200 protein-coding genes, 1 other RNA gene and 2 pseudogenes (2 of these 203 running past the window's edge) are annotated in these 228,188 nt (G+C 72.2%); 102 read left to right on the forward strand and 101 right to left on the reverse strand.

The window, feature by feature from the left end:
* From ABZ459_RS02690 to ABZ459_RS02700, 3 genes are all read right to left on the reverse strand, one after another.
* Positions 1-756 carry the 5' portion of a SigB/SigF/SigG family RNA polymerase sigma factor gene (locus ABZ459_RS02690; RefSeq protein WP_357964898.1) on the reverse strand. Its footprint begins 15 nt before the window's first position, so only the first 756 of its 771 coding nucleotides appear in the window; the start codon lies at positions 754-756; the stop codon falls past the left edge of the window.
* Between the two features lie 174 nt (positions 757-930).
* Positions 931-1,821, reverse strand: a complete 891-nt coding sequence (locus ABZ459_RS02695; protein WP_357964900.1) for a maleylpyruvate isomerase family mycothiol-dependent enzyme — start codon at positions 1,819-1,821, stop codon at positions 931-933.
* Entirely contained in the window at positions 1,821-2,378 is a 558-nt protein-coding gene (locus ABZ459_RS02700) for a sigma-70 family RNA polymerase sigma factor (protein ID WP_357964903.1), read from the reverse strand. The genes ABZ459_RS02695 and ABZ459_RS02700 overlap by 1 nt, the downstream gene beginning before the upstream one ends.
* 145 nt (positions 2,379-2,523) lie before the next feature.
* Here ABZ459_RS02700 and ABZ459_RS02705 point away from each other — a divergent pair, with 145 nt between their 5' ends.
* Both ABZ459_RS02705 and glgX read left to right on the forward strand, forming a co-directional pair.
* Positions 2,524-2,949: an OsmC family protein gene (locus ABZ459_RS02705; RefSeq protein ID WP_357964905.1), complete on the forward strand. Its 426-nt coding sequence runs from the start codon at positions 2,524-2,526 to the stop codon at positions 2,947-2,949.
* 33 nt (positions 2,950-2,982) lie between these two features.
* Positions 2,983-5,112, forward strand: coding sequence for a glycogen debranching protein GlgX (gene glgX / locus ABZ459_RS02710; RefSeq protein WP_352363788.1), 2,130 nt, complete (start codon positions 2,983-2,985; stop codon positions 5,110-5,112).
* A 10-nt stretch (positions 5,113-5,122) separates the two neighbouring features.
* On the opposite strand, the gene ABZ459_RS02715 is transcribed toward glgX, so the two are convergent.
* Complete coding sequence (locus ABZ459_RS02715; protein ID WP_357964908.1) at positions 5,123-5,524, reverse strand: hypothetical protein; 402 nt, start codon at positions 5,522-5,524, stop codon at positions 5,123-5,125.
* A gap of 132 nt (positions 5,525-5,656) precedes the next feature.
* Here ABZ459_RS02715 and ABZ459_RS02720 point away from each other — a divergent pair, with 132 nt between their 5' ends.
* The 3 genes from ABZ459_RS02720 to ABZ459_RS02730 are packed head-to-tail and all read left to right on the forward strand — an operon-like array spanning position 5,657 to position 7,878.
* Positions 5,657-6,379 (forward strand): pyrimidine reductase family protein, encoded by a 723-nt coding sequence (locus tag ABZ459_RS02720; RefSeq protein ID WP_357964911.1) that lies wholly within the window; start codon positions 5,657-5,659, stop codon positions 6,377-6,379.
* Positions 6,376-7,512, forward strand: coding sequence for an ATP-dependent DNA ligase (locus ABZ459_RS02725; protein WP_357964913.1), 1,137 nt, complete (start codon positions 6,376-6,378; stop codon positions 7,510-7,512). The genes ABZ459_RS02720 and ABZ459_RS02725 overlap by 4 nt, the downstream gene beginning before the upstream one ends.
* Before the next feature lie 27 nt (positions 7,513-7,539).
* Positions 7,540-7,878 (forward strand): hypothetical protein, encoded by a 339-nt coding sequence (locus ABZ459_RS02730; protein WP_357964915.1) that lies wholly within the window; start codon positions 7,540-7,542, stop codon positions 7,876-7,878.
* A gap of 26 nt (positions 7,879-7,904) precedes the next feature.
* Here the strand turns inward: ABZ459_RS02730 and pgeF are convergent, their stop codons facing one another.
* Positions 7,905-8,612 (reverse strand): peptidoglycan editing factor PgeF, encoded by a 708-nt coding sequence (gene pgeF, locus ABZ459_RS02735; RefSeq protein WP_357964918.1) that lies wholly within the window; start codon positions 8,610-8,612, stop codon positions 7,905-7,907.
* Positions 8,613-8,621: 9 nt separating this feature from the next.
* Positions 8,622-9,278 carry a GNAT family N-acetyltransferase gene (locus ABZ459_RS02740; protein WP_357964921.1) on the reverse strand — a complete coding sequence of 219 codons (657 nt, stop codon included), beginning with the start codon at positions 9,276-9,278 and terminating at the stop codon, positions 8,622-8,624.
* Positions 9,279-9,347: 69 nt separating this feature from the next.
* On the opposite strand from ABZ459_RS02740, the gene ABZ459_RS02745 reads away from it, so the two are divergent.
* Entirely contained in the window at positions 9,348-10,781 is a 1,434-nt protein-coding gene (locus ABZ459_RS02745) for an aldehyde dehydrogenase family protein (protein ID WP_357964924.1), read from the forward strand.
* Between the two features lie 17 nt (positions 10,782-10,798).
* Complete coding sequence (locus ABZ459_RS02750; protein WP_357964927.1) at positions 10,799-11,686, forward strand: tetratricopeptide repeat protein; 888 nt, start codon at positions 10,799-10,801, stop codon at positions 11,684-11,686.
* 68 nt (positions 11,687-11,754) lie between these two features.
* On the opposite strand, the gene ABZ459_RS02755 is transcribed toward ABZ459_RS02750, so the two are convergent.
* Positions 11,755-12,156: an RNHCP domain-containing protein gene (locus ABZ459_RS02755; RefSeq protein ID WP_357964930.1), complete on the reverse strand. Its 402-nt coding sequence runs from the start codon at positions 12,154-12,156 to the stop codon at positions 11,755-11,757.
* A 1-nt stretch (position 12,157) separates the two neighbouring features.
* Positions 12,158-12,526: an RNHCP domain-containing protein gene (locus ABZ459_RS02760; RefSeq protein ID WP_352325680.1), complete on the reverse strand. Its 369-nt coding sequence runs from the start codon at positions 12,524-12,526 to the stop codon at positions 12,158-12,160.
* Positions 12,527-12,848: 322 nt separating this feature from the next.
* Between ABZ459_RS02760 and ABZ459_RS02765 the strand changes: the two genes are divergently transcribed.
* Entirely contained in the window at positions 12,849-14,888 is a 2,040-nt protein-coding gene (locus tag ABZ459_RS02765) for an acyl-CoA dehydrogenase (protein ID WP_357964933.1), read from the forward strand.
* Here ABZ459_RS02765 and ABZ459_RS02770 read toward each other — a convergent pair.
* Positions 14,848-15,384: a YceI family protein gene (locus ABZ459_RS02770; RefSeq protein WP_357964936.1), complete on the reverse strand. Its 537-nt coding sequence runs from the start codon at positions 15,382-15,384 to the stop codon at positions 14,848-14,850. The genes ABZ459_RS02765 and ABZ459_RS02770 overlap by 41 nt on opposite strands.
* 148 nt (positions 15,385-15,532) lie before the next feature.
* Here ABZ459_RS02770 and ABZ459_RS02775 point away from each other — a divergent pair, with 148 nt between their 5' ends.
* The 4 genes from ABZ459_RS02775 to ABZ459_RS02790 all read left to right on the forward strand — a co-directional run bounded on the left by ABZ459_RS02775 (position 15,533) and on the right by ABZ459_RS02790 (position 18,459).
* Positions 15,533-16,708 (forward strand): histidine kinase, encoded by a 1,176-nt coding sequence (locus tag ABZ459_RS02775; RefSeq protein WP_357964937.1) that lies wholly within the window; start codon positions 15,533-15,535, stop codon positions 16,706-16,708.
* Positions 16,705-17,352 carry a response regulator transcription factor gene (locus tag ABZ459_RS02780; RefSeq protein WP_357964940.1) on the forward strand — a complete coding sequence of 216 codons (648 nt, stop codon included), beginning with the start codon at positions 16,705-16,707 and terminating at the stop codon, positions 17,350-17,352. The genes ABZ459_RS02775 and ABZ459_RS02780 overlap by 4 nt, the downstream gene beginning before the upstream one ends.
* Before the next feature lie 82 nt (positions 17,353-17,434).
* A complete protein-coding gene (locus ABZ459_RS02785; RefSeq protein WP_357964943.1) occupies positions 17,435-17,641 on the forward strand; it encodes a hypothetical protein in 207 nt (68 codons plus the stop codon).
* Between the two features lie 5 nt (positions 17,642-17,646).
* Complete coding sequence (locus tag ABZ459_RS02790; protein ID WP_357964946.1) at positions 17,647-18,459, forward strand: MBL fold metallo-hydrolase; 813 nt, start codon at positions 17,647-17,649, stop codon at positions 18,457-18,459.
* A 254-nt stretch (positions 18,460-18,713) separates the two neighbouring features.
* Here ABZ459_RS02790 and ABZ459_RS02795 read toward each other — a convergent pair whose 3' ends face one another.
* On the reverse strand, positions 18,714-19,286 hold the full coding sequence (locus ABZ459_RS02795; RefSeq protein WP_357964949.1) for a hypothetical protein: 573 nt from the start codon (positions 19,284-19,286) through the stop codon (positions 18,714-18,716).
* A 298-nt stretch (positions 19,287-19,584) separates the two neighbouring features.
* Between ABZ459_RS02795 and ABZ459_RS02800 the strand changes: the two genes are divergently transcribed.
* Complete coding sequence (locus ABZ459_RS02800) at positions 19,585-19,884, forward strand: hypothetical protein (protein ID WP_357964952.1); 300 nt, start codon at positions 19,585-19,587, stop codon at positions 19,882-19,884.
* Positions 19,885-19,991: 107 nt separating this feature from the next.
* Here ABZ459_RS02800 and ligD read toward each other — a convergent pair whose 3' ends face one another.
* Positions 19,992-21,002: a non-homologous end-joining DNA ligase gene (gene ligD / locus ABZ459_RS02805; protein WP_357964955.1), complete on the reverse strand. Its 1,011-nt coding sequence runs from the start codon at positions 21,000-21,002 to the stop codon at positions 19,992-19,994.
* A 334-nt stretch (positions 21,003-21,336) separates the two neighbouring features.
* Between ligD and msrB the strand changes: the two genes are divergently transcribed.
* A complete protein-coding gene (gene msrB, locus ABZ459_RS02810; protein WP_357964958.1) occupies positions 21,337-21,738 on the forward strand; it encodes a peptide-methionine (R)-S-oxide reductase MsrB in 402 nt (133 codons plus the stop codon).
* A gap of 189 nt (positions 21,739-21,927) precedes the next feature.
* Here msrB and ABZ459_RS02815 read toward each other — a convergent pair whose 3' ends face one another.
* From ABZ459_RS02815 to hemG, 3 genes are all read right to left on the reverse strand, one after another.
* Positions 21,928-22,926: a hypothetical protein gene (locus ABZ459_RS02815; RefSeq protein ID WP_357964960.1), complete on the reverse strand. Its 999-nt coding sequence runs from the start codon at positions 22,924-22,926 to the stop codon at positions 21,928-21,930.
* A 152-nt stretch (positions 22,927-23,078) separates the two neighbouring features.
* Entirely contained in the window at positions 23,079-23,780 is a 702-nt protein-coding gene (hemQ, locus tag ABZ459_RS02820; RefSeq protein WP_357964963.1) for a hydrogen peroxide-dependent heme synthase, read from the reverse strand.
* A 5-nt stretch (positions 23,781-23,785) separates the two neighbouring features.
* Positions 23,786-25,189 (reverse strand): protoporphyrinogen oxidase, encoded by a 1,404-nt coding sequence (gene hemG, locus ABZ459_RS02825; protein ID WP_357964966.1) that lies wholly within the window; start codon positions 25,187-25,189, stop codon positions 23,786-23,788.
* 107 nt (positions 25,190-25,296) lie between these two features.
* Here hemG and ABZ459_RS02830 point away from each other — a divergent pair, with 107 nt between their 5' ends.
* Complete coding sequence (locus ABZ459_RS02830; protein ID WP_357964969.1) at positions 25,297-26,244, forward strand: DUF4349 domain-containing protein; 948 nt, start codon at positions 25,297-25,299, stop codon at positions 26,242-26,244.
* Between the two features lie 3 nt (positions 26,245-26,247).
* Here the strand turns inward: ABZ459_RS02830 and hemE are convergent, their stop codons facing one another.
* Complete coding sequence (hemE, locus tag ABZ459_RS02835) at positions 26,248-27,198, reverse strand: uroporphyrinogen decarboxylase (protein WP_357965861.1); 951 nt, start codon at positions 27,196-27,198, stop codon at positions 26,248-26,250.
* Between the two features lie 670 nt (positions 27,199-27,868).
* Here hemE and ABZ459_RS02840 point away from each other — a divergent pair.
* The 5 genes from ABZ459_RS02840 (at position 27,869) to ABZ459_RS02860 (ending at position 33,040) form a co-directional block, all read left to right on the forward strand.
* Complete coding sequence (locus ABZ459_RS02840; RefSeq protein ID WP_352365603.1) at positions 27,869-28,465, forward strand: DUF3000 domain-containing protein; 597 nt, start codon at positions 27,869-27,871, stop codon at positions 28,463-28,465.
* A 45-nt stretch (positions 28,466-28,510) separates the two neighbouring features.
* Positions 28,511-29,737: a ribonuclease D gene (locus ABZ459_RS02845; protein ID WP_357964972.1), complete on the forward strand. Its 1,227-nt coding sequence runs from the start codon at positions 28,511-28,513 to the stop codon at positions 29,735-29,737.
* A 131-nt stretch (positions 29,738-29,868) separates the two neighbouring features.
* The gene (locus ABZ459_RS02850) at positions 29,869-31,014 is read left to right on the forward strand and encodes a Gfo/Idh/MocA family oxidoreductase (RefSeq protein WP_357964974.1); all 1,146 of its coding nucleotides are present in this window, start codon (positions 29,869-29,871) and stop codon (positions 31,012-31,014) included.
* The gene (locus tag ABZ459_RS02855; protein ID WP_357964977.1) at positions 31,011-32,183 is read left to right on the forward strand and encodes a dihydrodipicolinate synthase family protein; all 1,173 of its coding nucleotides are present in this window, start codon (positions 31,011-31,013) and stop codon (positions 32,181-32,183) included. Before ABZ459_RS02850 ends, ABZ459_RS02855 begins: the two co-directional genes overlap by 4 nt.
* Positions 32,180-33,040 (forward strand): sugar phosphate isomerase/epimerase, encoded by an 861-nt coding sequence (locus ABZ459_RS02860; RefSeq protein WP_352365595.1) that lies wholly within the window; start codon positions 32,180-32,182, stop codon positions 33,038-33,040. Before ABZ459_RS02855 ends, ABZ459_RS02860 begins: the two co-directional genes overlap by 4 nt.
* On the opposite strand, the gene ABZ459_RS02865 is transcribed toward ABZ459_RS02860, so the two are convergent.
* From ABZ459_RS02865 to ABZ459_RS02900, 8 genes are all read right to left on the reverse strand, one after another.
* On the reverse strand, positions 33,037-34,080 hold the full coding sequence (locus ABZ459_RS02865) for a glycoside hydrolase family 88 protein (protein ID WP_357964981.1): 1,044 nt from the start codon (positions 34,078-34,080) through the stop codon (positions 33,037-33,039). The two genes, ABZ459_RS02860 and ABZ459_RS02865, sit on opposite strands and share 4 nt — an antisense overlap.
* A gap of 57 nt (positions 34,081-34,137) precedes the next feature.
* Positions 34,138-34,740: a class I SAM-dependent methyltransferase gene (locus ABZ459_RS02870; RefSeq protein ID WP_357964984.1), complete on the reverse strand. Its 603-nt coding sequence runs from the start codon at positions 34,738-34,740 to the stop codon at positions 34,138-34,140.
* Positions 34,741-34,757: 17 nt separating this feature from the next.
* Positions 34,758-37,328 carry a PEP/pyruvate-binding domain-containing protein gene (locus ABZ459_RS02875; protein ID WP_357964987.1) on the reverse strand — a complete coding sequence of 857 codons (2,571 nt, stop codon included), beginning with the start codon at positions 37,326-37,328 and terminating at the stop codon, positions 34,758-34,760.
* Between the two features lie 34 nt (positions 37,329-37,362).
* Entirely contained in the window at positions 37,363-38,280 is a 918-nt protein-coding gene (locus tag ABZ459_RS02880; protein ID WP_357964989.1) for an alkaline phosphatase family protein, read from the reverse strand.
* Between the two features lie 8 nt (positions 38,281-38,288).
* Positions 38,289-39,062: a TIM barrel protein gene (locus tag ABZ459_RS02885; protein WP_357964992.1), complete on the reverse strand. Its 774-nt coding sequence runs from the start codon at positions 39,060-39,062 to the stop codon at positions 38,289-38,291.
* A gap of 31 nt (positions 39,063-39,093) precedes the next feature.
* On the reverse strand, positions 39,094-40,095 hold the full coding sequence (locus ABZ459_RS02890) for a LacI family DNA-binding transcriptional regulator (protein WP_357964995.1): 1,002 nt from the start codon (positions 40,093-40,095) through the stop codon (positions 39,094-39,096).
* A gap of 124 nt (positions 40,096-40,219) precedes the next feature.
* Complete coding sequence (locus ABZ459_RS02895) at positions 40,220-41,329, reverse strand: hypothetical protein (RefSeq protein ID WP_357964998.1); 1,110 nt, start codon at positions 41,327-41,329, stop codon at positions 40,220-40,222.
* Between the two features lie 91 nt (positions 41,330-41,420).
* Positions 41,421-42,848 carry an FAD-dependent monooxygenase gene (locus ABZ459_RS02900; RefSeq protein ID WP_357965001.1) on the reverse strand — a complete coding sequence of 476 codons (1,428 nt, stop codon included), beginning with the start codon at positions 42,846-42,848 and terminating at the stop codon, positions 41,421-41,423.
* A 93-nt stretch (positions 42,849-42,941) separates the two neighbouring features.
* Here ABZ459_RS02900 and ABZ459_RS02905 point away from each other — a divergent pair, with 93 nt between their 5' ends.
* Positions 42,942-43,235: a helix-turn-helix domain-containing protein gene (locus ABZ459_RS02905; protein WP_357965003.1), complete on the forward strand. Its 294-nt coding sequence runs from the start codon at positions 42,942-42,944 to the stop codon at positions 43,233-43,235.
* Positions 43,236-43,251: 16 nt separating this feature from the next.
* On the opposite strand, the gene ABZ459_RS02910 is transcribed toward ABZ459_RS02905, so the two are convergent.
* Complete coding sequence (locus ABZ459_RS02910; protein WP_357965005.1) at positions 43,252-44,622, reverse strand: LCP family protein; 1,371 nt, start codon at positions 44,620-44,622, stop codon at positions 43,252-43,254.
* 368 nt (positions 44,623-44,990) lie between these two features.
* On the opposite strand from ABZ459_RS02910, the gene ABZ459_RS02915 reads away from it, so the two are divergent.
* From ABZ459_RS02915 to ABZ459_RS02930, 4 genes are all read left to right on the forward strand, one after another.
* The gene (locus tag ABZ459_RS02915; protein ID WP_357965008.1) at positions 44,991-45,719 is read left to right on the forward strand and encodes a hypothetical protein; all 729 of its coding nucleotides are present in this window, start codon (positions 44,991-44,993) and stop codon (positions 45,717-45,719) included.
* 40 nt (positions 45,720-45,759) lie between these two features.
* Positions 45,760-46,944 (forward strand): thiolase family protein, encoded by a 1,185-nt coding sequence (locus ABZ459_RS02920; protein WP_357965010.1) that lies wholly within the window; start codon positions 45,760-45,762, stop codon positions 46,942-46,944.
* A complete protein-coding gene (locus tag ABZ459_RS02925) occupies positions 46,941-49,028 on the forward strand; it encodes a 3-hydroxyacyl-CoA dehydrogenase NAD-binding domain-containing protein (RefSeq protein ID WP_357965013.1) in 2,088 nt (695 codons plus the stop codon). Before ABZ459_RS02920 ends, ABZ459_RS02925 begins: the two co-directional genes overlap by 4 nt.
* A gap of 88 nt (positions 49,029-49,116) precedes the next feature.
* Positions 49,117-49,509, forward strand: coding sequence for an SSI family serine proteinase inhibitor (locus ABZ459_RS02930; RefSeq protein WP_357965016.1), 393 nt, complete (start codon positions 49,117-49,119; stop codon positions 49,507-49,509).
* A gap of 42 nt (positions 49,510-49,551) precedes the next feature.
* Here ABZ459_RS02930 and ABZ459_RS02935 read toward each other — a convergent pair whose 3' ends face one another.
* Entirely contained in the window at positions 49,552-51,015 is a 1,464-nt protein-coding gene (locus ABZ459_RS02935; protein WP_357965019.1) for an amino acid permease, read from the reverse strand.
* Positions 51,016-51,105: 90 nt separating this feature from the next.
* Here ABZ459_RS02935 and ABZ459_RS02940 point away from each other — a divergent pair, with 90 nt between their 5' ends.
* Entirely contained in the window at positions 51,106-51,744 is a 639-nt protein-coding gene (locus ABZ459_RS02940) for a DedA family protein (RefSeq protein ID WP_357965022.1), read from the forward strand.
* On the opposite strand, the gene dxs is transcribed toward ABZ459_RS02940, so the two are convergent.
* Positions 51,689-53,572, reverse strand: coding sequence for a 1-deoxy-D-xylulose-5-phosphate synthase (gene dxs / locus ABZ459_RS02945; RefSeq protein WP_357965864.1), 1,884 nt, complete (start codon positions 53,570-53,572; stop codon positions 51,689-51,691). The two genes, ABZ459_RS02940 and dxs, sit on opposite strands and share 56 nt — an antisense overlap.
* 149 nt (positions 53,573-53,721) lie before the next feature.
* Between dxs and ABZ459_RS02950 the strand changes: the two genes are divergently transcribed.
* Genes ABZ459_RS02950 through ABZ459_RS02960 form a run of 3 tightly spaced genes read left to right on the forward strand, consistent with a single transcriptional unit; the run spans position 53,722 to position 56,258 of the window.
* Positions 53,722-54,609 carry a neutral zinc metallopeptidase gene (locus ABZ459_RS02950; RefSeq protein ID WP_357965024.1) on the forward strand — a complete coding sequence of 296 codons (888 nt, stop codon included), beginning with the start codon at positions 53,722-53,724 and terminating at the stop codon, positions 54,607-54,609.
* A 53-nt stretch (positions 54,610-54,662) separates the two neighbouring features.
* Entirely contained in the window at positions 54,663-55,472 is an 810-nt protein-coding gene (locus ABZ459_RS02955; protein ID WP_357965027.1) for a neutral zinc metallopeptidase, read from the forward strand.
* 36 nt (positions 55,473-55,508) lie between these two features.
* Positions 55,509-56,258, forward strand: coding sequence for a neutral zinc metallopeptidase (locus tag ABZ459_RS02960; RefSeq protein WP_357965030.1), 750 nt, complete (start codon positions 55,509-55,511; stop codon positions 56,256-56,258).
* Here the strand turns inward: ABZ459_RS02960 and ABZ459_RS02965 are convergent.
* From ABZ459_RS02965 to ABZ459_RS02980, 4 genes are read right to left on the reverse strand one after another with little or no spacing between them, the layout of a single operon-like run.
* Positions 56,255-57,460, reverse strand: a complete 1,206-nt coding sequence (locus ABZ459_RS02965; RefSeq protein WP_352325906.1) for an ROK family transcriptional regulator — start codon at positions 57,458-57,460, stop codon at positions 56,255-56,257. The genes ABZ459_RS02960 and ABZ459_RS02965 overlap by 4 nt on opposite strands.
* Before the next feature lie 35 nt (positions 57,461-57,495).
* Complete coding sequence (locus ABZ459_RS02970) at positions 57,496-58,758, reverse strand: ABC transporter permease (protein ID WP_357965033.1); 1,263 nt, start codon at positions 58,756-58,758, stop codon at positions 57,496-57,498.
* Positions 58,755-59,519 (reverse strand): ATP-binding cassette domain-containing protein, encoded by a 765-nt coding sequence (locus tag ABZ459_RS02975; protein WP_357965035.1) that lies wholly within the window; start codon positions 59,517-59,519, stop codon positions 58,755-58,757. Before ABZ459_RS02975 ends, ABZ459_RS02970 begins: the two co-directional genes overlap by 4 nt.
* Before the next feature lie 60 nt (positions 59,520-59,579).
* On the reverse strand, positions 59,580-60,698 hold the full coding sequence (locus tag ABZ459_RS02980; protein WP_357965037.1) for a substrate-binding domain-containing protein: 1,119 nt from the start codon (positions 60,696-60,698) through the stop codon (positions 59,580-59,582).
* Between the two features lie 242 nt (positions 60,699-60,940).
* Between ABZ459_RS02980 and ABZ459_RS02985 the strand changes: the two genes are divergently transcribed.
* A complete protein-coding gene (locus ABZ459_RS02985) occupies positions 60,941-61,255 on the forward strand; it encodes a hypothetical protein (RefSeq protein ID WP_357965040.1) in 315 nt (104 codons plus the stop codon).
* A 42-nt stretch (positions 61,256-61,297) separates the two neighbouring features.
* Here the strand turns inward: ABZ459_RS02985 and ABZ459_RS02990 are convergent, their stop codons facing one another.
* Positions 61,298-62,341, reverse strand: a complete 1,044-nt coding sequence (locus ABZ459_RS02990) for a hypothetical protein (RefSeq protein ID WP_357965043.1) — start codon at positions 62,339-62,341, stop codon at positions 61,298-61,300.
* Between the two features lie 50 nt (positions 62,342-62,391).
* Between ABZ459_RS02990 and ABZ459_RS02995 the strand changes: the two genes are divergently transcribed.
* Positions 62,392-62,931 carry a DinB family protein gene (locus ABZ459_RS02995; RefSeq protein WP_357965046.1) on the forward strand — a complete coding sequence of 180 codons (540 nt, stop codon included), beginning with the start codon at positions 62,392-62,394 and terminating at the stop codon, positions 62,929-62,931.
* Positions 62,932-62,940: 9 nt separating this feature from the next.
* Here the strand turns inward: ABZ459_RS02995 and ABZ459_RS03000 are convergent, their stop codons facing one another.
* On the reverse strand, positions 62,941-63,630 hold the full coding sequence (locus tag ABZ459_RS03000) for a sulfite exporter TauE/SafE family protein (protein WP_357965048.1): 690 nt from the start codon (positions 63,628-63,630) through the stop codon (positions 62,941-62,943).
* Positions 63,631-64,029: 399 nt separating this feature from the next.
* On the opposite strand from ABZ459_RS03000, the gene ABZ459_RS03005 reads away from it, so the two are divergent.
* Positions 64,030-64,746 (forward strand): neutral zinc metallopeptidase, encoded by a 717-nt coding sequence (locus tag ABZ459_RS03005; protein WP_357965051.1) that lies wholly within the window; start codon positions 64,030-64,032, stop codon positions 64,744-64,746.
* Here ABZ459_RS03005 and ABZ459_RS03010 read toward each other — a convergent pair.
* Complete coding sequence (locus ABZ459_RS03010; protein WP_357965054.1) at positions 64,683-65,363, reverse strand: TetR/AcrR family transcriptional regulator C-terminal domain-containing protein; 681 nt, start codon at positions 65,361-65,363, stop codon at positions 64,683-64,685. The two genes, ABZ459_RS03005 and ABZ459_RS03010, sit on opposite strands and share 64 nt — an antisense overlap.
* A gap of 70 nt (positions 65,364-65,433) precedes the next feature.
* On the opposite strand from ABZ459_RS03010, the gene ABZ459_RS03015 reads away from it, so the two are divergent.
* Together ABZ459_RS03015 and ABZ459_RS03020 are read left to right on the forward strand one after the other, a co-directional pair.
* Entirely contained in the window at positions 65,434-66,348 is a 915-nt protein-coding gene (locus ABZ459_RS03015; protein ID WP_357965057.1) for an ATP-binding cassette domain-containing protein, read from the forward strand.
* A gap of 38 nt (positions 66,349-66,386) precedes the next feature.
* Complete coding sequence (locus tag ABZ459_RS03020; RefSeq protein ID WP_357965060.1) at positions 66,387-67,181, forward strand: ABC transporter permease; 795 nt, start codon at positions 66,387-66,389, stop codon at positions 67,179-67,181.
* A 153-nt stretch (positions 67,182-67,334) separates the two neighbouring features.
* Here ABZ459_RS03020 and acnA read toward each other — a convergent pair whose 3' ends face one another.
* Together acnA and ABZ459_RS03030 are read right to left on the reverse strand one after the other, a co-directional pair.
* On the reverse strand, positions 67,335-70,064 hold the full coding sequence (gene acnA, locus ABZ459_RS03025) for an aconitate hydratase AcnA (RefSeq protein WP_357965063.1): 2,730 nt from the start codon (positions 70,062-70,064) through the stop codon (positions 67,335-67,337).
* A gap of 145 nt (positions 70,065-70,209) precedes the next feature.
* On the reverse strand, positions 70,210-70,938 hold the full coding sequence (locus ABZ459_RS03030; RefSeq protein ID WP_357965065.1) for a metal-dependent hydrolase: 729 nt from the start codon (positions 70,936-70,938) through the stop codon (positions 70,210-70,212).
* Between the two features lie 311 nt (positions 70,939-71,249).
* On the opposite strand from ABZ459_RS03030, the gene ABZ459_RS03035 reads away from it, so the two are divergent.
* The 4 genes from ABZ459_RS03035 (at position 71,250) to ABZ459_RS03050 (ending at position 74,331) form a co-directional block, all read left to right on the forward strand.
* Entirely contained in the window at positions 71,250-71,984 is a 735-nt protein-coding gene (locus ABZ459_RS03035) for a PadR family transcriptional regulator (protein WP_357965068.1), read from the forward strand.
* 55 nt (positions 71,985-72,039) lie between these two features.
* On the forward strand, positions 72,040-72,522 hold the full coding sequence (locus ABZ459_RS03040; protein WP_357965071.1) for a DUF1707 domain-containing protein: 483 nt from the start codon (positions 72,040-72,042) through the stop codon (positions 72,520-72,522).
* Positions 72,523-72,615: 93 nt separating this feature from the next.
* A complete protein-coding gene (locus tag ABZ459_RS03045) occupies positions 72,616-73,296 on the forward strand; it encodes a DUF6879 family protein (RefSeq protein ID WP_357965074.1) in 681 nt (226 codons plus the stop codon).
* A 165-nt stretch (positions 73,297-73,461) separates the two neighbouring features.
* Positions 73,462-74,331: a CAP domain-containing protein gene (locus ABZ459_RS03050; RefSeq protein ID WP_357965077.1), complete on the forward strand. Its 870-nt coding sequence runs from the start codon at positions 73,462-73,464 to the stop codon at positions 74,329-74,331.
* 36 nt (positions 74,332-74,367) lie between these two features.
* On the opposite strand, the gene ABZ459_RS03055 is transcribed toward ABZ459_RS03050, so the two are convergent.
* The 8 genes from ABZ459_RS03055 to ABZ459_RS03090 form a co-directional block, all read right to left on the reverse strand.
* Positions 74,368-76,614 (reverse strand): hypothetical protein, encoded by a 2,247-nt coding sequence (locus tag ABZ459_RS03055; protein WP_357965080.1) that lies wholly within the window; start codon positions 76,612-76,614, stop codon positions 74,368-74,370.
* A 15-nt stretch (positions 76,615-76,629) separates the two neighbouring features.
* Positions 76,630-86,424 carry a calcium-binding protein gene (locus tag ABZ459_RS03060; RefSeq protein ID WP_357965082.1) on the reverse strand — a complete coding sequence of 3,265 codons (9,795 nt, stop codon included), beginning with the start codon at positions 86,422-86,424 and terminating at the stop codon, positions 76,630-76,632.
* 125 nt (positions 86,425-86,549) lie between these two features.
* Positions 86,550-87,080, reverse strand: coding sequence for a G/U mismatch-specific DNA glycosylase (gene mug, locus ABZ459_RS03065; RefSeq protein ID WP_357965085.1), 531 nt, complete (start codon positions 87,078-87,080; stop codon positions 86,550-86,552).
* Between the two features lie 31 nt (positions 87,081-87,111).
* The gene (locus ABZ459_RS03070) at positions 87,112-88,512 is read right to left on the reverse strand and encodes a sugar porter family MFS transporter (protein ID WP_357965087.1); all 1,401 of its coding nucleotides are present in this window, start codon (positions 88,510-88,512) and stop codon (positions 87,112-87,114) included.
* Positions 88,513-88,597: 85 nt separating this feature from the next.
* The gene (locus tag ABZ459_RS03075) at positions 88,598-88,723 is read right to left on the reverse strand and encodes a hypothetical protein (RefSeq protein WP_352326762.1); all 126 of its coding nucleotides are present in this window, start codon (positions 88,721-88,723) and stop codon (positions 88,598-88,600) included.
* Positions 88,724-88,766: 43 nt separating this feature from the next.
* Positions 88,767-91,226: a polynucleotide kinase-phosphatase gene (locus ABZ459_RS03080; protein ID WP_357965090.1), complete on the reverse strand. Its 2,460-nt coding sequence runs from the start codon at positions 91,224-91,226 to the stop codon at positions 88,767-88,769.
* Positions 91,210-92,742 (reverse strand): 3' terminal RNA ribose 2'-O-methyltransferase Hen1, encoded by a 1,533-nt coding sequence (locus tag ABZ459_RS03085; protein ID WP_357965093.1) that lies wholly within the window; start codon positions 92,740-92,742, stop codon positions 91,210-91,212. Before ABZ459_RS03085 ends, ABZ459_RS03080 begins: the two co-directional genes overlap by 17 nt.
* A gap of 42 nt (positions 92,743-92,784) precedes the next feature.
* Positions 92,785-93,699 carry an LLM class F420-dependent oxidoreductase gene (locus ABZ459_RS03090; RefSeq protein WP_357965096.1) on the reverse strand — a complete coding sequence of 305 codons (915 nt, stop codon included), beginning with the start codon at positions 93,697-93,699 and terminating at the stop codon, positions 92,785-92,787.
* A 119-nt stretch (positions 93,700-93,818) separates the two neighbouring features.
* On the opposite strand from ABZ459_RS03090, the gene ABZ459_RS03095 reads away from it, so the two are divergent.
* Genes ABZ459_RS03095 through ABZ459_RS03110 form a run of 4 tightly spaced genes read left to right on the forward strand, consistent with a single transcriptional unit; the run spans position 93,819 to position 97,667 of the window.
* Positions 93,819-94,817, forward strand: coding sequence for a hypothetical protein (locus tag ABZ459_RS03095; protein WP_357965098.1), 999 nt, complete (start codon positions 93,819-93,821; stop codon positions 94,815-94,817).
* Between the two features lie 38 nt (positions 94,818-94,855).
* Complete coding sequence (locus ABZ459_RS03100) at positions 94,856-95,974, forward strand: histidine kinase (protein WP_357965101.1); 1,119 nt, start codon at positions 94,856-94,858, stop codon at positions 95,972-95,974.
* On the forward strand, positions 95,971-97,071 hold the full coding sequence (locus tag ABZ459_RS03105; RefSeq protein ID WP_357965103.1) for a histidine kinase: 1,101 nt from the start codon (positions 95,971-95,973) through the stop codon (positions 97,069-97,071). The genes ABZ459_RS03100 and ABZ459_RS03105 overlap by 4 nt, the downstream gene beginning before the upstream one ends.
* Complete coding sequence (locus tag ABZ459_RS03110) at positions 97,068-97,667, forward strand: response regulator transcription factor (protein WP_125646369.1); 600 nt, start codon at positions 97,068-97,070, stop codon at positions 97,665-97,667. The genes ABZ459_RS03105 and ABZ459_RS03110 overlap by 4 nt, the downstream gene beginning before the upstream one ends.
* Positions 97,668-97,684: 17 nt before the next feature.
* Here the strand turns inward: ABZ459_RS03110 and ABZ459_RS03115 are convergent, their stop codons facing one another.
* The 3 genes from ABZ459_RS03115 to ABZ459_RS03125 form a co-directional block, all read right to left on the reverse strand.
* Positions 97,685-98,827 carry a DUF418 domain-containing protein gene (locus ABZ459_RS03115; RefSeq protein WP_357965106.1) on the reverse strand — a complete coding sequence of 381 codons (1,143 nt, stop codon included), beginning with the start codon at positions 98,825-98,827 and terminating at the stop codon, positions 97,685-97,687.
* 69 nt (positions 98,828-98,896) lie between these two features.
* Entirely contained in the window at positions 98,897-99,304 is a 408-nt protein-coding gene (locus ABZ459_RS03120) for an STAS domain-containing protein (RefSeq protein WP_357965109.1), read from the reverse strand.
* A gap of 65 nt (positions 99,305-99,369) precedes the next feature.
* Positions 99,370-100,620, reverse strand: a complete 1,251-nt coding sequence (locus ABZ459_RS03125) for a class I SAM-dependent RNA methyltransferase (RefSeq protein ID WP_357965112.1) — start codon at positions 100,618-100,620, stop codon at positions 99,370-99,372.
* Between the two features lie 97 nt (positions 100,621-100,717).
* On the opposite strand from ABZ459_RS03125, the gene ABZ459_RS03130 reads away from it, so the two are divergent.
* Positions 100,718-102,358 (forward strand): alpha/beta-hydrolase family protein, encoded by a 1,641-nt coding sequence (locus ABZ459_RS03130; protein WP_357965115.1) that lies wholly within the window; start codon positions 100,718-100,720, stop codon positions 102,356-102,358.
* Here the strand turns inward: ABZ459_RS03130 and ABZ459_RS03135 are convergent.
* A complete protein-coding gene (locus tag ABZ459_RS03135; RefSeq protein ID WP_357965118.1) occupies positions 102,345-104,390 on the reverse strand; it encodes an APC family permease in 2,046 nt (681 codons plus the stop codon). The genes ABZ459_RS03130 and ABZ459_RS03135 overlap by 14 nt on opposite strands.
* A 101-nt stretch (positions 104,391-104,491) precedes the next feature.
* On the opposite strand from ABZ459_RS03135, the gene ABZ459_RS03140 reads away from it, so the two are divergent.
* From ABZ459_RS03140 to ABZ459_RS03150, 3 genes are read left to right on the forward strand one after another with little or no spacing between them, the layout of a single operon-like run.
* Positions 104,492-105,157: a TrkA family potassium uptake protein gene (locus tag ABZ459_RS03140; RefSeq protein WP_357965120.1), complete on the forward strand. Its 666-nt coding sequence runs from the start codon at positions 104,492-104,494 to the stop codon at positions 105,155-105,157.
* Positions 105,157-105,816 (forward strand): TrkA family potassium uptake protein, encoded by a 660-nt coding sequence (locus tag ABZ459_RS03145; RefSeq protein WP_357965123.1) that lies wholly within the window; start codon positions 105,157-105,159, stop codon positions 105,814-105,816. The genes ABZ459_RS03140 and ABZ459_RS03145 overlap by 1 nt, the downstream gene beginning before the upstream one ends.
* A gap of 8 nt (positions 105,817-105,824) precedes the next feature.
* A complete protein-coding gene (locus ABZ459_RS03150; RefSeq protein ID WP_357965126.1) occupies positions 105,825-106,232 on the forward strand; it encodes a TIGR03668 family PPOX class F420-dependent oxidoreductase in 408 nt (135 codons plus the stop codon).
* Here ABZ459_RS03150 and ABZ459_RS03155 read toward each other — a convergent pair.
* The 9 genes from ABZ459_RS03155 to valS form a co-directional block, all read right to left on the reverse strand.
* Positions 106,198-106,680, reverse strand: coding sequence for an NUDIX domain-containing protein (locus ABZ459_RS03155; protein WP_357965129.1), 483 nt, complete (start codon positions 106,678-106,680; stop codon positions 106,198-106,200). The genes ABZ459_RS03150 and ABZ459_RS03155 overlap by 35 nt on opposite strands.
* A gap of 254 nt (positions 106,681-106,934) precedes the next feature.
* The gene (locus ABZ459_RS03160; protein ID WP_357965134.1) at positions 106,935-107,495 is read right to left on the reverse strand and encodes a Uma2 family endonuclease; all 561 of its coding nucleotides are present in this window, start codon (positions 107,493-107,495) and stop codon (positions 106,935-106,937) included.
* A gap of 3 nt (positions 107,496-107,498) precedes the next feature.
* Positions 107,499-108,170: a DUF3159 domain-containing protein gene (locus ABZ459_RS03165; protein WP_357965137.1), complete on the reverse strand. Its 672-nt coding sequence runs from the start codon at positions 108,168-108,170 to the stop codon at positions 107,499-107,501.
* 4 nt (positions 108,171-108,174) lie between these two features.
* Complete coding sequence (locus ABZ459_RS03170) at positions 108,175-108,561, reverse strand: OB-fold nucleic acid binding domain-containing protein (RefSeq protein ID WP_352324045.1); 387 nt, start codon at positions 108,559-108,561, stop codon at positions 108,175-108,177.
* A gap of 102 nt (positions 108,562-108,663) precedes the next feature.
* Positions 108,664-109,302, reverse strand: a complete 639-nt coding sequence (locus ABZ459_RS03175; RefSeq protein ID WP_357965139.1) for a DUF3710 domain-containing protein — start codon at positions 109,300-109,302, stop codon at positions 108,664-108,666.
* Positions 109,303-109,361: 59 nt separating this feature from the next.
* Positions 109,362-109,802 (reverse strand): dUTP diphosphatase, encoded by a 441-nt coding sequence (gene dut, locus ABZ459_RS03180; RefSeq protein ID WP_352324043.1) that lies wholly within the window; start codon positions 109,800-109,802, stop codon positions 109,362-109,364.
* The gene (locus ABZ459_RS03185) at positions 109,799-110,353 is read right to left on the reverse strand and encodes a PaaI family thioesterase (protein WP_357965142.1); all 555 of its coding nucleotides are present in this window, start codon (positions 110,351-110,353) and stop codon (positions 109,799-109,801) included. Before ABZ459_RS03185 ends, dut begins: the two co-directional genes overlap by 4 nt.
* A 93-nt stretch (positions 110,354-110,446) precedes the next feature.
* Positions 110,447-111,640 (reverse strand): AI-2E family transporter, encoded by a 1,194-nt coding sequence (locus tag ABZ459_RS03190; RefSeq protein WP_357965144.1) that lies wholly within the window; start codon positions 111,638-111,640, stop codon positions 110,447-110,449.
* A 110-nt stretch (positions 111,641-111,750) separates the two neighbouring features.
* Positions 111,751-114,228, reverse strand: a complete 2,478-nt coding sequence (gene valS / locus ABZ459_RS03195) for a valine--tRNA ligase (RefSeq protein ID WP_357965147.1) — start codon at positions 114,226-114,228, stop codon at positions 111,751-111,753.
* A 107-nt stretch (positions 114,229-114,335) separates the two neighbouring features.
* On the opposite strand from valS, the gene ABZ459_RS03200 reads away from it, so the two are divergent.
* On the forward strand, positions 114,336-114,620 hold the full coding sequence (locus ABZ459_RS03200; protein WP_352324039.1) for a DUF4235 domain-containing protein: 285 nt from the start codon (positions 114,336-114,338) through the stop codon (positions 114,618-114,620).
* On the opposite strand, the gene ABZ459_RS03205 is transcribed toward ABZ459_RS03200, so the two are convergent.
* The 3 genes from ABZ459_RS03205 to ABZ459_RS03215 are packed head-to-tail and all read right to left on the reverse strand — an operon-like array spanning position 114,553 to position 118,490.
* A complete protein-coding gene (locus ABZ459_RS03205; RefSeq protein ID WP_357965150.1) occupies positions 114,553-115,986 on the reverse strand; it encodes a trehalose-6-phosphate synthase in 1,434 nt (477 codons plus the stop codon). The genes ABZ459_RS03200 and ABZ459_RS03205 overlap by 68 nt on opposite strands.
* Positions 115,987-115,995: 9 nt before the next feature.
* Positions 115,996-117,546, reverse strand: a complete 1,551-nt coding sequence (locus ABZ459_RS03210) for an FAD-dependent monooxygenase (protein ID WP_357965153.1) — start codon at positions 117,544-117,546, stop codon at positions 115,996-115,998.
* Positions 117,543-118,490, reverse strand: a complete 948-nt coding sequence (locus ABZ459_RS03215; protein ID WP_357965156.1) for an MBL fold metallo-hydrolase — start codon at positions 118,488-118,490, stop codon at positions 117,543-117,545. Before ABZ459_RS03215 ends, ABZ459_RS03210 begins: the two co-directional genes overlap by 4 nt.
* A gap of 174 nt (positions 118,491-118,664) precedes the next feature.
* Here ABZ459_RS03215 and paaI point away from each other — a divergent pair, with 174 nt between their 5' ends.
* Both paaI and paaK read left to right on the forward strand, forming a co-directional pair.
* Positions 118,665-119,033: a hydroxyphenylacetyl-CoA thioesterase PaaI gene (gene paaI / locus ABZ459_RS03220; protein ID WP_357965867.1), complete on the forward strand. Its 369-nt coding sequence runs from the start codon at positions 118,665-118,667 to the stop codon at positions 119,031-119,033.
* Complete coding sequence (paaK, locus tag ABZ459_RS03225) at positions 119,030-120,328, forward strand: phenylacetate--CoA ligase PaaK (RefSeq protein ID WP_357965158.1); 1,299 nt, start codon at positions 119,030-119,032, stop codon at positions 120,326-120,328. The genes paaI and paaK overlap by 4 nt, the downstream gene beginning before the upstream one ends.
* A gap of 33 nt (positions 120,329-120,361) precedes the next feature.
* Here the strand turns inward: paaK and ABZ459_RS03230 are convergent, their stop codons facing one another.
* The 4 genes from ABZ459_RS03230 to ABZ459_RS03245 form a co-directional block, all read right to left on the reverse strand.
* Complete coding sequence (locus ABZ459_RS03230) at positions 120,362-121,171, reverse strand: hypothetical protein (RefSeq protein ID WP_357965161.1); 810 nt, start codon at positions 121,169-121,171, stop codon at positions 120,362-120,364.
* A 93-nt stretch (positions 121,172-121,264) separates the two neighbouring features.
* On the reverse strand, positions 121,265-121,564 hold the full coding sequence (locus ABZ459_RS03235; protein ID WP_352324238.1) for a DUF4193 domain-containing protein: 300 nt from the start codon (positions 121,562-121,564) through the stop codon (positions 121,265-121,267).
* A gap of 340 nt (positions 121,565-121,904) precedes the next feature.
* On the reverse strand, positions 121,905-122,981 hold the full coding sequence (locus tag ABZ459_RS03240; protein ID WP_357965163.1) for a HAMP domain-containing sensor histidine kinase: 1,077 nt from the start codon (positions 122,979-122,981) through the stop codon (positions 121,905-121,907).
* A gap of 230 nt (positions 122,982-123,211) precedes the next feature.
* Positions 123,212-123,865, reverse strand: a complete 654-nt coding sequence (locus ABZ459_RS03245; protein WP_349451511.1) for a response regulator transcription factor — start codon at positions 123,863-123,865, stop codon at positions 123,212-123,214.
* A gap of 224 nt (positions 123,866-124,089) precedes the next feature.
* Between ABZ459_RS03245 and ABZ459_RS03250 the strand changes: the two genes are divergently transcribed.
* Positions 124,090-124,254 (forward strand): hypothetical protein, encoded by a 165-nt coding sequence (locus ABZ459_RS03250; RefSeq protein ID WP_352359142.1) that lies wholly within the window; start codon positions 124,090-124,092, stop codon positions 124,252-124,254.
* A 63-nt stretch (positions 124,255-124,317) separates the two neighbouring features.
* On the opposite strand, the gene ABZ459_RS03255 is transcribed toward ABZ459_RS03250, so the two are convergent.
* Positions 124,318-125,106 (reverse strand): inositol monophosphatase family protein, encoded by a 789-nt coding sequence (locus tag ABZ459_RS03255; RefSeq protein ID WP_357965168.1) that lies wholly within the window; start codon positions 125,104-125,106, stop codon positions 124,318-124,320.
* Positions 125,106-127,082, reverse strand: a complete 1,977-nt coding sequence (locus ABZ459_RS03260; protein ID WP_357965171.1) for a prolyl oligopeptidase family serine peptidase — start codon at positions 127,080-127,082, stop codon at positions 125,106-125,108. The genes ABZ459_RS03255 and ABZ459_RS03260 overlap by 1 nt, the downstream gene beginning before the upstream one ends.
* A gap of 107 nt (positions 127,083-127,189) precedes the next feature.
* Here ABZ459_RS03260 and ABZ459_RS03265 point away from each other — a divergent pair, with 107 nt between their 5' ends.
* Positions 127,190-128,149 carry a ferrochelatase gene (locus ABZ459_RS03265; protein WP_357965174.1) on the forward strand — a complete coding sequence of 320 codons (960 nt, stop codon included), beginning with the start codon at positions 127,190-127,192 and terminating at the stop codon, positions 128,147-128,149.
* On the opposite strand, the gene ABZ459_RS03270 is transcribed toward ABZ459_RS03265, so the two are convergent.
* Positions 128,140-129,327, reverse strand: coding sequence for a lytic transglycosylase domain-containing protein (locus ABZ459_RS03270; RefSeq protein WP_357965177.1), 1,188 nt, complete (start codon positions 129,325-129,327; stop codon positions 128,140-128,142). The two genes, ABZ459_RS03265 and ABZ459_RS03270, sit on opposite strands and share 10 nt — an antisense overlap.
* A gap of 143 nt (positions 129,328-129,470) precedes the next feature.
* On the opposite strand from ABZ459_RS03270, the gene ABZ459_RS03275 reads away from it, so the two are divergent.
* From ABZ459_RS03275 to ABZ459_RS03285, 3 genes are read left to right on the forward strand one after another with little or no spacing between them, the layout of a single operon-like run.
* Positions 129,471-130,622 carry an MFS transporter gene (locus ABZ459_RS03275; protein ID WP_357965180.1) on the forward strand — a complete coding sequence of 384 codons (1,152 nt, stop codon included), beginning with the start codon at positions 129,471-129,473 and terminating at the stop codon, positions 130,620-130,622.
* Between the two features lie 55 nt (positions 130,623-130,677).
* Positions 130,678-131,400 (forward strand): polysaccharide deacetylase family protein, encoded by a 723-nt coding sequence (locus ABZ459_RS03280; RefSeq protein ID WP_357965182.1) that lies wholly within the window; start codon positions 130,678-130,680, stop codon positions 131,398-131,400.
* 44 nt (positions 131,401-131,444) lie between these two features.
* Positions 131,445-132,722 carry a D-arabinono-1,4-lactone oxidase gene (locus ABZ459_RS03285; RefSeq protein ID WP_357965184.1) on the forward strand — a complete coding sequence of 426 codons (1,278 nt, stop codon included), beginning with the start codon at positions 131,445-131,447 and terminating at the stop codon, positions 132,720-132,722.
* Here ABZ459_RS03285 and ABZ459_RS03290 read toward each other — a convergent pair.
* Entirely contained in the window at positions 132,719-133,585 is an 867-nt protein-coding gene (locus ABZ459_RS03290) for a hypothetical protein (RefSeq protein WP_357965187.1), read from the reverse strand. The genes ABZ459_RS03285 and ABZ459_RS03290 overlap by 4 nt on opposite strands.
* Before the next feature lie 113 nt (positions 133,586-133,698).
* Here ABZ459_RS03290 and ABZ459_RS03295 point away from each other — a divergent pair, with 113 nt between their 5' ends.
* On the forward strand, positions 133,699-134,658 hold the full coding sequence (locus tag ABZ459_RS03295) for a S8 family serine peptidase (protein WP_357965190.1): 960 nt from the start codon (positions 133,699-133,701) through the stop codon (positions 134,656-134,658).
* Positions 134,659-134,819: 161 nt separating this feature from the next.
* A pseudogene (sepH, locus tag ABZ459_RS03300) lies at positions 134,820-135,449 on the forward strand (septation protein SepH); the annotation flags it as partial.
* A 2,409-nt stretch (positions 135,450-137,858) separates the two neighbouring features.
* Here the strand turns inward: sepH and ABZ459_RS03305 are convergent.
* Both ABZ459_RS03305 and ABZ459_RS03310 read right to left on the reverse strand, forming a co-directional pair.
* On the reverse strand, positions 137,859-139,310 hold the full coding sequence (locus ABZ459_RS03305; RefSeq protein ID WP_357965192.1) for a PH domain-containing protein: 1,452 nt from the start codon (positions 139,308-139,310) through the stop codon (positions 137,859-137,861).
* A gap of 77 nt (positions 139,311-139,387) precedes the next feature.
* Positions 139,388-139,909 carry a PH domain-containing protein gene (locus ABZ459_RS03310; RefSeq protein WP_357965194.1) on the reverse strand — a complete coding sequence of 174 codons (522 nt, stop codon included), beginning with the start codon at positions 139,907-139,909 and terminating at the stop codon, positions 139,388-139,390.
* 1,087 nt (positions 139,910-140,996) lie between these two features.
* Between ABZ459_RS03310 and ABZ459_RS03315 the strand changes: the two genes are divergently transcribed.
* The 4 genes from ABZ459_RS03315 (at position 140,997) to ABZ459_RS03330 (ending at position 146,525) form a co-directional block, all read left to right on the forward strand.
* On the forward strand, positions 140,997-141,566 hold the full coding sequence (locus tag ABZ459_RS03315; protein WP_357965197.1) for a YbhB/YbcL family Raf kinase inhibitor-like protein: 570 nt from the start codon (positions 140,997-140,999) through the stop codon (positions 141,564-141,566).
* Between the two features lie 199 nt (positions 141,567-141,765).
* Positions 141,766-143,199, forward strand: a complete 1,434-nt coding sequence (locus ABZ459_RS03320; RefSeq protein WP_357965200.1) for a hypothetical protein — start codon at positions 141,766-141,768, stop codon at positions 143,197-143,199.
* A gap of 80 nt (positions 143,200-143,279) precedes the next feature.
* Positions 143,280-145,475: a SulP family inorganic anion transporter gene (locus ABZ459_RS03325; protein ID WP_357965203.1), complete on the forward strand. Its 2,196-nt coding sequence runs from the start codon at positions 143,280-143,282 to the stop codon at positions 145,473-145,475.
* A 33-nt stretch (positions 145,476-145,508) separates the two neighbouring features.
* Positions 145,509-146,525 (forward strand): NAD-dependent epimerase/dehydratase family protein, encoded by a 1,017-nt coding sequence (locus tag ABZ459_RS03330; protein ID WP_357965206.1) that lies wholly within the window; start codon positions 145,509-145,511, stop codon positions 146,523-146,525.
* A 574-nt stretch (positions 146,526-147,099) separates the two neighbouring features.
* Here the strand turns inward: ABZ459_RS03330 and rnpB are convergent.
* The 4 genes from rnpB to ABZ459_RS03350 all read right to left on the reverse strand — a co-directional run bounded on the left by rnpB (position 147,100) and on the right by ABZ459_RS03350 (position 150,606).
* An RNA gene (gene rnpB, locus ABZ459_RS03335) (RNase P RNA component class A) lies at positions 147,100-147,490 on the reverse strand.
* Between the two features lie 328 nt (positions 147,491-147,818).
* Positions 147,819-149,066: a bifunctional RNase H/acid phosphatase gene (locus ABZ459_RS03340; RefSeq protein ID WP_357965209.1), complete on the reverse strand. Its 1,248-nt coding sequence runs from the start codon at positions 149,064-149,066 to the stop codon at positions 147,819-147,821.
* Entirely contained in the window at positions 149,063-149,803 is a 741-nt protein-coding gene (locus ABZ459_RS03345) for a C4-type zinc ribbon domain-containing protein (RefSeq protein WP_357965212.1), read from the reverse strand. The genes ABZ459_RS03340 and ABZ459_RS03345 overlap by 4 nt, the downstream gene beginning before the upstream one ends.
* A gap of 2 nt (positions 149,804-149,805) precedes the next feature.
* Positions 149,806-150,606 (reverse strand): Nif3-like dinuclear metal center hexameric protein, encoded by an 801-nt coding sequence (locus ABZ459_RS03350; protein ID WP_357965215.1) that lies wholly within the window; start codon positions 150,604-150,606, stop codon positions 149,806-149,808.
* A 117-nt stretch (positions 150,607-150,723) separates the two neighbouring features.
* Here ABZ459_RS03350 and ABZ459_RS03355 point away from each other — a divergent pair, with 117 nt between their 5' ends.
* The 7 genes and pseudogenes from ABZ459_RS03355 (at position 150,724) to ABZ459_RS03385 (ending at position 158,509) form a co-directional block, all read left to right on the forward strand.
* A complete protein-coding gene (locus ABZ459_RS03355) occupies positions 150,724-152,190 on the forward strand; it encodes an NAD(P)/FAD-dependent oxidoreductase (protein ID WP_357965218.1) in 1,467 nt (488 codons plus the stop codon).
* A gap of 71 nt (positions 152,191-152,261) precedes the next feature.
* Complete coding sequence (locus ABZ459_RS03360) at positions 152,262-153,290, forward strand: dipeptidase (protein WP_357965220.1); 1,029 nt, start codon at positions 152,262-152,264, stop codon at positions 153,288-153,290.
* Entirely contained in the window at positions 153,287-154,348 is a 1,062-nt protein-coding gene (locus ABZ459_RS03365; RefSeq protein ID WP_357965223.1) for a M20 family metallopeptidase, read from the forward strand. Before ABZ459_RS03360 ends, ABZ459_RS03365 begins: the two co-directional genes overlap by 4 nt.
* 195 nt (positions 154,349-154,543) lie before the next feature.
* A complete protein-coding gene (locus tag ABZ459_RS03370) occupies positions 154,544-154,957 on the forward strand; it encodes an SSI family serine proteinase inhibitor (RefSeq protein ID WP_357965225.1) in 414 nt (137 codons plus the stop codon).
* 76 nt (positions 154,958-155,033) lie between these two features.
* Positions 155,034-155,822 (forward strand): GNAT family N-acetyltransferase, encoded by a 789-nt coding sequence (locus ABZ459_RS03375; protein ID WP_357965227.1) that lies wholly within the window; start codon positions 155,034-155,036, stop codon positions 155,820-155,822.
* Between the two features lie 61 nt (positions 155,823-155,883).
* Positions 155,884-157,320, forward strand: a pseudogene (locus ABZ459_RS03380) (Nramp family divalent metal transporter).
* A 67-nt stretch (positions 157,321-157,387) separates the two neighbouring features.
* Positions 157,388-158,509 (forward strand): C45 family peptidase, encoded by a 1,122-nt coding sequence (locus ABZ459_RS03385; RefSeq protein WP_357965230.1) that lies wholly within the window; start codon positions 157,388-157,390, stop codon positions 158,507-158,509.
* Here the strand turns inward: ABZ459_RS03385 and ABZ459_RS03390 are convergent.
* The 3 genes from ABZ459_RS03390 to ABZ459_RS03400 are packed head-to-tail and all read right to left on the reverse strand — an operon-like array spanning position 158,470 to position 162,173.
* Positions 158,470-159,978 carry an AMP-binding protein gene (locus tag ABZ459_RS03390; protein ID WP_357965232.1) on the reverse strand — a complete coding sequence of 503 codons (1,509 nt, stop codon included), beginning with the start codon at positions 159,976-159,978 and terminating at the stop codon, positions 158,470-158,472. The genes ABZ459_RS03385 and ABZ459_RS03390 overlap by 40 nt on opposite strands.
* Positions 159,979-161,010 carry an acyl-CoA dehydrogenase family protein gene (locus tag ABZ459_RS03395; RefSeq protein ID WP_357965234.1) on the reverse strand — a complete coding sequence of 344 codons (1,032 nt, stop codon included), beginning with the start codon at positions 161,008-161,010 and terminating at the stop codon, positions 159,979-159,981. It lies immediately after the preceding gene.
* On the reverse strand, positions 161,007-162,173 hold the full coding sequence (locus tag ABZ459_RS03400) for an acyl-CoA dehydrogenase family protein (RefSeq protein ID WP_357965237.1): 1,167 nt from the start codon (positions 162,171-162,173) through the stop codon (positions 161,007-161,009). Before ABZ459_RS03400 ends, ABZ459_RS03395 begins: the two co-directional genes overlap by 4 nt.
* Before the next feature lie 164 nt (positions 162,174-162,337).
* Here ABZ459_RS03400 and ABZ459_RS03405 point away from each other — a divergent pair, with 164 nt between their 5' ends.
* The 4 genes from ABZ459_RS03405 to ABZ459_RS03420 all read left to right on the forward strand — a co-directional run bounded on the left by ABZ459_RS03405 (position 162,338) and on the right by ABZ459_RS03420 (position 166,139).
* Entirely contained in the window at positions 162,338-163,687 is a 1,350-nt protein-coding gene (locus tag ABZ459_RS03405; protein WP_357965240.1) for a HAMP domain-containing sensor histidine kinase, read from the forward strand.
* Positions 163,688-163,698: 11 nt separating this feature from the next.
* Positions 163,699-164,298 (forward strand): TetR family transcriptional regulator C-terminal domain-containing protein, encoded by a 600-nt coding sequence (locus tag ABZ459_RS03410; RefSeq protein ID WP_357965242.1) that lies wholly within the window; start codon positions 163,699-163,701, stop codon positions 164,296-164,298.
* 69 nt (positions 164,299-164,367) lie between these two features.
* Complete coding sequence (locus tag ABZ459_RS03415) at positions 164,368-165,345, forward strand: diiron oxygenase (RefSeq protein WP_357965244.1); 978 nt, start codon at positions 164,368-164,370, stop codon at positions 165,343-165,345.
* The gene (locus tag ABZ459_RS03420; protein WP_357965247.1) at positions 165,342-166,139 is read left to right on the forward strand and encodes an SDR family oxidoreductase; all 798 of its coding nucleotides are present in this window, start codon (positions 165,342-165,344) and stop codon (positions 166,137-166,139) included. The genes ABZ459_RS03415 and ABZ459_RS03420 overlap by 4 nt, the downstream gene beginning before the upstream one ends.
* Before the next feature lie 15 nt (positions 166,140-166,154).
* Here ABZ459_RS03420 and ABZ459_RS03425 read toward each other — a convergent pair whose 3' ends face one another.
* Complete coding sequence (locus ABZ459_RS03425) at positions 166,155-166,916, reverse strand: class I SAM-dependent methyltransferase (protein WP_357965250.1); 762 nt, start codon at positions 166,914-166,916, stop codon at positions 166,155-166,157.
* A 51-nt stretch (positions 166,917-166,967) separates the two neighbouring features.
* Here ABZ459_RS03425 and ABZ459_RS03430 point away from each other — a divergent pair, with 51 nt between their 5' ends.
* Positions 166,968-167,543, forward strand: coding sequence for a copper resistance CopC family protein (locus ABZ459_RS03430; protein WP_357965252.1), 576 nt, complete (start codon positions 166,968-166,970; stop codon positions 167,541-167,543).
* Positions 167,540-168,589, forward strand: coding sequence for a CopD family protein (locus ABZ459_RS03435; RefSeq protein WP_357965255.1), 1,050 nt, complete (start codon positions 167,540-167,542; stop codon positions 168,587-168,589). Before ABZ459_RS03430 ends, ABZ459_RS03435 begins: the two co-directional genes overlap by 4 nt.
* On the opposite strand, the gene ABZ459_RS03440 is transcribed toward ABZ459_RS03435, so the two are convergent.
* Together ABZ459_RS03440 and ABZ459_RS03445 are read right to left on the reverse strand one after the other, a co-directional pair.
* The gene (locus ABZ459_RS03440; RefSeq protein WP_357965257.1) at positions 168,547-169,731 is read right to left on the reverse strand and encodes a hypothetical protein; all 1,185 of its coding nucleotides are present in this window, start codon (positions 169,729-169,731) and stop codon (positions 168,547-168,549) included. The two genes, ABZ459_RS03435 and ABZ459_RS03440, sit on opposite strands and share 43 nt — an antisense overlap.
* A 67-nt stretch (positions 169,732-169,798) precedes the next feature.
* Positions 169,799-171,109 (reverse strand): cytochrome P450, encoded by a 1,311-nt coding sequence (locus ABZ459_RS03445; protein ID WP_357965259.1) that lies wholly within the window; start codon positions 171,107-171,109, stop codon positions 169,799-169,801.
* Between the two features lie 25 nt (positions 171,110-171,134).
* On the opposite strand from ABZ459_RS03445, the gene ABZ459_RS03450 reads away from it, so the two are divergent.
* Genes ABZ459_RS03450 through ABZ459_RS03460 form a run of 3 tightly spaced genes read left to right on the forward strand, consistent with a single transcriptional unit; the run spans position 171,135 to position 175,063 of the window.
* On the forward strand, positions 171,135-171,542 hold the full coding sequence (locus ABZ459_RS03450) for a PaaI family thioesterase (RefSeq protein ID WP_357965262.1): 408 nt from the start codon (positions 171,135-171,137) through the stop codon (positions 171,540-171,542).
* 60 nt (positions 171,543-171,602) lie between these two features.
* The gene (locus tag ABZ459_RS03455) at positions 171,603-174,218 is read left to right on the forward strand and encodes a CocE/NonD family hydrolase (RefSeq protein ID WP_357965264.1); all 2,616 of its coding nucleotides are present in this window, start codon (positions 171,603-171,605) and stop codon (positions 174,216-174,218) included.
* Complete coding sequence (locus tag ABZ459_RS03460; RefSeq protein WP_352359061.1) at positions 174,215-175,063, forward strand: ABC transporter permease subunit; 849 nt, start codon at positions 174,215-174,217, stop codon at positions 175,061-175,063. The genes ABZ459_RS03455 and ABZ459_RS03460 overlap by 4 nt, the downstream gene beginning before the upstream one ends.
* Here ABZ459_RS03460 and ABZ459_RS03465 read toward each other — a convergent pair.
* The gene (locus ABZ459_RS03465; protein WP_357965267.1) at positions 175,056-175,532 is read right to left on the reverse strand and encodes a VOC family protein; all 477 of its coding nucleotides are present in this window, start codon (positions 175,530-175,532) and stop codon (positions 175,056-175,058) included. The two genes, ABZ459_RS03460 and ABZ459_RS03465, sit on opposite strands and share 8 nt — an antisense overlap.
* A gap of 366 nt (positions 175,533-175,898) precedes the next feature.
* Between ABZ459_RS03465 and ABZ459_RS03470 the strand changes: the two genes are divergently transcribed.
* The 3 genes from ABZ459_RS03470 (at position 175,899) to ABZ459_RS03480 (ending at position 178,061) form a co-directional block, all read left to right on the forward strand.
* Positions 175,899-176,066 carry a hypothetical protein gene (locus tag ABZ459_RS03470; protein ID WP_357965270.1) on the forward strand — a complete coding sequence of 56 codons (168 nt, stop codon included), beginning with the start codon at positions 175,899-175,901 and terminating at the stop codon, positions 176,064-176,066.
* 322 nt (positions 176,067-176,388) lie between these two features.
* The gene (locus tag ABZ459_RS03475) at positions 176,389-177,372 is read left to right on the forward strand and encodes a hypothetical protein (protein ID WP_357965273.1); all 984 of its coding nucleotides are present in this window, start codon (positions 176,389-176,391) and stop codon (positions 177,370-177,372) included.
* A 260-nt stretch (positions 177,373-177,632) separates the two neighbouring features.
* On the forward strand, positions 177,633-178,061 hold the full coding sequence (locus ABZ459_RS03480; protein ID WP_357965275.1) for an RICIN domain-containing protein: 429 nt from the start codon (positions 177,633-177,635) through the stop codon (positions 178,059-178,061).
* A 912-nt stretch (positions 178,062-178,973) separates the two neighbouring features.
* On the opposite strand, the gene ABZ459_RS03485 is transcribed toward ABZ459_RS03480, so the two are convergent.
* The 3 genes from ABZ459_RS03485 to ABZ459_RS03495 form a co-directional block, all read right to left on the reverse strand.
* Positions 178,974-179,135 (reverse strand): hypothetical protein, encoded by a 162-nt coding sequence (locus tag ABZ459_RS03485; protein WP_357965277.1) that lies wholly within the window; start codon positions 179,133-179,135, stop codon positions 178,974-178,976.
* A 566-nt stretch (positions 179,136-179,701) separates the two neighbouring features.
* Positions 179,702-180,109, reverse strand: a complete 408-nt coding sequence (locus ABZ459_RS03490) for a hypothetical protein (protein ID WP_357965279.1) — start codon at positions 180,107-180,109, stop codon at positions 179,702-179,704.
* A 36-nt stretch (positions 180,110-180,145) separates the two neighbouring features.
* Complete coding sequence (locus ABZ459_RS03495) at positions 180,146-180,391, reverse strand: hypothetical protein (protein WP_357965281.1); 246 nt, start codon at positions 180,389-180,391, stop codon at positions 180,146-180,148.
* 675 nt (positions 180,392-181,066) lie between these two features.
* On the opposite strand from ABZ459_RS03495, the gene ABZ459_RS03500 reads away from it, so the two are divergent.
* A complete protein-coding gene (locus tag ABZ459_RS03500; RefSeq protein ID WP_357965283.1) occupies positions 181,067-181,468 on the forward strand; it encodes a hypothetical protein in 402 nt (133 codons plus the stop codon).
* Between the two features lie 304 nt (positions 181,469-181,772).
* Here ABZ459_RS03500 and ABZ459_RS03505 read toward each other — a convergent pair whose 3' ends face one another.
* The 5 genes from ABZ459_RS03505 to ABZ459_RS03525 all read right to left on the reverse strand — a co-directional run bounded on the left by ABZ459_RS03505 (position 181,773) and on the right by ABZ459_RS03525 (position 184,968).
* A complete protein-coding gene (locus ABZ459_RS03505) occupies positions 181,773-182,906 on the reverse strand; it encodes a methyltransferase domain-containing protein (protein ID WP_357965285.1) in 1,134 nt (377 codons plus the stop codon).
* Positions 182,899-183,039, reverse strand: coding sequence for a hypothetical protein (locus ABZ459_RS03510; protein WP_357965287.1), 141 nt, complete (start codon positions 183,037-183,039; stop codon positions 182,899-182,901). The genes ABZ459_RS03505 and ABZ459_RS03510 overlap by 8 nt, the downstream gene beginning before the upstream one ends.
* A 130-nt stretch (positions 183,040-183,169) precedes the next feature.
* Positions 183,170-183,658 carry a hypothetical protein gene (locus tag ABZ459_RS03515; protein WP_357965289.1) on the reverse strand — a complete coding sequence of 163 codons (489 nt, stop codon included), beginning with the start codon at positions 183,656-183,658 and terminating at the stop codon, positions 183,170-183,172.
* Between the two features lie 285 nt (positions 183,659-183,943).
* Positions 183,944-184,102, reverse strand: coding sequence for a hypothetical protein (locus tag ABZ459_RS03520; RefSeq protein ID WP_357965292.1), 159 nt, complete (start codon positions 184,100-184,102; stop codon positions 183,944-183,946).
* An 83-nt stretch (positions 184,103-184,185) separates the two neighbouring features.
* Positions 184,186-184,968, reverse strand: a complete 783-nt coding sequence (locus ABZ459_RS03525; protein WP_357965294.1) for a helix-turn-helix transcriptional regulator — start codon at positions 184,966-184,968, stop codon at positions 184,186-184,188.
* Positions 184,969-185,056: 88 nt separating this feature from the next.
* On the opposite strand from ABZ459_RS03525, the gene ABZ459_RS03530 reads away from it, so the two are divergent.
* A complete protein-coding gene (locus tag ABZ459_RS03530; RefSeq protein WP_357965296.1) occupies positions 185,057-185,437 on the forward strand; it encodes a nuclear transport factor 2 family protein in 381 nt (126 codons plus the stop codon).
* 328 nt (positions 185,438-185,765) lie between these two features.
* On the opposite strand, the gene ABZ459_RS03535 is transcribed toward ABZ459_RS03530, so the two are convergent.
* Positions 185,766-185,903, reverse strand: a complete 138-nt coding sequence (locus ABZ459_RS03535) for a hypothetical protein (protein ID WP_357965297.1) — start codon at positions 185,901-185,903, stop codon at positions 185,766-185,768.
* A 462-nt stretch (positions 185,904-186,365) separates the two neighbouring features.
* Between ABZ459_RS03535 and ABZ459_RS03540 the strand changes: the two genes are divergently transcribed.
* Positions 186,366-188,414: an ATPase gene (locus ABZ459_RS03540; protein WP_357965299.1), complete on the forward strand. Its 2,049-nt coding sequence runs from the start codon at positions 186,366-186,368 to the stop codon at positions 188,412-188,414.
* A 10-nt stretch (positions 188,415-188,424) separates the two neighbouring features.
* Here ABZ459_RS03540 and ABZ459_RS03545 read toward each other — a convergent pair whose 3' ends face one another.
* Positions 188,425-189,345 (reverse strand): hypothetical protein, encoded by a 921-nt coding sequence (locus ABZ459_RS03545; protein WP_357965301.1) that lies wholly within the window; start codon positions 189,343-189,345, stop codon positions 188,425-188,427.
* A gap of 618 nt (positions 189,346-189,963) precedes the next feature.
* Between ABZ459_RS03545 and ABZ459_RS03550 the strand changes: the two genes are divergently transcribed.
* Together ABZ459_RS03550 and ABZ459_RS03555 are read left to right on the forward strand one after the other, a co-directional pair.
* A complete protein-coding gene (locus ABZ459_RS03550) occupies positions 189,964-190,863 on the forward strand; it encodes a PAC2 family protein (RefSeq protein ID WP_357965304.1) in 900 nt (299 codons plus the stop codon).
* Positions 190,864-190,898: 35 nt separating this feature from the next.
* Positions 190,899-191,939: a Gfo/Idh/MocA family oxidoreductase gene (locus ABZ459_RS03555; RefSeq protein ID WP_357965305.1), complete on the forward strand. Its 1,041-nt coding sequence runs from the start codon at positions 190,899-190,901 to the stop codon at positions 191,937-191,939.
* Positions 191,940-191,984: 45 nt separating this feature from the next.
* Here the strand turns inward: ABZ459_RS03555 and ABZ459_RS03560 are convergent, their stop codons facing one another.
* The gene (locus ABZ459_RS03560; protein WP_357965307.1) at positions 191,985-192,767 is read right to left on the reverse strand and encodes a tyrosine-protein phosphatase; all 783 of its coding nucleotides are present in this window, start codon (positions 192,765-192,767) and stop codon (positions 191,985-191,987) included.
* 73 nt (positions 192,768-192,840) lie between these two features.
* Here ABZ459_RS03560 and ABZ459_RS03565 point away from each other — a divergent pair, with 73 nt between their 5' ends.
* Positions 192,841-193,815 (forward strand): hypothetical protein, encoded by a 975-nt coding sequence (locus tag ABZ459_RS03565; protein WP_357965310.1) that lies wholly within the window; start codon positions 192,841-192,843, stop codon positions 193,813-193,815.
* A 10-nt stretch (positions 193,816-193,825) separates the two neighbouring features.
* Here the strand turns inward: ABZ459_RS03565 and ABZ459_RS03570 are convergent, their stop codons facing one another.
* Together ABZ459_RS03570 and ABZ459_RS03575 are read right to left on the reverse strand one after the other, a co-directional pair.
* On the reverse strand, positions 193,826-196,309 hold the full coding sequence (locus ABZ459_RS03570; protein WP_357965312.1) for a tetratricopeptide repeat protein: 2,484 nt from the start codon (positions 196,307-196,309) through the stop codon (positions 193,826-193,828).
* A 111-nt stretch (positions 196,310-196,420) separates the two neighbouring features.
* Positions 196,421-198,532 carry a M6 family metalloprotease domain-containing protein gene (locus ABZ459_RS03575; RefSeq protein ID WP_357965315.1) on the reverse strand — a complete coding sequence of 704 codons (2,112 nt, stop codon included), beginning with the start codon at positions 198,530-198,532 and terminating at the stop codon, positions 196,421-196,423.
* Positions 198,533-198,642: 110 nt separating this feature from the next.
* On the opposite strand from ABZ459_RS03575, the gene ABZ459_RS03580 reads away from it, so the two are divergent.
* Entirely contained in the window at positions 198,643-199,797 is a 1,155-nt protein-coding gene (locus tag ABZ459_RS03580; RefSeq protein WP_357965317.1) for a helix-turn-helix domain-containing protein, read from the forward strand.
* A gap of 183 nt (positions 199,798-199,980) precedes the next feature.
* Positions 199,981-200,988, forward strand: coding sequence for an amidohydrolase family protein (locus ABZ459_RS03585; protein ID WP_357965320.1), 1,008 nt, complete (start codon positions 199,981-199,983; stop codon positions 200,986-200,988).
* A 72-nt stretch (positions 200,989-201,060) separates the two neighbouring features.
* Here the strand turns inward: ABZ459_RS03585 and ABZ459_RS03590 are convergent, their stop codons facing one another.
* Complete coding sequence (locus tag ABZ459_RS03590) at positions 201,061-201,480, reverse strand: MarR family transcriptional regulator (RefSeq protein ID WP_357965323.1); 420 nt, start codon at positions 201,478-201,480, stop codon at positions 201,061-201,063.
* 69 nt (positions 201,481-201,549) lie between these two features.
* On the opposite strand from ABZ459_RS03590, the gene ABZ459_RS03595 reads away from it, so the two are divergent.
* The 4 genes from ABZ459_RS03595 to ABZ459_RS03610 all read left to right on the forward strand — a co-directional run bounded on the left by ABZ459_RS03595 (position 201,550) and on the right by ABZ459_RS03610 (position 206,628).
* Positions 201,550-203,283 (forward strand): ABC transporter ATP-binding protein, encoded by a 1,734-nt coding sequence (locus ABZ459_RS03595; protein WP_357965325.1) that lies wholly within the window; start codon positions 201,550-201,552, stop codon positions 203,281-203,283.
* Positions 203,284-203,402: 119 nt separating this feature from the next.
* Positions 203,403-204,671, forward strand: a complete 1,269-nt coding sequence (locus tag ABZ459_RS03600) for an MFS transporter (RefSeq protein WP_357965326.1) — start codon at positions 203,403-203,405, stop codon at positions 204,669-204,671.
* Between the two features lie 9 nt (positions 204,672-204,680).
* Complete coding sequence (locus ABZ459_RS03605) at positions 204,681-206,219, forward strand: gamma-glutamyltransferase (RefSeq protein WP_357965328.1); 1,539 nt, start codon at positions 204,681-204,683, stop codon at positions 206,217-206,219.
* Between the two features lie 82 nt (positions 206,220-206,301).
* Positions 206,302-206,628, forward strand: coding sequence for a DUF5709 domain-containing protein (locus tag ABZ459_RS03610; protein ID WP_357965330.1), 327 nt, complete (start codon positions 206,302-206,304; stop codon positions 206,626-206,628).
* A 21-nt stretch (positions 206,629-206,649) separates the two neighbouring features.
* On the opposite strand, the gene ABZ459_RS03615 is transcribed toward ABZ459_RS03610, so the two are convergent.
* From ABZ459_RS03615 to ppgK, 3 genes are all read right to left on the reverse strand, one after another.
* On the reverse strand, positions 206,650-207,315 hold the full coding sequence (locus tag ABZ459_RS03615) for an HAD family hydrolase (protein WP_357965333.1): 666 nt from the start codon (positions 207,313-207,315) through the stop codon (positions 206,650-206,652).
* 31 nt (positions 207,316-207,346) lie between these two features.
* Positions 207,347-211,219, reverse strand: a complete 3,873-nt coding sequence (gene hrpA / locus ABZ459_RS03620) for an ATP-dependent RNA helicase HrpA (protein WP_357965336.1) — start codon at positions 211,217-211,219, stop codon at positions 207,347-207,349.
* Positions 211,220-211,340: 121 nt separating this feature from the next.
* Complete coding sequence (gene ppgK, locus ABZ459_RS03625) at positions 211,341-212,072, reverse strand: polyphosphate--glucose phosphotransferase (RefSeq protein WP_357965339.1); 732 nt, start codon at positions 212,070-212,072, stop codon at positions 211,341-211,343.
* A gap of 119 nt (positions 212,073-212,191) precedes the next feature.
* On the opposite strand from ppgK, the gene ABZ459_RS03630 reads away from it, so the two are divergent.
* Both ABZ459_RS03630 and ABZ459_RS03635 read left to right on the forward strand, forming a co-directional pair.
* A complete protein-coding gene (locus ABZ459_RS03630; protein ID WP_357965342.1) occupies positions 212,192-213,319 on the forward strand; it encodes a TIGR03118 family protein in 1,128 nt (375 codons plus the stop codon).
* 240 nt (positions 213,320-213,559) lie between these two features.
* A complete protein-coding gene (locus ABZ459_RS03635; protein ID WP_357965343.1) occupies positions 213,560-213,919 on the forward strand; it encodes a hypothetical protein in 360 nt (119 codons plus the stop codon).
* 55 nt (positions 213,920-213,974) lie between these two features.
* On the opposite strand, the gene ABZ459_RS03640 is transcribed toward ABZ459_RS03635, so the two are convergent.
* Positions 213,975-214,568 carry an HAD-IA family hydrolase gene (locus ABZ459_RS03640; protein WP_357965345.1) on the reverse strand — a complete coding sequence of 198 codons (594 nt, stop codon included), beginning with the start codon at positions 214,566-214,568 and terminating at the stop codon, positions 213,975-213,977.
* A 117-nt stretch (positions 214,569-214,685) separates the two neighbouring features.
* Here ABZ459_RS03640 and ABZ459_RS03645 point away from each other — a divergent pair, with 117 nt between their 5' ends.
* Genes ABZ459_RS03645 through ABZ459_RS03660 form a run of 4 tightly spaced genes read left to right on the forward strand, consistent with a single transcriptional unit; the run spans position 214,686 to position 219,142 of the window.
* Positions 214,686-215,504 (forward strand): DUF4253 domain-containing protein, encoded by an 819-nt coding sequence (locus tag ABZ459_RS03645; RefSeq protein ID WP_357965347.1) that lies wholly within the window; start codon positions 214,686-214,688, stop codon positions 215,502-215,504.
* A 53-nt stretch (positions 215,505-215,557) separates the two neighbouring features.
* On the forward strand, positions 215,558-217,075 hold the full coding sequence (locus tag ABZ459_RS03650; protein WP_357965350.1) for a hypothetical protein: 1,518 nt from the start codon (positions 215,558-215,560) through the stop codon (positions 217,073-217,075).
* Positions 217,072-217,491, forward strand: coding sequence for a hypothetical protein (locus ABZ459_RS03655; protein ID WP_357965351.1), 420 nt, complete (start codon positions 217,072-217,074; stop codon positions 217,489-217,491). Before ABZ459_RS03650 ends, ABZ459_RS03655 begins: the two co-directional genes overlap by 4 nt.
* Positions 217,492-217,516: 25 nt before the next feature.
* A complete protein-coding gene (locus tag ABZ459_RS03660; protein ID WP_357965354.1) occupies positions 217,517-219,142 on the forward strand; it encodes an MFS transporter in 1,626 nt (541 codons plus the stop codon).
* Positions 219,143-219,161: 19 nt separating this feature from the next.
* On the opposite strand, the gene ABZ459_RS03665 is transcribed toward ABZ459_RS03660, so the two are convergent.
* Positions 219,162-219,995 carry an SAM-dependent methyltransferase gene (locus tag ABZ459_RS03665; protein WP_357965357.1) on the reverse strand — a complete coding sequence of 278 codons (834 nt, stop codon included), beginning with the start codon at positions 219,993-219,995 and terminating at the stop codon, positions 219,162-219,164.
* A gap of 165 nt (positions 219,996-220,160) precedes the next feature.
* Positions 220,161-221,417, reverse strand: coding sequence for a Scr1 family TA system antitoxin-like transcriptional regulator (locus ABZ459_RS03670; protein WP_357965360.1), 1,257 nt, complete (start codon positions 221,415-221,417; stop codon positions 220,161-220,163).
* 222 nt (positions 221,418-221,639) lie between these two features.
* Here ABZ459_RS03670 and ABZ459_RS03675 point away from each other — a divergent pair, with 222 nt between their 5' ends.
* From ABZ459_RS03675 to ABZ459_RS03695, 5 genes are all read left to right on the forward strand, one after another.
* Positions 221,640-222,377, forward strand: a complete 738-nt coding sequence (locus tag ABZ459_RS03675) for a hypothetical protein (protein WP_357965362.1) — start codon at positions 221,640-221,642, stop codon at positions 222,375-222,377.
* Between the two features lie 477 nt (positions 222,378-222,854).
* On the forward strand, positions 222,855-223,055 hold the full coding sequence (locus tag ABZ459_RS03680; protein ID WP_357965365.1) for a hypothetical protein: 201 nt from the start codon (positions 222,855-222,857) through the stop codon (positions 223,053-223,055).
* A 37-nt stretch (positions 223,056-223,092) separates the two neighbouring features.
* Positions 223,093-223,833, forward strand: a complete 741-nt coding sequence (locus ABZ459_RS03685) for a hypothetical protein (protein ID WP_357965368.1) — start codon at positions 223,093-223,095, stop codon at positions 223,831-223,833.
* The gene (locus ABZ459_RS03690; protein ID WP_357965369.1) at positions 223,830-225,014 is read left to right on the forward strand and encodes an FAD-dependent oxidoreductase; all 1,185 of its coding nucleotides are present in this window, start codon (positions 223,830-223,832) and stop codon (positions 225,012-225,014) included. The genes ABZ459_RS03685 and ABZ459_RS03690 overlap by 4 nt, the downstream gene beginning before the upstream one ends.
* Before the next feature lie 27 nt (positions 225,015-225,041).
* A complete protein-coding gene (locus ABZ459_RS03695; protein ID WP_357965372.1) occupies positions 225,042-226,916 on the forward strand; it encodes a hypothetical protein in 1,875 nt (624 codons plus the stop codon).
* A 31-nt stretch (positions 226,917-226,947) separates the two neighbouring features.
* Here the strand turns inward: ABZ459_RS03695 and ABZ459_RS03700 are convergent, their stop codons facing one another.
* Positions 226,948-228,188: the 3' portion of a Xaa-Pro dipeptidyl-peptidase gene (locus tag ABZ459_RS03700; RefSeq protein WP_357965374.1), read on the reverse strand. It continues 682 nt past the right edge of the window; only the last 1,241 of its 1,923 coding nucleotides appear in the window; the start codon falls outside the window, past its right edge; the stop codon is at positions 226,948-226,950.

Below are 228,188 nucleotides of genomic sequence, written 5' to 3' on the forward strand. Positions count from 1 at the left end.
GGTGCGGAGCTGGTTCAGCACGGCGCGCAGGATGCGGGAGACGTGCATCTGCGAGATGCCGAACTCGGCGGCGATCTCCGACTGGGTCATGTTGCCGTAGAAGCGCATCAGCAGGATGTTGCGCTCCCGCGAGGGCAGGGCGTCGATGAGCGGCTTGACGGAGTACTTGCCGAGCAGCGTGTCCAGCGACTCGTCCTGCGAGGGCAGGAAGTCGCCGAGGTCGGCGCCGTCGTTGTCGCCGCCGACGGGGGCGTCCAGCGACAGGGCGCTGTAGGCGGTCGAGGCGTCCAGGGTGAGCAGGACGTCCTCCTCGGTGATGTTCATGTGCGCGGCGAGCTCGGAGACGGTGGGCGAGTGGCCGAGCGTCTGGGTGAGGTCGGCCGTGGCCTTGTTGAGCTCCAGCCGGCGCTCCTGGTAGACGCGCGGCACCTTGACGGCCCAGGTGCGGTCGCGGAAGTGCCGCTTGACCTCGCCGACCATCGTGATCATGGCGTAGCCGCGGAACTCGTGGCCCAGCTCGGGGTCGAAGCCGTTGATCGCCTTCATCAGGCCGACGTAGGCGGCCTGGCGCAGGTCCTCCATCGGCTCGCGCTGGTGGCGGTAGCGACGGGTGACCTCGGTGACGAGGGAGTCGTACATGGTGACGACGCGCTCACGGATGCGGGCCTTGTTCTCGTCCGAGACTTCCGGCCTGTTCATCTCAGCCAGAAGCTGTTCGGCGGTCATTTCGTCGAGTGCGATATCCAGGACGGCCATCTGAGTAGCTCCATATGCCCGAAGGCGGCCCTGTCCATGGAAAAAGCCCAGGCAGAGGCACGCCACGTTTGAACGTGAGTTGAAGCCCTCTGCTGGACTTCGAATCAAAGGATTCCCTATGGATCCCGATTTATCACCCTATATTAGGTCACGAATCGATCACAGCTTACCCGCTCACGGTCCCGACAGGGCGGGAGCCGTGGTCAGGACGTCGCGGGCCAGCGCGAGGTCGCCCGTCAGCTCGGCGGGAAAGGCGTCCGGCTCGCCCCTGCCGCCCAGCAGGAAGCAGAACGCGACCACGTCCGCCGTCAGGTGGGCGTCCGGCGTGCCCGGGGCGGTGTCGGTGACGCCGAGCGGGATGCGCCAGTCGCCGCCGCCCGCGCCGGTGAGGGTGAGCCGGAGGGTGCGGCCGGAGCCGTCCAGGCCGGACAGGAGCATCGTCCAGGGCAGCAGGCGGGCGCACAGGTCGGCCGTGGGGCGGATGTGCTCGGGCACCGGGTCGGGCAGGCGCACCCCGGCCGTCGTGGCGGCGTCGGCGGCGTGCACCCACGTCTCCAGGCTCCTGGCCAGGACGTGGTCGCGCACGACCGTCTCCATGCCGTCCACCGTGGCCGGCGTGGCCGGGTCGAGCCCGCCCAGGTGGCGGCAGAGGGCGTCGGCCTGGGCCCGCCAGTCGCGTCTGGTCTGCTCGGGGCTGCGGGCCCGCTCGTACGCCTGCACGTCCGCCGTGCGGCCGGTCGCGTCCCGGGCGGCCATCGGCGGGCCGAGGACGGGCGCGCCGACGGAGGCGGCCAGCAGGCCGTCCTTGGCGGCCAGGTGGGCCACGAGCTCCTGGAGCGTCCAGCCCTCGACGATGACGCGCGCCCAGTCGTCGTCCACGGCCGAGGCCAGCAGCGCGTCCATGGCGGCGACGCGGCCGGCGTACGGCAGCGCCCAGTCGGCGGTCGGCGCCGCGGGGCGGCGGCGGGCCCTGGCCCCGGCCAGGAGCTGCGGGCGCAGGGAACGGACCGGCACCACCGGGTCCTCCATCAACGCGTCCAGAAACAGGCGCTCGACAGGATCCATCACACTTCTTCCTCCGCCAGCGCGTCGGCCAGGCGCCGCAGCGCCAGCCGGATGCGCGACTTGGCCGTGCCCTCGGGCACGCCCAGTTCCTCGCTCACCTGCCGGTACGTCCGGCCGCCGAAGTAGGCCAGCTCCACCGGCCGGCGCAGCCCCTCGGGCAACGACGTCACCGCCTGCCGCACGCGCTCGGCCTCCTCGGCGGCGAGCACGGCCTCCTCCAGCCGCGCGGGCTCGCGCTCGAACAGCCTCGGCCCGAGCGCGGAGACCCGGCGGCGCTCCTCGGCGCGTACGTGGTCGACCGCGCGGCGGTGGGCGATCGTGGCCAGCCAGGCGCGCAGCGTGCCGCGCCCTGGGTCGTAGGCCAGCGGGCGCTCCCAGAACACCAGGAAGACCTCCTGCGTGATGTCCTCGGCGATCACGCGGTCCCTGGTGACCCGTAAGGAGAGCCCGAAGATCAGCGCGGACAGCCGATCGTAGACCTCCCCCAGCGCCGACTCGTCGCCGCCGACCACCCGCTGGTGCAGCAGGCGGTCGTCGTACGGTGCCTCCACTGGCACCACACTCCCGTGGTCCGGACCAAGGCGGGCGGGTGCGCCGCGACCCGAGCATGTCATCATTCGCCGGAAATGTTGAGGCGGCCGCCACCGGCTTCCCGGCCCCGCGATAGTGTCGAACGGACGACGACCGGAGGGATCACCCGTCATGGCCACCACCCGCACCGCCACCACGCACTGGAAGGGCGCCCTGCTCAACGGCTCGGGCACCGTCTCACTGGACAGCTCGGGCGTGGGCGCCTTCGAGGTCTCCTGGCCCTCCAGGGCCGAGACCGCGGACGGCCGCACCTCCCCCGAGGAGCTCATCGCCGCCGCCCACTCCTCCTGCTTCGCCATGGCCCTGTCCCACGGCCTGGCCGGCGCGGGCACACCGCCGGAGTCGCTGCGCACGAGCGCGGACGTGACGTTCCAGCCGGGCGAGGGCATCACGGGCATCGTGCTCACCGTGCAGGGGCACGTTCCGGGCATCTCGGCCGAGCAGTTCCAGGAGGCCGCCGCGACCGCGAAGGCGAACTGCCCGGTCAGCAAGGCGTTGGCGGGCACCACGATCACCCTGAAAGCCGAACTCCTCTAACAGGAACGCTTTCGCGTGCGACAATTGGGTCACATGCGCGAGGTCTGGCCGGGCGAACCCTATCCACTCGGCGGCACCTGGGACGGCGTCGGCACCAGCTTTGCCGTGTTCTCCGAGGTCGCCGAGCGGGTCGAGCTGTGCCTTTTTCACGATGACGACAGCGAGGAGCGGGTGCCGCTCCCGGAGGTCGACGGCTTCGTCTGGCACGGCTACCTGCCGGGGATCCAGCCGGGCCAGCGGTACGGCTACCGCGTCCACGGGCCGTACGAGCCGTCGCAGGGGCGTCGCTGCGACCCCTCCAAGCTGCTGCTCGACCCCTACGCCAAGGCCATCGACGGCGAGCTGACCTGGAACGAGGCGCTGTTCCCCTACTACTTCACCGATCCGTCGGTGCGCAACAGGGAGGACAGCGCCCCGTACATGCCGAAGAACGTGGTGATCAACCCGTTCTTCGAGTGGGGCAACGACCGGCCGCCGCGCATCCCGTACCACGAGACGGTGATCTACGAGGCGCACGTGCGGGGGCTGACCATGCGCCACCCGGGCGTGCCGCAGGACCTGCGCGGCACGTACGCCGGGGTCGGGCACCCGGCGATCATCGAGCACCTGCTGTCCATCGGGGTGACGGCGGTCGAGCTCATGCCGGTGCACCACTACGTGCCCGAGCACTTCCTGGTGGCCCGCGGTCTGACCAACTACTGGGGCTACAACACGATGGCCTACCTGGCCCCCCACGGCCGCTACTCCGGCTCGGGCACCCGCGGCCAGCAGGTGCTGGAGTTCAAGGCCATGGTGCGGGCGCTGCACGAGGCGGGCATCGAGGTCATCCTCGACGTGGTCTACAACCACACCGCCGAGGGCGACCACATGGGCCCCACGCTGGGCTTCCGGGGCATCGACAACGTCAACTACTACCGTCTGCACGACGGCGACCGGCGTTACTACCTCGACTACACCGGGTGCGGCAACTCGCTCAACGTGCGCTCGCCGCACGCGCTGCAGCTCATCATGGACTCGCTGCGCTACTGGGTGCTGGAGATGCACGTCGACGGCTTCCGCTTCGACCTGGCCTCGGCCCTGGCCAGGGAGCTGCACGACGTCGACCGGCTGAGCGCGTTCTTCGACCTCATCCAGCAGGACCCGGTTATCTCGCAGGTGAAGCTGATCGCCGAGCCCTGGGACGTGGGGCCGGGCGGCTACCAGGTCGGCAACTTCCCGCCGCTCTGGACGGAGTGGAACGGCAAATACCGCGACATCGTGCGCGACTTCTGGCGGGGCACCAACTCCGCCCTCCCCGAGTTCGCCTCCCGCCTGACCGGCTCGGCCGACCTGTACGAGTCCTCCGGCCGCCGCCCGGTGGCCTCGATCAACTTCGTCACCTGCCACGACGGCTTCACCCTGACCGACCTGGTCTCCTACGACCACAAGCACAACGAGGCCAACGCCGAGGAGAACCGCGACGGCACCAACGACAACCGCTCCTGGAACTGCGGCGCCGAGGGCCCGGTGGAGGACCCGCACATCGTCGCCCTCCGCCGCCGCCAGCGCCGCAACTTCCTGACCACGCTGTTCCTGTCGCAGGGGGTGCCGATGCTCTCCCACGGCGACGAGATCGGCCGCACCCAGCGGGGCAACAACAACGCCTACTGCCAGGACAACGAGCTGGCCTGGATCGACTGGTCGATGCTGCACGCCGAGTCCGATCTGCTGGAGTTCGTCAAGACGTTGTCGAAGCTGCGCCGCGAGCACCCGGTCTTCCAGCGCCGCCGCTTCTTCCACGGCCGCCACCCCGACAACGGCAAGCGCGACCTGGTCTGGCTGACCCCGGGCGGCAAGGAGATGACGGCCGGCGACTGGCACACCGGCTACGCCAAGTCGCTGATGGTCTACCTCAACGGCGAGGCCATCACCGAGCCCGGCCCGCGTGGCGAGCGGATCGTGGACGACTCCTTCCTCCTGCTCATCAACGCCCACCACGAGAACCTGTCGTTCACGCTGCCGGGGCCGGAGTTCGGGGCCGAGTGGCTGCCGGTGCTCGACACCTGTCACGACGTGGTGGAGGAGGCGTTCGGCGACGAGCGGTGGCGGGCGGGCGACCTGGTGGCGGTGACCGGCCGGTCGTTCCAGGTCCTGCGGCTGCCCAGGGAGCCGCAGACGCCCTAGCCGCCGTCCGTCAGAACACGCGGGCGATGCCGGCCGTGACGAGGAGCAGGGCGAACGTGGTCACCCCGGCCACGCCGTGCAGGACCACCGCGAGCACCGGGAAGCCGGTGGCCCGGCGCTGGTGACGGCCGCCGCCGAGCCAGCGGGTGAACATCGTGAAGCCCAGCAGCGCGGCCACGGTGAGCCCGCAGAGGGCGATCCAGGCCAGCGGTGCGCTGCCGGTCAGCAGGTAGGCCACCCAGCAGGCCAGCGACGCGGCCGCGAGCGCCGGATGCGACAGCAGCAGCGTCACCGGGAAGCGGGTGACCTTCGCCTCCTGCCCGCGCAGGCCGCCGGCCGAGAGCCAGCGGTAGAGCAGGTAGACCCCGATCAGTGCGGCGATCGTCCATGTGACGGCGGTGAGCAGGCCCATGTCCCCTCCCGGCGAGTCCCTGCCGCCACCGTATGCAGACTCCGGGCCTTTCGTCCTTCAGTTACTCAAAAGTGCCGTCAGCCGCAAAACCCCTGGGGACGGTTTGTCGGTGGGGTGTGCCAAGGTAGAGGAGTGCGGCGCATCTATCCCGACTTTCAAGACAATCCGGACATCCCGCAGGCGTACGCCTACCCCGAGGGGCGGCCCTGGCTGCGGCTCAACATGGTGTCCAGCGCCGACGGCGCGGCGTGGCTGCAGGGGCGCTCGGGCGGGCTGTCGAGCAGGGGCGACAAGCGCATCTTCGCCGTCCTGCGCGGGTTGTCCGACGTGATCGTCGCGGGAGCGGCGACCGTCCGCACCGAGGGCTACGGCCCGGTCAAGCCGCGTGCCTCCTGGTCGGCCATCCGGGCCGGGCGTCCCGACGTGCCGCCGATCGCGGTGATCACCCGCAGCCTCGACCTCGACCTCGACGGCGAGCTGTTCACCGACGCGACCAACCCGACGATCGTGATCACCTGCGAGTCCGCGCCCGCGGAGCGCCGCAAGCTGGCCGGCCGGCGGTCCGACCTGATCATCGCCGGCGACGACGGCGTCGACATGCGGCTGGCCGTGCGCGAGCTGCACGAGCGCGGCCTGACCCGCGTCCTGTGCGAGGGCGGCCCGCGCATCAACGCGCAGCTGTCGGCCGACGACCTCATCGACGAGTTGTGCCTGTCGGTGAGTCCCATGCTGGTCGCGGGCGGCGCGGCCCGCATACTGAACGGCGTGGCCGCGCAGGTCCCGCTTGACCTCCGCCAGGTCCTGGAAGAGGAGGGGGTCCTCTTCTGCAGATACACGAGGGAGCAGAGCCCATGACCGAGCAGCCCGTCGAAGAGCCGGAGCCGGTGCCCAACCTCCCGGTCCGGCCGCCCGTGCCGCCGATGCTGGCCAAGCCGGTCAAGGCCATGCCCAAGCAGGACGGCACCCTGTTCTACGAGCCCAAGTGGGACGGCTTCCGCTGCATCGTGTTCAGGGACGGCGACGAGGTCTACCTCGGCAGCCGCAACGAGCGTCCGTTCACCCGCTACTTCCCCGAGCTGGTCGAGGCGGTCAAGGCCGAGCTGCCCGGCAAGGTGGTGATCGACGGCGAGATCGTGCTGCCCCGGGGGGCGCAGCTCGACTTCGACGCCCTCCAGCAGCGCATCCATCCGGCCGCCTCGCGGGTCAAGCTGCTGTCGGAGCAGACGCCGGCCCAGTTCATCGCCTTCGACCTGCTGGCGGTGGGCGACGAGTCGCTGATGGAGGAGCCGTTCTCCGAGCGGCGGCGGCGGCTGGAGGAGCTGTTCCCGCACAAGGGCGGGTCCGTCCGGCTGACGCCGGTCACCACCGCCGACGAGCAGGCCCGCGAGTGGTTCGACACCTTCGAGGGGGCGGGGCTCGACGGCATCATCGTCAAGCCGGGCGACCAGCCGTACGTGCCCGACAAGCGCACGATGTTCAAGGTCAAGCACGAGCGCACGGCCGACGTGGTGATCTGCGGCTACCGCGAGCACAAGACCGGGCCCATCGTCGGCTCGCTGCTGCTCGGCCTCTACGGCGACGACGGCCGGCTGCATCACGTGGGCGTGGCGGCCTCCTTCCCCATGGCGCGCAGGGCCGAGCTGGTGGAGGAGCTCAAGCCGTACCTGGCGGAGCTGAGCGAGCACCCGTGGGGCCACTGGGCCGAGCAGGCCACGGCCAACGCCGGGCAGCCGGCGGCGGGGCCCGCGACCGGCGGGCAGCGGGTGCCGGGCGCGGTGTCGCGGTGGAACGCCAAGAAAGACCTGTCGTTCATCCCGCTCCGGCCCGAGCTGGTGATCGAGGTGGCCTACGACCAGATGGAGGGCGACCGGTTCCGGCACACGGCGCACTTCCGGCGGTGGCGGCCCGACCGCACGCCCGAGTCGTGCACGTACGAGCAGCTGGAACGGCCGGTCAGCTACGATCTCGACGACATCCTCGCCCGTTAGGGGGCAAAGCGGTCTAGTCTCTCCGTTATGACCACCGGTGATGAGCTCAAGGCGGCCGTGTCCGCGCGGCGCGACCTCGGCCCCGACTTCGAGGACGCGCTGGTGGAGTCGTTCCTCGACAAGGTGGGCCAGGAGGTCGACCGGCGGGTCGACGAGCGCCTGGCCGGCACGGCCCCGCGCGCCAAGGCGCCCGCCAGGGGGTCGGACGGGCAGCGGCTGGCGCTGGCGATCGTCTCGCTCTCCCTGGGCACGCTGTCCACGGTCGCGCTCGCCTTCGCGGGAGGCGGGCGGGCGATGGCGCTGATCCCGATCTGGGTCGGGATCATCATCGTGAACGTCGTCTTCAACGGCTCCCGCGAGAAGTAGCTTCTCCGGGAGGGCGGGCTCGCGGGTCAGGTCAGCCAGATGAGGCCGGCGAATCGGCCGCCGGGCTGTTCGCGGCGGTGGGAGTAGAGCTCGGCGGACTCGATGGTGCAGCGCGCGTCGTGCCGCACGTCGGTGACGCCCGCCGCCCTGAGCTGGGACTCGATCCCGGCCCGCAGGTCGAGCGCCGGGGTTCCCCACGACGTCGTCGACCACGTCGGCGGCACCTTCGAGGCCACCTGTCCGCGCAGCTCCGCGGGCACCTCGTAGCAGCGGCCGCAGGCGCCGGGGCCGATCAGCGCGACCATCCGGCCGGGCCGGGCGCCCTTGGCGGCCATGGCCTCGACCAGGGCTGTGGCCACGCCCGCCTCCGTGCCGGGACGCCCGGAGTGGGCGGCGCCGACCATGCGCGCCTCGGGGTCGGCCACCAGCACGGCCGGGCAGTCGGCGCCCAGCGAGGCCAGCGCCAGGCGCGGCTCGGTGGTGAACACGCCGTCGAGCGGCGGCGGGTCGTCGCCGAACGGCTCGCTCACGTACGCGACGTCGGCGCTGTGGACCTGGCGCATGTAGACGACGGCGCGCACGCCCAGCTCGGCCGCCAGGCCCGCGCGGTTGGCCCGTACGGCCGCCGGGTCGTCGCCGACCATGCCGCCCAGGTTGCGTGAGCCGTACGGCGGGGCGCTCACCCCTCCGTGGCGGTCGGTGACGACGGCGTGCACTCCGGGGGCCAGCAGCATGCCTCGATCCTAGCCGGGTTGCGGCGAGAAGCCGGGGCGAGGCGAGGAGCCGGGCTGGGGAGAGGAACCGGGCTGCGGGGAGGAGCCGGGCTGGGGCGAGGAGCCGGGGCCGCCCGGGGACGAGCCGTGCAGGACGACGCCGGGCCGGCGGCCGAGCTCCAGGTACATGTTCACCTCGTCGAAGCGCCATTCGCCCACTTCGACCACGTTCGGCAGCCGCCCCCACTCGCGGAACCCGAGGCTCTGGTACAGCGCGATCGCGCCGTGGTTGTTGCCGCGCGCCCGCAGCGTGAGCGTCTCGATGCCGGCGGCGCGGGCGTCGTCCGCGAGGCCGGACACGACCACCCGGCCGAGCCCGAGCCCGCGCGCCTGCGGGTGGGCCATGACCTTGCCCACCTCGGCGGAGTGCCGGAAGACCGCCTCCTGGCCGCGCCGCCACAGGCCCATGGCCTGGACCGTGCCGTCGACCGTGGCCAGGGCGAGCCGTCCCTCGCCCGTCCTGGCCATCGCGAGCGTGGCCTCCACCCAGGGGTCGGTCTCGTCCCTGGTGGGCGGCGCGAGGTAGCCGACCGCACCGCCCAGCTCGACGACGGCGTGCAGCACGCGGTGGACGGCGGCGAGCAGGGGCTCGTCGGCGGTTTCCGGCCAGGTCAGATCGATTTTCACGGAAGACCATTATGCCCCGATCCATCCGGGACTGGCCTGCTCGCGACAAGCAAGCATATGCTTGGTCGCGTGCCTGACTACCGCAATCTCATCGGCGGCGAGCTGGTCCCCGCGGACCGGACGATGGACACCGTCAACCCCGCCACGGGCGAGGCGTGGGCCCGGATCCCGGCCAGTGGCGCGCGCGAGGCCGAGGCCGCCGTGGCGGCGGCGCGGGCGGCCTTCCCCGCCTGGTCGGCCATGCCGGCGCTGGGCCGGGCGCACTTCCTGCGCAAGGTGTCGGAGCTGTTCGCCCGGCACGCCGAGGAACTGGCCCGGCTGGAGACCCGCGACAACGGCCGTATCCTGCGCGACACGCTCAAGAAGGACCTGCCGGGCATGGCGTACCTGTGGCAGCTCGCCGCCGGGCAGTGCCTGGAGGCGGTCACGGGCGACACCGTCCTGCTCGGGCCGGACACGCTCGGGCTGACGCGGCGCGAGCCGTACGGGGTGGCGGTCTGCATCATCCCCTGGAACTCCCCCGTCTCGACGTTCTCCGCCAAGGCCGCCTACGCCCTGGCCGCCGGGAACACGGTGATCGTCAAGCCCGCCGAGCAGGCCAGCGCGTCGGTGCTGCGGCTGGGCGAGCTGCTGGCCGAGGTGTTCCCGCCGGGCGTGCTGAACATCGTCAGCGGGCTCGGCGAGGAGGTCGGCGACGCGCTCGTCCGGCACCGGGACGTCGGCAAGGTCAGCCTCACCGGCTCCACGGCCACCGGCCAGGCCATCACCCGGGCCTCGGCGGACGCGCTGAAGCCGCTGACGTTCGAGCTGGGCGGCAAGTCGCCCAACATCGTCTTCCCCGACGCCGACCTGGACGCCGCCGCGCAGGGCGTCACCGTGAACTCCGTCTACACCGGCAACGCCGGGCAGGTGTGCGTGGCCGGCTCGCGCATCCTCGTCCACCGCTCGATCTGGGACGACCTGCTCGGGCGGATCAGGCACATCTGCGCCGGACTGGTCCTGGACGACCCCCTCGACCTGGCCACGACCATGGGCCCGATCGTGTCGGCCGGGCAGTTCGAGCGGGTGCGCTCGTACCTGGAGACGGCCGAGAAGGAGGGGGCCGAGCTGGTCTTCGGCGGCCGGTCGGGGGCCGAGGTGGTGCCCGGTCTGCCGGGCGGCTACTGGGTGGAGCCCACGCTCTACACGACCGAGGACAACGGCCTGCGCATCTGCCAGGAGGAGATCTTCGGGCCGGTGGCGGTGGCCATCCCGTTCGACAGCGACGAGCAGGCGCTGGAGATCGCCAACGACTCGCCGTACGGGCTGGCGGCCGGGGTGTGGACGCGGGACCTCGGGCGGGCGCACCGGTTCGTGCGGGATCTGCAGAGCGGCACCGTGTGGGTGAACACCTACCGCCAGATGCCTCCTGGCCTGCCGTTCGGCGGCGTGAAGGACAGCGGGTACGGCCACGATTCCGTCATGGAGTACACCCGGGAAAAGGCGGCCATCATCCAGTTTTAGTTCGGTAGATTCCCTCCATGAGCGAGGGGATCAACGACCAGTCCGAGCTGACCGAGCTGACCGAGGCAGCCGCCCAGTCGCGCGCGTCCGTGCTGCGCAGCCGAGCCGAATCGTACATCGCGCTGTCGCGGCACGAGGCCGCCATCGCCGATCTGACCGAGTCGATAACGCTGGTCCCGGACAACGCCCGTGCCTGGCGGCTGCGCGGCGAGAGCCATCGGGTCATCGAGCGGTACGAGGCCGCCCTGGCGGACTTCGACGAGTCGTTGAGACTGGAACCCGACAGCGCGTACGCGCTGGGCTCGCGCGGGCAGGCGTACGCGGCGCTCGGCCGGCTGGAGGAGGCGATGGAGGACTTCGACCACGCGCTCACCCTCGCCCCCGAGTCCCTGTGGATCCTGGAGGCCAAGGCCGACGCCCTGGTGGACATGGACCGGCTGGACGAGGCCCTGGACGAGCACGCCAAGATCATCGCGTTGAACGAGGAGCTGGCGTACTCGTGGGTGGCGCGCGGCGACCTGTACCAGCGCATGCACCTCTACAGCGAGGCCATCGCCGACTACAGCAGGGCCCTGGAGGCCGATCCCGGCCACGTGCGGGCGCTCAGCCGGCGCGGCGAGGCGCTGCGCATGATCGACCGCTACCAGGAGGCGCTGGCCGACCTGAACCGCGCGGTCGAGCTCGACCCCGACAACGACCGCGCGTTCGGCAGCCGGGGCGCGGTGCTGAGCGAGATGGGCGACAACGAGGCCGCGCTGCGCGACCTGGACAGGGCCATCGAGCTGGACCCCGAGTACATCTGGGCCTACCGGGTGCGCGGCGAGATCTTCCAGGAGATGGAGCGGCACGAGGAGGCGGTGAGCGACTTCACGCTGGCCCTGCGCCTGGAGTTCGGCGACGACTAGGCCGTCACGAGGGGCGGGCCGCCCCGGAGGGCGGCCCGCCGTCGTCAAGGCACTCGGAGCGCCTTCTGTCAGAGCGCCAGCAGGGCGCTCACCGGCAGGCGGCTGTCGGACAGCGGCCGTACGGCGATGCGCAGCAGGGCCAGCGCGTTGTCGTCGCCGGCGATGCGGTTGGCGCTGAGCCCGCCGCACGCCTGGCAGTGGTGGATGATCAGCCACTCCCCGTCCGGCCTGACGGTGACGCTCAGCGCCGCCATCGGGCCCCGGCAGCCCGCCCGCCGGTCCCCCGGGATCCGGTGGTCGACGTGCAGGCTGGTCAGGCAGTGCGGGCAGTGGTTGCGGTGCGCCGTGCCCGGCGCGTCCATCGGTACGTCCAGCCGGCAGCCGACGCAGCGGAACGCGTCGCCGCGCTCGCCACGTTGCACGGCCTTCGGCTGTTGCGGCCTGGCCCGGCCAGGGTTCCTCCTGGGCATGTCACAGGTCGCCGAACGCTTCGAGCGGGAACGGCGGCTGCGCGAGCGGGCGTACGGCCATGCGCATGAGGATGAGCTGGTTGTCGTCCCCGCAGATCGGGTTGGACGTCAGCTCGCCGCAGCGTGAGCAGCGATGGATGATCATCCAGTCGCCGGTGCGGAGGACCGCGATCGAGATCGGGTTCATCCGCGACCGGCACTCCGAAGGGCCGCCCTCCACCCGGTCGAGCACGTGCAACGAGTGCAGGCAGCTCGGGCAGTGGTTACGGCGGACGCCGCCGGGCGCGTACGCGGCGACGGTCAGGCCGCAGCGGACGCAGGCGAAGGTGTCGGTGCTGATGATGGAACGAGGTTTGCCGTTGGCAGACAACCTGGGTTCTCCTTGCCGGATTTGTCATGAAAAAAAGGCAGCAAGGGAGCGCCGAGCGGGCCTCACAGGCACGCGGGTGCCACAGGCGGTCCGGCCCACTGAGGCCAGGACTTCAGATACTCGTCCTCAGGCTCTGGAACTCAGGGGAGGCGGGCACGCCCGTGGCACGGAGAGGCGCGCTGGGCGCCGTGCCGGTCATCAACCCACCTCCTGAAATCGCACCGAACGGGACAGTCGCCAGGCTAATCACCCCCGCCGGTCGCGCGCCAACGGTTTTTCCTGGACCCTGGAGATCGACCGAATATCGTTCTAGTGTTCGTCCATGGGGATCGGGCTGACCGAGGAACACCGGGCGCTGGCGGCCTCCGTACAGGGGCTGGCGGGGCGCACCGTCGAGCACCGGGCGCTGGCCGGGCAGGGGCTGCTGGGCCTGCACCTGCCGGAGGAGTTCGGCGGGCAGGGATACGGGCTGGTCGAGCTGTGCGTGGCGCTGGAGGTGCTGGGCGAGCTGCGGGTGGCGGGGCCGTACCTGCCGGTCGTGCTGGCCTCGGCGGCGCTCGCCCGGTCCGGGAGTCCCGCGGCCGGCCTGCTGCGGGGGCTGGCCGACGGGTCGCTGACGGCGGCCGTCGCGCTCGGGCCGCTCGCCCTCGGGGCGGCCGGGGCCGACCTGTTCCTCGTGCCGCACGGTGACGGGTGGGCGCTGCTCGACCGGGCCGGCGTGCGCGCCGAGCCCGCCGAGGGCGTCGACCTGGACCGGGACCTGTGCGCGGTCACGACGGTCACGGGTCTCGACGTCCCGCCGGAGCGCCTGCTGGGGCCGGTGCCGGTGCGGGAGCTGGCCGCGGTGCTGCTCGGCGCCGACGCGTGCGGCACCGCCGCCTGGGCGGTCGGCACGGCCGCCGCCCACGCCAAGGTACGCGAGCAGTTCGGCCGCCCGATCGGCCAGTTCCAGGGCGTCAAGCACCGGGTGGCGGCTGCCCTGGTGGCCTTGGAGCAGGCCCGCGCCGCCGTCTGGGACGCCGCCCGCGCCCTCGACGCCCCGCACACGGGAGAGCCCGGCGGGCTCGGTGACGATGTGCGGCTGGCCGTCGGGGTGGCGGCCGTGCTGGGGCCGGACGCGGCGGTGCGCTGCGCGGCCGACGCCATCCAGGTGCTCGGCGGCATCGGCTACACCTTCGAGCACGACGCCCACCGCCACTACCGCCGCGCCCTGTCCGGCCGCATGCTCGCCGGCGACCCGGGGCCGTGGGCCGAGCAGGTCGCCGACCTGGCCCTGGCGGGGGCCCGCCGCACGATGGAACCCGACCTGCCCGAGGAGTCCGTCCGGCTCAGGGAGACGATCAGGGCGCAGGCCGAGTCGTTGCGGCGCGAGGAGCCGCTCGCCCGGCTGGGCCGGTTCGCACGGGACGGCTGGATCATGCCCTACCTGCCCAGACCGTGGGGCCGCGCGGCCACGCCGCTGGAACAGGTGATCATCCATCAGGAGTTCCGCGACCTCAAGCGCCCCAACCTGGGGATCGCCGCCTGGGCGGTCCCGTCCATCGTCACGTACGGCACCCCCGAGCAGCAGGAACGTTTCCTGCCCAGGACGTTCACCGGCGAGCTCGTGTGGTGCCAGCTGTTCAGCGAGCCGGGCGCCGGGTCCGACCTGGCCGCCCTGTCCACCAGGGCCATCCGGGTGGCGGGCGGCTGGTCGCTGACCGGCCAGAAGATCTGGACGTCCCTCGCCCAGTACGCCCACTGGGGCATCTGCCTGGCCCGCACCTCCCCCGGCAGGCCCAAGCACGAGGGGATCACGTACTTCCTGGTGGACATGTCCGCCCCCGGCGTCACGGTCAGGCCACTCAAGGAGATCAACGGGGACGAGATCTTCAACGAGGTCTTCCTCGACGGCGTCTTCGTCCCGGACGACCTGGTGGTGGGCGAGGTGGACGGCGGCTGGCGGGTGGCCCGCGACACGCTCTCCCACGAGCGGGTCGCGCTCGGCGACTCCTGGGGACCGGGCTCCCGGCACACCGACATGATCCGCCTGGTCGGCGCCCTGCCGCCGCTGCGGCAGTCGCAGCGCGAGCAGGCGGGCCGCCTGTGGGCCGAGGGCCAGGCGATCTCGGCGCTCGGGCTGCGCGTGACGCTGTCCAGGCTGGCCGGGGCCGACCCGGGCCCCGCCGCCAGCGTGCGCAAGCTGCTCGGCATGCGGCACGCGCAGGCGGTCTCGGAGTTCTGCTGGTCGCTGGCGCCGTCCGACCGCCACTGGAACCGCATGATCCTGGCCACCCGGGCCTTCACCATCGGCGGCGGCACCACGGAGGTGCAGCTCAACATCATCGCCGAGCGCGCGCTGGGCCTTCCCCGCGATCCGTGACGCCGGCCCGCACGCACCTGACCTCGGCCGACATCGCCAGGTGACGGGCGGCGATCCCGGGCATGGCGGTCACCCCGAAGGCGGTCCGGTCCACGCGGGCGGCGACCACGACGGTGAAGCCGTTCGCGGTCACGTCGCAGCGCTCGACGGTGAGGGTGAGCGGGCGTTCGACGCCGGTGACGGTGAGCGTGCCGGTGAGCGTCCCGTCGCCGGCGGGGGCGCCGGTGAAGGTGATGACGGGGTGGCGGGCGGCGTCGAGGAAGCGGGGCGAGCGCACGGTCTCGTCGCGCCGGTGGTTGCCGGTGTGGAAGCCGGCGGCGTCGATCTCCACGCGCACGCGGGAGTCGGCGAGCGGTTCGGCGACGTCCACGGTGCCGCCCCTGACGTCGAAGGTGCCGCGGGCGCGGGCGAGGCCGTACAGGTGCCGGGTGGTGAAGCGGATCGCGGAGTTCTCGGTGTCGATCTCGTAGCGGCCCAGCGGAGGGAGGTTCGTCATGGGTCCATTGCACGGCGGCGGGGTGGCCGTGCGGCAGGGCGGGCCGTCGGTCACCGGGGCGACGATCGGCGGGAGCACATGCGACTTTCGTATGGTTTCCCACTTACCCGATATTTACGGCATGCGGGGATGTCGTAGCGTTTGCGGCATGGGTGCAGGGGCGTGTCGCCGTTCCCTCGTGCTGGACGTGGTCATCGCGGGCGGTTTCGCGCTGCTGGACACCGGCTCGACGCTGCTGGGTCTGTCGTGGTGGCCCGAGCGTCCCGGTCCGCTGGCCTGGGCGCTGCTGGCGGTCCAGGCGGCCGCCTGCCTGTCGCTGGTGGCCCGCCGCCGGGCGCCGCTGACGGTCCTGGTCGTGCTGGGGACGTACACGCTCGTGGTGACGTTGCTGATCTCGCCGGGCGGGATGCTGGTCCCGGCCGGGCAGGGGAACGTGTGGGCGCCGTTCGCGACCATCGCGGCGGCGTACGGGCCGCTCTACGACCGCAGGGACCGGCGGGTCGCCGTCGCCGTGCTGGCCGCGTACACGATGGTGATCGCACGGGTGTGGGAACCGGCGGCCGGCGTGCTCGTCGACGGGGTGCTGCGCACGGCCGTCGGCCCGCTGCTCGCGCTCTACCTCGACGGACGGCGGCGGGTGCTCAGGATGCTGGTCGAACGCGCCGAGCGGGCCGAACGCGAGCGGCACCTGCTGGCCGAGCAGGCCCGCGCCGAGGAGCGCGCCCGGCTGGCCGGCGAGATGCACGACGTCGTCACCCACCGGGTGAGCCTCATGGTGCTGCAGGCCGGCGCGCTGCGGGTCACCGCGGCCGACGAACACACCCGGCAGACCGCCGAGGAGCTGCGGGCCGCGGGCTGCCAGGTGCTCGACGAGCTGCGGGACCTGATCGGCGTCCTGCGCACCGCGCCGGAGCCGGACGTGCCGCCGTCGGCGGCCGACTTCGCCGCGCTGGTCGCCGAGTCCGCCTCCGTGGGCACGCCGGCCGAGCTGGTCGAGGAGGGGGACCGGGCGCTGGCCTCGCCGGTGGTGGGGCGCACGGCGTACCGGATCGTGCGCGAGGCGCTGACCAACGTGCGCAAGCACGCGCCGGGCGCGCGGGTGCAGGTGCGGATCGAGTACGGCCAGGCGCGGGTACGGCTCACGGTGCGCAACACGCCGCCGACCGGCCTGCCCGGCGGCCCCCTGGCCGGCACCGGCTCCGGCCTCGGCATCGCCGACCTGCGGCGGCGGGTCGAGGTCGTGCACGGCACGCTGCGCGCCGGGCCGTCCCCCGACGGCGGGTTCACCGTCGAGGCCACTCTCCCCGCGTACGTGGCGACATGATCAGAGTCGTGGTCGTGGACGACGAGCCGATGGTCTGCCGTTTCCTGCGCACCATCCTCGGCTCGGCGCCCGACATCGAGGTCGTGGACGAGGCCCACGACGGCGCCGCCGGCGTCGAGGCGGTCGTGCGCAGCCGTCCGGACGTCGTGCTCATGGACCTGCGCATGCCCCGCGTGGACGGGCTCACCGCGATCGAACGCCTGGTCGAGCTGCCCCGGCCGCCGGTCGTCGTGGTGCTGACGACGTTCGACGCCGACGAGTACGTGCTGCGCGCCCTGCGCGCGGGGGCCGCCGGCTTCCTGGTCAAGTCCACGCCGCCGGAGGACCTGATCGGGCTCGTCCGGGTGGCCGCCGAGGGGCACACCGTGCTGTCGCCGGTCGCCGCCCGCAGGCTGGTGGCGGCCTCGGCCGCGGCGGACCCGGCCCGCGCCCGCGCCCGCGAGCTGCTGGAGTCGCTGACCGGACGCGAGCGCGAGGTGCTGGCCTGCCTCGGCGAGGGGTTGTCGAACGCGCGCATCGCCGCCCGCCTCCACCTGGCCGAACCCACCGTCAAGGGGTACGTGTCACGCCTGCTGGACAAGCTGGGCTGCCTCAACCGCACCCAGGCGGGCCTCATCGCCCACGACGCGGGCCTGACCCGGTAGGCGCCGCGGGCGGCGGGTTTGGCGGCGGGTTTGGCGGCGGAGCAGGGAGGTAGGTGATAAGCCGCAAAGGGGGACAAAAGCCATGAGCAATCCGCAACAGCCCGAACTTCGCCGGTCGGGTAAGTCCGGCGCGAACTCGAAATCCACCGACGCCGTGCCGGAGTCGAAGAGCGGCGGCAGGCGGGCCGGCCGGCCGCACGGCAGCGACAAGGGGCACAAGGGCGGCGGCAAGGGCGGCGGCAAGGGCGGCGGCGTGCCTCCGGGCCAGCACCCGCCGTATCCGGGGTGAGCCGGATGAAGGGCAGCCTGCAGTTCATCGGCAACGCGACCACGTTGATCCGCTACAACGGCTTCACGCTGTTGACGGATCCCAACTTCCTGCACCGCGGCCAGCGGGCGTACCTGGGCTACGGCCTGAGCTCGCGACGGCTGAAGGACCCGGCCATCGACGTGTCGGACCTGCCGCCCATCGACGCGGTGGTGCTGTCGCACCTGCACGGGGACCACTGGGACCGGGTGACGGAGAAGGGCCTGGACAAGGGCACCCAGATCATCACCACCCGGCAGGCGGCGCGCACGCTGCGCCGCCGCGGCTTCGGCCGCAGCACGGGCCTGGAGGTGTGGGAGCAGCACGAGCTGAACGGGCCACAGGGCAGCGTGACCGTCACCGCCCTGCCCGCCAGGCACGCGCCCGGCCCCGCCGAGACGCTGCTGCCGCCGGTGATCGGGACGATGCTGGAGTTCCGCGGCCCCGAGGGCCTGGTGGAGCTGCGCCTGCACATCAGCGGCGACACCCTGCTCGACCGCCGCCTGGAGGCGATCCCGCGTCGTTTCCCCGAGGTCGACCTCGCGCTCGTGCACCTGGGCGGCACCCGCCTGCTCGGCACCCTGCTCGTCACCATGGACGGCGAGCAGGGCGCGACCTGGGTCGATCTCATCAACCCGCACACCGTGGTGCCGGTGCACTACGACGACTACGGCGTCTTCAGCTCACCGCTGGACGACTTCCGGCACCACATCGAGCAGGTGGGCCTGGCCGACCGCGTGGTCTACCTGGAACGCGGCGAGACCCGCGAACTGGCGCCGCACCACCTCGTGCGCCGCTGAGCTCCCGCTCCGCACCCGTCCGGGCTCGTTCCGGACGGGTGTTCCGGGCGCTCCGCCCGGGATGAGGTTCTTTCTACTCGGACGAGGAATCCTCTACCGGGAGTGGATAGTTACATATCCGACTTCTTCCCCGGCGGAAGGTACGGGAGTTACCTTCGTTTGCGGCCGCACCTCCTGTGCCGCCGCACGGCCGGGCCGTCGGGTCCCGTCCCAGGCGCCGGGTCCGGCCGTGCGGCCCACAGCCGTCGGCCCGTTCAGGAGAGGGTGGTCAGCTTCTCCGACGTCCGGTGGAACGCCTTGCCGTTCCACTTGTAGGTCTGGCGGACGAGCAGGTCGGGGCAGCATCGCGGAGCCTTGTCGCTGACCACCTTGCCGCTCAGGCGCACCTCGCCGCGCTGGACGGCGACGGTCTGGGTCTTGAAGTACCGGTTCTTGCCCAGCGTGCCGATCAGACGCGGGGCCGAACGCCGGGACGCGCCGTCGTAGACGAAGGCCAGCACCGGGTTGCCCGCCGTGGGGCTCGGGCAGGACGAGGTGACGACGGTGTCGGGGCGTCCGTCGCGCGTGAGGTCGCCGACGGCGGCGACGCGGGCGCGGACGACGTACCAGCTGTCCTTCGGCCCCGGCTTGGGGCAGTGCAGCGCCCGCTCGACGACGGGCGCCCAGTTGACGCCCCGCAACGGATCGGTCGCCGCCGGGCCGGTCGCGGCGAAGGCGGCGCCCGTGGCGAGGATCGGCGCCAGGGAGGTCGACAGGGCGACGGTCGACGCCCAGACACGGAGTCGGCGGGCCATCGGGCTGCTCTTGTGCGTGGCGCTTGAGTTCATGACCGTTTCGATGCCGGAAACGCCTGACAAGTTCGGCCCGAGCCGCGTGACTTGTCACGTCATGCCATCCGGAGTGTTTCGTCACGCGGAAGGGGCGCAGGGCTTTGTGGGGACTCGACCACATTTTCGGAAGCGCCGTCCCAGCGTTACGCGCGACACGCCCAGACCTGCGGCTCTCATCCTGTGCCGGCTCACGATCGCCATCGCCGTTACCGATCTGAGATGTTCACTTCTGTCTCCACCTCGCCCCCTGCCCAGGCAGCCGCCTGGCCGAGGCCGGAACGGAAGGACACCTCACATGCGCCCAGCCACCCGAGCTGCCCTCGCCACCCTCGCCGTCACGTGCTGCACCTTCAGCGCGTTGCCCGCCTGGGCGGCGCCGGCCGGGAACGCGCCGTCGTGCGTGACCGTCTGGCAGAACACCGGGACCCTCACCAAGACCGGCTACGCCCGCAACGACTGCGGCTACCGGCTCCGACTGAAGATCATCTGGGCGCGCGGGACGGACGGCGCGTGCCAGACCGTGGACTCCGGCGAGACCATCTACTCGCGCGTGCCGCGCGGCGTGCGCACCTTCGACGGAGCCGACACCTGCTGACCGACTCCCGCGAAAAGGCCGGCCCCACAACGGTGGCCGGCCTTTCGGGCATCGGAGGTCGCCTCACTGAGGGCCGCGCCGAGACTCCCGCTTGATTCTGTGCGGGGTTACTTCTCCTCCGGCGCGTTCCTGGCCTTGCTGGGCTGGACGCGCTTGGGCTCGCCCGGCATCTTCGGGTAGTTGGGCGGGTAGGGCATGTCGCCGCGGTCGTCGGCGGCGTACATCTCCAGCAGGGGCTCGATCGAGTACGCCCGGTCGTCGATCGCCGCGTGCACGTCGCCCAGCTTGGCGAAGCGGGCCGGGACGGTGCGGATGTCGAAGTCGCGAGGGTCGGCGTCGGTCAGCTCGTCCCAGGTCAGCGGAGTCGAGACGGGGGCATACGGGCGGGCCCGGACGGAGTAGGCGCTGGCGACGGTGCGGTCTCTGGCGTTCTGGTTGAAGTCGATGAAGACACGGTCGCCGCGCTCCTCCTTCCACCACGCGGTGGTCACCAGCTCGGGGTCGCGGGCCTCGACCGCCCTGGCCAGGGCGATGCCGGCGTGGCGCACCTGGACGAAGTCCCAGCGGGGCTCGATGCGCACCGCGATGTGCACGCCGCGGTTGCCCGAGGTCTTGACGAACCCCGCCATGCCCAGCTCGTCGAGCACCTCGCGGGTGCGCTCGGCGGCCCGGCGCGCGGCGTCGAACTCCAGGCCGGGCTGCGGGTCGAGGTCGATGCGCAGCTCGTCGGGGTGCTCGACGTCGGCGGCCCGCACCTGCCAGGGGTGGAAGTCGATCGTGCCCAGGTTGGCGCAGTAGGCGATCGCGGCGACCTCGGTGACCCGCAGCGAGTCGGCGGTGCGGCCGCTGGGGAAGGTGACCGTGACCGACTGCAGCCACTCGGGGTGCTTGGGCGGCATGCGCTTCTGGTAGATGGCCTCGGTCTGGACGCCGTCGGGATGGCGCTTGATGTTGGTCGGCCGGTCTCTGAGCGCGCGCAGGGCCCCCTCGCCGACGCTCACGTAGTATTCGACCAGCTCCCGCTTTGTCGCCCCGATCTCCGGGAAGTAGACCTTGTCGGGATTGGTGACCTTGACGGTCCGCTCCCCCACCTTGAGCTCTATGAACGGCGATGCCATGCCATCGAACCTACTCCCCCGCGCCGACAGAACGGCCGAAGGAAGAGGTGGGCCCGTCCCGGAGCCGCGTCGGTGGCGGGACCGGGGCTCGACGGGACGGACCTAAGATCATCCTTCGCCGTTCCGGGCGCTGGCGCGCCACCCGGCCGGCCATCTCGGGTCGCCAGCGGCGCCAGCACGGGCGTGGGCTGTGCCGCTACGGCGAGCCGCGGACGATCTCACCCCTTGGCAGGAGGCGATGACACCCCCTTACCGACAAAGACGCGAATTCCGCCGAGAAAGGATGCTTCACCCTGCGGAGATCTCTTTTTGCCGGATCTCGTAGTCTGGACGCATGGACAAGGTGGTCAAGAGCGAGGCCGAATGGCGGGCCAGGCTCTCTCCTGAGGAGTTCCACGTGCTCAGGGAGGCCGGGACCGAGCGCCCGTTCACGGGGGAGTACGTCGACACCAAGACCGAGGGCGTGTACTCGTGCCGCGCCTGCGGCGCCGAGTTGTTCCGGTCCGACACGAAGTTCGAGTCGCACTGCGGATGGCCGAGCTTCTTCGAGCCGTCGGAATCGGAGGCGGTGAGGCTGATCGAGGACGACAGTCACGGCATGGTGCGCACGGAGGTGCGCTGCGCACGCTGTGACTCCCACCTCGGTCACGTCTTCCACGGCGAGGGCTATCCGACGCCGACCGACGATCGTTACTGCATCAACTCGGTCTCGCTGAGGCTCGAACCCAAGGGGTGATCGATTAGCGACAGAGCGTACCGATCGCCCACAAGGGGTAGGGGCCTGCTTGTGGGCCGTGTCCATCTTCGCCACCGCTGGGTGACGATTGAGACGATCGGGCGTGTCGTGACTCAGCGGTGTGAGGTGTGCTCGAAGACGAGGGTCCGGGTGCGCTAGCCCGCCCCGGAGGCTCAGTCCCGGCGCGCGTCAGTTCGGCCGGGGGTACGTGACACGGCAGTTGTGATCGGAAGGGCCCAGGATGTTGGCGAGGACGGGGTTCCCGTTCTCGCCGAACTCCGCCTGCACGAAGACGATCGGACGCTTCACGCCGTTCGCCCTGAGGTACTCCAGGCCGCGTTTGCACAGCGTGATGGCCGTGGCGGAATTGTCGGCACTGTCCGGTAAGTTCGTGTAAATGCGCAGATATCCGCCTACGGTGCGGATGTCCTTGAGGTGTTTCATCGCCTTGTCGCCCCGCCCCCAACGGGCGCGGAAGTACTCGGCGGCCTCCCGGTCGGTGTGCCGCGACGGCCCGTCGGCCTTGTAACCGGCCGAGTCGCCGCCCTTGGCATCGCCCGGGTCGCCGGTCTCGGGCAGGCTGACCTGGGCGTCGCCGGTCTCGGTCGTCCCCGTGACGGTGTCCGGCCTGCCCTGGACGGCGTCCGGCTTCGCGGCGGGGTCGGCGGTGCCGGTCCTGGCGGGCGCGCCTGAGCCGGCGGGGTCGGCGGCGGCCGACGTGCTCGGCCGCGCCTGGCCCTTGGGCAGCTCGCGCGCCTCCGCGGCGCCCTTGCCGTTGACCGGCGCCCGGCCCGGGTTCGCCGGGACCCCGCCCTCGGCCGCCGGGTCCTGCCGGGCCGTGGCGCCCTCCGCGCCGGCCTGGGCTCCGGAGGCGGTGACCGTCCCGCCGAGTGCGCCGTTCAGGCCGAGCAGCAGCGCCACTCCCCCGGCCAGCGCCACCGCGCCGGCCGCCAGGCCCCGTGTTCCGGTACGCCCGCGCCGCCGCCCATGCCGTCCGCGTCCCGTACGCGCCTCCACCGGACCGCCTGTACGCGCCTCCGCCCGGCCGCCGGTCTCCCGTGCGCCGCCCGTACGGGTCTCGGGCCGGTCGCCGGTCCGCTGGTCGGCCGATGTCGTGTCCCGTAACGCCGCATGGCGGCCTGGCGCGCGCCGGCGCCCCGGGCTCTGCCCTTCCGCGGACTGTTCCACCCGGCCCCTCCTCGCCCCTGCATGGACCGTGCCACCGACGCCATGCCACCAAAAGGGAATTCACCCTCGATTGTGACAAAGGGGGTAGATCACTGCAGGGAGATCGTCAAGTTGGCCTGGATGTTCCGCTCCGCACCAGGCCACCATGACCGCTAGGGCAGAGCCGCGACGAGCTCCTGCACCGGCTTGCGGGCGCCCGTGTAGAACGGGATCTCCACGCGCGTGTGGCGGCGGGCCTCCGCGCCGCGCAGCGTGCGCATCAGGTCGACGATGCGGTGGAGCTCGTCGGCCTCGAACGCCAGCATCCACTCGTAGTCGTTGAGCGAGAAGCAGGCCACGGTGTTGGCCCGCACGTCGGGGTAGTCGCGGGCCATCCGGCCGTGCTCGGCCAGCATCGCCCGCCGCTCGGAGTCCTCCAGCAGGTACCACTCGTAGGAGCGCACGAACGGGTAGACGCTGACGTACGCCCGCGGCTCCTCCTCGGCCAGGAAGGCCGGGATGTGGGACTTGTTGAACTCGGCCGGCCGGTGGAGCGCCATGGCCGACCAGACCGGCCTGCTGTGCCGGCCGAGGCCGGTGCGGCGGAACCGGGAGTAGACGTCCTGGAGGTCCTCGGGCGTGGGAGCGTGCCACCAGAACATGTAGTCGGCGTCGGCACGGAAGCCGGCGACGTCGTAGACCCCCCTGGTCACGATGTCTTTCCCGGCCGCCTGTGCGAGCAGTTCCTCGACCTCGTCGGCCATGTTCTCCCGGTTGCCCGGGACCTGCTCGGTCACCTGGAAGACCGACCACATGGTGTAACGGATCACCTGGTTGAGATCGCGGGCCTTCAGCCGCGGCGCGCCCTCTGTCATGTCCTTCATTCTCCTTCTCGCGACAGGTGGTCCAGAATCCGGGCCGCGGCCGTACGGGCGGTCGCGATGCAGGCGGGGACGCCGATGCCGTCGTAGGCCGCGCCGCACACGGCGAGCCCGGCGGCGCCCGAGACCGCGGCGCGCACCCTGGCCACCCGGTCGAGGTGGCCCACGTTGTACTGCGGCAGCCCGCCGCCCCAGCGGGTGACCCGGCTGTCGACCGGCAGGCCGCGCACGCCCACCACGTCGGCCAGCTCGGCCGTGGCCAGCGACACCAGCTCGGCGTCGTCGCGCTGGAGCAGGTGCTCCTCGCCGATCCTGCCGACCGAGCAGCGCACGAGCAGCAGGTCTTGAGCCAGGTGGGGCCACTTGACCGAGCTGAACGTCACCGCCTTGACCGGCCGGCCCTCCACCGGCGGCACCAGGTAGCCGCTGCCGGTCGGCGGCTGCGGGAGCGCGTCGACGGGGTAGGCGAGCGTGACGACGGCCATGCTCGCGTACTCGATCCTGGCCAGCTCGGCGGCGGCCTTGGGCACCTCGGCCCTGAGCAGGCGGGCGGCGGCGGGAGCGGGCGTGGCCAGGATCACCGCGTCGGCCTCGATCACCTCGGGGCGCGGCACCGGCCCGGCGACCAGCCGCCAGCCGTGCTCGGTGCGGTGGAGCTCGCGCACGGTCACGCCGGTCCGGACGTCGGCCCCGGACGCCTTGGCCACCGCCTCGGGCAGGCTGCCCACGCCCTGGCGCAGCGTCGTGAAGATCGGCCCGCCGTTCTTGGGCGCCTCCTCGACGATGTGCCGGGCGGCGCTCAGCAACGAGCGCTCGGCCCTGGCGACGGCCGCGACCTGCGGCATCGTCGCCTCCAGCGACAGCATGTCGGAACGGCCGGCGTAGACCCCGCCGAGCAGCGGCTCGACCAGTCGCTCGACGATCTCACCGCCCATCCTGGCCCGGATGTAGGAGGCCACGGACACGTCGGTGCGCACCAGCGTGGGCGGCAGGACCTGGTCGAGCGGCACCCTCAGCAGGCCGCCGGGCGAGATGATGCCGGACCTGGCCAGCTCCGCCAGGTCGGCCGGCACGCCCATGACGTGCCCCTTCGGCATCTGCCGCAGCGCGCCCCTGGAGTAGACGGCCGACCGCACGGTGCCGGGGAAGACCAGCTCGTCCTCCAGCCCGACGGCCTTGGCCAGCTCGACGCCCTCCGGCCGGCGGGCCAGCATGGCCTCGGCCCCGGCGTCGACGCTCACCCCCGCGACCTCGGAGGCGTGCAGCTTGCCGCCGAGGCGGGGGCTGCCCTCCAACACGGTCACCTTGACCTGCTCGCTCGTACCCTGACGGAGGAACCACGCGGCCGCCAGGCCGGAGATCCCACCGCCGATGACGACGACGTGCGCCCGTTTCCCTTCCACGTCTCCTGACGCTACCGCCTCGGCAGACCGCCCAGCTGATCGGGGCACGTGACCCTACCGTGATGTATGTCGCCAAACCGGGGTGATCCAGCTTCCGTCATAAGGGCATGAGGAGAATCCGGTTAGGCATCGCGCTCTCGGCCTGCGCCACTCTGCTGCTCGCGGGCTGCGGCGGCGGCACGGTCGAGACGATGTCGGGCGGCGCGCCCGCGGTGGCCACGCAGGGCATGGCCGCCCCCGAGGCGCGGGACCTGGCCGCGCCGAAGAAGCAGGCCGCGCCGCAGGACGGCGGCAGCGCGGTCTCCGGGGTCAAACTGGCCCAGCGGCAACAGGACCGGCAGGTGATCTACACCGGCAGCATGACCGTACGCGCCAAGCAGGTCATCCCGGCCGCGCAGCAGGCCAAGCAGCTCGTCACGGCGGCGGGCGGCTACCTGTCGAAGGAGGAGGCCGAGTCGGCCGGCGACACCGAGGACTCGGCCCTGCTGGAGTTCAAGATCCCGCCCACCCGGTACGCCGACGTGACCGCCAGGCTGGGCAAGGACCTGGGCAAGCAGCTCTCGATGACCCAGGGCACCCAGGACGTCACCCTCCAGGTCGCCGACGTCGAGAGCCGGTTGACGTCGGCGCAGAAGTCGCTGGAGTCGCTGCGCACGTTGCTGAAGAAGGCCGAGACCATCGGGCAGGTGCTCCAGGTGGAGCGGGAGATCAACTCCCGCGAGGCGGACCTTGAGGCGTTGCAGGCCCAGCAGAAGGAGCTGGCCACCCAGGTCGCGATGGCCACGCTCACGCTCCGGCTGGTCGGGCCGGTGACCGTGGTGGAGGACCCGGCCGAGGAGCCGGCGGGCTTCCTCGGCGGGCTGAAGGCCGGGTGGGAGGCGCTGGTGTCGTTCACCAAGACGGCGCTGACCGTGTTCGGCGCGCTGCTGCCGTGGCTGGTCGTCATGGCGCCGCTGGTGGCCGCGGCGGTGTTCCTGGTGCGGCGCAACCGCGCGCGCCGCCCCGCGCCGCCGGCCGGGCCCGAGCCCGCCGAGCCCGGACCGTCGGCGGCGTGACGGTCAGGCGCCCGCTTCGTGCACCAGGTCGGTCAGGCGCTTGAGCTGGTCGGGGTCGGTCGAGGGGAGCACGCCGTGGCCGAGGTTGAACACGTGCCCCTCGGCCGCCGCGCCGCGCCGCAGCACCTCGCGGGCCCTGCGCTCCACGACCTCCCACGGCGCGAGCAGGATCGCCGGGTCGAGGTTGCCCTGCAGCGCCTTGCCCGGCCCCACGCGCCGGGCCGCCTCGTCGAGGGGCACCCGCCAGTCGACGCCCACGACGTCGGCCCCGGCCTCGCCGAGCACGCCGAGCAGCTCGCCGGTGCCCACGCCGAAGTGGATGCGGGGCACGCCCGCGACGCCCTCGAAGATGCGCCGGGTGTGGGGCAGGATGAACTCGCGGTAGTCGTCAGGGGCCACCGCGCCCACCCACGAGTCGAAGAGCTGGATCGCCGAGGCGCCGGCCGCGATCTGGATGCGCAGGTGCTCCAGCACGATGTCGGACAGGCGTTCCATGAGGGAGTGCCACAGGGCGGGCTCGCCGTACATCATGGCCTTGGTGCGGTCGTGGTTCTTCGACGGGCCGCCCTCGATGAGGTAGGACCCGAGCGTGAAGGGCGCGCCGGCGAAGCCGATCAGCGGGGTGGCACCCAGCTCGCCCACCAGGGCCGAGATCGCCTCCGTCACGTAGTGCACGTCGCCCGGCTCCAGCGGGCGCAGCGCCGCGACGGCCCGCGCGTCGCGGATCGGGTCGGCGACGACCGGGCCGACGCCCGGCTTGATGTCGAGGTCGACGCCGATGGCCTTGAGCGGGACGACGATGTCGCTGAAGAAGATGGCCGCGTCGACGCCGTAGCGGCGCACGGGCTGCATGGTGATCTCGACGATCAGGTCGGGCGTCGCGCAGGCGGTGAGCATCGGCACACCCTCGCGGACCTTCAGGTATTCGGGCAGCGAGCGCCCGGCCTGCCTCATGTACCAGACCGGGGTGTGCGGGACGGGCTGCCTGCGGCAGGCGCGCAGGAAGGCTGAGTCGGCGAGATTCACCCTCCAAGGGTGCCATGGCACCCGATCGGCCGAGACATCGGCGCAAGGTGTCGGAAAAACATGCATTGGATACCCAAAATCATGATCAGATAGCCAGATGAAGGTTTACCGGTCTGCCCGGCAGCGGCGTCGCACACGGGTCGAACACACCCCATGCCCGCCCAGAGAGCCGGTCTCGACTGGACCAAATGTTCACCAACCCACCGCGCGGCACCGATTCAGCGACCACTTTCGGGACACGCCGAGCGCGTTGCGGGGAATTGTCAGCGGCTCGTGCCAACGTCGGAGCCACGACCCGAAGAAAGGCCCCGGTTCGATGACTGGTGCGATGACCGCGTTGTGGAGTTCCCCGGAGGTTCGCAGCGAGCGCTGTGCTGCCTGCGCCGGCGAGCGGCTGTTCGAGCAGCCGCCCTGCTTCGACGGGCACGGTCCTGGCGAGTGTCCGGAATGGGCCTGCGCCGAATGCGGCCACGCGATCCTGCTCGGCTCGGCCGAGACCACCCGACCGGTCCGCCAGCTGGTTACGGCAGCGGCTTGATCACCAAGGATGAGCACCCCCGTGGTCCCCTTCCGTCCGTCCTCGACCTACGCTTCGGCTATGACCCTCGGTGACCAGCCACCGCCGCCCGCCGCGTTCACCCGCGCGGCGCAGAGCCTGCGGCTGTCCGAGGTCAGGCCGGAGATCGAGCTGGAGGACCTCCCCGCGCCGCAGCGGCTGGCCCCCTACTCGGCCGCCATCGGCGCCTCGGTCTACCGCGACGACGACGAGCTCGCGGTCGGCCGGCTGATCCTGCTCTACGACCCCGACGGCCAGCGCGGCTGGGAGGGCCCGTTCCGGCTGGTGGCCTACGTCCGGGCCGACATGGAGCCGGAGATCACCTCCGACCCGCTGCTCGGCCCGGTCGTGTGGAGCTGGCTGACCGAGGCCCTGGAGGCGCACGAAGCCGACTACTCCGCCGCGGGCGGTACCGTGACTAGAGCTGTGTCCGAGGGCTTCGGCAACAAGGCGGAAGACCCGGTCACGACCGAGCTCGAGCTGCGTGCGTCCTGGTCGCCCGCCGAGGAGGATCTGTCCGGCCACGTCGCCGCCTGGTGCGACCTCATGTGCCTGGCGGCGGGGATCCCGCCGCTCCCGCCCGACGTGGCCGCGCTGCCGCGCCGACGTGATGATCCGGAGAGTGACCGTACGAAGTGAGGGCACCAGTCAAGACAGCACCAGCGTCATGAGGTCGGTGAGCTCATGACAGAAGAACGCATCGTAGAGCCCCTGCTCGAACCCCGCGAGGGCATCCCCCCGGTGATCGCCGACGCGCACGGGCTGGCCCGGGTCGTCGACGCCTTCGCCGCGGGCACCGGCCCCGTGGCGGTCGACGCCGAGCGCGCCTCCGGCTACCGCTACGGCAACCGGGCCTACCTCGTCCAGCTCCGCCGGGCCGGCGCCGGCACCGCGTTGATCGACCCGGTCGGCTGCCCCGACCTGTCGGCGCTCGACGCCGCGCTCACCGGCACCGAGGTCGTGCTGCACGCCGCGTCCCAGGACCTGCCGTGCCTGATGGAGGTCGGCTTCAAGCCGCGCGAGATCTTCGACACCGAGCTGGCCGGCCGGCTGCTCGGTTACGAACGGGTCGGGCTCGGCACGATGGTCGAGACCGTACTCGGGCTGCGGCTGGAGAAGGGCCACTCGGCCGCCGACTGGTCCACCAGGCCGCTGCCGGAGGACTGGCTGCGCTACGCCGCCCTCGACGTCGAGGTGCTGGTCGAGCTGCGCGACATGCTCCACCAGGAGCTGACCGGGTCGGGGAAGCTGGAGTGGGCGCGCGAGGAGTTCGCGGCCGTGCTCAACACCCCGCCGCCGACGCCGCGGTCCGACCCGTGGCGGCGTACGTCGGGCATCCACAAGGTGCGCAACGTGCGCGCGCTGGCCATTGTGCGTGAGCTGTGGACCATGCGCGACACGATCGCCAGGGAGAACGACCTGGCCCCCGGCCGGGTGCTGCCCGACGCCGCGATCGTCACCGCCGCCCTTGAGGGCCCCCGCACGAAGAAGGCCCTGACCGAGATCTCGGCCTTCACCGGCCGCAGCGCCCGCCGGTACATGAACGACTGGCTGGCCGCCGTCAACCGGGCGCGGACGTTGCCCGACGGCGAGCTGCCCCAGCCGAGCACGCCCGGCGACGGGCCGCCCCCGCCCAACCGCTGGGCCGACCGCGACCCGGCGGCGGCCAAGCGCCTCGCGGCGGCGCGGGCCGTGGTGGCCGCGCTGGCCGAGGAGCACCGCATGCCCACGGAGAACCTGCTCCAGCCCGACGCGGTGCGCAGGCTCACCTGGGAACCGCCCGCTGAGATCACCGACGAGAGCGTGACCGCGCGGCTGCGCTCGCTCGGGGCGCGTGAGTGGCAGCTCTCGCTCACGGCCCTTCCCATCGCCAAGGCGCTGGCCCGGCTCGAAGGCCGGGTCGACAGCTAGTTCCCCCGCCGGCGGTCGGGCGGAGGGCCCGCCTCCGCCCGCCGGCGTCACCGTCCCACTTGACGCTCGGAGGGGGACGGCCGTACGTTTCGGGAAAGCGCTTTCCCCATCCGTTGCCTGAAGGGATCCCCATGAGCGTGCGCACCATCGGCGTCGTGATGAACGGCGTCACCGGACGAATGGGCTATCGCCAGCACCTCGTCCGCTCCGTCCTGGCCCTCAACGAGCAGGGCGGCGTCACGCTCTCGGACGGCGACCGGGTCAGGCTGCGCCCGGTCCTGGTCGGCCGGAACGCCGACAAGCTCGCCGACATCGCCGATCGGCACGGGATCCCCGACTTCACCACCGACCTCGACGCCGCCCTCGCCGACGACGACAACCTGATCTACTTCGACGCCCAGGTCACCAGCGCCCGCGTCAAGGCCGTGCTCAAGGCCATCGAGGCGGGCAAGCACGTCTACGCCGAGAAGCCGACGGCCGAGTCGGTGCAGGAGGCCGTCGCGCTGGCCGAGGCCGCCACGGCCAGGGGCGTGAAGAACGGCGTCGTGCAGGACAAGCTGTTCCTGCCGGGCCTGCTCAAGCTGAAGCGGCTGATCGACGGCGGGTTCTTCGGCCGGATCCTGTCGGTGCGCGGCGAGTTCGGCTACTGGGTGTTCGAGGGCGACTGGCAGGAGGCGCAGCGCCCGTCCTGGAACTACCGGGCGCAGGACGGCGGCGGGATCGTGCTCGACATGTTCCCGCACTGGCACTACGTGCTGGAGAACCTGTTCGGCCGGGTCCGGTCGGTCTACGCCAAGGCCGTGACGCACGTCCCGTCCCGGGTGGACGAGCAGGGCCACGCGTACGAGGCCACCGCGGACGACGCCGCGTACGGGATCTTCGAGCTCGAAGGGGACGTGATCGCGCAGATCAACTCCTCCTGGACGGTCCGCGTGAACCGCGACGAGCTGGTCGAGTTCCAGGTGGACGGCACGCACGGCAGCGCCGTCGCGGGCCTGCGCAACTGCCGCTTCCAGCACCGGGCCGCCACCCCCAAGCCGGTCTGGAACCCCGACCTGCCCGCCACGGCCCGCTTCCGCGAGGACTGGCAGGAGGTGCCGGACAACGCCGAGTTCGACAACGGGTTCAAGGTGCAGTGGGCGGCATTCGTCCGGCACGTGCTGGAGGACGCGCCGTTCCCCAACGACTTCGCCTCGGGAGCGCGCGGCGTGCAGCTCGCCGAGCTGGGCCTGCGCTCGAACGCCGAGGGCCGCAGGATCGAGGTGCCGCAGCTGTGAGGATCGACCTGCCGGGCGGCGCGTACGAGCTGCGCGAGCCGGTGACCTGGCCGACCTCGGCCGCCCCGGCCGCGAGCCGGGTCGTCTACGCGGCCGCGCACGTCGTCGCCGACCCGCTCGGCGACAACACGCCGGGCTCCCCCGCCGCCGTCGACTGGGACGCCACGCTGCGCTTCCGCCGCCACCTGTGGTCGCACGGCCTGCGGGTGGCCGACGCCATGGACACCGCCCAGCGCAACATGGGCCTGGACTGGGCGGCGACCAAGGAGCTGATCCGGCTCAGCGCCGAGGAGGCGCGCCCGTTCGGCGACCCGGCGGCGCTGGTGGCCTGCGGCGCGGGCACCGACCACGCGCCCGGCGCCGCCGACCTGCACACGATCACCGCCGCGTACGCCGAGCAGGTGGAGGCCGTCCAGGCGGCCGGGGCGGGCGTGATCGTCATGGCCTCCCGCCAGCTCGCCGCGGTGGCGGCCGGGCCCGCCGACTACCACCAGGTGTACGGCAAGGTCCTCGGCCTGGCCGACCGCCCGGTGATCCTGCACTGGCTGGGCGAGATGTTCGACCCGCAGCTGGCCGGCTACTGGGGGGCGTCCGACGTGGACGCCGCGACGGAGTCGTTCCTGGAGCTGGTCCACGCCCACGCCGCCGTGGTGGACGGCGTCAAGGTGTCGCTGCTGGACGAGGAGCACGAGGTGCGGCTGCGCGCCGCGCTCCCCGAGGGCGTCCGGCTCTACACCGGCGACGACTTCAACTACCCCTCCCTCATCAGGACGGGCTCGCACGCGCTGCTCGGCATCTTCGACGCGATCGCCCCGGCCGCCGCCGCGGCCCTGCGCGAGCTGGACGCCGCCGAGGCAGCCGGCGGGGCAGCCGGCGGCGAGCAGGCGGCCCACCACCTGGCCCGCTACGACGAGATCCTGGCCCCCACGGTCGCCCTGTCGCGGAAGATCTTCGAGGCGCCGACGTACCACTACAAGACCGGCATCGTCTTCCTGGCCTGGCTCAACGGCCACCAGGACGCGTTCGCCATGGTGAACGGCGCCCAGTCAGCGCGCTCGCTGCGCCACCTGGCGGAGGTGTTCAGGCTGGCCGACCGGGCCGGGCTGCTGGCCGACCCGGAGCTGGCCGTGCGCAGGATGACGGCGCTGCTGGCGGTGAACGGCCTGTGAGCCTGTCGCTGAACCAGTGGACGACCAGGCGCTGGTCGGTCGCCGAGGCCGTGGACGGCTGCGCGCGGCACGGCCTGGAGGCGATCGGGCTGTGGCGCGAGAAGGTGGCCGAGGAGGGGCTCGCGCGCAGCGCCAAGCTGGTGCGCGAGGCCGGGCTGCGGGTGTCCTCGCTGTGCCGGGGCGGCTTCCTCACGGCGGGCGGGCTGCCCGGCGAGGAGGGGCGGCGCGCGTTCGAGCGGGCGCTCGACGACAACCGGCGGGCCGTGGACGAGGCGGCCGAGCTGGCGGCCGCGTGCCTGGTGATGGTGGTCGGCGGGCTGCCGGGGGTGCGGCCGGGCGAGCCGCTGCCGCCCGGTTTCTCCAAGGACGTCGCCGGGGCGCGGGAGCGGGTCGCCGAGGCGCTGTCGGTGCTGGCGCCCTACGCCGGCGAGCGCGGCGTCAGGCTGGCGCTGGAGCCGCTGCATCCGATCTACTGCCCCGACCGGGCGGTGCTGTCCACGCTGGGCCAGGCGCTCGACCTCAGCCTGCCCTACCCGGAGGAGCAGGTCGGGGTGGTGGTGGACACCTTCCACGTGTGGTGGGACCCCAGGCTGGCCGAGGACGTCGCGCGGGCCGGGCGGCGCATCGCGTCGTACCAGGTGTGCGACTACCTGCACCCGCTGCCCGCCGACGTGCTGCTCGGGCGGGGGATGATGGGCGACGGGGTGATCGACTTCGCGCCGATCACCCGGGCCGTGCTGGCCGCCGGGTACGCGGGCGACATCGAGGTCGAGATCTTCAACGCCGACGTCTGGGCGGCCGACCCGGACGAGGTGCTGGCCACGATGAAGGCCCGCTACGCCGAGCTGGTGGTCTAGACGCGGCCGGGGTCGACCGTGCCGTCGAGGGTGAGGGCGGCCTCGAGCAGGAAGTAGTCGCCCCAGACCAGCTCGTGGGCGGTGGCCAGGCCCTTGCGCCGGTCGTAGCAGCCGTCCACCAGGCCGCCGTGCTCGTTGAGGTGGTCGCGGGCCAGCGCCTCCAGCGTGCGGGCGGCCTGGTCGCGGTAGCCGTCCTTGGCCAGCGGCGCGAGCTTGGCCAGGGCGGCGGCGGCGATCGCGGTGGCCGAGGTGTCGCGGGGCGCGGCGGGGATGTCCGGGTCGTCGAAGTCCCAGTAGCAGACCAGGTCGGACGGGACGTGGGCCAGGTACCAGTCGGCGACCTCGGTGGCCGGGCCGGTGAACTCGGGCGACAGGTGGGCGGCCTGGGCCAGGCCCAGCATCGCCCACGCCTGCGCGCGGGCCCAGGTGCTGCCCGGCGAGGAGCCGTTGACGGCGCCGGCCGAGGTCTGGGCGACCGAGCCGTCCTCCCGCACGCACATGGCGTAGCCGGTACGGGCGTGGGACTCGGCCATCACCAGCAGCTCGCGGGCTCCGGTGCGTTCGCAGGCGAAGGCCAGCAGCGGGACCGTGCCGGGCAGGCCGTCCACGCAGGCGCCGGGGCGCGGCCAGCCGTACTTGGCGACGTCCTCCTCCTGGGGCGGCAGCAGGCCGGCCAGCGGGTCGAAGCCGATGCTCAGCGACCGGGCGGCGGCCACGGCGGTCGTCGCGCCGGGTTCCTCGTCGCCGGCGAGCACGGCCGGGAGCGCGGCGCCGTACCAGAACAACATGCCGCGCAGCAGCGTGGGGGCGTCGGTGCGGGCGGCCAGCCGCTCGGCGACCTGGCCGGCGGCGCGGGCGTAGCGGGGCTCGCCGGTGGCGACCGCGGCCAGGGACAGCAGGCCGCCCCAGAAGCCGCCGCACCAGTCCCCGTCCTCGGACCAGGTCCATTCGCCCGTCACGGGGTCGGCGTAGAGGGGGAAGCGTCCTTGAGACTGCGCGAGGGTCGTGCCGACCCTGCGCACCAGCTCTGCGACCAGCATGGAACCGCCTCATCCGGAAACGTGATGCCTCCTCCGGTTACCCGGGGCGGCACGGGCTTAACGGGACGCGTCCCAGACGATCAGGTAGCGCCGCAGCAGCAACCGACGGAACCGGCAGCCGGGCAACAGCCGCCTGGCGGCCCGCCCCACCTCGGCCCACGCCATGACAGGGGCCATGACGGGGACGGGCGGCCCGCTCTTGGGGCCGTGGCGGAGCTGGTGGACGCGGGTGACGACCTGTGCCGTGCCGCTGATGGCCCAGTCGAGGAGCGACCGGTTCCTGGCATGCCCGACGACCACCAGCCGGCCGCCGGGCGCGAGCAGCCGCCGCAACGCCCCCACGGCCGTGCCGAACTCGGCGTGGTGCACGACGGCCACGGCGCTGACGAAGTCGTACCCGGACTCGGGCAGCGCGGCCGGGTCGAGGTAGTCGGCCTCGGCGAAGGTGAGGCCGGGCCGGTCGCGGTGGCGGGATCTGGCCAGGGCGACGGCCTGCGCGGACCGGTCGACGCCGGTCACGTCGGGGACGCGGGCGGCGAGCTTGCCCGCCAGGAGGCCGTCGCCGCAGCCGACGTCGAGGGCGCGGGCCGAGCCGGGCGGGATCAGGCTCAGCACCAGCCGCTGGTAGTGCACGTTGTGATTCCAGTACGGATCGGGCACTCGATCACCATAGTGACCTAAAGGGTCACCGTGCCCGCCGCTCCGTCGACGGTGATCTCCTGCCCCGTGGCGATGCGGCCGATGGCGTCGCGGACGCCGACGACGGCGGGGATGCCGTACTCGCGGGCCACCACGGCGCCGTGCGACATGGCGCCGCCCATCTCCATCACCAGGCCGCCGGCGGTGAGGAACAGCGGGGTCCAGCCGGGGTCGGTCGAGGGGCAGACCAGGATCTCGCCCGGTTCGAGGTGGGCCCCGGTCGGGTCGAGCACCACCCTGGCCGGGCCGGTGACCGTGCCGGCCGAGGCCGCCGTGCCGGTCAGCGCGCCGTCGGGCACGGGTCCGGCCAGCGCCTCGGGCTCGGTGCCGTCGGAGAGCATGATCCGGGGCACGTGCCTGCGGCGCGACTCCCGCTCGTACGCCGCCCGCCGCCCGCGCACCAGGTCGCGCAGGTCGCCGCCGGACAGCGCGGACCTGGCCTCCTCCATGCGCAGGAAGTACACGTCGGCGGCGTCGTCCAGGACGCCGGCGGCGACGAGGTGCTCCCCGACCGCGCGCAGGCTGTGCCGGACGGCGGCGATGGCCCTGACCGCGTGGTACTTGGGCAGTTCGCGCAGCCCCGCGTACGCCCGGGTGCGGCCGAGCGCGAAGCGCACCACGGGCGCCCGCCACCGGCCCCTGCGCGCGGCCAGCGCGGCGACCCGCTCGACCTCCTCCCGCGCCGCCCGCGCGCCCCTGGCGAACAGCGCGTCGGGGGCGAGGCCGGAACCGGCGTCCATGCGCAGGTAGTTGGCCAGTACGCCGAGGATGTGCGTGGGGTCGTCGGACCAGCGGGGCACGCCGACGTCGATCTCGGCCACGCCGCGGTGGCCGTACCTGCCGAGGAAGGCGGCGATCTCCTTCTGGGCCCGCGGCGGCAGCTCGCCGGCCCGGTAGCGGCGGGCCAGCTCGGCCGCGGGCACGTCGCCGAACGGCTCGGGCTCGACGCGGGTGGCCAGGTCCCACAGTTCGAGGTCCATCTCGGTGGTCGGGTTGTGCGGGACGCCGCGCAGGACGTCCTGCAGGTCGCCCACCCGCGTGCCGGAGAGCCGGGCGGCCAGGCCGAGCAGGGCGTAGCCGGTGAGCACGATCGGCATGATCGAGACGATGGCCGGGAACGTCCCGCCGAGCAGGCGTTCGGCGTGGTCGAGGCGCTGGGCCGGGGTGGCGCCGGGCGGCGGTTCGAGCCGCCGGTCCAGCTCCTCGCCGACGCGGGCGGCGTGGGCGAGCGCCCTGGCCGGGCTCAGCAGCGCGTCGCGGACGCGCGCCGGCGCGTGCACGCGGCGTGCGAAGCGGCGCAGCCCGCGCAGGAACGGGCGGGGCGAGGTCTGCACCACCGACAGCCGCGGGTCGCCCGCCAGCTCCCGCACGACGGCCGCGGCCCGCGCCTCCCCCAGGGGCATCATGCGGGTCAGGACCGCCCGGCCCGTACGGCTGCGCAGCGGCGTGGTCAGGTCGATCCACAACCGCTGCCCCGCCTCGGACAGGAACGCCGGGCCGTCGAGCCGGTCGGCGGGCGCGTGCCCGAACAGGGTCGCCGCCCCCGAGGCGACCAGGTTGAACGCCGACACCCCCATCGGGGTGAACGGCCCCATCACGCCCTGGGCGACGTTGAGCGACAGGTGCACGCGCAGGCCGGGCCCGGCCGGCCGGGGCAGCGGGTAGAGCGTGGTGATCGGCCTGGCCTGGGTGAGCCAGAGCGTGCCGTCCTGGCCGATGGCCCACTCGGTGTCCTGGGGCGTGCCGTAGTGGTCCTCGACACGCGCGCCGAGCTCGGCCAGGGCGAGCACCTGCGCGTCGGTCAGGCACAGGCCGCCGGCGGCGGTCTCGACGCGTTCGACGCCGCCGCCGGGCAGCGGCCGGACGGCCAGCTTCGGCCCGCCCGCCCGCCGTTCCAGCACCTCGCCGCCCGAGACGACGAACCGGTCGGGATCGACGGCTCCGGAGACGACCGCCTCGCCCAGGCCGGGAGCGGCGTCGAGGACGGTCGCGTGCCGCCTGCCGGTCACCGGGTCGGCGGTGAACATCACCCCGGCCACCCGCGCGTCCACCATCACCTGGACGACCACCGCGAGCCGGACGCCGTCGTGGCCGATGCCGTTGGCCTCCCGGTAGGCCACGGCGCGGTCGCTCCACAACGAGGCCCAGCAGCGGCGTACGGCGTCGAGCACCGCCTCGGCGCCCACCACGTTGAGCAAGGTGTCCTGCTGGCCGGCGAAGCTGGCGAACGGCAGGTCCTCCGCCGTGGCCGAGGAGCGCACGGCCACCGGGACGTCCGCGCCGAGCCGCGCGTAGGACGTCACGATCGCCTCGCGCACCGGGGCGGGCATCTCGGCCCGGAGCAGGTGGCGCCTGGCCCGCCCGGCGAGCCCGTCGCCCGGGGTGAGGTCGAGCCCGGCGGCGACCTGCCGGTAGGCGTCGGTGGTGAGCACCCAGCCGGGCGGGACGGGCAGGCCGGCGCGGGTCAGCTCGCCGAGGTTGGCGGCCTTTCCGCCCACTTCGGCGAGCATCGTGGCGTCGATCTCGGAGAAGTCGCGTGTGGTCCTCATGGAAGGCACCCCTTCTCCGGAGTCTGCCACAAATTCACCAGCTGTTGAACAGCGGTGTCCCGTCCAGTTCCCAGGACGGGTCGAGCGGCACGCCGAGCAGGGCCAGGGCGGTCGGGCCGACGTCCACCAGGCGGGGCTCGGCCAGCGGGCGGCCGCCGAGGTCCGCGCCCAGCCGGTTCGCGATCACGAACACCGTGCGCTCCTCGGCCGAGGTGCCGCCGTGGCCGCCCTCGTCCACGTGGCCGTGGTCGGTGGTGACCAGCACGGTCCAGCTCTCCCCCGGACGGGCGCGGACGGCGTCGAGCAGGCGGCCCAGGTAGGCGTCCTGGGCGTGCAGGGCGGCGGCGTACTCGGGGCAGTGGGGGCCGAGGGCGTGGGCCACCTCGTCGGTGTCGCCGAGATAGACGAAGGCGAGGTCGGGGCCGGTCTCGGCGAGGTGGCGCTCGGCGGCGTCGGCGATCTGCCGGTCGGCGGCGGTCCAGGTGAGGGCGTAGCCGTCCAGGACCATGCGGTGGTCGATGGCGGGGCCGAACGCGCCGTGCTCGCCGAGGGCGGCCCAGGAGAGGAAGGCGGCGGTCACGAGGTCGGGGCGGGCATTCTTCGCACGACTCAAAAAGTCCGGAAATTTCGTGAACTGGGGGCTGGTGAAGCTGTTGTCCACGACGCCGTGTTTGTCGGGCCAGGCGCCCGTGGCGATGGACGACCAGCCGGGGCCCGAGTCCGTGCGCGACCTGATCACGCGGCCCGCCGTCGGCGGCTCCGGAGCCTTGGGCACGACCTCGCCGGGCGACTCCGTCCTGGGGGCCGCCGCCTCGCCGTACGGGAGCTTGCTGGTGCCGTACGCACCGGAGGCCATCAACGACGACAGGACCGGCGGGGCCAGGGCGACGAGCCGGTCGAAGCGCAGGCCGTCCATGCCGACCACGAGGACTTTGTTCTTGTTAAGGGGCATTCCCCTATCTAAGCGGTGAACCGCCGCACCCAGGCGACCGCGTCCGGCAGGATCTCCTCCACCGGCGCCACGTCCGGATACCAGGTGCGCTCCCACTCCAGCGAGACCCATCCGGCGTACCCGGCCGCGCGCAGCAGGTCGCCGGCCTCCTCCAGCGGGACCGCGCCCGTCCCCATCGGGACCGGGGTGGTGTCCTCGGCCGAGACGGCGTCCTTGACCTGGACGTAGGCGAGCGAGGGGCCGAGCGCGGCGAGCGTGGCGGCCGGGGACTCGCCGTTCCGCCAGGGGTGCAACAGGTCCCACAGCGCGCCGGTGGACTCCGGGCAGCCCGCCTCGGCCAGCAGCCCGGCCACGGCCGCGCCGGTGGGCATCAGGTCGTGCGTCTCGACCAGGACGCGTACGCCGAGGTCGGCTGCCGTACCGGCGACGGACCTCAGCCTGCGGGCACCGACCGCCGGATCGTCGCCGCGCGGGAACACCCGCACGCCCGGCGCGCCCAGGTCGGCGGCCAGCCGCAGGTCGGCGAGGAGCGCGTCGGCGACCGGCTCGTCCGGTCCCGGCTCACAGATGCCGACATATCCAGCCAGGGCGGCGATCTCCAGCCCCGCCCGCTCCACCCGTTCCCGCACCCCGCGCCGCTCCTGCGCGGTGAGCCCGGCATGGACGCCGGTGTCCGGATGCAGCCGCAGCTCAAGCCCCTGGCAGCCGTGCGCGGCGGCGATCCCGGCCGCCCGCTCCAGCCCCTCCCCCGGCATCCCCAACGTGCTGACCGCCGGCTTCACGCCATCACCCCGGCTTCCGCGCCCGTCACGCTCATGTCATCCTCCTGACGCTCTCCCGCAGCACGACCTCGCCCGCGACGTGCTCGACCACGGGGGCGGCGGTGGCGTCGTCCCGGCCGAGCGCGAGCTCCAGGGCCCGCGCCCCCATGTCCGTCAGCGGCAGCCGCACGGTCGTCAGCGCGGGCACGTGATCACGCAACGTGACGATGTCGTCGAACCCGGCCACCGAGACGTCCTCGGGCACCCGGATCCCGCGCTCCCGGCAGGCGGCCAGCGCCCCCACGGCCATCACGTCGTTGACCGCGAACACGCAGGTCGCCTTGCCGATCTCGGTCGCGGCCCGGTAGCCGCCGTCGCGGTCGAACGGCCCGTGGACCACGACGGGCTCGGGCAGCCCCAGCTCCCGCAGCGCCTCGGCGAACCCCTCGCACCGGTCGGCGGCGGTCACCAGGTGGGGCGGCCCGGCCAGCACGGCGAAGCGGGTGTGCCCCAGCCCGGCCAGCGCGCGGGCCAGGGCCGCGGCGCCGGCCCGGTTGGCGGGCGCGACGGTGTCCACGCCGAGCAGGTCCTGGCCGACGCACGCGGCCCGGCCGCCGCCCTCCCGGTACCGGGCCAGCTCCTCGCGCAGCCGCCCGGTCACGACGGGGTCGGCGACCCGCGAGCCGACCAGCAGCACGGCGCGCACGCGCTGGGCGTTCATGGTGGCGACGTAGGCGATCTCCTGCTCGGGATCGCGGTGGGTGGTGCCCACCATGACCAGCATGCCCTCGGTGGCGGCGGCCCGCATCGCGCCGTCGGCCAGCGCGGCGAAGTAGGGGTCGGTCAGGTCGTGGACGACGATGCCGATGACGTTGCTCGCGCCCCGGGCCAGCGTCTGGGCGGCGATGTTGGCGCGGTAGCCGAGCTCGTCGGCGGCCCGTTCGACGCGGGCCCGCAGGGTCGCGCCCACCTGGCGGGTGCTGCCGTTGAGCACCCGCGAGGCGGTGGCGAGGGAGACGCCCGCCTGTTTGGCGACGTCCTCAAGCGTGACCACGAGACCTCCCGGAAAGCGGTTTCCAAGTCTGCCAGACGACGACCTGGCTCCGCATCCTCGCACGCCCGCCCCCGGCGGCGGGACAACTCGCGGCCCCGCGCTCACGAGGACGGCGACGGGGTACTCAGGCCCAGGGGAACAGGATGTCGAACAGGCCCTTCTTCTCGCTCGGCGAGGGGGCGGGCTGCTCCTGCTGCACGGGCGGCGCCTGCGTGGGAGGTGCGCTCTCCTGCCGCTCCGGCCGCTTGGTGGCGGGCGCCTCGGCCGAGTCCTCGGGGGTGCCGTCGGAGGTGTCGTTCATCTGGTCCCGCGGGCCGTGGGTGACCTTCTCGTCGGGCGTGGCCGTCGGGCGGCTCTCGCGGGCGGGGGTGGTGGGCCGTACCGACGGCTCGCGGGTGGGACGGGGGCGGCGGGCCACGGGGGTGGGGGTTACGGTCTCGGACACGGTCGGCTCGGCGGTGTCCGTATCCTCGGGCTCGGGCGCGGCCTCGGTCTCCTCCGGGAGCGCCGTCCGCGCCGGGGCGGTGACCTGGCTCGCCCCGGCGCAGGCCCCGGCCCCGCACGGGTCGTCGGAGGAGGTGCCGGTGAGCAGCCAGCCCGCCCCGGCGCCGACCAGCACCACCGCGGCCGCCGCCAGCACCAGCACCCTGGTACGCCGGCGCACCTCACGGTCGCGCCCGGCGCCGCCCCGGTGGTCGTCGGCGTCGTCGGTCCAGCCGGAGCCGAGGAAGCCGCGCCTGGCCTCACCCGCGTCGTCGTCGCGCTCGGGCTTGTAGCCCTGGTCCAGCGGCAGGTAGGGCAGGTCGTCGTCGCCCGCGCGGTCGCCGGACACGTCGGAGACGTTGGGCCCGTCCGCGCCGAGGACGGCGTGCGGCCCGCTCAGGCCCTCGTACGGCCCGGCCAGCGTCTCGTGCGGCCCGCTCAGGGCCTCGTGGGACCCGCCCGGCCCGTCCAGGACGTCGTGCGGGCCGCTCGGGGCGTCGAGCACGTCGTGCGGCGCGTCGACCGGAGTCGCCGAAGCCGCCGGAACCGCGGGGGGCGCCGGGACTTCGACGGGCTGCGCGCCCTGGCCGGCCGGGAGGATGTAGGTCTCGTTGCCGGAGACCTGGATCGCGGGCTGCTCGTCGGTGTCCTCGGTGCTCCACCGGGGGGACAGCACGTCTCCGGTCAGCTCCGGGTTTAACGATTTACCCTGCCCATCCTCGTACGGCCTGTCGTTCTCGTCGCGCGCCACGATGGAACCTCTCTAGCTTTGAATACGGACCGCGACCTTTCTTAACAGACTTGTCCGGAAATTTCACATGTTTCACTAAAGTTACTCAGCGTCACATTGGTCCCAGCCAGCGGGTGAGCGCGGCCTCCAGCGGGTACCCCCGCGCCCCCGACGTCCAGGCCGTATATCCGTCGGGCCGCACGAGCAGCGCCTCGGCGTCGTGCTCCGCGCTGCCGCGCACGATCTCCAGCCGGTCCGCCCACGGAGCGGCCGCCGCCACCAGGTCGTCGCGGCCGCCGAGGTCCAGCAGCACCGCCCGGCCGCCGCGCAGCAGCTCCGCGGTGCGCACCACGCCGTCGGCCGTCTTGACCGGCAGGTCGGGCGCCATCCGCCCGGCCCCCGGCACGCCCACGTCGTAGACGGTGTCCACCCCGCTGATCATCCCGCTCAGGTACTCGTTGACCTGGTCGAACCGCATCAGCTCGGCGAACAGCTCGCGCAGCGGGTCGACGGCGGGGTCGGGATTGGCCAGCGCGCTCTGGGCCCGCACGTTCCACAACACCCGCGCGCCGACCGGATGGCGTTCCGCGTGGTAGCTGTCCAGCAGCCCGGCGGGGGCGTCTCCGCGCACCTCGGCGGCCAGCTTCCAGCCCAGGTTGAAGGCGTCCCCCAGGCCGGTGTTCAGCCCCTGGCCGCCCCACGGGAAGTGCACGTGCGCCGCGTCCCCGGCCAGCAGGACGCGGCCCGCGCGGTAGGTCTCGGCCTGCAGGGCGGCGTCGCCGTACCGGGACAGGTTGCGCGCGCCGGCCATCGGGACCGGCACGCCGAGGATGTGCTCGGCCGCCTCCTGGAGCTCCTCCACCGCGACGGGGGCCTCGCGGTCGGCGTGCGGGGCGCGGAAGTCGTAGGTGGTGACGCGGCTGTGCCCGGCGGGGTCGAGCCAGACGATGACCCAGCCCCGCGGCGTACGCGTATAGCCCGGCGGCACCGTGTACGGGTCGAGCAGCCGTACGTCGCCCATGAGCGCGGCGACGCGGGCCCCGGTGCCGGTGAACGGGATGCCGGCGGCCTTGCGCACCACGCTGCGCGCGCCGTCGGCGCCGACGACGTACCGGGCGGTCAGCTCGTGGCCGTTCACGGTCAGCGCGACGTGGTCGTCCCGCTGCTCCAGGCCGGTGACCTCCTGGCCGCGCCTGATCTCCGCGCCCAGGGCCGCCGCACGGCGGGCGAACACCTGCTCGGCCCACGCCTGCGGGCTGCCCACGATGCTCGGCCCGCCGTCGGTGACCGCTCCGAGGTCCAGCCCGAACAGGCCGGAGAAGTGGAAGCTCACGCTCCCGTACGTGGACCGCCCCACGGCCTCCAGCAGCCCGCGCCGGTCGAGGCTCCGGGCCGTGCCCGCGTGCAGCGTCCCGGCCTTGGACTGGCCGGTCGGCACGGCGAGCCGTTCGAGCACCAGCGGCCGCACCCCCTGCAGGCCCAGCTCGGCGGCGAGCAACATGCCCACGGGCCCGCCACCCACCACGGCGACATCGAACACAGCACCCTCCTCGAATCCGGATGAGTACGTAATCCTCGTACATACGAACAATGTCCGTCAAATCATCGTTCGCGTTATCCGTACAATGGCGGCATGCTGCACCCGTCGCGTGACCAGATCCAGTTGGTGGACGTGCTCGCCGCGCTCGGCCATCCCGTACGCGCCAAGATCGTGCGCGCGTTGGCCTCGGGGGACGAGCTGTTCTGCGGCGAGGTCGTGGCCGACGTGCCGAAGTCGACGCTGACCGCCCACTGGCGGGTGCTGCGCGAGGCCGGCGTCATCTGCCAGCGCCCGGAGGGCCGCAAGTTGTTCATCCGGCTGCGCCGCGACGACCTCGACGCCCGCTTCCCCGGCCTGGTCGACCTTCTGCTGTCCGAGGACCTCTGATCACCCGTCGCCCGGGTCACATGCAGGGGTTCGTGGTGGAGTCGACCACCTTGTCCTTGAGCGAGCCGGGGATCGCCGACGCCACCCGCACGCCCGGCCAGTCGGCCCCGATGACGAGCTGCACGATCGGCCCGTCGGGCAGCGGGGTGACCTTGGTCGCGTACGGCTTCGGGTTCACCGGCGCCACCTTGCCCGCCACCGGCGTGCGCTTGTCCTTCGACAGCCGGGCGGCCACGGCGTCCCCGTAGGCGGCGCCGTTGTCGGCGTCCTTCTTCGCGTACCGGATGGACGTGGTGGCCACCGGCGCGGCGTTGCCGACCTGGACGACGGCGAACCCCTGGTCGGCCAGCTCGTCGGCCACCTGACCGGCCTTGCCGATCTCGGTGGTGCCGTTGAGCACCTGGACGCGCACCCGCCCGTTCTCGACCTTCGGCTTGGCGGCGGCCGAGGGCGGGGTCACCTCGGTGTCGGAGCGCACGGCCTCGAAGAAGTTGCGCGCGTCCGGCTGCTTGAGCTGCACCCGGTTCTTGTCGGCCGGGTACGCCTCCACCGGCACGGTGATGCCCTTGAGCTCCTTGGCGGTCAGCCCCTTGACGCTGCCCGCGATCTCCAGCATCCGCGGCAGCGTGAGCTTGTCGTCCACGGTGACGGCCTTGATCCCGGCCCTGAGGAACGCGTCGGCCTTGATGGGGTCGGTGAGCAGCCCGCCATCGGTGATCTTGTCCAGCACCTTGGTGAGGAAGACCTGCTGGCGCTGGATGCGGCTGAGGTCGCTGCCGTCGCCGAGGGCGTAGCGGGTGCGCACGTACCCGAGGGCCTGCTCGCCCTTGACGACGTGCTTGCCCGCGCTGAGCACGAGCTTGGCCTTGGGGTCGTTGACCGCCTTGGGCAGGCAGATCTCGATGCCGCCGAGGGCGTCGACGATGCCCTTGAAGCCGGTGAAGTCGACCTTCACGATGTGGTTGATCTTGATGTTGGTGAGCGACTCCAGCGTGCGGACCGTGCAGTTGATGCCGCCGTCGTTGAAGGCGGAGTTGATCTGGCGCAGCCCGCCGGCCAGCATCGTGCCGGTGCGGCTCCGGCACTGCGGGATCATGACCATGGTGTCCCGGGGGAAGCTGATCATGGTGGCCTTGTCCCGGTCGGGGGAGATGTGCAGCAGCATGATCGTGTCGGTGCGCTCGCCGAGGCCCTGCGACTTCGCGCCGTACTTCTTGTTGTCGCCCTCACGCGAGTCCGAGCCGACGAGCAGCACGTTGAGCGCGCCGGTCTCGGGCGGCCGAGACGGCCCGGCGTCCACGGAAATGCGCGGGATCCCGTTGTCGATGCTGCGGTAGTACGCGTACCCCCCCAGCGTGACGGCGACCAGCACGAACGTCAGTGCCATGCTCACCCACGCCATCGGCGTGATCCGCCGCGCGCGCCCCGGAGGCCGGCCCAGGCGACGGTTGGGGCGCTGATCGGGGTGGCGGTCCGGGCGGCGGTCGGGGCGATGCTGCGGCCGTTCCGCCGCTCTCCGGCCCTCGCTCACGCGCCCCCCTCTACGCGCGCCCGCACAGGACGCACCCCCGCGCGCCCCTCGCAGAGCGCGGCCCCCTATGGTGTGACGCGCAGCATACTGACAATCCGCCGTTTATACGGCATGTCGCCGATTTCACCCGATCGCGGCCTTCGGAGGACGCGTCCGGCGAGGGCTCCATGCAAAGCGCGCGAATCGGCGGCGTCACTACGGTCCGTGACGCCATCATGACGTCCATGCTTCTGACCGAGATGGCGCCCCCTCCAGGCGCCGAGGCGCTGGCCGGGCTGCGCACCGCCGCCCGGACCGCCCGCCGGGCCGTCTTCGTCGCACTCGCCGGCTCGATCGCGCTGCTGGCCACGTCCCAGGTGCTGGCCGACCGCGCGCCGACCAGAGAGCAGACGTTACCGCTCGCCGTGCTCTCCCTGGCGGTGTTCGCGATCGCGCTGCCCGTCCTGGCGGTCACCCAGTTGGTGTGGGGCGCGCGGGCGCGCCTGGTGCGCCACCGCGAGCGGGAGCTGTTCGCCGTCCCGCCCTCGGCCCGGCGGCGTCCGCTGAGCCGGCTCGGCGTCGCGTCCGGCTGGGCCGTGCTGCTGCTGCTCGGCGGCACCTCTCCCGGGCAGTTCAGGGCGGCCGCCCTGTACGCCTTCGCCGACGCCCTGAGCTGGGCCGTCGAGGCCGCCATGGTGGTCGGCCTGGCCGCGGGGGTGTCGTTCCTCGTCTGGTGGGCACGGGACGCCCTGGGGATAGTGGCGCGCGCCGGGCGTCCGGGAGGATCACCTGGCGATCCGTGGGATCCCGGCCGGGGCGCGCGTCCACGAGGGGGCGCGGCGCTCTGGACGGGCGCGGCCGTGGCGGTCGCCGCCCTGCTCGGAGCCCGCGCCCATCTCTGGGAACCGCCCATGCCGATCGTTTACGCGCTGCTGACCGCCACACTCGTCTGCGGGGTGGTTACCGACGAGTAGCATAGGCGCGGAACCCCATCCAAGAACGAGGAGCGAATCCGTGCCTTCCTCTCGTGACGTCGTGTTCGTCGACGGCGTACGCACGCCTTTCGGCAGGTCAGGGCCGAAGGGACTGTACGCGGAGACCCGCGCTGACGACATGGTCGTCCGCGTCATCCGCGAGCTCATCCGGCGCAACCCCGGGCTGCCTCCCGAGCGCGTGGACGAGGTGGCCATCGCCGCGACGACCCAGATCGGCGACCAGGGCCTGACCATCGGCCGCTCGGCGGCGGTGCTGGCCGGCCTGCCCAAGAGCGTGCCCGGCTACGCGATCGACCGCATGTGCGCGGGCGCGATGACGGCGGTCACCACGGTCGCGGGCGGCATCGCCTTCGGCGCGTACGACGTGGCCATCGCCGGCGGCGTCGAGCACATGGGCCGCCACCCCATGGGCGAGGGCGTGGACCCCAACCCGCGGTTCCTGTCGGAGAAGCTGGTCGACCCGAGCGCGCTGGTCATGGGCATGACCGCCGAGAACCTGCACGACCGCTACCCGTCGATCTCCAAGGAGCGCGCCGACGCCTACGCGGTGCTCTCGCAGGAGAAGGCGGCCAAGGCGTACGCCGACGGCAAGATCCAGCCCGACCTCGTGCCCACCGCGATCAGGACGGCCGAGAAGGGCTGGGGCCTGGCCGCCGAGGACGAGGCGCCGCGCCCCGGCACCACGATGGAGGCGCTGGGCGCGCTCAAGACGCCCTTCCGCCCGCACGGCAACGTCACCGCGGGCAACTCCTCCGGCATCAACGACGGCGCCACCGGCTGCATCGTGGCCGCCCGTGAGGTCGCCGGCGAGCTGGGTCTGACGCCGAAGATGCGCCTGGTCTCCTACGCCTTCGCGGGCGTGGACCCCGAGGTGATGGGCGTGGGCCCGATCCCGTCCACCGAGCGGGCGCTGCGGCTGGCCGGGCTGTCCATCGGCGACATCGGCCTGTTCGAGGTCAACGAGGCGTTCGCCGTCCAGGTCCTGGCCTTCCTGGAGCACTTCGGCATCGCCGACGACGACCAGCGCGTCAACCCCTACGGCGGCGCGATCGCCTTCGGCCACCCGCTGGCCTCCTCGGGCGTGCGGCTCATGACGCAGCTCGCCCGCCAGTTCGGCGAGCGGCCCGACGTGCGGTACGGCATCACCACCATGTGCGTCGGCATGGGCATGGGCGGCACTGTGATCTGGGAGAACCTGGCATGAGCGACATCGAGACCTGGCGCACGCTGCTGAGCGGGCGCAACACCGACGAGGTCGTTACCAAGGCCCTCGTGCGCGACGTGCCGCTGCCCGGCGGCGCCGGCACGATGGCCCTGATCACCCTGGACAACGGCTTCGACCACACCAAGCCCAACACCTTCGGCCCGCACGGCCTGTTCGCGCTGGACGAGGCCCTGTCGCAGATCGCCGCGCGCACCGACCTGGCCGCGGTGGGCGTCACGGGCAAGCCGTTCATCTTCGCCGTCGGCGCCGACCTCAAGGGCGCGGCGGCCGTGGCCTCCCGCGAGGAGGCCGAGGCCATCGGCGCGCTGGGCCACCACGTCTTCCGCAGGCTGGGCGAGCTACCGATCCCGACGTTCGCGTTCGTGAACGGCGCGGCCATGGGCGGCGGCCTGGAGATCGCGCTGCACTGCGCGTACCGGACGATCTCCTCCGGCGTGCCCGCGGTGGCGCTGCCCGAGTGCTTCCTCGGCCTGGTGCCCGGCTGGGGCGGCACGCAGCTACTCCCCCGCCTGATCGGCCCGGCGAACGCGATCAAGCTGATCATCGAGAACCCGCTGTCGCAGAACCGCATGATCAAGGGCGCGGACGCCTACAAGCTGGGCGTCGCGGACGCGATGTTCGAGCCGGCCGACTTCCTGGAGGAGTCGCTGCGCTGGGCCGCCCGCGTGGTCAAGGGCGAGGTCGCCGTCGAGCGGCAGGAGCACGACGGCTGGGACAAGGCCGTCGCCGACGCGCGCTTCCTGGTGGACATGAAGCTGCGCGGCGCCTCCCCCGCCCCCTACCGGGCGCTCGACCTGATCGCGCTGGCCGCGACCGCCTCGCGCGACGAGGGCTTCGCCGCCGAGACGCAGGCGCTGGCCGACCTGCTGATGGGCGACGAGCTGCGGGCCGGGCTCTACTCCTTCGACCTGGTCCAGCGCCGGGCCAAGCGTCCGGCGGGCGCGCCGGACCGGTCGCTGGCCCGCAAGGTCACCAAGGTCGGCGTCGTGGGCGCCGGGCTGATGGCCTCGCAGATGGCGCTGCTGTTCGCCCGCCGCCTGGAGGTCCCGGTCGTGCTGACCGACCTCGACCAGTCCCGCCTGGACAAGGGCGTGGGGTACGTGCACGCCGAGGTCGACAAGCTGCTGGGCAAGGGCCGCGTCTCGGCCGACCAGGCCAACCGGCTCAAGTCCCTGGTCACCGGCTCGCTGACCAAGGACGCCTTCGCCGACGCCGACTTCGTCATCGAGGCCGTCTTCGAGGACATGGCGGTCAAGAAGCAGGTGTTCGCCGAGGTCGAGGCCGTGGTCTCGGACGAGTGCGTGCTCGCCACCAACACCTCCTCGCTCTCGCTCACCGAGATGGGCGCCGGGCTGGCGCACCCCGAGCGGCTGGTCGGGTTCCACTTCTTCAACCCGGTCGCCGTGATGCCGCTGCTGGAGATCATCAGGGGCGCCTCGACCGACGACGCCACGCTGGCCACGGCGTTCGCGGTGGGCAAGTCGCTGCGGAAGTCGTCCGTGCTGGTGAAGGACGCCCCGGCGTTCGTGGTCAACCGGCTGCTGACCTGCTTCATGGGCGAGGTCGTGGCCGCCGTGGACGAGGGCACGCCGCTGGAGGTCGCCGAGCACGCGCTCGACGGGCTCGGGCTGCCGATGACGCCGTTCGCGCTGCTGCAGCTCGTCGGCCCGGCCGTCGGCCTGCACGTCGCCGAGACGCTGCACGCGGCCTTCCCCGAGCGGTTCGGCGTCTCGGAGAACATGGCCAAGCTGGTCGCCTCGGGCAAGCCCGGCGTCTACCGTCCGGACTTCTCGCTCGACCCGGAGGCGGTCGCCCTGTTCGCCGGCGGCACGTCGCCGTCCACGGCCGAGCAGGTCCGTGAGCGCGTGCTCGGGGCGCTGTCCCGGGAGATCCGGATCATGCTGGACGAGGGCGTCGTCGCCGGGCCGCAGGACATCGACCTGTGCATGATCCTGGGCGCCGGCTGGCCGTTCCATCTGGGTGGCATCACGCCTTATCTGGACAGGTCGGGGATCGCCCAGCCCCGGTTCCTTCCGCCCGGTGTGGCCTCGCTGCCCGCGTGATTTTACGGAGGCCCGCCCGGCGGGTCTCCGTACGTCATGGCCGCCTTCGCCGTAGCGTACTGTGCCGTCCTACGAACGGAGAGTAACCATGATGCGAGCAGTCGGCACGATCGCTCTGTCCGGAGCCCTCGTGCTGGGTGCGTCGTCGCCCTCCCTGGCGGCGCCCCCCACCCCCAAGGTCGTCCTCAAGGTCACCATGGCGGTGAAGAACGGCCCGACCAAGGGCGCCTGGCTCAACTGCAGCCCCGACGGCGGCACCCACCCCTCCGCCCACGCCGCCTGCGCTCTCCTGCGCAAGGTGAAGGGTGACCCGGCCAAGATCAACGTCTCGCCGAAGGCGGCCGCGGCCTGCGGCAAGGAGCTGGAGCCGCGCGCCGTCATGATCCTTGGCAAGTGGTACGACAAGACCGTCAAGTGGGGCAAGGTCTACACCAACGCCTGCACGATGAAGGCGGGCCTCGGAACGCTCCTGGCGATCTGAGCGGGCGAGGGGGGCGGGCCACCGGTCCGCCCCCCTCGCGCGTCACCGGCCGGGCACGGCCCCCCGCCTGCTGTGACGGTAGCCGTAGGCGAAGTAGACGACCACGCCGATGATCATCCAGACGACGAACCTGAGCCAGGTCTCCAGCGGCAGGTTGAGCATCAGGTAGAGGCAGGCCAGCACCGACAGGATCGGCAGCAGCGGCACCATCGGCACCCGGAAGGCCCGCTCCAGGTCGGGCCGGGTGCGCCGGAGCACGATCACGCCGACGGAGACCACCATGAACGCGAACAGCGTGCCGATGTTCACCAGCTCGGCCAGCTCCCCGAACGACACGAACCCGGCCAGCGCCATGGTCACCAGGCCGATGAGGACGGTGAGCCGGGCGGGCGTGCCGAAGGTGGGGTGGACGACGGCCAGCCGGCGCGGCAGCAGGCCGTCCCGGCACATGGCGAACAACACCCGGGTCTGCCCGAGCAGCAGCACCAGCACCACGGTCGTCAGCCCGGCGATGGCGCCCACGCTGATGATGGCGGCCAGCCAGGGGTGGCCGACGGCGGTGAACGCGTCCGACAGCGGCGCGCTCGTGCTCAGCTGCTTGTACGGCTGCATGCCGACCACGACCAGCGAGACGGCGACGTAGAGGATCGTGCAGACGGCCAGCGAGCCGATGATGCCGCGCGGCACGTCGCGCTGCGGGCGCACGGTCTCCTCGGCGGCGGTGGCCACGATGTCGAAGCCGATGAAGGCGAAGAACACGATCGCCGCGGCCGAGAAGATGCCGATCACGCCGAACGCGACGGGCGTGACCCCGAACAGCACCTGGATCAGCGGCGCCTTCAGCCCCTCGACCCGCGGCGAGGCCACCGGGTCGGGGATGAAGGGCGTGTAGTTGGCGGCCTTGACGAAGAACAGCCCGGCCACGATGACCAGCAGCACCACCGTGATCTTGGTGATCACCAGGATCAGGTTGACCCGCGAGGAGATCTTGATGCCGGCCACGAGGATCGCGGTGAGGATCAGCACGATGGCCACCGCGGGCACGTTGACCACGGGATCGTCGCCCGCGATGGACGCCGGCAGGTGGATGCCGACGGAGTCGAGCATCGAGGCGAAGTAGCCCGACCAGCCGACCGACACCACGGCCGCGGCCAGCGCCAGCTCCAGGATCAGGTCCCAGCCGATCACCCAGGCGGGGAACTCGCCGAGGGTGGCGAAGGAGAAGGTGTAGGCGGACCCGGCCACGGGGATCGTCGAGGCGAACTCGGCGTAGCACAGCGCCGCCAGGCCGCACACCACGGCCGCCACGACGAACGAGAGCGCGACCGCCGGCCCCGCCACCTCCTTGGCCACCTGGCCGGTGAGCACGAAGATCCCGGTACCGACGATCACGCCGATGCCGAAGACCATCAGGTCCATGGCGCTCAGCCGCTTGCGCAGCTGGTGCTCGGGAGTTTCGGTGTCGCGGATCGACTGTTCGACGCTCTTCGTGCGAAAGATGTCCACGATCAGCGATCCTTCCCAGACCCTCAGTGATCATGCGCTCGCGCCGGGCACGCCGGTGAAGCGCCTCGTCGGGGGTAGCGGACCCGCATCATGGTGGACGACCTGCTGGACACGCTGGCCGGTCAGGACGTGGCGGTGGTGCTGTCGCTCGTCCTGGTCTTCCTGACCCTGGACGCCTCGGTCGGGATCGGCCTGATCACGCCGGGCGACGGCCTGCTGCTCGTCGCGGGCGCCACGTCGGGCAGCGTGCCCGAGACGCTGGCCCTGATCGGCACCGGCGTGCTGGCCTGCCTCCTGGGCGCGACGGGCGGCCACCGCCTGGGCCGCCGGTACGGCCCCCGCCTGCGGCGCAGCAGGCTCGGCCGGCGCGTCGGCGAGGAGCGCTGGGCCCGCGCGGAGCAGATCCTGCGGCGCAGCGGCTGGGCGCTGGCCCTGGCCTACTTCCTGCCGGTGGTGCACGCGCTGACGCCGGCCGTGGCGGGCGCGGTGGGCATGCCCTACCGCCGGTTCATGCCGTGGGCCCTGCTGGGCAGCACGGCGTGGGTGAGCACGTACATCGTGCTGGGGGCGGTGGCCGGGCAGATGGCGCGGCGGCAGGCGTACCTGCTGCTGCCGGCGGCGGCCGCGGCGGTGGTCGTCATGCTGGCGATCACCGCCGTGGTCCGCCGGGTGCTCAACGGCGGACCGGCTGCTCCACGCGGGAGGTCCGCTTCGCGACGGCCTCGGTGATCTGGCGCGCGAGGTCCTGCCCGGTCAGGCCGATGCGGCCGAGGATCACGGCCCGCTTGGCGTGGTCGAGGAACTCCTGCGGGATGCCGAAGGTGCGCACCGGGACGTCGACGTCGGCGTCGCGGAGCAGGCGGGCCACGGCGTCGCCCACGCCGCCCACGCGGCCGTTGTCCTCGACCACGGCGACCAGCTTGTGGGCGCCGGCGGCCAGCGTCAGCGCCTCGTCGAGCGGCTTGACCCAGCGCGGGTCGACCACGGTGGCCGAGATGCCCTGCGCGTCGAGCAGGACGGCCGCCTCCATGCACACGTGCGCCATCGGGCCGACGCCCACCAGCAGCACGTCGGGCTCGCCCTCGGCGGCCCGCAGCAGGTCCATCTCGCCCAGGCGGCCCACGGACTCCAGCGGCTCGGCCACCGGGCCCTTGGGGAAGCGCAGCACGGTCGGCCCGTCGGAGACCTCCACGGCCTCGCGCAGCAGCTCGGTGACGCGGTCGCCGTCGCGCGGCACCGCGATCCGCAGGCCGGGCACGACCTGGAGGATCGACAGGTCCCACATGCCGTTGTGGCTGGCGCCGTCGTCGCCGGTGACGCCGGCCCGGTCGAGGACGACGGTGACCGGCAGCCGGTGCAGGGCGACGTCCATCAGGAGCTGGTCGAAGGCCCGGTTGAGGAAGGTGGCGTAGACGGCCACGACCGGGTGCAGGCCGCCGAGCGCGAGGCCGGCCGCGCTGGTCAGCGCGTGCTGCTCGGCGATGCCGACGTCGTAGATGCGGTCGGGGAAGGCGTCGGCGAAGGCGTTGAGGCCGGTGGGGTGGAGCATGGCCGCGGTGATGGCGACCAGGTCCTCGCGCTCCTTGCCGAGCCTGACCAGCTCCTCGCTGAAGACGTTGGTCCAGATGCGGGGCTTGGGCTTCTCGGCGCCGGTGGCGCGGTCGAAGGCGCCGGGCGAGTGGAACTGGTCTTCGTCGTGGTTCTCGGCGGGGGTGTAGCCGCGGCCCTTCTGGGTGAGGGCGTGCACGATGACCGGGCCGCGGAAGGCGCGGGCCTTGCGCAGCGCCGCCTCCATGGCCTGCTCGTCGTGGCCGTCGATGGGGCCGACGTACTTCAGGCCGAGGTCCTCGAACATGACCTGCGGGGCCAGGACGTCCTTGACGCCCTTCTTGAAGCCGTGGAGGGCGTCGTAGAGGACCGGAACGTTCCCGAGCTTGTCCTTGACGTATTCGAGCATGTCCTCGTAGCGGCGGTTGACGCGCAGCGAGGACAGGTGGGAGGCCAGGCCGCCGATGGTCGGGGAGTAGGAGCGGCCGTTGTCGTTGACCACGATCACGACGGGCAGGTCTTTGATCGCGGCGATGTTGTTGAGCGCCTCCCAGGCCATGCCGCCGGTGAGCGCGCCGTCGCCGATCACCGCGACGACCGTGCGCTCGCGCTCGCCGCGCAGCTTGAACGCCTTGGCCAGGCCGTCGGCGTAGGACAGCGCGGTGGAGGCGTGGGAGTTCTCGACGAAGTCGTGCTCGGACTCGGTCTGGCTCGGGTAGCCGGACAGGCCGCCCTCCTGCTTGAGCGCCTCGAAGCCGGCCGCGCGGCCGGTGAGCAGCTTGTGCACGTACGCCTGGTGGCCGGTGTCCCAGATCACCGGGTCGCGCGGGGAGTCGAAGACGCGGTGGACGGCGATGGTGAGCTCGACCACGCCCAGGTTCGGCCCGAGGTGGCCGCCGAACCTGGCGCAGGCGTCGACGAGCAGGTCACGGATCTCCCCCGCGAGCCGCGGCAGCTCATCGACAGCGAGCCGTTTGACGTCGTGCGGTCCCTCTATCGAGCCCAGCAACCCGCTCACGGATGCGACTCCCCTCTGCCTCGTTCGCCGTCTGCTTCTTTTCGACGACGCAGAAGAGTCTAGTTCGCCGACGTCTCACTGACTCCATCGAGTCAAATCCACCCACATATGTCCGATCTTGACCTAGTCTTTCCGGACATATGAACTCCCTCCCTAAAGGCAGGATCGCGGTTCTGGTCGCCGCGGCTCTCGCCCTCGCCATGGCCGCCGCCTCCCTCGTGCTCGTGCTTTCCGACGTCGCCCCGACCTCGGCCGAGCGTGCGCCGGTCAGCCAAGCCCAGAAACTCGCCTCACCGCCCGCCGCGGCCCGGGCCGGCGCCGCCGCGCCCGGCGGCCAGGCGCAGGCCACGGCCAACGCCCTTTACCGGACCGGCCGGCTCGCCGACGCCAACTGCGCGCCGGGCGCGCTGCCCGCGGGCAGCATGATCGCCTACCGCCGCTTCCTCACGCGGGTGACGAACTGCCTGAACAAGGCGTGGGCCACGCAGTTCCGCAAGGCCCGTCTGCCGTTCAGCAAGCCGCGGCTGCGGATCATCACCAAGAAGGTCAGGACGCCCTGCGGCGCCTGGAACACCGGCGCCGACGGCGTCTACTGCTCCACCGACCGCACGATGTACCTACTGATCGGCCGCGACCAGCTCCGCAACCCGTTCCCGCTGGGCATCAGCCGCCTGATCGCCCACGAGTACGGCCACCACGTCCAGCAGGCCTCGGGCATCTGGAACTACTTCTGGACGGCCAGGTCCACCGCGGGCAAGGCCGGGCGCCTTCAGCTCTCGCGCAGGTCCGAACTGCAGGCCGAGTGCTTCTCCGCCGTCTTCATGAGCACGATGAAGGGCACCGGGCTGGTGAACCAGTCCGACTGGGACTACACGGTCCAGTGGTTCTACAAGAACGGCGCCAAGGGCTGGCCGCAGAACGACCACGGCAAGGGCCCGACGCAGGCGGCCTGGATGACCAGGGGCTTCAACCGGGGCGCGCCCGGCGCCTGCAACACGTGGGCGGCGGCTGCACGAAACGTCCAGTGACGTCAGGCATATCCGCTTTACCTGGATCTCCCTCTTTTGTAGGGTGCCTTCCCATGCGTACCCCCCGATTGGCGATCATCGCCGGAGCCCTGGCGAGCGTTTTCGTCGCCGGTACGGCCCACGCGGCCGTGGCCGCCCCGGCGAGCAAGCCGGTCCTGACGAAGAACCCGATCTACAAGACCGGCCGGCTCGCGCTCAGAACGTGCGAGGAGCCGCCGGTCCAGTCCGGGACCGAGGACGAGGCGCGGGTCTACTTCGAGGCGGTGCTCGAATGCCTCGACAAGGCCTGGGGCCCCAAGCTCAAGCAGGCGGGCTTCGCCTTCAGCAAGCCGAAGTTCCGGGTGATCACCAAGCTGGGCGCCCCCACGGGCTGCGGCGGCTTCCCGGGGGGCGCGCAGGCGCTGTACTGCCCGGTCAACAGGACGATGACCCTCCTGCTCAGCCCGAACGTCGTGGAGGAGCCTTCGGACCCGGTGCTGATGCTGGTGGTGGCCCACGAGTACGGCCACCACGTCCAGAAGCTCACCGGCATGCTCCGGCACAACAAGCGCGGCGAGTACGTGCTGGACAACCCGCGGAACCTGGAGCCGGTGCGACGTACCGAGCTGCAGGCCGAGTGCTACGCCGGGGTGTTCATGGGCAGCGTCTGGGACTCGCTGGGCCGTAGCCAGAAGGAGTTCGACTCCCTGCTCAAGGGCACACACGACGTCGACCTCAGCGCGCTCGGCGTGAAGACGCGCTCGTCGGCCGACCTGTCCCACGGCTCGGACGCCAACGTCGCGTGGTGGCTCAAGCGCGGCTTCACCGGCAAGTCGGCGGGCTCCTGCAACACCTGGGCCGCTCCCAAGGCCAAGGTCGGCTAAGCCAAACTCGTACAAACTCCTCTAAGATCCGCGATCGTGCGCATTCCCCTCATGGCGCTCGCCATGTGCATGATCGCGGTTCTTCTGTCGCCGGCTCCGTCGGCCGCGGCGGGCCGCCCGGCGCGAGGGGGCCTGTCGGCCGCGCCGGTCGTCTCGCGGGAACGCCTGGCGTGCGCCGTCCCCGCCATCAGGACGGGCAGCGCCGCCTCGCTCAAGTCGTTCCACCGGGCCATGGCCAGGTGCGCCGACCGTTTCTGGGCCGGCCGGTTCGCGGCCGCGGGCCTGACCTACACCCCGCCCAAGGTGACCGTCACCACCGGCGGCGACTCGGTCTGCGGCCGGATCACCGCCAACGGCGCGCAGTACTGCCCGGCGCAGCGCACGATCGTCATCCGCATCATGAAGCACGACCTGGACGACCCGTTCAGGATGAACATCGCGCACTCCGTCGCGCACGAGTGGGGACACCACGTCCAGGAGCTCACCGGCGTGCTGGACGCGCAGAACGCCCTGTACCAGCCCGCCTCCACGGGGGCCCGCACCCTGCTCAGCCACCGGCTGGAGATGCAGGCCGAGTGCTTCGCCGGCGTCTTCTACAGCGCGGCGCTCACCTCGATCAAACCCGACGTCACCTGGCGCGACTGGCTGGACGCCGTCCGCCGGGCGGACTACAGCAAGATCCACGGACGCCCGCGCAACCTGGCCTACTGGCAGAACCGCGGCTACCGCGACGGCTCCGCCGCCGCCTGCGACACCTGGACGGCCCCCAAGGCCCGGGTGCGCTAGGAGCTGACCCTGGCCAGCACTTCCAGCGGGTCGGCCAGCACGTGGGCGAAGGCCAGCTCGGCCGCCCCGACGAGGGTCACGTGGTCGCCGAGCGCCGAGGTGCGCAGCCGTACGTGCTCGCGCTGGGGGGCCATGGCGTGCAGCGCCAGCCGGGTGCGGACCTGCGCCGCCGAGCCGAGGTAGACCTCCCGCAACATGCCCCCGAAGATCACCATCTCCGGGTTGAAGATGTTGACCAGGTTCGCCACGCCGAGCCCGAGCCAGTCGCCGACCCGGCTCAGCGCCTCCTGCGCGACGATGTCGCCCCGGTCGGCCGCGTCGACCACGGCCCGCACCGCGTCGCGGCCGTGCTGGCCGGGCCCGAACCGGCCGGCCAGCTCCAGCAGCGCCCGCTCCCCCACCTCGGCCTCCAGGCAGCCGTGCGAGCCGCAGGAGCACTCGCGCCCGCCGGGGTTGACGACCATGTGGCCGACCTCGCCGCCGTAGCCGTCGAAGCCGCCGAGCAGGTGGCCGCCGGTGATGATGCCGCCGCCGATGCCCACGTCGCCGTGCAGGCAGATGAGGTCGCGCACGCCCACGCCGAGGCCGCGGCTGTGCTCGGCCAGGGCCGCCAGGTTGGCGTCGTTGCCCACGCTGACCGGCAGCCCGAGGCCCAGCCTGCGGCCGAGCTCCTCGCCGAACGGCACGTCGTGGGCCATCAGGTTGGGCCCGAACGTCACCACGCCGTCGCCCTTGCGCACCCCGCCGGACACGGCGGCGGCGGCGCCGACGCACACGGTGTCGTCGCGCGTCTTGCGCCGCATCTGCCTGGCGAACCCCGACAGCACCCCGGCCAGCTCGTCGAGGGCGAATCTGCCCCGGTCGCGGGTGGTCTCCCTGCGGTCGAGGATGACGCCGCCCAGCCCCACCCGCGCCGCCACGAGCCGGTCGGGGCCCACGTCGAACGCGAACACGTAGACGCGCGCCGACTCCGGGCGCACCACCAGCGAGGGCCGGCCGGCCCGGCCGGTCTCCCGCGGCAGCTCCTCCCGCACCAGCCCGGCGGCGGTCAGGTCGGACGTCAGCGCCATGATGGTGCTGCGGTTGAGCCCCATCTTCGAGGTCAGCTCGGCGCGCGAGATCGGCCCGCCCAGATGGACATGGCGAAGCAGCGCGCCGAGATTGTGGCGCCTGATGTCCTCCTGGGACGGTCCGGCACGCATCGTCTGGGGTTCCTTCAGGGGCTGCGGGTCGCTGATCACCTTAGACCAGCAGCAGCCGCCCGCTTGCGCGCCAGGGCGTCGACGCCCGCGGCGAGCAGCAGCACGCACCCGGTGACCAGGTACTTCACGCTCGCACCGTAGCCCATCAGGCCCATGCCGTTCTCGATCACGGCCACCACGGCGCCGCCGAGCACCGCGTCGAGCACCCGCCCCTTGCCGCCGAACAGGCTGGTGCCGCCGATGACGGCCGCGCCGACCGCGTACAGCAGCACCGAGCTGCCGCCCGTGTTCGGGTCGACCGAGCTGGCCCGGGAGGCGGCCACGATCCCGCCGACCGCCGCCATCGCGGAGCAGATCACGAACGCCGCGATCTTGATGCGGTCGACCGGGATGCCCGCCCGGCGCGCGGCCTCGGTGTTGCCGCCGACCGCGTACAGGTGCCGGCCGAACGCGGTGCGCCGCAGCACCAGCGTCCACACCACCAGCAGCACGACGATCACCGGCACCACGATCGGCACGCCGGTGAGCGAGACCAGCGCGGGGTTGCGGCTGCGCTCCAGGTTGAGCACGTAGACCGCGAGCCCGCCGAGCAGCGCCAGGGCGCCCACGCGGGCCGCGATCAGCGACAGCGGGTCGGCGACCAGGCCGCGCGCGGACCGGTTCCTGGCCCGCAGGAGCTGCACGGCCGCGAAGGCGACCACGCACACCGCGTACAGGATCCAGCCGAGCAGCGGCGGCAGGTTCTTGTTGGCGACGGCGACGATCACGCTGTCCCGGACGGAGATGTTCGTGCCCTCGTTGACCAGCACCAGGACCAGGCCCTGGAAGGCCAGGAAGGCGGCCAGCGTGACCACGAACGACGGTATGCCGACCTTCGCCACCAGCGTGCCGAGCACGACGCCGATCAGCACGCCGGTGGCGATGGCGGCGAGCACGCAGACGTACCAGGGCAGGCCGAAGGTGGCCAGCGTGACGGCGAGCACCGCCGCGCAGACGCCGCTGGCGAACCCGGCCGACAGGTCGATCTCGCCCAGCAGCAGGACGAAGACCAGGCCCATGGCGATGAGCGTGACGTTCGCGCCCTGGGTGAACAGGTTGGCGAAGTTGATCGAGGTGACGAAGGCGGGCCGGGCCAGGGCGAAGACCGTGCAGAGCACGATCAGGCCGAGCACGGCGGGCAGCGCTCCCATGTCGCCGCCCCGGACGCGCTCCCAGTACGCCCGCACGCTGTGCGCGATCGACGGGGACTGCGCGGCGACGACGATGGCCTCGCCCGGGAGTTCCTTGACCTTGCTCATGGGGTGACCCCGTTCTTGAGGCCGAGTTCGCCGCTGCGACCCGAGGTGATCAGTTCGACGACCTGGGCGTGCGTCAGGTCGGCGGTCTTGACCTGTGCGGCCATCCTGCCGAGGTAGAGCGCCGCGATCCGGTCGGAGACGGCGAACACGTCGTTCATGTTGTGCGAGATGAGGACGACCGCGAGGCCCGTGTCGGCCAGCCTGCGCACGAGTTCGAGCACCTGCGCCGTCTGGGCCACGCCGAGGGCCGCGGTGGGCTCGTCGAGGATGACGACCTTGCTGTTCCACAACACGGCCTTGGCGATCGCGACGGTCTGCCGCTGGCCGCCGGACAGGCTGGAGACCTGCTGCCTGATGGACTTCACCGTGCGCACGGACAGGCTGCTGAGCGTCTTCTCGGCCAGCTCCTCCATGCTGTCCTCGTCGAGCAGGAAGCCGTTCTTGCGTTCCCTGCCGAGGAACATGTTCTGGACGATGTCGAGGTTGTCGCAGAGCGCCAGGTCCTGGTAGACGATCTCGATGCCGAGCTCGCCCGCGTCCCGGGGGGTGTGGACGGTGACCTGGCGGCCGTCGAAGAGGATCTGGCCCGAATCGATGGGGTAGATGCCGCCGATGCACTTGACCAGCGTCGACTTGCCGGCGCCGTTGTCGCCGACGAGCGCCGTGACCTCGCCGGGGTAGGCGGAGAACTCGACCTCGTGCAGCACCTTCACCGGACCGAAACTCTTGTCGATCCCGCGCACTTCGAGGAGGGGGGTCATGGGGCTCCCTAAAGAGGGGCGCGGCCTCGCGCCGGTGGCACCCGGCCGCGCCCGTCCATGCTATTGAATTCCGGCCTCAGTGCACTTCTTGGCGAAGTCGGCGGTGCAGAGCTCCTCCTTGGTGACGTAACCGTCGGCCACGACGTCCTTGACGTTGTCGAAGGTGATGGCCTGCGGCTCCAGCAGCTCGGAGGGCACGTCCTGGCTGGTCTCGGGGTCCTTGACGCTGGCGCTCGCCGCGGGCTTCTCGCCCTTGGCCAGCGCGACGGCGAGCTTGGCCCCGGCGTCGGCCTCCTTCTTGACCGCCTTGTAGACCGTCATGCACTGGTCGCCCGCCAGGATGTTCTGCAGGCCCTGGACGGTGGCGTCCTGGCCGGTGACCGGCACCTTGCCGTTGAGGTTCTGCTTCTTCAGCACGGTGATGGCGGCGTTGCCGAGGCCGTCGTTGGCGGCCAGCACGCCGGCGATCTTGGGCTGCTGGGTGAGCATCTGCTCGAAGATCGTCCCGGCCTGGGTGTTGTCCCAGTCGGGCACGGCCTGGTCGGGGCCCTTGACGTACTCGCCGGCGTCGAACTTGGGCTTGAGCACGCCGTCGTAGCCGTTCTTGAACAGGGTCGCGTTGTTGTCGGTCGGCGAGCCGTTCAGGTAGGCGACGATGGGCTTGTCGGCCTTCTTGTCGGCCAGGCACTTGCTCAGGCCTTCGCCCTGGAGCGTGCCGACCTTGGTGTTGTCGAAGCTGACGTAGTAGGCGGCGCCGCCGCCCAGGGTCAGGCGGTCGTAGTCGATGGTGGCCACGCCCTGCGACTTGGCCTTCTCGATGACGGCCTTGCCGCTGCCGCTGTCCAGGTTGACGATCATCAGGACGGTGGCCCCGTTGGTGATCATCTGGTCGGCGATGGTCTGGAACGCCGTCTTGTCGTTCTGGGCGTTCTGGATGTCGTACTGGACGCCGGCGGCCTTGAACGCCTCTTCCAGGTACTTGCGGTCCGCCGTCTCCCAGCGCGCCGACGACTTGCTGTCCGGCAGGATGACGCCGATCTTGCCGGCCTTCGCGGGCTGCGTCGCCGAGGCGGAGGAGGTGGAGGTGGTGCCGGTCTGACCGCTTTCGCCCCCGCAGGCGGTGAGACCGAGGGCGAGCGTCGCCGCCGCGGCGGTCAGGCTGAGGATCCCCTTGCGCATGATGCAGGGTCCTTTCTTCCGGAGGGGCCCGGATGAATGTTGTTTGCGGCAACGTATTCCGCCACGGCCTGCTTTGGAAGACCCTTCCGTCCGGCAGTTTGTTGTTTCCGGTAACAATCCAGAAACGCAGACCCGTTACCGGGGACTCGGTCTGGTAACTGACAATAACTTTTTAGTTACTGTGTGTGACGGGTGAGGCTCATGAGGATGGAGGGGCCCTCGAAACGAAAGGAACCCCGCCCATGCGCCACCGTGCCCGCCTGGCCCTGCTGATCCTGGCCCTCGCCTCCACGACCGTTCCGCTGCTCGCGCCCGCGCCCGCGCTGGCGGCGACCGGCCAGGTCGTCGTCTTCCAGACCGAGCCCGTCCCCCTGGAGATCTACGACGACCCCAGCGGCTGCACGCGGTTGCCGCTCGCCGCGCACGTGCTGAACAACCAGACCGACCAGCCCGTGCGCGTGCACGGCGACCCGTTCTGTCTCGGGCCGTCCGTCACGGTCCGGCCCGGCTACGGCAGCCACGTCCCCGCCGGGTCGGGGAGCTTCTCCGTCTCCTAGGCGAGCGCCGCACCGGCCCCCGCGTCCGCGGGGGCCGTCCGCTCAGCGGCGTGAGGTGTACGGGGCCAGCGCCCCGAAGTCGACGTCCGCGTCCGGCCACCGGCGCCGCAGGGCCGCGGCGACCTGGCGGCACCACCCGGCCAGCCGCGGCAGCGCCCCTTCGGCGGTACGGGCGGCCGCCTCCAGGATCGCGACGAGCTGGGCCCGGCTGTCGTCCCCCGCCGGGCGGCCGTCCAGCACCGCCAGCCGGGTGAGCCGGGCCAGCGCGTACGACACGCACGCCGCCGCCAGCCCCCTCCCGTAACGCCCGTCGTCCTCGGCCTGCGGGACCCCGGCCGCCAGCGCCCGCCGGTAGGCCTCGCCCTCGGCCGGGCCGCCCACCGACAGCCAGCCCGGACCCGGCACGTGCAGGGGGACCGCGTCGTGCAGCGCGTGCGTGAACCCGGCGAACTCGAAGTCGATCAGCCGCGCGTCGGCGGGCCCCTCCGCGCGCACCAGGACGTTGTTGGCCTCGGCGTCGCCGTTGCTGAGCACCAGGAACGGCCCGGGCTCGGCCAGTTCCGCCAGCGCCGCACCGAACTCCCGCTCCACCCCGCCCGAGACCGGCACCCCCAGCACCGACGGCATCCCCGACTCGCGCTGCCGGGCGACCCGTCCGAGCCGGTCGGCGGCCGGATCGACGGGCCCGAGCGCGGCACGCCGCCGGTAGTACGCCGCCGCGTGGCCCGCGGTGATCGCGCCGAGCTCGCCCCGGGTGCGGGCGGCGGCCGTCAGCCGGTCCGCGTGCGTCCCGGCGCCGTGGCGGCGCAGCAGTCCGTCGAGCGCGGCGCGCGGCGCGAGGTCCTCCAGCACCAGCCGTCCCGCCGCCAGGTCGACGGCCAGCACGCGCGGCGCCAGGGCCGCCCCGAGGTCCTCCGACAGGAACCGCAGGGCGGCCGCCTCCGTGCGCAACCGCCACCGCTCATCGCGCGCGCGGGAGGCGTGTGGCCCGGTCCACTTGATGATCACGGTCTCGTCGCGGTCGGTACGGGCGCGGGCGACCCGCCACGGCTCCAACCTGGTCCACTCCACCACGTTGATCACCATGCGAGCGTACAGAAAGGCCGGGAATCACCCTGTGGCTAGACTGCCCGACCATGACCGAATTCGACGAGCAGGGACGCCCCGAACCGCCCTTCATGGGTGACGAGACCGAGACCCTCCTGGGCTTCCTCGACTTCCTGCGGGCCACCCTGGAGTGGAAGTGCTCCGGCCTCGACGCGGCGGGCCTCGACGCCACCACCGCCGCGTCCTCGCTGACGCTCGGCGGCATGCTCAAGCACCTGGCCTACGTCGAGGACCACTGGTTCTCCCGCATGCTGCACGGGCGCGACCCGCACGCCCCGTGGGACACCGTCGACTGGACGGCCGACCCCGACTGGGACTGGCACTCCGCCGCCCACGACTCCCCCGACGAGCTGCGCGCCCTCTGGCGGGACGCGGTGGCCCGCTCGCGCGCCCTGACCGCCGAGGCGCTGGCCGCCGGCGGGCTCGACCAGCCCGCCCAGCGTTCCTGGCCGGACGGCCGCCGCCCCCACCTGCGCTGGATCCTCGTCCACATGATCGAGGAGTACGCCCGGCACAACGGCCACGCCGACCTCATCCGCGAGTCCGTCGACGGGCAGACCGGCGAGTAGCCCGGCGGGTCAGGCGAGCACGCTCTGCGCGATCAGGGCCAGCGCCGACGCGGTGGCCACGACCAGGACGGCCGCCCGCACCTTGCCGCCGTCCAGGTAGCGCCGCAGCGGCCGCGACGCCAGGAAGCCCAGGATCATCGGCACGATCAGGGTCGCGCCCGTGGCCAGCGCGCGGGCGGGCAGGTGGCCGACGAACGCCAGGATGGCGATCGACTGGGCGGCGCTCAGGAAGAAGAACATCGCCAGAGTGGCCCGGATCTGCGGCCCCTTGGCGCTCTGGTACACCAGCGCCAGGGGCGGGCCGCCGATGCCCGTGGCGGTGCCGGTGATCCCGGACACGAAGCCCGCGCCGGTGATCGTCGCGCCGTTGCGGACGACGCTGACCGTACGCGCGGTGAGCCCGACCGCCAGCAGCACCATCACGCCGACCAGCACGCCGAGCGCCTGGACGGAGACGTACACGACGATGACGGCGCCGACGGCGCTGCCGGGGAGCCGGCCCAGCAGCGCGAACCCCAGCCCCCGCCAGTCCACCCGCCGCCACTCTGCGGCCAGCGTGAACAGCGGCAGGGTCATGTTGACCACCTGGATCGCGCCGGGCATCAGGCTGGGGTCGAGCATCGTCAGCACGGGCGCGGCCACCAGCCCCAGCCCGAACCCCACACTCCCCTGCACGACCGCACCCAGAAAAACCGCCATACTCCCGACAAGCAGCACCAATCCCGCATCACTCACGCCGAAAGTCAACCACCCTCACCCAGAGTCACCCCCGATGGACAGCCCCCCACCGAACGGACGCACCTCGCGCAACGACCGGACCGCGCCGAACGGGGGGCCGACCCCGCAGGCAGGTCGGACTGAGCGGAGGCCGGCGAGTGGAGGCCAGGAAGCGCGAGCCGAGCCGAGCATGGGCCAGGCTGAGTACGGGGCACGGGGTGCCGCGTGCGGGTGCGGGGTCGGGGTGCGGGGTGCGGGTGCGGGGTGCGGGTGCGGGGTGCGGGTGCGGGGTCGGGTGCAGGGTTCGGTGTTCGGGATTCGGGGTGCGGGGGGCCGCGTGCGGGGCGAGGGCGTTGTTGGCGAAGCCCTATGCTGCTCAGCGTGCACTCCCCCGCTTCGCGCGCCCCCTTCACCCTTGTCGCCCTCGTCGCCCTGTCGGTGCTGGCGGTCGTCCTCCAGGCCGGGCCCGCGGAGGCCGCGGCGCCCAGGCTCGGCCGGTCGGCGTGCCCCGAGACGCCGATCAGCTCGGGCGGGATCCCCAGGAGCCGCGAGTACCTCACAGCGGTCGTGAAATGCCTGGACAAGTCGTGGGCCGCCCATTTCAGCCGCACCGGCCGGACGTTCCGCAAGCCCGTCGTCCGCTACTACGACGAGCCGGTGCGTGAGGTGTGCGGGATCGCCTGGCCCGAGCACGCGGCGGCCTTCTACTGCATCGGCCGCGACACCCTCGTCTTCCCCCTGACCGGCGCCTGGATCGAGGGCCGCACCGACCTCTACCCGTTCAAGGTCGCCGCCCACGAGTACGGACATCACGTGCAGAGCCTCCTCGGCGTGCGCAAGGGCACGCAGAGCCGGCGCTACGAGCTCCAGGCCGACTGCCTGGCCGGCGCGTTCCTGGGCAGCGTGTGGCCGTCGCTGCGGCGTACCCGGCAGGACTGGACGGCGCTGCTCGACGCCACCAGGGCCGCCGGCGACGAGGGCGAGGAGCACAGCCACGGCACGGGCGCCAACCGCGTCCATTGGCTGGAGCGCGGCTACCGGGCGGTCTCGCCGGCGGCCTGCGACACCTGGTCGGCCCCCGCCTCGCGGGTCTCCTGACGGTCGAGGCGGCCCTGCATGCCGTCGAGGATGAGCCGCAGCCCGTCCTCGAACGACCGCTCCCCCTGCGGGTCGCCCACCTCCGCCAGCCCGGCCGTCAGCCGGGGATGGGCCCGCTGGAAGGCGGCCAGGTCGGGCATGGCGCCGTCGGCGTCCGGCCGCGTCCGGTCGGCCTGCTCCTCCAGCACGAACCCGGCGACGTACACGCTCGTCGCGAACAACCCGCGGACGGCGTCGCCCACCGCGAACCCGGCCGACTCCAGGGCCGCCACCGACCGCTCCACCACCTCGAACAGCACCGGTGACGGCCGGGTGCCGGCCACCAGCCGCGCGCCGTCGCGGTAGGAGTTGAGCATCGCCCGGTCGCGGTGGGCGTGGTCCCGCATCCACTCGCGCCAGGCGGCGGGCTCGGTGAGCGCGGGGCGGGTCATGTGGGCGGCGGTCATCGCCTCGGCCATCGCGTCGAGGAGCTCCTGCTTGTTCTTGAAGTGCCAGTAGAGCGCGGGCGCCTGGACGCCCAGCTCGCCCGCGAGCCGCCGCAGCGTGAGCCCGTCGAGCCCGGTCTCCTGGAGCAGCCGCAGCGCCGCGGCCACGATGGTGCCCTTCTCAAGTGCCACGGTTGACAGCTTAACAACGTTCAATGCATCCTTAACGCTGTTAGATTTAACGCCGTTAAGGAGCCTCGCGATGATCCACGCGGAGGGTTTGCGGAAGCGGTACGCGGCCACGGAGGCGCTCAGGGGCATCGACCTCGACGTCCCGGCCGGCACGGTGTGCGGGCTGCTCGGCCCCAACGGAGCAGGCAAGACGACGACCGTGCGCATCCTGGCCACCCTGCTCCGCCCGGACGGCGGCCGGGCCGAGGTCGCCGGGCTCGACGTGGTGCGCGACGCGGCCCCGCTGCGCTTCCGCATCGGCCTGGCCGGCCAGCACGCCGCCGTGGACGAGCTGCTGACCGGCCGGCGCAACCTGGAGCTGTTCGGCCGCCTCTACCACCTGTCCAGGGCGCGGGCCAGGAGCAGGGCCGAGGAGCTGCTGGAGCGGTTCGGGCTGGCCGCGGCCGGGCGGCGGCTGGTCAGGACGTACTCGGGCGGCATGCGGCGGCGGCTCGACCTGGCCGCGAGCCTGATCGTCGCGCCGCCCGTGCTGTTCATGGACGAGCCGACCGCCGGCCTCGACCCGCGCAGCCGCCGCCGGCTCTGGGACGCGCTGCGCGACCTGGTCCGCGAGGGCACCACGCTGCTGCTGACCACCCAGTACCTCGACGAGGCCGACCACCTCGCGGACCAGGTCGTGGTGCTGCGCGAGGGCCGGGTGGCGGCGGCGGGCTCCCCCGGCGCGCTCAAGAAGCAGGTCGGCGGCGACCGCGTCCAGATCGTCTTCCGCGACCCCGGCGACGCGGCGACGGCCCTCGGAACGCTCGGGCCCACGTCTGAGCTCGTCTCCGAGCGCGGCGGGACGCGGGTGACCCTGCCGGCTCCCGACGGGGCTCAGTCGCTGGTCCGCGTCGCGCGTGCCCTCGACGCGGCCGGGATCGCCGTCGAGGACCTCGCGCTCCGCCGTCCGACCCTCGACGAGGTCTTCCTCCACCTGACCGCATGACACCTGACCGCATGACACGCATGACAGGAGCCACGAGCATGAACCTGCGCTGGACCGTCATCGACTCCCTGACCATCGCGGGCCGCACGTACTCGCGGTGGAAGGCCCAACCGGGGGAGGTCGCCGGGTTCCTGGTGTTCCCCATCATCATGACCGTGCTGTTCGGGTACGTCTTCGGCAGCGCGATCACCCTCCCCGGCGGCGGCGACTACCGCAGCTTCCTGATGCCGGGCATCTTCATGCAGGTCATGGCCATGACGGCGACCGCGGCCGCCACGGCGGTGGCCGAGGACATGGAACGCGGGATCATCGACAGGTTCCGCGCGCAGCCCATCGCCCGCAGCGCCGTGCTCATCGGGCGCAGCGTGGCCGACCTGTCGATGCACCTGATGTCGCTGGCCGCCATGGTCGCGGCGGCCGTGCTGCTGGCCGGATGGCGTACGCACGGCTCCCCGGGCGAGACGGCGGCGGCGTTCGGCCTGCTGGCGCTGTTCGGCCTGGCGATGATCTGGGTGGGCACCTACATCGGCCTGTACGTGCGCAGCGGCGCCCAGGCCGACGCCGCCACGTTCGGCTGGCTGTTCCCGATGACGTTCCTGGCCAACACGTTCGTGCCCACCGAGGGCCTGCCCGCCTGGCTGCGGCCGGTGGCCGACTGGAACCCGATGAGCGCGACCGTGGCCGCCGCCCGCCGCCTGTTCGGCAACCCCACCTCGGCGGGGTCGGTCTGGCCGCTGCACCATCCGGTCGCGGCGAGCCTGCTGTGGTCGGTGGCGCTCATCGCCGTCTTCGCCCCGCTGGCGACCCACCGTTACCGCACGTCCAGCCGGTGAAACCGCGGCGGACAGCGGAGAGCCGCCCGGCGGAGGGTGTTCCGCCGGGCGGCTCTCACGGGTCGGGTGAAACCCCCGATGCGGGCGCGTGAGGATCCGCGCCCCGTCCCCGGCCCGCGTCCGGCTCTTGACCGGGCGCGGGCGCGGGAAGTTCTACTTGGCCAGCAGCGAGCGCAGGACGTACTGCATGATGCCGCCGTGCCGGTAGTAGTCGGCCTCGCCGGGCGTGTCGATGCGGACGACCGCGTCGAACTCCACGTCGCCGGCCTTGACGTGCACGGTGGACGGGATGCCGCCGCCGTTGAGCGCCTCGACGCCGGTGATGTCGAACGTCTCCTCGCCGGTCAGCCCGAGCGAGGCCGCCGTGGCGCCCTCGGGGAACTGCAGCGGGAGCACGCCCATGCCGATCAGGTTGGAGCGGTGGATGCGCTCGTAGGACTCGGCGATCACGGCGCGCACGCCGAGCAGCGCGGTGCCCTTGGCCGCCCAGTCGCGCGAGGAGCCCGAGCCGTACTCCTTGCCCGCCAGCACCACCAGCGGCGTGCCGGACTCGGCGTAGTTGACCGAGGCGTCGTAGATGAACGACACCGGGCCGTCGGGCTGGGTGAAGTCGCGGGTGTAGCCGCCCTCGGTGCCCGGCGCGATCTGGTTGCGCAGGCGGATGTTGGCGAACGTGCCGCGGATCATCACCTCGTGGTTGCCGCGCCGCGAGCCGTAGGAGTTGAAGTCGCGCACCTCGACGCCGTTGGCCTGCAGGTACTGGGCCGCGGGGGTGCCGACCTTGATCGAGCCGGCCGGCGAGATGTGGTCGGTGGTGACCGAGTCGCCGACCTTGACCAGCACGCGGGCGCCCGAGATGTCGGTCACCGGCTCCGGCTTCTCCGGCATGCCCTCGAAGTAGGGGGCCTTGCGCACGTACGTGGAGGACGGGTCCCACTCGAACGTGTCACCGGTCGGGATCGGCAGCGAACGCCAGTGGTCGTCGCCCTTGAACACGTCGGCGTAGTCGCGCTCGAACATGTCGCGGCCGATCGAGGAGTTGACCACCGCGGCGATCTCCTCCGGCGCGGGCCAGACGTCCCGCAGGAACACCGGCTGCCCGTCGGAGCCGAGGCCGAGCGGCTCGTGGTCGAGGTCGATGTCCATCGTGCCGGCCAGCGCGTACGCCACCACGAGCGGCGGCGAGGCCAGGTAGTTCATCTTGACGTCGGGGTTGATGCGGCCCTCGAAGTTCCGGTTGCCGGACAGGACCGCGGTGACCGCGAGGTCGTTGGCCTGGATGGCGTCGGAGATCTCGGTGGGCAGCGGGCCCGAGTTGCCGATGCAGGTGGTGCAGCCGTAGCCGACCAGGTTGAAGCCGATCTTGTCGAGGTACGGCTGCAGCCCGGAGCGCTCGAAGTAGCCGGTGACGACCTGCGAACCCGGGGCCAGCGAGGTCTTGACCCACGGCTTGCGGGTCAGGCCCTTCTCGACGGCGTTGCGGGCCAGCAGCGCGGCGCCGATCATGACGTACGGGTTGGAGGTGTTGGTGCACGAGGTGATCGCGGCGATCGACACGATGCCGTGGTCGATCTCGAACGACGTGCCGTCGGCCAGCGTGACCGGGACCGGCTTGTGCGGCCGGCCGCCGTCGGCGCGGGCGTTGGAGGCGGGCGCGTCGGAGGCCGGGAAGGACTCCTCACCCTCCTCGTCGACGCCGTCGGCCACGTAGTTCTGGACGTCGCGACGCCAGGCGTCCTTGGCCGCCGACAGCTCGATGCGGTCCTGCGGGCGCTTGGGGCCGGCGATCGACGGGACGACCGTGCCGAGGTCGAGCTCGATGTACTCGGAGAAGACCGGCTCGGGGCCCTGCGGGTCGAGCCAGAGGCCCTGGGCCTTGGCGTACGCCTCGACCAGCGCGACCTGCTCCTCGGAGCGGCCGGTCAGGCGCAGGTAGTCGACGGTCTGGCCGTCGATGGGGAAGATGGCGCAGGTGGAGCCGAACTCGGGGCTCATGTTGCCGATCGTGGCCCGGTCGGCCAGCGGCACGGAGGAGACGCCCTCGCCGTAGAACTCGACGAACTTGCCGACCACGCCGTGCTTGCGCAGGATCTCGGTGATCGTCAGGACCAGGTCGGTGGCGGTGGCGCCGGCGGGCAGCTTGCCGCTGAGCTTGAAGCCGACCACGCGCGGGATCAGCATGGAGATCGGCTGGCCGAGCATGGCGGCCTCGGCCTCGATGCCGCCGACGCCCCAGCCGAGCACGCCGATGCCGTTCTCCATCGTGGTGTGGGAGTCGGTGCCGACGCAGGTGTCGGGGTAGGCCTTGCCGTCGCGGATCATGACCACGCGGGCCAGGTGCTCGATGTTGACCTGGTGGACGATGCCGGTGCCGGGCGGCACGACCTTGAACTCGTCGAAGGCCGTCTGGCCCCAGCGCAGGAACTGGTAGCGCTCGCGGTTGCGCTCGTACTCGCGCTCGACGTTGCGCTGGAAGGCGTCGGGGTGGCCGAAGTAGTCGACGATGACCGAGTGGTCGATGACCATCTCGGCGGGCGCGAGCGGGTTGATCCTGGCGGCGTCGCCGCCCAGGTCGCGCACGGCCTCGCGCATGGTGGCCAGGTCGACCACGCAGGGGACGCCGGTGAAGTCCTGCATGATGACGCGGGCCGGGGTGAACTGGATCTCCACGCTGGGCGTCGCGGCCGGGTCCCAGCCGCCGAGCGCCCGGATGTGGTCGGCGGTGATGTTGGCGCCGTCCTCGGTGCGGAGGAGGTTCTCCAGCAGGATCTTCAGGCTGTACGGGAGGCGTGCGGCGCCCTCGACGGCGTCAAGCCGGAAAATCTCGTACGACGCGTCGCCGACGCGTAGCGTGTCACGGCTGCCGAAGCTGTTCGCGGACACGGTGATTCGCCTCCTCCATCAGACAATTGCTCACTTGAATCCTGCCGCACCCACGGAACGACACGTACGTTAGGTGAACCTAACCTGCGGGGCTCGCGGCGGATGTCTCGACGTCAAGATATTACTACGGTATCTCGACATCAAGTTAAAGCGGGGCGAGCCGCCAGAAGAGCAGGCCGATGATGGCGACGGAGAGGATCGGCGCGAGGATCTTCTGCTCGAACTTCTTGCCGGTCTTGATGCCGATCTTCCACGGCAGCACGAACTTGGCGCCGAGCGGCCAGAGCACCGGGCATCCTCGTTCGGTCATGCAGTCGCCGACGACGTGGATCAGGCAGCCGACCCCCACGGCCAGCCCGAGCCAGGCGTAGCCGACGTTCAGGGAGAGGAACACGGCGTAGAGCCCGGCCGTCATGCCGATGTTGATCATGATGGACCCGGCCTTGTTGCCCGGGATGCCGATGCCGATCGCCCGCAGGGCCAGCCCGATCATCAGCACGACCGTGATGTCACGGGCGATCGGATAGGCGTTGACCAGCCAGTGGACGCCGAACCCGAACGCCGCCGCGAAGGCCAGCGAGTGGGTCATGCCGCGGTGGCCGCCGCTGATCCAGGACACGAACTTGCTGAGCAGCCAGGTGACCGGCCCGAAGGTCTGGGCGATGGTTGCGCTGGGATGGTCGAGGTCGGGCAGCATGGCCGCCCCCGCGCAGACCAGGGCTCCGGCGATCAGCTCGGCCGGGCCGAGCGCGCCGGCCATGATGCCGGTCTCGATGAACCGGGAGCTCTCGTTCAGCAGCGGCAGTGCGGCGAGCGGCGGCGCCAGCGCCAGCCACGCGATCGCCCCGGTCATCGCGTGCGTGTGCCCCATCATGATCGGGACTGTATTGCAAAGAACCGCTTTACGCGGAGATCCCGGCCGCCAGGTTCTCCTGACGCTGGAACGGTCCCCACGAAAACACCCGCAAACGCAGACGAGGTCGTCTCCGCGGCGACAGCACCCCCCAGCCCTGCCGACGCGGAACGACCTCGTCTGCTCTGTTCAACGGCGGACATCCCAAGACTGTTCCCCAATTCCGCAACTTTTTCGTGATCTGGCTCACTCTCGGCCTCGCCTTGCCAACGAAACAGTAGCGATATATCGTTGACGCATCGAGAACAGATCGCGATATAGGGAGAAAGAGCATGACTTACGCACACGCAGCAGGCGACCAGTGGTTCGGCCCGCGGGAGAACCTGCGCGCGGCCCGCGAGAAGCTGAGGGCTCTGGCCGACGCCTTCGAGCAGATGGGCGGCCATCACCACCATCACCGGGGCGGCGGCGGGCCGGGCGAGCGCAGGCAACGCGGCCGGCGCGGCGGGCCGGGCGGACCGTTCCCGTTCGACTTCGGCCGCGGCGGCCCCTTCGGTCCGGGCGGGCCCTGGGGCGGGCACCACGGCTGGGGCGGCGGCCGGGGCCGTAAGGCCAAGCGGGGCGACGTCCGCGCCGCGATCCTGGCCCTGCTGGCCGAGGAGCCGCGCAACGGCTACCAGATGATCCAGGAGATCGCCGAGCGCAGCGAGGGCGGCTGGAAGCCCAGCCCCGGCGCCGTCTACCCGGCGTTGCAGCAGCTCACCGACGAGGGCCTGGTGATCGCCGAGGAGAACGAGGGCCGCAAGACCTTCCGCCTCACCGACGAGGGCCGCGCCTACATCGATGCGCACGCCGACGAGGTCCGCGCCCCCTGGGACGAGATGCGTCCGGACATCGACGACAACACCGCCGATCTCTGGCACATCGCCCGACAGTCGGCATTCGCCATGATGCAGGTTCTTCAGACCGGAAACGACGCACAAATCCGCGAAGCGCGTAAGACTCTGGTTGAGACCCGGCGCAAGCTCTATCAGATCCTGGCCGACGGCGAACCGGGCGAGGAATAACCAGGTGACCGGCTCCGCAACGACAGGCCGGTTCGGGGAGAGCGAGGAACCAGACATGGACCACAACGATCTCCGCATCGGCGACGCCGAGCGCGAGCAGACGATGGCGGCCCTGCGCGAGCACTTCGCCCAGGGCCGCCTGACCCACGAAGAGCTCGACGAACGGCTCGACCGGACGCTGGCCTCCAAGACGGTCCGCGACCTGTCCCAGGTGACGGCCGACCTGCCCGGCTCGTCCCCCGCCTACGCCCAGCCGGAGCAGCTGCCCCAGTTCGACCGGGACGCCTGGCGCCAGGCGATGAGGGCGCACCGCCACCAGATGCAGGCCATGCGCCACGGACAGACCGGCCGCCGGCACGACCATTCCCAGCGTCACTGGCGCGGCCACCACGGCCCCGGCCCGCTGCTGCCCCTCCTGATCGTCTTCGGGGTGCTGGGGCTGGTCTTCGGGTTCGGCATCTTCAAGATCCTGCTGGCGGTCTTCCTGGTGGCCGCGGTGTTCAAGCTGGTGCACCGCCGCTTTCACTACCGCGGGTGACCTTCGCGTCCCTTCGTGACGTTGGGCCTTGACCAGAATCAACTGACATTTCATGATCTGGCGGGCGGATCTCACCGAACGAAGGGGCGTCGTATGACCGAGCCGGGTTCCGTGGTGGCCGTCACGAATCCGTTCGCCGCGGTGGGCGGCGCCGACGCACTCGTCCTGGACGCGCCCGGCTACCTGGCGGCCTTCGAGCGCGACCACGCGGGCTGCGTCGTCCCCCTGTGGAAGCTGGAGCGCGCCCAGAGCTTCTACGAGCCGGACGTGGCGAGCTGGCGGGCCATGATGGACGGCGACTGGGCCGGCTCCCTCTCCCTGGCCGAGCAGATGGCGCCGCTGGTGGCCGGCTACTTCCGCCACCGGATGCCGGTGCGCCGGGTGCGCGTGGTGGAGTTCCCCGTCAGCGCGTACCTGCAGTGGGAGATGCACCTGCTGGACATGCGGGCCAGGGCGGGCTCCCCCTGCCGGGTGGTGCCCGCGGCGCGCGTGGCCGCCCTCGAACCGGTGCCCGAGCTGGTGATCTTCTCCCCCGTCCTGATGTACGAGGTCCTCTACGACCAGTACGGCGGCGGCCGGGGCGGCCGGCGCATCACCGATCCCGGCGTGATCGGCCCGTGCCTGCGGGCGGTCCAGGAGCTGTTCGCCGAGGGCGAGGACGTGCGCGACTTCCACCGGCGGGAGATCGTGCCGCTGCCGCCGCCCTCGGTCACCGACGAGATGCGCGCCGCGCTGCCCCCGTACGCCCACCGGACGGAGGAGTTCCGGGTCTGAGCGCGGCCGGGGTTCCGGTCCGGGTGGAACGGGCCAGGACGCATCTCATGACACTTTGGTTTACCCGGGCCTCAGGGGAAATTTCGCAAATTTCGTGACACGGGGGTTGCGGTCCTACCAGAATGCGGTGCGATCCAGCGTCCATCGCAACTGGAGGAAGCCCCCATGCGCAGACCCCTAGGGGTACTCGCCGGCCTGGTGAGCTTGGCTGCACTCGGTACGCCGATGACCCCGGCGAACGCCGGCACGGCGGCCGCGGCCGGCAGCGAGGCCGCCGGCCGCTGCCGGGTCACCGTGGCCACGCCTCGCATCAACGACACCGCCCAGATCGTCTCCTCCGCCGCCCGTCAGGGCTGCCGCACGGACGCGCTGCTGCGTGTCCGGCTCAAGCGCGCCGTCCCGGGAACCGACCCCGTCGTCAAGAGCGGCGCCACCCGGTCCGGCAGCGTCGCGCTCACCCTCCCCTGCGCGCCCGGCGTCTACTACGCGGTCGCCACCGACCACCGGGGCCGCGGCGCGACGTCCAGGGCGGTCAGGCTGACCTGTGCCCCGGGCCCGGCCCCGACGCCCACGGCGACCCCCAAGCCCAGCTCGACGGCCACCCCGGCCCCCGGGCCATCCGCGACCGCCCCCGCCGGCACGGTGGGCACCGCCGAGGAGAACGAGGTCCTGCGCCTGGTCAACGCCGAGCGCGCCAAGGGCGGTTGCCGGCCGCTCAAGCACGACGCCCAGCTGCGCGCCGCGGCGTACGGCCACTCCGCCGACATGGCCGCCAAGGGCTACTTCGACCACACCTCGAAGGACGGCCGCAGCTTCATGGACCGCATCAGGGCGGCCGGCTTCACCGGCGGGACCGCCTTCGCCGAGAACATCGCCAAGGGCCAGGCCACCCCGGCCGCCGTGATGAACTCCTGGATGAACAGCTCGGGCCACCGGGCCAACATCATGAACTGCCGGTACACGGTGATCGGTGTGGGCGCGGCCAGGAACGGCCAGGGCCCGATCCACTGGACGCAGGACTTCGCGGCCAGGTAGTCCCCGGTGGGTGCCCCGCGCGGGGCACCCAGTGGGTCAGACGCGGGTCAGCAGGACGTTTCCGTCGCCGGCCTTCCTGACCACGATGACCGCGTACAGCCCGGTCACCTTCGGGTCGCTGATGGTGAGGCGTTCCATCTTGTTCGGGCCGCCGCTCGCGGACTTGCGGGCGGCGGAACGCGGCAGGCCCCACGCGGCGGAGTCGGGAGCCATCACGAAGAGGTCGAGGTCCTGCCCGTTGCGCGGCACGACCGTGAGCGTGGCGGGCACGCCCTTCTCGATCCACGTCGTCCGCACCTCGACCAGCCGACCGGCCGCGATCGGGAACTCCTGCGGCGTCCCGGCCTCCAGGTTGCCGGCGGCCGCCTCGGTGACCTCCATCGCGAACTCCTCGTAGTCGGTGTCGGAGGTGACCGAGTTGACGAACCAGTTGCGGGTGGCCGAGCTGGGCTGAACCGCGACGAAGTCGGTGCTGGTGGAGGTCCAGTCGGCGCTCCTGACGGCGACGCCGCCGCCGTTGGGCGTCGTGGCGAGGTCGACGTCCGCGCCGTCCGGGCCGGTGACGGCGGCGACCACGTGCCACTTGTCCGGGGTGGTCACGAAGGCCGTCTGGAGCGGGACGTTGGCGGGCCACCGCACCGGATGCCGGTCGGCCAGGTTCTCGACGTGGCTCGTGCTGATGGCGTTCTGGAACGTCGCGCCCTGCGTGAGGTCGTAGTGCTGGGCGGCGAACGTGCTCAGGAAGTGGTCGAGGTCCTGGGCGAACCCCTTCTTGAACTCGGCCACGACGCCCTCGGGCCCGATGCCGCCGATGTCCCAGTACTTCTCGTCGCGCGTCCCGGTGTCGGCCAGGTCGAGGAGCACGCCGGCGACGCGGCCCTCGGTCTTGCCCGCCTCCACGCCGGTCGGCCAGCCCTGGCTGAACCAGCGCGGGCTCTCCAGGTCGATCGCGGAACTGGTCCACCGGTAATGCGTGTCGCCGTAGGTCTGGACGGCGATCCAGTCGGCCCAGCCCTCCTTCCACGCGCAGATCGGGTCGGCCGTCGGGGTCCACACGATGTGCTCCCCGCACGCGACGCCTGCCGACGGCATCCTGCCGTAGGTGTAGTCCATGATGAAGTGCCCCAGCTCGTGGGGGACGGTCATCGGCTGCAGGGGCTCCGACGCGTCCAGGTTCATCTGGAACCGGCCCAGGCATTCCTTGCCGTTGCCGCCCGAGCAGTAGTACGACGTGTTCAGGACCTTGTCCGGCCGCCAGATCAGCGTCACGGACTGGCAGTTCGCCTCGCCCGGCTTCCAGCAGTCGTCGGCCGGCTCGTTCAGCCAGCCGGTGTACGCCTTCCAGGTGTCGTAGGCGGCCGCGTGGAGCCGGAACGCCCCCTCCATCCGGTCGCCGGGCGGGCTCTGGTAGTCGATGACCGTGGCCGACGTCCCGGCGGGGACGTCGGGCGTGGTCGGGCCCGCGCCGGTGTAGATGTCGGCGCTCTGCTCCGAGGAGCCCACGCTCCAGTACGAGCTGACCGGGCTGACCTCGATGTTGACGTCCTGGCCGGTGCCGTCCTCCTCGGTGCCGGGGAAGCACACCTTGTAGGCGCCGTTCGCGTCGGTCTCGGCCCAGCCGAGCGTCAGCCGGCCGCCGGCGTCGGTGTCGAACGCGTCCACCTCCGCCATCGGCACGCCCACGACGGACCCGTCCGTCCTGGCGTACGTGACGCGTCCCTGCACGCACGTGTCGGCGGCCGACGACGTCACGGCCTTCCGCCGCTCCGGACGGTGCCCGCGGCTGTCGTTCGGCATCCCGAACGTCGACGACCGCGCGCCGAGGGTGAGGTAGGCGAGCCCGTCGGAGCTCGGGCCCGGCCGCCCGTCGCGGGCCTCCACGCGGATGGAGGCGGGGCCGGGCCTGACCGCCGTGACCACCGCTTCGTACCTGATGGGCTTGCCCGCGCGGGCGCGGCGGGTCTCGGTGGCCCGATCCACCGGGCTGAGGCCGATCATCGCGGCGGTACGGGCGAGCCCGGCGGGCGGGGTCGCCCACCGGAGCGTGTCGGGCAGGTCGATGGTCGTGGTCGCGTCGGGGATGTCCTGCTTCGGGGTCACCTCGACCGTGAGCTTCGCGCTCTGCCCCACGGCGGGGGCGCGGTCGAGCGAGACGTCGACGGTGAAGCAGTCCCCCGGGACGCAGGAGGGCTGTCCGGGTGCGGCGGCGTGGGCCGGGGCCGTGGTGAGCCCCACGGCCGCCAGCACCCCCGCCAGGATGGTCGCCATCAGTCGGCGTGACATCGGCATGTCTCCTGATCAGCCCGCGCAGGCCACGGGCGAGTCGAAGTGGCCAGGTGAGGTGGGATAGGGCGAACCGCTGTCGCCCGAGACCGGGACGGCCACCTCCCGCGAACCCGACGGGTCGCCCGCGCTCCGTCCGGCGCCCGCGCCCCAGGCCACCTTGGCCAGGAAGTCGAGCATCGCCGGGGAGTGCTGGCGGACGATGTTGTGTCCGCCGTTGGCCGGGCCGCAGTGGGTGTAGAGGTTGAAGTTGCCGTTCCAGTCGATCATCTTGTCGCCGGGGTTGGGCCCGTTGGCCGTGCGGTCGCCCTGCAGGACGTCGCGGTCCGCGCCGCCGTACTGCCAGTCCACGCCCTGGTGGTGCTGGTCGTCGGCGGTGGCGGCGTTGTCCTTGTCGGTCATCCGGAACCACGCGCACGGGTCCACCACCGTGGTCAGCTCGCCTTCCGGCATCTTGCCGGGGGCGCACGAGCCGGGGTAGGAGCCGCGCGGGTTGTAGTCGAGCAGGTCCGCGCCGGCCCCGCCGAAGACGTGGTCGACGAAGCGGTCGCCGGTGCCGCGGGCGGCCGGGTCGAACGTGCCGCCCGACAGGCAGTCCGCGGTGGCCGCGTCCAGGGCCGGGTCGCAGCCCTTGCCGCCCCACAGCAGGTCGTCGCCGTCGCCGCCGAACACTTCGTCGCCGCCGCTGTCGCCGTTGACCAGGTCGTCGCCGGCGCCGCCGTGCATGCTGTCGCGTCCGGGGCCGCCGCGCATGCGGTCGGCGCCGCCCTTGGCGAAACCGTCGTGCGGCAGGGCGCCGGCCGTCCAGGTGTCGCCGTCGGTGTCGTGCAGCAGGTCGGTGCGGCGGTCGTAGGTGCCGGGCTGGAAGCCCTTGTAGGTCTCCTTCGGCGGGGCGTTGAGGCTGACGGTGAAGCCGAGCCGCTGGGCGTCGGAGGCGTCGATGCGCTCGTTCAGCACGCCGCCGCGGTCGCCGAGCATGGCGTCCTCGCCCGCGCCGCCCGACAGGTCGTCGTCGCCCAGCTCGCCGAACAGGTCGTCGTCGCCCTGGCCGCCTTGCAGGGTGTCGTCGCCGTCCTGGCCCCACAGCGCGTCGTCGCCGTCGTCGCCGTACAGGTGGTCGGCGCCGTAGGAGCCGGCCGGCTCGCAGGTGGCCTGGGCCTGGGTGCAGAACCTGGTCGAGTCGCCCGGCAGGGCCGGGTCGTGGCTGCGTACGCGGGTGGCGTCCGCGGGCGCCTGGCCCGCCGGGTAGCGCTCGGTGTAGACCTTCTCGGCGTTGCCCGTCACGGTGCGGACGAGCGAGCCGTTGTCGCCGAGCAGCGCGTCGGCGCCGCCGTTGCCCTCGATCGCGTCGGCCTTGTCGGCGGCGGCCTGCTTGGCCGAGCCGCCGATCAGGTCGTCCTGACCGGGGGTGTCGTCGCCCTCCAGGTCGGCCTGGCCACTGGCGTCGCCTCTCCAGCCGGGGTCGGTGAGCGGTTGCGTGGTGGTGCGGGTGGACTCGGCCGTCAGCGGCAGGTCGCCGCGGATCTGGTCCGCGCCGTCACCGCCCTCGGCGTAGTCGCCCTGGCCGCCGCCGGACATCTGGTCATCACCACCCTGCCCCCACAGCACGTCCACCCCGGCACCACCGGACACCCGATCCGCCCCGGCCCCACCGCCGGCCCCGTCCTTCGCCCCCCTGCCCGAGCCGTCGTCCGAGCCCTTGTCCGAGCCGTCGTCCGGGGCTTCGCCCGCACTGCCGCCCGAGCCCTCGCCCGAACCGCCGCTCGTCCCCTTGCCCGAGCCCTCGTTCGAACCCTTGCCTGAACCATCGCCGTCGTTCGAACCCTTGCCTGGGCTGTCGTCCGAGCGGTCGTCCGTGCCCTTGCGTGAGCTGTCGCCTGAGGCGTCGGTCAGGAGGGTGACCGCGCGTGGGGTCATCGGCGTGCCCGCCGAGCCGATGCGGACCGTGGCCCTGGCCGGAGTGCCCGTCAGCGTCACCACGGCGTTGTCGCCGGCCACGACGTCGTCGCCGGGGCCGCCGTAGAGCGCGTCGGCGGCGTCGTCGGTCGCGGTGTGGGTGCCGCCGACCAGGTCGTCGTCGCCCTGGTCGCCTTCGACCCAGTCCACGCCCGCGCCGCCCTCGGCGTAGTCGTCGCCCTCCTGGCCGCGCAGCCGGTCGGGGCCGCCCTGGCCGAAGATCGCGTCGTTGCCCGCGCCGCCGTCGGCCACGTCCGGGCCGAAGCCGCCCGCGAGCAGCTTCACCTGGTGCGAGGCCGCCTGACCCGGCCGCGCGGCGACCGAGGTCGCCGGGTCGGCCGCGCCCGCGCCGGACGCCGACTCACCGGCCTGCGGCGCCGTGCCGGACGGCGTAGCCGAAGGGCTCCCCGCCGCAGACGGGCTCGCAGTCGCAGACGCGCTGCCGGTCGGTGACGGGCCTCCCGTCGCCGACGGCTCTCCTGTCGCCGACGGGCTGGCCGACGGACCCCCCGATGGGGTGGCCGACGGAGTGACCGACGGGCTGCCCGATGAGGTGGTCAGGGTGGCGTTGTCGGCGGCGATCACGTCCGGGCCGTCGCCGCCCAGCAGCGTGTCACCACCGTCCGGGTACGCGCCGGAAGCGCCGCCCACGAGCTCGTCCTCCCCCGCCTCGCCGTACACCTTGTCGCCGCCGACGCCGCCCTCCAGGTGGTCGTCGCCCGCGTCGCCGTGCACCTCGTCGGCGCCGATCCCGCCATGACCCCGGTCGGCGCCCTCGCCGCCGTGGATCACGTCCGGGCCGCCGGCCTCCTCCGGGGTGCCGTCGAGGTCGAACGGGCCGTCGGCGTCGCCGTTGTCGCCGATCAGCTTGTCCGCCCCGGCGTCGCCGTACAGGAAGTCGCCCTTGTCGTCCTTGCCCGCCGTACGGGTGCCGCCGATGACCAGGTCGTCACCGTCGCCGCCGAACGCGCGGTCCTGCCCGGACTCGCCCACGACGGTGTCGTTGTGGGCGCCGCCGTACAGGGTGTCGTCGCCGGAGCCGCCGGTCACCTCGTCGGCGCCGTCGTCGCCGAGCGCCGTGTCGTCACCGGAGCCGCCCGAGACCCGGTCGTCGCCCGAGCCACCGGCCAGACGGTCGTCGCCGCGTTCGCCGCAGACCACGTCCTGGCCGCCGCCGGCCTCGACCCGGTCGGCGCCGCCGCCGGCCGACACGGTCTCCTTGCCCGCGCCGCCGATGATCAGGTCGCGGCCGTCGGCGTCGCCGTCGTGCTCCTCGCACGGCTCGTCCCGCCGGCGGTCGCCGAAGACGGTCGCGCCTCCGTCGCCGCCGACGATGTGGTCGTTCCCGTCGCCGCCGGACAGCTCCTTGGCCGAGGGCTGGACGCCCGCCGGCAGCGGCAGACGGCGTACCTGCCTGGCCGGGCCGAAGTCGTCGCGGCCCTGGGCCTCGCCGACGTCGGACGGTTCGGCGATCACCCAGTCGTCGCCGGGGCCGCCGGAGATGTCGTCCTTGCCGTGGCCGCCCGCGAGCACGTCGTCCCCGCCACCGCCGATGATCTTCACGACCTCGCCGGGGGCCGAGTGACCGGCGACCAGGTCGACGGCCTGACCGCCGTACACCTTGTCGGCGCCCGCGCCGGTGTCGACGTAGTTCGGCCCGGCGTCGGCGGGTCCCGCCTCGTCGCGGCCGATCTCCTCGCGCGGCCCGGTGTAGATCTCGTCGGCCGCCGAGCCACCGGTCAGGGTGTCGGCGCCGGGGCCGCCGACCAGCAGGCTCGGCTGCGCGCGGAACCGCGGCGAGGGGTCGGTGGCGGCCAGCGGGCTGTCGGAGGCGACGGCGATGGTGTCGTTCCCGCCGTTGCCGTACAGCCGGTTGCGGCCGAGACCGGCCGCGATGCGGTCGCCGCCGTCGGCCGGGCCGTCGTCCGGCGTGCCGGGCAGGTCGTCGCCGGTCCAGTCGGCCACCTCGACGTCGCCGACCTTGCGGGTGGCGGGGGTCAGGCGGCCGTCACCGGCCACCCAGCCGCCCGCGCCGCCCATGGTGACGTAGTCGTCGCCGGGGCCGCCGGCCACGATCGCGGCGGGCCCGTCGTACTGGTCGCCGCTGGTGATCTGGTCGTCGCCCTTGCCGCCGTCGATCACGTTGCGACCGGCGCCGGCCAGGATCAGGTCGTCGCCGTCGCCGCCGAACGCCACCACCGTCCGGTCGAACGGGTGAGCTCCGGCGGTGTCGTCGCCGTACCCCTGGAAGACCAGCCGCAGCGCGCCCTTCGCGCCCCGGCCGTCGGCCAGCACCCGGTTCAGGCCGGACGCGCGGTGCTCCTCGCGCACGCCCAGCGCGCTGACCACGAAGCCCTCGTCGCCGGGGAGCTGGCTGACCGTCCACTGCTCGGCGTCGTCGCCCGGCTTGGCGGTGCTGCCGCCCCTGGCCTTGCGCATGCCGCCGACGTGCAGCACCAGGGCGTCGCCCGCCTCGGTCGCGAGTTTCGGCGGGTCCTCGTCGCACTTGGGCCTGACCGAGAAGTCGAGGAGCTTGGCCTCGACGATGGTCCAGTCGAACCGCTTCTTGAAGATCGAGATGCCCACCTCGACCCAGGCCTTCAGGTAGACCTTCAGCTCTCCGTCCAGGGAGAACAGGCACAGCGGGTTGCGCAGCAGGACGTCGGCGAACTCGAAGAACCTGAACTTGCCGTCGTTGGTGGGATCGAGCCAGTTCATGGCGACGGTGAGGAAGATGCCGCCGCTCACGCCCGCCTTGACCAGCACCACGTCGACCGCCGCGCCCGCCTCCAGCCGCCCGGTCAGGGAGATCGCCGGCAGCGGTCTGCCCTGGTCGTCGGTGGTCTTCAGGTAGAGGCTGTCGAGGACCTGGAGGTCGACCTTGCCCTGCTCGATCGCCTTGCGGATGCCGTACGTGTCGAAGCCCGCCCTGATCTGGGCCTCGACCCCGGCGGTGCCGGAGATGACGACCATGATCGGCGGCGGCGACCAGACGGGGCCGAAGGACTGGCTGTAGGAGAAGCCGAGGCGCAGCGGCCCGGAGTCGAACGCGACCAGCTCCACGTCCTTGCCCATCAGCAGGCTGAAGATCGACCGACCGGCGTTCTGCAGCACGGGGAAGCTGAAGCCCGCCTTCGCGGAGTGCTCCATCGGCCCCTGCGCGTCGGCGACGGCGGCCTTGCCCTTCCCGCACGACCTGGCGCCCTGGTCGAGCGCGGCGAACAGGTCGTCCGTGGCGGGCGCCACGTCCTTGATCAGCGAGTCCGCGACGTCGGGCGAGTTCTCGGTGTTCAGCGCGCGGTCACCGGCCACGGTGAAGCTGCCGATCGGGATGTGCAGCTCTCCCTGGCAGTCGGGCAGCGACGTGACCAGCCTGCCGACCTCGATCATCCGCTCGATGAACTTGGTCGTGCCGCCGCCGGCGACCGTGTTGTACTTCTTGGCGATCGTCATCAGGTTCACCTCGCCGCCGCCCGCGGCCTTGCTCAGGTCCGACAGCACGGGGATGGGCGCGTAGAGCTGGTCGATCACCGGTTTGACCGGGTCTGTGACCTTCTTGACCTGGGTCACCACCGGGCCGAGGACGCTCCGGAAGAAGTCGCCGGCCTCCAGGTTCACGTTGTTGAAGGCGATGTTCAGGTTCGCCGGGTCGGGCGAGCCGCCCTTGGTGAGGTCCCAGTCCAGGTCGAAGTCGCCGTACAGGCCGGGGAACATGGCCGAGCCGGCCGTCACCTCGAAGCGCCAGTCCACGGCGACCTTGGCGTTCAGTGACGTCTCCACCAGGTTGCCGGCGTCGGCGAGCTGGTCCAGGCCGATCCGGCCGACCGGCTTGAACCCGATGGTGAAGGCGCCCGCGAACAGGTCGGGGGCGTTCTGCTCGCGGTTCTTGAGCGTGACGTCGAGGATCGCCAGCCTGGCCTTGATCTCGTCGGGCAGCGAGACGTTCACGCCGACGGTCGCCCGCGGCCGGTTGGCCTCACCGGCGTCGACGTAGAAGCCGCTGGTCCGGTCCAGGCCCACCATGACCTCGGCGTGCCAGCCGAGCTCGGCCCGTACGCCCTTGCCCGCGCCCTGCTTCAGCGCGAGGCCCGGGACGCCGACGTCGAGCGGCCGCTCCACGCCCAGGCAGTCCTTGACGCAGCCCTGTTCGGGATCGACGTCGCCCTTGCCGACGCTGACCTTGAACGCGATGCCGGTCAGCTCGGTGCCCTTGGCCGCGTCGCAGGCCTCGGGCTTGGCCGGGTCGGGGACGGGCGCCTGCACGCAGGTGATCACCGGCTGCACGCCGGGGCCGACCTTGGGCGCGAGCTCGTCGTTGTACCACTTGCGCAGGTCGCCGCCGGTGGGCACCTTGCCGCCGTTCGGCAGCTTGGCCAGGGCGGCCTTGATCTCCTGGCGCTTGGCGCCGACGAAGTCGGCCCCCTGCTGGAGGTCGGCGCCGACCATGGGCAGCTTGCCCTTGCCGGAGGCCATGCGCATGCCGGTCTCCAGGGCGGTGAGGTAGCGGTCGATGCCGTCGCCCAGGTTGGTCCAGTCCAGCTCCAGGCCCGGAGGCAGGGTGGAGAAGTCGAAGGAGGGCAGCTCCAGCCGGTTCACGTCGCCGGGCAGCTTCCCGGTCAGGTCGAACATCTCGGCCAGCGGGGCGGACCTGGGCAGCCGCAGCACGAGCGCGTGCTTGCCGTCCGCGGTGAGCGGCGCGCCGTTGAGGTAGGCGGGCAGGACGGCGCACAACGCCAGGTCGGTGTCGTCGCGGTGGGGGTCGCGGTCGCAGGCGACCGGCTCGCTCGTCTCGTTCAGCGCCAGGTCGAGCCCGGAGAAGAACGCGGCGGGGGTCACCGCGTCCTGGGACTCGCCGCCGTAGCGCAGGCTCACGCCGTAACCGAGCCTGGCCTGCAGCGGGTCGTCGCCCTCCTTGCCGATCGCCAGCGGCAGCGGGCCGACGTCGGCCTTGACCGTGCCGTCGAGCTGCGCCTTCGCCTGGAGGTCGAGGCCGGAGTCGGTCTCGATGAGCAGGTCGCGGGCCGGGTCGAAGCCGCGCTTGAGCGCGACGCGCAGGCCGAGGCGCACCTCGCCCTCGACGGCGGCGTCCAGCGTGGCCGAGCCCTTGGCGGCGACCAGGCTGCTGTCGCCGAAGGCGAAGCGCAGCGGCTCCTGCACGGCCGCCTTCTTGTCGTAGGCCAGCGACAGCCGCAGAGCGCCGTCCTCGTAGCCGATGTGCACCTGGCCGCCCAGTGCCTTGTTCAGCTCGGCCACCAGCGCCTGGACGGTGTCCGGCGGCGCGGCGGTCAGGCGGTCGATCGCGTCCCGCAGCGGCGAGCGCAGCGCGTAGGCGGCGCCCGCCTCGGGCACGGCCTGGCCGAACTTCTCGGCGAAGGACAGCGTGTGCTCGCCGCACGCGGTCGCGACGGTCAGCACCCGGGTGCCGACGGCGACGCGGCGGCCGATGTGCGCCTGGGTGAACGTGCGCGAGGGGTCGGTGACGTAGGCGTTCTCGTTGCCGCAGGCGCCGTCGCCGTAGAGGACGCCGGGGCCCGAGCCCATCTCCTCCGAGGCCACCAGGTCGGACAGCGAGCGCCCGAGCAGCGGCAGCTTCGCCGTCATGGCCTCGTTGACCGGCCCGGTGCCCTTGACGCCGTCGAGGTACGTGGCCACCGCGCCCAGGGATTTGATCAGCGTGCCGAAGAGGGCCTGCGGGTTGTCGGGGTCGAAGGCGAAGTCCTTGACCCGGCCGATCTGGTCGAAGCCGCGGAAGGTGACGTTGGCGGGCTCGCCGAGGTCCGGCATCTCCACCTCGCCGGAGACCCTGCCGCCGAAGAAGTCGGCCAGGCCCGGCACGCCGAGCGTGAGCCGCGCCTTGGCCACCGCGTCCACCTGGGAGGTCAGGACGTCGCCCGGCTTGCTCGCCAGCCGCTCGAACAGCCGGGTCAGCGGCACGTCGCCGATGTCCTTGAGCCCGACCTTGACCAGGTCGCCGCCGTTCTTGCTGCCCAAGGTGAGGTCACCGGTGATCTGTACGCCCAGGTAACCCGCGACGGCGTTGACGTTGACCGAGGAGAGCACCGACACGCGGGCGCCGAACAGGTCGCGGCCGGTCCGCAACATGATCCGGTCCGCGGCCCTGGGCAGCTCGTTCACCACGGTGGCGCTGCCGTCGGCGTTGACGTGCTTGTACGGGCACGCCTTCTGCTGCCCGTCCGGCCGCTGCGCGCACCCCTGGCCCGTCACCGGGTCGCTCAGGTCGAGCACGACCGTGGCCGAGGCGTGGTAGCCGCGCATGACGCCCGCCACCGCGGCGGTCGCGTTGGCGCGGTCGAGCCCGGCGGCGGCCTTGAAGGTGTCGCCGAAGGCGATCTGCCCGATCATGGGGTCGTTGGCGGAGATCCGGTACGGCGCGCCCGCGGCGGGCACGCCACCGCGCCATCCCTCCTCGACGAGGGTGACGGTGTCGGCGGTGTTGTCGGCCACGATGCCGCTCGACGCTCCCGCGGTGACCGTACGCCCGGCGAACTGCCCCGGCGTCCACTTCTGCCCGGCGTGCCGCAGCGTCCTGGCCGCGTACGTGACGCCCGCGCCCGTCCCGCTGACGGTCTGGCCCGCGGGGTTGAGCGGCTCGGGGGCCTGATTGACGGTCCGGTCCACGACGAGGGTGAAGGCGATCTTCTTGGCGGCGTCGTCGTACCCGGCGTCGGCGACCTTGATGATCGCGCCTCCGGGCAGGCCGCGGGCCTTGCCCAGCGCGGCGAACAGGTCCTGGATCGAGGTGAAGGTGGGCCGGCCGGTGTTGCGGTCCACGCTGGCGGCGGCGAAGGCGTGGATCGCCTCCGACACCTGCACTGCGTCGGCCAGCGAGCCGCGCATGAACGGCAGGTCGAGGTCGCCCTGCCCGTCCCAGCGGGCGCGCTGGGCGGCGGTGACGGCGTTGGCCAGGTGGGTCAGCCCGTCGAGCAGGTCCTTGGGCGTGAGCGTCTGGAAGCGGCCGAGCCGGTCCAGGTCGGCCTGGGTCACGCTGACGGCGGGCCCGCCGGTGGCGAGGTCGGGCCAGCTCGCGTCGATGGTCGCGGCGGCCCCCTCGACCTGGGCGCCGGCGAACGGCTGCGCGGTGACCTGCAGCCTGGCGGCCGCCGAGCCCTTGCGGGTGAAGGTGAACAGGCTCTCCGAGCCCAGTTCCGAGGTGTCCAGCCTGCCGTTGCCGTCCGGGTCGGCGGCGGTGGCGGCGAACTCGGCGTCGACGGAGAGCGTCGAGGCGGCCGACAGGTCGACGCCGAGGATGCCGAAGGCGGCGGTGGGCCTGGCCCCGGTGGCGAGCCTGCCTTCGGCCCGCACGGTCATGGTGGCGTCCTTGGCCAGCCAGGCGGACTTCGTGGCCGGGTCGTAGGCGAAGGGCAGCTTGGCGGTGAGCTTCAGCGTGACGTCCACGCCGCCCGAGGTGGTCACCGAGACCTTGGGCTGGGTGCTGCTGACGGAGATCGGGCGGCCGGCCGCCGTCCTGGTGACCTCCAGGGTCAGGTCGAGCCGCCTGGTCCCGCCCTGCGTGCTCGCCTTGGCCAGCAGCTTTCCGGCGCGGGGGCCGGACAGCTCGTACTCGTCCTGGAGGTCGTCCAGGGTGGTGAGGTCCTTGAGCTTGTCGTGGACGGCCACCTGGAACAGGTCGGCCAGGCCCAGGGCGTCCTCGCCGCCGGGCACCAGGCCGACGAACGGCAGCTGCTCGCCCATCGGGCCGAGCGTGGCCAGCCCGCCGCCCGCGGTCGTGAACCGTTCCACCGCGGACAGCAGCGCCGCGGTCTCGGCGTCCGGTGTCGCGGACGCGACGGCCGGTGGCGGCACGGCCGCGACCAGACCCACTAACAACGCCAATGCGCAGACAACGCGCGACAATCGCCGGCTTGCCACCAGACCCCCCAGTGCGAAGACACAACGAACCGGGTACGTATCTAGCGATCAAGGCTTGTGCGTGACTTGGATCCGGCTACAAGCGCAGGTCAGAAGACATCCGTTCCTGGCGGTGGCGTCCCTCGGGACAGCGAGGCGCGCAGGCGGCCCATCTCCCCGGCGATCGTGGCGACGGTCCAGTGGGCGTTGAGCCCGCTCGGGTTCGGCAGCACCCACACGCGGGCCTCGCCGACCCGCTCGGGCTGGGGACCGATGACCGCCTTGGGCCGCGCGAAGGCCGTCCGGTACGCCGAGATGCCGAGCACCGCCAGCACCTCCGGCCCCAGCTCCGACACCTTCTCCGCCAGCTGCCGGCCGCCCGCCACCAGCTCGTCCCTGGTCAGCTCCGCCGCCTTGGCGCTGGCCCGGGGGACGATGTTCGTGATGCCCAGCCCGTACGAGGGGAGCAGGTGCTGCTCGGCCGGGGCCAGCAGGCGCGGCGTGAAGCCGGACAGGTGGAGCGCGGGCCAGAACCGGTTGCCCGGCCGGGCGAAGTGGTGGCCGGTGGCCTCCGACATCAGGCCGGGGTTGATGCCGCAGAAGAGCACGTTCAGGCCGGGACCGAGCACGTCGACAAGCACGTGCCGGAGGTTAGCCCACTCCGCGGCGTGGTCAGCCCATGTCTTCCAGCTTGCGGCCCTTGGTCTCCTTGACCCATTTGGTGACGAAGAGGAAGGACAGCGCGGCGAACAGGGCGTACATGGCGTAGGTGAGCGGCAGGTTCCACTCCGACAGCGCCGGGAACGAGACCGTGATCAGCCAGTTGGCGATCCACTGCGCGGCGGCGGCGACGCCGAGCGCGGCGGCGCGGATGCGGTTGGGGAACATCTCGCCGAGCAGCACCCAGACCACCACGCCCCACGACAGGGCGAAGAACAGCACGAACACGTTGGCCGCGACGAGCGCGATCGGCCCCTGCGGGCTCGGCAGCGAGACCACGCCGCCGACCTCCCGCGACGCGCTGAACGCCCAGGCCGCGGTGCCCAGCGCGATCGCCATGCCGGCCGAGCCGACGAGCAGCAGCGGCTTGCGGCCGATCCGGTCGACCAGCGCGATCGCGATGAACGTGCCGATGATGTTGATGATCGAGCTGGAGAAGCTGATCAGCAGCGAGTTGCTCTGGTTGATGCCCACCGACTGCCACAACACCGACGAGTAGTAGAAGATCACGTTGATGCCGACCAGCTGTTGGAAGGCCGACAGGACGATGCCGACCCAGACGATCGGCAGCAGGCCGAGCGCGCTCCCGCGCAGGTCCTTCAGCCCCGGCACGCGCTCGGTCCGCAGCACGTGCTGGATCTCGGCGATCCGGGCGTCGAGGTCCACGTCGTCGCCCTCGACCTCGGCCAGCACCTCGCGGGCCTTGCGCGACCGTCCCGACATGATCAGGTAGCGCGGCGACTCGGGGATGGTCGAGGCGAACAGCAGGTAGAGCAGGGCCGGGACGGCGCAGGCCCCCAGCATCCACTGCCACGCCTGCAGCCCCCACAGGTGGTTGTTGACGTCGCCGCCGGCGAGCTCGGCGATCAGGTAGTTGACGAGCTGCGAGACGGCGATGCCGAGCACGATGGCGAGCTGCTGGAACGAGCCCAGCCGCCCCCGGTAGGCGGGCGGCGCGACCTCGGCGATGTAGGCCGGCCCGAGCACCGAGGCCATGCCGATCGCGAAGCCCGCGATGACCCGCCACAACCCCAGGTCCCAGATGGCGAACGGCAACATCTGCCCGATCGAGCTGACCGTGAACAGGCCCGCGGCCACCTGCATCGACCGGGTACGCCCCCACCGGTCGGCCAGCCCGCCGCCGATCCAGGCCCCGAGCGCGGACCCGAGCAGCGCGATGGCCACGACGAAGCCGATCTGGACCGCTCCCACGTCGAAGTGCCGCTGGATGCCGGTGACCGCGCCGTTGATGACCGAGCTGTCGTATCCGAACAGGAACCCGCCGATGGCCGCCGCCGCGGTGATGAAGACGACGTGGCCCAGATGCTCGTGATGGGTGTACCGAGTTGCCATACAGGTCCCTTCCCCGTGATCGGGGACCTACCCGGAGATCACCTGTGTAGCGCGGCGCTTACCCAACCTTGCCACAAACCGGACGTCAGGCCCGGGTCAGCCAGAAGACCGCGATCACGACGACCGCCACCACCACCGCCACGGCGTACCTCAGCAGCGCGCGCCCGAGAGCGCGCCGGACGTAGCCGGGACGGTGGCGGTCGGCGGTCATCACATTCTCCTTCGAAAGGACGGGCTCCCTCACGGGGACGGGGTCACAGGCGCGGGTCCACCGGCTCGGACTCCAGGGCGAGCACCGCGAAGACCGGCTCGTGCACCCGCCAGCCCGCCTCCCCGTCCGCCAGTCGCGACAGCGCCTCCAGGCCGAGGGCGTACTCGCGCAGCGCGAGCGAGCGCTTCTTGCCCAGGAAACGGCGGCGCAGCACGTCGAGGGACTCGGTGTAGTCGGGCCCGTAGATGATCCGCAGGTACTCCCGGCCGCGCACCTTCACGCCGGGCTGCACCCGGCCGGGCACATACGTGGCCGGCTTGACCACCATGCCCTCTCCCCCGGCGGCGGTCAGCGCCTCCCACCACGCGGTGGCCGCGGCCCTGGACTCCGGCGAGTCAAGCGTGACCGACACGTTCCTGGTCGGCGCGATCAGCGGCGAGTCGAGCAGCGCCAGCGTGGACAGGTGCCAGGCGTGCGGCTCCAGCGCCGTGGCCCGCCCCTCGCAGGCCAGGATCTGGAACGGCGCCAGCCTGATCCCGTCGAGCCCGTCCACCGGCCAGCAGTAGCGCGCATAGGCGTCGCGGAACAGGGCGGCGTTCTCGGAGCGGCGTCGGGTGCGGGTCAGCAACCCGCCCACATCCAGCCCGCGTCCGGCCGCCGCTTCCAGAGCCGTGACGGCCTCGGGCAGCGCGGCCCGCGCGGCGGCGCCGACGGAGGCGTACTGCGACCTGATCAGCTCGCCCGCCTTGGCCGACCAGGGCAGCAGCTCGCAGTCGAGCACGACCCAGTCGGAGCGCAGCTCCTCCCACAGCGGCTCGCAGGCCGCGCGCACCGCCTCGACCAGCGGCGTCATGTCCCGGAAGAACGGCCGCCCGGTACGCGTGAAGACCGCGCCCGTGCTGCCGTCGGCCACGCCGAACCGGGCCGCGGCGACCTCGGGCGTCCTGGCCAGCACGGCGACGGCCCGCGAGCCCATGTGCTTCTCCTCGCACACGACCTCGCTCACCCCCGCCGCGGCGAACTCCTCGAACGCCTCGTGCGGGTGCTCCAGGTAGCCGTCGAGCCTGGACGTCTCCGGCGGCGCCATCGTCGGCGGCAGGTAGACCAGCCAGCTCGGGTCGACCGCGAACCGGCTCATGACCTCCAGCGCGGCGGCCGCGTTCTGCTCGAGCACCTTGACCCGGCCGCCGAAGCGGGTCTCGACGTGCCGGGTGCCGATCACGTCGCCGACGTCGAGCATGCCGGGCTCGCGGGCGGGGTCGCCGAGCGGCTTGGCCGGCTCGTACCAGACCTGCTCGGCCGGCACCTGGACGATCTCGCGCTCGGGGTAGCGCAGCGCGGTCAGGTGGCCGCCGAAGACGCAGCCGGTGTCCAGGCAGATCGTGTTGTTGACCCACTCGGGGGTGACCGTGGGCGTGTGGCCGTAGACGACCATGGCCCGGCCGCGGTACTCGTCGGCCCACGGGTAGCGGACCGGCAGGCCGTACTCGTCGGTCTCGCCGGTGGTGTCGCCGTACAGGGCGAAGGCGCGTACGCGCTTGGAGGCGCGGCCGTGGTAGGACTCCTTCAGCCCGGCGTGCGCGACGACGAGCCGGCCGCCGTCCAGGCGGTAGTGGCTGAGCAGGCCGTCCATGAACGTCCGGGCCCGCTCGGCGAACTCGGGCGGCCCGGCGGCGAGCTGGTCCAGCGACTCGCGCAGGCCGTGGGCGACGGTGACCTTGCGGCCGTTCAGCGCGCGCACGAGCTTCTGCTCGTGGTTGCCGGCCACGCAGATCGCGGTGCCCGCCTCGACCATGTCCATGACCAGGCGCAGCACGCCCGGCGTGTCGGGCCCGCGGTCGACCAGGTCGCCGACGAACACGGCGGTGCGGCCCTCGGGGTGGGTCAGGCCCTGCCAGCCGAGCTCGGCCAGCAGCGTCTCCAGCTCCGAGCGGCAGCCGTGCACGTCGCCGATGATGTCGAACGGGCCGGTCAGCTCGGTCCGGTCCGACCACGCCTTCTCGTAGGTGATCTCGGCGTTGTCGATCTCCTCCTGGCCGCGCAGCACGTGCACCCGCCGGAAGCCGTCTGCGGAGATCTTGGACAGCGAGCGGCGCAGCTCCTTGCGCTGGCGGATCACCACGCCGGGGCCGAAGTCGCGGTCGGGACGCGCGGCGTTGCGCTCGATCGCCACCTCCTCCGGCGTGTCCAGCACGATGGCGTCGGCCAGCACGTCGTGCTTCCTGGCCAGCTCGATGAGGCTCTTGCGGGCGGGGTACTGGACGTTGGTGGCGTCCACGACGGTGAACAGCCCCCTGGCCAGGCGGACGCCGACGATGTGGTGCAGCAGGTCGAACGCCGCCGGCGTGGCGGCCTGGTCGTTCTCGTCGTCGGACACCAGGCCGCGGCAGAAGTCGGAGGAGATGACCTGCGTGGGCTTGAAGTGGCGGCGCGCGAAGGTGGACTTGCCGCTGCCGGAGACGCCGACGAGCACCACGAGGGACAGCTCAGGAACGCTGATCACGGGTGAAGACTCCCATCTGGGTGGGCGGGCCGACCTCGGGGTCGTCCTCGCCGACGGGTTCGACGGCGACGTGGTAGCCGTACTGGGCGGCCACCCGGCCGGCCCAGGCGGCGAACTCGGCCCGCGTCCACTCGAAGCGGTGGTCGGGGTGGCGCAGGCCGGTCAGGAACTCGTAGCGCACGTTGTGCTCGATGTTGGGGGTGGTGACGAGCACGTGGCTGGGGCGGGCGCGGCCGAACACGACGCGTTCGAGCGCGGCCAGGCGCGGCGGGTCGACGTGCTCGACGACCTCCATGAGCACGGCGGCGTCGTAGCCCGCCAGGCGCTTGTCGGTGTAGGTGAGCGCGCCCTGGAACAGCGTGAGCCGGGCCCGCTTGCTGTCGGGCATGCGGTCCAGGCGCAGCTTGCGGGCGGCGATGGTGAGCGCCAGGGAGGAGACGTCCATGCCGGCGACGCGCGCGAACCTGGGCCTGGCCAGCAGCGCGGCGACCAGCTCGCCCTGCCCGCAGCCCAGGTCGATCACGCTGACCGCGCCGAGGTCTTCGAGCCTGCGCAGCACGGCCTCGCGCCGCAGCGTGTTGAGCGGCCGCGCCTTCCGCGCCGCGCCCGCCTCCTGGGCCCCGCCTTCCGGTACGTCACCCTGGGCGGCGGCTTCCGCGGCGCCTTCGGCGACGGCTTCGGCGGCGGCCTCGGCTTCGGCGACGGCGGCCTCGTCGGCCGCGGTCTCCCCGGCGGGAGCCTCCTCGGCGAGCGCCGGCTCCAGCTCCTCCTCGGTCTCGTCGCCCAGCTCGGCCAGCCTGGTCAGCGCGGTGCGGGCCAGCGCCCAGCGCCGCCCGAAGTAACGCCGGGCGATCAGGCCGCGCTCCGGATGCCCGCCGAGCCAGCCCGCCCCCGCCCTGACCAGCTTGTCGATCTCGTCGGAGGCCATCCAGTAGTGCTTGCCGTCGTCGAGCACGGGGAGCAGCACGTAGAGGTGGTTGAGCGCGTCGGCCAGCAGCACGGTGCCGCGCAGGGTGAGCCGCACGTACCGGGACTCGCCCCACTCGGGGAAACCCTCGTCGAGCGGCAGCGTCCGCGCCTCCACCGCCCACCCCAGCGGCTCGAACAGCCGCCGGGCCAGTTCAGGGCCGCCCCGGCAGGGCAGCGCGGGCAGCCGGATCTCCAGCGGCAGCGGGGTGCCCGGCAGCTCGGGGCGGGCCTTGCAGCGGCCCGCCCGCGCGGTGCGGAAGACGTCGGCGAGCGCGACGGCCAGCAACGACGAGGCCGCGTACGGGCGGTCGTTGACGTACTGCGACAGGCTGAAGTCGGGCGAGTTCCGGCCGCGCGAGCGGACCAGCGCGATCGGGTCGACCTCCAGCAGGAGGGCCGCCGTGCAGCGCTCCTCGCCCGCCTCCGGGTAGAACACCGTGGCCGTGCCGAACGACTGGCCGAACTCCTGCACGCGCTCGGGATGCTTGTGCAGGAGGAAGCCCAGGTCGGTGGCCGGCGCGGCGGTGGTCGTGATCGTCAGCAGCACGTCCCAAGTGTGCCGTAGCCGGACGAAGCGCCGCCAACGGAATTACACGTGCGGCAACACCTCGGCGGCGATGAGCTCCAGGTGCTCCAGGTCGGCCAGGTCGAGGACCTGGAGGTAGACCCGCTCGGCCCCGAGCTTGGCGAAGGCGCCCAGCTTGGCCAGCACCTCGTCGGGGGTGCCGCACAGGCCGCCCTCGCGCAGCAGGGCGGGGTCCTGGCCGATGGCGGCGGCGCGCCGCTCGATCTCGGCCTGGTCGGCGCCCACGACGACGGTCTGCGCCGCCGACAGGATCAGGCCGCGGCCCGCCTCGTCGGCCGCCTCCCGCACCCGCGTGAACGCCTGCCCGGTGTCGGCCAGGGTGCGGAACGGCACGTTGTACTCGTCGGCGTAGGTGGCCGCCAGCCGGGGCGTGCGCTTGGCGCCGAAGCCGCCGATGATCACCGGCGGCCGGGGCCGCTGGACCGGCTTGGGCAGCGCCGGCGAGTCGACCAGCCGGTAGTAGCGGCCCTCGAAGGAGTAGGAGTCCTTCGCCGTCCACAGGCCGGTGACGATCTCCAGCTGCTCCTCGAAGCGGCCGAACCGCTCGCCGAGCGGCGGGAACGGGATGCCGTACGCGGAATGCTCCCCGTCGAACCAGCCGGTGCCGAAACCCAGCTCGACCCGGCCGCCGCTCATCTGGTCGACCTGGGCCACGCTGATCGCCAGCGGGCCGGGCAGCCGGAACGTGGCCGGCGTCACCAGCGTGCCGAGCCTGATCGTGGAGGTCTCCCTGGCCAGGGCGCCGAGCGTCACCCAGGCGTCGGTGGAGCCGGCGCCGGGGTCGCCGGGGCCGATGCGCTGGTAGTGGTCGGACCGGAAGAAGGCGTCGAACCCCAGGCGTTCCGCGGCCTGGGCGACGGCGAGCAGGTCGTCATAGGTGGCGCCCTGCTGGGGCTCGGTGAAGATCCGCAGCTTCATGAGGCTCATTATCCGCCCACATCGGACGGCGACCGGAAAAGCCCCGCGCCGTCCGGCGAACGCTTGCTACCTTCACCAGCAACCGCTGAAAGTAGCCGATCGATCACGATGGGTGGCATATGTCGCGGAAAGCAAGAGAGTCCGGCACGCTCCCCCGCCCGCTGGCGGTGCTCGCCGCGCTCGTGCTCGCCGGAGCCACGGGCCTGGCGATCCGGATGTTGCCCGCGGGCGCCGAGCCCGCGCCGCCGTCCCGCGCCGCCCCCGCCCGCTTCGCGCCGCCGGAGCGGCCGGTGGCGGTCCAGCGGCCGCCGGGTTCGTTCGTGGGGTTCGTCGACACCGCCCGCGACCCGGGGTTCGACCTGGCGGCCGAGTCGCGCGGCACCGGCGTCGCCCGGTACGCGCTCGGCCATCTCGTCGCGGACGGCGACGGCTGCCTCGTCCGGTGGGCCGGGCCGCCGCGGCCCGAAGGCGACCCGGTGGCCGCCGGGCTCGGGCGGCTGCGGGCGGCGGGCGGCGACGCCTTCCCGGTGTTCGGCGGGCCCGGCGGGGACGACCCGGCCGTCACGTGCACCAGGTCAGGTGGCCTGGCCACCGCCTACCGCAAGGCGGTCGGCGCGTTCGGGGCCGCCGCGGCGGGGTTCGAGATCCGCGACGCCGGCACGGCCGCCGCGCTGCGCAGGGCACGGGCGCTGCGCGCCCTGCAAGGGGAACGGCCGCTGCGGGTCTTCTTCACCCTGCGCCTGACACCGGACGGGCTCGACGCGGCCGACCTGGCGGTGCTGCGCGCGACCCGGCGGGAGGGCGTCCGGGTGGACGCCGTCGAGCTGCTGGCCGAGATGGAGCCGCGTACCGGGTCTCAGGGACGGCTGCGCAGGCTGGGATCGGCCGTGCGGGCGGCGGCCGGGCAGCTCGCGCGGGCCAACGGTCTGCCCGGCGAGGATCAGGTGTGGGAGCGGCTCGCCCTGACCCCGGTGCTCGCCAGGGCCGGCGATCTGGACGGGGCGGAGGCCCGCAAGTTGTCGGAGTACGCCGTCCGGCACGGGCTGGCCTGGTTGTCGCTGCGCGGCGCATCCCCCAAACCGGAAATATCCCGCATTCTCTGGAAGACCCACTCCTGACATAGGATTTTCTCCGAATCCAGGGGGTGGGGGAGACGATGGCGAGCCGTGCCGAGAGCGCGCGCAAGATCCTCATCTACTGGATGGACGCCATGATCACCCTCCTGGGCCTGGTGTTCGTGGCCCTCGTCCTCATCTACACCACGCGCGGCCTGATGGGCGTCCCGCAGGCGCTGCTCGCGATCGCCTTCCTGGCGGGCCAGTTCACGCTGTTCCCCTCCATGCTGCGGGCCGCCTTCGACGACCGCCCGCGGCCCACGGCGAAGCTGCTGCTGTCCGGGGTGTGCGCGGCCGGCTCGGTGCTGCTGCTGCCGCACGACGAGATGGCGAGCACGGCCACCTGGCTGGAGACCGGCGTCCTGTGGGTGTCGGTGGTCGCGTTCTACCTGCCGCTGTGGGCCACGGCCTGCCTGGGCGCCGCCGTGACCGTCCTGGTCAGCGCGTACGTCGTGCTGATCACCGACCGGTCCTGGGCCGGCACGCTGATCCCCGAGGCGGCCAGTTGCGCGCTCATGGTCGCGGCCATGCTGCTGTGGCGCTGGCTGTGGTGGACGATCAGGGACGCCAACGACGGCCAGGAGGCCAAGGCGCGCCTGGCCATCGCCGAGGAGCGCCTGCGCTTCGCCCGCGACCTGCACGACCTGCTCGGCCGCAGCCTGTCGGTGATCACGCTGAAGAGCGAGCTGGCGGCCAAGTTGTCGACCAAGGACCAGGCCAGGGCCCTCGCCGAGATGGACGAGGTGCGCAGGCTGGCCCACGGCTCGCTGGCCGAGGTGCAACTGGCCGTCGACGGCTACCACACGCTCGACCTGGACACCGAGCTGGCCGGCGTACGGACGGCGCTGGAGGCGGCCGGCGCCCGCTGCCTGATCGAGACCAGGGCCGGCGACCTGTCCCCCGCCGGGCGCGCGCTGCTGGCGTGGGTCGTGCGCGAGGGCGGCACGAACGTGCTCAAGCACAGCTCGGCCACCACCTGCGCGATCACGATCGAGGGCGGCGTGCTGGAGATGCGCAACGACGGCGTGAAAGACCTCTACGCGGCCCCGGGCAGCGGCCTGCGCGGCCTGTCGGAGCGCCTGACCACGGCGGGCGGCTCGCTCTCGGCCGCCCCGACGCCCACCGGCGAGTTCCTGCTGCGCGCGGCGGTGCCCGCGTGAGGCGGCCGACCCGGCTGGACAAGGTCCGCTGGCTGATCGTCTACTCCACCGACATCATCCTGCTGGTGTCCGCGACCGGCTTCTACAACCTGTACCTCCTCGGGCAGAGCGTCGATCTGCCCCGGCAGGTGTTCGTGGCCGCCGGCGTGCTGCTGCTGGTCTTCATGGCGCTGGCCACGCGGCCGTTCCGGATCGCCGTGCGCGGCGGCCCCCGCCCGACGGCGCTGCTGGCCGTCTCCGGGGTGCTCGCCCTGGTCCTCGCGGCCGGCACGATCCTGTACACCGTGCCGGTGTGGCTGGCGATGCTGGCCCCCTTCGTCCGCCGCCGGACGATCGTCACGTTGTCGGTCGGCTGGATCGCCGTCCTCGTCCTCGTGCTCGCGCTGACCATGGGCCTGCCCGTGGAGATGTTGTCGGCGGTCGCGGTCCTGACCGTGTTCACCGGGATCGGCGTGGGCGGCGTGCTGGCGAACCTGTGGTTGTGGCGGGTGGCCAAGGAGGCGCACGAAGGGCAGGAGGCCAGGTCGAGGCTGGCCGTCTCGGAGGAACGGCTGCGCTTCGCCCGTGACCTCAACGACCTGCTCGGGCAGAGCCTCGCCGACGTCTCGGCCAGGACCGCCCGCGCCGCCGACTCGCTGCCCGGTGACCCGGCCGCCGCCGAGCGGGCCATGTTCGAGGTGCGCGACCTGGCCAGGCGGTCGCTGCGCGAGGTGCGGGCCGTGGTGCAGAACTACCGGGCGCTCGACCTGGACGAGGTGCTGTCTAGCGTCCGGGCGGTGCTGGAGGCGGCCGAGGTCCGCTGCACGGTACGGGCCGACACCACGGCGCTGGCCCCGGAGGCGCGCACCCTGCTCGCCACCGTCGTCCGCGAGGGCGCCACCAACGTGCTCAAGCACAGCAAGGCCGAACGCTGCACGATCACGATCGAGAACGGGGTCCTGGAGATGTCCAACGACGGGGTGAGCGGCCCGGTGGGCGAGCACGCGGCCAACGGGCTGGCGGGCCTGGCCGAACGGGTCGGCGCGGCGGGCGGCGTGCTGCGGGCCGAGCCGACGTCCGACGGCGGCTACCTGCTGCGCGCGGCGGTGCCGGCATGACCACCCGCGTGCTGCTCGCCGACGACGAGCACCTGATCCGCGGCGCGATCGCCGCCCTGCTCGACCTGGAGGACGGCATCGAGGTCGTGGCCCAGGTGGGCCGGGGCGACGAGGTCGTGGACGCGGTCGCCGAACACCGCCCCGACGTGGCCGTGCTGGACATCGAGATGCCCGGCATGGACGGCCTGAGCGCCGCCGAGCGGATCAGCGCGCAGTGCAAGATCGTCATCCTGACCAGCCTGGGCCGCCCCGGCTACCTGCGCAGGGCGATGGCCGCCGGCGTGAGCGGCTTCCTGGGCAAGGACGCCTCCGCCGAGGAGCTGGCGATGGCGATCCGCAAGGTCATGGCCGGCGGCCGTTACCTGGACGCCGAGCTGGCCGCCGCCGCGATGGCCGCCGGCGACAGCCCGCTGACCGAACGGGAGCGCGACGCGCTGCGCCTGGCGGGCGACGGGGCGACGATCTCCAGGATCGCCGGCGAGCTCCACCTCACCGAGGGCACGGTGCGCAACTACCTGTCCAGCGCCATGACCAAGCTCAACGCCCAGAACCGGCTGGAGGCGATCCGCACCGCCCAGCGCATGGGCTGGCTCTGACCTCGGCGCCAGTGACCTCAGCGCCAGTTGGTGACCCGGCGCAGCACGTACTCCACCGGGCCGTGGCGGTGGGTGCGCAGCCAGCGTGCGCTCGCCCACACGAGCACCGTGTAGATCACCAGGGCGACGCCCATCACCGCGATCGGCGACAGCCTACCCGCGAGCGCGAGGCCGTACCCGGTGAAGACCAGGGCGATGAGCAGCGACTGGCCGACGTAGTTGGAGGCGGCCACCCGTCCCGGCGCGGCCAGGACGCGGCCCGCCGCCGGGAAGCGGCCGATCAGCCGGAGCAGGGTGGCGACGTAGGCGGCGGCCAGCAGGATCGAGGTGAGCGTGTTGACCGCGCCGCCGAGCAGCTCGACCGCGCCGGTCCGGCCGGACGTCCAGGCGTACAGCAGGCCGCCGGGCAGGCCGACGCCGAAGCCGGCCCACTGGACGCGGGACAGCAGGCGGGGCCGGCGCCCGACGTCCTCCAGCAGCCTGGACTTGCCGGCCGCGAGCCCGAACAGGAACATGGCCAGCGCGGTCGGCCCCTGGAAGAGCCAGATCATGGCCACGAGCGGCGGATAGAGCTCGGTCTGCATCGTCAGGAAGTCCAGCGGACCGCCGGTGGCCAGGCCCAGCACGCGGGCGGCCGCCGCCGGGTCGGCCGCGACGGGCTGCCCGGCGGCCGGGTCGAGGGTGGACAGCCAGGCGAGGGCCAGCCAGAGCAGGGTCAGCGCGCCGATGATCGAGGAGCCGGCGATGACGGCCGTCCTGGGTCTGAGCCCGCGCAGGGCCAGCAGGACCACGCCGAGCGCGGCGTACAGGGTGAGGATGTCGCCGATCCACAGCAGCAGGCCGTGGGCCAGCCCGATGACGAACAGGGCCAGGCAGCGGCGCAACGTCCTGGCCCGTACGCTCGCCCCCGCCCGCTCGGCCGCCCGCATCTGCAGCGTGAAGGAGTACCCGAACAGGAACGAGAAGATGATGTAGAACTTCGTCAGCACGAAGGCCGTGATCGCCAGAGCCACGGGCCCGTCGGGGATGGGCATGGCGCCCGACAGCGCATATCCCGGGTCGGCCAGGAAGCCGATGTTCGCGACCAGGATGCCCGCCAGCGCGAACCCGCGGACGGCGTCGACCTCCTGAACGCGCCCGGCGAGGGTGGTTTGCGTCATGCCCCGACGCTAGGGACGCCTGCCCGCGCGGCGCGTCCGTCCTTGGTCTGGGCGGGCGTGACCAAAGGCTCAGCCGGGCGGATCGGCCGCGGCGGCGGCCACGGCGGCGTCGGCCGTGGGGTAGACCGGCAGGTGCGCGTCGACCCCGGTGATCTCCAGCAGCCGGGCGGGGGCGCCCTGCGGGGCCGCGAGGTAGACCCGCGCGTCGTGCGTGCGCGCCTCCTGGTGGCAGGCGAGCAGGGCGTGCAGCCCCGAGCTGTCCATGAACGTCATCGCGCTCAGGTCGAACACCACGTGATCGGCCGGACGCGCCCTGGCCTGCCGGACGTGCTCCCGTAATCGCGCGTGGTTGGTGGCGTCGACCTCACCGCACACCTCGATCACGGTCACGCCGGGCAGATGCCGATGGCTCATCGTCAGCGGCGTCATCGGCGGCCTGTCCGATCCTGGACGGCCCGCGCCTCCGGAGGCGACCATGGATGCACGATAGACAGCTTCACCCGCCCGGGGTTCCGGCAAACCGTCACGATGAGGTCACGCCTTCAGCGCCTCACCAGCAGCGCCACGCACTCGACGTGGTGGGTCATCGGGAAGGCGTCGAAGGCGCGCAGGTCGGTCAGCTCGTAGCCCAGCTCGCCCAGCCACTTGAGGTCTCTGGCCAGCGTCGCCGGGTCGCAGGAGACGTAGACGATGCGCAGCGCCTCCAGCCCCGCGACGCGCTCCACCACCTCGCGCCCGAGGCCCGACCGCGGCGGGTCGACCACCACGAGGTCGGCGCGCTCGATCTGGAACCGGTCGAGCGCCTCCTCGACCCGGCCCCGCTCGACCCTGGCCTGCGGCAGGTCGCGCAGGTTGGCGCGGGCGTCGCGGACGGCCGCCGCGTCGGACTCCAGCCCGAACACCGCGCCCTCCGGCCCGACCGCCTCGGCCAGCCCGGCCGCGAACAGGCCGACCCCGCAGTAGAGGTCGAGCGCCCACTCCCCCGGCTCTGGCGCGGCGTAGGCCAGCACCGCGTCGAGCAGCGTCTCGGCCGCCCCCGGGTGCACCTGCCAGAAGCCGCTGCCCGCGACCCGGAACTCGCGGTCGCCCACGTGCTCGTGGAGCACGCCGGAGCCGCGGCGCGGCACCGTGCGGCCCTTGCCCTGGTCGAGCAGGATCGAGGCGGGCGCGTCGAGCTCGGGCACGCTCACGCTGCGCCGCGGGCGCGGCGAGACCACCACGGCACGGTCGCCGCCGGCGGAGGCGATGACCTCGATGCCGGCCGCGCCGGGCCACTCGTGGTCTTCGGCGGCGACCGCCTCGACCTCGGGGTGGGCGATCAGGCAGGCGTCGACGACCTCGATCTCGTGCGAGCGGTGCCGGCGGAAGCCCAGCTCGCCGGCGGGCGTGGCGGCGAACTGCACGCGGGTGCGCCAGCCGAGCCCGTCCTTCGCGCCGGGCACCTCCTCCACGACGACCTCGCGCTCGATGCCCGCCAGCCGGTGCAGCTGCTCGGCCACGACCTGGGCCTTGAGCCGGCGCTGCGCCTCGAGCGTGGCGTGCTGCCAGTCGCAGCCGCCGCAGCGGCCGGGGCCGGCGTACTGGCAGGGCGGGACGACGCGGTCGGGCGAGGGCTCCAGGATCTCCACGGCGTCGGCGCGCAAGAACCGGCTGGTCTCCTCGGTCACGTCGGCGATCACCCGTTCGCCGGGCAGCGCGTGCCGGACGAAGACCACCCGCCCTTCATGGCGTGCCACACACCAGCCGCCATGCGCGACCGGACCGACCGTCAGCTCCAGAGATGCCTGTTCCACACCCCCACCCTATGGTGAGCCGCCACGGGCGACGTCCTCGTGCCCCGCCCGGCGCCCCGGACGCCCACTTTCCGGACTTGAGTCACTACTGTGGGTGATGATGGACAGAAGTCGGGTGGTGCGCCGGCGGCTCGGATTCGGGGGCACGCTGCTGGCCGTGCTGTTCGCCTGCGCCTCGCTGACGCCCTCGCTGCTGCCGCGCACGTGGCTGTTCCAGGGTGTGATGGGCGCGGTCACCGGCATCCTCGGCTACGGCGTGGGGGCCGCGGCAGGCGCGCTGGGGCGGGCGGCGATCCCGTACCGGCTGCCGGAGCGGGGGCGGCGGGCCGCCTGGCAGATCATGGTCGGCGGCTGCTCGGGGCTGACCGTCGTGGCCCTCTGGTACAGCATCGACTGGCAGCGCGACGTGCGGGCGCTCATGGGCATGGACACCCGGATCACCTGGTTCCCGCCGGTGATCCTGGCGGTGGCGGTCACGCTCTTCGTGCTGTGCCTGCTGCTGGCCCGTCTCGTCCGCCTGGCCGGGCGCAAGCTGATCGACTGGCTCGACCGGTACGTCCCCGCCTACGTGGGGCACATCGCCGGCGTGCTGATCGTCGCCTCGGTGGTCGCGGTGTTCGCCGACGACGTGCTGTTCTCGGGGTTCCTCAACACGATGAGCGACGTCTCCTCGGTCACCAACGAGGGCACCCATCCGGGCGTGCGCAGGCCGGGCTCGGCCAAGGTGTCCGGCGGGCCGGGGTCGCTGGTGCCCTGGGACACCCTGGGCCGCGAGGGCCGCCGCTTCACCGGCACCGCCTCCACGGTCGCCGAGCTGACCGCCTTCTCCGGCCGGCCGGCGACCGAGCCCATCCGCGTGTACGTCGGCCTCGGCGCCACCTCCTCACCCCGCCAGCAGGCCGCGGTGGCCGTACGGGAGCTGGAACGGACGGGCGGCTTCGGCCGCCCGGTGCTCGCGGTGCTCGGCACCACCGGCACCGGCTGGGTCGACCAGCACATCGCCGACTCGCTGGAGTTCATGTACAACGGCGACACCGCCATGGTCGCGGTGCAGTACTCCTACCTGCCGAGCTGGGTGTCGTTCCTGGCCGACCGGCACAAGGCGGCGGCCGCAGGGCGGGCCCTGTTCGAGGCGGTGCGCGCCAGGTGGGACCGGCTCCCGCCCGGCCACCGCCCCCGGCTGCTGGTCGCCGGCGAGAGCCTCGGCTCCTACGAGCTGGAGAACGCCTTCCGCGACCTGACCGACCTGGTCGCCCGGACTGACGGCGCGCTGTTCGTCGGCCCGCCCAACGCCAACCACATCTGGGACCGCCTCACCACCCACCGCGACCCCGGCACCCCCGTCTGGCGGCCGGTCTACCAGGGCGGCAGGACGGCGCGCTTCGCCCAGTACCCGACCGACCTGTGGCGTCCCCGGAGCCCGTGGCTCTCCCCACGCGTGGTCTACCTGCAGAACGCCACCGACCCGGTCGTGTGGTGGTCGCCCACGCTGATCTACCACCGGCCCGCCTGGCTGGAGGGCACGCGGGGGCCCGGGGTGAACCCGCAGATGAACTGGTTCCCGCTGGTGACGTTCTGGCAGGTGCTGGTGGACATGACGGCGGCGATGTCCGTGCCGCCCGGCCACGGCCACCGCTACGGCGCCAACATCGTGGACGGGTGGGCCGCCGTCGCCGCGCCGCGGGGCTGGACGGCGTCCGACACGTGGCGGCTGCGGGCGCTGGTCAGCGCGCCTTGATCTGCCCCTCGTCCTTGACGGTCTGGTGCCAGGGGCGGCGCACCGCGCCCGGCGCGTACGGCTCGGGCCGGCCCTTGAGCCGGTCGGAGGAGTGGAGCTGCCAGGGCACGCTGGTCACCATGACGCCCGGCTTGAACAGCAGCCTGGCCTTCAGCCGCAGCGCGCTCTGGTTGTGCAGCAGGTGCTCCCACCAGTGGCCGACGACGTACTCGGGGATGAAGACGGTGACCACGTCGCGCGGCGAGCGGCGGCGCAGGGTCTTGACGTAGTCGAGGATGGGCTGGGTGATCTCGCGGTAGGGCGAGTCGAGCATCTTGAGCGGCACCGGGATGCCGCGCCGCTCCCACTCCTCCTGCAGCTGGCGCGCCTCCTCGCCCTCGACGCCGACCGTGATCGCCTCCAGCGAGGAGGGCCGGGTGGCGCGGGCGTAGGCGAGCGCCCGCATGGTCGGCTTGTGGATCTTGGAGACCAGCACGATCGCGTGGTTGCGGGCCGGCAGCATGGCGGGCTCGTAGTCGTCGGTGATCTCCAGCTCGGCCGCGACCTTGTCGTAGTGGCGGCGGATGCCCTTCATCATGAGGAACAGCACCGGCATCGCGATCACCACGATCCACGCCCCGACCAGGAACTTGGTCAGCAGCACGACGATCAGCACCAGGCCGGTCATGATGGCGCCGAAGAAGTTGATCACGCGGGAGCGGTGCATCTGGTGGCGGATCTGGCGGTCGGTCTCCGTCCTCAGATGACGGGTCCAGTGGATGACCATGCCGGTCTGGCTGAGCGTGAAGGAGACGAACACGCCGACGATGTAGAGGTTGAGCAGGCGGCTGACGTCGGCCTGGAAGCCCCACAGCAGCAGGCAGGCGCCGAGGGCCAGGATGATGATGCCGTTGGAGAAGGCCAGCCGGTCGCCGCGGGTGTGGAGCTGGCGCGGCAGGTAGCGGTCCTGGGCGAGGATCGAGCCGAGCACGGGGAAGCCGTTGAAGGCGGTGTTCGCGGCAAGGAACAGGATGAGCGCGGTCACCGCGGAGATCACCACGAACGGCAGCGAGCCGCCGCCGAACACCGCGTCGGCCACCTGCGAGATGATCGGCTGCTGGTAGTAGCCCTCGCCGACCGGGGTGCCGTCGGGCCTGAGCAGGTCGTGGGCGACGACGCTCGGCTCGGCCACCCGCACGCCCGAGGCGAGGCCGAGCGCGATGATGCCGCCGAACATGGTGATCGCGACCAGGCCCATCATGAGCAGCGTCGTGGCGGCGTTCTTGCTCTTGGGCTTGCGGAAGGCGGGCACGCCGTTGCTGATGGCCTCGACGCCGGTCAGCGCGGCGCAGCCGGAGGAGAAGGCGCGCAGGATCAGGAAGGCCGCGGCGAAGGAGGCCAGGTTCGTCTGCTCGGGCCGGATGGTGAACCCGGCGCTGGGCGCGTGCAACTCGTCGCCGAACACCAGCAGCCGGATGCCGCCCCAGGCGACCAGGCCGATCACCGCGAACATGAACGCGTACGTGGGGACGGCGAAGGCGGCGCCGGACTCGCGGATGCCGCGCAGGTTGACCACGGTGAGCAGGATCACGATGATGATGGCGATCGCGGGCCGGTGCTCGGCCACGAACGGGATGGTCGCGCCGACGTAGTCGACGCCGTTGGCCACCGACACGGCGACGGTCAGCACGTAGTCGACCATGAGGGCGCTGGCGACGGTGAGCCCCGCGTTCTTGCCGAGGTTGGTGGTGGCCACCTCGTAGTCGCCGCCGCCGCTCGGATAGGCGTGCACGTTCTGCCGGTACGACGCCACGACCGTGAGCATCACCACCACGACGGCGACGGCGATCCACGGGCTGTAGGAATAGAACGAGACGCCCGCCAGCGACAGGATGACCAGAATCTCCTGCGGTGCGTAGGCCACCGAGGACAGCGCGTCACTGGCGAAGACCGGCAGGGCGATGCGTTTGGGCAGGAGTTGCTCATGGAGCTGCCCGCTTCGCAGGGCACGTCCCACGAGCACGCGTTTGACAAGATCCGTTACCTTCGCCACGTAACGAGATGCTAGCCGCATGCCGATGCCCTAAACGCGGCGCTCCCCCATCGGGCCATACTGGTGTCGAGCAACCGGCCGACCGCGAAGTGCGGGGGAGTATGCATATTGTGATCATGGGATGCGGCAGGGTCGGTTCGACCCTCGCCCACATCCTCGAGGACAGCGGCCATTCCGTCGCCATCATCGACCGTGACCCGCAGGCGTTCCGCCGCCTGCGCGCGGGGTTCCGGGGGCGGCGGGTGACCGGCGTCGGCTTCGATCGCGACGTGCTCACCGAGGCCGGCATCGAGTCGGCGGCCGCCTACGTCGCCGTCTCCAGCGGCGACAACTCCAACATCATCTCCGCGCGGGTGGCCCGCGAGACGTTCGGCGTCGACAACGTGGTGGCCCGCATCTACGACCCCCGGCGGGCCGAGGTCTACCAGCGGCTGGGCATCCCCACGGTGGCCACCGTCCGCTGGACGGCCGACCAGATCCTGCGCCGCATCCTCCCCGAGGGCGCCGAGCCGCTGTGGCGCGACCCCACGGGCACGGTCGTGCTGGCCGAGGTGTCCGCCAACCCGGCCTGGATCGCCACCCGCGTCGTCGACCTGGAGAGCCGGGCCCACGCCCGGGTGGCCTTCATCAACCGCATGGGCGAGGCCCTGACCATCACGGACGAGACCGTGGTGCAGGAGGGCGACCTGCTCCATGTCATCGCGGCCGAGAACGACATGGACCGGATCAACAAGGTGCTCGCCGCGGCGCCGGAACAGGACGACTGATGCGCATCGCCATCGCCGGCGCGGGCGCCGTGGGCCGTTCCATCGCCGCCGAGCTGCTGGAGAACGGCCACGAGGTCCTGCTCATCGACGTCGACCCGCGCGCGATCAAGATCGACAGCGTGCCGCGCGCCGAGTGGCTGCTCGCCGACGCGTGCGAGATCGCCTCGCTCGACGAGGCCGGGCTCGGCAACTGCCACGTCGTGGTGGCCTCCTCCGGCGACGACAAGGTCAACCTCGTGGTGTCGCTGCTGGCCAAGACCGAGTACGGCGTGCCGCGCGTGGTGGCCCGCATCAACCACCCCAACAACGAGTGGCTGTTCAACGAGTCATGGGGCGTCGACGTCGCCGTCTCGACGCCGCGGCTGCTGAGCGCGCTGGTGGAGGAGGCGGTCAGCGTCGGCGACCTGGTGCGGCTGATGACCTTCCGCCAGGGCCAGGCCAACCTGGTCGAGCTGACGCTGGCCGACGACGCCCCGGTGGTGGGCCAGCGCGCCGGGTCGGTGCCGTGGCCGGTCGACTCCGCGCTGGTGGCGATCCTGCGCGAGGGCCGGGTGCTGGTGCCGACCGCCGACGACCCCCTGGAGGCCGGCGACGAGCTGCTGTTCGTGGCCAGCCAGGAGGTCGAGGAGGAGCTCGCCCGCCTGCTCTCGCAGCGCTGAGCCCGGTCATGGACGCCGGCCGCGCCCGGTCGTTGTTCGAGGGCGCCCGCGTCGCCCGCCTGGCGACGGCCGACGCGGCCGGGGTGCCGCGCGTGGTGCCCGTCACCTTCGCCGTCCTCGGCGACGACGTGGTCACCGCCGTCGACCACAAACCGAAGAGCACCCACGACCTGGCGCGGCTGCGCGACATCCGGGCGAACCCGCGGGTCAGCCTGCTCGCCGACCACTACGAGGACGACTGGGCCAGACTGTGGTGGGCGCGCGCCGACGGCACGGCGACCGTGCGCGAGGGCGGCCACGACGCCGCCCTGCGGGCGCTGGCCGACAAGTACGACCAGTACCGCCGGCGGCCGCCCGAAGGGCCGGTGATCGTGGTCGCGGTCAGTCGGTGGTCGGGGTGGGCGTACTCGGGATGAGCAGGTCGCGGTGGGCGGCCTGCAGGCCCTCGGGGAGGTCGTCGGCGGTCACCCAGCGGGCTTCGAGGATCTCCAGCGGGTCGATCCTGAGCGTGCCGCCGACGAGCAGGGCCTCGTAGGCCACCTCCGCCCGCAGCCCGAACCCGCTGCGCACCCGCAGCAGCCGGCCGGTGCGCACGCGCAGGCCGGTCTCCTCGTACACCTCGCGCTCGACCGTGCCCTCGAACGTCTCGCCCCGCCTGGCGAACCCGGTGGGGAAGCCCCACTGCCGCCCTTCCTGCCACAGACGGTGACGCAGCACGAGCACCCGGCCGTCGGGGTCGCGGACGAGGCCGGTGACGCCGACCATGAAGGTGGCATGGGTCAGCCACAACACCCGCCAGCGAAGCCGCCCGCCCAGCGCCTTCCACACCCGCGCCACCACCCAGCCCACCACATTCCCCCTCACCCCACCCAGGCTCCCACGCCCCCCGACCTCCCGCGCCCCCTCCAGTTCCGCCCGCAGCGCCGTCCCAGCGGCGGAAGCCGTCCTCGGAGTCGACGACCTGGCCCGTGATCCGGGCGGCCTGGTCCATGAGGAGCCGGCGCACCAGCCGGGCGGTCTCCTCCGGACGCCCCCACCGGCCCGCCGGCAATGGGTTCCCGACCTGGCGGGCCGGCTCCGGCCCGGGTTGACGCACTTGATCATGGCGGGTCAAGGGGTCAGAGGCGATGGATCCGGCTCAGGTCGACGTCCAGGTCGAAGGGGATGGCCAGCTTGAGCCTGTCGTGGTGGATGCCGGTGAGCGCGTAGGCACGGGTGGCGGGGTCGCGCTCGTAGACGTATACGACGGGCTCGCCGCCGTCGTCCTCGACCCGCCAGAAGTGCGGGATCCCGGCCGCCGCATAGAGAGCCGCCTTACGGTCCCGGGACTCCGCCGGGACGACCTCGGCGACCAGCAGCAGATCCTGGGCGAGGTAGAAGGTCTCGCCCCCGTCGTCACGCACCGCGCCCGCCCTGACCACGCTGACGTCCGGCTGCGGGCGCTGGCGGGCGCCCAGAACGACGCTCATCCCCCGCCGCACCCGGAACTCCGAGGGGACGGCCCGGCGAAGGCCGGCGACGAGCAGATCGACCGCGGTCGAGCGGAAGGACGACTGGGGGCCCGCGAAGACCAGCCTCCCGTCGATCAGCTCCGTACGCGCGGGCAGCTCAGGCAGACGGTCGAGGTCGTCCGCGACGAGACCCCCAGGCGGCGGGACGCCCCGCCCGTGCTCCGGCACGGGTCAGGCCGGGGCGACCGGGGGCTTGATGGGGGTGCGGCCGCGGCCGAGCAGCCAGAGCATCGCGGCCAGGGCCGCCACCTGCAGGGGCCAGCCCATCACGATCTTGGCGAAGCCGAGCGCGGCCACCGCCTCGTCACCGCCGCCGAACAGGTAGACCGGGCCCTGCACGGCCACCCGCACCACGCACGGCACCATGAGCAGCCAGGTCAGCCGCGTGCAGAGGCGGACGACGCCCGCGTCTCTGTGCCAGCCCACCGGGTCGTTGGTGACCGAGCCGATGAGGAACCCGACGACCGGCCAGCGGGTGACGATGGACACCAACATGCCCAGCGAGTACGCGCCGTTCCACAGGATGCCGGGCAGGAAGTAGTCTTTCGCGTTGCCGGTGCGGCTGGCGAAGAACGCGCCGATCGCGATGCCGATCAGGCTGTTGATCACGAACTGCGGCGTGGACCGCTGGACCACCCTGACCAGCAGGAGCAGCACCGCGAGCGAGATGCTGACGATGAGCGACGTCTTCAGGTCTTCGGTGACGATCCACGAGACCGTGAAGGCGATGGTCGGCACCGCGGCCTCGATGATGCCGCGGACGCCGCCGAAGGCCTTGGCGAGCTGGGCTCGCACCGCCGCCTCGACGGTCTCGTGCGCGGCCTCTTCCGCCTCAGCACTCACCTGATCAACTCCCTGGGCGCAGTTCGTATCGCGGATTGAACATCACCTTGCGCCCGTCCTGCATGCTGACCAGGCCCTCGGCCTTGACCGTGCGGCCCGGCTCGATGCCGACGATCTTGCGGCGGCCGAGCCACACCAGGTCGATCACGTCGGACCCGTCGTACAGCTCGGCCTCCAGGGCGGGGGCGCCGCCCCTCGGACGCAATGTCACCGTACGTAGCGTACCCGCTACACAGAACCTGCGGCGCCCGCCACACGACACGATGGGCGTCGCGCCGACCTCGTCGGCGTCTTCCCGCAGTTCCTGGGCCTCGATCTCCGACTGGGTCGTGGCCAGCCGGCTGAAGAAGCCGCGCAATCCCCCGCGTTTCGGAGGCTCTGCCGTACTCATGATGGTTCAGCCTATGTGATGGTAAGCCGTCAGCGAATAGCCGATGGGGGTCTTGGGAATGTCGCCGGGCTGGGCCGGGCGCGGGGCCCGGAGAGACAACGCTCAGCGGGTCTCGCTGATTTCCGGGCCGCGCTTGAAGGGGCTGAACGCCGGGCGTTCGTCCTGCTCGACGGCCTGCCGCTCGTGCGGACGGCTCAGCGTGATGGGCTCCTCGCGGGCCATCGGCTCGTTGCCGCGCACGACCACGACGTCCTTGACGAAGTCGATGAACGCCCCGCAGACGCGCTCGTCGAGGGCGCCGGGGCCGGTGATGGCGGCCAGGAGGAACCAGCGCGGGCCGTCGATGCCGATGTAGCGGGCCGCCCGGTTGCCGTCCTCCATGGCGACCTCGCCGGCCAGCTCGACGCCGAACGGGCCCTGCCGCTCCTCCAGGGTCTTGGCCTGGGCGACGATCTTGGCCCTGACCTCGTCCCACAGGCCGGCCGAGCGCGGCGCGGCCAGGGCCTGGAGCTGCAGCGAGCTGTCCTCGTACAGGACGACGACGCCGACGTGCTGGTCGCCGAGCGAGGCCAGGCGCACGTCGAAGTCGGGGTTGTGCGGCAGCCGCAGGCCGCCGAGGTCGATCCTGTCCGTGTCGGGGTGGGGCTCGTCGGCGTCCCACGGGCCGGACTCACGGGTGGGGGCCGCCGACTCCTGCTCGGCCACCGCTTCCGGCTGATCACGACGACGACGTCGGAACACGTTCCTCACTCTCCCTGTTCGCGGGGCCGGAGCCCCAGGCTTGCTTCGGGCCGGCCGCTTCAGCGGCCCGTCGATCCGAATCCGTTGGCGCCGCGCACCGAGCCGGGCAGGCGTTCGACCTCGTAGAAGGCCGCGCGTTCGACCCGCTGGACCACGAGCTGGGCCACCCGGTCGCCTCGCTGGAGGCGGAACGGCTCCTTGGCGTCGGTGTTGATCAGCGTCACCTTGATCTCGCCCCGGTAGCCCGCGTCGACCGTGCCGGGGGCGTTGACGAGCGTGACGCCGTGGCGGGCCGCCAGGCCGGAGCGCGGGTGCACGAACGCGGCGTAGCCGTCGGGCAGCGCGATCGCCACACCGGTGCCGACCACGGCCCGCTCGCCGGGCAGCAGCTCGACGTCCTCGGCCGCGTAGAGGTCGGCGCCGGCGTCGCCCGGGTGGGCGTAGGACGGCACCGGCAGCCCGGTGTCGAGCCGCTGGATGAGGACCTCCACGTCGCTCACGGGTTCACCTCGAAGTCCTGGTGTTCGGCGGCGATGGCCGCGAGGTCGCCGTGCTCAGCGAAGTGTTCCATGCTCACCTCGATGAACAGCGCCGCCGCGCGGACGGCGACCGGTCCGTCGGGGGCGCCGACGCGCCCCTCAGCCTCAAGGTACGCCTTCCTGCCCGTGATCCCGTTGCACCAGGCGCGCAGGTGGAGTGTCGTGCCCACGGGAACGGGGAGAAGGTAGTCGGTCTCCAGCCGGGCCGTCACATAGGGCTTGTGGAACAGGTAGACGGACATTCCGATGACCTCGTCCATCGCGGCGGCCAGCACGCCGCCGTGGGCGAGCATCGGCGCGCCCTGGTGGGCCTCCCCCACGGTGAACTCGGCCTCGACCGTGACGCCGTCGGGCGTGACCGCCTTCAGGTGCAGGCCGGTCGGGTGGTCGTCGCCGCAGCCGAAGCAGCGGCTGTAGTGGGAGCCGAGGGAGCTGCCCGGCGCCGGGGCGCCGGGATGGGCCGCGGGCGCCGAGGCGTCCGGCGGCGGGGTGGTGAGGGAGGAACGCGTCACGGGTGACGAGGTTACTCGCTGCGGCCCCCGGGCTCGCCCTCGACACCGGATCGGAACCACCCGGCCAGCCCCACGTCACCCCGCCGCGGGCGGCTACTCCGCCGGACGCACGACCTCGAACGGCGGCCCTTCCCCGGGACCCGCGCCCCCGGACGGGGGCTCGCCGGCGGGAGGGGCGCCTCCGGACGGCGGTTCCCCCGCCGGTGGCCCGTGGTGGGGCGGTGGCGGCAGGGCGGGCGGTTTGTGGCGCAGCTCCGGCAACGCCCGGTAGATCACCGCCGCGACCGGCACGGCCACGGCCGCTCCCGCGATGCCCGCCAGGATGCCGCCGACCGACAGCACCAGGATGATCGCCAGCGGGTGGAAGTTGAGCGCCCTGCCCACGATCAGCGGCTGGAGCACGTGGTTCTCCAACTGCTGCTCGACGATGAGGATGCCCAGGAAGATCAGCGCGTAGACCAGGCCCTTGGCGCCGAGGGTGACGAGGGTGGCGACGGTGCCGGCGAAGAAGATGCCGACGATGGGGATGAAGCTGGCGAAGAAGATCAGCACCGCCAGCGGCGCCCACAGCGGCACCCCCATGCCGGCCAGCACGATGCCCATGATGAGGCCGTGCACGGCGGCCACGGCCACGGTGCCCTGGACGTAGTGGGACAGCGTGGTCCAGGCCGCCCGGCCCGCCCGGTCGACCCGCGGCGACATCGAGCCGAAGGCGCGCAGGAACCACGACCAGATGCGGTCGCCGTCCTTGAGCAGGAAGAACGTCACGAACAGCAGCAGCACGATGGACGCGAGCACCTCGATCGCGACGGCGCTGGCCGACAACACCGTGCCGGTGATGGCGGTGCGCTGGGCGTTGACCATCGTGGCGATCTCGTCGACGTAGCCGGTGATCTGGGCCTGCTTCAGGTGCAGCGGGCCGGTGATCAGCCACTCCTGGACCGAGCGCGCGGTGGCCTGCACCTGCGTGACCAGGTTGGGGAACTCTTCGCTGGCCCGCGCCCCGACCAGCCAGCCGGTGCCGGCCAGGACGGCCAGCGCGACCAGCATGGTCAGCCAGGTGGCGTAGATGGGCCGCAGGCCCGCCCGCCGCAGGCTCTTGGTCAGCGGGAACAGCAGCGCGGTCAGCAGCAGGGCGATCGCCACGGGCAGCGCCACGAAGGTGAGCCGGGCGATCGCCTGGACGAAGAAGTAGACGACCACGCCGACGAGGATCAGGCACCCGCACCATGCGGCCATCTTGGCCAGCACGGGCGGTACGAGTGTGGTGGGGCGGTCGATCTGCACGTGTTCAAGACTGGCACGTCCGGGCCGGGGATGCGCACCGATAAAACGCCGGGATGCCGGACGGACGGCGAGGGAGGCGGCCCTCACCGCCCGTCACGGACGGCCACGCCTCAGCCCAGGTGCACCTCGACGGTCAACACGTCGCCGCCGTCGAGGACGAACTCCTCGACGACGCCCGCCGCGCACAGGTCGTCCTGGGCCTGCCGGACGAGATCGGCCTCCGGCCCCGAGACGGTCAGCCTGGACACCTCGGCCCGCATCGACAACTTGGCCTCCGACTTGGCCTTGCGCATCCGCCGCAGCACCTCCGAGGCCACGGTCAGCACCGCCGGGTCGCCCGTGCCGCGCTCGGGAGCCGGCCAGGCGGCGCGGTGGACCGAGCCCTCGCGCCACCAGGACCAGACCTCCTCGGTCACGAACGGCAGCACCGGCGCGAACAGCCGCAGCAGCACGTCGAGCGCCTGACGCAGCGCCGCGTGCGCCGAGGCGGCGGCCGGCCCGGACTCGTACGCCCGCGCCTTGACCAGCTCCAGGTAGTCGTCGCAGAAGGACCAGAAGAACCGCTCGACGGCCTCCAGCGCCCGGGTGTGGTCGTAGGACTCGAACGCCTGCGTGGCCTCGCGGGCCATGTCGGACAGGGCGGCGAGCATCGACAGGTCGACCGGCTCGGTGACCTCGCCCTCGCTGCCGGCCAGCCCGAGCACGAACTTCGAGGCGTTGAGGATCTTGATCGCCAGCCGCCGCCCGATCTTGAGCTGGCCCACGTCGAACGTGGTGTCCACGCCGTAGCGGCCGTTCGCCGCCCAGTAGCGGACGGCGTCGGAGCCGTGCTGCTCCAGCAGGTCGAGCGGGGTGACCACGTTGCCCTTGGACTTGGACATCTTCTTGCGGTCGGGGTCGAGGATCCAGCCGGAGATGGCCACGTCGCTCCACGGCAGGGCGTCGAACTCCAGGTGGGAGCGGACCACCGTCGAGAACAGCCAGGTGCGGATGATCTCGTGCGCCTGCGGCCGCAGGTCGTAGGGGGACACGCGCCGGTAGAGGTCGTCGTCGCTCGCCCAGCGGCCGGCGATCTGCGGCGTCAGGGACGAGGTCGCCCAGGTGTCCATGACGTCGGGGTCGGCCATGAACCCGCCGGGCACGCCCCGCTGCTCCTCGGTGTAGCCGGGCGGCACGTCGGAGGACGGGTCGACGGGCAGCGACTCCTCGGCGGGCAGGATCGGCGCGTCGTGGACCGGGTTGCCGGCCTCGTCCAGCGGATACCACACCGGGAACGGCACGCCGAAGAAGCGCTGGCGGGAGATCAGCCAGTCGCTGGTCAGGCCCTCGACCCAGTTGTCGTAGCGCACCCGCATGTGCGGCGGGTGCCAGACCAGCTCGCTGCCGCGCTCCAGCAGCCGGGCGCGCAGCGCCTGCTCGCGCCCGCCGTTGCGGATGTACCACTGGCGGGTGGTGACGATCTCCAGCGGCTTGTCGCCGCGCTCGTAGAACTTCACCGGGCGCTGCACCGGACGCGGGTCGCCGTCGAGGTCGCCGGACTCGCGCAGCAGCTCCACGATGCGCTCGCGCGCGCTGTGGACGGTCTTGCCGGCCAGCTCCTTGTACGGCTCCGGCTCCACGCCGTCGGGCGGCTCGGGCAGCAGCCGGCCGTCCCAGCCGATGACCGGCCGGGTGGGCAGGTGCAGCTCACGCCACCAGGTGACGTCGGTGACGTCGCCGAACGTGCAGATCATCGCGATGCCGGACCCCTTGTCGGGCTCGGCCAGGTGGTGGGCCAGGATCGGCACCTCGACGCCGAACAGCGGCGTGAGCGCGGACGTGCCGAACAGCGGCTTGTAGCGCTCGTCGTCGGGGTGGGCGACCAGGGCGACGCAGGCCGGGATCAGCTCGGGCCTGGTCGTCTCGATCCAGATCGGCCCGCGTTCGCCGTAGAAGGAGATGCGGTGGAAGGCGCCGGGCCACTCGCGGTCCTCCAGCTCGGCCTGGGCCACCGCGGTGCGGTAGGTGACGTCCCACAGCGTGGGCGCCTCGGCGAGGTAGGCCTCGCCGCGGCCGAGGTTGCGCAGGAACGCCCGCTGGGAGACCGCCTGCGACTCGTCGCTGATCGTGGTGTAGAGCAGGTTCCAGTCGACCGACAGGCCGACCCGGCGCCAGACCTCCTCGAACGCCTTCTCGTCGATGGCGGTGAGCTGGTGACACAGCTCGACGAAGTTGCGCCGCGAAATGGAGATCTCACGTTTGCCCGGCTTGTCCGGTGGAACGAAGTCGGGATCGTACGGCAGCGACGGATCGCAGCGCACCCCGTAGACGTTCTGCACCCGCCGTTCGGTAGGCAGGCCGTTGTCGTCCCAGCCGATGGGGTAGAACACCGACTTGCCGATCATCCGCTGGTAGCGGGCCATGATGTCGGTGTGGGTGAAGGAGAAGACATGACCGACGTGGAGGGAGCCGGACACGGTCGGCGGCGGCGTGTCGATGGAGTAGACCTGCTCGCGCGGCTTGGACCGGTCGAAGCGGTAGGTGCCCTCCTCCTGCCAGCGAGCTACCCATACCTGCTCCAAGCCGTCGAGGGTCGGCTTTTCCGGCATGGATGCATGGCGTAGTCGCTGTTGAGTCATGCCTCCTTATGGTACGGCTTCGGGGGGCCGGCCAGCGTTAGAGACTAGTGTTCGTTACATAGGGGAAGGGAGTTGGCATGGCGGAGGACAAACCCGACATCGCCTGGCGCGTCATCGGTGGTCTGGTGGGCATGGCGACCGCGTGGGGGATGAGGAAGCTCCTCGGGTTCGTCTGGGTCAAGGCGACCGGCAAGGAGCCGCCCCTCGACGACGACTCGCCCGAGGTCAGCATGGGTGAGGCGATCGGTTACGCGATCCTCACCGGCGTCGGGATGTCCGTGGCGCAGATCGTGGTCAACCGGACCGCCAAGAAGCGCTACGACGCGTGGAAGTCTGTGAAGCAGGTGACTCAAGGGCACTGAGGAACTCGCTCGCCCAGCGGTCCACGTCGTAGGTGGCCACCCGGCGGCGCATCGTGCGCATCCGCCGGGCCAGCTCGTGCGGCGTGGCCCGCATGGCGGCGAGCATCTGCCGCTTGACGTCCTCGATGTCGTACGGGTTCACCAGGTACGCCTGCCGCAGCTCGTCGGCCGCCCCGGTGAACTCGCTGAGCACCAGCCCGCCCTGCAAATCGTGGTGGCAGGAGATGTACTCCTTGGCCACCAGGTTCATCCCGTCGCGCAGGGGCGTGACGACCATGACGTCGGCCGCCAGGTAGAGCGCGGCCAGCTCGTCGTGGCCGTAGGACTGGTGGAAGTACTGGATCGGCTGCACCCCGATCTGGGCGTGCTCGCCGTTGATCCGGCCCACCTGCAGCTCGATGTCGTCGCGCAGCTTGCGGTACTCGTCCACGCGCTCGCGGCTCGGGGTGGCGATCTGCACGAAGACCGCCTCGTTCGGGCGCAGGCTGCCGTCCTTGAGCAGCTCGCCGAACGCCTCCAGACGCTGGCCGATGCCCTTGGTGTAGTCGAGCCGGTCCACGCCGAGCAGCACGTGCTCGGGATCGCCCAGCTCGCCCCTGATCTCCTTGGCCCGCGCCACGACGTGCGGCTCGCGCACCAGCGAGTCGAGCTGCCCGAAGTCCACCGAGATCGGGAACGCCTGCGTGGTCACCACCCGGTCGTCGAGGAAGATCTCGTTCCCCTTGTACGGCAGCCCGAGCAGCCGCCGGCACAACCGGCGGAAGTTCGAGGCGCCCCCGGGCAGCTGGAAGCCGACCAGGTCGGCGCCGAGCAGCCCCTCGACCAGCTCCTTGCGCCAGGGCAGCCGCCAGAACAGCTCGACCGGCGGGAACGGGATGTGCAGGAAGAAGCCGATCCGCAGGTCGGGCCGGAGCCGCCGGAGCATCGCGGGCACGAGCTGGAGCTGGTAGTCCTGCACCCAGACGACGGCCCCCTCCTCGGCGGCCTCGGCGGCGGCCGCGGCGAAGCGCTCGTTGACCGAACGATAGGTCTCCCACATCTCCCGCTCGAACACCGGCGGCGCCACCACGTCGTGGTAGAGCGGCCAGAGCGTGGCGTTGGAGAAACCCTCGTAGTAGAGCTCGACCTCGCGGGCCGACAGCGGGATGGGGATGAGGCTCATGCCGTCCTGCTCGAACGGTTCGAGCTTCTCGTCCGGCGCGCCGTGCCAACCGGCCCAGGCGCCGTGGCGGCGCTTCATCACGGGCGCTATGGCCGTCACGAGCCCCCCCGGGCTCCTGCGCCACGAGGCCGTTCCGTCTGGCTCGATCGTGCGATCGACCGGCAAGCGGTTCGCGACGATCAGAAACGAGCTACGGCCGGTCACGCAGTCCTCCTAGGGCTCAGGGCGAGGAGAGCCGCAGGCGCGGCTCACGGCGGCCGCGACCTCGTCCGGCCCCCCGCGGGGAATGATCGCGGCGATGTGGGCATCTGGCCTGATCACCCATGCTTCATCCGGCCGCGCACCGAGTCTTTCGGCGAGCGAGCCGGTCGCATCCATCTCCGTGAGCTCGCGGACGGCGAGCGGTGCCGTAATGACCTTGCCCAGGACCTGCACAAACAAACTCGAATCGCACATATCGCCCAACAGAACGAGGAAACCGTCCCGGCAGAACTCGCGCAGTCTGCCCTTCGCCAGCGGCACGTCCGGCAGGATCACTCCGGGGGCCGGCTCGCACAGCGCGCCCTTCGGCGGACGCCCCCCGAACGGCCGGCCCGGCTCGGGCGTGGTGAGCGGCGAGTCCACGTACCAGTAGGGCTCGGCGAAGCGCCCGGAGTCCACCTCGGCGATCAGGCCGCCCTCCAGCACCTCCCGCCGCCTGGCCCGGTCCCGGTCCGTCCTGGGCGCGAGGAAGCGCATGGTGGCGGCGGTCACCTCCAGGTTCTCCCGCGCCGCCGCGTGCCGCTCGGCGTGGTACGACTCCAGCAGCTCGGGCCCGGCCCAGCCGTTGAGCGCGAAGGCGAGCTTCCAGGCCGCGTTCTCGGCGTCGGGCACGCCCGAGTTGAGCCCCCTGGCCCCAAAGGGCGCCACCAGATGGGCGCAGTCGCCCGCCAGCAGCACCCGTCCGACCCGCATCCGCGAGGCGATGCGCGAGTGGAACCGGTACGTGCTGTGCCAGATCAGCTCGTACGGCTGTTCCCCGATGATTTGCCGGATTTTCTGCGAAATATCGGCTTCTGTTGGGATGAAGTCTGGTGCGATCTGCCAGTCGATCCGGTACGTCCCGTTCGGGCAGGGATGGATGAGGACCTGCCGGCCCGGGTTCCACACGGGGTCGAAGTAGAAGCGCCGTTCGTTCTCCCAGCCCGGCAGATCCGCCCGGATGTCGCAGATCAGGAACTGGTCGTCGAACGCCTCGCCGTCGAAGGAGACGCCGAGCGACCGGCGTACCTGCTGGGCCCGCGCCCCCGCGCAGACCAGCACATAGGGGGCGCGCAGCAGCCGCTGCCCGCACTGCACCTCGACCCCGGCCGGGTCCTGGACCAGCCCGGTGACCTCGTGGCCCCAGCGCACCTCGATGAGCGGCTGGTCGGCGATGACCTCGTCGAGCAGCTGCTCGGTGCGGGCCTGGGAGATGTTCACGCACGGCGGCAGCGGGCCCTGGCCGTCGAAGGACCAGGAGAACAGCTCGCGGTCGCGGTAGTACGTACGGGCCGTGGTCCAGGCCAGCCCCTCCTCCGCCACCCGGCCCGCGCCCGCCGCGGCCCAGATGTCGAGCACGTCGCGCTGCTGGCAGATCGACTTCGAGCCGCCGCCGTCGCGGGCCCGCCGCCGGTCGAGCACCAGCACCCGGATGCCCCAGCGGGCCAGCAGCAACGCGGCGGTCTGGCCGACGGGGCCCGCGCCGACGACGACGACCTGCGGCACGGACTCTGCGGGCCTCATGACTGGAGCTCGTCCCACACTTCGCGGTCGCGCTCGGCGGTCCAGACGCGCGGCCGTTCGACGCCGTGGAGCTCGTCCCAGAGGCGGGAGACGTTGAAGGGCAGGCAGTGCTCGAAGATGGGCCAGCCGCCGTAGCGCGGCCGCAGGGCCCGGTGGGTGCGCTCGAACGCCTCCTTCAGCCCGCCCGCCGCCCCGACCTCGCGCAGCATCACGGTGAGGAAGTCGCGGCTCTGGGCGATGGCCGCCTCGACCGCGGCCTTGCCGTGGGCCACCGCTCCCCTGCCGCCGACCAGCGTCTCGGCCCCGAACGAGGCGACGCGGTCGAGCGTGCCGGACGCCCATTCGCGGTGGAAGGCGTCGCCGGTGTAGAGCGCGGCCTGTGACTCCACCAGGTCGCCGGCGAACAGGATGCGCCGTTCGGGCAGCCAGGCCACCAGGTCGCCCTCGGTGTGGCCGCGCCCGCAGTGGGCCAGCACCAGGTCGCCCCTGCCGCCGCCGAGATCGATGGTGAAGGTGTCGCTGAACGTGGCGGTGGGCCGGGTCAGGCCGGGGATCGAGCCGGGGTCCTTGAACAGGCGGGGCATCCGGGCGTACTCGCTGGCCCAGTCCTGCTCGCCGCGCTCGGCGATCAGCTCGCGGGTCTTGTCGTGGGCCACGATGACGTCCGCGCCGAACGCCGAGGCGCCCAGCACGCGGACCGCGTGGTAGTGCGAGAGCACGAGGTATCTGACCGGTTTGCCGGTGTGCTCGCGCAGCCTGGCCAGCCAGTCGCCGGCGGCCGTGGGCGTGGCCAGCGCCTCGAAGCAGACCAGGAAGTCCTCGCCCTCGATCGCGCCCACGTTGGGGTCGCCCTCGGCGGTGAGCGCGTAGACGCCTTCCGCCAGCACCTCAAGGGACTGCCGCTTCTCACCGAGATCCGCCGACGAGGCGAACGGCTTGATCATCGTCTCTCCTCACGCGCTGAGGCCGACCCGCTGACGAACCAGGACATACCCCACAAACGGCTCCTACAGCTCCGCTGCGCCGGCCCTCCCTTGACAGTGCTCGGCAGGACGGGGAAGTGTTTACCGAACATTCGGTCAGTAAGCAAGGGAGACCTGTTGGAGAGCGCGCGTCGCATGCTGGACGCCGACACCGCCTCCGCCGCCCTGGGCATCGAGCTGGTGGAGCTGGCCGAGGGGCGCGCGGTGTGCCGGATGGCCGTGACCGGCCAGATGATCAACGGACACGCCATCTGCCACGGCGGCTACGTCTTCCTCCTGGCCGACACCGCCTTCGCCTGCGCGTGCAATACCCGGGGCCCGGTGACCGTGGCGGCCGGGGCCGAGATCACCTTCGTCGCCCCCGCCCACGAGGGCGACGTGCTGGTGGCCGAGGCGGCCGAGCGCACCACCTACGGCCGCAGCGGCATCTACGACATCACCGTGCGCGGGGCCGGCGGCCGGGTGGTCGCGGAGTTCCGCGGGCGCAGCAGGGAGCTGAGATGAGGCCCTTCCCGCCGCCGTCCCCCGAGGAGCTCGACCCGGTCGAGCGCGTCTCCAGGGACGAGCTCATGGCCCTGCAACTGCGGCGCCTGCGCTGGACGCTGTCCCACGCCTACGACAACGTGCCGCTCTACCGGCGCAAGTTCGACGAGCACGGCGTGCATCCCGGCGACTGCCGGAGCCTGGACGACCTCGCGCTCTTCCCGTTCACCACCAAGGAGGACCTGCGCGAGTCGTACCCGTTCGGCATGTTCGCCGTGCCGCGCGAGCGGGTGGCGCGCGTCCACGCCTCCTCGGGCACCACGGGCAAGCCCACGATCGTCGGGTACACCAAGGCCGACCTCGACGTCTGGGCGCAGGTGATGGCCCGGTCGATCCGGGCGTCCGGCGGGCGTCCCGGCGACGTGGTGCACGTGGCGTACGGCTACGGGCTGTTCACCGGCGGCCTCGGCGCCCACTACGGGGCCGAGCGGCTGGGCTGCACGGTGGTGCCGGTCTCCGGCGGCATGACGGCCCGGCAGGTCCAGCTCATCACCGACCTGCGGCCCAGGGTCATCATGGTCACGCCGTCGTACCTGCTGGCGCTGCTCGACGAGTTCGCCGCCCAGGGCCTCGACCCGCGCGAGAGCTCGCTGGAGATCGGCATCTTCGGCGCCGAGCCCTGGACCGAGCGCATGCGCGCCGAGATCGAGGAGCGCTTCGACCTGCACGCCGTCGACATCTACGGATTGTCGGAGGTCATGGGGCCCGGCGTGGCCAACGAGTGCGTCGAGACCAAGGACGGCCTGCACGTCTGGGAGGACCACTTCTATCCCGAGACCGTCGACCCGTTCACCGGCCGGCCCGCCCCCGACGGCGGCGAGCTGGTGTTCACCAGCCTCACCAAGGAGGCCATGCCGGTCATCCGCTACCGCACCCGCGACCTGACCCGGTTGCTGCCCGGCACGGCCAGGCCCGCCTTCCGCCGCATGGAGAAGGTCACCGGCCGCACCGACGACATGATCATCCTGCGTGGCGTGAACGTGTTCCCGACCCAGATCGAGGAGCTCGTGCTGCGCGTGCCCGGCCTGTCGCCGCACTTCCAGCTGCACCTGACCCGGCCGGACCGGCTCGACGTGCTCACCGTCAGGGTCGAGGCGCGGCCGGGCGCGACCGGCCGCGAGGAGGCCGGGCGGGCGCTGCGGCACGCGGTCAAGGCGGGCGTCGGCGTGAGCGTCGAGGTCGAGGTGGTGGACCCCGAGACGCTGGAGCGGTCGGTGGGCAAGCTCAAGCGCGTGGTGGACAGACGGGACGTCTGACCTCGCCGACCCCGTAGCCCCGCGGCCGCGGGGCTACGGCGTCAGCTCGTCACGGGGGTCGGGCGGCGGCAACGACGGGCCCTTGAGGCGCAGGTCGGCGCGGATGGCCTTGCCGAGCTTGCCGGTCGCGCCGCGGTTGAGCGCGCCGCCGGCGACGGCTCCGGTGAGGAAGGGGCCGAACGTGGTCAGATGGCGCCCGAGCGTACGCATGAGGCGGTTGCGAAGAGCGGCCTTGGACGCCGCGCCGAGCGCGAGGGAGACGGACGCGGGGGCGAGGGGGTCGATCCCGCGCTGCTTGGCCCAGGCGGAGGTGAAGGCGAAGGCACGCTGCGTGCCGGTGCCCTGGACGCGCACGCCGTAGACCTCGTGCAGCTCGGCCAGGAGCTTGACCTCGATCGCGGCGACGACGATGGTCTCCGCGACGAGCTGCGCGGGTGCGGAGAGCAGGAGGGGTGGTGCGGCGAACTGGGCCGCCGCCAGTGCTCCGCCGATGGCTCCGACCGTCATCGTGGCCTTCTGGGCGGTGCGCACCAGGTCGTCGGCGAGCTCCTCGCCGGTGAGGCCGTGATGATGCTCGGAAAGTGTCGACAGGTCACGGATGGGGATGCGGGGCGCGATGCTGAGGAAGACGTCGGCCAGCCAGCGGCCGCGGCCGGCGCCGCTCTCGCGGGCCTTCCTCGCCCCTGTGGCCAGGGACCTGGCTAGTCGGCCGAGCAGTCTGCGCCGCTCGGCCGGCTCCAGCTCACCGTGCTCGGTGAGCCGCACAACGAGCTCGCCGACCTCCTTGTCGGGGTCGGCGATCCCGTTGTCCGCCTGTTGCTTGTCCTTCTCGGGCTCGGCCACGCGATGCCTCCGTCCTCTTGGTCGCGACCGCTCAGGGTAGGCGGGCTCGGTCGTGCCTTGGGTCCCTCACCCTGAGCTCCTTCGCTCCAGCGGTCAGGCGGCGCACTCCCGGCAGATCTGCTGGCCGTTCTTCTCGGAGGCCAGCTGGCTGCGGTGGTGCACCAGGAAGCAGCGCGAGCAGGTGAACTCGTCGGCCTGACGGGGAATGACCCGCAGGGAGAGCTCTTCGTTCGACAGATCCGCGCCGGGCAGCTCCAGCGACTCGGCGAGGTCGGTCTCGTCGATGTCGATGCTGCCGGACGACTTGTCGGTACGCCGTGCCTGGAGTTCTTGGAGGCTGTCCTCCCCCAGGTCGTCGTCTGTCTTTCGCGGGCTGTCGTAGTCGGTAGCCATTGTGCTTACTCCATCCCCCTCATCTATATGTCTTCGCGCTCATCGCGCGTCTTCTAACGTCCGGGAGGCCCATCTTGTGCCCGTTCCGTCGGGGAGATTTTCCATCGGTACCCCGCGCGAACGGACAACGAACCTCCCAGCACGACAGGGCCTGCTGCCGACGGCAATGGTTAGCCAAATATGGCGAAACCCACAGCCTTGGCGTCATGCACCACCGTGTTCGACGGCACATCCAACCACATGTACGGCGAGAACGAGACGCCCCCACTACATCAACACGCGGACGAACACGCCTGAACGTCACCTGTCGGCGCCCCATGGCCCACTCAAGGACGCTCGGTCAACGCGTCGGAAGCCGAATCGTCACCACAAGTCCTCCGCCATCACGCGGCACCGCGGTCACGTTTCCACCGTGTGCCTGCACCACCGCACGGACGATGGACAGCCCCAGACCCGATCCCTTGGCCGATTCCACGCGGTCGGCGTGGAGCCTCCTGAACGGCTCGAACAGGCTGTTCACCTCGTACGCCGGGACGTGCTGCCCCGTGTTGGCCACCTGAACAACCAGCCCCCCGTCCGCCATTCCCGTTCGGATCCAGACTTTTCCGTTTTCGGGAAGGTTGTACTTCACGGCGTTCTCCAGCAGGTTGCTGACCGACCGCTCCAGAAGCACCGGGTCGCCCACGGTAGGCGCGCTGACCAGTTCGGCCACAACGGTCACGCCGTGTTCGGCGGCGAAGGGCGCGAGCTGTTCCACGGCCGTCTGCGCGACTTCCTGAACGTCGAGCGGTTTGCGTACCGCGAGTTCTCGTTCGCTCCTGGCGAGCAACAGCAGTCCCTCGATGAGCTTCTCGTTACGCGCGTTGACTTCCAGCAGCGTGCGCCCGAGCGCTTTGAGGTCCTCGGACGCCTCCGGATCCGACAACGCGATCTCCAGGACGGTCCGGTTAATCGTCAACGGCGTGCGCAATTCGTGGGAGGCGTTGGCCACGAATCTGCGCTGGGTGTCGAAGGCGATGTTGAGCCGGGTGAGCATGGCGTCGAAGGTGTCGGCCAGCTCCTTCAGCTCGTCGTTGGGGCCGCGCAGGGCGATGCGCTGGTGGGCGAGCGTGCTCTCCGACAGCTTGCGCGCCGCGCTGGTCATCTGGGCGACCGGCCGCAGCGCCCGGTCGGCCACGAAGTAGCCGATGATGAGCGCGAGGATGCCGACCCCGGCCAGCGCCATGAACGAGCTGCCGAACAGCGCGTCGCGGGCGCTGCTGACGGCCCGCCCCTTGGCCAGGGTCCACCGGTTCTGCATGATGGCGGCGTCGAGCGGGTCGAGGTCGTCGGTGATCAGGTCGGGCCAGGCGTTCTCGATCGACCTGCCGACGATCGAGTAGACGACGAACAGCAGCACGGCCGCGGCGGCGAACACCAGAGCGCTGTAGGTGAGCGTGAGCCGCCACCGGATGCTCACCTTGGCCGGCAGGCCCCTGACCCGTTCCAGGGTGCTGCGGGCGGGCGTCTCGGAGCCGGGCGGGGGCGGGCCGTCCCAGGCCGGCGGCCCGCTCGGGGGTGGCGCCTCCTGCACGCGTGTCGCCTTCCTGGCCGAATGGGGGCTGATCATCGGATGCGTCGGCCCCGCCCCGCGCTCTGGCCGTTCGCTCACAACTTGTACCCAACTCCGGGCACGGTCTCGATCACCTGAGGCTCGCCCAGCTTCTTCCGCAGCGTCATCATGGTCACCCGGACCACGTTCGTGAACGGGTCGATGTTCTCGTCCCACGCCTTGTCCAGCAGGTCCTCCTGGCTGACCACCGCGCCCTCGGCGCGCATCAGCTCCTCCAGGACCGCGAACTCCTTCTTGGTGAGGACGATCTCCTTGCCGTCGCGCTCGACCAGCCGCTTGCCCGGGTCGAGGCGGATCCCGGCCCGCTCCAGCACGGGCGGCAGGGCGGGCGCCGAACGCCGGCCGAGCGCGCGCACCCGGGCCACCAGCTCGATGAACACGAACGGCTTGGCCAGGTAGTCGTCGGCCCCGAGGCCGAGCCCCTCCACCTTGTCGTCCACGTCGCCGGAGGCGGTCAGCATGAGGATCCGCGAGGCCGAGCGCTGCTCGACCAGCCGGCGGCACACCTCGTCGCCGTGCACGACCGGCAGGTCGCGGTCGAGCACGATCACGTCGTAGTCGATGTAGGAGGTGCGCTCAAGGGCGCCGCCGCCGTCGTAGGCGACGTCGACGGCCATGGCCTCACGCCGCAGCCCTGTCGCGATCGCGTCGGCGAGCACCCGCTCATCCTCGACAACCAGCACTCGCACGCCTGGTACACCTCTTTCCGGGTCCGGTGTCTCATTCTGCCTACAGGCTCGATAAGCGCACGGTAAGGCATGTCCAGGGGTGTGCCGGGCAGGGGCCGCACAAATTCATGTTTCAGAGGGCGATAACCCGGGGTATGCCGTCGGGACACCCATTGCCCGGACATCCACTGGCAATGGGGTCCCTTCGCCCCGCACGGATCGAAACCCCTGAGAGAGTAGGTGAGATGGGCGAGTTCACCACCACGATCGAACGCCGCCTCGACCAGGCTTACAAGGGCCTCTCCGAGGCCCGTAGCACCGGCGACGACTACCTCGCCGACACCCTCACCGCCGAGATCGAGGACCTGCGCCGCCTGGCCGACGATCACGGCGTCCCGCTGCCGCGCTAGACCTACGCGTGCGACGGCCGGGGCCCGCCGGGCCCCGGCCGTCCTGTCATGCCCGCGGCCTCGTCAGGAGTCGCGTTCGGGGTCCAGCTGCACGAGCAGGTCGTGCAGCTCCTCGAACAGGCCGGGCGCCGCGCACAGCGCGAACTCCGGGCCGACCGGCCGGCCGTGCAGGCCGCCGAGCCGGGCTCCCGCCTCGGTCGCCACCAGCCCGGCCGCGGCGTGGTCCCACGTGTTGGTGCCGCGCTCGTAGTACGCGTCCACCCGGCCCGCCGCCACCGAGCACAGGTCGATGGCGCACGAGCCGCCGCGCCGGATGTCGCGCACCCGCGGCAGCACCGCCGCCACGACCTGTCCCTGCACCTCGCGGCGCGGCGCCGAGTAGCCGAACCCGGTCGCGACCAGCGCCCGGGCCAGCGGCACCCCGCTGTTGCAGCGCAGCCGCACGTCGCCCAGCCAGGCGCCCTCGCCGAGCGCGGCGGTGAACACCTCGCCCCGCGCCGGCACATTGACGACCCCGGCCACGACCCGCCCGGCGACCTCGACGGCGATGGACACCGCCCAGTCGGGCAGGCCGTACAGGAAGTTGACGGTGCCGTCGACGGGATCGACGATCCACCGCACGTCGGACGCGCCCGGCGCCTCGCCGCCCTCCTCGCCCAGGAACCGGTCGTCCGGACGGACCGCCAGGACGCGCTCGCGGATCAGCTCCTCCGACGCCTTGTCCAGGATGGTGACGACGTCGGTGGGGCTGGACTTGGTCTCGACGTCCTCCGACATCGTGGGCCGCTTGGCCAGGAGCATGTCCCCGGCCTCGCGGGCGACGTCCTCGGCCAGCCGCAGGAAGTCGGTCATCAGGCCACCGAGTCCGGGCGCTTCCACTCCTCGCCGAGCACGTGCTGGGCGAGGAAGGCCAGCACGGTCTCGTACCAGGCGACGATGTTGCCCGGCTTGAGGATCCAGTGGTTCTCGTCGGGGAAGTACAGGAACTTCGACTCGACGTCGGTGCGCTGCAGGTCCCACCACAGGCGCAGGGACTCGCCGATCGGCACCCGGTAGTCCTTGTCGCCGTGGATGACGAGCATCGGGGTGGTGATCTTGCCGAGCGCCAGGTGCGGGGAGAGCTGGTTGTAGCGCTCCGAGCCGGGCTCGCCGAACTCGCGCTGCCAGTACAGGGAGGAGTCGGTGGTGCCGGCGAACTGGTCGAGGTTCCACAGCGCGGCGTGGGTGACGATGGCCTGGTAGCGGTCGGTGTGCCCGGCCAGCCAGTTGGCCATGTAGCCGCCGAACGAGCCGCCCATCGCGGCCACGCGCTCGTTGTCGATGTCGTCCCTGGCCAGGGCGACGTCCACGATGGCGTCGAGGTCGGCCTGGGTGCGGGGGCCCCAGGCGCCCCAGCCGCGGTCGATCATCTCCTGGCCGTAGCCGGTGGACAGGCAGGGGTCGGGCATGAGGACGGCGTACCCGCGCTGCGCCATGATCCACGACTGCCAGCGCCACTGCCAGTCGTTCCAGGACGCGACCGGGCCGCCGTGGATCCACAGCAGGAACGGCGCCGGGTTGTCGGCCGAGGCGCCCTCGGGCAGCACGAGCCAGCCGCGCACGGTCGCGCCGTCGTCGGCGGTGGCCGAGATCTCCGTCAGCGTGCCCGGCACCTCGGGGCGCGGGGCCGGCGAGGGCAGGTCGGCGATCTCGCCGGTGGCCGCGTCGATCCTGGCCGGGGCGGGAGCGAGGGCGATGTTGCTGCGCAGGGCGTAGACGTACGCGCCGTCGGCGCTCGCGTTGATCCCGAGGTAGGCGGCGTCGTCGCCGGTGAGCCTGGTGTGCTCGCCGTCCAGCGGGACGTGGAAGACCGGGCGGCGGCCCTGGTGGTCGGCGACGAGGTAGAGGGCCGAGGAGTCGGGGGCCCAGGCGAGGTCCATCGGGAACAGGTCGGGCGCGTAGGCCCGGCCCTCGCCGCCGGCCAGGTCGGCGATCCACAGCTCAACCCGGACGGAGACGTCCGTGCTCGTGATGCGCTCGCGCGCGCAGGCCACCCGCGTGCCGTCGGGCGAGACGGCGATCGGGCCGCCGAAGTCGTGCGTCTCGTCGGTGAGCAGGGTGCGCCGCCGGCCGGTGGCCACGTCGATGGCGACCAGGTCCGTACGGCTGTCGCCGCCGGACAGGTACCTGCGCCAGGTGACGATCACGGTGGAGCCGTCGGGGGTGAGCTCGAAGGCGGCGTCGCGCAGCGCCTCGCCCGCGTCGGGGGTCAGCTCGCGCACGTCCTCCAGGCGGTCGGCGCCGAGCCGGCCGGTGAACAGGCGGGTGCGGGCCGGGCCGAGGTCGTGGTCCCAGTAGCGGACCGGGTAGCCCTCGTGCAGGATCGCGCTGGTCCCGGCGTCCTTGCGGGCCTTGCGCCGCTCGTCCTCGGTCGACTCGTCGCCGTCGAACACGTCGGAGGCGAACACCACCACGTCGCCCGCCGTGCGCGCGGCGCCGATGCCGCCGGGGCGGGTGGCGATCTGGCGGGCCTCGCCGCCGGCGCGCGGCAGCAGCCACAGCGCGGGCACCTCGTCGGTCGCGTCCTTGACGGTGGTGTCGGGGCGTGCGGAGGTGAACAGCACGTCCCCGGCGTCGGTGAAGACGGCGGCCGTCTCGCCCTTGGCGGAACGGGTCAGACGGTACGGCTCACCGTCGAGGGGGATCGCCCAGAGCGCGGTGCCGTACGACTTGCCGTCGGGATTGAGGGCCTGCACGGCCGAGATCAGACGGGAGCCGTCAGGCGAGAGCTTCAGGGAGAGGACCCGGGGAATGGCCACATAGTCACGAATGTCATCGAATGCGCTCACTCGATCGAACCTACCTGGTCACCGGCGCTCCGCGGGCGACGCCGCGCTCCGCTCCCCCTCGTGCTCCCTCCGGCCGGACCGCCCGCTCTCCTGACTAGGCTTGACACGTGGCTGATTACGACGCTCTGCTCGTCCTGTCGTTCGGCGGCCCCGAAGGGCCCGACGACGTGCTGCCGTTCCTGGAGAACGTCGTGCGGGGGCGCGGCGTGCCGCGCGAGCGGCTGCTCGCGGTGGCCGAGCACTACCAGGGCTTCGGCGGCGTCAGCCCGATCAACCAGCAGAACCGCGAGCTGGTCGAGGCGCTGGGCCCGGTCGCGGGCGTGCCGGTCTATTGGGGCAACCGCAACTGGCACCCCTTCGGCGAGGACACCGTGCGACGGATGGCGTCCGACGGCGTGCGCCGGGCCGCCGTCTTCGCCACCTCGGCGTTCGCCGGATATTCGAGCTGCCGCCAGTACTACGAGGACATCGCCAGGATCTCTGTCGAGGGCGGCCCCGAGCTGATCAAGATGCGGCACTTCGGCGACCATCCGGGGTTCGTCGCGGCGATGGCCGACCACACGCGCCAGGCGCTGGAGCGGCTCGGCCGCGATGACGCCCGGCTGGTGTTCACCGCCCACAGCATCCCGGTCTCGATGGCCGAGACCGCCGGCCCCTCGGGCGGCCTGTACGAGTCCCAGCTCCGCCGCAGCGCCGAGCTGGTCAACCAGGCGCTGGGCCGCGACGAGCCGTGGCACCTGGTGTGGCAGTCGCGCAGCGGCCCCCCGCAGGTGCCGTGGCTGGAGCCCGACGTGTGCGACTTCCTGCGCAAGACGGACGCCGGCTCGGTCGTGCTGGTGCCGATCGGGTTCGTCTCCGACCACATGGAGGTCGTCTACGACCTCGACACCGAGGCCCGGCAGGTGGCCGCCGAGCTCGGCCTGCCGATGGAGCGCGCGGCGACGGCCGGCACCCATCCGGCGTTCGTGCGCATGGTCAGGGAGCTGATGGACGAGCCGGAGCCCGTCGCGTGCGCGCTCACCTGCTGCCCGCGTCCGGTCCGGCCCGGCGGCCGGCCTCAGGCGTAGGTGCGGGCGTACGCCTCGGCGATGCTCATGACCTTGTTCACGTAGTCCCACGAGTGGTTGTAGAACCAGATCGACTTGCGCAGCTTGGCGCCGCCCTTGCCCGCGCCGTTGGCGCACAGGTAGTTGGCGGCGCCGGGCACCGCGTCGTAGGGGCTCCAGATGTCGGCCTTGCCGTCGCCGTCGCCGTCCACGCCGTAGTGCTTCCAGGTGGCGGGCATGAACTGCATCGGGCCCAGGGCGCCCGCGCTGGAGGGGCCGTTGTTGCGGCCGTGGCTGCTCTCGACCTGGCCGATGGCCGCCAGCACCGTCCAGGACAGGCCGGGGCAGCGGGTGGCGGCGGCCTTGTAGAGGTCGAGGTAGCTGTTCGGGCGGCCGACGGTGACCGGCTGCTGCTGCTGTTGTTGTTGCGGCTGTTGCTGTTGCTGCTGGGGGCGGCTGGCCGCGTCGAGCACGACGACCTGCGCGCCCTTGCCGAGCAGCCGGCGTACCCCGGCCTCGCCGATCGTGCCCGGCTTGCCGTGCAGCAGCACCGCGACGCCCTTCGCGAAGCCGAGCGACCGGCCCACCTCCGCGCTGACCAGGCCGTCCACGCCGGAGAGCCCGAGCGTGGCCGAGGCCGCGACCCGGAGCCTCGGGCCGCCGTCCACCTGGTACATCGCGCCGAGGATCATGCCGTACCTGCGCGTCGTGCCGGCCTCGGCGACCAGCTCGCCCCTGGCCAGCGCGCTCCAGACGGCGGGCTGGTCGGCGACGGGCTGGGGCGTCCAGGAGCGGAAGTCGGCGGGGTCGACGGCCAGCAGGTTCAGCGACGTGCCGGCGATCTTGACCGCGCCCGCGTCCACGACGGCGGCCTTCTGCACGTGCTTGAGCGCGCCCAGAGCGAGCCGGGTCCGCCGGGACACCGTGGCGGGCGCGATCGCCAGCACGCGCGGCGGCGTCACGGTGACGCCCGGCCCGCCCTGGCCGAAATCCTTGACCGGCGCCGTCGTGGGTACGAGCTGGTCGAGGCGGGGAGCGGCCTCCGGAACCACGCGGGTGATCGGCCTGCGCACCGGCTCCTGGGCCGTTCTGACCAGGTCATCGCCCATGAGCATGACGACTCCTCCGGCCGCGGCGGTGACCACGAGCACGCCGAGGACCATGAGCAGGACCGCGCGGAGAGAGGGAAGACCGGACATCAGGCACACGTTAACCCACTCACCGGAAATATCACTTGCCTTCCGGACAGACGGTGCGCCATCGTGGGGTCGCTAAGTAAGGGGGAAACAGCGTGGTCGGGCCTTACCGGGGGTTGTTCAAAGGGCCCGGCGTCAAAGGATTCGTGCTGGCCGGATTCGTCGGCCGGATGCCGATGTCCATGCTCGGCATCGGCGTCGTGCTGCTGATCTCCACCGTCACCGGCTCCTTCGCCACCGCGGGCGCGGTCGGCGCCACCACCAACGTGGCCTTCGCGATCGCCGCGCCGCTGTCGGGGCGGCTGGTGGACAGGTTCGGCCAGAACCGGGTGATCGTGCCCTTCTCCCTGATCAACGCGCTGGCGATGGCCGCGCTGATGCTCAGCGCCGCGTTCGGCCTGCCCGAGTGGACCCTGTACGCCTCCGGCCTGCTGATCGGCGCGTCCTCGCTGTCCATCGGGTCGATGGTGCGGGCCCGCTGGTCCACCATCCACGGCGGCACGGGGACGCTGCACACCGCCTTCGCCTTCGAGTCCGTGGCCGACGAGGTGGTCTTCGTCACCGGGCCGGCGATCGTCACGGTGCTGGCCACGGCGGTCAACCCGTACGCGGGGCTGGTGGTGGCGGTGGTGTGCATGCTCGGCGGCTGCCTGGCCCTGGCCGCCCAACGGCGTACGCAGCCCCCCGTGCAGCCGGTCAGGACGGCCGGCGGCACGCCCATCCTGATCCCCGGCATCGCCCTGCTGTCGTGCGTCTACCTCGGGCTCGGCGCGGTGTTCGGCTCGGTGGACCTGATCACGGTCGCCTTCGCCGAGGAGCACGGCGTGAAGGGCGCCGCCGGGTTCCTGCTGGCCGCGTTCGCGGGCGGGTCGATGGTGTCGGGGCTGTGGTTCGGCTCGCGGGAGTGGCGGATCTCGTTGCGCGCCCGGTTCGTCCGCGCGCTGGGCGTGTTCGTGGTGGGCCTGCTGCCGATCATGTTCGTGGACGACGCGTGGGTCATGGCGGCGGCGGCGTTCGTGGCCGGTTTCGCCATCTCGCCGACGCTCATCACGGGGTTCTCGCTCACCGAGCGGCTGGTGCCGCCGTCCCTGCTCACCGAGGGCATGGCGTGGATCTCCACCTCCATCGGGTTCGGCGTGGCGATCGGCGCGTGGGCGGGCGGGCGGCTCACCGACGCGTTCGGCGCGTCCGACGCGTACGGGTTCGCGGTGGGGTCGGCGCTGCTGGCGGCGGTCGTGGGCATCGGAGGTTCGGGTTTGCTGAGACTTCCGGACGCGTCTTCACCTCTGAAGAGCTGATCCGCTACCGTCGGGAGTTATCCCTCGCAACACCCATCACACCGGAAGCTTTGCTATGTCCCGACAAATCTCTTCACTTCTAGCTATCGCGGCAGTTTGCGTCACCCTGGCTCCCGCGCCCGCGTTCGCCCAGACGCCGAAGAAGGCCGAGGTCGATTGCGAGCAGGTCAAGTGCATCGCGCTGACCTTCGACGACGGGCCCGGCCAGTACGCGGGCACTCTGCTCGACACCCTCAAGAAGTCCGGCGCCAAGGCGACGTTCTTCCTGGAGGGCCAGTACGTGAACAGCCGTCCGGCCTTCGTCAAGCGCATGGTCGCCGAGGGCCACGAGGTGGGCAACCACAGCTACAGGCACCCCGACTTCACCAAGATCGACGCCGGGGTCATCAGGACCGAGATCAAGAAGACCCAGGACGCGGTCAAGAAGGCGGCGGGCGTCGAGCCCAAGCTGCTGCGCCCGCCGTACGGGCTGGCCGACATCCAGGTGTCGGACGTCGCGACCGAGTTCGGCATGCCCATGATCCTGTGGACGGCCGGCTCGCACGACTGGGACACCAAGAACGTCGAGGCCATCAAGAAGAAGACCCTCGAGGTGGCCGAGCGCGACGGCATCATCCTCATGCACGACTGGGTCAAGCAGACCGTGGACGCCATGCCCGCGATCATCAAGTCGCTGCAGGCCAAGGGGTACCAGCTGGTCACGGTCTCCGACGTGATCAAGCAGCAGAACCTGCAGCCCGGTCAGATTTTCCCGGTTCCCGAAGGCTGGGAGAAGTGAGTATCGTTCACGTTTAATCGGAACGACGCTCGGAGGGGCGCCTCATGGTCTTCACTAACTGGGCCGGGAACCAGACGGGCGCCCCTGCCGAGGTGCGTACCCCTGCGAGCGTGGCGGACGTCGTCCAGGCCGTGCGGGACGCCTCGGCCGCCGGGCGCCGCCTGCGCATGGTCGGCACGGGCCACTCCTTCACCGGGGTGGCCCTCACCGACGGGATCATGCTCCGCCCCGAGGGGCTGAGCGGCATCAGGTCCGCCGGCGAGGACCGCGTCACGGTGCTGGCCGGCACGCCGCTCAAGGTGCTGAACGAGCTGCTCGACCAGCGCGGGCTGGCCCTGGCCAACATGGGCGACATCACCGAGCAGACCGTCGCCGGCGCGATCCAGACCGGCACCCACGGCACCGGCCGCGACAGCGGCGGCCTGGCCGACCAGGTCACCGAGCTGGAGCTGGTGCTCGCCGACGGCTCGGTCGTCACGGCCGTGCCCGGCGAGGACCTGTTCGACGCGGCCCGGGTCGGCCTCGGGGCGCTGGGCGTGCTGACGGCCGTGACGTTCCGGGTGGAGCCCGCGTTCCTGCTGCGCAACCGGCGGCGCAGGATGACGCTCACCGACATCCTCGCCTCGCTCGACTCGCTGACCTCGGCCAACGAGCACCTCGACTTCTTCTGGCTGCCGCACACCGACGCCTGCCTGGTCAAGACCAACAACAGGGACGCGGGCCCGGCCAGGCCGCCGAGCCCGTTCAAGCACTGGCTGGACAACGTGTTCCTGGAGAACACGATCTTCGGCGCCGCCTGCGCCGTCGGCGGGCGGCGTCCGGCGCTGATCCCGCGGATCAACGCGATCAGCGCGGCCGCGCTGGGCGACTCGGAGGCGGTGGACACTTCGTACAAGGTGTTCACGGCCCGCCGCGACGTGCGGTTCCTGGAGATGGAGTACGCCGTGCCGCGCGAGCACCTGGCCCAGGCGCTGCGCGAGACCCGCGACCTGATCGACAGGATGGACTGGAAGATCACCTTCCCCGTCGAGGTCCGCGTCACGCCGCCCAGCGACGCCTGGCTGTCCACCGCGTACGGCCGCGACTCGGCCTACGTCGCCTGCCACATCTACCGGCCCACGCCCAACCCCGCCTACTTCGAGGGCGTGGAGGAGATCATGAACCGGCTGGACGGCCGGCCGCACTGGGGCAAGATGCACACCCGGGACGCCGCGTACCTGCGCAAGGTCTACCCCCGCTTCGACGACTTCGTCGCGCTGCGCGACCGGCTGGACCCGCGCCGGGTGTTCACCAACGACTACCTCGACGTGGTGCTCGGCTAGCGCCCCTCCTGCTGCACGGGCGGCTCGTCGGGCTGGGTCGTGGCCGGCGGCGCGCTGGACTGCTGCTCGCCCGGGTCGGGACGCTCCTGCTCCTCCTCGCCGGGCCCGGGCGTCTCGGGAACGGGCTCGACCGTGTCCGTGGGCGTGGGCGTCGGCGTGCTGCTCGGACTCGGCTCGCCGGTCACGGACGGCGGCGGCGTGCGCGGCGTGTCCGTGGGCGTCGGGGTGGGGGTCGGGGTCGGCGACTGCGTCACGCCGGTCGGCCGGTCGTCGCGGTCCTGGCGGTCGCGCCCCTGATCCTGGACGGGAGCGCGCTGCTGCTCCTTCACCGGCGTCTGCCCGCCGGTGACCCGCTCGTGCAGCGTCCGGTGGTCGAGGGCCTGGAAGGCGAGGATGCCGCCCATGCTGACCGCGAACACCAGCGCGGCCGCGACCGCCATCTTCAGCCACGGCAGCCCCCTGCGCCCGGCGGGCACGGCGACCGGCATGACCAGCGTGTCGTGCCCCTGGTCGCCGCCTCCCTGGACGGCGTGCGCGGCCGTCGGCTCGCCGGCCCGGCGCACGGCGGTCTCCTTGCCCGCGGCCGGGGTGGCGTTCGCGGCGGCGGCGAGCAGGCCCTGCCCCTCCTCCTGCTCCTCGCGCCACGCGGACAGCGTGTGCTGCTTGACCCGGTCGCCGGTGCGCTTGAGATAGTGCGTATAGACGGCGCTGGCCACCGTGCTCGCGATGCTGACCACGGCGGCGCCGATCACGGTGCCCGCCACCCCCAGGTAGGAGGCGGCCACCGCGGCGGTGACGGCGGCGAGGGCGCTCCCGAGGATCTGTGGCACGCTCAGCTCGAACTTCCGCTGCTCGCCGGTCATCCCCCGGATCAGTCCCCTCTGGTCATGCGTTCGGTAAAGAGCTTCCTCGTGAATAGACGCGAGCGCGTGTCCCGTTGTTCCTGTGACCTGCGCGACAGGCATCCTCGTAACTCGTGCCCCGACGATTCGGCCTACCCTCCGTCTACCTCGCCGCGGCCGTGGCGACGGCCGCGACGACCGCTGTCCCTCTCGCCATGACGCCCGCCTCCGGACTCGCCCTGCGCCCCTCGGCCTCCGAGCCCACCCGGCCCTACATCGTCACCGCCCGCAGCCGCGCGGACGCCCGGGACCTCGTCGCGGAGGTGAGATGGCGGGTACGGCGTTACTACACCGAGGCCCTGCCGGGTTTCGCCACCTTCCTCACCGTCGGCGAGCTGGCCGAGCTCAGATCCGACCGCCGAGTCCTGGCCGTCGAGCCCGACCGCGAGATCCACGCCATGCCCGCCGACGCGCCCGCCCCCGCCGAGGCCGCCGCCGACACGGACGCCGGCACGGGCGCGGGCACGACCGTGTATGTCGTGGACAGCGGCGTCGACGTCACCCGGGCCGAGTTCGGCGACCGGGCCTGGCGCGCCTTCGACGCCACCGGCGGCACCGGGCGCGACTGCGGCGGGCACGGCACGCGCGTGGCCAGGGCCGTCGCCTCGCGGGCGCCGGAGGCCCGGATCGGGTCGGTGCGGGTGCTCGGCTGCGCGGGGTCGGGCTCGCTGGCCGACGTGCTGGCGGGGCTCGACTGGATCCGGCGGCACGCGCGCGGCCCGTCCGTCGTCACGCTCGCCGCCGACGGGGCCGACTCGCCCGCGCTCGGCGCCGCCGTACGGTCGCTGGTGCGCTCGGGGGTGTTCGTCGTGGGCGCGGCCGACGCGAGCTGGTGCCAGGTCGCCTCCGGCGGGCAGGCGTTCTCGGCGGGCGCGCCGTACCTCGCCGCCGATGCGGCACGTCTTCTCGAACGCCGTCCCGACGCCGGTCCCTCCCTTGTCGCGAGTTCGCTGAAGTGCACAACAGCACGCGCCGCGATTCGCCAGAATCCGTCGAGGAGCTCTAACCTCCTCATGCACAGCGGCGGGCACTAGACGAAATGGAATCCACAAATGTGACCGGCGTCACATCGCCCCCGGGGCTTCCCAGGAAGGCGATGTTCGGACATGCCGGGTACGGTGCTGGCAGGCAACCGGCACACGCGAGAGACTCAAGGGTCCGGGGGAAGAATGGCGACGCTGACGAAGGGACTCGCATGCAGGAGCTCCGACTCGTCGCGGTGAGTGAGGACGGCACCTATCTCGTGCTGGCTACTGCCGGGCGGGGTACGCGCTTCACCCTTCCCGTGGACGACCGGCTCCGTGCTGCCGTCCGCGGCAACTTCTCCCGTCTCGGCCAGTACGAGATCGAAGTGGAGAGCCCGTTGCGCCCCAAGGAGATCCAGGCACGCATCCGCGCCGGAGAGACAGCGGAAGAGATCGCCGCGACCGCCGGGATCCCGGTCGAACGAGTCCGCTGGTTCGAGGGCCCGGTGCTGCAGGAGCGGGAGTACGTCGCCCAGCAGGCGCAACGTGTCGCCGTCCGCATGCCCGGGGAGACCGCTCCCGGTCCCACCCTCGGCGAGCTGGTGGCCGAGCGGCTGACCAGGCGCGGCGTGCCCACCGACGAGATCGACTGGGATTCGGCCAAGCGCGACGACGGCCTGTGGCGGGTCAAGCTCGGCTACGTCTGGAACGGTCACACGCGCCACGCCGAATGGCTCTTCGACCCGCGCAAGCGCCACGTCTCCCCGCACGACGACGAGGCCATGCGCCTGTCGTCGGCCGACTTCGATCCGGATCCCGCCGTGGTGGAGGACACCACGGTCACGCCGTTCGCGCCGCGGGTGGCCAAGCTGCAGCCGGTGCCGCCGCTCTCCTCCGACCCGCTGCCCTTCCCCTCGGTCGTGCGCCGCGAGCCGGAGGAGCCGGCCGTCGGCTACACCCCGCCGCCCAGGCCCGCCGACACCGGCGGCTACGGCCGCGGTCCCGACCTGCCCGGGCGTGACCTCGCGGGACGCGACGTGCCTTTCGACCGGCCGTCCCCGGGGCGGGAGAGCGCGTCGGACAACTCGTCGTCCCTGCCCGACACCACCCGCGCCCCCTTCCGGGGCGAGGGCTTCCACCCGGACCCGTCCCGCGCCGAGGGTCCCCGCGGAGAGCGTGGGGAGGGCCAGCGCGGGGAGACCGCGGGCCGCGAGACCGGCTTCGGCCGTTCCACGGACGCCTCCGCCCGCCGCGGCGGCACGTCACCGTGGCTGCCCGACTTCGGCTCGGGCCGCTCGGGCGAGCGCGACGACTCCATCTACGCGCCCGCCACGCCGCCCTCCCGCCCGCTCACCTCCCACCCGTCGCCCGCCGAACCGCCCGCCGAACCGGCGGCGTCCACTCAGCCACCCGCGACCCCGGACTTCCGCACGCAACCCCCCGCGACCTCGGACTTCCGTGCACAGCCATCCGCGACTCCGGACTTCCGCACGCAACCTTCCGCAACCTCGGACTTCCGCACGCAACCGCCTGCGACCCCGGCACCCGGCACGCAGCCGCCGGTCACGCCGTCGCTGGATGGGCAACCGTCGGTCACCCCGTCGCCGGGTGCGCAGCCGCCCGCCGCTTCGGAGGCCGGCGTCCAGTCGTCCGCCACTCCTGAGGCCGCCACCCCGTCGCCCGCCGCTCCGGAGTCTCTCGGCCGGCAGGCGGCGGTGTCCGCTCCCGAGGTCTCCGCGACGTCGGCGGCTCCTGAGGACCTGCCGACGTCGGCGGCTCCTGAGGTTTTGCCGACGTCGGCCGCTCCTGAGGGCCCGGCGGCGCGGCCGGCCGAGCAGCCGTCCTCGCCGACGGCCGGTGGCGAGCCCACCGTCCAGCCCGACGCTTCCGTCCCGGCCCCGGCCGCCGCCTCGACCGCTGCGGTCCAGACGCCCGACGCCGCGACGCCCGTCCAGCCGGAGCCTGTCCAGCCGCAGTCCCCGGCCGCCTCCACGGCGGAGACCTCCGCCACGACCGATGTGCGGCGGGAAACCATCGCCACACCCGACGTGCAGTCGGAGACCGCGGCCACCACGGAGGCCCAGCCGACAAGCACGGCCGTGGATGCTCAGCTCTCCACGACGCCGGAGGCCGACACCACGCCCGTCTCCACCGCGACCGAGACCGACGCCACCGGTTCTCCCGCGCCCGAAGACGCCGCCATCACCTCCGACACCGGCAGTGCCCAGGCCACCACGCCCGAGGCAGGCGACTCCACCGCGCCCTCGCCGGACGCGTCGACAGCCGGTGCGACGGACGTCCCGGACGCCGCGGCGGAGGTTTCCTCCGCCACCGCACCCGCCGAAACGCCCGCGGTGGTCACCACCGACTCCGCGCCTGCCCTGAGCGAGAAGCCCGCCACCACTGAGGCGCCCGCCTCGGACGCGCCGACCGCCGCGGAGCCCGCGCCCAAGACGTCCGAGTCCCCCGCGCCCGAATCCACCGAGCCGGAGGACGCGGCGACCGCAGCGCAGGCGCAGGCCACCGAACCACAGGCGACCACCGACAGCGCACCGACCGCCGCACCGGCGACCACGGCAGCCGCCGAGGCAGACGCCACGGCCCAGTCCGGTACGTCCGGTCCGGAGAAGTCGGCCGCCACAGCGGCCCAGGCCGAGACGGCGACGCCGGACGCACCGGCCACCGAGACGTCTGCCACCCAGGACGCACCGGCCGCCGACACCTCGCAGGACGTGCCGGCCGACGCGACCGCTCAGGAGTCCTCGGCCGCTCCGGAGACGGCTACGGAGGAGTCCCCGGATGCCGAGCCGGAGCGCCCGGCGACGGCACCGGAGCCCGCCGCCCAGGACGACGCGACCGCTCAGGACGCGACCGTGCCGGAGGCGTCCGAGGAGGTGGCCGAGAAGGTCGAGGTGGCCGAGAAGAAGGCGCCCGCGCCCAGGCCCAAGCCGGGCCCCGGCGCACCCAAGGGCACCCCGCCGGTCCCGGCCGCGCGTCCCGGCAAGGACGATGCCAAGGGCCCCGGCAAGGACGACGTCCCGGTGCCCTCTCCGCCGCCCGCTCCGGCCGCTCGTCAGGCGCGCAAGAATGCGCGCGGCCGCCGAGCCTCCGTACCGACGTGGGACGAGATCATGTTCGGCGCCCGCCGCCAGGACTGACCCGCCCCTACCAGGGACACCATCAGCGACCACAGGCCGCGCCCACCTCGACAGGAGGGCGCGGCCTCGGTCGTTCAGGAACCGCATGGCCGGATGGTCCGGCGGAGGCGTTCAGTTCTGTGGCGGGACAGTGTGGGGCTGCACGAACGGGGCCAGCCACTCCGGCGTCACCTCGGCGGGAAACGCCGCCCCCTGAGCCTCCGAGACGTCCAGCGCGTCGTAGCCGCCCTTGCCCGCCCCGACCCCCGCGATCAGCGTCAGCACCCCGGCCCGTCGCTGGAACCAGGTCTGGCGCAGCCGCCAGCCCACCACGGCCCGGCGTTCGATCACGGCCTCGGCGCGGCGCAACGACCCCGACCGGACCACCAGCCGGGCGCCGTCGTAGCCGTGCCCCAGGGAGGCGTACCGGTCGAGGCCCAGGAACACCCCAGCGCCCGCCAGGAGCAACGCCAGGACCGTCAGGATCCACCAGAGCATCATTCCTGTGGCCCACGCCCCGGCGGCGCTCAGCGTGGCCAGGAGGAGCCACGGGAAGACCGCCCGGAACAGGCGGCGGTTGCGGGCGACGGGCGGATGGGCGCGCAGGGTGGAGCGGAAGGGGCCCACGGCGTCGGCGGTTACGCCGACGGCGACCTGGCGCGGCACGTCCGGCAGGAGCTGCCCGCGCGTCTCGGAGTCGCCGAGCCCGGTCACGATCGCCCAGACGCGTACGACCCCGGCCAGGCGTTCGGCCAGACCGTCGACGATCTCGTAACCGCGCACCCGTCGGGACTCCAGCGACACGCTGCGCCGGTTGATCAGCCCGCGCTCGGCCACGAGGTAGCCGTCGCGGCGGGTGAGCCTGAAGTCCCAGTTGAAGACCGCGTACATCACTCCGCCGACGAACGGCATGGCGAGGACCAGCAGCAGCGCCACGACGAGCAGCAGGTAGGGGTGCTCCCACAGCCACTCCCCCGCGTTCCAGGCGGCGTCCTGGCCGAACCCCAGGTCGTCGCCCCACTGGAAGGCCAGCCCCACCGCGCCGCCGGCCAGCGCGAACGGCGTGAGCAGGTACGCCCCGGACAGCGGCCCGTACAGGAGCCACCGGCGCGGGACGGCGATGATCGGCCGGTCCACGGGGGCGGGGCCGGGCCCGGGGATGTGCTCGGCCGCCCTGACCTGGACGGCGCGGCGCAGCAGCACCGCCTTGAGGCGTTCGGCCTCGGCCAGCGTGACGCCGTCGAGTGCGGCCTCCTCGTCGTCGCCGCTCGCGCCCGTGTCGACCTTGAGCACGGCGAGCCCGAGAATCCGGTGCATGGGCGGGGTGGACACGTCGACGCCGCGCACCCGTTCCAGCGGGATGGTCCGGATCGAGCGGCTGATGAGCGACCGCTTGGTCTCCAGGCGGTCGCCGACGATCTCGTACGTGAAGGTGGCCCAGCGGATGACCGCGAACACGACGGTGCCGACCACGCCGAACGCCGCCCACGCGTAGGACCTGGCCGAGAAGCCGCCCACGAACAGCACGCCGACCAGGGGCAGCAGCAGCGAGGGCAGCATGCGTACCGGGTCGATGAGCAGCACCTTCGGGCTCAGCCGCCGCGGCGCGGGGGGAGGGGGCGGGGGAGGGGGCGGAGAGGGCGGTGGTGGTGGCGGCTGGGTCACGTGGCGTCGTCCCTGAGCTCTTCGGCGCGGTGGGCGAGCCGTTCGGCGAGCCCGGCCGCCACCTCGAAGTCGAGGCCCTTGATCGTGGACGAGCCCGCGTGGGAGGCGGTGCGGATCTCCAGCGTGGCCAGGCCGAGCAGCCGTTCCATCCACCCCTGGCCCTTGTCGACCGTCTGGATGCGGCTCACCGGCACGAACACCCACTCCCTGGTCAGGAACCCCGACCTGGCGTAGACGACGTCGCCCGACAACTCCCAGCGATGGACGGCGTACCGGATGAACGGCTCCGCCGCCAGGAACGGCGTCAGCACGACCCCGACCACCAGCGGCAACAGCCACGAACGCGCGGCGAACCAGGACGGGACCCACGCCCACCCGCTGCCGCCCACCCACCCGGCCACCACGGCCGAACCGCCCACGAAGAACACGAACCCGATCGCCGCCTGCAGCAACCACAGACGGCGAGCCTTGGGCGAGACGCGGTGCGCGGGGTCACGCAGTGGGCCTTTTGACGTCACAAGACCCAGCTTAGGGCGCACGCCCCGAAAGACGATCTGACCCCGACCTTCAAAGATCACCCCCACCCCCGCACGACCGCCAGGGGCGCCCACGAAAGCAACCACCAACGGCGCCCCACAGTCAGCGCCAGCCGGCCCCCGCGTACCGGCAGCCCGCAGAGGCCCGGAGTCCAAGCGCCGGCGGACGGGCGATGGCCGGGTGCCGAGGCCCTGGGGTCGGGGCCAGGGGACGTGAATCTGAGAGCAGCGTGAGGCCGGACTGTGGCTTGGGCTCCCGCTGTTCGGGGGCCTCGGGAGCGCAGGGGGCCCGCACCCGCTGGGAGCACGGGGGCTCAGGCTGTTCGGAGGGTTATAGGACAGAGCCCCAAAGGGGGTCCGGCCCGGCCGAAGGGCGCAAACGCCTGTCACGACGGCAGCGCGCAAGACTCCGCATGCCCCGCGCGGCGGCAGGTAAAGATCGGACGGGCGGAGCGGCGTGTCGGACGGCCGGCCGGGCGCGGCGGGTGCATGCTCGGTGGCGGCCGGCCGCAGGCTGTCGAGCTGGGCCACGTCGGCGGCGCCACGTTCGTGCCATCCAGGCCCGGCGGCGCGTTACCGCACCACGCGCGAAACGCCCTCACGAAGCGTGGCAGCCGCCGTCCACCCCCAAGCCGCACAAACGTGGGCAGGCGCCGTCCGCCACGCAAGGCACAGAAACTCGAGCAGCCGCCTTCCGCCCCGCGAGGCACAGAAACGTGGGCAGCCGCCTTCCGCCCCGCGAGGCACAGAAACGTGGGCAGCCGCTGTCCGCATGTGCGAGCACATCTGCCTCGTTCGGCGCATCTGAATTTTGCGTGTTGGGCGCCGTCCGAAACCATGCCCGTTTTGTCCTGTCAGCTCGCACGCCACGACCGCGCCGCGCGCCCCCGGGAACGGGCAGGCCAGGAAGGTCATCGGATCGTCACCCCCGAACCTCCGCCGACGCCGTCCCTGTGGCCAACTTCACCCCACAGATCACCGCATTCTGGCCGGTTTCGGCTCCTTTACCGACGACCGACCATCGGGAAACGGTCTGCGCACCGCCGAGAGCCGCGTAGCATCATCCGGCATGGGGCTGTGTAACACGGCATCACGTGTGAGGCGGGCCGCTGTCAGTGTGACAGTGGTGGCTTTCGCGCTCACCCTGTCAGGTTGCGCCGCCCTGGGCATCGGAAGATCCCAGGCCAAGGAGATCGCGGAGATCAACGTCTCGAGCCCCGAGTTGCGCGACGGCATGCCACTGCCGAGCGAGTTCTCCTGCCGAGGCCGCCAGGGCAGCCCGCCGCTGCGCTGGTCCAGCGAACCCTTGCCGAAGGCGAAGTCGATCGCGATCGTGGTCGATTCCCATACTCCCTCCGAATCGGCCGTCCACTGGGTGCTCTACAACATCCCGGCGACCACGACCGAGCTGGGGCCGGGTGCCGCCGAGAGTCCGCCAGAGGGCTCCGGCCAGGCCAAGGTGACCAGTGGGAAGGCGGGCTACGAACCGCCCTGCAACACTCCGGGCAGCTACCGGTTCACCGTCTACACGCTGAACGACAAGGTCCAGGCGAAGGAGGGCGGCCTCCCCGAGATCTTGAAGGAGATCGCCGACCACACGATCGCCCGGGGCCGGCTGACGGCGGTGAACATCCAGTGACAGGGCGATCACCGCAGGTAGACCGGATGGACCAATTCTTTGCGTAGGGTGTGACAACTCTCATAGTGGTCCGACAGAATCAGATCCAATTGTTAGGCATTGGTGATCAAAGGGGGCAGATCGCGTCGATGGCCGCGCGATCTCACCGATGCCACAGGGAGGCCATGGCTTTGAGGGTGGTGCAATGATCGCGGTCGTCGTGAGCTTGGTCGCTGTCGTGCTCCTCGTGCTCGTCGTCGTGGCACTGGGCATGCGTTCCATGAACCGCCGGGAGAGCTCTCTCCCTCCGGAACGGCTGAAAGAGATGGCCGAGAAGGAGGAGATGACGCACGCCCGGTCCACCGACGAGTTCGCCGCGCACGAACCGCGCATGAACAACTTCAGCCCGGACTTCTCCCCGATCGACGAGGTGAAGCAGAAGCCCGTGCGCACCGGCCAGCGTGGCAGGCGTGGCGTCGACGAGTGGGGCAACCCCACCACCGACCACGAGGACGAGGAGTTCTGGGCGAACATCCGCAGCGACGCCGAGGAGGGCGGTTTCGGCGCCGGCGGCACCGTGGCGGCCAGGAAGGGCGCGTCCCGTCCCGTCGAGCGCGAGCAGCCCGCCGAGCGCCGTGAGCGTCCCGCGAAGCCCAAGCCCGTGGCCGCCGCCGCCGACCCCAACGCCGCGACCGTCCAGGCCCCGCTGCCCCAGCGCCAGCCTGCCGCCGCCGCCGCGGCCAACCTCGCCGACCTGGTGGAGCCCGCCAAGCGGCCCACCCCCTCCGCCTCCGACATGGCCGACCAGCGCACGGTGACGTTCGCGGCGCCCACTCCCGACGTTCTCAGCCTCCTCGGCGGCGGCGCCCAGCCCGTCGTGCCGGCCTCGCGTCCCGAGCCCCTGCCCGCGAGCGGCGCCCACCCGGCCGTCCCGGCAGCGGGCGGCGGCGGCTCGTTCCCCGCCTACCCGGCCGCCGGCGGCGGGTCCTACGCGGGCGTCACCTCCAGCGGGTCCTTCCCGGTCGCGCCGGTCGCGCCGATCCACGGCGCGCCGACCAGCGACCCGTTCCCGGCGTACAACAACGCGGCCAACAACGCCGCCGGCAACGGTGCGCACAACGCGGCCGACGCTCTCGAGACGACCTGGACGGGCGCGCCCGCCGCAGCCACCTCCGGCTCCTGGCCCGCCGCCTCGCCCGACATCCTCGACGACCCCTCTCCCGCCTCCTACGGCGGCCCGGCGAGCTCGTGGCCCGCCTTCGTGGAGCAGCCCGCCGCCGCCGCCTCGCCGGCCGCCGCGTTCCCGGCCTCGTACGAGGTGCGCTCCGGCTGGGCCGTGGCCGACGACTCCGGCTCGCCGATCACCGGCCCCTCTCCGGCCACCGGCACGCCGACCGTCCCCGCCCGCGCGGTCTCCGCCTACGACGACGTCCTGTCGGCTCCGCCGGTGCCGCCCGCGCCGTCCTCGGTCGCGTACGAGACCGGCGACTTCACCGCCGGGCCCGGCCCCGCCTGGCCCGAGCCGCCGTCCGGCACGGCGAACTGGCCGACGTACGGCGGGCAGTCGCAGGGCGCGGCCGCTCCCGGCCAGGGCGACAACGGCGGCGGCCGTCGCCGGGCCCCCGAGCAGGACTACAACGACTACTACCGGTGATCTCCGGCCCCTTACCGAATGAGTAAAACCCCCGCGACGACCCCCTAAAGCGGGGGTGGCGCACCACTAGGGTTTCCGACATGATCGGCGATACCCTCAGTAGCTGGTTGCGTACGCTACGGCATGATCTACCCGCTTCGCTCGTGGTCTTCCTCGTCGCAGTCCCGTTCTCCCTGGGCATCGCGGCGGCCTCGGGCGCCCCGCCGGCCGCCGGGCTCATCGCCGCCGTCGTGGGCGGGGTCGTGGCCGGCTCGCTGGGCGGATCGGCCGTCCAGGTGAGCGGGCCCGCGGCCGGGTTGTCCGTGGTGGTCGTGGAGCTGGTGCGGATCCACGGCTGGCGGGCCACCTGCATGATCACGCTACTGGCGGGGGTCGTCCAGCTCGTGCTCGGCGTGGTCAAGGCCGCCAGGGTCGTCCCGGCCGTCTCCCCCGCGGTCGTGCGCGGCCTGCTGGCCGCGGTCGGCGTCATCCTCGCGCTCTCCCAGCTCCACGTGGTCCTCGGCGGGCAGCCCCAGCTCTCGGCCCTGGCCAACCTCGCCGAGCTGCCCGGCCAGATCGCCGGCCTCCACGGGCACAAGATGGCGCTGGGCCTGTTCACGATCGTGGTGCTGGCGTCCTGGACACGGCTGCCCGCGCGGGTCAGGGTCGTGCCCGCGCCGCTGGTCGCACTGCCGGCCGCGGCGGGCGTCGCCTGGCTGGCCGACTGGGACGTCACCCGCGTCGACCTGGCGGGCAGCTTCTCCGGGTGGGGCTTCCCCGTGCTGCCGTCCGCCGACTGGCACACGATCGTGGGCGCGGTGCTGCTCGTCGCGCTGCTGGGCAGCGTCGAGTCGCTGCTGTGCGCGTCCGCCGCCGACGGGACGCACCCCGGCCGCCGCGCCGACCTCGACCAGGAGCTGACCGGCCAGGGCGTGGCCAACATGGTGTCGGGGGCGCTGGGCGGCCTGCCGATCGCCGGCGGCGTCGTGCGTACGGAGGCGAAGGCACAGGCGGGCGGGCGGACCCGGTCGGCGTCGATCCTGCACGGGGTGTGGGTGCTGGGGTTCGCGGTGGGTTTCGGCTGGTCGGTCCGGCTGATCCCGCTGGAGGCGCTGGCGGCGCTGCTGGTGTTCACCGGCGTGCGGATGGTGGGCCTGGCGCGCGTCAGGAAGGACCGCGGGCACGGCGAGGTGCCGGTCTATGTCGTGACCGTGGTGACCGTGATCGTGCTGGGCCTGGCCGAGGGGGTGCTGGCCGGGGTGGCGCTGGCCGCGCTGCTGGCGCTGCGCCGGCTGACCTGGGTGAGCGTGCGCAGGCGCGAGGAGCCGGACGGCCGGCTGCACGTGACGATCAGCGGCTCGCTGACGTTCCTCGGCGTGCCCAGGCTCACGCACGAGCTGCGGTCGATCCCCGCGGGCACGCCGGTCGACCTCGACCTCACCATCGAGTTCATGGACAACGCGGCCTTCGAGGCCGTCCACTCCTGGCGACTCGACCACGAGCAGGCGGGCGGCACGGTCGACCTCGACGAGCCGCACGACGAGTGGTACACGCTGGCCGCCGGCGGGGCCCGCGCGTACCCCGGCAGGTCGCCGGACCGGCGGTGGGTGCCGTGGGCGCAGCGGCGGACGCGCCCGCAGCGCCGCGCCATCCCCGACGACGGCGGCTCGACCCCGGCGACCTGCGCCGAAGGGGCGCGCGACTTCCACCGCACCACGGCGCCGCTGGTCCGGCCGATCTTCACCGAGCTCGCGCGCAAGCAGCAGCCGACCCACCTGTTCATCACGTGCGCCGACTCCAGGATCGTGCCCAGCCTGATCACGGCGAGCGGTCCCGGCGACCTGTTCACCGTGCGCAACATCGGCAACCTGGTGCCGCGCCGGGGCTCCGAGCCGCACGACGACTCGGTGGTGGCCGCGATCGAGTACGCCACGCAGGTGCTCGGCGTGCGCACGATCACCGTGTGCGGGCATTCGGGATGCGGGGCCATGGCGGGGGTGCTCAGCGCCGGGGTGCAGGCCGGCAGCCTGCCGGGGCTGCGGCGGTGGCTGCGGCACGGGAACCACAGCCTGGCCAGGTTCATCGAGACCGAGGGCGACCGGCTGCACAAGGGGGCCCTCGACGTGTTGTGCCGGGTGAACGTCCAGCAGCAGCTGGAGAACCTGCGCACCTACCGGAAGGTGGACGAGCAGGTCAGGGCGGGCAAGCTGGAGCTGGTGGGCCTGTACTTCGACATCGGGTCGGCGCGGGTGCACGTGGTGCCGCCGCTGCGGTCTTCGCTCTCCGTGAAGTTGTGAGCCCGCGCCCCGCCGGGCGCCGAAGATGGGTTCATGAAGATTTTGCTCATCGGCGGCACGGGGTTCCTGGGGCGCGCCATCGCGGAGGAGGCGTTGGCGCGTGGCCATGAGGTCACGACGTTCAACAGAGGGCGGAGCGGCGGCGACGTGCCGGGCGTCGAGACCGTGCGCGGCGACCGGGAGTCCGTCGCCGACCTGGAGCGGCTGGCCGACGGCCGGTCGTGGGACTTCGTTGTGGACACGTCCGGGTATGTGCCGCGGGTGGTGGGCGAATCGGTGCGGGCGCTGTCGGGCCGGGCGGCGACGTACGCGTTCATCTCCAGCGTCTCGGCCCTCGACGGGTTCCCCGCCAAGGCCGCGACCGAGCACACCGGCGGATGGCCGTGCGAGCCCGACGCCGGTCCCGACGACGGCGACTACGGCGTGCTGAAGGCCGGGTGCGAGCGGGCGGTCGAGCAGGGCTTCGACGGCAACGCGCTGATCATCCAGCCTGGGCTGATCCTCGGCCCGTACGAGAACGTGGCCCGGCTGCCCTGGTGGCTGACCCGCATCTCGCGGGGCGGCCGGGTGCTGGCGCCCGGCGATCCCGCCGCGCCGATGCAGCTCGTCGACGCGCGCGACGTGGCCATCTTCACCCTCGACCAGGCCGAGCGGGGCGTCGCCGGCCGGTTCGCGGTGACCGGCCCGGCGGGCAACACCACCTACGGCGAGTGGCTGGAGCTGTGCAAGCAGGTCACCGGGTCCGACGCGGAGTTCGTGTGGATGGACGCGGAGTTCCTCGTCGCGCAGGGGGCCGGGGCGTTCGTGGAGCTGCCGCTGTGGGGCGGGCCGCCGTCGGAGGAGACCGACAACTTCTGGAGCGTGCCGACGGGCAAGGCCGAGGCGGCGGGGCTGCGGGCGCGTCCGGTCGCGGAGACCGTGCGTGACACGTGGGCGTGGCTGCGGGAGATCCCGGAGGAGCAGCGTTCCTACGGGCGAAGGATGGTCCACGGGATGGCTCCGGAGAAGGAGGCCGCCATCCTCGCCGCCTGGGACACCCGCTCCTCCTGACCCCGCCACGGGCCGTCAGGCGTTCCTGGAGGTGCCTGGGCTTCCGAGCCTCGCCGCCGGGCGCCTGACGGGTCGTCGAAACCTCGTGAGCTGGGAAGACGCATACACCTGAGCTCGACGGGCAGGTGACAGCCGGTGTACGTGAACTCACGGGGGAGGGTTCGACGATGACGTACCAGAGCAGGCCCGTCACGGGCTGGGTTGGCTGGGTATGGTTCGCCGGCATGCTCATGATCATGTCCGGCGTGTTCAACATCATCACCGGTCTCTATGCGGTGATCAACAGCGGGCTGTTCGTCCGCACACCATCCCGCCTGCTGTTCTTCAACATCGGCACATGGGGCTGGATCCACCTGTTGTTCGGGATCGTCCTGCTCCTGACCGGTATCGCAGTGACCGTGGGGCAGACCTGGGCCCGCGTCGTGGCGGTGGTTCTCGTCATGATCAACGCGATGACGCAGCTCACCTGGATCGCGGTCAACCCGTGGTGGTCGCTCGCGGTCATCGCGGTGGACGTACTGGTGCTGTACGCCCTGATCGTGCACGGCCGCGAGGCCCAGGAACTGGGAGGTGAGAGACGAGCCGGCCTGTAGGCCGGGTTCTGTCCTTCGCGAACGAAGGGGCGACCATCCATCTAGGGCCGCCGTTGCCGGCGGCCTCAAGCGGTCTACCCGCGCGGCTCGGGCGGGCAGCCCTCGAACGTCGCGCGCGGAACGCTCCGGAGAGCGTCCCTTCTTGACCTTGCTCCGGGTGGGGTTTACCTAGCCGCCCACGTCACCGTGGGCGCTGGTGGTCTCTTACACCACCCTTTCACCCTCACCTCCCACCGAGGCGGGAGGCGGTCTGCTTTCTGTGGCACTGTCCCGCGGGTCACCCCGGGTCGGCGTTACCGACCACCCTGCCCTGTGGAGCCCGGACCTTCCTCGGCGGGCCCGAAGGCCCGACGCGGCCGCCCGGCCGACTCGTCTTCAGGGAGGTTATCAAACCTCAAGCCGTTCCCAAGCGAGTCGCAAGATCGATTGGGTGGGATGGGCATGTCACCGCCTGAGGGGGGCGGAGGCAGCAGCGGCCGCGCCGGGATGTTCTGGCGGCTCCCGGCGTGGCCGCGCTCAACGTAGCTGGACCGGTCGAAGCACGACTGCGCTCAACGCAGGTGGCCCGGTCGGTGTACGACTTCACCACCAATCACCACTTCACCACCACCACGCCCAACGCAGGCCGGCTGGTCGGTGTACGGCTTCGCCACCGCCGCGCTCAAGGCGAGGGGGTCGTGTCGCCGAGCGCGTCGCGTGCTCAGCGGAGGTGGGATGTGTCGTTGAACGACTTCACCACGGCGGGGCCGTCGGCGTAGTACTCGATCAGCGACAGGCAGGCCAGGTCGAGGTGCATCCGGTAGAGCGCGCCCAGAGGCGCCGTGAGGGCGTCGCGCAGCAACATCTTGATCGGCGTCACGTGGGAGACGACGAGCACGGTCTTGCCCTCGTAGCGCTCCACCAGCCGCTCCCCCACCGCCTGGACGCGGCGGGCCGCCGTGGCGAAGCTCTCGCCCCCGGGCGGCGCGGCGTCGGGGCCGGCCAGCCAGGCGGCCAGCTCGGTGGGCCACTCACGCTGCACCTCGGTGAACGTGTGCCCCTCCCAGGCGCCGAAATCGGCTTCCCTGAGGTCTTCGTCGATCTCGACGTCGAGCCCGGTGCGCTGGGCCACGGCCTCGGCCGTCTGCCTGGCCCGCTTGAGCGGCGAGGAGACGATCACGTCCGGCCGGTACGGCTCCCGCGACAACCGCTCGGCGGCGGCCGCCGCCTGGGCCAGCCCGTTGGCGGTGAGCTCGGCGTCACCGAGGCCGGAGAACCTGCGTTCGATCGACAGCGGCGTCTCGCCGTGCCTGAGCAGCAGCAACGAGGTGGCCACCCGGGTGGGCGGGGCCCAGCCGGTGCCCTTGGAGCGCTGCTGGGCGGCGGCCACGGACGCCGTGGGGGCCGACAGCTCGGCGATCGCGCCCGCGTCGAGGAGGTCGGTCTGCTCGACGACCGGCGCCGGCGTGCGGGCCGCGGGCACGCCCGCAGCCGGGACGGCCGCGGCCCCCGGCGCGCCGGTGTCGTGGGTGCCGCCCGCCTTCCAGGTCAGGCCCTTGGCGGCGGCGTCCATGGCCTCGTTGGCCAGCCGGTCGGCGTGTTTGTTGTGCTCGCGCGGGATCCAGGTCCACTCGACCACCCGCAGCCGCCTGGCCAGCGCGCCGGCCTCAAGGGCGAGCGGACGCAGCCCCTCGTTCTTGATCTTCCAGCGGCCGGCCATCTGCTCGATGACCAGCTTGGAGTCCATCCGCACGGCCACCTCGGCGCCCTCGCCGCCCACCCCCAGCACGGCGGTCAGCCCGGCGATCAGCCCCCGGTACTCGGCCACGTTGTTGGTCGCGACGCCGATGGCCTCGGCGGCCTCGGCCAGCACCTGGCCGTCGGCGGCGTCCCTGACGACCGCGCCGTAGCCGGCCGGGCCCGGGTTGCCGCGCGAGCCGCCGTCGGCCTCGATGACGTAGGACGTCACAGGCCGGACTCCGGGGTGCGGACCAGGATCCGCCGGCACTCCTCGCAGCGCAGCACCTCGTCGTGGGGGGCGGCCTTGATGGAGTTCATCTCGGCGATGGACAGGGCCACCTTGCAGCCCTGGCAACGCCCGCCGTGCAGCATGGCGGCGCCCACGACGTACTGCTCCTTGAGCTTGTCGTAGAGCTTCAGCAGGTCGGCGGGGATCTCGCCGGCGACGGCGGCGCGGCGGCCCCGGACCTCGCCCGCCTCCTTGTCGATCTCGGTCAGCGCGGCGTCACGGCGGTCTTCGGCGGCGGCGCGGGTGGCGGCCACCTCGTCGCGCTGGGCGACCAGGTCGGTGACCTTGCTGTCGGCCGCCTCCCGGCGCTCCATGATCTCCAGCACGACCTCCTCCAGGTCGCCCTGGCGCTTCTGCAGCGAGGCGATCTCGGACTGCAGGCCGGCCAGGTCGCGGGGCGAGGTCACGGCGCCGGAGTCGAGGCGCTTCTGGTCGCGGTCGGCGCGGGTGCGCACGGCGTCGACGTCGTTCTCCGCCTTGGTCTGCTCGCGCGCGAGGTCGCCGGCCTCGGTCTCGGCCTCGATGACCTGGGTGACGAGCCGGGCCAGGCGCTTGGACTGCTCGTCGATCTCGGCCAGCTCGGGCAGGGTGCGCCGACGGTGCGCCAGCCGGTCGATCACGGAGTCGAGCTCTGCCAGGTCGAGCAGTCGCTTCTGGGCCTCAGGGGCTGCTTTCATGATCAATATCCTCTTGTCCAAGCATCGGTGACCGTGGCGGAGACGCGCGTTTCAACGGTAACGCCACTGGAGCGCAGGATGGACGCCGCGCTGTCGAGCCAGGGCCACTCGGTGGCCCAGTGGGCGGCGTCGATCAGGGCGGGGCCCCCGGACTCGACGAACTCGCCGGCCGGATGGTGCCTCAGGTCGGCCGTGAGGAACACGTCGACGTCCGCGGCCCTGGCCGCGCCGAGCAGCGAGTCGCCCGCGCCGCCGCTGACCGCCACGCGCGAGACCGGACGCGCCAGGTCGCCCGCCACCCGCAGGCCGCCGGCGGTGCGCGGCAGCCCCTTGGCGGCCCGCGCGGCGAACTCCCCCAGCGTCGTGGGCTCGGGCAGCTCGCCGATGCGGCCCAGACCGCGCCAGGGGTCGTCGGGGAAGGGCTGGAGCGGTACGAGGTCGCCGGTCAGGCCCACGGCCCTGGCCAGGGCGTCGGAGACGCCGGGATTGGCGGTGTCGGCGTTGGTGTGGGCGGTGTAGAGGGCGACCTCGTGCTTGATCAGGCGGTGGATCAGCCGGCCCTTGGGCGTGGTGGCGGCCACGCTGGTGGTGCCGCGCAGGTAGAGCGGGTGGTGGGTGACGATCAGGTCGGCGCCCCAGTCGAGGGCCTCCTCACCCACGACCGCGACCGGATCGACGGCGAACAGCACCTTGTGCACCCGGCGGGCGGGGTCGCCGCAGACCAGCCCCACCGCGTCCCACGACTCGGCCCGGGCGGGCGGGTAGGCCGCCTCGAGCACCTCGATCACCTCAGTCAGCGTCACAGCAGCCACCTGCGCAGACTACCGGCCCGCGGAAGGGTCGCGCGGGGCGTGGCGGAGGGTGTCGTCAGAACGCGGTTCGGCGTACTGTAAGTGGATCCTGACTTCGCGGAGGACGGCATGGCACCCAGCGTCGCGATCATCGGAGCGGGCTTCGGCGGCCTGTGCATGGCGATCCGGCTGCGGCGTGCCGGGATCGGCTCCTTCACGGTCTTCGAGAAGGCCGCCGACCTCGGCGGCACGTGGCGGGACAACAGCTATCCCGGCGCGGGCTGCGACATCCCCTCGCACCTGTACTCGTACTCGTTCGAGAAGTACGGGAGCTGGACCCGCCGTTACCCGGCCCAACCCGAAATTTTGGGCTATCTAGAGCATTGCGCTGATAAATACGACGTCAGGCGGAAAATTCGCTTCGGTACGGAAGTACGGCGAGCCGTCTTCGACGGCCGCCGCTGGCAGGTCACCAGCGTCCACGACGGCGGCGAGCGCACCGAGGCGTTCGACGTGGTCGTCATGAGCGTGGGCCAGCTCAACCGCCCCCACCTGCCCGAGATCCCCGGCATGTCCGACTTCGAGGGCGTCTCCTTCCACTCGGCCCGCTGGAACCACGACCACGACCTCACCGGCCGCCGCGTCGCCGTGATCGGCAGCGGCTCGTCGGCGGCCCAGCTCATCCCGACCGTCGCCGAGCGGGCCGCGCACCTCGACGTCTTCCAGCGCACGCCCAACTGGGTGATCCCCAAGTCCGACGCCACCTTCGGCCCGCTCGCCCGGCTGGCCTTCCACTACGTCCCGGGCCTCCAGCGGGCCTACCGCGAGTGGATCTACCGGTACGCCGAGGCCACGCTCTACCCGGCCCTGGCCGAGGGCTGGAGCGCCGGACTGCTGAGGAAGCGCGCCCTGGCCCACCTGCGTGCCCAGGTCCCCGATCCCGTCCTGCGGGCGAAGCTGACGCCCGGCTACCCGCCCGGCTGCAAGCGCGTCGTCATCGACAGCGCCTTCTACCCGGCGCTGACCAGGCCGGACGTCGACGTCGTCACCGATCCGATCGTCCGGATCGGGCCGAAGGGCGTGGAAACCGCCGAGGGGCTGCGCGAGGCCGACACGATCGTGTACGCCACCGGTTTCCTGAGCACCGAGTTCCTGGCCCCGATGGAGGTCACCGGGCTCGGCGGGCGGTCGCTGGCCGAGCAGTGGCGCGACGGCGCGCAGGCCTACCTCGGCATTTCGGTGCCCGGCTTCCCCAGCATGTTCCTGCTCTACGGCCCGAACACGAACCTCGGGCACAACTCGATCATCTACATGATCGAGTGCCAGGTGCGGCACGTCATGGCGTGCCTGCCGCGGGTGGCCGAGCAGGGGCCGATCGAGGTGCGTCCCGAGGCGATGGCCGCCTGGACCCGGCAGCTCGACGCGGCGATGGCCCGCATGGTGTGGGGCGAGGGGTGCCGGAGCTGGTACAAGACGGCCGAGGGGCGGGTCACCAACAACTGGCCCGGCCCGACGACGCTCTACCGGCGGCTCACCGCCCGGCCGCCGCGCGGGGCGTACCGGAGGGTCGGGGAGGTCCCGTCTTCGGTGCGGTGAACAAGATGTGGCCGAAAAATCGGACTTGAGGCGCATTGGAGCAGGTGGGGGCGCACGGTAACGTCCTTCGCATGACGCTTCCCCTGCACCGGCGTGCCGTCGTGGCCGACACCCACAATGATCTGCTCATGGCGGTCGCCGCCCGGCCGCCCCAGCAGTGGGCCTCCTTCTTCCGCGGGCGGTGGCTGCCGCAGCTCGTCGAGGGCGGGGTCGACCTGCAGATCCTGCCGGTCTTCATCGACGACCAGTACCGGCCCGAGGGCGCCCTGCGGCAGACGCTGCGCATGATCGAGTGCGCCCACGTGATCGCGGAGGGCAACCCCGACACCGTACGGCTCTGCCTCGACGCCTCGGCGATCGACGCGGCGCTGGCGGAGGGCAAGATCGCCCTGGTGCTCGCGCTGGAGAGCATGCCGGGGCTCGACGAGAGCGTCGAGCTGATCTCGACCGTCCACCGGCTGGGCGTGCGGGTGGCCTCGATCGCCCACTTCGGGCGTACGCCGCTGGCCGACGGCAGCGCCGAGGACGCCACCGGCAGCGGCCTGACCAGCCGCGGCGTGGCCGCCCTGCAGGAGATGGAGCGCCTGGGCATGGTGTTCGACGTCTCGCACCTCGGCGCGTCGGGCGTGGCCCACGTGCTGGAGCTGGCGACCAAGCCGGTGATGGCCACCCACTCCGCGGCCCGCGCGCTGCGCGACCACCACCGCAACCTCACCGACGACCAGCTTCGCGCGGTCGCCGCGACGGGCGGCGTGGTCTGCGTGAACTTCTTCGCCCCCTTCCTGGCCGAGCGCACGGAGGACATGACGCTCGACCGCCTGCTCGACCACATCGAGCACGTCGCGCAGGTGGCCGGGATCGACCACGTCGGCCTGGGCCCCGACTTCATCCGCGAGGTCATGGACGACCTGACGCCCCCGTGCTGCGAGGACCTGGAGCCCGACGGCCTCGACCCCAAGGCGTCGATCCCCGGCCTGGAGGGGCCCACCGGGCTGCCGATGGTGACCGAGGGGCTGCTCGGCCGCGGCCTGCCGGAGAAGGACGTCGCCAAGATCATCGGCGGGAACGTCCACCGGTTCCTCGGAGAGCGGCTGGCATGATCGAGGATCTGGAGGAGCTGGTCCTGTGCGAGTCGTTCTCGCGTGACCTGGAGGCCGTGGCCCGCAGCGCCGAGGTCGTGGCCGCGATGGGGACCCGCTACCTGGGGGCCAGGCCGGAGTTCCTGGTGATCGACGGCGTCACCCATCTGCGCTGGTCGTTCGGCACGCCCAGGGTGCTGCTGCTCGGCCACCACGACACCGTCTGGCCGATCGGCACGCTGGCGACCCACCCCTGGTCGGTCGTCGACGGCGTGGCGCGCGGGCCGGGCGTGTTCGACATGAAGGCCGGGCTGGTGCAGACCTTCCACGCGCTCGCCGGGCTCAGCTCGCTCGACGGCGTCACGCTGCTGGTCACCGGCGACGAGGAGCTTGGCTCGATCACGTCCGCGCCGCTGATCACGGACACCGCGCGGGGGCTGGCCGCCGCGTTCGTCATGGAGGCCAGCGCGGACGGCGGCGCGCTGAAGACGTCCCGCAAGGGCACGTCGATGTACACGCTGCGGGTGCACGGCAAGGCGGCCCACGCCGGGCTGGAGCCGGAGAAGGGCGCGAACGCGGGCGTCGAGCTGGCGCACCAGATCCTGGCCATCGCCGCCCTCGGAGCCGGTGACACGACGGTCACCCCGACCGTGCTGCGCGGCGGGACGACGCTCAACACCGTCCCGGCCGAGGCGACGGTGGGGGTCGACGTGCGGGCGAGCACGGTGGCCGAGCAGCTGCGGGTGGACGCCGCGATGCGGGCGCTGGCCCCCGCGGTGCCCGGCACGCGGCTGGAGGTCGAAGGAGGCCCCAACCGGCCGCCGCTCGAAGCCGCGATGTCGGCCTCGCTCTACGCCCTGGCCCAGGACCTGGCCGGGCGGCTGGACGTGGGCCCGCTGACCGACGCGGCGGTGGGCGGCGCCTCCGACGGTAACTTCACCGCGGGGGCCGGCTGCCCGACGCTCGACGGGCTGGGCGCGGTGGGCGGCGGCGCGCACGCCGACCACGAGCACGTGGTGGTGGCCGAGATGCCACGCCGCACGGCCCTCCTCCGCGCCCTGATCGAGGCCGTGCGCTGAGACGACCGGGCCCGGCGTCGCGGCCCTGGCGGCGCGGCCTGAGCGGGACGGCCGGGCCCGGCCGGTGGGAGCGGGTGTGATCAGCGGGGACAGCATTCTGTCACTCCTTCACCAGTGGTATCGATATGGTGACTGCCTGTAGTCATTTGACGTGCGCCGCCACTCTCGGGGCGCACGTTGACCAGGGAGGTTCCCATGACATCCGTGCTGACCGCCGCTCGCAGGACGGCCGCCCTAGCCCTGTGCGCGTCCGCCGCGCTCATCGTTCCGTTCGGGGCGAGCCCGGCCGGTGCCGCCGCCGCCGACGAGCCGGGCGTGCTGCTGTTCATCACCGTCACGCCGAGCAACGGCGGCGGCGCGTACTCGATGCGGCTCACCTGCGACCCCGACGGCGGCACCCACCCGCGCCCCCGCACGGCCTGCGCGGAGTTGCACGAGGTCGACGGCGTGATCAAGGACCTCAACGTCGATCCGGGCGCGTGCCCGCGCAACTACGCCCCCGTCTCCGTGCGCGTCAGGGGCCACTGGTACGGCCGCACGACGTCCTACGACCGGAAGTTCGAGAACGACTGCGTCATGGAGCGCACGCTCGGGCCGCTGGTGAAGTGATCTCCGGCAGCCCCTGAGATGCCCGTCCGCGGACCGCGGGCGGGCATCTCGCCGTCCGGCGGGCATAGTGGGGGGCATGACGAGCCGGGAGGAGGCCGCCGAGGCGGCGGCCAAGAGTGGTGTGACGATCCGCGAGTTGCACGAGATGGGCGAGTTCACGCAGGTCTTCCGGCTCTTCGACGAGATCTGGCGGCCCGATCCGGGCAACGCGCCGGTCAGCGTCGAGCTGATGGTCGGGTTCGCGCACACCGGAAACTACGTGGTCGGCGCGTACGAGGACGACGTGCTGGTGGGCGCGTCGGTGGGCTTCCGAGCGGCGGAGGGCGCGCTGCACTCCCACGTGACGGGCGCCTCGATCGGCCGGGGCATCGGCTACGCGCTCAAGCTGCACCAGCGGGCGTGGTGCCTGGACCGGGGCCTCGATCGCGTCACCTGGACCTTCGATCCGCTCGTCCGCCGCAACGCCCGGTTCAACCTGGTCAAGCTGGGCGCCCGCCCGCAGAAGTACCTGCGCGACTTCTACGGCGTCATGGCCGACGCGATCAACGAGGGCGACTCCTCCGACCGCCTGCTGGCGGTGTGGCCGCTGGACGAGCGCCCGCTCGGGCCACGGGTGGAACCGGCCGAGGGCCGCGCCCGGGTGCTGGCGGAGGACGGCTCCGGCCCGGTCGTGCGGCCGGCGGACACGGACGTCGTGCTGGTGGGCACGCCGCACGACGTCGAACGGCTGCGCGTGCACGACCCGGCGACGGCCAGGGCCTGGCGCGCGGCGATGCGCGAGGTGCTGGGCGGCCTGATGGAGTCCGGCGGGCGGGTGGACGGGCTCACCGACCGCGGGGACTACGTGGTGACCCTGACCGGATAGTTCACCGGCGTAAGCGATCTGCGTAAGGTGACGGTACGGGAAGCCGAACGAGGAGATCCGCATGACGGACTTCACCCCCACCGTCCCCGCGCGAGTCCTGCCCTCCGTCGCCGTCCGCGACCTGCCCGACCCTCCCCGCTCGACCTGGCGCGTCATCGGCCCGGGGCTGGTCGGGGCGGGGGTGGGGCTGGCGTCGGGCGAGTTCATCCTCTGGCCCTACATCGCCTCCCAGGTAGGGCTGGTGTTCGTCTGGGGCGCCGCGGTCGGCATCGTCACCCAGTGGTTCCTGAACATGGAGATCTAGCGGTACACGCTGGCCACCGGCGAGACCGCGCTGACCGGGTTCAGCCGGATGTGGCGGCACTGGGGGCTGGTCTTCGTCGTGCTGACGCTGGCCTCGAACCTGTGGCCGGGGTGGGTGACCACGTCCGCGACCATGGTGACGTACCTGACCGGGGCCGGGGCGGGCGGGGTGCGCTGGATCGCGATCGGCATGCTCGTCGTCATCGCGCTGGGCCTGACGCTGGCGCCGGTGATCTACACGCTCCTCGAACGGGTGATCTTCGTGAAGATCGCCCTGGTGGCCACGCTGGCCGTGGTCGCGATCCTGTTCGCGGTCAACGCCGACAGCTGGGTGGAGCTGGGCAAGGGGCTCACCGTCGGCGCCCGCTTCCCGGCCGGGGAGCTCGGGATCGCCGTGCTCATGGGCGCCGTCGCCTACGCCGGCGCGGGCGGCGGCCAGAACCTGTGCCAGAGCAACTGGATCCGCGACAAGGGCTTCGGCATGGGTTCGTACGTCCCGCGCCTGGTCAGCCCGGTCACCGGCGAGGAGGAGGCGGCCGCCTCGACCGGCTTCCAGTTCCCGCCCACGCAGGACAACCTGGCCCGCTGGCGCCGGTGGTGGCGCTTCGCCAACGCCGAGCAGGGCGCCACGTTCGCGCTGGTGTCGTTCCTGACGATCGGGCTGATGTCGATGCTGGCCTACTCGACCGTCTTCGGCCGGCCGGAGGTGGCGGGCAAGGACAACATCGGCTTCCTGAAGGTCGAGGGCGAGGTGCTGCAGGGCGTGGTCGGCACCTGGTTCGGGATCCTGTTCTGGGTGATCGGCGCGCTGGCCCTGTTCGCCTCGGCCATGGGCATCGTCGACTACACCTCGCGGCTGGCCTCGGACACGATCAAGACGGTCTACCTGCGCGACCGGCCCGTCTCGGTGAACCGGGTGTACTTCGTCACCGTCTGGGCGATGACGCTGGTCGGGATCGCGATCCTGCTGCTCGGGCTGGACCAGCCGCTGATCCTGCTGGTGTTCTCGGCGTGCTTCGCGGCGGTGATGATGTTCGTGTACTCGATCCTGCTGATCGTGCTGAACCGGCGGGCGCTGCCGGAGGCGATCAGGGTTCGGTCGTACCGGCTGGCGGCGCTGGTCTGGTCGGTGGCGTTCTTCGGGACGCTGACCGTCCTGGTGATCGTCCAGCAGGTGCGGAAGCTGACCGGCTGATCGCCGTCCGGCGGGCGGTCAGCCGGCGGTAGGAGCCCGGTCAGCGGGCGGCGGCAACATCGGCGGCATGACCAACATGACCTGCGTGGCGGGCGGCAACGACGACTTCCAGCTCGTCACGCACCTCACCGTCACCGGCAGCCAGTTCGAGATCGGCCGGGTGCTCACCGAGGAGGCGCGCCGGCTCGGCTGGTCGCCCATGACCGCCGACCCGGCGGTGATCAGAGCAAGGATGTCCTGGTTCGAACGGAACTGGCCGCAGCACCACGCCCGCATGGACGGCGCCGCGGCGGCGCTCGGCCTCGACCCCGACCAGGACGAGCTGGCCCTCGACGGCTGGAACTACGTGCCTGCGGACGCCGCCTGCTCGGCCCTGTGGTGCCCGCCGTCCGCCTCCGCCGACGGGCACGGCAGGGTGGGCCGCAACTACGACTTCTTCCTGTACACCACCAGCCAGATCGCGGGCGAGCCGCCCAGCCCCGGCGAGCTGCCCATGGCCGCCCGCCCGTACGTGATCAGCACCGTGCCCGACGACGGGCTCGCCTCGACCGTCATCACCATGAACGGCCTCGACGGCTGCATCGACGGGATCAACGAGGCCGGCCTGGCCGTCATGCTGCTGATCGCCGACGCCGAGACCGCCACCCCGCCGCGGCTGGACGTCCCGCAGGTCGGGCTCGGCAGCCTGCAACTGCCCCGGTTCCTCATGGACACCTGCGAGACCGCGGCCCAGGCCAAGCAGGCGCTGCTGAGGGCCAAGCAGTACGACCTCGGCCTGCCCCTGCACTACCTGGTCGCCGACGCCCACGGTCAGGCGTTCGTGTGGGAGCGTGGCCCGGACGGCACCGAGCACGCCGTCGAGTTCGGCGACGGCCCGCTGTGCGTCACCAACCACCTGCTGCACCGCCATCCCGACCCGATGGCCCTGCCCGCCGACACCCCGTCGAGCCTCGGCACCTACGGCCGGCTGCGCACCCTGTACGAGCGCAGCAAGGGCGCCACCATGTCCGCCGACGGCCTGCGGGACAGCCTGCACGCGGTCCGGCCGGCGGAGGATCCCGCCGCGCCGTTCCGCACGCTGTGGACCACGGTCTTCGACACCGCCGACCGCACCCTGGCCACCCGCTTCTACCTCGGCGACGGCCGCGACTACAGCGAGGAGGTGGTGTTCCCCGCCTCGGCCAGGTAACCCTCGCGCACCTTCGAGCGCGACAACTTCCCCGTGGGGGTGCGCGGGAGCCGGTCGCGGTACTCCACGACCTTCGGGTGCTTGAACCGGGCGAGCCGGGGCCCGCAGTGTTCGAGCAGCTCGGCGGTGAGCGCGGGGCCCGGCTCGACGCCCTCGGCGGGCTGCACGAGCGCGACCACGTTGTGGCCCCACTCCTCGTCGGGCACGCCGATGACCGCGACGTCGGCCACCGCGGGATGCTCCAGCAGCACGGCCTCGATCTCGGCGGGGTAGATGTTCACCCCGCCGGAGACGATCAGGTCGGTGCGCCGGTCGCACAGGAACAGGAACCCGTCGTCGTCGAGGTAGCCGATGTCGCCGGGGGCGTACCAATCGCCCAGCATGCTGGCGGCGGTCTTGGCCGGGTCCTTGCGGTACTCGAAGGAGCCCATCGACGACTTGACGTAGATCATGCCGGGCTCGCCCGGCGGCAGCTCCTCGCCGTTCTCGTCGAGGATCCTGGCCTCGAACGTCGGCGCCGGACGGCCCACCGTGCCGGGCCTGGCCAGCCAGTCGTGCGGCTTGACGGAGAAGGCGATCGCGGACTCGGTCGAGCCGTAGTACTCGTACAGCACCGGGCCCCACCAGTCCATGATCGCCTGCTTGACGGCGACCGGGCAGGCCGCGGCCGTGTGGATGACCTGGCGCAGGCTCGACACGTCGTACTTGGCCCGGACGTCCTCGGGGAGCTGCAGCATGCGGTGGAACATGGTCGGCACCATCATGGCGTTGGAGACGTGGTGGCGCTGGATCAGCTCCAGGATGTCGACCGGGTCGAACCTGGGCGTGATCACCACCGTGTGCCCGAGGTGCAGCGCGAACTGGGTGTGCGCGCAGGGCGCCGAGTGGTACATCGGCGAGGTCACCAGGTGCACGGCGTCGCCCGGCGTCAGGTCGACGACCTCGCCGAGGAACCACGTGTACAGCGGCACGATGGCCTCCGGCTCGGCGTCGGGCAGCGCGCGCTGCACGCCCTTGGGGAAGCCGGTGGTGCCGGAGGTGTACCACATGACCGCCCCTGCCGTACGTTCGGCGGGGGCGTCCGCGGGCTGCCCCTCGGCCAGCCCGGACGTGCCGATCTCCGCTCCCGGGACGGCGTGCGCGGCGTCGGTGACCACGATCTTGGCGTCGCAGTCGGCCAGGATGTAGGACACCTCGGACTCGGTGAGATGCCAGTTGACCGGCACGTAGTAGAGCCCGATCTGGCCGGTCGCCATGAGCATGACGACGGCGTCGATGCCGTTGGTCAGCACGCCGGCGACCACGTCGCCCTTGCCCAGCCCGCGGGCCCGCAGGCCGTGGGAGACCTGGTTGACCCGGGCGAGCAGCTCGCCGTACGTGGTCCGCGTGCCGTCGGTGTCGATCACGGCCAGGCGGCCGGGGTCGGCGGCGGCGATGGCGTAGAAGCCGGGAAGGCCGCTGATGTCCATCTACAGCTCCAGGAGTTCCGCGAGACGGGCCCGGTGGATGCGGGGCGGGCCGAGCAGCACCTCGTCGGTCTTGGCCCGCTTGTAGAACAGGTGCGCGTCGTGCTCCCAGGTGAAACCTATGCCGCCGTGCAGGAGGAGGTGGTCGCGGGCGACCTCGAAGCAGGCGCGGCCCACGTACGCCTGGGCCAGGGCGGCGGCGCCGGGCAGCTCGGCGGGGGACTCGTCGGCGGCCCAGGCGGCGTACCTGACGATCGACTCGGCCTGTTCGAGCTTGCCGTGCATGTCGGCGAGCTTGTGCTTGACGCCCTGGTAGGAGCCGATGTAGCGGCCGAAGGCGACGCGGATCTTGGCGTAGGCGACGATGGCGTCCAGCGAGGCGCGCAGCACGCCCAGTTGCTCGGCGGCGAGCGCGACGCACAGCCGGTCGCCGATGCCGCTGCCGGCGGGCGGGCGGCCGAGCACGCGGGCGGGGGCGCGCTCCAGGGTCACCCACGCCTGGCCGCGCGTGAGGTCGAGCGTCTCCAGCGGGGTCCGCGTGACGCCGGGGCCGGCCAGGTCGACGGCCACCAGCACCACGCCGCCGTCGCCGGGCGCGGGCGCGAGCAGCACGTCGGCCTCCATGCCGGACAGCACCCGGGGCAGGGCGCCGGTGACGGCCGTGCCGTCGAAGGCGAGGTCGTGTTCCGGCTGGACGAGCGTGGCGACGACGCGGCCCTCGGCGATGCCGCCCAGCAGCTCCTTGTCGGGCACCTGGGTGAGCGCGAGCGCGGCGAACTGGGTGGCGAGGAAGGGGCCGGGCAGCAGCGCGGCGCCGGTCTCCTCCAGGGCCACCGCGAGGTCGGCGAGCCCGGCCCCGGCGCCGCCGTGCTCCTCGGGGACGACCAGGCCGGACAGGCCGAGCTCGCCGTTGAGCCGGGCGTACACCTGCGGGTCGTAGCCCTCGCGGGCCTTGCGCAGCGGCGACGCGGCGCGCAGGAAGTCGCGCACGGCCTCGCGGAGCTGCTGCTGTTCCTGGCTGAGTACGAGCTTCACCCCTGCGTCCCCACCTTCAGGTCCTTGAACGGCACGGTCTTGTCCACCCTCGGCTCCGGCGGCAGGCCGAGGACGCGGTCGCCGACGATGTTGCGCATGATCTCGTTGGTGCCGCCGCCCAGCGCCATGCCGGGGGCCAGCGAGATCGACCGGGACAGCGGGTGGTCGCCGACCACCGACTCGGGGCCGGCCAGCTGGGTGGCGAGGTCGGCCTGGAACAGGGTCAGCTCGGCCAGCAGCAGCTTGGCGGCGCTGCCGCGGGCGCCGGGGAAGATGCCCGCCCTGGTCTCCTGGGCGAGCCGCTGGTTGAACAGGGCCAGGGCGCGGCTGCGGATGTGCAGCTCGACGAGCTGGTCGCGGACCAGCGGGTCGCTGGTGTCGAGCGTCTCGCGCAGCGCCTCGAAGGTGGCCGGGTTGTCCTTCTGCCCACCCATGCCGACGCCCGCGGAGATCGACAGCCGCTCGTGCAGCAGGGTGGTGACGGCCACGCTCCAGCCGTCGTTGACCTCGCCGATCCGGTGCTCGTCGGGGATCGTCACGTTGTCGAAGAAGATCTCGTTGAAGTTGGCCCGGCCGGACATGTCCTTGAGCGGCCTGACCGTCACGCCGGGGTGGTGCATGTCCACCACGAACATGGTCAGGCCGCGGTGCTTGGGCACCTCGACGTCGGTGCGGGCCAGCAGCAGCCCCCAGTCGGCGTGGTGGGCGACCGAGGTCCAGACCTTCTGGCCGTTGACCACCCAGGTGTCGCCGTCGCGTACGGCGCGGGTCTGGAGGCTGGCCACGTCGCTGCCGGCGCCCGGCTCGGAGAACAGCTGGCACCAGACCTCCTCGCCGCGCAGCAGCGGCCGGACGAAACGCTCGCGCTGCGCGTCGGTGCCCCGGTCCACCAGCGTCGGCCCGGTCATGCCGAGCCCGATGGAGAAGACGTACGTGGGGAGGGTGTGGTCGCGCGCCTCGGCGGCGAAGGCGCGCTCCTCGGCCTGTGTCAGCCCCTGGCCGCCCCACTGCCGCGGCCAGGTGATGCCGGAGTAGCCGGCGTCGTAGAGCCTGGCCATGAACTCCTTGGCGCGGGCGAGTGCGTCGGCCCCTGACTGATCGTCGGCCGGGACGTTGTCGCGCAGCCACTCCGCGGCGGCACGCCGATACTCTGCAAGGTCCACATCGACTCCTTGGCATCAGTGTTCACTTACTCTAGTCAGGTCACGGCGGCACGCATAGAGCAATGCTCTGGAGGGCCTTTCGGCGGCATTTGTCGCCGAAACTCCGCTAATTAGGACCGTTCCCGCCTCCTGTGATCATCTGGTCATCGGAGGGGTGCGTGCTCATGTTCAGACGCTGGTCCGTGCAACGGCGGCTGACGCTGGCCGCCCTGCTGTGCGCGCTGGCGGGTTACGGCGTCACCGCGCTCCTCGTCACGCCGATCGTGCACACGATGGCCACCGGCTTCCTCACCGACCAGACCGCCGGCGCCGCGCGCCGCATCGCCTTCGTCGTCGAGCGGGACGCCCCCGGCCGCCTGCGGCCCGTGGCCGTCACCGAGGGCACCGACCTCATCCAGGTCGTCGACACCGAAGGCCGGATCCGGCAGGCGAGTCCCCGTCTGACGGGACGGCCGCCGCTCAGCTCCGACACCGCCACCGGCGACGACGCCCGCCTCGACACCACGATCTGCACGAACCGGGTGCCCGGGGTGAACTGCCTGATCACCGTCGGCTTCCGGGCGCACGTCGACGGCAGGCCCTGGATGGTCTACGCCTACACCCCCGCGCCCCCCTGGTACATCAGCCCCTGGTACCTGCCTGTGACCGGGCTCGGCGTGCTGCTGCTGGCCGCCGTCACCGCCGGCGTGGCCTGGCTGACCGCGCGCAAGGCGCTGACCCCGGTCTCGGCGATCAAGGACGAGCTGGCCGAGATCACCGCCACCGACCTCGGCCGCCGGGTGCCCAGGGGACGGCACCGGGACGAGCTCGACGACCTCGCCCGTACCGTGAACGAGACCCTCGACCGGCTCGAACGCGCGGTGGAGCAGCAGCGCAGGTTCGCCTCCGACGCCTCCCACGACCTGCGCAGCCCGATCGCGGCCATGCGCACGCAGGTGGAGGAGGCGATGCTCGTCCCCGAGGAGACCGACTGGCCCCGGACCGGCCGCCGCGTGATCGAGGGCCTCGACCGCCTGCAGAACATCGTCGGCGACCTGCTGACCCTGTCCCGGCTGGAGGCCGGCGCGCCCGGCCGCCGGGAGCCGGTGGACCTGGCCAGGCTGGTGCGGGAGGAGCTGCTCCGCCGGCCGGAGGGCAAGCTGGTGGAGACGCGGCTGCGCTCGGGCGTGGTCGTCGAGGGCGACGCGCTGCGCCTGTCCCGCCTGCTGGCGAACCTGCTCGACAACGCCGAGAGGCACGCCGATACCATGATCACTGTGACTGTGGGTGAACACGAGGGACAGGCGGTGCTGGAGGTGCTCGACGACGGCGCCGGCATCGCCCCCGACCAGCGCGAAGCCGTCTTCCGGCGGTTCATCCGCCTGGCCGACTCCCGCCGCCGCGACGCCGGCGGCACCGGGCTCGGCCTGCCCATCGCCCGCGAGATCGCCGAGGCCCACGAGGGCACGCTCACCATCGAGCCCTCCGAACGCGGCGCCCGGTTTGTCCTACAAATACCGTTGATCAGTAGTTAGAGTTACTCGCTGTGACACCCAGTTTCAGCCGATTAAGGCGCGAAGACCTCCTCAAGACGGCCTGCGAAGTGATCGCCGAGCAGGGGTTCGGTCACACCCGGACCCTGGACATCGCCCGCGCGGCGGGCGTCAGCCAGGCGTTGCTCTTCTACCACTTCGACACCAAGGACGGGCTGTTCGCGCAGGCGTTCGGCTATGCGGCCAGGCTGCATCTCGACGCGCTGTCCGACATCGAGGACTCCCCCGCCGGCCCGCTCGAACGACTGCGCGCCCTGCTGCGGCGCTGCTCGCCGGCGATCCCCTCGGACGAGTGGCGGTTGTGGATCGACGCCTGGGCCGAGGCGATGCGCAGCGCGGAGCTGGAGGAGATCTCCCGCCGGATCGACGCGCGCAGCCGCTCGCTGCTGCGGTCGATCATCGAGGACGGCGTGCGCTCGGGCGCGTTCGCCTGCGGCGATCCCGAGGAGGCGGTCTGGCGGATCTTCGCGCTCATCGACGGCCTGGCGGTCCAGACGCACGTGCATCCCCATGTGCTCTCGCGCCGCCGGGCCGCCGTCCTGCTGCGTACGGCGGTCGCCGGAGAACTGGGGCTGCCCGTCGAGACCCTGTGACCCGGGCCCCTCTTCCGCGCCTATTGGATCCTTCGTACAATTGCTGGGGCGAGGAGAGGAGCACCCGCGATGACATCCGCACCGAGCTCTACCACCGCCGGCGAGAACGACGAGAGGGTCGCCGACCGCACCGCCTACGAAGCGGTCATCGAACGCCTGTCGAAGGCGTCGGTCGACAAACACTGGGAGCCCTACCGCGACATCCCGTGGGACGACCCGGAGTTCCGCGTGGACCAGGCCGACCCGCGCTGGGAGCTGCCCGAGGTCGACAAGCTGGGCGGCCACCCCTGGTACCGCAGCCGCTCCCCCGAGGTCCGCGCCAGGATCGGCCTGTGGCGGGTGGCCACCGCCATGAAGATCGGCCTGCAGTTCGAGAACCTGCTCAAGCGCGGCCTGCTCAACTACGCCTACCGCCTGCCGAACGGCTCCCCCGAGTTCCGGTACGTCTACCACGAGACCATCGAAGAGGGACATCACGGGATGATGTTCCAGGAGTTCGTGAACCGTACGAAGCTCCCGATCCGCGGCATGCCGCGGCCGCTGTCCCTGGTCGCCCAGATCGCGCCCTGGATCCCGCTGATCTCCACCGAGCTGTTCTTCGTCTTCGTCCTGGGTGGCGAGGACCCGATCGACCACGTGCAGCGTAAGGTGCTGAAGGACGGCCGGGCCCACCATCCGCTGGAAGAGACGATCATGCGCATCCACATCGCGGAGGAGGCCAGGCACATCTCCTTCGCCCGCCACTACCTCCGCAGCCGGGTGCCGCGCATGCCCCGCCACCGGCGGATGTTGCTGAGCGTGATCTCGCCGGTCGTGCTCGGCGTGATGGCCCGCATCATGCTCGCCCCGCCCGGCCCGATGATCAGGCACTTCCGCGTCCCGGCCGGCGTCGTGGCCGAGATCTACCGCGACAACCCGGCCGCCCGGCGGGAGATCCGCGACTCGGTCGGCAGGACCCGCGAGCTGTGCGCCGAGATCGGGCTCCTCAACGTCGTCAGCAGGAAGGTCTGGCAGGCCATGGGGATATGGGCGGAGCCGCGCCGGTGAAGGTCGCGGTGGTGACCGGGGGCGCCTCCGGGATCGGCCGCGCGGTGGCGCGCGAGCTGCGGAGCAGGGGCGTGGCGGTGGTGATCGCCGACGTCGACGAGCAGGCGGGCAAGCAGGCCGCCGCCGACTTCGGCCTGGAGTTCGCCCGCCTCGACGTCACCGACGCCGAGGCCGTGGCCGCGCTGGTCACGCGGGTGAAGGCCGAACGCGGGCGGCTCGACTTCCTGTTCAACAACGCCGGCATCGCGGTCGGCGGCCGCACCCGTGAGCTGACGCTCGACCACTGGAACCGGACGATCGACGTGAACCTGCGCGGCGTCGTCCACGGCGTGCACGCGGCCTATCCGATCATGGTGGACCAGGGGTTCGGGCACATCGTCAACACCGCCTCGCTGGCCGGGCTGGTGCCCGCGCCGCTGATGCTGCCGTACACGACGAGCAAGCACGCCGTGGTCGGGCTCTCGCTGGCGCTGCGGGCCGAGGCGGCCGCGTACGGGGTGCGGGTGAGCGTGGTCTGCCCGGGGTTCATCGACACGCCGCTGCTCGACCACGCCAACCCCGGGCTGCCGCAGAACGAGATCGCCGCCCACGCCAGGCGGGCGGCGGTGCGGGCGCAGGGGCGGCTCTATCCCGTCGACGCGCTGGCCGAAGACATCCTGCGCGGGGTGGCCAGGAACAAGGCGCTGATCGTGGCGCCCGCCTCGGGGCGGATCGCCTGGCGCGCCGCCCGGCTGTGGCCGTCGGCGGCGGTACGGGTGGCGGGCCTCGCGGTCCGGCGGCTCACCCGGCGCTGAGCCCCGGCCGCCGGGCTATTCGGGACGGCGGGCGATGAGGACCTCGGTGGTCGTCGTCAGCTCCCAGCGGCCCGACGGCTCGGCGGCCAGCAGGGCGGCCCTGGCCGCCTCGACGAACGCGGGCAGGCGGTCGCCCAGCCTGGCCGGGGCCGTGTAGGAGTAGGAGAGCTGCAGGCCGAGCACGGCGTCGAGGTCGTAGGCGAGGCGGTGCTCGTACCGGCTCGCCTCCAGGTCGGTGAAGGGCGAGGCGGCCAGCACGTCGTGGTGGTGCTCGCCGGTCTGCTGGAAGGAGCCGGCGGCCGTCCAGGTGTTCACCCCGAACTCCTCGCGCACCCGGCGCATGACCGGCTCCCACGGCTCCTCGACGGGGTCGCGGGTGGGGCCGACGAGGGCGACGACGCCGCCCGGCGGCAGCAGCGCGTCGAGGTCGGCCAGCACCGCGCGGCGGTCCATCCAGTGGAACGACCGGCCCATCACGACGTGACCGAACGGCGGCAGTTCCCGCAACGTCGTCGAGTCGCCGCGCAACCAGCGGACGCCTGGCACGCCCGCCGCCAGCCGCCGCCCCTCGGCCAGCATCTCCTCGTCGGGATCCACGGCCAGCACCTCGCGCACCCGCCCGGCCAGCGGGATCGCGATCGTCCCCGGGCCGCAGCCGAGGTCGAGCACGACGCCGTCCGGGCCGAACGCACGGGCCAGCCGATCGATGGCCGGATCGCCGTGCCCGGGCCGGTACTTGGCGTAGTAGGGCGCCGCGCCGCCGAAGAGGTCCGTCATGGGTGGGACCATATACGGGTTCGAGACTCGTTCGATGGAAGGTTTTGATCGGTGAGGCGGCTACTCACGGTCCTGTTGCTCGCGTGCGCCGCGGTCGGGTTCGCCCTTCCCGCGCAGGCGCACAACGTGCTGGTCGGCAGCGATCCGAAGGACGGCGCCACGCTGTCCGCCTCGCCCGCGCGGGTGACGCTGGTGTTCGACCAGGCGGTCCGCCAGGGCTACGCGCAGGTGGGCGTGACGGGGGCGGACGGCTCCTCGTGGGCCGACGGTGCGGCGGAGGTGGCCGCCGAGCGGGTCTCCGTCAAGGTCAGGCCGCTGCCCGCGGGCGGCTCGTACGTGGTGGGCTACCGGATCCTGTCCTCCGACGGCCATCCGGTGACCGGGAAGATCAGCTTCACCATGGCCGCCTCCGCCACCGGCGTCTCGGCCGGGCAGGCCGAGCAGGGCGACAGCGCGGAGGCGGCCGAGGCGGCGGCCAACGGCGGGGCCGGCATGGCGGTCGTGTGGATCGTGGCCGCGCTGCTGCTGCTGGCCGCGGGCACCGCCGTCGCCCTCCGCCGCGCCGCCCCGGCCCCCGATCCCGCCTCTCCAGAGTCGGAGTCGGAGTCGGAGGGCACGCGGGCGTGACCGCCACCGTTTCCTCCCGTTCCGGTTCCTCCCGTTCCGGGCAGCATGTCGGAGGCGGCCGGCTCGTCGCCGGGGCCTTCGTCGTGTGCGGGATCGTCGCCGCCGTGGCGGCGTCCACGCTCACCGCGCAGGAGTCCGTGCCGGGCATCCCCATGCCGGGGCCGGTCGTGGCCTACGGCCTGCCCGTCGTCCGGGTGCTGCTCGACCTGGCCGCCGTCGCCGTGGTCGGGCTGAGCCTGGTGCCCAAGCTGCTCGGCTTCGACGACCCCGACGCCACCGAGCCGGTCCTGCGCCGGGTGCGTCCGCTCGCCGTGCTGGCGGCCTGGGCGTGGGCGATCTGCGCGCTGCTCACCATCGTGTTCCAGACGGCGGAGCTCAATCCGGGCCGGGTGCCCACGTTCGGCCTGATCGCCTCCTACGTCGAGGAGGTCGGCACCGGGCAGGGGTTGCTGTTCAGCGCGGCGTGCGCGCTGGCGGCGGCGGGCATCGGGCTGATGGCGGTCAGGTTCGGCGAGAAGGTGCCCGCGGAGCTGCGGATCATCGTGGCGCTGTTCGGGCTGCTGCCCATCCCGGTCACCGGGCACGCGGTCAACTCCGTGTGGCACGACCCCATCATGATCTCGATGGAGATCCACGTGATGGGCGCGGCGGCCTGGGCGGGCGGCCTGGCCGCCACGGCCGTGTTCGTCGCCCCCCACCGGGGGCTGCTGGCCGTGGCGCTGCCGAAGTTCTCCAGGATGGCCACCGTCTGCCTGCTCCTGGTCGCGCTGTCCGGGCTGGTCACGGGGCTCGGCACGATGGCGCTCACGCCCGGCGTCGAGCTGCCCGGCGCGATCGTGACCAGCCACTACGGCGTGCTCGTCGTGATCAAGACGGCGCTGGTGGCGCTGCTGGTGCCGCTGGCCGCCCACATCCGCTTCCGCCTGCTGCCGGTGATCCGCCGCGGCGGGGCCACCGCCCTGGCGAGCTGGACGGCGGCCGAGGTGGGCGTGATGGGGCTGGCCTACGGGGTGGCGGTCGCGATCACCCGGGCCTCGATCGGCTGAGGCCGCCGGTCGCGCCGCCCGGCGAGCCATTCGGCGGCCAGCCAGGCGGCCAGCAGGCCGAGCCCGGCCCACAGGGCCGACGACGTGACCAGGGGCGGGGCTCCGTACAGGCCGGTCTGGCCCTTGATCGCGCCGTAGACCGGGCCCATGGCCGCGTTCTGCACGGCCAGCGCGCCGTAGGCGCCGGCGGTCACCACGACCGCCCCCACGACGGCCCGCACGGCCGGGACGCGCACCAGGAACGCCAGGTCGACCAGCAGCCCGGCCGCCACGAAGAAGAACGGCACCGCCGACGGCGGGAAGCCGCCGAAGGTGAGCAGCGGCCAGATCAGCGTGCGGAACCCGACGTACGCGCCGGCCACCAGCGTCGCCGCGCCGAACCTGCCGATCAGCAGCCTGGCCGCGACCAGCACCGACAGCCCGCCGACGACGGCGAAGACCGGGTAGAGGTAGTCGGGCACGGGCAGGGTGAACCCGCTCATCATGATCCGGTCGACCGGACGGCCCATCTGGTCGGCGGCGAAGCGCAGCAGGATCGGCTCGGCGTAGGTGGCCTGGTTGTCCCAGGCGCCGAGCGACAGGATGCCGTACTCCTGGTGCTGCTCGGGGAAGTGCACGTTCTCCAGGAAGAACGCGAGGAACGCGCCCAGCACGACGGTGCGCTCCCGGCCGGGGGGCGCGCCCATGAACCAGCCCCTGATCACACCCATGATCATGAAGAACGTTCCAACGTAGAGCATGATGTGCGACGGGCTCCACGAGGTGATGTCGAGCCCGTTGACGCGGTGGTTGATCAGGTCGAGCGGCACCGCGACGAGGAAGATCCCGGTTCCCCACTGGATGAGCCGCAGCGCCGCCTTGTCGACGCCGTAGCCGGTGTAGCCGTGGACGACGGTCAGGACGACGACGAGCGCGGTGCCGGCGGAGTTGAGCAGGTGGGGCGGGGCGAGGTCGTCGCGCAGCCATTTGAAGTGCCACGAGACGTCCCAGGCCGAGCCGAGGAGCTTGAGCGTGAGCGCCACCAGCCATCCGAAGTAGAGCACCCGGAACAGGTCTTGCGGCGTCTCGCGCCCCGCCTGGCCTCTGGTCCAGTACGGCAAGGCCCACGCTGCGGCCTTCTTGAACGATGCTGGTGACTTCACGGCGCAAATCTTACGGTCATCCGGCCCATCGGTCTCAGATGTCCTATTTGTCCGACCGAGGCGGCCTTCAGGCCGGGCGGTGGGTCAGGCGTACCGGGAGGTGTTTGAGGCCGTTCTGGAAGTTGGAGGTGAGGCGTACCGGGGGGCCGGCGGGTTCGACGTCCCAGGCGAGCAGCTCGGTGAAGACCGCGCGGAGCTGGACGCGGGCGAGGTGGGCGCCGAGGCAGAAGTGCGGTCCGAACCCGAAGCTGACGTGGTCGTTGGGGGTACGGGCGACGTCGAAGCGGTCGGGGTCGGCGAAGACGGCCGGGTCGCGGTTGGCCGAGGCGTGGTAGACGACCACCTTCTCGCCCGCCTGGATGCGCCGGCCGCCGAGCGTGAGGTCGCGGGTGGCCGTACGGCGGAAGTCCATCACCGGGGGCCAGTGGCGCAGCATCTCCTCCACCGCGGACTCCAGCAGCGACGGGTCGGCGCGCAGGCGGGCCAGCTCGGCGGGGTGGCGGAGCAGGCTGAGCAGGCCGCCGGGAATGCCGTTGCGCAGGGTCTCGTTCCCGGCGACGGCGAACAGGAAGAACATGTTCTCGAACTCGGCCCCGGTCAGGCCGCCCTTCCTCATGGCGGACATGACGGACTCGTGTGGGGTGTCGGCCAGGGCGTGGGCATAGGCGAACATGTCCGTCAGCGCGGCCCTCGACCTGGGGTTCATGCCCGGTTCGAGCTCGGGACGGGCGGCGACCGCCAGGCGGCCCACGGGGCTCAGGGACTCGACCTCGGCCGTGGACAGGCCGGCGTAGTCGTCGTCCTGGTAGCCGATGACGCGGGAGGCCCAGTCGTACAGCAGCCGCCTGTCCTGCTTGGGCACACCCATCACGTGGGCCAGCGTCCAGACCGGCAGGTCGGCGGCCACCTCGACGAAGTCGCACTCGCCGGGCGCGAGCAGCGCCGCCACCCGGTCCTTGATCGTGCGTTCCAGGGCGCGGACCGCTCGCGGCGTGAAGGCGGCCGCCACGATCCGCCGCAGCCTGGAGTGGTCGGGCGGGTCCATGTTGAGCATCATCGACCGGACGAACTCCAGGTCGGCAGGGGTGTCGGGGTCGCGGATCTGGGTGGCGCCGAAGTGGGAGGAGAAGTCGTCGGGGCTGCGCAGCACCCGTTTGACGTCGGCGTGCCGGAACACGCCCCAGTAGCCGGGCCCCTCGCGCCACGGGCCGACGGCCGGCTCGGGGATCCAGCAGACCGGGCTCTCCCGGCGAAGCCGGGCATACAGGTTGTAGGGGACGTCCGCCGCGTAGGTGGACGGCAGGAACACCTCGGCCAGGTCACGCGCCTCCCCCTCCGTCGAGTTGTCCACAGGACGCTCGCTCCGCTCCTCCGCCATGCCCTACAGCGTGCATGATGAGCGCGTGACTCCAGAAGACGCACAGGCGATTCTCCGGCAATACTTCGCTCCCTGGATCCAGGAGCTCGGGCTGCGGGTGGAGGAGGTGGGCGAGCGGCACGCCGTCGTCCGGCTCCCCTGGTCCGACTCTCTGGCCAGGGACGGCGGCGGGTTGTGCGGCCAGGCGATGATGGCCGCCGCCGACACCGCCACCGTCGTCGCGATCTCCTCCGCCAGGGGCGGGTTCGTGCCGATGACCACCGTGCAGCAGTCGACCACGTTCCAGCGGCCGGTGGTGGGCCGCGACGTGCTGCTCGACGTGCGCGTCACCAAGCTGGGGCGCTCGCTGGCCTTCTCGGAGGTCACGCTGACGCCCGACGGCGACGGCGACCCGGCCGCGCACGCCTCGACCGTCTACGCGATCCTCGGCTGACGGCCGCCCGGCGACGGCCGTCTCAGGGATCTCTCAGGTGCGGAAAGTAGGCTCACCGCCATGAAACGTGTGGCCGCGCTGGTCGCGGTGCTCGCCGTCATCGGGGTGACGACGTGGCTGGTGTGGCCGTCCGCCGCGGAGGCGCGCGGTCAGGACCAGCGGATCACGGTCGTCGACGGGCCCGCCGACGACCAGCGGGTGGAGCTCGACGCCACGTTCTTCCCGCCCGCCGGCGGCGGAAAGGCGCCCGCCGTGCTGGTCGCCCACGGGTTCGGCGGCAGCAAGCAGAGCGTCCGCCGGCAGGCCGCCCGCCTGGCCCAGGACGGCTACGCCGTGCTGACCTGGTCCGCGCGCGGCTTCGGCCGCTCCACGGGCGAGATCGCGCTCAACTCGCCCGACTACGAGGTCAAAGACGTCAAGCAGCTCGTCGACTGGCTGGCCAAGCGGCCCGAGGTGCGGCTCGACGCCGCCGGCGACCCTCGCGTGGGCATCACGGGCGGCTCGTACGGCGGGGCCATCGCCCTGATGGCCGCCGCCTTCGACCAGCGGGTCGACGCCATCGTCCCGCAGATCACCTGGGCCGACCTGGCCGACGCCCTCTTCCCCAACGCCGCCGCCCCGGGTCCGGGCGCCCAGTCCGCGATCGGGCAGCGCGTGGCCGACGGCGTCTTCAAGCGCATGTGGGCGGGCATCTTCTTCGGCCAGGGCGTCTCCCTCGACACCTTCGCCGCCCAGTCCCGCCGCGAGTCCGCCGCCCCGCTGACCGTCGAGCAGGCCAGGTGCGGCCGTTTCCTGCCGGCGATCTGCGGCATCTACCAGCAGGTCGCCGAAGACGGCCGGGCGACGCCCGAGGCCGTCGCGCTGCTGCGCAGATCCAGCCCGGTCACCGTGGCGGGCCGGATCAAGGCGCCCACCCTGCTCCTGCAGGGCCAGCGCGACTCCCTGTTCCCGCTCGCCCACGCCGACGCCAACGCCCGGGCCATCGCCGCCGCCGGCACGCCGGTGAGCATGGCCTGGTTCGACGGCGGGCACGACGGCGGCAACGGCGAGGCCGACTGGCTCTACGACCAGTCCTCGGCCTGGTTCGCCCGCCACCTCAAGCGCGAGGCCGCGCCCGCGGTGAGCGCGTTCACCGTCACCCGTGACGGCGGCCGCGACCCCGGCACCCGCCAGCGCATCAGGCTCCACCCCGAGGCCGCCGCCTACCCCGGCCTGGCCGGCACCGACACCACCACGGTGCAGCTCGCCGGCCCCGAGCAGAACGTCGTCAACCCGCCCGGCGGCGCCCCCGCCTCGATCTCGACGGTTCCCGGCGTCGGGGGGCTGCTGGGCGGCCAGGGCGGCGGCGCGGGGGTGTCCATCGACATGCCCGGCCAGAGCGCGGCGTTCGAGTCGCCGCCGCTCACCGCCCCGCTCCAGCTCACCGGCAGCCCCACCGTCAAGGTCAAGGTATCGGGCAAGGGCCAGGCGACACTGTTCGCCAAGCTCTACGACGTCGCCGACGCCGTCCAGCCGCCCGCGCTGCCGGCGGGGCTGGTGGCGCCGTTCCGGGTCACGATCCCCGAGGGGGCCGGCTCGGCCGAGGCCACGGTCACCCTGCCGGCCGTCGACCACCGGTTCGCCGTGGGCCACCGGCTGCGGCTGGTCGTGACCACGACGGACATGGGGTTCGCGACCCCGGCCGAGCCCGCCGCGTTCGGCGTCTCCCTGGCCTCGCCCACGCTGGCCGTCCCCACGGTCCGCACGCTCGCCGCGCCGCCGACCGGGGTGGCCTGGTGGGTGTGGGCGATGCCCCTGGCCGCCGTACTCGCCGCCGCCGCCCTGCTGGCCACCGGCCGCCCCTCGGGCCGCGCCTCGGCTGCCAGGGTCGACGTCGGCGCGAGCCCGGACGGTGACGGGGCATCGCAGGCGCCGGGCGGTGACGGCGGCCGGGAGGTGCCGTTGGAGATCGTCGGGCTGACCAAGGCGTACCGCAACGGCGAGCGGGCCGTCGACGGGCTGTCGTTCCGGGTCGAACAGGGCCAGGTCCTCGGCCTCCTCGGCCCCAACGGCGCCGGCAAGACGACCACGATGCGGATGATGATGGGCCTGATCCGCCCCGACTCCGGCGAGATCCGGATCTTCGGCGACCCCGTCACCCCGGGTGCGCCCGTGTTGTCCAGGCTGGGCTCGTTCGTGGAGGGCCCCGGCTTCCTGCCGCACCTGTCCGGCCGCGACAACATCGAGCTCTACTGGGCCGCCACCGGCCGCCCCGCCGCCGACGCCCACTTCGAGGAGGCGCTGGAGATCGCGGGCCTGGGCAAGGCGCTCGACCGCGCCGTGCGCACCTACTCCCAGGGCATGCGCCAGCGGCTGGCCATCGCCCAGGCCATGCTCGGCCTGCCCGACCTGCTGGTGCTCGACGAGCCCACCAACGGCCTCGACCCGCCCCAGATCAGGGAGATGCGCGAGGTGCTCAAGCGCTACGCGCGCGACGGCCGTACCGTGATCGTCTCCAGCCACATGCTGGCGGAGGTGGAGCAGACCTGCAGCCACGTGGTCGTCATGCACCGCGGCCGGCTGGTCTCCACCGGGCCGGTGTCGCGGCTGCTGAGCTCGGCGGCGGGCAACGGCAACGGGCACGGCGGTCCGCGCCTGGAAGACGTGTTCCTCGACCTCATCGGAGACAGATCATGACCGCCGCGCCGGGCTACGCGCCGCGCCGCACGCTGCCGCTGCGCGTGGAGATCGTCAGGCAGTTCAAGCGGCGGCGGACGCTGGTCATGTTCGGGCTGCTGCTGGCGTTGCCGTGGGTGCTGGTGATCGCGTTCCAGTTCGGGCCGCAGTCCGGCAACCAGGGGCAGTCGTCGGTGCGGATCAGCGACCTGGCCACCGCGAGCGGCCTGAACTTCGCGGCGTTCGCCCTGTCGGTGTCGGCGAGCTTCCTGCTGGTGGTGGCGGTCGCCCTGTTCTGCGGCGACACGGTGGCCGCCGAGGCCAACTGGTCGTCGTTGCGATACCTGCTGGCCGCGCCGGTCCCCCGCGACCGCCTGCTGCGCCAGAAGCTGATCGTGGCGCTCGGCTTCTCCGCGGCGGCGGTGATCTGCCTGCCGCTGATGGCGTTGCTGGCCGGCACGGTCGCGTTCGGCTGGCACGACATCCAGGTGCCGGGCACCGGCGAGACGATCCCGGCGCTCGACGTGCTGCCCCGGTTCGGCATCGTGATCGGTTACGCCCTGGTCAGCCAGCTCGTGGTGGCGGCCCTGGCGTTCCTCGTCTCCACGGTGACCGACTCGCCGCTCGGCGCGGTGGGCGGGGCGGTGGGCCTGTGGATCGTGTGCACCATCCTGCAAGCGGTCGAGGCGCTGGGGACGCTGCGCGAGTTCCTGCCGACGTTCTGGAACAACGCGTGGCTGGACGCCCTGGCCCCCGAGCTCGACTGGAGCGGGATGGCCAAGGGCGCCTCGGTGTCGATCACCTATGCCGCGATCCTGATCGCCGTCGCCTTCCGCAGGTTCCGGCGCAAGGACGTGGTCAGCTGACGCCCTTGGCGGCGTCCTCCAGGCCCTTGATCTCGATCTTCCGCATGCCCAGCATGGCCTGCATGACCCGCTGGGCGGCGGCCGGGTCCGGCACGCTCATCAGCTCCGGAAGGGCCCTCGGGACGATCTGCCACGACAGGCCGTACCGGTCCTTCAGCCAGCCGCACTGCGACTCCTCGCCGCCGTCGGTGAGCCTGGCCCACAGGTCGTCGACCTCCTCCTGGGAGGCGCAGTCGACGTACAGGGAGATCGCCTCGGTGAAGGTGAACTGCGGGCCGCCGTTCAGGGCGAGGAAACGCTGCCCGGCCAGCTCGAAGGAGACCATCATGGCCTGCCCGGCAGGCCCGGGGCCGCCCTCGGGGTAGCGCTGGACATCCAGGATGCGGGAGTCGGCGAAGATCGAGGTGTAGAACTCGGCCGCCTCTTCGGCCTGGTTGTCGAACCACAGGTAGGTCGTGATCTTCTGCATGTCGCCGGTCGTCCTTTCGAGACGTGTCGCGGGGGCCGGGTCCGTGCCCGTCCCCTTCCTTTCATCGACGCGTCGAACGGGACGGGGGCGGATCGACACACGTCCCGAAGAATCTTTGAAAAAAGTCTGAGACGTCCAAGAAGGGCATCCTCCAGCCGCGAGGCCCTGCGCATCTGGTTCGATGACGAAGGCGACGGCGCGCGTTCCAGACTGGCGCGGTCGGCGGAACGTGGAACCAGCCGGGTCGGCTGGGTCTGCGGCGACCGGGACGGTGTTCCACACCTGCTTGCGCAGGCTCGGCGGGCGCTCTCCGCATTCCACCACCTCGACCGGCGTGTACGGCGTGACCCGTCGGGTGCGTAGTCCGTGGTGGAGACGGTCGTGCCGGTGCAGTCGCGGCAGATCGTGGGACTTGGCGTCGAAGGCGGCGACCGCGCCGTCCAGGAGTTCGGCGAGCTCGTCGTCGCCCAGCGCGGTGATGTCCTGGGGAAGCTCGAACTGATCCACGAGCGGCTCTCCCTCGGTGAGAGGTGAGAGTTCGGCCCACAACCAGCGGCGATGCGTTCGAAGCTAGCGCACGCCTCGCTGGCCATGAGGTGTCAACACAGCGCGCTGAGCAGCAGCGGCGCATTCTTGCTGAGAGATGTCACGCGATGAGAACAGATCGCGGCCATGCCGTACCGCGCCATCGCGGGATGGGGATGTTGTTGATGTGCCTCACACTGTCTTTCGTCGTCCAGGGCCTGCCGATGACGGTCTGGACGCGGCGGATCTTCAGCCCAGCGAGTTAGGGAGCAAGGAGGCCCGGCTGTTCACCGGGCCGTGGCGGCTACCGGTGTCCCTTACCCTGCTCGCGTTGATCATGATGCTGCTCGGGACACGGGAGTACGAGAGCGCGATTACCACGTTCCCCAGCGTTCCCGACTCAGGAGGGGTTCACCTCAACCTCGGCACCGTCCCCAAGAACATCTCCATTCAGTTCTACATGACCGAGGAGAACCCCTCCTATTTCCGCATGGAGTTTCAGGCGGAGGTCCCCGCCCAGCCGGGCAGCAGTTCCCCTTGCACGCCGACGACCATCTACCTGAAGGATCTCCGTACCGAGTCTCTTGATTTCTCCGGCGGGACAATCAAGGCGACGGAGACGGAGGAACCGAGCATCGAAACGCCCGGGGCCACATCCTTCACCACCCACTTGGCCGGCGAGACGTGCGGGACAGACCGCTGGTTCTGGATCACCGGCAAGCTGAGGACTCCCCTGTTCGCCAGGAACGGACCTGCTCTCAGCGCGCATCTGCCCGGTTTCAGCGTCGAAGGGCAGCGTGACGCCGTTGCCGCCATCTCAGCCAGCTGGAACGTTCAACTCACAGACGAGGATGCCACCAACATCAAGCCCGAGGTGATCTCCGCGGACTACAAGGGACCCGGGCTCTATTGGCGGGCGACGGCAAAGCCGATCAACCTGTCGCCGATATCCGCCTACGATTCGACCGGCACCAGCGCCGTTTCTGCACAGTACGGGAACTTCACCTCCATGCCCGCTCAGAAGGCGGCCGAGCGGTCCCTCTATTGGGCCGGTCTCCTCACCGGTGCGGCTCTCTCCCTGCTTACGTGGGCTGGTGAGGCAGCTTGGGAGGTACGCACGAAACACCGCACGGAGCAGACGGTCAGCGCCACCGAGATCGCCGAGCTCGTTTCCGTTCACGTCGAACGGCTCCTGGACATGCGGGCGATCGAACAGGCCGCCAAGGAACGACAGCAGGAACCCACGCGACAACAGATCGGGATCTTGAAACGTATTCGCCTGGCATCCCAGCAATTCAGAAATCCTCGAATTTGAATGTCGGTACATCTGTTATTCAGAGCGCCCGCCTCTCCCCCGCCCACGCCGGGCAGCCCCAAGCTCAGAGCGCTCCCCCGGGGGCCTGCGTCAGCCACCACTCAGCACGCGCCAGCCCTGGGTGAGAGTCCGCCGCTTTCCTGCAGCAGCCCCCTGTCCGCAAGCGGTCATGGCCGAAGGGTGATTTCCCGTGCGAGATCGTCTCTTATGGAGACAAGGCGGCGCACCGCCACCTCCCGCTCCAGTTCGAGAGGAACCGCATGGACATCCCGGCCCGAGCCACCCTGATCAACAAGAAGTCCGGGCTCGCCCTCGACATCATGGAATACGACATGTCCGACGGTGGCTGGGTGATCCAGTGGACTCCCCACGGAAAGCCCAACCAGATCTTCCGCCTGGAACCCGCCGAGGGCGGCTACAAGTTCATCGCCGAACACTCCGGCAAGGCCCTCGACGTCACCCTGGCGAACCAGAACTCCGACTTCGCGATGCAGTGGGGCATCAACGGCAGCCCCAGCCAGATCTGGTACCTCAAGGAACACGAGGCGGGCGTCTACCGGCTCATCGCCAAGCACTCAGGCAAGGTGCTGGCAGTCGCGAACGCCTCCACCGACCCGGGCGCGCGCGTGGTGCAGTCCGAACCCGGTCACGAAGAGAACGAAATCTGGCTCCTCAAGGCCGTTCCCTAGCACCGGTACGCGGACGCGGGCGCGTCCTGGAACAGCGCAGCGGGACACCCCTTCCAGGTCGCGCCCCCTAGGCGCTCTGCGTGCGCGCCGCCAGCTCAGTTGGGGGACGCGTCCGGGCTGGTACCGCATCGCGGTGACCGATGGCCGGCGGACCTCCTCCGGGGCTGCCCGCTCGGCCGCAGCAGCGCGTCGACGGCGCGGTCGCGGTCCCCGAAGGCGTCCCAGGCGCGGCGGTGTCGATGCAGTACCGCGCGCACCGTTCGGAGGTCGGCAACTGGCCAGGGTCCACCGTCCGCGCCCTGGGCTTCCTCCGTGTCCGTGATCAGCCGGCCGCGACGCCCAGATCCACCACCAGGCTCGCGATGGCCACTACGTGCACCGGCCGCCTGCGAGCCCACTCCCCCCAGGAACAGCGACAGCCGCGGCTCAGCACCTGCCTGGCAGCGGGAGAATCTGGCGAAGTCCACGAACTCGCCGTCCACGCGAGCACGCCCCTCCACCAGCAGCAGGTTCCCCACCCCAGAGCGGGCATCCAGCTCCTGAGCCGCCCGCGGGCCCGGCTTCTCCGCCAGCTCGATGACACGCCTCAGACCGCCCGGCTCGGCCTCGGTCGCCATCACGCCGCGCAGCTGGGCCAGTTCCCTGCGGTAGGGGCGGCCCAGCACGGCCACGCCCGGCAGCGCCTGGCGCAAGTGCCCGAGCGGGTTCGCATCCGGGGTGCAGGTTGTCGCCGTAGGCCACGAACAGCTCCCCGCCCACGCCGCCCAGGTGGTCGGCGCCATTGATCAGCGAGGTCAGAGCCCCGTAGGTGCCCGCCTGGGCCACCCATTCCACTGTCATCCCCGCGACCGGCAGCCCGCCCGCCCCGGGCAGGCCCGCGGCCCGTAGATACCGCTCACCCCCCATCGCCGGTCAGGGCCTGACGCGGGCCTCGCCCAGCACCGCGATCTCGTCCAGCAGCCGAACGATCCCGGGCGTGCCCTCCACCGGCAGGCACTCCTTGGGCAGGTAGCCCCCATGCGCGCACCTGGGTGCCCAGCCCTCCGGCGGCCACCACGACCTTCGCCTGTTCAACCGCCCCGCTGGCGCGGGTCGCAGGGGTACCGTGCGCCGGTGATGAAGGTACGAGTCACCGGCGTTCTCATCGAGGACCGCCGGATCCTCCTCCTTGACCAGGACACCGGCTCTGGGAGGTGTGGACAGTGGCGCGCTTGACGCCGAGGTACTCGGCGACGTCGTCCATCGTCCAGTAGGCGGCTTCCGCGTCTGGCGGTACCGGCGCCGCAGTAAGTGCGTGGGTCGCGGAAGGGCGGCCGGCCATCTGGGCCTCCGCTCAGGCGGTGGGGGGTGCCCTCCGCGAGGCGAGGTTTCATCCCCTTGTCCCGCGGAGGCGGCTCGTCAGGCGTCTTCCCGCCCTGAGGTGGGAGGACGGAAGTGCGGGTCGCCGAAATCGTCGCCCTCCGCGTGGGCCTCGATCCACAGGGCGGCCAGGTCCGGATGCTCCGGGAAGGCCAGCAGGTCGCTGAGCGTCTCGACCTTGAGACAGGTCAGTGCAGTGGCGACGTCTGCACTCCGGGACGTGAGCCCTGCCGTGGGTGGAGGCTCATGTCCCGGAGTGCCGAGGACTGGCAGGGCAGATGCTAGGGAGCAGGGTCTCCAGACTTCTCGCCCTTACAGGTCGAGCCGAATATCTTGCCGGTCCGCTGGTTAACGCATCTCTGGCACGGCTTTGCGTCCTCATCAAGGTCGCCCTTGCAGAGGATGCCTTCCTTCTTCTCTTCCTTCTTCGGTGACTCGGGTGCCTTTCCGGGCGCGCTCTTCTGTTCGCAGTACTGCTTCTTGTAGACGCCCTTCTTGTTCTGGCACCACTTGCATCGCTTGTGCTTGCCTTCGCGCCACTCGCATGGCTTGCCGTATGCGGAGGTGGACGTGCAGACGGTGGATGTGCTGGACGCTTGAGCTGGACTGGGCTGCTCCTGCGCGAACGCCGGCGAGGCCAAGGTGGTGGCCGCCACCAGCGCCCCAACGGCGAATGCTTTCCTGAGCATGAGACTCCCCCCGTTGTTCGTCTCCTGCCTGTCTCTTCATGGTGCGCCCTTCAGCGGATGGGCAGTCAAGACGCCGGCGAAAATCCCGTGTTTCTCGTCTGAGGGTTTCGCGACGACGGAAACCGCTTTATCGGATTCCTTTTTCTGATGCTGAAGATTCCTTGTCCGCCTAATAGTCGTCGTCGCGCTCTGCCGTTGCGCCGTGCTCCTCTGTGACATGCGTGGGATCGAGGTCGAGGCGGGGGCGAAGGTATCGAACGGCGTGTCGATGTCTTCCTGCATCCGTCGCAGTGTCTGCCGGGACCTCCATCATCAGGTTCCGGCTGAACCCGCATGTAGCTGATGGGGTCGCGGTCGCCGTACAGACTCAACACCCAGCCCGGCGCAGCTTGCACTCCTGGCAGGCGCCGCAGTCGGCCACCACGACGCCGGACCGGCCGAGCTGGTCGAACAGTTCGGTGGCGGTGATGTAGGCGCGGTGCATGGGCTGAAGCTCTCGTACCGGCGGCGGGCTGTCACAGGATCTCGCCGGGGGTCCGGCGGGAGGGGGGCGGGGGGTGTGGTTCAGCGGGTGGGGAGGTTGATCACTTCGACGAGGTCGGCCAGGGCGACGTGGACTTCGATCTCGTGGATGTGGCGAGTGGTGGCCAGGAGGTAGAGGTAGCGGCGGCCGTTGACGCGTTGCCGGCGGCCGAGCGCGCCGCCCCCGAAGAGGTGCGCTGGCCGTCGGTCAGCGCACCTCTTCGGCTGGAGCGTCTTCGGCGGCCAAGCAAGGCTCTGACGTCCAACCGTGAACGAGGAATGATCACCGAAAGATGGCAGGGCTTTAGGCGCTTCGTAGTGGCGGCCTGTCGGACATAGTCGCAATATGTAGCCGATCAACCACTGTTGGCGATTGATCGGTCACGTTGCTATCGCCAACTGGAGCAGACACACCCTTTTCCATAGGAGCATCCCATGCGCAGAACCGCCATCACTCTCACACTGGCCTCAGCCTTCACCGTCAGCGCCTCACTAGCCACATCCGCCGCCTACGCCGACCTCGGCGACGCCCAAGCTACCGGCGCCCGCGCCGTGGCCATCGTCAACGCCGACGCCACCGTGGTGCGCTCCAAGGGCGTCACTGCGGTGAGAAAGCTCGACGTCGGCCAGTACTGCGTCCAACTCGACAGCGACTACGACGCCAGCAGGGGCGTCCCGGTAGCCAACATTCGCTGGATCAGCGTGCCCACGTGGAACTCTGGCGCGTTCGTGGAGGAGTCTGGGACGCGGTGCGGCGCTGGAAACCGCTATGTTCTCGTCAGGACCAGTAATGGCTCCGGGCCCGCCGACGCTTCTTTCTCTGTCATCGTGCCCTGACGCTTCCTGCGCCCGGAGCTGGCACCTGCAGCGGAGCAAGACCGCAGAGCGTCTGTATGGACCGATTAGCAGGCGAACATGAGCCAACGCCGCCGCTGGGCTAGAACCGCCAAGGGAGCATGGGCACTGCCTTGCGGCGGCGAACCGGGATGCCCGAAGGGCCGCACACCCGGTCGGCATATCCGCCGGTCAGCGCCCGCAGCTGTCGGGGCGCATGGCCGATGGTCTCGCACTGTCGCCGGGCTGTCACGGGTTCCGGTACGCGCTTCCCCCGGGCCCCCTCGGCCGGCGGGCCCGGCGGCTGTCAGCCCAGCACCCGGGCAGGTGAGTCGATCCAGTACTGCTGACCCTGGGGGCTGACCGTCATGCCGAACCGGTCGCGTCGGGGCTCCCCGAGCCGGACCCATTGGAAGTAGGCGGCCACGGCCTCGTCCCACACCGGCCGGTCGCCCAGCTCGAACAGCGTGTACTCGTCCTGCCCGTCTTCCCAGACGGCCAATGCCTTCTCCCCTGGGCCGCCCGACACCCAGGCCAGGAAACGCCCCGGCTCCTCCCGGATGTCCAGTCGCAGCCCCGTCAGGGCGGCGACCGCGAGCCGGGCACCGGGTGGCGCGTGCGCGATCATGCGAGGGTCCACGCGCGTGGTGCTCTCCCGCGGCTCGGCCCCGTCCGGGTCCGGATGGTAGACGGGGCGCTGTGACCGCAGGGTCATGTAGTCGGCGTACTCCCGGAAACGGCCGTGCGCGGTGCCGTCCGGCAGCACGACCAGCCGCAGCGCGTGCCCGTCCCCGATCCCGGTGTGCAGGGGGGTGACGATCACCGCTCCGGGGCGGCACTGCTCGATCCAGGCGTAGGGCACCGTCCGGACAGCGCAGGTGGCATGGACGCGGTCGAACGGGGCGCGGCCTGCGGCCCCCGCGGCGCCATCACCGACGACCAGGTGGGGGTGCAGACCCGCCCCGGCGAGGTTGTCCGCGGCCGCCGCCGCGAGCGCCGGGTCGACCTCGACGGAGGTCACGTTCTCCTCACCGGCCAGGTGGCACAGCAGCGCGCACGTCCACCCCATGCCCGTGCCGATCTCCAGTACCCGGTCTCCCGGCCGGGGGTCGAGGAGTTCGAGCAGGTCGGCGACCGTCGCGGGCGCGGACGACGACGAGCTGTAGGCGCCTTCCAAAGCACGCAGGTCGGTCGCACCGTCGTCGAGCTGGGTGACGATCGCGCCCTCGGTGTAGACGGCGGTGAGCCATTCCTTGGGGTCGGCGTCCCGGTCGACCAGATACGGCCGGTCGCCGGCCGGGATCAGCGCCACCGGCGGGACGTAGTGGTGGCGCCGCGCCGCCCGCAGGGCTTGCTCGATCCGCTCACCGACCGGCGCGCGCACCGAGACGATGCGCGCCATCATGGCATCGAGCAGCCCCTCGAGGTCGTGGTCAGTCATCGGCGCTGCCGTCGGAGTGCCTCGGCTTCTCGCGTGATCCGCCTCCCTTGCCCTCCCCGTCGTACTGCTCGTCGCCTGGGGGCTCGAAGTCCTCGTAGGTGTTCTTCTTGCCGCCGCCTCCGTGCCTGCCCATGGCGCTCTCCCTTCGTCGTACGTTCGCCTCCGGAGCGTGCTCATCGTGACCGTACGGTCACGCTCTGGTCCTGGCAAGGCGCCTGAGGAGGGGAGGGCGTGCAGCTACGCTTTCGGGTCCCACGTGCCCGTCAGCCGACGGCGGCCGGTCGCTCGCGATCCGGCAAGGTGTCCTCGCCGCGCAGCACCACGACCGCGAGCGTGTACGGCGGGCAGTGCACCGCGTGCTGGCCGCTGACCTGCACCCGCAGGTCGAACGGTCGGCAGGACTCGGTCAGGACGGCGACCGATTCGCCGCAGACCTCGTACGGCTCCACGACCGCGGCGAACATGGTGCCGCCGCGCCACCACGACATGCCGTGGTCGTGCAGGTGGCCGAAGTCGATCGGGCAGGTGCAGTGACCGAACATTTCCGGCTCGGGCCGGTCGGGGTGGCGCAGGACGCACGGGCAGCGGAAGGGCCGGACGACGATGCCCAGGTCCTGCTCCAGCCGCCGGACCCGTTCGGCCCGCTCGTCGCAGAACCGCTGGGCCTTCGCCCGCTGGGCGCGGGCCTCGGCGAGCAGCTGCCGGCGTTCCCGCCGAGCGGCCTCAGCGGGAGCAGGGTCGTGGGCGGGCATGACGCCGAGGGGGGGCGGCCGAGCCGGGCCCGATCGACGACCAGGACCCCGGCGCCGTCGTCGGCGGCCCGGGTCAGTACGGCCAGGAGCTGGCTGCGGCCGCAGAGGTCGAAGCACTCCTCGACGATCTCGCCGCCGCGATCCGCGACCCAGCCGCGCATCTCGGCCAGTTGCCGGTCAGTGGCCCTGACGTCGTCGGCCGCGCTGTAGGCGTACAAGATCCACGATGTGGGGGGTTGTGTCATCCACTCAGCGTAAGAACACGCTCACAGAGTGGTGGCGCATTCACGAAACCGTGGCCGCGGCCTGCCGGCGTCCGTTCGCTGACCGCTCGTAGGTGCCGGGCTGCAAGACGATCTCCAGCACGAGGGCCAGTTCCCCGAACAGCTGGACGTAGCGCGACTCGTCGGCCTCGTCGTAGTCGTCGCCGGTACGGCCGTCCACGATGGCCGCGATGTCGGCGTAGGGGTCAGTCGTGACGGTCGAGGACGACGCTCTTGGTCGGTCACAGTTCCGGACCGGCGGTATCAGGTTGCGGCAGCCGTCCTGAAGAAGTGGGCGGTGTCGTCGTCGGCGGGGAAGTACGCCTCGACGGCGATCTCATCGAGCGTGACGTCGAAGGCCGCGCCGAACGTCGTGATGGTGTTGACGAAACACAACTCCGCTCCGCGATGCCGGATGCGGATGGGGAGCGCGATCTCGGCCGGATCGGGTGGCCGCGGGTCGCCCGCGGGACCGTAGGACTGCACCTCCTCGTACAGTGCGCTCAGTTCGGCGTCGCCGCTCCGCGCGACCTGGCGGGCGAGCCGGGGCAGCAGGAATCCGCGGACCTGCCCGAGGTTGAGCAGCCGCGGCGCGAACCCGCCCGGGTGCAGACCGAGCCGCATCATGTTGACCGGCGGCCGGAGCAACTCCGCGTCGACGCCTTCCAGGAAGACGTCGATCGCCGAGTTGGCGAACAGCAGGTTCCAGCGCCGGTCGACGGCCAGCGCCGGATACGGTTCGTGCCCGCGCAGGATCTGCTCCAGGACGTTCCGCGCCGAAGCCAGGTGCGGGTCCTTCAGCGGCCGTTCGCGGACGACGGGCGCGTGACCGGCCGCGACCAGCAGGCGGTTGCGTTCCCGCAGCGGGACGCCCAGATTCTCGGCCAGACGCAGCACCATCGCACTGCTGGGAATGGTCCGTCCCGTCTCCACGAAGCTGACGTGCCTGGCGGACACGTCCGCCTGCAGCGCCAGATCGAGCTGGCTGAGCCCGCTGCGGTGCCGCCACTCGCGCAGCAACTCGCCGATCGGCCGGTCCTGGTTCATCCGGCGATTATCCTCACACCACGCCGACCTGCACGATTACATGCCATGTAATCGACACCGCCGGGCGACCGCTGCGACGGTGTTCCCCATGAACGACACCAGCACGACCACCCGCAACAAGCACCTGGTCCTCGACGGCTTCACCCGGTTCGCGGCCGGGGACATCGACGTGCTCCGCACGCTCCTGCACGAGGACTTCGTCGAGCACAGCCCGGACAACCCCTCCGGGCGGGACGCGTTCATCGCCCACATCGCCGAGGCTCCCGTGGCGCGGGCCCGGCTCGACCTCAAGCGGGTGATCGCCGACGACGATCACGTGGTGCTGCACTACCTCATGACCACGGACGACGACCCGCGCGGCGTCGCCGTCGTCGACATCTGGCGGCTGGCCGCCGGGCAGATCGTCGAGCACTGGGACGTGGTCCAGCCGGTGCCGGAAGCGGCGCGGGTTCCGCACGGAATGTTCTGAGGCGACGGCGTGCGGCGGACATCGCCCCTTCATCGATCGGCGTCCCGGCGCCGGAGGTCCCATGGAACTCGCCCCGCCTCGGCAACGACACCCTGCCGCAGCTCACCGGCCCAGGTGAGCGAGGCGGGCCGCGCGGGTGGCGTGCAACCTCGGCGGAGCCTTGACCGGTAGCTGAGCGTCCGGGCCGACAAGGCGTACTGCTCCCGCGCGATCGGGCAGCGCCGGCGCGCACCGTGCCGAACCGGCCGACCGCGTCGCCGCCCGGCAGTGGCGCGGCGGCCGTAGTGGCCGTCCACCGTCCTTCGGCGCGGCCGGCCACCGCGCCCGCTCAGCCGTCGGGTGCGGCATCAACCGGCTCGAACGCCATCGCGGCATCACCATCCGGCACGGCGAACTCGTCGTCCGCTCCGCAGCCACCGTCCGCATCGCCCGCCGTCCACAACCGGCTGACGATCCCCAGAGACACGACCTAATGGGACGAGTGGGATTCGGCGTGCCAGAAGATGGCGTACCGGGATAGGGCGGCCCTGGGGGCGATGGGCCGGAAAGGGGGATCAGGCGGGCCGTTTCGGGAGCGGCCGGGGCCCAGAGAAGCGGACGCCCGGCCCCAGGACGGCGCGGGCGGCCAGGTCAGCCCCAGTGCGGAGGCTTGTTGTCGAGGTAGAAGGCGTCGGCGTCGGCTTCACGCCAGTCGCCCCAGCCGAGGTCGGTGTCGTCCGAAGTCTGCTCCGGGAGAAATTCGTCCACGGAAAACATGCTACCGAGACGTACAAACCAACACCGGTCGTCTTCCCGGCTCCACGGACAGCCCTCGCGCCCGGCGGTACGATGCCAGGGCAGGTGTCGCCGATCCCCCGTGAGGCTGCGCATGGCCACCCCTACAGGCTGGCGGAGAGAAGGCAATCTACCGGCGGAGCTCACCAGCTTCGTGGGACGGACCCGGTTACTCGCCAACCTCAAGCGGCATCTTGCCGAGTCCCGGCTGGTGACCGTCACCGGCATCGGCGGGGTGGGCAAGTCACGCACGGTGCTGCGGCTGGCGCACCAGGTCCGTACGCAGTACCCCGACGGCGTGTGGTTCGCCGACCTGGCCCGGCTGCAGGACGCGGGCATGGTCAAGCACACGATCGCCTCGGCGCTCGGCATCGCCGACCAGTCCTCCCGGGCGGAGTCGGAGTCGCTGTCGGAGTGGGTCGGCGAACGCGACATGCTGCTCATCATCGACACCTGCGAACACCTCGTGCAGGGCTGCGCCGAGCTGGTCCACGAGCTGCTGGAGGCCGCGCCCAACCTGAAGGTGCTGGCCACGAGCAGGCAGTCGCTCCACCTGCCGTACGAGCAGGTGGTGCCGGTGCCGCCGCTGGTCGTGCCCGGCGACGACCCGACGGAGAACCTGTTCACCAACGAGTCGGTGCAGTTGTTCGCGCTGCGGGCGGGAGCGGTCGTGCCCGACTTCCAGCTCGAAGAGGACAACATCGGCGCGGTGGCCGAGCTGTGCCGCAGGCTCGACGGCATCCCGCTGGCGATCGAGCTGGCGGCGGTGCGGCTGCGCGCCCTGTCGGTGGAGCAGATCCTCGGGCTGCTGGCCGACCGGTTCAGCCTGCTGGCCGGCGCGAGCCGTACGGCGCTGCCGCGCCACCAGACGCTGCGGGCGGCGATCGGCTGGAGTCACGAGCTGTGCGAGCCCGCCGAGCGGTTGTTGTGGGCGCGGCTGTCGGTGTTCGCCGGCGACTTCGAGCTCGACGCGGCCAGGTTCGTCTGCTCCGACGGGCGCCTGCCGTCGGAGGACATCACCGATCTGGTCACCGGGCTGGTGGAGAAGTCGATCCTGATGATCAGGAGCCACCACTCCGGCGTCCGCTACAAGCTGATCGACACGCTGGCCGAGTACGGCGAGGAGTGGCTGGACAAGCTCGGCCAGGCCCAGCAGATGCGGCAGCGCCACCTGGAGTACTACCTGAGCCTGGCCCAGCGCAGCGAAGACGCGTGGTCGGGTCCGCGGCAGATCTACTGGTTCGTGCGCATGCGCCAGGAGCACGACAACGTGCGGGTCGCGCTGGAGCACGCGTTGTCCTCGCCCATGCGCAGCGGTTCTGCGCTCACGCTGCTGGCGTCGTTGTGGTTCATGTGGGTGTGCTGCGGATTCGTCCGGGAGGGGCGTCTCTACCTCGAACGCGCGCTGGAGGCCAACCCCTCACCGAGCAAGGAGCGCTGCAAGGCCCTGTGGGTGCTGTCCTACGTGCGCAGCGCGCAGGGTGACAGCGTCGGCGCGCTGACGGCGGCCGAGCAGTGCAGCACGGAGGCCGTCCGGGTGGGCGACTCCAGGGCGGTGATCCTGGCCTCGAAGATGCAGGGCACGGCCGCGCTGCTCCAGGGCGACCTGCAGAAGGCCAGCGCGCTGCTGGGCGTGGCGATCGAGTTCAACACCGACAACAAGGAGCTCAACCCGGGCCTGCTGCCCGCGATCGTCGAGCTGTCGCTGGTGTTGTCGGCGCAGGGCGAGCTGTTCGAGGCCGAGTCGCTGCTCCAGGACTGCCTTCAGGTGTGCCGGGAGCGCGGCGAGCTGTGGGTCAGCTCGTACGCCCAGTGGGCGATGTCGCGCACCAGGCTCGCCACCGACCGGCCGGGAGAGGCGCTGCACAACGCCCGCGAGGGCCTGCGGATCAAGCGGCACTTCCACGACACGCTGGGCACGCTGCTGGTGCTGGAGACGACCGCGCGCATCCTCATCGCGCTCAAGCAGGCGCCGACGGCGGCCAAGCTGCTGGGCGCGTTGCAGCAGAACTGGCGGACGGCCGGCCTGCCGCAGATGGGCGCCCCGTTCCTGACCGACGACCACGACGCGTGCGTCGAGGACTGCAAGTCGATGATGGGCGAGCTGGCCTACAAGAACGCCTTCGAGAACGGCGCCCGCCTCGACCTCGACGAGGCGTCCACGCTCGCGCTCGGCGACCTGGACGCCCCGGCCGAGGACTGATCCCGGGGCCTCACACGGCCTGGGGCCAGCAAGTCCCCTCCGGCCACGCGTGCACGTAACGCGCGCTGCCGAGCGAGAACTCGATGTGCCCGCGTACCCAGTGCTCAAGGCCGCGGACGTACGTGCGGACGGGCGGCGGGGCCCACTCCTCCAGCGCCGCGCGCCGGTCGAGGAAGGCGGCGATCGCCTGGTTGTGCATGTCGGAGACCTCCAGGAGGGCGTCCTGGAGGGTGAGGTTCCGGTGGGTGGCCAGCACGGTGACGAGGTTGTGCCGGGCCTTGTCGTTGTCGCATTCCTTGGCGTAGGAGAGCAGGTCGTTGTCCCAGCCGATGAGGTCGCAGGCCAGGTCCGACAACATGCGGACGTCGGGATGGTGCCACTCCTCGGCCTCGAGGCGGTAGCCGCCGCCGGCGTCGATGAGGGCGAAGCAGGTGTAGGTGGCCCCGGTGATGCGGCGCATCAGGATGTAGTCCTGCGGCGTGGGGATCAGGTCGACCTCGCGGTTGGCCGCCTCCCAGATCTGGGCGAACAGGTACTCCTTGACCGTGATGCGCCACCGGTCCACCTGTGCCGGGGTGGAGGTGGCGACGATGCGGTGCAGGAGCTCGTTGAGGGCGAGGCCGAAGGGGTCCTTGTCGTCGGGCTCCCTGCGGTCGTCCAGGATCTCCAGGAGCGGCGGCAGGGCGCGGGCGAGCGCGGAGGCCCGGTGCCCCATCAGCTCACCTTCGCAGAAGGCGTCGTCGAACGCGAAGAGCCAGTTGTACCAGTCGTTGATCAGCCGGAGGCTGTCGCGCGGGACCTCGGGGTTGGTACGGGCGGCGAGCAGGCCGATCTTGGAGCGCCGGAAGTGTTCGATGGTGTCGGCGCCCTTGAGCATGTTGGAGGCGGCCAGCCACTTGTGGCTCTCCTCGTCGACCTCCGCGGCATGCACGTTGATCTCGTTGGGGAACGGGCACGGGAGCGGAGGGATGTGGAGCGGTCGCCTACTGAAGGAATGCGCAGAAGTTGCCACGTCCTTCAGCATGACGATCGGCTGTTCAAAAGGCCACACTCGACAACTTGGAGCCCTTTAATGCCTTTTTCGCACTATGGAATCCTCCAAGGCACCCGGTGGATAAACTGGGCATTTGCCGCTATTCAGGCCGGTCCAATGCCTGCGAGGCGCCGTACCGCTGATCGGCTTCCGTCACCGGCAGCGCTCTGACCACGGCCGACTCCTGCGTGAACCCGCCCCAGGGAAGCGCCCCGCGCCCGCGGCCGTAGGCGCGGCCGGAGCCGGATCCGGACGCGATGAACATTCACCCGGCTCCGCACGACCATGATCGGCCGACACCATCAGCAAAATGTCACCTTTGCTGATGGCGAGATTGACCGGAACGCCAGCCTCCGGGGTCGGCGGGCGACATCCTGGAGCCGCCGCTCCGGCCAGGGCGGACACCCCCGTCTCCGACCGGGTGCCGGATTGCGGCTCGATAGGGTGCCTTGCGCGGAATCGATCCGACTCGCCATAGGTTCTGGGGAAGAGTACCTAGGGAAAGGCTGTCCAACCGTGTTCGACCCGAAGGATCTCTACAGGCTCGCAGACGACGCGCCCGAGCTGACTGATCCGGTGTTGCTGTACCACTTCGACGGTTTCGTCGACGCGGGCGGCGCCGGACGCCTCGCGCTGGGCCACCTGCTGGCCGAGCTGGAGCACCGGGTCGTGGCGACGTTCGACGTGGACCGGTTGCTCGACTACCGGTCCCGGCGGCCCATCATGACCTTCGACACCGACCGCTGGGTCGAGTGTGAGAGCCCCGAGCTCGCCGTCCATGTCGCCCATGACGCCACGGGCACGCCGTTCCTGTTGATGAGCGGCCCGGAGCCGGACCGGGAATGGGAGTTGTTCACCCGCGCTGTGGGAGAGCTGCTGGAACGGCTGAAGGTGAGCAAGATCGTCACGCTGCACGGCATCCCGATGGCGGTGCCGCACACGCGGCCGCTGGGCATCACCATGCACGCCAGCCGCCCCGAGCTGATCAACTCCCAGACCAGCGCCTTCGGCCGGGTCCAGGTTCCGGGGAGCGCGGCCGCGCTGCTGGAGCTGCGGCTGGGCGCGCAGGGGCACGACGCGGTCGGGTACGCGGTGCACGTGCCGCACTACCTGTCACAGGCGGAGTACCCGACGGCGGCGGTGACCGGGCTGGAGGCGGTGACGCGGGGCACCGGCCTGGTGTTCCCGATGGAGGCGCTGCGCGACGCGGCCCACCGTACGACGGCGGAGATCGAGGAGCAGATCCAGGCGTCCTCGGAGCTGTCGACCGCCATCAGCGGCCTGGAGCAGCAGTACGACGCGTTCGCGGGCGGCGCGGAGCGGGAGAACCTGATGGCCGAGACGACCCCGATGCCCACGGGCGACGAGCTGGCCGCCCAGTTCGAACGGTTCCTGGCCGAACGCGACGACGAGTGACGGGCGGCCCGGCCCGTACCGGCTAACCTGGGCGGATGAGCGAGATCCGGGTCGGCCTGATCGGATACGGCACCGCGGGCGCGTACTTCCACGCCCCGCTCGTCCATGCCACTCCGGGCCTGCGGCTGTCGGCGGTGGTCACGCGGAATCCGGAGCGGCAGGCCGAGGTGGCCCACCGGTACGGCGCGGCCGGCGTGCCGGACATGCGTGAGCTGTGGGAGCACAGCGACCTCGTGGTGGTCGCCTCCCCCAATCGCACGCACGTGAGCATGGCCGCCGCCGCGCTCGCCGAGGGCCTGCCCGTCGTGGTGGACAAACCGGTCGCCCGCACCGCCGAGGAGGCCCGCGAGCTGGTTCGGCTGGCCGAGCAGGCCGGCGTCATGCTGACCGTGTTCCAGAACCGGCGCTGGGACGGCGACTTCCTCACCGTGCGGCGGCTGATCGCCGAGGGGCGGCTCGGCGACGTGCTGCGTTACGAGTCGAGGTTCGAGCGCTGGCGGCCGGTGCCCAAGGGCGGCTGGCGGGAGACCGGCGGCGCGGAGGAGATCGGCGGCCTGCTCTACGACCTGGGCAGCCACCTGGTCGACCAGGCGCTGCAACTGTTCGGCCCGGCGCACGAGGTCTACTGCGAGAGCGACGTGCGGCGGCCCGGCGTGGCCTCCGACGACGACACGTTCATCGCGCTCCGGCACGCGGGCGGGGTGCGTTCCCACCTGTGGGCCAGCTCGGTGACGGCCCGCCTCGGGCCGCGGCTGCGGGTGCTGGGCTCGGCGGGCGCGTACGTCAAGCACGGCATGGACGTGCAGGAGGAGCGCCTGCGGGCGGGCCTGACCCCGGACTCCCCCGGTTTCGGCACGGACGAGGAGAGCCGCTGGGGCCTGCTCGGCACCGACGACGACGCCCGGCCCGTTCCCACCGAGCCGGGCGCGTACCTGGACTTCTACCGCGGGGTGGAACGCGCCCTGCGCGAGGGCGCGCCGCCGCCGGTGGACCCGCGCGGCTCGATCGACACGCTGGCCGTCATCGAGGCCGCCCACCTGTCGGCCGCCCAGCGCATGGTCGTCCACCTGGGCTGACCCCCGAGCTGACACCCGGGCTGCCCCCCTGACTGATCGTGCTGATCAGTCGCGGAGGCGGGCGCGCAGGGCGGTGTTGTCGGCCTCGGTCCAGCCGTGGCCGCGCAGCCAGCCCATCGGGCCGTCGAAGCGGTCGTCCAGCACCTTGAGGAACTGCTCGATGTAGCGGGCCCAGGGCCTGTGGTCGTCGGCCGGGCGGGAGTCGAGGTCGTCCCGGTAGGTGTCGCTGGCGCGCAGGCGCTTGAGTATCAGCTCCAGGCGCTCGCCCGTGGCCACGTAGTCCCGCACGATGGCCTCGCGGGTGGCCCCGGCGACCTCCAGCGCCAGCGCCGACAGCACGCCGGTGCGGTCCTTGCCCGCCGCGCAGTGCACCAGCGCGGCGCCGTCGTCGAGGGCCATGGCGCGCAGGGCCGCCACGACGGCGTCCGGACGGTCGCGCAGGTAGCCGAAGTAGAAGCCGGTCACGCGCAGCTCCTCGTCGACCTCCCGCTCCTGCCAGGGCAGCACGCGGTCGCCGTCGATGGAGTCGGCCTCGACGTCGGTGTGCCTGCCGCCCTCGGCGAACAGCGTCAGGTGGTGGTGGGTCACCTCCGGCGCCCGGGTGAGCGGGCCGGGGCCCTCCAGGTTGACCTCGGCGGTCGAGCGCAGGTCCACGACGTGGCGCAGGTTCAGCTCGCTCACCAGGAGCGACACGTCCGCCGGGGTGAGGCCCTGCAGGTTGTCGGCTCGGAAGATCCGGCCGCGGCGGGTGAGCCCGCCGTCACGGGTGGGAAGTTCGCCCAGGTCACGTACGTTGACGGCGCCTTCCAGATCGATCCATCTTGTCATCTCATCCATTACTTCGACCTTATATGTCGGCCAATCATGAGCGGATTCCTAGTTCATAACGCAGCATGAACGTATGGATCCACGCGCACTGCCTCCCCGGCTGGTGATCGATCCATCGCTGCCCCCGGACGTCTCGGTCGAGTTGCGGTCGAGTCCGCACATCCTTCATATGGCCCGTTCCGGCAGGCGGATGGACCCCAGTTTCAGCCCCGCCCTGCTCTTCGCGCTTCCGGCCCTGCTGGTGATGGTCCTGATCGTGACCGACAACGCCGAGGTCGTCTTCGTGGCCGGGCTCGGCATGGGGCTGATCGCCCTGATCCGGTGGATGGCGTTGGACAGCTCCCACCGGATCGTCAAACGACGACTACGTCTCGCCACCACCCACGCCGACCGCTACGTCCTGCCCGAGGACCTCGACCGTCCCTGCCAGGTGCTGCTGCGCCGCGCCCAGGACGCGGCCACGGCCGTGCTGAACTCCAAGGTGCACAAGGCCGGGCTGATCGACTCGGTCGAGAACCAGGTCTCGCTGCCCGAGGAGGTCTGGCAGATCGCCCACCGGCTGCGGCGGCTGTCGTCGATGCACGCCGAGCAGGGCAGGCTCATCCCTCACGAGCTGCCACCGGGCATGGAGGACGCCTTCAAGCCGTACACCAGCGCCCTCGACGCCGCCTGGACCTCGCTCTCGCACCGCGTACGCCACCTGGAGAAGTACGCCAAGCAGGTGCTCAAGGCGGACAAGGTCTACCACGCGCACAGACGTCTGGAGGCGCTGGCCGCCAAGACCCCCGAGTACCAGCAGCTCCTCGCCGACACCGTACGGGACGAGCTGGCGCACGAGCGTATCCGGGAGCTGTCCGACCAGGCGGCCCACGTGCGCAAGCTGTTCGAGGAGAGCGTGCTGCAGGCCAGGCAGGCGGCGGGCGAACTGCTGAGAAGCCCCTTCAGCGACGCCTACGGCACCGGCGCGCTCGGCCCCCGCACCGGCGGGCACGACCGCGCCGCGCACCGCACGACCGGCCCGCAGCGGCACCCCTCGCGCGACTCCTGATCTCCGGCGCTCAGGGCCTGGCCTGCCGCAGGAGCTCCAGGGTGCGGCGCATGCCCGCCTCGTTGCCCAGGCTGCGGTAGATCTCCCTGGCCTGCTCCAGCGGCCCGACCGCCGCGTCCGGGCCACCCGCGTCGAGGTGCGCCTCGCCGAGGTAGCGCAGGCTCCTGGCCATCCACCAGCGGTCCTCCAGCTCCTGGAAACCGCGTACGGCGCGGCGCAGCTCGTGCCCGGACTCCTCGATCCGGCCCAGCCGGGCCAGGGCGCGCCCGGCCGACACCGCGGTGCGCGCCACCCCCCACGAGTCGCCGAGCGCCACCAGGATCTCCTCGGCCCGCCGGACGTACTCCAGCTCCCGCAGACCGCCCGCCGGATCGCCCACCTCGCCCGCGGCGCGCAGGCAGCGGGCCTCCTCCCACAGCTCGCCGCGCTGCCGGAACATCTCGGCCGCCCGGTCGAGACTGAACCCGGCCCTGGCGAACAGGGCGTCGGAGGCCCGGTGGTCGCCGGCCCGGCGCTCGCCGCGCGCCTGGGCGGCCAGCGCCTCGCCGTAGACGCGCAGCGTCTGGGCCTCGGAGTAGCGGTTGCCCGCCCGCTGGAAGATCTCCAGGGCGTCTTCGAGCAGGTCACGGGCCTCCTCGGGGCGGCGCTCCGCCATGCGCATCTCGGCCAGGTTGCGCTGGGTGCGGGCCATCCACCACAGGTCGTCCTCGTGCTTGAACGCGGTGATCGCCCCGATCAGGTAGTCCTGGGCGCGGTCGAGGTGGCCGCCGCTGATCAGGGTCATGCCGACCGTGCGCATCGCCCGGGCCGCCCACCAGGTCTCGCCGAGGTCGCCGAAGATCTCCAGCGCCTGCTCGGCCTCGTTCAGCGCGCGTTCGCGCAGGCCCATGCCGCCGCGCACGATCGCGCTGTTCAGCAGCGCGATGGCCAGCGCGCGCCGGTCACCGGTACGCCGGCCCGCCTCGCAGCCGATGTCGGCGACGTCCGCCCAGTCGGCCCAGTAGGCCCGCAGCGAGTGGCACAACGAGCAGAACGCCCTGGACAGCCCCCAGGTCAGCTCCCAGAGCCGGAACTGAGCGGCCAGGTTGATCATGCCGAGCAGCGACAGCCGCTCGGCGTTCAGCCAGTCGCCCGCCCCGAGCTGGCCCTCGGCGTCGGCGCGCCGGCCGCCCTTGCTCCAGTCCTGCGGCCAGCGGTGCTGGGCGGCCTCCTCGGCCCGGCGCCGGTAGCCGTGCAGGACGCGCTCCACGGCGGCCCTGCGGCGCTCCTCCTCGTCCTGGCCGGCCAGCTCGGCGGCGAACACCCGGACCAGGTCGTGCAGGCGGTAGCGCATCGCGCCGGTCTGGTCGGTGCCGGAGCACTCGGCGAGCTGGGCGTCGATCAGCGCTTCGAGCTGGTCGGCGCCGTCGAGGCCGGAGATGTCGAGCAGCTCGCCGGCCACCCAGCCGGGCACGTCCGGCGCGGGCAGCGCGCTGAGCAGGCGCAGCAGGCGGCGCTGGATGCCGGTGCAGTCGTCGTAGCTGAGCTGCACGGAGGCCCGCACGCTCTTGTCCACGCCCTGGGCCACCTGGAGCTGGTCGAGACGGCGGCGCTCGTCGCTCAGCCGCTCGGCCATCTCGCGCAGGGTCCACTGCTCGCGGGTGGCCAGCCGGCCGCCGCAGATGTTGATCGCCAGCGGCAGGTGGTCGCAGAGCCGGACGATCTCCTTGGCCGACTCCAGGTCGTCCACGACCCGCGCGCCGCCGGCCAGCCGGGCCAGCAGCTCCACGCCGTGCGCCTCGGTGAACACGCCGAGCCGGGTGTCGTGGGTGCCGTCCAGGAACAGCGGGGAGCGCGAGGTGACCAGCACCGCGCAGCCGGGCTCGGCCGGGATCAGCGGTTTGATCTGGGCGGCGTCGTGGGCGTTGTCCAGGCCGATGAGGATCTTGCGGCCCTTGGTCCAGGTCAGCCAGAGGGTGCGCAGCTCGTCGAGGCCGCCGGGGTCGGTGGCCAGCCGCACGCCCAGGCCGCGCAGGAAGCCGATCAGCACCTCCTCGGGGCGTACCGGGGCGTCGACGACGCCGCGCAGGTCGGCGTGCAGCCGGCCGTCGGGGAACCAGTCGGCGACCTCCTGCCCGAACCTGGTCATCAGCGCCGACTTGCCGACGCCGCCGCGGCCGTACACGGAGACGACCAGGGGCGGGGACAGGTCGGAGGACTTCCGGCGGGCGGCGAAGACCTCGCGCAGGGTGGCGAGGGAGTCGGCGCGCCCGGTGAAGTGCTCGGGCACCGGCGGCCACTGGTCGGGCGGCCGGACGCCGGGCTCGGGCGCGGGCGCGACGCGCCGCCGGGGCGTGGCCTCGGTGGTGGCCCACGTGGTCACGCCGACCAGCAGCGCCGCCGCGAGCGTCACCCCGATCTTGGCCATCGGCGGGATGTCCCACTCCAGCGAGGCGGCCAGCACACTGGCGGCGCCGGCCGCGAGCCCCGCCGAGACGGGCGCCGCCCATGTCACCCGCTTACGTCGCGGTTTATCCGGTAAGTTGCCCGGCACCCGAACACCCCCTTCCGGGGGTGATTCAAGCCGATGGGGCACGGCGAGCGCCAGCCGTACCCCATCGTTCCGCTACAGGCCGATCACGTGGCAGGTGGCCGTGGCGGTCTTGGTCGGGTCGCTCTCCGAGGTGGCGGTGAGCTTGACGCGGGCCAGACGGTCGCCGCCGGGCGCGCGCACCGCGTTGACCGTCACCGGCGCCTGCTTGCCGAAGGCGACGGAGGCCAGGGCGTTGGGCACCTGGGCGGTCCAGCCCTTGCCCTGCACCTCGGCCTTGACCCGGTAGACGTCGGAGTTGAGGTAGGCGCTGACGTCCTCGGGGTGCTGCCCCTGGGCGGGGGCCGCCTTGCCGGTGTTGAACACCGGGAACGTGCAGGTGGAGATGTTCTTGCCGGTGGGGACGCCGGCCGCGGGCAGCACCCGCACGCCGCGCTTCTGCGGGCCCGAGCCGTCCAGCGACCGGATGGCGACGGAGTAGGACAGCTCGCCGTTCCGGTTGCGCTTGAGGTCGGTGACGTAGAAGTGCAGGCGGTTGGCCTGGTCCACGTACTCGTACTCGCTGCCGGAGTCGGTCCCGGCGTGGAAGAGGGCGTCGGAGAGCTGGCGGTAGTCGCCGACGGTGATCGGCACCTTGGTCCCGTCGGGCATCACGTAGTCGGTCATGCCGATGTCCTGCGGGTTGGCGTCGACCACCCACTCGAACGGCGCCCGGTCCTCGTTCTTGGTCTTGGCCAGGAGCACGCCGGAGTCGGGGGTGAAGGAGTCGGAGCCCATCCGGTCCACGACCTCGACCGTGTAGTTCTGGTAACCGCCGCGGTCGCACAGCGGGTCGGTCGCCGAGCAGGTGCTCTTGTCGCCGGGGGCGTCGAAGGAGATGTTGACGCCCGACAGGTCGCCCTGCCCCGGCCGCACGGCGCGGGCCAGGACCTTGGCCGTGACCAGGCCGGACTCGTCGAGCGCCTCACGCGACAGGCGCAGGACGTTCTGCTCGTCCACCATGCCGAGCTTGAGCTTGTTGCGCAGCATGTGCTGGGCGCCCATGGACGCGCCCGCCGTGGGCGGGATCAGCCAGCGGGAGTGCGGTCCGCCGGGGCCGTTGAAGCTGCCGCGGCTGAGCATCTCCCAGACGCCGGTGTACGCCCGGACCGGCGGCACCCCGTACGGGTTGTTGTAGTTGTCCAGCACGCCGAGGATGTGGCTGAACTCGTGGGCGTAGACGGCCATGCCGGAGCTCTCGGCCTGGACGGAGTCGACGCCGATGTTGGCGTTGGGCCAGAAGTTGGAGGCCGCCTGCCAGGAGGACCAGTCGACGTAGCGCGTCTTCAGCCAGTTGGGCAGGGCCGGGTCGGGCGGGCCCCACTCGTCGGGCACGTCCTCCTTGGTCGGGAACTTCATCATCCCGAACTCCTGCCAGGTGGACGACTCGTCCTGGCCGGCGCTGAGGTAGAAGATGAAGTCGTACTGCTTGGCGACCTCCTCGCCGACGGCGTTGATCCACGCGTTGTGGCCGTCGGTGCGCAGGTTCTTGCTGCAGGTGTCGCCCGCCGGGCAGCCCGAGGTGCCGTTGAAGCCGGGCTCCAGCGCGTACTCGTGGTCCTTGCCCGGCATCGTGTACGGGCCGAACCCGGTCAGCTCGACGCCGTACCGGCCGCCGGAGTCCTCCATCCAGTACTCGTGGATGGTGTGACCCTTGTTGAGGTCGTTCGGGGTGTTGAGGAAGTCCTGGTAGAACTTGGCCACCTGGTCGCGCGGGACGTCATGGGCCTCGGCGCTCGGGTTGGCGTAGATCGTCGAGCCCTTGGGCTGGGTGACGACGAACGCCTGGTTGGGGTAGTCGAGCAGCACCAGCGCGCCCTTGAAGGTGCGCTTGGAGCCCTTGACGGCCGGGTCGTTCCAGTTCGTGCCCGGCGGCTTCTTGTAGTCCGCCCACGTCATGTGGTCGGGGTTCTCCCAGTTCTGCGGGTCGAGAGGCGTGAGGCCGCCGGGAGGACGGGCGCGCAACGTCTGGGCGTCGGCCGATTCGTCCTGCTGCCAGGGCTGGGTCTGCGGCCAGTGGTTCTGCCGCCAGGGGTACTCGGGATCGACAGTGGGGGGTGCTGCGGAAGCAGGGGTCGCCATCAGGCTCACCGGGATCAGCACGATGGCCGCCAGCAAACCCTTCAGCAGCTTCTTCGGGGCATTCACGGATTGACGGTATAGACGTTATTGACGGAGATCACCGATCAGCTGTAGGGAAGACGTGTAGCAACCCTTCCGACATTTGTCGAAATGTCCAGCGTGACCTAGGTGGAGCTTTGGCGGATCTCCAGCGGATCGTGGACGACCTCGCCGTCCGTCTCGCGCGCCCCCTGCTGCTGGAGGACCGCGTGCAGCGCGTCATCGCCTACAGCGAGCAGAACGGCGCCATGGACGACATCCGCCGCGACTCCATCCTGCGCCGGCACACCACCCCTGAGGTGCGCGAGTGGCTGCGGGCGGCCGGCGTCCACGAGGCGCAGGCCCCCCTGCGGACGGCCGGCGCGCCGCACCTGGGCCTGCTGCCGCGTGTGTGCGTCCCGTTGCGGCACGCCGACGGCCTGCTCGGCTTCCTGTGGTTCATCGACGCAGAGCCGGCCATGTCCGACGAGAAGGTGGCCGAGGCCGCGGCGGCCGTCCCCGGGCTGGCGCTCGCGCTGTTCCACGAGAGCCTGGCGACCGGGCTGGCCTCCCACCGGGAGCTGGAGGCGGTCACCGGCCTGCTGCGCGGCGAGCGGGACGCGGCCAGGCAGCTCATCGAGGCGGGCGCGTTCCCGCAGGGCCAGCCGGTGACCGTGCTGGTGGCGCGGCCCCGCTCGGCCGAGCCCGACGAGGGGCTGCGGCTGGCGCTCGAACAGGGGCTGCTGGCGCTGCGCCGGCGGCTGAGCGGCCACCATCCGCTGCACCTCGTGCGCTACGACCACGCCGTGCTGCTCACCGCCGGGCCGCCGGTCCCGCCCGACGAACTGCACGCGGCCATGCCGGTGCCCGTGGTGGTGGGGGTCGGGCGTACCCGGCTCGAACTGGCGCAGGCGGCGGGGTCGTACGCGGAAGCCCGGCACGCGGCGGAGGTGACCGCGCGGGTGCCGGGGCTCGGGCGGTCGGCCGAGTGGGCCCGGCTCGGCGTCTACCGGATGCTCACCCAGCTCGCGGACCAGGAGGTGCATCCCGGGCTCGACGGGCTGCTGGCCGACGAGCAGTACCTGCCGCTGCTGGAGACGCTGGAGACGTACCTGGACCTGGCGGGCAGCGCGGTGGCGACGTCCCGGGCGCTGCGGCTGCACCGCACCTCGCTGTACTACCGGCTGCAGCGGGTGGAGGAGCTGGCGCGTACGGACCTCAAGGACGGCGGCGAGCGGTTGGCCCTGCACCTCGGCCTGAAACTGGCCCGGCTGTCCGGCCGCTACCAGCCCCGGGACGCCCGCGGCGACTGATTGCCTTCGCCGCCGTCGCTCGCGTTTAATGCCAAAAGGGCAAATCCGACGGGAGCGCCGATGGCGGGTGCGAAGCGTGCTGCGCGGGTTCCGGGGCGGGCTCCGGGGCGGGTTCCGGCTCGGGTTCCGGCGCGAATTCCGGGGCCGGATTCGGGGCCGTTCTCGGGCAGGCGGGCGCCCGTCGTGGCCCATTCCGCTCCCCTGGTGCTGCCGGTCTGCGCCGAGCCCGTGCGCGACGGGACGGTGGTGATCAGGGGCGGGCGGGTGCTCCAGGTGGGCGCGCGGGCCGAGCTGCTGTCCCGCTTCCGCGTCGCGGAGGAGGTCCGCTGGCCGGGCATGATCGTGGCCGGGCTGGTGGACGCCTGCTGCGCGCCGACGCCGCCGGGCCCCGGCGTCACCACGCGGGCCGCCGTGGTGGCCGACCCCGCCGATCTCGCCGGAGTTCCCGGCGTCTCGTACGTCGAGGCGTCCAGCGCCTGCGAGCAGGACTGGGAGGACCACGACCGGGACGCGCTGATCACGGCGCTGCGCGAGGTGGACCGGCCGTGCCCGGTCGGGATCGCGGCCAGGACCCGCGACCCGCAGGTGCTGGAGGACGTCGCCGTGCTGGCCAGGACGTTCGGCCTGCGGCTGCTGGCCGGGCTGGACCGGCACTCGCCCATGGCCCTGGACGAGGCCGGCGCGCTCGGCTCCCACTGCCACGTGGCCTGCGCCCGGCCGCTCGACCCCGGCGAGCGCAAGCTGCTGGCCCTGCGCCGGAGCGTGGTCGCCATCTGCCCGCCGGGACCGGAGCAGGCCGCCGACGTGCTGGCCCTCCTGGAGGAGGGCCACCGCCTCGCCCTGGGCAGCCGCGCCCTGGACGCCCTCGACCCGGCCGGCCCCGCCCTGGCCGGCCCCGACCCGGCCGGCGCCGGCCCCGGCGACCTGCTCGGGCTCGCGGCCGGTGTCCGGCGGCGGGCCCGGGAGCTCGGACTGCGGGTACGGGGGCTGGACCGCCGCCTGGTCGAGGCCGCGACGCTGGGCGGGGCGCGGGCACTGGGCCTGGACGCCGGGCCGGGCCGGATCGGCTCACTCGGACCGGGCAGCCGGGCCGACTTCGCCGTCTTCGACGCCGGGGGACGCTACCCGTACTCGGCGCTGATGGCCCGCCCGCCCTGCCTGGGCACGGTCGTCGGCGGCGCGCTCACCTGAACCCTGAAACCGAGCGCGCTCACCTGAACCCTGAAACCGAGCGCGGTCACCTGAACCCTGACCCGAGCGCGGTCACCTGAACTGGCCGTCCACCGCGCCCAGCAGATCTCTGAGCTGGTCACGCTGCTCCTGGGACAGCACCGCGAACAGGCCCTCCCCGGCCTCCCTGCGCGCGTCTCTGGCCCGTTCGGCCATGGCCCGCCCCGCGTCGGTGATCACGACCAGCGTCGAGCGGCGATTGGCCGGATCGACCTCCCTGCGCACCAGCCCGGCCTCCTCCAGCGCGTCCACGACGGGCGTCAGCGAGCGCGGCACGATCCGCAGCTCGTCGGCCAGTTGCACCATCCGCAGCGGCCGGTCGGCCGCGCCGAGCGCGCGCAAGGCCCGCGCCTGCCCCGGATTGAGCCCGAGCGGAACCAGCCGATGCACGTATCCGTGCCGCAGACGCCTGCTGACCAGGTGCAAGAGCTCCGCGAGCTCCATCTCTCCCATATAGACGATTTTAGCCGGAACAATTATGAGTTAACCTCTGTTTGAGTGGACATCCGAAAGGAGGCCATATTGGCCGACGAACCACGCGCGCCGCTGCGGCGCATCATCGGACTCTTCACCCCCTACCGTGGCCGGCTGGCCCTGGTGGGCGCGTTCATCCTGCTGTCGTCCCTGGTCGGGCTGGCCTCGCCGTTCCTGCTGCGCGAGGTGCTGGACGTGGCGATCCCGTCCCGCGACGCGCTACTTCTCACGCTGCTGGCGCTCGGCATGATCGCGGTCGCGGTCACCACGAGCGTGTTCGACGTGCTGCAGACGCTCATCTCCACCACCGTGGGCCAGCGGGTGATGCACGACCTGCGCATCTCGGTCTACTCCCACCTCCAGCGCATGTCGCTGGCCTTCTTCACCCGCACCAGGACTGGCGAGGTGCAGTCGCGCATCGCCAACGACATCGGCGGCATGCAGTCGGTGGTCACCTCGACCGCGACCTCGATCATCTCCAACCTCACCACCGTGATCGCCACGATCGTGGCCATGCTCGCCCTCGACTGGCGGCTGACGGTGATCTCGCTCCTGCTGCTGCCGGTGTTCGTGTGGATCAGCAGGAAGGTCGGCGCCGAGCGCAAGCGCATCACCAACGAACGGCAGCGCAAGCTCGCCGTGATCTCCTCGATGGTCCAGGAGTCGCTGTCGATCAGCGGCGTCCTGCTGGGCCGGACGATGGGCCGCTCCGCCGAGCTGACCGACCGGTTCGGCCGCGCCTCCGACGAGCTGGCCGAGCTGGGCGTACGGACGAGCATGGCCGGACGGTGGCGGCAGTCGTCGATCCAGATCATCATGGCCGCGATGCCCGCCCTGATCTACTGGGCCGTCGGCTACACCGGCATCATCTCCGTCGGCACCCTCGTGGCCTTCACCACGCTCCAGTCGAGCCTGTTCCGGCCGACGGTGTCGCTGCTGCGGCTGGGCGTCGAGGTGCAGAGCTCGCTGGCGCTGTTCGGCCGCATCTTCGAGTACCTGGACCTGTCGGTGGACATCCACCCCGGCACCCGCACGCTGGACGGCGTACGCGGCGAGGTGCGCTTCGAGCGGGTCGACTTCGCCTACGAGGACGAGCGCACCCTGCACGCCGTCGACGTCACCGTCCCCGCGGGCACGACGCTGGCCGTCGTGGGCGAGACCGGCTCGGGCAAGACCACCCTCAGCTACCTGCTCCCCCGCCTGTACGACGTGACCGGCGGCCGGGTCACCATCGACGGCGTGGACGTGCGCGACCTGACGTTCGAGACGCTGAGCGAGGTGGTCGGGGTGGTCTCGCAGGAGACGTACCTGTTCCACGCCTCGATCGCGGACAACCTGCGCTTCGCCCGTCCGGCGGCCACCGACGAGGAGCTGGAGGCGGCGGCGCGGGCCGCGCGCATCCACGACCACATCGCCTCGCTGCCCGACGGCTACGACACGATGGTGGGCGAGCGCGGCTACCGGTTCTCCGGCGGCGAGAAGCAACGCCTGGCCATCGCCCGCACGCTGCTGCGCAACCCGCCGGTGCTGATCCTGGACGAGGCCACCAGCGCCCTCGACACCCAGACCGAGCGAGCCGTCCAGGAAGCCCTGGAGACGCTGGCGCGGGGGCGTACGACGATCACGATCGCCCACCGCCTGTCGACCGTCCGCGACGCGGACCAGATCGTCGTGCTCGACCACGGGAAGATCGTCGAGCGCGGCACGCACGACGAGCTGATGGCCCTCGGCGGCCACTACGCGGCCCTGGTGGACCGGGACCGCCCGCTCGAACTAGTCTGAAATTTCGCCCTAAACCAGTTTTAAACGTGTCTTACCTCACATTTCGGGCAAATCGGTATCGTCGCGATCGAGCCGCGCGTTGACTCCCCCGTTTGCCCCTTCCGAGGCTAGGACCAGTCTTGCCACCGCGCTCCTCCACCTTCCGCGCCCTGCGCCACCACAACTACCGGCTCTGGGCCGGAGCCGACATCGTCTCCGTCACCGGAACCTGGATGCAGGTCCTGGGGGTGAACTGGCTCATCCTCACCATGACGGGGTCGGCCACCAGCGTGGGGCTGAGCCTGGTGATGCAGGCGCTGCCGACGCTGCTGCTCGGCATGTGGGGCGGGGCGCTGGCCGACCGGCTGCCGACCCGGCCCGTCGTCGTCGCCGCGCAGCTGGCGCAGGCCGCGCTGGCCGCCGTCCTGGCGCTGATCGCCTTCTCCGGCGTCGACTCCGTCGCGCCGATCTACGCGGTGGCGCTGGCGGGCGGCGTGGTCTCCGCGCTCGGCGGCCCCGCGCTCGGACGGTTCGGGGCCGAGGTGGTGCCCCCGGCCGACCTGCCCAACGCCATGGCGCTCGGCTCGATCCTGAGCTCGGCGGGACGCATCCTCGGCATGAGCCTGGCCGGCGTGCTGCTGCCGCTGACCGGCAACGGCGGGCTCTTCCTGCTCAACGCGGCCACCTTCTTCGTCGTGATCGCGGCCGTCGCGCTCATGCGGCGCGCGGAGTTCCACCGGCTCGCCGGCTCCGAGCGGCAGCCCGGTGCGGTCGCCGCCGGCCTGCGGTACGTGCTGCGCACCCCCTGGCTGCTCGTGGTGCTGGCGCTCTCGCTGGTGCTGGGCAGCCTCGGCCGCAACTACCAGGTCACCATGGCCGCCATGAGCGCGGGCCCGCTGGCGGCCGGCGCCGCCGGGTACGGCCTGCTGTCCAGTGTGTTCGCCGCCGGCACGGTCGTGGGCGGCTTCCTGGCCGCCACCCGGCCGCACCTGACGGTCCGGCTGCTGCTGATCACCGCGTTCCTGACCGGGGTCGCGCAGACGCTGAGCGGCCTGATGCCCGCCCTGGGGACGTTCGCCACGATGATGCTGCCGATCGCGGCGGGCGCGGTGATCATCGACACCACGGTCTCGGCGCGGGCGCAGCTCGACAGCCCCGACGAGATGCGCGGGCGGGTCATCGCCGCGCTGGGCATGGTGAGCGCGGGCGCGGGCGCGATCGGCGGGCCGCTGCTCGGGTGGCTGAGCGACGCGTTCGGGCCGCGCCTGTCGCTGGGCATCGGCGGCGTGTCGTGCGTGGCCGCGACGCTGCTCGCGGCGCTCGCGCTGGCCCGCCTGTCCGGCCGGACCGTCCGCCAGGCGGCCTTCCGGCCGCGCCTGGAGAACCGGCTGACCCCGGAACGGGCTTAGTCTCTTCACGTGCACAACACCAGATACGCCCCGAACGGCATGGTCTGCAGCGTCGACCACCTGGCCTCGGCCGCCGGGGTGGGCGCGCTGGACCGCGGCGGTTCGGCGGCCGACGCGGCGATCGCGGCCAACGCCGTGCTCGCCGTCGTCGCGCCGCACATGTGCGGGCTCGGCGGAGACCTGTTCGCGCTCGTCCACGACGGCACGGTCACCGCGCTCAACGCCTCCGGCCGCGCCGGGTCCGGCGCCGACCCCGCCCGGCTGCGCGCCGAGGGGCACACCCGCATGCCGCACCTGCACGACATCAGGTCCGTGCCGGTGCCCGGCTGCGTCGACGGGTGGCTCGCCCTGCACGCCAGGCACGGCCGCCTGCCCATGGCCGAGCTGCTGCGGCCCGCGATCGCGCTGGCCCGCGACGGCTTCCCCGCCTCCCCGCTGCTGGTCCCCGGCGCCCGTACGGCGGCCGCACGGCCGGGCGGCGGCGACTTCGCCCCCGTACACCAGGCCGGCGACCGCGTCACCCGCCCCGGCGTGGCCCGCGCGCTGCAGGCGGTGGCCGACGGCGGCCGCGACGGCTTCTACCTCGGCGAGTTCGGGCAGGGCCTGATCGAGCTCGGCGCGGGCGAGTACACCGCCGCCGACCTGGCCGCCCCCGGCGCCGAGTGGGTCGAGCCGCTGCGGGTGCGCGCCTTCGGCCACGACGTGTGGTCCATGCCGCCCAACTCCCAGGGCTACCTGCTGCTGATGTCCCTGGCCGTGCTCGACGGGCTCGACCTGCCCGGCTCGCCCCGCCATCCGGCCTGGGCCCACCTGCTGGCCGAGGCCGCCAGGGCCGCCGGGCACGACCGGCTCGACCTGCTGCACGAAGACGCCAAAGACCTGCTCGACCCCGGCGAGATCGCCCGCCGCCGGGCCCTGGTCGACCCGGTCAGGCGCAGCCGCCTGCGGGCCCCGTCCGCAGACGGCGACACGACGTACCTGTGCGCTGTGGACGGCGACGGCATGGGCGTGTCGCTGATCCAGTCGAACGCGTCCGGGTTCGGCGGCATGCTCTTCGAGCCGCGTACCGGGATCAACCTCCACAACCGCGGCATCGGTTTCTCGCTGCGTCCCGGCCACCCGGCCGAGTACGGCCCCGGCCGCCGTCCGCCGCACACCCTGGCCCCCGCGCTGATCACCCGTCCCGGCGGCGGGCTGCGGACGGTCGTGGGCACGATGGGCGGCGACGCCCAGCCGCAGATCCTGGCCCAGGTCATCACCCGCCTGCTGCGCCACGGCGAGGAGCCCGGCCAGGCGCTCGCCGCGCCGCGCTGGCGGCTGGGCGGCGGCAGCGGCTTCGACACCTGGGACGCCCCCGACGACGCCGTGGTCGACCTGGAGGAGGGCACGACCTGGGCCGACGGCCTGACCGCGCTCGGCCACCCGGTGCGCACGCTGCCGTACGGAAGCTCCTTCGGCCACGCCCACCTCATCGACGTGCGCCCGGACGGCATGCTGGCGGGCGCCGCCGACCCCCGCTCACTGGTCGGCGCCGCGATCGGCCGCTAGATGGACAAGGATGGGCTACCGGAGGCCCTAAGCCAGGCCAAGTCGTAGGATTCCGGTCCGTACGGTGGGTAGAGGGCGCAGTATGAGCGAACTACCTCCGGACCGATTCGGCATGGCCGACGAGCAGGACATCGAGGTCAGGGAGTGGACCGACGACCTCGGCCTGCACCACGAGGTCAAAGAGGACGACCCCCAGCACGAGGCCACGCTCGACGAACGGCTGCGCCAGGAGTTGCCCGACCGCCCGCGCCGCGCCCCGCGCGCGGAGCACCGCCTGACCGAGCCCGACGAGGGCGCCCACCCCGACACCGAGGACGAGGCCATCGGCGTGGACTGGGACGCGGACCGGGAGGACCTGTCGGCCGAGGAGCGCGCGCTGCGCATCGACCCCGACGAGGACCTCACCTGACCCGCGGAGCCCCCGCGGGCCTCAGGTGAGCCGCCGCAGGGCGGGCAGCAGGGCGTGCAGGTCGTCGACGATCATGTCGGCGGCCTTGGCCTGCGGGCGCTCGGCGTGCAGGAAGCCCCAGGGGCCGCGGCGCAGCAACGCCGTGCGCATGCCCGCGCGGCCGGCGGGCAGCACGTCGTTGTCGAGCCGGTCGCCGACGTAGAGGATCTCCCCGGGCTCGCGCCCGGCCACCGAGGCCACCTTGGCGAAGAACCCGGGGGCGGGCTTGGACAGCCCCCAGCCCTCGGAGGTGTGCACCGAGTCCACCGGCAGGTCCATCGCCACCAGGGCGTCGAAGGCCCGGCTCGGCTGGTTGCCGGCGACGATCACCTGGAACCCGGCCGCGCGCAGCGCCGCCAGGGCCTCCCGCACGTCGGGGTAGAGGTCGTCGGCGTCGAAGTGGTTGCGCAGCCCGGCCGGGTCGTCGCGCTCCCAGGCGGCGATCTCCGCCTCCACGTCGAGACCGGGCCGGACCAGCTCGAACGCCTCCCGGTGGGAACGGTCGAGCGCGGCCATGCCGCCGAGCGCGCCCATGAGCACGAACCTGCTCACCCCGAGCCGGTCGGCCCAGCGCGACCAGATGCGCGTCTCGTCGATCAGCGTCTCGCCGACGTCGAGCACGACGGCCTTGACGGCCTTGACCATCATTCCCCCTGTACGTCCGTGTGCCGCCCCGAGCTCAGGGCCGCAGCTTCTCCATCGCCTTGACGATGCGCTTCTCCGACACCGGCGTGGGGGTGCCGAGGGTCTGGGCGAAGAAGCTGACCCGCAGCTCCTCGATCATCCAGCGGATCTCCGTCACGTCGGGGTCGCCCCGGCGGGCCGGGTGGAGGCTCGCCAACAGGTCGTGGTAGTCGTCCTCGATCTTGTGCACGCGGTCCATCCACTCCTCGTCCCGCCAGGGCTCCTCCGGGAGCTTGGTGAGACGGCGCTCGACGGCCCGCAGGTAACGCAGGACGTCGGGCAGGCGGCGGGTGCCGGTGGCGGTGACGAAGCCCTTGAAGACGAGCTTGCCGAGCTGGTCGCGCACGTCGTCGGTCGAGGCGCTCGCGCGCAGGCCGTCGAGGCGGGTGCCCACGGCGTGCCAGACGCTCAGGATCTGCTCGACCTTGGCCAGCACGTCGGCCGCCGTGTCGTGCAGCTCGGCCCGGACGTGCTGGTAGAGGCGGTCGAAGCCGGCCGGGTCCCAGGCCGGGCCGCCGAGGTCGAGCATCAGCTTGTCGACGGCCGCGTTGACGACGTCGTCGAACAGCGCCACGGCGCCGCCGTGGGGGCTGCGCGACAGCGCCAGCTTGGCCTGGTTGGACAGGCCGCCGAGCAGCGACCTGGCCGGGTTGGTGACGTTGAGCAGGAGCAGCCGGCGGGTGCCGGGCCAGTGGGCGCGGCGCTGCTCGGCGGCCGTCTCGAAGATCTTGACCGACACCGACTCGCCCGCGTCGACGAGCGCCGGGTAGCCCTTCATCCGGCCCTGCTCGAACACCTTGGGCAGGGTGCCGAAGCTCCAGGTGCGCAGGCCCGTGCGCTCCAGGTCGTCGCCGGCCTCCGACAGGGTCTTGCGCAGGCGCGGCGCGAGCCGGCGCTTGAGCGCGTCGAGGTCTTTGTCCTCGGCCACCGTGCGCTTGCGCTCGTCGATCACCCGGTAGGTGATGCGCAGGTGGTCGGGCACCTGGTCGAGCTGCCAGGCCTCGCGCGGCACCCGGACGCCGGTGAGCCGCAGCAGCTCGCGCTCCACGGCCTCCAGCAGCGGCTCGCCGCCCTGCCTGACCCCGGTCAGCACCTGCCTGGCGTAGTTGGGGGCGGGCACGAAGTTGCGGCGCAGGTGTTTGGGCAGCGACCGGATCAGCGCGGTGATCAGGTCTTCGCGCAGGCCCGGGATCTGCCAGTCGAAGCCGTCGGAGTTGACCTGGTTGAGCACCTGCAACGGCACGTGGACGGTGACGCCGTCGGCGTTGGCGCCCGGCTCGAACTGGTAGGTCAGCTTCATCCGCTGACCGAGCTGCTTCCAGGTGTCGGGATAGTCGCGGGCGCTGATGTCGGCGCCCTCGTTGACCAGCATCTCCGGCGAGAACGTGAGCAGCTCAGGCTGCTCCCGCCCGGCCTTCTTCCACCAGGAGTCGAAGTGCCTGGCCGAGACGACGTCGGCGGGCACGCGCTGGTCGTAGAAGTCGTACAGGGCCTCGTCGTCGACCATGATGTCGCGGCGGCGGGCCCGGTTCTCCAGCTCCTCGACCTCTTCGAGCAGCCGGCGGTTGTCCTTGAGGAAGCGGTGGTGGGTGTCCCAGTCGCCCTCGACCAGGGCGTGCCGGATGAACAGCTCGCGCGACAGGTCGGGGTCGATGCGGCCGTAGTTGACCTTGCGGCCGACCACGAGCGGGACGCCGTAGAGGGTGACCTTCTCCAGGGCGATCACCGCGCCCTGGTTCTTCTCCCAGTGGGGCTCGGAGTAGGTGCGCTTGACCAGGTGCTGGGCGAGCGGCTCGACCCAGTCGGGCTCGATCTTGGCGTTGACCCGGGCCCACAGCCGCGAGGTCTCGACCAGCTCGGCCGACATCACCCACTGCGGCTGCTTCTTGGCCAGGGCCGAGCCGGGGAAGATCGCGAAGCGGGCGTTGCGCGCGCCGATGTACTCCTGCATCGGCCGCCGCCCGTCGGCGGCGCGCTGTTTGTCCATGACGTCTTTGACGCCGATGTGCGACAGCAGCCCGACCAGCAGCGACACGTGCACCTGGTAGGGGTCGGCGGGCACGCTGCCGGGCTGGGCGCCGAGCGCCTGGCGGACCTGGCTGTAGATGTCCTGCCACTCGCGGACCCGCAGGTAGTTGAGGAACTCGGCCTTGCACAGCCGCCTGAAGGCGCTGGAGGACAGCTCCTTCTGCTTGTCGCGCAGGTAGTTCCACAGGTTGAGGTAGGTCAGGAAGTCGGACTCGGGGTCGGCGAAGCGCCGGTGCTTCTCGTCGGCCTGCTGCTGCTTGTCGGACGGCCGCTCGCGCGGGTCCTGGATGGACAGGGCCGAGGCGATCACCATGACCTCGCGCAAGCAGCCGTTCTTCTCGGCCTCCAGCACCATGCGGCCCAGGCGCGGGTCGACCGGCAGGCTCGCCAGCTTGCGGCCGACGCCGGTGAGCTTGCCCTGGGCGTCGAACGCGCCCAGCTCGTGGAGCAGGTTGACGCCGTCCTTGACCTGCCTGCGGTCGGGCGGCTCGACGAACGGGAACGCCTCGATGTCGCCCAGCCCGATCGAGGTCATCTGCAGGATGACCGAGGCCAGGTTGGTGCGCAGGATCTCCGGGTCGGTGAACTCCGGCCGGGCGAGGAAGTCCTCCTCCTCGTAGAGCCGGATGCAGATGCCGTCGGAGGTGCGGCCCGAGCGGCCCTTGCGCTGGTTGGCGCTGGCCTGCGAGATGGGCTCGATGGGCAGGCGCTGCACCTTGGTGCGGTGGCTGTAGCGGGAGATGCGGGCGAAACCCGGATCGACCACGTATTTGATGCCGGGGACGGTCAGCGAGGTCTCGGCCACGTTGGTGGCCAGCACGATCCGGCGGCCGGTGTGGCGCTGGAAGACGCGGTGCTGCTCGGCGGCGCTCAGCCGGGCGTAGAGCGGCAGGATCTCGGTGTTGCGGAAGTCGGCCTTGGACAGCGCGTCGGCGGCGTCGCGGATCTCCCGCTCGCCGGACAGGAAGACCAGGATGTCGCCGGGGCCCTCGGTGACCAGCTCGCGGCAGGCGTCGACGATGCCGCCGGTCTGGTCGTCGTCCTCCGCCAGCGGGCGGTAGCGGACCTCGACCGGGTAGGTGCGGCCGGAGACCTCGATGATCGGCGCGTCGCCGAAGTGGCGGGAGAAGCGCTCGGGGTCGATGGTGGCGCTGGTGATGACGACCTTGAGGTCGGGGCGCTGCGGCAGGAGCTGTTTGAGGTAGCCGAGGATGAAGTCGATGTTGAGGCTGCGCTCGTGGGCCTCGTCGATGATCAGGGTGTCGTACTGGTCGAGCATGCGGTCGTTCTGCAGCTCGGCCAGCAGGATGCCGTCGGTCATCAGCTTGACCAGGGTGCGGTCGCTCGCCTGGTCGGTGAAGCGCACCTTGTAGCCGACGACCTCGCCGAGCTCGGTGCCGAGCTCCTCGGCGACGCGCTCGGCGACGGTACGGGCGGCGATGCGGCGCGGCTGGGTGTGGCCGATCAGCCCGCGCACGCCGCGCCCGAGCTCAAGGCAGATCTTGGGGATCTGGGTGGTCTTGCCGGAGCCCGTCTCGCCCGCGATGATCACGACCTGGTGGTCGCGGATGGCGGCCAGGATGTCGTCCTTGCGCTGGGCGACCGGCAGGTTCTCCGGGTAGCGGACCTGTGGCACGGCCTCGCGGCGGCGCGCCAGCCGCTGCTCGGCGCGCTCGACGTCGGCGAGGATCTCGGTGACGATCTTGTCCCGGGCGTCGCGGGAGCGGACCCGGCGCATGCCGTCGAGCCTGCGCCGCAGCCGCCGCTGGTCGCGCGGCATGAGCTCGGGCAGGCGGGACTGGAGGTCGGCGAGCGGAGAGGACAACGAAGGCGTTCCCATACTGCTTTCAGGATATTTGAGCCCCGTGGCCCCGGAGCCAACGGCCCATGGTGCCCGACGCGGCCCGCCTCCCGCATCCCAATATCGCGCCGGCACCGCGACCGCTCCCCGCCGTGGCCTCCTACCGCGCCGGGCGGGTGGTGGCGGCGTGGCGGGCGGCGCCGATGATGCCGGCCTCGTTCTGCAGGGCGGCGGGGACCACGGGGGTGTCGATGGTGACGTGCGGCAGGAACTTGTCGGCCTTCTTGCTCACGCCCCCGCCGATCACGATCAGGCCCGGCGAGAACAACATCTCCACGTGCTTGAGGTACTCCTCCACCCGCTCGGCCCACTTCTCCCAGCTCAGGTCGTGCTCCTCGCGGGCCCGCGCCGACGCGCGCTCCTCGGCGTCCTTGCCGCGCAGCTCCAGGTGGCCGAGCTCGGTGTTGCAGACGAGCGTGCCGTCGGCGAACAGGGCGCTGCCGATGCCCGTGCCGAAGGTCAGGATCAGCACCGTCCCCTTCTGGTCGCGGCCCCTGCCGAAGGTCATCTCGGCGATGCCGGCGGCGTCGGCGTCGTTCAGCACCGTCGCGCCGCCGAAGAGCGCGGCGGCGTCGACGCCGATCCACGAGTGGTGGACGTTGGCCGCCGTCTGCACGACCCCGTCGACGACGACGCCGGGGAAGGTGACGCCGACCGGGCCGTCCCAGTCGAAATGCTTGACGATCTCGCCCACCACCTCGGCCACCCCCTCGGGCTTGGCCGGCTGGGGCGTGGCGATGCGCAACCGCTCCTGGACGAGCTCTCCGGCCTCGGTGTCGACCGGGGCGCCCTTGATTCCCGAACCGCCGATGTCGATGCCCAACACGTTCATGACTCTCCTTCTCCCCCGCCCTGGACGGGAAAACTCACCTGCCGATATTTCCGGCCCGGCTGAACCCGCTCCGGGCCCACCGCGTATCTCGCGTCACAAGCGCTCACTAGGAGGCACGGATGCGGCTCCGCATCATCACGCTCTGCGCTGTCGCCGTCGTGGCGGGGACGACCCTCACCGCCCCCGCGCAGGCGACCACCAGGACCCGTTTCGACGTCATCAACCTTGTGTCGGACGTCAAGGGCAAGGCCCCGGTCACCGACCCCAAGGTCGTCAACCCGTGGGGCCTGGCCATGGGCAAGACCTTGTGGGTCTCCAACACCGGCACCGGCACCGCCACCGTCTACTCCGGCACGGGCCGGAAGGAGAAGACGGAGGTGTGGATCCCGGGCGGCTCCCCGACCGGCCAGGTGTTCAACCCGGGTGACGGCTTCACCGTCAAGGGGAGGCCCGCCACGTTCATCTTCTGCAGCCCGAGCGGCGCGATCACCGGCTGGAACGCCGAGGCCGACCCGGCCAACGCCGTGATCGCCGCGTTCACCCGCGGCGCCGACTACAAGGGCCTGGAGCTCGTACGGACCGACGAAGGCGAGTTCCTGCTGGCCGCCGACTTCGCCCACGGGCGCGTGCACGCCTTCGACGAGAACTTCCGGCGCATCCGCCTGGCCGGCTGGCAGTTCCAGGACTCGCGGGTGCCGCGCGGCTACAACGCCTACAACGTGGCCGTGGTCAACGGCAGCGTCTGGGTGGCGTACGCGCTGCGCGACCGTACCACCGGGAAGCCCGTCTTCGGCGCCGGCAAGGGCTTCGTGAGCCGCTTCAACGCCGACGGCCGCCTGACCGGCCGCATCTCCAGGGTCGGGCTCGACGCCCCCTGGGCCATGACCGCCGCGCCGCGCGGCTGGGGCCAGTACGCGGGCGCCCTGCTGGTCGGCAACTTCGGCGACGGCACCGTGCACGCCTACAAGGGCGACCGCCACCTGGGCGCGATCACCACGTCCGGCGGCCGGCCCGTCAAGCTCCCCGGCCTGTGGGACCTGGAACCCGGCACCGCGGCCACCGGCGGCGTGAACACGCTGTGGTTCTCGGCCGGCATCGAGGGCGCCAAGCACGGCCTGATCGGGGTGATCGCGCCCGCCGGCACGAAGCCGACCTCCACGGCCGCCGCCCCCGCGAGCACGCCCGCGCCCACCCGCTCCGCCGCCCCCAGGTCGAAGTCGCCCTACGGCGGCGGTGGCGGCTACTGACCGCAGCCACAACCGGGGCCACTGAGCGTTTCCGGCGCGGCCGGCGCGGGCCGCGCCGGAAACCCGGATTCCCGGAAAACCTGAGAAACACATATGGACACGGAATGCGACGGAGCAGATACTCAACGTGTCAACACCCTCATCCCTGCTCTCACGTCGCCCCCTTCAGCACCGCATGAGCCGGCGTGCCGTGTGCTGCCCGGAAACCGTGCCTGTCAGGGAACAGGACAAGGAGAGACCATGCCAGCCAAGAAGTCTCTGTTCCTTTCCGTCATCGCCCTCGCCACCGCGGCCTGCGTGACGGCCACTGTCGTGGCCCTCCAGGCGTCCAGTCCCGTCTCGGCGGCCACCCGCGCCGCGCTGCCGCCCGGCTACCAGCTCGTCACCCTGCCCAACTCCAACGTCCCCAACTTCCAGCGCCGCACGGTCTACTGCCCGGGCTCCAAGCACGTGCTCGGCGGCGGCGGCGAGGCCCGGGGCAACGGCGCGATCCTGGTGGGGTCGTTCCCCACCGATGACGCCCGCGGCTGGATCGCCCTCGGCCGCCAGATCGGCTACAACGACGTCGGCATCAGCGTGTTCGCCATCTGCGCCGACTGACCCGTCCGCCGGCCCCGCCCGCTCTCCCGCGGGCGGGGCCGGCGCATGTCCGGCCTCAGAGCCGGCCGAGGACGGCCGCCAGGTCGGCGACGGTGCGGTAGTGGACGCCCGTCATGCCGAGCGCCCTGGCGGCCTCCACGTTCGGCAGCCGGTCGTCGACGAACAGGCAGCGCGCGGGGTCGGCCCCGGCGCGTTCGGCGGCGATCTCGTAGATGCGCGGGTCGGGCTTGATCACGCCGACCCTGGCGCTGCTGACCAGGTCGTCGGCGAAGTAGGTGAGCCCCAGCCGGTCGAGGTGCTCCTCCACGGTGTCCATGGCGTTGGTCACGATGACCACCGGCACGTGCTGCTGCGCCTTGGCCAGCAGCTCCCTGACCTCCTCGTCCACCCGGAACGGCACCGCCCCGAACTCGGCCACCGCCTGGCGGGCCCGCTCGTCGCCGCCGAGGGCGACCGCGACCGCGTCCAGCCATTCGCGCTCGGTCATCCGGCCCAGGATGGCCGGCTCGATCACCTCGGGGGCGAAGGCCGTGGCCGTGAGCGGCAGGGCGTACCGGGCCTCGATCTCGGCCTGGACGGTGTGGTCGAAGAGGCGGAGCACGCCATCAAGATCGGTGAGAACCGCATCAAAGGGGAGCACAGCCATCATTGTGCCGTGAAGTACCGCATCCGCTGGTCCGAGAAGGTTTCGCGTGCCACCAAAGCCCCAGGGCGACCGGCGGCACTACCATCTCCGAGACGGGATTCGGTATCGGAACGGTAGGGCATGGACGATCACCAGCTGCCACCTGAGTTGTGCCAGCTGTTCGCCGACGGCGGCAGGGGGCGCAGACTGCCCCCGGGCCTGCCCGCGGGCGACGTGGTCTGGCCCGACCCCGCCTACACCCGGCAGGTCGTGCCGGCCCGGCCGGCGTTCTGGATGAGCGACGAGCACGCCGCCGGCGAGGACTGGTCGTTCATGCGGGTCTGGCATGCGCACAGCGGCCTGTGGCCGGTGCTGCTCGACGAGTCGGCCCAGCCCTGGGCGATCGGGCAGATCGTGCCCGACGACCCGATGCTGATCGGCCACTTCACCGCCGAGGGGTTCATGACCGAGGTGTGGCAGGAGTGGGTGTCGCAGATGCCGCGCGACGCGCTGGCGGAGTTAGAGCCGTACGGGGCGCTCTGCCCGGGGCTGGCGCCGCCGGGGGTGCCCCGCGCCGACCCCGGCGACGTGGCCGACTGGCTGGCCCGCGAGCTGGCGCCCAGAGGCATGCCGCTCGGGCTGGTCGCGGCCGGCCGGGGGGCCGACGCGCTGGCGGTCATGGGCTGGCAGGGGGCACTGCACCACAACGAGTGGATGGTGCCGATGGCGGCCGTGGTGCGCAGCTGGGAGGACCGGTTCGGGGCCCGCGTGGTGAGCGTCGGGTTCAACACGCTCGACCTGAGCGTGGCCGCGCCGCCTGCCGACCCCGAGCACGCCCTCCACGTCGCCGCCGAGCACTGGGCGTTCTGCCCCGACAACGTGGTGCAGGGGCCGGGCGACCTCCAGGGGTACGCCGACCAGATCATCGGGCGACACGCCTGGTCGTTCTGGTGGGACTGAATCCCCGGCTTTTACGCTACTTTTAACCGCGACAGGGAGGGCTCGGTCACAGCATGTCACGGGGAGACCTGACTCCGGAGCTACTGCATTCCTCGTCCTGGACGGACCGGCTGGTGCAGTCGGCCGGCATCCCCGTCCACGACGTGCCGCTGGTGTCGGTGGGCGGCGGGCTCGGCTCGTTCACGCTGGTCGACGTGCTGCGCATCAGAGGGGTGCCGATCCCGGCCATGCGGGTGCTCTCGACCAGTGACACCCCCTGGCAGACGTGGGAGTACCTGACCCGCGTCTCGCAGCTGCCCGCGCACGAGCGCATCCGGTCCGACGCGGGGGCGCGCCCCGACAACATCTGGGGCTTCCCCTCCTACGCGGTGCAGGAGGCCTGGCAGGACGGCTCGCTCAAGCCGATCCTCCAGGTGCTCGCCGAGCCGCTGTTCACCGACTTCTACAGCCCGCGCGCCGGGCTGGTCACGCAGACCGTGCGGCGCGAGGCCGACCGCATCGGCTACTGGCACATGCTGGCCAAGGGCCAGGTGCGCATGGTCAGGAAGCGGCTGGGCGGCGGGTACTTCACCGTCCTGACGCCGCCGCCGGGCACCTCGCCGACCAAGCGGGTGGTGCTGCGCTCCCAGTACGTGCACCTGGCCGTCGGCTACCCGGGGCTGAAGTTCCTCGACGACCTCCAGGAGTTCCGGCAGGCGCAGGGCGAGCGTTACCGGGTGGTCAACGCCTACGAGCCGCACGAGCACGTCTACGACCAGTTGCGCAAGCGCCCGGGAGTGGTGGTCGTGCGCGGCGCCGGGATCGTGGCCTCGCGGGTGCTCCAGCGCCTGATGGACGACCGCGAGCGGTACGGCCTGCACACCCAGATCGTCCACCTGTTCCGCACGTACGTGGCCGGCCCGCACGGCCCGAGCGTGTTCATGCGGCGCAAGGGCGGCGACGGCTGGGCCTACCAGGCGTTCACGATGCCCAAGTCGGCCTTCGGCGGCCAGCTCAAGGCCCGGTTCAGAAAGGCCACGCCCGAGCAGCGCGCCCTGATCTCCAAGTCGCTGGCCGGCACCACCACCCCGAAGCTGGCCCGCTGGCAGGAGCAGATGCGCAGGGGCCGGCAGGGCAACTGGTACCACCCCACGCAGGCCGTCGTCGACCGCATCGAGCGGGCCCCCGACGGCCGCCTGGTCACCCACACCCGCAGCGTGAACGCCGCCGCCATGCAGTACGTCTCCGACTTCATCATCGACTGCACCGGCCTGGAGGCCGACATGCCGGAGCACCGCGTCCTCGACGACCTGCTGCGGCACGGCGGCGCCCGGCCCAACAAGGCCGGCCGGCTGAGCGTCGGCCCGAACTTCGAGGTGCTCGGCGCCGAGAGCGAGGGCGGCGTCCTGTACGCCTCCGGCGCCGCCACGGCCGGCAACCACTTCCTGGCCGTGGACAGCTTCCTCGGCATGCAGACCGCCGCGCTCGACATCGCCGCCGACCTGACCAGGCGCGGGTTCTGCAAGGGGCTGGGGCCGGTGAGGTCCACGGCCCAGTGGCTGCGGTGGGCGGGAAACAGGAGGCTCGCTTGATCCCGACGCTGGCCGGGCGGCTGCAGACCCGGCTGTTCACGCTGGCCACCGTGGGGGCGGCGCTGACCGCGCTGATCACCCTGCTGCTGCCGATGTCCTTCCGTGACGCCTTCCTCGTGCTGCTGGCCGTCGCCGTCGCGGGCGTCGGGTGGGAGCTGCTGTACCACCTGCTCATGCAGTTCCGCTGGGACAAGGACTGGCCGACGTTGTTCGGGCTGGTCACGGCCGTGCCCGAGGGGCTGCTGATGTGGGTGCTGCTGCACGGCGGGCTCGTCCCCGGTGTCGCCGGCCCGGTCAGGGCGTGGGCGTTCGCGGTGATGTTCGCCTTCGTCTGGCTCGGCCAGTGGTTGTTCGTGAACGGGCCGATGCGGGTGTTGTTCGTCGAATGGCGGCTGCGCGGCGGCCGCCTGCTCTGATCACGGATCTGCTCACGGAGGGGCAATGGGGGGCGTCGAGCTGGCTCGACCGCTGTACTTCTGGCTCGGTTTCCTGGCCACGGTGGCCGGGGTCGTGCTGCATCTGCCGATGTACCTGCACGGCGCGGACATGCACTACCGCCTGGCGGGCATGCCGATGGACCTGCCGATGACGATCGGCATGGGGCTGATCGTGGCGGGGCTGGCGGTCACCGCGTACGGGCTGATCCCGCCCGGCGCGCTGACGGCCAGGCCGGCCGCCGAGGTCCGGGTCCGCGCGCTGGACGACGCGCGCATGCGGCCGGCGCACATCGGGCTGATCGTGGTCATGTCGGTCGCGGTGATCATCGACGCCATGAAGCCGATCACGCTCGGTTTCGTCGCCCCCGGCATGGCCAAGGAGTACGGGCTGAAGTCCGCGCTCAACCCGGCCGGCGAGCTGCCCGTGGCGCTGCTGCCGCTGGCCGGGCTCACCGGGACGGTGCTCGGCTCGCTGCTGTGGGGCTGGATGGGCGACAAGATCGGGCGCAAGCCGTCGATCCTGTTCGCCGGGGTGCTGTTCATCGGCACCGCGATCTGCGGCGTCATGCCGGACTTCGAGTGGAACCTGGCCATGTGCGTGGCCATGGGGCTGGGCGCGGGCGGCATGTTGCCGATCACGTTCTCGCTGCTGGCCGAGACGATCCCGCCGCGGCACAAGGGCTGGGTGATGGTGCTCATCGGCGGCAACCTGGCGGTCGCCTACCTGGCGGCCAGCTGGTTGTCGGCGTCGCTGGCGCCGACGTTCTCCTGGCGGGTGCTGTGGCTGGTGGGGCTGCCGACCGGCGTGTTCCTCATCCTGCTCAACCGCTTCATCCCCGAGTCGCCGCGTTTCCTGCTCGCGCACGGCCGCGACGCCGAGGCCCGCGCGGTCCTGGCCAGGTACGGCGCGGCCGCCACCACCCAGGAGGCCACCACCGCCGAGGAGGCCACCGCCGGGGTCGAGCGCGTGGAGGACGAGCACGCGGGCGGCTACTCGCGGCTGTTCCGGCGTCCGTTCACCGGGCTGACGGTGGCCGTCGTGGTGCTCGGGCTGAGCATCGGCCTGGTCACCTACGGCTTCCAGCTGTGGATCCCGTCCAATCTGCAGAAGCTGGGCCTCGACCAGCAGACGGCCGACCGGGCGCTGCGCGACTCGACGCTGCTGGGGCTGCCGCTGATCTTCATCTCGGCCGCCATGTACGGCCTGTGGAGCGCGAAGAAGACGATCGTCACGCTGTCGGCGCTGGTCGGCGTGGCCCTGGCGGTGCTGGCCTTCTCCGGCGAGACGCTGGCGCACGACCGTACCTGGCTGTACCTGCTGCTGGCCGGGCCGATCGTGGGGACGGCGACGATCGCCGCGGTGCTGGCCGCCTACAGCTCGGAGATCTACCCGACGCGGGTGCGCTCGCGCGGCTCGGGGCTGTCGGCCGGGATGGGCAAGGCCGGCGGCGTGGCCGTGACCGCCGTGCTGGTGGCCGGGGCGGCGGCGCCGTCGATCGGCACGACCGCGCTGCTCGGGGCGGTCCCGCTCATCCTGGCGGTGGTGGCGGTGCTGGTGTTCGGGGTCGAGCCGGCCAAGGGCGCGGCCGGTGAGCCGGCCACGCCCGCCGCCGCCTCGACAGGGGCTTGACGCGCGGGGCGCCGGGCGTTCAGGGGACGCGCGCCACGGCGCCGTACGTGCCCGACGAGCTCGGCCGGCCGGAGCAGGCGGCGCCGTGGCCGTCGGGCCGCCACTCCGGGACCCACACCAGCCCGGGATCGACCAGCACCAGACCGTCGAGCAGCGCCGCCACCTCCTGCCTGCCGCGGATCGCGTGGCCGGGCAGCGTCATCGCCAGCAGGTCCCGGACCGCCGGCAGCAGCTCGCCCGGCACGCCGTCGAAAGTGGTCTGCAGCAGCGACAGGTAGCTGCCGTCGGACGCCGCCCGCCGGACCCGCTCGATCACATGGTGCACGTACTCGTCGTCGGCCAGGCTGTGGGTGGACACCAGCAGCACGGCCACGGGCCGGTCCCAGTCGAGGAAGGCGCGCACCACCCGGTCGTCGAGGATCGCGTCGACCTCGCGCACGTCGCCCTCGACCACGCGGACCAGATCGGTGCCCGGCTCGATGGTGGCCCGCGCGCCGGCCAGCACCATCGGGTCGTTCTCCACGTAGACCACCCGGGCGGGCACACCGCCGGGGCCGCCCGAGGCCACGTCGTGCAACCGCCCGCCCGCGGGCAGGCCGCTGGGCACGCCACTGCCCACGATGACGAACTGGTCCACGCCTTCGGCCGCCAGATGACGGACCACGCGCACCAGGAACTGCAGCACGGCCCGCGCGGCGGTGGTCGTCACGGACGCGGCCTGGTCATATCGGCGTACCAGATCGCGGTCGGCCGAGAAGTTGTTCTTCCCGCCCGCGGCCGCGTCGAGCACCCGGGTTGTCATGGCTCGGGCCATCTCCAGCTTCGCCAAGTTTCGGATGGCACGCTGACGCATTGAGTGTTGCCCCTTTCCCCTCGCCCACTATCTCGGGAAAAGCCGGTCCTTTCGGACCCCACTCGATGACCCAGACCATATGATCCTCGCTACGCGCCGGAAGACAACAGGAAAAGCATTAATTCTGCGGAAATATGCCTTACCTGAATGGCCGCCGGCCGGAGATCATTTTCCTGTCGAGCGCGAGAGGCGTTCGCGGTGGAGCTCCAGCACCTCGTACGTCTCCTCGCGGGTGGTGGTCGTCACCGACAACTTCGTGAACGCCTGGTGGTAGGTCTCGACCGCGGCGACGTCGGTGATCAGCTCGTCGGCCTCGACGCCGTGGGCGCAGGCGACGTCGGGCTCGAACGCCTCGGCGAAGCGCCACAGCGTGAACGGGCCGGTGCGGGGCACGTACGCGGGGTCGTCGATCGGCACGACGTGCAGCGAGACGTTGGGCCGCTTGGCGTGGTCGAGCAGCAGGTCGAGCTGGCGGAGCTGGGCGTGCGGGCCGACGATCGAGCGCAGCAGCACGGCCTCGTCGATCACCGCCCACAACACCGTGTCACCGGCCGCGGCCAGCGCCTCCTGGCGGGCCATGACCAGCGCCAGGGCCTCCTCCACCGACGACTGGCCGAGCGTGGCCGGCCCGGCCACGGTGATCGCGGCCCGCGCGTAGTCCTCGGTCTGCAACATCGGCGGGACGAACTGGGGGTGGTACGTGCGGATCACCGTCGCCCGCTGCTCCAGCGCGTACGCCGTGGCCAGCCAGACGGGCACCGACTGGGCGTCGTACCAGGCGGCCTCGCGCTCGCCCCTGGCCAGCGAGAGCACGTACTCGCGGACGGGCGGGGCGGTGACGCCGTAGAGGCCGAGCAGGCGCTCGACCGTGATCGGCGTGGGCGCGAGGCGGCCCTCCTCGATCGCCGGGATCGCGGCGGCGCCCTTGCCGAGCGCGCCCTCGACCTGCTCGACCGAGAGCCGCACGCCCATGCGCAGGCCGTGCAGTCGTTTGCCGAGCGCGCGGCGCTGGGAGTCGTTGAGCGGCGTGGCGGCGTCGGGGATCTCGGCGACCGGCTCCGGCTCGCCCGGCAGCCCCTCGGCCCGGCGTGCCAGCTCGACCACGCCGCGCAGGACGGCCAGCGACCCCTCCGACAACCCGGAGGCGGACAGGCCGATCGCGGCCGCCCGCAGTTGCAGGTCTTCCACCGCGCCGGACTCGTAGTGCTCGTCGCCCACCAGCCAGCCCACGCTCACCTGGAGGCAGGCGGCCAGCGCCCGGAGCACCTGGAGCGTGGGGTTGGTCTGCTTGCCGGTGCGCAGCTGGCTGACGTAGGCGCGCGTGATGGGTATGCCCGCCTCGGTGAGGGCGGAGGCGACCTGGGCGCCCGTGAAGCCGCGCTTGGTCAGCGCGAGATCGAGCCGTTCGGCGAAGTTCGCCACGGCGCACCTCCTACCGCCCGTGAACTTTTTCCAGCCTAAGGTACGAGACCCCCACTGTCCCCTGCCACGCGGGCCAGCTCTGCCCGGCGGGTAGGTATCAACTTATTCGCAAAGTGTGAGTTGACATAGCCCCTCTTTCCAGCACAGTATCGGAGCGCGTGGTAACTGTGGCTTAACAGCCCGGACGATTCGCGAGAGTCTCCGGCAAGGAGGTGGCCGGACGTGACCATGGACTCCCTCGACGGCTCGCGCTTCCTGGAGGATCCGGTCTCCCGGGGGCAGCAGCAGGTGGTCCGGCGCATCTGCGCGCGGGTCGCCGGCCCGCTGACGAGCCGCGACGTCCAGGTCGCCGAGCTGCCTCTGGGCGGGGTCGAGATCTGGCTGGACAGCCCGCGTCACCGCTGGCGCCTGCACCACCGCATGGCCCGCGAGCTGCGGCTGGCCGGCTGGCACACCGAGCCAGGACCCGACCGGCTGCTGCTGCTCGGCTGGAGCGCGGCCTGCCTGGGCCACCGCGCCAGGATGCTGGGCGCGGCCCTGTCCGGCCGGCTGGCCCACTTCGACCGCACGTCGTTCGCGGCCGTCATGATCGCCACCCGGCTGCGGCACGAAGGGGTGCCCGCCGCCGAGCTGCCCGCCGCGGTGGTCGAGCGCTGCCGCGACGCGCTGCGCTGGCCCACCCGGCTGGCCGACCTCGACGGGCTCGAACGCAGGTCGTCACTGGAACCGATCAGGCTCAGGCTGGCCCAGGTGGCCGGGCTGGAGTCGAAGGTGAGCCGGCGCTGCGCCGAACACCTCGCGCTGGCCGCCAGGGTCGCGCGCACGGTGGCCGGCACGGCGCCGCCCGTCCGCTCGCGTGCCTCCGGGCCGCGCGCGGGGCTGACCGAGCGCATGGTCTGCGTCAGCGTGCCCAACATGGCCTGCACGCCGGCCGCGCTCGACCCGGAGACGGCGCGATGACGCCGCTCCCCCTCCCCCGCCGGGCCTCGCCGCCCACCGGCCCGCCCGCACCGCCCGCGCCGCGCGCGGCGGTGCCGGCGGCCCTCATACGGCCGGCTCCGGCGCTACCCCATCCCTCCGGCACCGTGCGTCACGTGCCCGACAAAGTCGGCACGGTGCTGTCGGCCGGCGCGGTAGCGGCTGGCGTGCCGGCCAAACCAAGGGGTAGTGCCTGGGGCCGGCTTTCCTCGTGGCCGTGCGCCCGTGATCGGGCGGCGGCCTCCCCGACCGGGGAGGCGGGCCCGCCCGGCTCCCCGGCCGGCGCCACCGGCACGGCGGCCACGCCGGGCGGGACGATCGGCGTGACGGGCGCCACGGCTCTGATCGACCGCCCCCTCAGGGGGCCGGCGCCCGCGCGGGCCCCCGTGCCGGTGGCCATGACGTCAGCGGGCTGCGCCCGGCCCGCGTCACCCAGATCCGCGACCGACAGGAGTGATCATGCTCACCGACGAGGTGTCCAGGCGGCAGCCGCACGAGGTGCACGCCCGGGGCGCGCGGCCCCTGCCCGCGGAGCCGAGGGGCGAGGGCCGGGACGAGCCGTCGCGGGCCGAGGCCCCGGCGCGCACCGTCCACCGGCTGCGCCGGATCCGGCAGGTGTCCGTGCAGGCGATCGGCGAGATCGACCAGGCGCTGGCCTGACCGTCATGCGGACGGTCCCCGACCCGGAAGGTGTGAGATGAGCCGCGGCAGGGTGGGCGTGATCGTCGCCCCCGCCAATCCCTCGGCGGAGCCCGAGCTGACCCGCCTGCTCGGCTCGCGCGCCGACATGCACGTCACGCGTTTCCCCGTGCACCGGGGCGTGTCGCTCGCCGAACGGCTGGAGAGCTACAACGAGGCCCTGCCCGGCATGGTCTGCGCGTTCGACGGCCTGCCGCTCGACGCCCTGGTCATGGCCTGCAGCGAGTCCCGCTACCTGCTGGGCCCCGACGACGACGCCGACCAGTGCGCGCGGCTGTCGGCCTCGACCGGCGTGCCGTTCGCCTCCTCCACGCAGGCCACCAGGGAGGCGGTGGAACACGTCGGCGTGAGCGACATCGTGCTGGTCTCGCCGTACCAGCCGTGGCTGACCGAGCTGGCCGAGCGCTTCTGGAAGACGGCGGGGCTCAACGTCACGCAGGTCGTGCAGGTGCGGGCCGCCAAGGGCGGCTACTCCTCCTACGCGGTCACCCCGGCCGAGCTGATCACGCAGGTCGAGCGGGCCGAGGTGCCCGGCGACGCGGTGCTGCTGTTCACCGGCACCGGCATGGCCACGCTGCCCGTGCTCGGGCCGCTCAGCGCCGGCAACGACCGCACGCTGCTCACGTCCAACCTCTGCGCCGCCTGGTGGGCCCTGTCGCGGGCCATCGGCGAGCACGTCACGCTCAGCCGCGTGCCCTACCGCCGCCACATGGCGGAGCAGGGGAGGCGCCCCGCATGAACGGCGTCATCGTCGTCGGGGCCGGCCCGGCGGGGCTGACCGCGGCGCTCTCGCTGGCCAGGGCCGGGGTCCCGGTCACCGTGCTGGAGCGGGAGAACGAGCTCGCCGTGCAGGCGCGGGCCTGCACCTTCCATCCGGCCACGCTCGACCTGCTCGACGAGCTGGGCGTGGCCTCGCAACTCGTCGCCAAGGGCCGCGTGGTCGACCGGGTGCAGTGGCGCGACCGGTCGGGGATCGTGCTGGCCGAGATGGGCATGAACCGGCTCAACGGCCTGACCAAGCACCCGTTCAGGATCCACGCCGACCAGGCCGCGCTCACCCCGCTGCTGCTCGCGGCCCTGAACGCCTATCCCGACGTCGACGTGCGCTTCGGCACCCGCGTCGACGGGGTCTCCGAGGGCGGCACCGGCATCCGGGTCCGCGTCGGCCACACCTGGACGCGGGCCCGGTACATGATCGCCGCCGACGGCGGCCACAGCACGGTGCGCGGTTCGCTGGGGCTGCCCTTTCCCCGGTCGGCCTACCCGACGCAGGCGCTGCGGGTGTTCACCGACTCGCCGCTCGACCGGCTGCTGCCGAGCCTGGCGCCGCTCACCTACGTCCGCGACGTGCAGCAGTCGTGCACGCTGCTCGCGCTGCCCGACCACTGGCGGATCATCTTCAGGATCCCCTGCGACGCCACCGAGCCGCTGTCCTCGCCCAACGTCTCGATGCTGGTCCGCCGCGCCCTGCCGGGGGCGAGCGGGCCCATCCACGTGACCGGGGCCGACCGGTTCGGGCTGTCCAGGGGCGTGCTGACCTCCTACCGCTGCGGGCGGGTGCTGTTCGTCGGCGACGCCGCCCACCTGACCTCCACGGTCGGCGGCCTCAACATGAACGCCGGCATCCACGACGCCGTCGAGGTCGGCCAGGTGATCGCGGCCGTGCTCGGCGGTTTCGCGCCGCCCACCGCGCTGGAGGCGTGGGCGTGGCGGCGGCGGGCCGTGCTGCTGCAGCGGGTGATCCCGCGCGGCGAGACGCGGCCGGCCGGCGTGCGCGAGCGCGACAGCGCCCGGCTGGCCGCGGCGATGGCCGGGCTGCGCGCCATCGCCGGCGACCCGGAGGCCACGCGGGCCTATCTCGCGCAGGCCTCGCTGCTCGACACCGTTCCCGGCTCCGCCGGTGGGGCCCGGCCCGTCTGAGACACCGCTGAGGAGGTGCGACACCGCATGTGGCGAACGCTCTCGGACGAAGCGCGCCAGGCCATCCGCGAGCTGTGCGACACGCACGGCTCCCGCCTCTACGACTACTGCCGCACCGAGCTGGCCGCGGGCGACGCCGAGCAGGCGGTCGCCGGCGCGCTGGTGTCCGCCCACCTCTACGCGGACCGGCTGCCCGACCCCGCCCTGCACACGCCCTGGCTCTACGCCCTGGCCCGCGCCCACCGCGCGATCGTGGCCAAGCCGGCCAGCATCGGCTCCTGGTCGCGTCCGGGGCGGATGTCGGAGCTGCTGCCCGAGGCGCTGCTCTCCCTCGACCGCCCGCTGCGCGAGCTGCTCGACCTGTCCCTGCGCCACGGCCTGTCCGACGCCGAGCTGGCCACCGTCTTCGGCCTGAACCGGGACGAGGTCAGCGGCGTGGTGACGCGGGCGGCCGACGGGCTGGAGGGCTGGTTCGCCGCGATCATCGCCGCGCGCGGCCGTACTGGATGTCCTGATCTGACCACGCGGGTGGCGGCCTGGGTCACCTCGCCGGGCCGCCGGGCCCGCGCCCGGATCAGCCGTCACATCCAGGGCTGCGCCGCCTGCCGGGCCGCGCCCCGCACCATGTCGGCCGCCACGCTGCTGCGCCGGCTGCCGATCGCGGAGCTGCCCGGCACACTGCCCAACCGGCTCGCCTCGGCGCAGCCGCTGCCCGGAGAGGGACCCCTCTGGCGGGCGGACGGCTTCCCCGTGCTGGCACGCACCCTGGTGGAGCCCCTCGCGGCCCCGCCGGGCGTGGAGGCAACGCCGATGCCCCCGGTCGCCGACCCCACGACGGCGACACCGGGAAACCCCTGGTCGGCGGCGGGCGCGGCCGCCGCCGACCAGGAGCCCCCGGGGCGGGCGGCACGCGGGCGGCACCCGTTCACGCCGACGAGCCGCGTCCGGCCCTTCCGCGGCGGCTCGACGGGCGACAAGCTCGTCTACGGCAGCCGCGCCGAAGGCGGCCTCAGCGGCACCGTGGTCAACGGCCCGGTCAACGGCCCGGTCGGCGGCCCGGTCGGCGGCCCGGTCGGCGGCCCGGTGAACAGCCCGTTGAGCGCGCCGATCGGCGGCGGTGAGGCCGGTGGCGACGGCGCCGCCGCCCCGCCCGGCGCGATGATCATCCGGTACGGCGGCATCGGCTGGAACGGCGAGCCGGGCGGCCTCGACCGGTTCGACGGCGAGGCGCCGTGGCAGGAGTTCTGGCGGGAGCAGCCGGAGGAGCCCGATCGGGAGGCCGAGCAGGAGCTCGAGGCCCCGATCCGCACGGTGGCCAGGCTGGGCCTGCTGCTGGGCGTCGGGCTGCTGGTGGTGGGCCTGGTGTGGGCCGTGCTCAACGCCCGCGCGCATCCCGCGGTGGTCACCAGGGCCGCGGCGCAGCAGGGCGTCCCGGCCGAGACGCCCACTCGCTGGACGGCCGCGATCGGCCCGGCCGCCGGGTCCGGCCTGTCGTCCCTGGGCCGGAAGGCCGACCTGCCGAGACCGGCGGCGCCCACGGCCCGGGTGTCGCCCCGGTCATCGTGGCTGGGGTCCGGGCGGGCCGGGGCGTTCTCGCTGGCGTGCACCGGGACGTGCCGGGTCGTCTCGGCCACCGGCACGCGCGGCATCGTCGTCGACGGCACGACGTTCCGCGTCCTGGACCCGCGTTCGCGGCCCGGCTGCCCGGGAGAGCCCGACGTGCGGCGCGGCCGGATCACCATCGTCTGGACGGGCCGCGCCACCGGCGACGGCCTGCGCACCGGCGGCACGGCGACCGCCGGCGGCACGCTCACCCTGAAGGTGGGCTGGACGGTGGCCAGGGACAAGGGCGAGCGGCGGCTCGACGCCGCACGCGGCGTCCACTGGAGCAACTGCCGATGAGGCCCCGGACCGGCCGGGGCCCCACGCGCGGCTAGAAGAACCGGAACCCGGGCTCGGGCTCGGGCAGGTCGAGCTGTCGCGGCCCCCTGAACGTCGCGCTGTCCTTGGGCACGTCGGCCAGCGGCGTCCCGAGCACGAGCGGCACGGCCACGCTGCTCCTGGTCAGATCGACGGTGACGGTCGCGCCGGTGCCCTCCTCACTGGTGTAGGTGGTGTCGGTCCCGGCCAGCACCAGGCCGATCCGGTGCCCCTTCCTGAAGGTGTAGTCCTGCGGCAGCGTCAGCCACCTGACCGTCCCGTACGTGCCGACGGGCAGCGGCTGGGCCTGGCTGAGCGAGTCGCGGTTCTGGACGTCGATCCAGCCGCGGGCGACGATCTCCAGCGGCCGGGTGGCCACGTTCGTGGTGACCTTCTTGTAGCAGGCGTCGTCGGCCGCGGTGCTCTCGCCGTGGCAGTCCTCCTCGGTGAGCGTGGTGACGCCCTGGCCGCGCCGCCAGTCGACGCGGGTGTCCTCGCCGAAGTCGACGAGCAGGGCGGTCAGGTTGGCGGTGGGCTTGTCGAGCTTGACCCGCAGGTCGGCGGTGGGGGTGCCGGACAGGCGCAGGTCGAGCGGGAGCGCGCCGGTGGTGAAGGCGGCGCGGCCCGGCTTGGCCGTGCCGACGTCGGCCACCATCTCGGTCTCGCTCAGCGCGAGGTCGGTGAAGGTGGCGGTGCTGTCGCCGCGGGCCTTGAGCAGGCCGAGCGAGCCGTCGGCGGCGGGCCGCAGCACGGCCTTGAGCGCGTACGGGGCCGGCCAGTCACGCTGGGTGGTCCACTGCGCCGGGCCGAGCTGCACGTCGGCGCGGGGCTCGTTCGTGATCCCGTTGCGGACGCCGTGCAGCCAGTAGTCGAACCAGCGGTGCAGGGTGTCCACCCACAGGTCCCTGCGGCCCTCGAAGTCGAACGGGTCCACGTGCTGGTACTGGCCGACCCAGATCTTGCGCGGCACGTTCCGCTGGGCCAGGGCCTGCCACCAGGCGGAGAAGTTGTCCGGCCGGACGTTGAGGTCGTTGACCGTGTGCACGACGAAGACGCTGGCCTTGACCTTCGAGGCGTCGCCGAGCAGGCCCTTGAGGTAGTCGCGTTCGTTCCAGAAGGCGTTGTAGTCGCCGGTGTCGTCGCCGTCCTCGGCGTCCATGCGGTCGCGGACGGCCTGGCACTTGGCCTCGGGGTCGGTGTCGACGTAGTTGGTCAGCCAGGAGGCGTAGTCGTAGTTGTAGACCACGCCGTTCG

It is taken from the genome of Nonomuraea sp. NPDC005692 (assembly GCF_040631115.1).
Classification (GTDB): Bacteria; Actinomycetota; Actinomycetes; order Streptosporangiales; family Streptosporangiaceae; genus Nonomuraea.

Bases quoted from the DNA above. Each gene is read 5' to 3' on its own strand.
- ABZ459_RS02695 (WP_357964900.1), bottom strand. From the start codon at position 1,821: ATGGATCCTGTCGAGCGCCTGTTTCTGGACGCGTTGATGGAGGACCCG.
- ABZ459_RS02705 (WP_357964905.1), top strand. From the start codon at position 2,524: ATGGCCACCACCCGCACCGCCACCACGCACTGGAAGGGCGCCCTGCTC.
- glgX (WP_352363788.1), top strand. From the start codon at position 2,983: ATGCGCGAGGTCTGGCCGGGCGAACCCTATCCACTCGGCGGCACCTGG.
- ABZ459_RS02715 (WP_357964908.1), bottom strand. From the start codon at position 5,524: ATGGGCCTGCTCACCGCCGTCACATGGACGATCGCCGCACTGATCGGG.
- ABZ459_RS02725 (WP_357964913.1), top strand. From the start codon at position 6,376: ATGACCGAGCAGCCCGTCGAAGAGCCGGAGCCGGTGCCCAACCTCCCG.
- ABZ459_RS02730 (WP_357964915.1), top strand. From the start codon at position 7,540: ATGACCACCGGTGATGAGCTCAAGGCGGCCGTGTCCGCGCGGCGCGAC.
- pgeF (WP_357964918.1), bottom strand. From the start codon at position 8,612: ATGCTGCTGGCCCCCGGAGTGCACGCCGTCGTCACCGACCGCCACGGA.
- ABZ459_RS02750 (WP_357964927.1), top strand. From the start codon at position 10,799: ATGAGCGAGGGGATCAACGACCAGTCCGAGCTGACCGAGCTGACCGAG.
- ABZ459_RS02755 (WP_357964930.1), bottom strand. From the start codon at position 12,156: ATGCCCAGGAGGAACCCTGGCCGGGCCAGGCCGCAACAGCCGAAGGCC.
- ABZ459_RS02765 (WP_357964933.1), top strand. From the start codon at position 12,849: ATGGGGATCGGGCTGACCGAGGAACACCGGGCGCTGGCGGCCTCCGTA.
- ABZ459_RS02770 (WP_357964936.1), bottom strand. From the start codon at position 15,384: ATGACGAACCTCCCTCCGCTGGGCCGCTACGAGATCGACACCGAGAAC.
- ABZ459_RS02775 (WP_357964937.1), top strand. From the start codon at position 15,533: ATGGGTGCAGGGGCGTGTCGCCGTTCCCTCGTGCTGGACGTGGTCATC.
- ABZ459_RS02780 (WP_357964940.1), top strand. From the start codon at position 16,705: ATGATCAGAGTCGTGGTCGTGGACGACGAGCCGATGGTCTGCCGTTTC.
- ABZ459_RS02785 (WP_357964943.1), top strand. From the start codon at position 17,435: ATGAGCAATCCGCAACAGCCCGAACTTCGCCGGTCGGGTAAGTCCGGC.
- ABZ459_RS02790 (WP_357964946.1), top strand. From the start codon at position 17,647: ATGAAGGGCAGCCTGCAGTTCATCGGCAACGCGACCACGTTGATCCGC.
- ABZ459_RS02795 (WP_357964949.1), bottom strand. From the start codon at position 19,286: ATGAACTCAAGCGCCACGCACAAGAGCAGCCCGATGGCCCGCCGACTC.
- ABZ459_RS02800 (WP_357964952.1), top strand. From the start codon at position 19,585: ATGCGCCCAGCCACCCGAGCTGCCCTCGCCACCCTCGCCGTCACGTGC.
- ligD (WP_357964955.1), bottom strand. From the start codon at position 21,002: ATGGCATCGCCGTTCATAGAGCTCAAGGTGGGGGAGCGGACCGTCAAG.
- msrB (WP_357964958.1), top strand. From the start codon at position 21,337: ATGGACAAGGTGGTCAAGAGCGAGGCCGAATGGCGGGCCAGGCTCTCT.
- hemQ (WP_357964963.1), bottom strand. From the start codon at position 23,780: ATGACAGAGGGCGCGCCGCGGCTGAAGGCCCGCGATCTCAACCAGGTG.
- ABZ459_RS02830 (WP_357964969.1), top strand. From the start codon at position 25,297: ATGAGGAGAATCCGGTTAGGCATCGCGCTCTCGGCCTGCGCCACTCTG.
- hemE (WP_357965861.1), bottom strand. From the start codon at position 27,198: ATGAGGCAGGCCGGGCGCTCGCTGCCCGAATACCTGAAGGTCCGCGAG.
- ABZ459_RS02840 (WP_352365603.1), top strand. From the start codon at position 27,869: ATGACCCTCGGTGACCAGCCACCGCCGCCCGCCGCGTTCACCCGCGCG.
- ABZ459_RS02845 (WP_357964972.1), top strand. From the start codon at position 28,511: ATGACAGAAGAACGCATCGTAGAGCCCCTGCTCGAACCCCGCGAGGGC.
- ABZ459_RS02850 (WP_357964974.1), top strand. From the start codon at position 29,869: ATGAGCGTGCGCACCATCGGCGTCGTGATGAACGGCGTCACCGGACGA.
- ABZ459_RS02865 (WP_357964981.1), bottom strand. From the start codon at position 34,080: ATGCTGGTCGCAGAGCTGGTGCGCAGGGTCGGCACGACCCTCGCGCAG.
- ABZ459_RS02875 (WP_357964987.1), bottom strand. From the start codon at position 37,328: ATGAGGACCACACGCGACTTCTCCGAGATCGACGCCACGATGCTCGCC.
- ABZ459_RS02880 (WP_357964989.1), bottom strand. From the start codon at position 38,280: ATGCCCCTTAACAAGAACAAAGTCCTCGTGGTCGGCATGGACGGCCTG.
- ABZ459_RS02905 (WP_357965003.1), top strand. From the start codon at position 42,942: ATGCTGCACCCGTCGCGTGACCAGATCCAGTTGGTGGACGTGCTCGCC.
- ABZ459_RS02910 (WP_357965005.1), bottom strand. From the start codon at position 44,622: ATGGCACTGACGTTCGTGCTGGTCGCCGTCACGCTGGGGGGGTACGCG.
- ABZ459_RS02915 (WP_357965008.1), top strand. From the start codon at position 44,991: ATGCTTCTGACCGAGATGGCGCCCCCTCCAGGCGCCGAGGCGCTGGCC.
- ABZ459_RS02925 (WP_357965013.1), top strand. From the start codon at position 46,941: ATGAGCGACATCGAGACCTGGCGCACGCTGCTGAGCGGGCGCAACACC.
- ABZ459_RS02930 (WP_357965016.1), top strand. From the start codon at position 49,117: ATGATGCGAGCAGTCGGCACGATCGCTCTGTCCGGAGCCCTCGTGCTG.
- ABZ459_RS02940 (WP_357965022.1), top strand. From the start codon at position 51,106: ATGGTGGACGACCTGCTGGACACGCTGGCCGGTCAGGACGTGGCGGTG.
- ABZ459_RS02950 (WP_357965024.1), top strand. From the start codon at position 53,722: ATGAACTCCCTCCCTAAAGGCAGGATCGCGGTTCTGGTCGCCGCGGCT.
- ABZ459_RS02955 (WP_357965027.1), top strand. From the start codon at position 54,663: ATGCGTACCCCCCGATTGGCGATCATCGCCGGAGCCCTGGCGAGCGTT.
- ABZ459_RS02965 (WP_352325906.1), bottom strand. From the start codon at position 57,460: ATGCGTGCCGGACCGTCCCAGGAGGACATCAGGCGCCACAATCTCGGC.
- ABZ459_RS02970 (WP_357965033.1), bottom strand. From the start codon at position 58,758: ATGAGCAAGGTCAAGGAACTCCCGGGCGAGGCCATCGTCGTCGCCGCG.
- ABZ459_RS02975 (WP_357965035.1), bottom strand. From the start codon at position 59,519: ATGACCCCCCTCCTCGAAGTGCGCGGGATCGACAAGAGTTTCGGTCCG.
- ABZ459_RS02980 (WP_357965037.1), bottom strand. From the start codon at position 60,698: ATGCGCAAGGGGATCCTCAGCCTGACCGCCGCGGCGGCGACGCTCGCC.
- ABZ459_RS02985 (WP_357965040.1), top strand. From the start codon at position 60,941: ATGCGCCACCGTGCCCGCCTGGCCCTGCTGATCCTGGCCCTCGCCTCC.
- ABZ459_RS02990 (WP_357965043.1), bottom strand. From the start codon at position 62,341: ATGGTGATCAACGTGGTGGAGTGGACCAGGTTGGAGCCGTGGCGGGTC.
- ABZ459_RS02995 (WP_357965046.1), top strand. From the start codon at position 62,392: ATGACCGAATTCGACGAGCAGGGACGCCCCGAACCGCCCTTCATGGGT.
- ABZ459_RS03000 (WP_357965048.1), bottom strand. From the start codon at position 63,630: ATGGCGGTTTTTCTGGGTGCGGTCGTGCAGGGGAGTGTGGGGTTCGGG.
- ABZ459_RS03015 (WP_357965057.1), top strand. From the start codon at position 65,434: ATGATCCACGCGGAGGGTTTGCGGAAGCGGTACGCGGCCACGGAGGCG.
- ABZ459_RS03020 (WP_357965060.1), top strand. From the start codon at position 66,387: ATGAACCTGCGCTGGACCGTCATCGACTCCCTGACCATCGCGGGCCGC.
- ABZ459_RS03030 (WP_357965065.1), bottom strand. From the start codon at position 70,938: ATGATGGGGCACACGCACGCGATGACCGGGGCGATCGCGTGGCTGGCG.
- ABZ459_RS03035 (WP_357965068.1), top strand. From the start codon at position 71,250: ATGACTTACGCACACGCAGCAGGCGACCAGTGGTTCGGCCCGCGGGAG.
- ABZ459_RS03040 (WP_357965071.1), top strand. From the start codon at position 72,040: ATGGACCACAACGATCTCCGCATCGGCGACGCCGAGCGCGAGCAGACG.
- ABZ459_RS03045 (WP_357965074.1), top strand. From the start codon at position 72,616: ATGACCGAGCCGGGTTCCGTGGTGGCCGTCACGAATCCGTTCGCCGCG.
- ABZ459_RS03050 (WP_357965077.1), top strand. From the start codon at position 73,462: ATGCGCAGACCCCTAGGGGTACTCGCCGGCCTGGTGAGCTTGGCTGCA.
- ABZ459_RS03055 (WP_357965080.1), bottom strand. From the start codon at position 76,614: ATGTCACGCCGACTGATGGCGACCATCCTGGCGGGGGTGCTGGCGGCC.
- ABZ459_RS03070 (WP_357965087.1), bottom strand. From the start codon at position 88,512: ATGGCAACTCGGTACACCCATCACGAGCATCTGGGCCACGTCGTCTTC.
- ABZ459_RS03075 (WP_352326762.1), bottom strand. From the start codon at position 88,723: ATGACCGCCGACCGCCACCGTCCCGGCTACGTCCGGCGCGCTCTCGGG.
- ABZ459_RS03090 (WP_357965096.1), bottom strand. From the start codon at position 93,699: ATGAAGCTGCGGATCTTCACCGAGCCCCAGCAGGGCGCCACCTATGAC.
- ABZ459_RS03095 (WP_357965098.1), top strand. From the start codon at position 93,819: ATGTCGCGGAAAGCAAGAGAGTCCGGCACGCTCCCCCGCCCGCTGGCG.
- ABZ459_RS03100 (WP_357965101.1), top strand. From the start codon at position 94,856: ATGGCGAGCCGTGCCGAGAGCGCGCGCAAGATCCTCATCTACTGGATG.
- ABZ459_RS03110 (WP_125646369.1), top strand. From the start codon at position 97,068: ATGACCACCCGCGTGCTGCTCGCCGACGACGAGCACCTGATCCGCGGC.
- ABZ459_RS03115 (WP_357965106.1), bottom strand. From the start codon at position 98,827: ATGACGCAAACCACCCTCGCCGGGCGCGTTCAGGAGGTCGACGCCGTC.
- ABZ459_RS03120 (WP_357965109.1), bottom strand. From the start codon at position 99,304: ATGGTCGCCTCCGGAGGCGCGGGCCGTCCAGGATCGGACAGGCCGCCG.
- ABZ459_RS03130 (WP_357965115.1), top strand. From the start codon at position 100,718: ATGATGGACAGAAGTCGGGTGGTGCGCCGGCGGCTCGGATTCGGGGGC.
- ABZ459_RS03140 (WP_357965120.1), top strand. From the start codon at position 104,492: ATGCATATTGTGATCATGGGATGCGGCAGGGTCGGTTCGACCCTCGCC.
- ABZ459_RS03145 (WP_357965123.1), top strand. From the start codon at position 105,157: ATGCGCATCGCCATCGCCGGCGCGGGCGCCGTGGGCCGTTCCATCGCC.
- ABZ459_RS03150 (WP_357965126.1), top strand. From the start codon at position 105,825: ATGGACGCCGGCCGCGCCCGGTCGTTGTTCGAGGGCGCCCGCGTCGCC.
- ABZ459_RS03170 (WP_352324045.1), bottom strand. From the start codon at position 108,561: ATGAGTACGGCAGAGCCTCCGAAACGCGGGGGATTGCGCGGCTTCTTC.
- valS (WP_357965147.1), bottom strand. From the start codon at position 114,228: ATGCCGGAAAAGCCGACCCTCGACGGCTTGGAGCAGGTATGGGTAGCT.
- ABZ459_RS03200 (WP_352324039.1), top strand. From the start codon at position 114,336: ATGGCGGAGGACAAACCCGACATCGCCTGGCGCGTCATCGGTGGTCTG.
- ABZ459_RS03210 (WP_357965153.1), bottom strand. From the start codon at position 117,546: ATGAGGCCCGCAGAGTCCGTGCCGCAGGTCGTCGTCGTCGGCGCGGGC.
- ABZ459_RS03215 (WP_357965156.1), bottom strand. From the start codon at position 118,490: ATGATCAAGCCGTTCGCCTCGTCGGCGGATCTCGGTGAGAAGCGGCAG.
- paaI (WP_357965867.1), top strand. From the start codon at position 118,665: ATGCTGGACGCCGACACCGCCTCCGCCGCCCTGGGCATCGAGCTGGTG.
- paaK (WP_357965158.1), top strand. From the start codon at position 119,030: ATGAGGCCCTTCCCGCCGCCGTCCCCCGAGGAGCTCGACCCGGTCGAG.
- ABZ459_RS03235 (WP_352324238.1), bottom strand. From the start codon at position 121,564: ATGGCTACCGACTACGACAGCCCGCGAAAGACAGACGACGACCTGGGG.
- ABZ459_RS03250 (WP_352359142.1), top strand. From the start codon at position 124,090: ATGGGCGAGTTCACCACCACGATCGAACGCCGCCTCGACCAGGCTTAC.
- ABZ459_RS03255 (WP_357965168.1), bottom strand. From the start codon at position 125,106: ATGACCGACTTCCTGCGGCTGGCCGAGGACGTCGCCCGCGAGGCCGGG.
- ABZ459_RS03270 (WP_357965177.1), bottom strand. From the start codon at position 129,327: ATGTCCGGTCTTCCCTCTCTCCGCGCGGTCCTGCTCATGGTCCTCGGC.
- ABZ459_RS03280 (WP_357965182.1), top strand. From the start codon at position 130,678: ATGTCCCGACAAATCTCTTCACTTCTAGCTATCGCGGCAGTTTGCGTC.
- ABZ459_RS03285 (WP_357965184.1), top strand. From the start codon at position 131,445: ATGGTCTTCACTAACTGGGCCGGGAACCAGACGGGCGCCCCTGCCGAG.
- ABZ459_RS03290 (WP_357965187.1), bottom strand. From the start codon at position 133,585: ATGACCGGCGAGCAGCGGAAGTTCGAGCTGAGCGTGCCACAGATCCTC.
- ABZ459_RS03315 (WP_357965197.1), top strand. From the start codon at position 140,997: ATGGGGCTGTGTAACACGGCATCACGTGTGAGGCGGGCCGCTGTCAGT.
- ABZ459_RS03325 (WP_357965203.1), top strand. From the start codon at position 143,280: ATGATCGGCGATACCCTCAGTAGCTGGTTGCGTACGCTACGGCATGAT.
- ABZ459_RS03330 (WP_357965206.1), top strand. From the start codon at position 145,509: ATGAAGATTTTGCTCATCGGCGGCACGGGGTTCCTGGGGCGCGCCATC.
- ABZ459_RS03345 (WP_357965212.1), bottom strand. From the start codon at position 149,803: ATGAAAGCAGCCCCTGAGGCCCAGAAGCGACTGCTCGACCTGGCAGAG.
- ABZ459_RS03355 (WP_357965218.1), top strand. From the start codon at position 150,724: ATGGCACCCAGCGTCGCGATCATCGGAGCGGGCTTCGGCGGCCTGTGC.
- ABZ459_RS03360 (WP_357965220.1), top strand. From the start codon at position 152,262: ATGACGCTTCCCCTGCACCGGCGTGCCGTCGTGGCCGACACCCACAAT.
- ABZ459_RS03365 (WP_357965223.1), top strand. From the start codon at position 153,287: ATGATCGAGGATCTGGAGGAGCTGGTCCTGTGCGAGTCGTTCTCGCGT.
- ABZ459_RS03370 (WP_357965225.1), top strand. From the start codon at position 154,544: ATGACATCCGTGCTGACCGCCGCTCGCAGGACGGCCGCCCTAGCCCTG.
- ABZ459_RS03375 (WP_357965227.1), top strand. From the start codon at position 155,034: ATGACGAGCCGGGAGGAGGCCGCCGAGGCGGCGGCCAAGAGTGGTGTG.
- ABZ459_RS03385 (WP_357965230.1), top strand. From the start codon at position 157,388: ATGACCAACATGACCTGCGTGGCGGGCGGCAACGACGACTTCCAGCTC.
- ABZ459_RS03390 (WP_357965232.1), bottom strand. From the start codon at position 159,978: ATGGACATCAGCGGCCTTCCCGGCTTCTACGCCATCGCCGCCGCCGAC.
- ABZ459_RS03405 (WP_357965240.1), top strand. From the start codon at position 162,338: ATGTTCAGACGCTGGTCCGTGCAACGGCGGCTGACGCTGGCCGCCCTG.
- ABZ459_RS03415 (WP_357965244.1), top strand. From the start codon at position 164,368: ATGACATCCGCACCGAGCTCTACCACCGCCGGCGAGAACGACGAGAGG.
- ABZ459_RS03425 (WP_357965250.1), bottom strand. From the start codon at position 166,916: ATGACGGACCTCTTCGGCGGCGCGGCGCCCTACTACGCCAAGTACCGG.
- ABZ459_RS03445 (WP_357965259.1), bottom strand. From the start codon at position 171,109: ATGGCGGAGGAGCGGAGCGAGCGTCCTGTGGACAACTCGACGGAGGGG.
- ABZ459_RS03455 (WP_357965264.1), top strand. From the start codon at position 171,603: ATGAAACGTGTGGCCGCGCTGGTCGCGGTGCTCGCCGTCATCGGGGTG.
- ABZ459_RS03460 (WP_352359061.1), top strand. From the start codon at position 174,215: ATGACCGCCGCGCCGGGCTACGCGCCGCGCCGCACGCTGCCGCTGCGC.
- ABZ459_RS03465 (WP_357965267.1), bottom strand. From the start codon at position 175,532: ATGCAGAAGATCACGACCTACCTGTGGTTCGACAACCAGGCCGAAGAG.
- ABZ459_RS03480 (WP_357965275.1), top strand. From the start codon at position 177,633: ATGGACATCCCGGCCCGAGCCACCCTGATCAACAAGAAGTCCGGGCTC.
- ABZ459_RS03490 (WP_357965279.1), bottom strand. From the start codon at position 180,109: ATGCTCAGGAAAGCATTCGCCGTTGGGGCGCTGGTGGCGGCCACCACC.
- ABZ459_RS03495 (WP_357965281.1), bottom strand. From the start codon at position 180,391: ATGCAGGAAGACATCGACACGCCGTTCGATACCTTCGCCCCCGCCTCG.
- ABZ459_RS03500 (WP_357965283.1), top strand. From the start codon at position 181,067: ATGCGCAGAACCGCCATCACTCTCACACTGGCCTCAGCCTTCACCGTC.
- ABZ459_RS03505 (WP_357965285.1), bottom strand. From the start codon at position 182,906: ATGACTGACCACGACCTCGAGGGGCTGCTCGATGCCATGATGGCGCGC.
- ABZ459_RS03510 (WP_357965287.1), bottom strand. From the start codon at position 183,039: ATGGGCAGGCACGGAGGCGGCGGCAAGAAGAACACCTACGAGGACTTC.
- ABZ459_RS03515 (WP_357965289.1), bottom strand. From the start codon at position 183,658: ATGCCCGCCCACGACCCTGCTCCCGCTGAGGCCGCTCGGCGGGAACGC.
- ABZ459_RS03525 (WP_357965294.1), bottom strand. From the start codon at position 184,968: ATGAACCAGGACCGGCCGATCGGCGAGTTGCTGCGCGAGTGGCGGCAC.
- ABZ459_RS03530 (WP_357965296.1), top strand. From the start codon at position 185,057: ATGAACGACACCAGCACGACCACCCGCAACAAGCACCTGGTCCTCGAC.
- ABZ459_RS03555 (WP_357965305.1), top strand. From the start codon at position 190,899: ATGAGCGAGATCCGGGTCGGCCTGATCGGATACGGCACCGCGGGCGCG.
- ABZ459_RS03560 (WP_357965307.1), bottom strand. From the start codon at position 192,767: ATGACAAGATGGATCGATCTGGAAGGCGCCGTCAACGTACGTGACCTG.
- ABZ459_RS03565 (WP_357965310.1), top strand. From the start codon at position 192,841: ATGGATCCACGCGCACTGCCTCCCCGGCTGGTGATCGATCCATCGCTG.
- ABZ459_RS03590 (WP_357965323.1), bottom strand. From the start codon at position 201,480: ATGGGAGAGATGGAGCTCGCGGAGCTCTTGCACCTGGTCAGCAGGCGT.
- ABZ459_RS03610 (WP_357965330.1), top strand. From the start codon at position 206,302: ATGAGCGAACTACCTCCGGACCGATTCGGCATGGCCGACGAGCAGGAC.
- ABZ459_RS03615 (WP_357965333.1), bottom strand. From the start codon at position 207,315: ATGATGGTCAAGGCCGTCAAGGCCGTCGTGCTCGACGTCGGCGAGACG.
- hrpA (WP_357965336.1), bottom strand. From the start codon at position 211,219: ATGGGAACGCCTTCGTTGTCCTCTCCGCTCGCCGACCTCCAGTCCCGC.
- ppgK (WP_357965339.1), bottom strand. From the start codon at position 212,072: ATGAACGTGTTGGGCATCGACATCGGCGGTTCGGGAATCAAGGGCGCC.
- ABZ459_RS03630 (WP_357965342.1), top strand. From the start codon at position 212,192: ATGCGGCTCCGCATCATCACGCTCTGCGCTGTCGCCGTCGTGGCGGGG.
- ABZ459_RS03635 (WP_357965343.1), top strand. From the start codon at position 213,560: ATGCCAGCCAAGAAGTCTCTGTTCCTTTCCGTCATCGCCCTCGCCACC.
- ABZ459_RS03640 (WP_357965345.1), bottom strand. From the start codon at position 214,568: ATGATGGCTGTGCTCCCCTTTGATGCGGTTCTCACCGATCTTGATGGC.
- ABZ459_RS03645 (WP_357965347.1), top strand. From the start codon at position 214,686: ATGGACGATCACCAGCTGCCACCTGAGTTGTGCCAGCTGTTCGCCGAC.
- ABZ459_RS03650 (WP_357965350.1), top strand. From the start codon at position 215,558: ATGTCACGGGGAGACCTGACTCCGGAGCTACTGCATTCCTCGTCCTGG.
- ABZ459_RS03660 (WP_357965354.1), top strand. From the start codon at position 217,517: ATGGGGGGCGTCGAGCTGGCTCGACCGCTGTACTTCTGGCTCGGTTTC.
- ABZ459_RS03665 (WP_357965357.1), bottom strand. From the start codon at position 219,995: ATGCGTCAGCGTGCCATCCGAAACTTGGCGAAGCTGGAGATGGCCCGA.
- ABZ459_RS03680 (WP_357965365.1), top strand. From the start codon at position 222,855: ATGCTCACCGACGAGGTGTCCAGGCGGCAGCCGCACGAGGTGCACGCC.
- ABZ459_RS03685 (WP_357965368.1), top strand. From the start codon at position 223,093: ATGAGCCGCGGCAGGGTGGGCGTGATCGTCGCCCCCGCCAATCCCTCG.
- ABZ459_RS03690 (WP_357965369.1), top strand. From the start codon at position 223,830: ATGAACGGCGTCATCGTCGTCGGGGCCGGCCCGGCGGGGCTGACCGCG.
- ABZ459_RS03695 (WP_357965372.1), top strand. From the start codon at position 225,042: ATGTGGCGAACGCTCTCGGACGAAGCGCGCCAGGCCATCCGCGAGCTG.